We start from the raw sequence: 229,246 nt of genomic DNA, 5'->3' as shown, positions 1-229,246 counted from the left end.
CGGCATGTCGGCGGGGTTGTGCAGCTCGATCATCTCGCCGTCTTTCATGAAGACGTGATAGATCACCGACGGCGCGGTGGTGATCAGCTCGATATCATATTCGCGTTCGATCCGGTCGCGGATGACCTCAAGGTGCAAAAGGCCCAGGAAACCGCAGCGGAAGCCAAAGCCTAGTGCTGCCGAGGTTTCCATCTCAAAGCTGAACGAGGCGTCGTTCAGGGCCAGTTTCTCGATCGCGTCGCGCAGGTCTTCAAATTCGGCGCTGTCCACAGGGAACAGACCACAGAACACCACCGGCTGCGCGGGTTTGAAGCCCGGCAGGGCGTCCTCGGTCCCGTTGCGGTCATTGGTGATCGTGTCGCCGACACGGGTGTCGCGGACCTGTTTGATGGATGCAGTCAGAAAGCCGATCTCACCGGGGCCGAGGCTGTCGACCATCTCCATCTCGGGGCGGAATACGCCGACGCGGTCCACATGGTGCAGGGTACCGTTCGACATGAACTTGACCCGCATGCCCTTTTTCAGCGTGCCGTCCATGATGCGGACCAGAACGATGACGCCCAGATAGGCGTCGTACCACGAATCCACCAGCATCGCCTTGAGCGGCGCGTCCAGATTGCCCTGCGGTGCGGGCAAATGGGTGACGATAGCCTCAAGCGTCTCATGGATGCCCTGCCCCGTCTTGGCGCTGACCTGAATGGCGTCGGTGGCGTCGATGCCGATCACATCTTCGATCTGTTCGGCCACGCGGTCACAATCGGACGCGGGCAGGTCAATTTTGTTCAGCACCGGCACGATCTCATGATCGGCGTCGATGGCCTGATAGACGTTGGCCAGTGTCTGCGCCTCGACCCCTTGGGTGCTGTCCACAACCAACAAAGACCCCTCGACCGCGCGCATGGACCGGCTGACCTCATAGGCAAAGTCCACGTGGCCGGGGGTGTCGATCAGGTTCAGCACATATTGCTCACCATTGTCGGCGGTATAGTCGATACGGACCGTGTTGGCCTTGATGGTGATGCCGCGTTCACGCTCGATATCCATGCTGTCGAGCAGCTGTTCTTTCATGTCGCGATCCTTGACCGTTCCGGTCTCTTGAATGAGCCGGTCAGCAAGGGTGGATTTGCCATGGTCGATATGCGCGACGATGGAGAAATTGCGGATATGAGCGAGGTCTGTCATAGCGTCGGGATATGGTTTGAAAACGGGCGCTGGTCAAGGTGGGGCAAAGCGGTCTGCGATCCTTATTTCCTTGGCGCAAGCCGTTGGGTCACACGCAGCCGTGTTTAGCCCCATTTTAGCCATTCTTTTCGCCATAATAAAAGAAATCACATTTCTGCATCGTGAGATTGATCCCGAGTCCGGTTTGATTCATACTCACGCACAAGCCGAGAGAGGCGTCAGATCTCTCCGGTCAGGCAAAAACGAGGCTCGAGCATGAAACAGTTCATCTTGACAGCACTATGCGCCACGGCGGTTTCAATGACAGTTCCAACCGGGGCAGATGCGGCTCAGATCAAAAAGGCGTGTCTGGCATCCGATCGGGATGCCGCGACCCGCGACCGCTGTAGCTGCATTCAGCGCGTGGCAAATCAGGCCCTTACGCGCAGCGACCAGAAAACCGTCGCCAAGTGGTTCACCGACCCCCATCAAGCGCAAGAGTTGAAAATGTCTCAAACAGAGCGCGATGACGCTCTGTGGGACAGATACCGGGCATTCGGTCAAATGGCGCAGGCTATTTGCAGCTAGCACGCCTGGAATCCTTGACCTAACCCGCCCTGCGCCCCAGAAATGGCGCAGCGAAAGGTGCGTTGCATGGTTATGAAAGGGCTTACCCTGCGCGGCCTCGAAGTATTCGAGGCATTGGCGCGGACAGGGTCGGTGGCTCAGGCAGCCGAGATTACAGGGCTCAGCCAGCCATCTGTCTCGCAACAATTGCGCAATCTCGAAAATGCCTTGGGCACCGAACTGGTGGACCATGGACGCCGCCCGATGCGGCTGACGCAGGCCGGGCGCAGTTTCCTGACCCGGACCGAGGCGATTCTGGCCGAACTTCAAATGGCCCAGAGCGAACTGACGGTGATGGACCTTGGCCATCTGACCACGCTGTCCATTGGGCTGATCGACGATTTCGACAATGACCTGACGCCGCGGTTGGCCACTTTGCTGGCCGACAGCCTGACCCGGTCAAAATTCAAGCTGATTACGCTGCCCAGCCTTGACCTGTTTGCAGACCTCGAAGCCCAACGCCTGCACATGGCAGTATCCGCGCATTCCGGCGAAGTGCTTGAGGGCGTTGTCGAATACCCATTGGTTCAGGACCCATTCATTCTGGTAACGCCCAAAGGGGCCGCAAACGCGATGCAGGAGTTGCCCTTTTTGCGCTATGCGCGGGAACAGCTAATTAGCCGTCAGATCGAAGCGCACCTATCCCGACAACAGCTTGAATTTGAGGAACGATTTGAAATCGGATCCCACCTTGCACTGATGGCGATGGTCGCGCGTGGGCTGGGCTGGGCGATAACGACTCCGCTGGGGTACATGCGTGCAGCACGTTTCCACGACGGGCTCGAGGCGCACCCGGCACCGTTCGGAGATTACGCCCGCATGATCTCTCTGTTCACCCGCAACGACTGGTCCGATCAGGTTCCGCAAGAGGTCGCAGGCATGATGCGCCGTCTCATGCGCACTCAGATCGTCGATCCAACCCTAGAGCAACTGCCATGGCTCAGCGACCGGCTGAAAGTCATGGGTTAACGTCTCAGATAGTCAGTCAAGCCGTCAACCGCAGCCTCAATCAAATCCAATGCGCCATCGAAATCGCGGGTGTAGTACGGGTCGGGCACATGATCGGCCCCCAAGTGGGGTGCGAAATCGGTTAGCAGGCGCACGGGGGTTTCATTTCCCGCCGGGCGCAGGTCCTCGATATCCGAAATGTTATTCGCGTCCATACCGATAATCAGGTCGAACCTGTGGAAATCCTCGGCCGCAAACTGGCGCGCGCGCAGATCGCCTAGTGCAACCCCACGCGCATGGGCCGCCTCTTGCATCGGGCCGTAAGGTGGATTGCCCACATGCCAACCAGCCGTCCCCGCACTGTCGCTGGCATGATGTGGCGCGCGCGCCCGAAAAATGCCTTCGGCGGCAGGGGAACGGCAGATATTGCCCAGGCAGACAAACAGGATACGGTGGGTCATGAGCTAAGGTGTAGCGCGAAGGGCAAAGATGGAAAAGATCGTCATTTTGACTGGGGCCGGGATTTCTGCAGAAAGTGGGCTGGGCACGTTCCGCGACGAAGGGGGCTTGTGGTCGCAGCACCGGATCGAAGATGTGGCGACGCCCGAAGGGTTTGCCCGCGATCCCGCTCTGGTGCAGGGGTTTTACAATGCCCGACGCGTGCAGGCGGCAAAAGCGGAACCCAACCTAGCCCACCGCGCGCTTGCACGCCTGCAGCAAGACTGGCCCGGCGAGGTTGTGATCGTGACCCAGAACGTCGACGGCCTGCACGAGGCGGGTGGTGCCCAAGATGTAATCCACATGCACGGTATACTCGCAGGCGCGCTCTGTGCTGCGTGCGGCCATCGCTGGACCGCGCCGCCAGAAATGTCAGTGGGCGAACCCTGCCCCGCCTGCGCTGCCCCCGCCGCACGGCCGGACGTGGTATGGTTCGGCGAAATGCCCTACCACATGGACACGATTTACGATCACCTGGCTGGGGCTGCGATCTTTGCATCCATTGGCACATCGGGCCAGGTCTACCCCGCAGCCGCATTCGTACACGAAGCCGCCATGTCCGGCGCCCGCACCGTTGAGCTGAACCTTGAGCCCTCGACCGGCGCATCCAGCTTCGATGATGTGATCCTTGGCCCGGCATCAGAAACCGTACCGCAATGGGTGGACGAACTGCTGGGGCGGCGATAACCGGCAGACAGAAGCCCGGATTATCGTTATCATTTAAGGTGTAACCATTCTCGAAGGGGCTCTCATGACCGATCCCAATACCCAACAGGGCGAAATTCTGGACGATCAGGGACCGGATGGCCGCGACGCGCTTGGCGATCAACTGGCAGACCTGTGGTGGACCTTCCTGCTGCGCGGCATTCTGGCCGGGGTGCTGGGTATCGCGGCGCTGTTCTGGCCGACGGGCAGCATCGCCCTTTTGCTCAGGCTGGTTGGGCTATTGCTGGTCTTCGACGGCGGCCTGACCTTGCTGGGCTTCGGACGGCGCGGCCTGATCGGGGGCGTTGGAATTGGCGCCCTCCTGATCGGCCTCATTCTGCTGATCTGGCCCGAGGGTGTCGCCCGCCTGACATTCTTCCTGCTAGGCGCATGGGCGTTGATTGTCGGGGTAGGCTCGCTGATGGCCTGGCGTCAGATGCCCGACGATAACCCGGACGCAGCCACAGTGCGCAACTCGGGGATTGTGGCGTTGGTCATCGGGCTGGTGCTGCTGTTCTGGCCCGGCAGCGGGATGGTCGCGCTGGGTTGGGCAATCGCGTTTTCCGCGCTGGCCTTCTCGGTCGTTATGTTCTTTCTCGCCGCGCGCTTCAAACGGGCCCATGATCGCATCGCAATGCGGGTTGTGAACCGCTGAGGCGCAACGCAAACAGGCCGGGGTTTACCCGGCCTGACGCATGGATGACGGCCGCATCGCGGCCCGAAGACAGGCGTAACTTTAGTTGTTGTGTGACCCGTGGTCGCCTTTACGCTCTAGATCAACCGGAATGTCGACCTCGATCTCACCAGCCTTTTCAAAGATCAGCGTGACCGGCACGGTTGCGCCATGTTCGAACGGGGCGGAAATCCCCATGAACATGACGTGATCCCCGCCACGCTTCAGCATATGAGTTTCACCCGCCGGGATAACGAACCCTTCTTCGACATGGATCATCTTGGCCACACCATTGGCGTCAACCTGATGCGTGTGCAACTCTACCCGTGCCGCAACATCCGATTCAGCCGCGATCAACCGGTCGTCGGCCTCACCTGCGTTCTGAATCATCATGAAAGCGGCTCCCGCCTTTGCAGATTTCCCCGAGGAGCGCGCATAGGCGTCCTTGACGGTGATGCTATCCTGTGCCCAGGCAGCGGTTGTCAGGGTTGCAGCGGCAACGGTGGCCAGCATTTTGAAAGTGAAGGACATAAAGCTTCTCCTAATTTGAGTTCTTAATAAGTTGGAAAACCGCATCAAGACCAAAAAGGAGGCGCACGCGCTGGTTGGGACGCAACCACCGGAATGGTGAGATCGCCCAAATCACGTTTCAACGTCGGCCGGGGTTGCTTCGGCGCGTCTGGAAGTGCCGCTTCTGCCAAAGAAACAGCACCCAGCACCGTCAAAGCGTAGTCGGGACAGAAATGCGGTGCCTGCGTCGGTTGCCCCTCGGCATCGACATACACAACCACTGGGCCGTTCCCGGTGCATAGCACCATGTGCCCGACCGCAACATCCATCCCGCGAGAAGCCGCAAAACCCTGCCCCGTCAAAATAACGAGCAGCGAAAGAGCAAAGGGCAGAATTCTATTCAGAGCGGATTTCATTCTGCCCAAGGTATATGCCAGAGACAATTCCGGCTTCAAGCGCATTCAGGCGCTTGAAGCCTGGGGGTCAGAGGAAAGTGTCAGCTGTCCATTTCCGGTCGTTTGACTGAACCTTTGGTCAGACTTGTATGCAGCCGGTTCACCTGACGTTGCATCCGAAAGCATGTCCCAAAGGTCTTGCCGAAAAATGCGGCCAACACTGAGAAAGAATCGAAAGATTTGAAAGACATGAGGGCAAACTCCGCCAGAAAAATATGCCTAAACATATTCCTCTCAGAGTCCGGTGTATGTGAACAAAGTTACGCTACACGGGTCGATTGCGCCAAAACCGCGAACATCTTTAGCTCACACAAACGAAAAGACCCTGCACCACTTGGGTCCAGGGTCAAAAAATTCGCAGTCAAAAAGGATTAGGCCGAAGCTTGTGCTTTGGCGATTTCCTTTTTCACTTTCAGTGCGTTCGCGGACAGTTCTTCGTCCTTGGCTTTTGCCAGGAACGCGTCCAGACCACCGCGGTGGTCAACCGAGCGCAGAGCAGCAGCCGAAATGCGCAGCTTGACGCCACGGCCCAGAGTCTCGGACTGCAGGGTAACGTCGTTCAGGTTGGGCAGAAAACGACGACGAGTTCTGTTTTTGGCGTGGCTGACATTGTTGCCAGTCATCGGGCCTTTTCCGGTCAGTTCGCAACGGCGCGACATGGTTTCTTCCTTTGTTTCTGGAGGCCGGGCATACCGCCCTCGGCCAAATCACAAGGGGCGCAACCCGAAGTCGCGCCCGAAAACTGGTTGGATGCGTGTAGTGGGAATCGCCGGAAGGGTCAAGACGGGCCAGCAGAATTCTTTGACTTTACCTGTCACCCCTTCAAGTCAGGGTTATCAACATCTGTTCCGCCGCCGCCGCGGGGCTCATGCGGCCTTGCGAAACTTCGACGCTCAGGCGCTCCATCTCGGCGCGCGCCTGCGCAGTCGACAGCCGCGACAGAAGCGCCGAGCGCACTTCCTGCTCGAACCAATACTGCGCCTGCACCGCCCGGTTCCTCTCCCAATGACCCGAGTCGCGACGCCATTGGGTCAGAGATTGAATTTCGGACCAGGCGTCCTCTAGCCCATGCTCCTCAACCGCAGAAACCGTCATGGCCTTGGGAAACCCTTCGGGGTCCTGAGGGCGTTTGCGCATCAGGCGCAAGGCACCGGCGTAATCGGCGCAGGTGCGGGTGGCCGTGGCCTTGAGGTCGCCATCCGCCTTGTTCACCAGGATCATATCCGCCATTTCCATGATACCGCGCTTGACGCCCTGCAACTCATCCCCACCCGCAGGCGCGAGCAGCAGCAGGAACAGGTCGGACAGCTCGGACACAACGGTTTCCGATTGCCCAACGCCCACGGTTTCGATCAGCACAACGTCAAACCCGGCCGCTTCGCACAATGCGATCGCCTCACGTGTGCGACGCGCAACACCACCTAGATGAGACTGACTGGGCGAGGGGCGGATAAAGGCGGCGCGCTCGCGGCTCAGACGTTCCATTCGGGTCTTGTCGCCCAGAATTGACCCGCCCGAACGGGCCGAGCTGGGATCAACAGCCAGAACCGCCACGCGAAGCCCCTGGCTGATCAGCATCATGCCAAAGCTCTCGATAAAGGTGGATTTGCCCACCCCCGGTGTCCCTGACAGTCCGATCCGCAGCGCCTGCCGTTCTGACCCGGCCAACTGAGCCAGCAACTCTGTCGCCTGCGCCCGGTGATCGGCGCGGCCACTTTCAACCAGCGTAATGGCACGGGCCAAAGCACGCCTGTCCCCGTTCAATATCCTGTCTGCCAGGCCGACTATTTCCATTTTGACCCCGATCCTTTGCGGCAGGTCTACTTGCCGCCCCAACAGGGGGTTTGTCCAGACCGTAGAGCGTGCGAAATGCGCCCACCGCCTGCTATTCGCGCCGGGGTGTTGCCGCCGGTCCTCTGTTGGACGTCCGCAGGTGCGGCGTCCGACTTGCCGTCGCGCAACTCAGTCCAAAGGCCGACAGGGGAACTGGACGTTGCCGGACCATTCGCGGATAAAGCCACAATGACACGCCTGCCCATCGACGACGCCATTCCCGATCTTATCGAAGCCTTGAAAGCCTCGGGTCGCGCCGTGTTGCAGGCGCCACCGGGTGCGGGCAAGACGACGCGGGTGCCTTTGGCGATACTGGATGCCGGGCTATGTGACGGTCGGATTGTCATGCTCGAGCCACGCAGACTAGCCGCTCGCGCAGCGGCTGAACGCATGGCCGAAACGCTTGGCCAGCGCGCTGGCGAAACGGTCGGATACCGCGTGCGTGGCGAGACAAAAGTATCCAAGGCCACTCGGATCGAAGTTGTGACCGAAGGGATTCTGACACGCATGCTGCAATCCGAACCCGATCTTCCGGGTGTGGACGCGGTTATCTTCGATGAATTTCACGAGAGGTCCTTGAACGCGGATCTGGGACTTGCCCTATGCCTTGAAGTCACGGGGGCGCTCAGGGATGACCTGATCCTTCTGGCAATGTCCGCGACCTTGGATACCGAACCGGTTGGACGTCTGATGGACGCCCCGCTGGTTACGTCCGAAGGCCGCAGCTTTCCGGTGGAAACGCGCTGGCTTGACCAGCCGATGGGGACACTGGCACGACGGCTGGACGCCTTGGTCGATCTGGTCGTTCAGGCCGAGCGGGAAACCAAAGGGGGAATGCTGGTGTTCCTGCCCGGCGAAGGTGAAATCCGCCGTGCCGAGGCGGCGTTGACCCGGCGCCTGCCCAAGGATTGCGTGATCCGGCCGCTTTTTGGCTCAATGCCTTTCGCAGAGCAACGCAAGGCGATCGCTCCGACTGATAGCGGCCGCAAAGTGGTATTGGCCACGTCGATTGCCGAAACTTCGTTGACCATCCCCGATATTCGGGTGGTCGTGGATATGGGACAGGCGCGGCGGGCCAGATTCGATCCGGGTTCGGGCATGTCCCGCCTTGTGACAGAACGCGTCACACGTGCCGAAGCGACGCAACGCGCAGGCCGCGCCGGGCGGGTGGCCGAAGGCGTTTGCTATCGACTGTGGTCCAAGGGGGAAGAAGGCGCGCTGGCCGCCTACCCCCCTGCCGAGATCGAAGCAGCCGACCTGACCGGGCTGGCGTTGGAATTGGCCCTATGGGGCGCCGACCCCGGTGATCTGGCCTTTCTGACCCCTCCGCCAGACGGCACGATGGCCGAGGCGCGCAACTTGCTGCAAATGCTGGGTGCGCTCGACGGCAAGGGCCGGATCACCGATCACGGACGGGCATTAGCGGCGCTGCCCTTGCATCCACGCCTTGGACACATGCTGGTGCAGGCCGGACCCGATGCGGCAGTTCTGGCGGCGCTGATGGCAGAACGGGACCCGCTCAAAGGGGCTCCGGCGGATATTCTGCTGCGGCTTGAGGCGTTGCGAGACACACGGGCCTTTCAGCGCAATCGGGTCTGGCAGGTGAACACAGGCGCGGCAGACCGGATCAGGGCCGAGGCCAAGCGACTGCGCAACCGGGGCAGTCGCTCAGACCTAAGCCCGGCATCCATGGCCGCGCTTGCTTATCCCGACAGGATCGGACAGCGACGCAAGGGCGACGTGCCACGCTATGTTCTGTCCGGTGGCAAGGGCGTTGTTCTGGACAGCGAGGATACGCTGGCAGCGGCCCCCTACCTTGTGGTCACCGACACCGATGGAAACCCGCGCGAAGCACGCGTGCGCATGGCCGCCCAGATTTCCAAGCGGGAAATCCGCGACTTGTTTGCAGAGCAGATCGACTGGGTCGAAGCGTGTGAATGGTCGAAACGCGACCGACGCGTCATCGCTCGGCGGCAAGAGCGGTTTGGCGCGATCACTCTGGATGACCGGATATGGAAAGACGTCCCAAGCGATGCCGTCGCCCAAGCCATGCTGGACGGCGTGCGAGACCTCGGATTGGTCCTGAACGGGGCCGCCGCGCGTCTTGCAGCGCGTGTGGAACTGGTAAGGGCCGAAGGCGTCGACCTGCCGGACTTCTCCGCCCAGGGGCTGATGGACACGGTGGAAGACTGGCTGCTGCCCATGCTCGGGGGGGTGCGCAATGCTGAAGATTGGAAACGGTTCGACCTGCTGCCCGCGCTTCGCTCTCGTCTGGACTGGGGGCAGACGCAGGAACTGGATCGCCGCGCGCCCGGGTCTTTTGAAACACCACTCGGGCGCAAGGTTCCCATCGACTATGGCGGCGCGGTGCCCGAAATATCGGTACGCTTACAAGAACTGTTTGGCGTCACGCGTCACCCGATTGTCGGTGGTGAGGCTTTGAAGATCACCTTGCTTTCGCCAGCCCGACGACCAATCCAAATCACCCGTGACTTGCCGGGGTTCTGGGCCGGATCCTATGCCGATGTTCGCAAGGATATGCGCGCGCAATACCCTAAGCACCCCTGGCCCGAAGATCCCACCCAGGCCGATCCTACCCTACGGGCCAAACGGCGCAGCTAGGGTGCGCGTTGCGATTCTTTAACTATTACCATCGAATATCATCTTTGCCTGATGGCGGGTTGGCGCGTGGTTCCGCGCAACAAGGATAGGTGCATTGAAGATATTGCATTTCGTTGTTATGTCACACGCGTTTCCACGGTTGGCTCGTGTAAGTGACCCTGATTTGACAAAATGGCTGCGAAATATCTGGGAGGAGGTCGCCAGACCTTTGTTCCTGCGCCCCCGCCGGGTGCAGTTTGCAGCTTTGTGCGTCCGGGATGCCTATGACAGGCCAGAGGTTTTGCTGATCACCAGCCGGGATACTGGTCGTTGGGTCATCCCTAAAGGTTGGCCGATAGATGGGCTGGACGGGTCTGAAACCGCACGGCAAGAAGCCTGGGAAGAAGCCGGGGTACACCCTCAAAGGCTTGGAAAAGATCCGATAGGCCAATACACGTACGACAAAATCCTCAAAGATGGATCCGCTCAGCCGGTTTTGACCAATGTGTACCGGGTTGAGGTACGAGAGCTGGCAGACGACTTCCCCGAAGCAGGTCAGCGCCAACGGGAATGGGTTTCACCTTTGACGGCGGCCGAACGCGTCTGGGAACCCGAACTAAGCGAACTGCTGCGTCAAATGTAACAAAATCGCAGCTATTTGATGACAGACCGGTTGCTTGCAGAGGTAAAACCGTTTAGCGGCCTGCGTCGAACACAGAAACCCGATGAAACCCCATGTCAAACTCGAACACCAAAACCCGCTGGCAGGCACTGGACAGCGATCTGCACCGCATTTCACGTGTCGAAAGCGCAAATGTTCATGTTGCGCGCCCTTTGCTTGCTCCGGGTATCGCGCTGGCTTTTATTGCCTTGGCGGGCCTCTCGGCTGCAATTCTATTCGGGCGCGCTGATGGCGGTCTGATTGTTGTCGCAGCGGCGGCGTTCGGGGCGTACATGGCGATCAATATCGGCGCCAACGACGTTGCCAACAACATGGGTCCGGCCGTGGGTGCAAACGCGCTGACGATGGGCGGCGCGATCGTCATCGCGGCCATTGCCGAAAGCGCAGGCGCGTTGCTGGCAGGCGGAGATGTGGTCTCAACGATCTCCAAAGGGATCATCGACCCGGCATCGGTTGAGAACAGCAACGTGTTCATCTGGGCCATGATGGCAGCGCTGATTTCCTCTGCAATGTGGGTCAATCTGGCAACCTGGGTCGGCGCACCGGTATCCACCACCCATTCGGTCGTGGGCGGCGTGATGGGCGCTGGCATCGCAGCAGCCGGGCTGAGCGCGGTAAGTTGGGGCACGATGAGCGCCATCGCCGCAAGCTGGGTGATATCGCCGGTATTGGGCGGTGTCATTGCAGCCGGGTTTCTGGCGCTGATTAAGGCTAAAATCCAATATCAGGACGACAAGATCGCAGCCGCGCGGCGCTGGGTTCCCATTCTTGTTGCAGTGATGGCTGGCGCGTTTGCCACCTATCTGTCGGTCAAAGGGCTAAAAAGGATCGTTAAGATCGATCTGGAAATGGCCCTGCTGATTGGCTTGGCCGCCGGTCTTCTGGCGTGGTCCGTCACCGTTCCGTGGGTCCGCCGCAAATCCGAGGGGCTGGAGAACCGCACAAAATCTCTGAAAACGCTGTTCGGCCTGCCTCTTGTCATCTCTGCCACTTTCCTCAGCTTTGCCCACGGCGCGAACGACGTCGCCAATGCCGTGGGTCCGCTGGCAGCGATTGTGCACGCCGCTGAATTCGGCGATTTTGCCTCGAAGGTTGCGATCCCAACCTGGGTGATGGTGATTGGCGCATTTGGCATCTCTTTCGGCCTTTTCTTGTTCGGGCCCAAGCTGATCCGAATGGTTGGAAGCCAGATCACCAAGCTGAACCCGATGCGCGCCTTCTGCGTGGCATTGTCGGCCGCGATCACAGTGATTGTGGCAAGCTGGCTGGGCCTGCCGGTCAGCTCAACTCATATCGCGGTAGGAGCGGTCTTTGGGGTTGGGTTCTACCGCGAATGGCACTCGGACCGCCGGTGGAAAAACTCGAATCACAATCGTCCTCCCGAGCGGCGCCTGGCGCGTGAGGAACGCAAGCGGCGCAAATTGGTCCGCCGTTCGCACTTTATGACGATCGTGGCCGCCTGGGTTATCACCGTACCTGCAGCCGCGACCATGTCCGCGTTGATATTCTGGATACTGACAGCCTTTCTATAAGGCGCTAGCGTGTAATCTGTTCAGGGCGCAGCGCGTCTGACCGGCCCTGTTCGATCAGCGTGCGCACCCGTTGGCAGATCGGTGTTTGAACGCCGCTTTTTTCGCCCAGCCGGATGATCTCACCCTGCAAACTGTCAATTTCAGTTTCGCGCCCCGCCTGAACATCATAGGCCATGGACGTTCGTGCCGAAGGGTCGATCTGTATCATCCGCGCCGCGATCCTCGAAAACAGCGGTGTCGGCAAGCGCAGGATATGCGGGGTCATCCACGCGGGCAGAGGCGTGGTCGAGGCGACCGGATGTCCGGCGGCCTTCAGAACGGCCAGCGCCTCATCCATTTGATCCGCCATCAAGCGACGCCAGCTTCGGTCAAGGAGCTGCTGTTTCAATGTTAGCCCCGACAGAGCATTCAGCGCGTTATTGAGGTTGATGACCAGCTTGCCCCACTGAACGGAGTCTATGTCGTCACTCTCGACAACCGGCAGATCAGTACTGCTTAGCACGCGCCCCAGTTCGCCCGGGCCGCTTTCGATAACGATTTCGCCCGATGTCGCACGGTGGAAACGGCCGGGACCGGACGGCACGACGTTGAACGGAACCATGCCCGCACGGACATCGCGGTCTGGCAGGGCAGCGCGCAGGATGCGGACGTTCTCCAACCCATTTTGCCAAGACAGGACCGGTGCCGATTTCGGTGCAAACTGCGCAATTTGGGCCGCCATTCCCGCCGTTGCCCTGGTTTTTACCGTCACAATCACCAGCTCTGCACAGCCCATCCTGCTGGCGTCCTGGGTCAGCTCCAAATCCGCTGCTGCTATAGTGCGCTGCATGCCGGAAAAGTCGGTGACAGTAAGCCCCCCCGATCGGATCGGATCAAGAATTCGCGCACGGCCCAGCAGTGTAACGTCATGCCCGGCATAGGCCAGCAACGCCCCACAATAGCACCCAATGCTGCCAGCCCCAGCAATCACGATTTTCATGATGTCCTCCGTTGGCCGCAAGGATCGCTGGGAATTGCGACACGGGCAAGACCCCCTAACGCTTGGTCAACGCGCAAGCCGGGGGCGGGTGCGATCCAGCTCTTCAGAGATTGGAATGAACTCCTGATCGTCTCCGGGCGGCAGATGAAACGCCCCGTTTGCCCAATCTGCGGCTTTCCATTCCCGGCTGGCCGCTTCGATCTTTTCCTTGGACGACGACACGAAATTCCACCAGATGTAGCGATCCTCGTTCATCGTTGCCCCGCCCAAAAGCATTAACCGCGCCCCCAATGGCCCGGCCTTTGCCGAGAGGTGATCGCCGGGACGGAAGACCATCATGCGGCCTTCCTCGAACGTATCCCCCGCGATCTCGACAGTTCCCTGGGTGACATAGACGCCGCGATCCTCATGATCGTCGGGCAGCGGGAAAGATGCCCCCGGTTGCAACTGAACATCCAGATAGAAGGTTTCCGACATCATCGTAACAGGGCTGGTTTCCCCATAGGCCGACCCGAGGATCAACCGCGCACTGACCCCATTGTCTTCGATATGAGGCAAAGCCCCCTGTTTGTGGTGTTCAAAATCCGGTGCCATATCCTCATGCGCTTCCGGCAGGGCGATCCAGGTCTGAATACCGAACAGGCTGTGTTTCTTGCCCCGCGTTTCCTCGCTGGTCCGTTCCGAATGGGTCACACCTCGGCCCGCCACCATCCAGTTGACCTCGCCGGGGTAGATCATCTGATGCGTGCCGAGACTGTCGCGGTGCTCGAACTCTCCCTGATACAAGTAGGTTACCGTACCCAAACCGATATGCGGATGCGGACGGACATCAATACCACCATCGGTGATAAATTCGGCGGGACCCATTTGATCGAAAAAGATGAAAGGACCAACCAGTTGCCGCTTGACCGATGGCAGAGCGCGGCGCACCTCGAACCCGCCCAGATCTCGAGCGCGCGGGATTATCAATGTCTCAAGCGCTGGATTTTCGGATACACATTCGGGGCTGTGGGTGGGGTTCCAACTCATTCCTGCTTCTCCTGCGGCCAAGGGTCCATCGTTCACAAATGCAAGATATAGAACGCAATTTACCAATGTAATCCGCGCAAGTGCACATGAAACGTGCGGAACATACTGTTATGTTATTTCATAACGTCTCGCGCGGCCATAGTTGCGGGAAAAAAGCTCCGTCTATACTGTCGCCCTCGCGATAACCTGCTGCCTCGAACTGTGCGCGTTCACCCTTGGCCCAATCCCCTCGATACCGTATCACGCCGTCTGGCGCGGTCATGCGGAGAGTAAAGCGACGAACGGTTTCGGTCGGCGTGACCGAGGACAACCCGCCATGCAAAGTGCGCATATCAAAGAAGATACAGTCGCCCGGTTCCATATCCCATTGCAGCAGGTCATACGCATCTGGGTCCGCATTTACATCAGGAGGCGGGTGGTAGGTGCGACCGGCAACCTCGGTCGGCTCATAGCTTGGGTGCCCGTCGGCAAATCGGACGCGCATAAACAGCTTGTCCCACAGGTGCGAACCTTTGACGAAGGCTATTCCATTCGCCTTGTCTACCGGTTCCAGCGGCAGCCACAGCACGCACATCGTGCCTTCAAAATCGAAATAGGACAGATCTTGGTGAAACGGAGGGCGAGAGGTTGATCCCGCTTCACGCAGAAACCAATTGTCCATAACCAGATTGATCGAAGGCGCGCCTAGCAACTGCGCCGCCAGCGGAGCGCAAGGCGAGTTATGGACGAAGTCCGAGAATTGGGGAAATTTGCTCCAAGCCCAGTAGTCCTCGAAATAGGCAGGGGCGTCGGGATCTTTAGTGTGACGTGTGAAATTTCCAGTTGGATTAGCAAGGTCTGCGTCGATACCATCGCGCAAGGTATCCAGCCACCTAGTCGAAAACTTTGACCGCAACATCACTGCTCCGTCCCGCTGAAACGCGGCGATCTCATCGTCTGTTACACGATCTGTTTGGGTCATACGGCACGTCTTTCGAGCAAAGATCGGACCCTGAAAAGATTGCACCTCAAGAGGCAGGCGGTCAAAGGAATTCACATTTCCCGTCTCAGCCTCGGAATATGCGGCAATCGTGCTATTCTTCTAACCCAGACATGCCCGGCATAGCCCGGGCGGGTGACTTGTCTTTGAATACGAGGTTCGCATGACCGGTGTTTCAATTTCTCGACGTTCTCTGATTGCCGCTGGCGGAGCTGTCCTTGCGTCGGGCTTCCTCTTGCCTGCGCGGGCCAAAGGTCTTGCACCCACCCCATCAATGCGGGGAGGTGCGAACAATTATCGCCCCGGCGCGCCCATCGTAAAGCAGATCGGAGGCGGCGGCTTCTGGATGACCGGCACGGTGCGGCGCGCCGGAGACGGTGCCCCCCTGCCCGGCCAGCGCATTCAAATCTGGGCTCACACGACCGAAGGGCACGAGCGCGACCCGCAAAGTCACGGCGCGACCCTGACCGATGCGAATGGGGCATTCCGACTGGAAATGCCCCAGATTGTACCGGCTTTTGGACAACCCCACGGTCATCTGGCCTATGACAGCGGTGAATTTGAGACAGTATTTCTGCGCCCTGTCATGGCGAGCGCGAAAGACACGACCCTGACCGCTCATTTCGTGTTGCAACCCGTCTGAGACGCGTGTTTCGGACAATCGTGATCTGGGCGATCCTGATCGCCGTCCTGCTGGTACCGCTCGTGGCTGCGGGGTTTAGCCCCTATCTTGCGTGGCGCGACCCTGTCTACATCGTTGCGGGTTTTGCCGGAATACTCGGCCTGTGCCTGCTGTTGCTTCAGCCGTTGCTGGCGGGTCGCTGGCTTCCGGGCCTTTCACCATTGGACAGTCGGCGCTGGCACCGCAGAAGCGGCATAGCGTTGGTTGCGGCTGTTGCTGTGCATGTGGTGGGGCTTGGGATCACCAGTCCGCCGGACGTGGCGGACGCCTTGCTGTTTGTCTCTCCCACCCCGTTCTCGGCCTGGGGCGTTGTCGCAATGTGGGTGACACTCGCGGTCGCTCTGCTGGGCTTATTCCGACAACGCACGAAACTCCGTTTCCGCGTCTGGCGCCTCTGTCACTCGGGGCTTGCCTGCGTTGCAGTTGTCGGAAGCGTGGTGCACGCATTGCTGATCGAAGGCACCATGGAGATCATGTCAAAGACCCTGCTGTGCGTTCTAGTTGTGCTGGCAAGCGCCCGAACGCTTGCCCGCATGCGTGTATGGGACGTGCAGAGGCGCGACTAAACGCCCAGACACCAGCGCATTACCGCCTTTTGCGCGTGAAGACGGTTTTCGGCCTCGTCAAAAATCACCGAATTCGGCCCATCCATCACTTCGGATGTCGCCTCCTCCTCGCGGTGGGCAGGCAGACAATGCATGAACAGCGCGTCGGGCTTGGCATGCGACATCAGCTCCTCATTAACCTGATAAGGCCGCAGCAGATTATGACGACGTTCCTTGGCAGACTGAGAGTCGTGCATCGAGACCCAAGTATCCGCGACCACGAGGTCCGCGCCCTCGACCGCCTTGAAAGGGTCACGCTCCACCACGATCTTGGACCCTTTTTGGCGCGCAAAACCCATGAATTCTTCTTCGGGGTCGAACTGCGCGGGGCCGGTAAATGTAAGGTCGAAACCGAACTGGCCAGCCGCGTGCAGGAACGAGGCACAGACATTGTTACCATCGCCGGTCCAGACAACTTTTTTGCCAGCGATCGGGCCACGGTGTTCCTCGAACGTCAGAACGTCCGCCATGATTTGGCAGGGATGCGTCCGGTCGGTCAGGCCATTGATCACCGGCACATCTGAATATTCCGCCATCTCGGTCAGGATCGTTTCGTCAAAGGTTCGGATCATGATCATGTCGACATAGCGCGACAGAACGCGCGCGGTATCGGCGATGGTTTCACCATGCCCAAGCTGCATGTCCTTGCCGGATAAGACCATCGTTTCACCGCCCAACTGCCGGACCCCGACATCAAAGGACACGCGTGTCCGGGTCGAGGGTTTTTCAAAGATCAGCGCGACCATACGACCCGCAAGCGGTTGCTCATCATCAAGGGCAGCTTTCGGGCGGCCAAGGCGGGCCTGCTTCATCGCGCTTGCCTGATCAATCATGCCCCGCAACTCGGCAGCATCGGTCTTGTGGATATCAAGGAAGTGGTTCATCTGATTTCGCTTTTCTATTCAATTACATCTCAGGCAGAGGCCATGTCGCTTTCGATCTGGGCGGCGGCCTTTTCAAGCCTGATGACGGCCTGCGCAATGTCGTCCTCGGTCAAGGTCAGAGGGGGCAGCAGGCGGATCACGTTGTCGGCGGCGGGAACGGTGATGACTTCGTTGTCATATCCGGCATTTACCACATCCGTGTTTAGCGGCTTGCACTTGACGCCCAGCATAAGACCGGTGCCACGCACCTCTTCAAAGACCTCTGGGTGATTGGCGATCAAACCTTCCAGTTTTTGCCGCAGCATCCCGGACTTTCGATTCACGCCTTCAAGAAACGCAGGCGTCGCAACCTGATCAATTACGGCGCAACCCACAGCACATCCCAGCGGGTTGCCGCCATAGGTCGAGCCATGAGTCCCCGCTGTCATGCCACTGGCCGCATCTTCTGTCGCCAGAACAGCGCCCAAGGGGAACCCTCCGCCGATGCCTTTGGCCACCATCATGATATCGGGTGTGATCCCCGCCCATTCATGAGCAAACAGCTTACCGGTACGCCCCACCCCGCATTGCACTTCGTCCAGAATAAGCAACAGACCATTGTCGTCACAAATCTGGCGCAGGGTCTTCAGCTCGGCGTCGGGAACCGGACGGATGCCGCCTTCGCCCTGAATGGGTTCTATCAGGATGGCCGCCGTTTGATCGGTAATGGCATTGGTGACACCGTCGAGATCCCCGAACGCGACATGCACGAACCCGGGTAGCAGAGGGCCGAACCCCTTGGTCATCTTCTCTGACCCTGCAGCGGCGATACCTGCGGATGAACGACCGTGGAACGAACCGTCAAATGTAATGATCTCAACCCGTTCAGGCTGACCTTTGTCATAGAAATACTTGCGGGCCATTTTCACGGCCAGCTCGCAGGATTCCGTACCGGAATTTGTGAAGAAAACCGTATCGGCAAACGTATGCTCGACCAGCTTGTCGGCCAGCGCCTGCTGCTGCGGGATGTGATAGAGGTTCGAGACATGCCACAGCGCATGCGCCTGTTCGGTCAGCGCGTTCACCAGCGCCGGATGCGCGTGGCCCAGCGCGTTGACCGCGATACCCGCGCCGAGATCCAGAAAACGTCGGCCGTCCGCCTCGGTCAGCCATGCGCCTTCGCCCTTTACGAATGTCAGGGGCGCGCGGTTATAGGTCGGCAGAACGGACGGGATCATCGGATCATCCTTTTCGATATGTTGAGCCCCGTGAGTGATACACTAGGCCCATGTTAGTCAACTGATTTGGTGGGAAGTGCGCGCTTTCTAAGCGCACGCAGGATCAAACTGGCCGGTTACGCAGCGATGCGTCGACGTCGGAGGTGCAGGATATGTGCGCGTTTGATCATGGGCGGTCGTATAGCCGTACTCGACACATCTGAAAACCCCGATTTTTCAGGGCTGTCGTTTTTCATCCCCAGACTCTGCATTTGCCACTTGCCATTTGCCAGCCGCTGGCGCACCGGTTGCGCATGACGCCAACTCACCAAAACCCGCCGCTTGCGGCTCTGCTGATCCTCGCAGCAAGCTCTCTGCTGGCGGGGACGACGCTGTTGGCCAAGGCTTTGGGGACTGATGTGCTGGGCCCGGCATTACACCCGCTGCAGATCAGCCATGGTCGCTTTCTGTTTGCATTTCTGGTGATCGTCAGCGCGGTGGCCATTTTGCGCCCACGCCTTACCCGCCCACATTGGGGGCTTCATGTGGGTAGAACCAGTTTCGGATGGCTGGGAATCACGTTGATGTTTGCCTCGGTCGCCTTCATCCCGATTGCCGACGCAACGGCGATTTCCTTTCTGAACCCGGTCTTTGCAATGGTTCTGGCCATCCCCTTGTTGAAAGAGGGCGTCGGCCCCTGGCGGTGGCTGGCCGCAGCCGTTGCCCTGGCTGGTGCGCTGGTTTTGCTACGACCAACACCGCAGAGCTTTCAACCCGCCGCGCTGCTGGCTCTGACTGCCGCCGCCGTGATCGGGATGGAACTGATCTTCATCAAGAAACTCTCTGGTCGCGAAACTCCGATCCAGATCCTTTTGGTCAACAATGCGATGGGGCTGACCATCGCCTCGGTCGCCGTGAGCTTTGTGTATCAATGGCCAACGCCTCAGCAATGGGCGGCCTTGGCGGGCATCGGTGCACTGATGGCCTGCGCACAGGCCTGCTTTGTGAACGGGATGGCACGCGCTGATGCGTCATTTGTGGCACCTATCAGCTATGCCACGCTGGTCTTCGCTGCATTTTACGATTTCGCCGTATTCGGTGTGATCCCGGATGAAATCAGCATGATCGGCTCTGCGATTATTCTGACCGGTGGGATAATCCTGGTCTGGCGCGAAGCACGACACCGCCGCTCAGCACCTGATTCGAGAACCGCTTGTAACTCGGCACACAGTGATTAAAATAGGGACCGAGACGAATTCCCAAGGCGGCCCGAATCCGGGGCCGCTTTCCGCTTTTGAAAGGCAAATGATGTCCTGGACTGACGAGCGTGTAGAGCTGCTGAAAAAGATGTGGGGCGAGGGCCAGTCGGCCAGCCAGATCGCCAAGGAACTGGGCGGTGTGACCCGCAACGCGGTGATCGGCAAGGTCCACCGTCTGGGCCTGTCGAACCGCGCAACCGGCGCGACCCCGGCCAAGGCCGAACCCAAGGAAAAACCGGCCCCAGCACCAAAGGCCGAGGCCAAGCCCAAACCCTCGCCCAAGACCGAGCCCGCGCGCCCTGCGCCTGCTCCGGCGGCCGAGGCGAAGCCTGCCGTGCCCGCCCGCCGTCAGATCATCCCGGCGGGCCAACCGCTGCCGCCGCAACCTTCCGCAAATGAGATTAGCCCCGAGGCGCTGGCCAAGGTAAACGAGGTCGAGAAGAAGGCCAAGAAGCTGACCCTGATGGAACTGACCGAGAAAACCTGCAAATGGCCCGTCGGCGACCCCGCGACCGAGGATTTCTGGTTCTGCGGCCTGCCGGTTGAGGCAGGCAAACCCTATTGCGAGGCACATGTGGGCGTGGCGTTCCAACCCATGAGCTCGCGCCGCGACCGTCGGCGGTAACTACAATCGGATAGCACGCCAATATTCAGGCGTGCATCCTAGAGGTAGCATATTGGCTGGCCATTCGCCCTGAGGCGACTGGCCGGTTCCACTGATCAAACTGTTTGCATCACACCCGGCTAAATCGGCCGATGTGCTCCGATTTCAGGCACAATGGATGTATCTGGCGGCATGGCTCGTCCAACTGTGTTGCAATCCATGCGCCGAACTCGCCGGTCAAAGCTCTGCATGAGCTACGTGGCTTTTCCTTTTGCACAACGGTGACAAGTTACTAGTCCATGTACAAATGGTACTTTCACGGGCTGCTGATTGTAGACGCTTTGGACGGCCTGAGCATCTACAACTGGCCCTCAAGAAGACAGAAGTTTGATCCGGTCGATCACCATAGCTTGTTGATAGTACCTGCCAGCAAGGCCTGCACGCCAACATGACACTATTGCGCCGGGTGCGAGGGCAAATCAGGCATCGGCACCCAGCCCGGAAGATCGTCCGGCGATACCGAGACGTGCAGCCGTTCGGAGCGGTCGCGGCCCACTTTACGGTGTTTCCGCAGGAGGAAAATCTTGCCCCAGCCGCGCCACGTTCCGACAGATCGGGCCGATGTATCGGTCGGAAAACGCTCGCGCCAACCTTCTGGCAGCGGCAGGCCATGAAGCTCGGCCTTGTCCAACATCCAGATGAGGGAAATGTTGCTGAGCGGGCGGGCTTCTTCAAAGCCGTTCAACTGGCCTCCGACATCCCCGTGCGTGCCCCGGAACCAGACCTGTTCAACATGACCTTTAAAATCCGGGGTACATTTCCAAAGCACGGGTTCGAACACCTCGCGCGTCTCGTCCAGCGCCATGGCGTGGTAGCCGTGGCGGGTGGCGGGGCCAAGCTGGTGGTTGTGGAAGGCGTGGCGTTCCTCGGCCCAGCGCCACAGCAGTGGCAGGCGCAGGCCCAGCGCCTTCACCGTGTCCCACACGCCGACCATCTCGATCGCTACATCCTCGTGACAGAACTTTTTGCGGAACACGCCAGCCGCAGAGCCGTTCGCGTTGCACTCATAGTGGCGGTATGCCTGTTTGATATTGCGCTCGGTCGCGTGCTCGGCCTTGAGCAAACCGATCATGTCGATCACTCCGGCAAGGCTGCGGACGCCATACGCCCCGCGGGAATAGCCAATGAAATAAATGCGGTCACCGGGTTTGTATCGTGACGCAAGATAGCCATAGGCGCGCCTGATTTGGCGGTTGATCCCGCGCCCCATCATTACGTCCAGAGAGGATTTCCAGCTTTCCCACTGCACGCCGGATTCGTAGAAAACGGACACTTTGCTGCCCATCTCGCAGCAAAGCCGCAGCGTCTGGCCCGCATGGGTCTCGTACCCCGGCTCCAGCTTGGACATAGTACCGTCAAGGATGATCACATGACTGATCGGCTCGCGATGAAGCGCTTCGGCAGAGTGCTCGGACTGTAAAGGCCGTCCGAGCCATCCCAGTACCTTTCTACTCAGCCGCGACAGATCCATGTGTCAGCAATTCCCATACTCTGTTGGGTGTGAAAGGCATGTCCGCCTGCCGCACCCCATGTTCCCAGAGCGCGTCCTGCACTGCGTTTGCAACAGCAGCCAGCGCGCCCACGGTCCCGGCCTCGCCGCACCCCTTCATCCCCATCGGGTTTGAAGTTGACGGAACCGGCGCCGAGGTAAACTTAATCATGGGTATCTCGGCGGCGCGCGGCAAGGCATAGTCCATCAACGAAGCCGTGAGCAGTTGCCCCTGCGCATCATGCACGACACGCTCGGTCAGCGCCTGCCCAATTCCCTGGACGACGCCACCATGCACCTGCCCTTCGGCCAGCATCGGGTTGATAAGGTTACCAAAATCATCAACGACTGTATAGCGGTCAACCCGGGTTTCTCCGGTGAAAGAATCAATAACGATTTCGGCAACATGCGCGCCATTTGGATAGCTGCGCGCATCAAGGTTGGCGCGTGCTTCATGCCGCAACAAATCCGTGCGGCCATCGGCACGGGCCATGTCCGCAGCCTCGGTCAATGTCGGCGTCAGGTTCGACCCCGGTGCGCGGAATGTTTCGTGATCGAAGCTCACATTGTTTTCCTCCACCCCAATCTTATCCGCCAGATAGGGCGTGAATGCGGCGATCATGACGTCGATTGTGGCCAGCGTCGCCGTGCTTTGCACCGTCACGGACCGTGACCCGCCGGTGCCGCCCCCATGTGGCAGTTGATCGCTGTCACCCTGAACAACATTGATCCGGTCCACCGGCACGCCCGTCTGGTCCGATAGGAACTGGGCATAGACCGTCTCATGCCCCTGCCCGTTGGATTGGGTTCCGACATAGAGGTTCACGGTGCCATCCTCACAGAACTCCACTTTCGCGTTCTCGGAAGGATCCCCAAGGATACTTTCGATGTAGTAGCAAAGGCCCTGACCACGGATCAGGCCGCGTTCAGCATCTGCGGCTTTGCGAGTGGCGAACCCTGCGGTCTGGCTGGCGGTGCGCGACAGGATCATGTCAAAATCGCCCACATCATAGGTCTCACCGGTCGCAGTTTTGTACGGAAACGCCCCGGGGCGGATGAAGTTCTTTCGGCGCAGCTCCCACGGGTCCACGCCCAACTCGCGCGCGGCGCGATCCATGACACGCTCAAGGACATAGATCGCCTCGGGCCGTCCTGCCCCGCGATAGGCATCGACCTGCGTGGTGTTGGTGAAAAACCCCTCGACCCGCAGATAGGTTGTCTGGACGTCATAGACGCCCATCAGCACTTTGCTGAACAGGTTCGTCTGGATCGCCTGCCCGAAATGGCTGTTATAGGCGCCCAGATTGACCTTGCTGTGGACGCGATAGGCGGTAATCCGATGATCGGCGTCAAATGCCAGTTCCGCAAGCGAGGTCAGATCGCGGCCGTGGTGATCGGACAGCATTGCCTCGGACCGGTCGGACATCCAATGTACCGGTTTGCCCAACTTCATCGCGGCTACGGCGGTGCAGAAATACTCGGGGTACGGCATCACCTTCATACCGAACCCTCCGCCCACATCGGGGGTAGTGACCCGGATCGCCTCGGGTTCCAGCTGCAGCTTCTCGGCCAGTTGTGCACGCATCGCCCAAACGCCCTGCCCGCCATAGGCAAAATGCAGGCGGCCATCGACCCAGTTGGCCTGACAGCCGCGCGGCTCGATCGAGGTTATGATGACGCGGTTGTCGGCCACATTCAGCGAAACCCGATGCGCCGCTGCCTGAAATGCGGCCTCGGTCGCCGCCTCATCGCCCAACCCCCAGTCAAAGGCACGATTTTCGGGGGCTTCCTGGTGCACAACTTCTCCGCCCGCGTCTACGTCCAGCTTTGCAGGCAATTCGTCGATTTCGGCCCAGATCATCTCTGCTGCGTCGCGGGCCTGTAACGCAGTATCGGCGATGACAACCGCGAGCGGCTCGCCGACAAAGCGTACACGGTCACTGGCCAGCATGTGGCGGTCCGGCGCGGCGGCTTTCGATCCGTCCCGATTGTTTACGATTGCGGCGTTCATCACGGTGTCGATCCCTGCGGCCTTGAGGTCGCCCAGTGTCATCACCAGACGCACTCCGTCCGCAGACCGTGCATCTTCGAGATCCAGACCGGATATCACCCCATGCGCCACCTGCGAGCGCACGAAAACCGCATGCAGTGCACCCTCGGGCACCACGTCATCTATGTAGTGCCCCTGCCCGGTCAGAAAACGCTGATCCTCGGTCCTTTTGACGGGCTGACTCTTACCGAACTTTTCCATGGAACGCTCCTGCCGCTGCTCTACTGCGCGACACTAGCCTGCGGTTGGCCGATGTCCATAGGGGCGCTTGGCCCTTCCCCTTCTTGCAACCATTCGCTATTGCAGGCGCTGACCAAGGATTGATGACGCAGGACGCACCCATGGCGATGGAAAAGACATTCAACGCGGCCGAGGCCGAGGCCCGTATTTACAAAGCCTGGGAAGAGGCAGGCGCTTTCAAGGCAGGCGCGAACAAGTCGCGCGACGAGAGCTTTACCATAATGATCCCGCCGCCCAACGTAACCGGCGCGCTACACGTGGGTCATGCGTTCAACAACACGCTTCAGGACATTCTGATCCGCTGGCACAGGATGCGCGGGTTCGACACGCTGTGGCAGCCGGGCCAAGACCATGCAGGCATCGCCACACAGATGCAGGTGGAAAAGATGCTGGCCACCACCCAGCAGCCCAGCCGGACCGAACTGGGGCGCGACGCGTTCCTCGAAAAGGTGTGGGAGTGGAAAGGCGAATACGGCGGTACGATTATCGAGCAGCTAAAGCGTCTGGGTTCGTCCTGCGACTGGTCGCGCAACGCGTTTACAATGGCTGGTGCCGCTGGCGATCCGCGCACGGGGCACGAGAACTCGGCCAACTTCCATGACGCGGTGATCAAGGTCTTCGTCGATATGTACGAAAAAGGGTTGATCTACCGTGGTAAGCGGTTGGTGAACTGGGACCCGCATTTCGAGACTGCGATCTCGGACCTTGAGGTCGAGAATATCGAAGTTGCAGGCCATATGTGGCACTTCAAGTACCCGTTGGCTGGCGGTGCGACCTACACCTATGTCGAAAAGGACGAGGATGGGAACGTCATCCTCGAGGAAGAACGCGACTATATCTCGATCGCCACCACGCGCCCCGAAACCATGCTGGGCGACGGCGCGGTTGCGGTTCATCCATCGGATGAGCGTTATGCGTCAATTGTCGGCAAACTCTGCGAAATTCCGGTTGGTCCGAAAGAGCATCGCCGCCAGATCCCTATCATCACCGATGAATACCCCGATCCCGATTTCGGCTCGGGCGCGGTGAAGATCACCGGCGCACATGATTTCAACGACTATCAGGTCGCCAAGCGCGGCAGCATCCCACTGTATCGTCTGATGGACACGCGCGGCCATATGCGGGCCGATGGCGCGCCCTACGCCGAAGAAGCGAGCAAAGCTCAGGAATACGCACGCGGACGGGCGTTTACGGAAAATGAGATCGACGCGATCAATCTGGTCCCCGACCACCTGCGTGGGCTCGACCGGTTTGAGGCCCGCGCGAAGGTGGTCGAGGAAATCACCAGCGAAGGTCTGGCGGTCATGACCCGCGCGGATGATCCGCGTTTGGGCACCAAACTGAGCGAGGATGAGGATGCCTCCGCGCCGGTCCCGCTGGTCGAGAGCAAGCCGATCATGCAGCCCTTCGGCGACCGCTCGAAAGTAGTGATCGAGCCGATGTTGACCGACCAGTGGTTCGTCGACGCCGAAAAGGTCGTTGGCCCTGCGCTGGATGCGGTCAAGGACGGCACGGTCAAGATCATCCCGGAATCGGGCGAAAAGACCTATTATCACTGGTTGGAAAACATCGAGCCGTGGTGCATCTCGCGCCAGCTATGGTGGGGGCATCAGATTCCGGTTTGGTATGGGCTGGACCTGTCCGCCGAAGACTTTGTCGACGACGAGAATGACGGTCACCTCGATCTTGTCGAATTGGGTCGTCTGCTGAACGAAGGCGGCATGCTGCACCGTGGCAGCGTCATGGAATGTGCGGCCAGTTTTGAGGCCGTCACCGAAAAATTCCTTGACGACAACGCCAATATTCCCAGCCCGCTGAGCCATGCGACCGTTATCGAAGTTGCTGACAAGCAGGAAGCCATTCATCGTTTCGCGGAAAGCCTCGCTCAATATGCCGTCGAACAAGACCCGACCAAGCTGGTCTATCCTGTCTGGCGCGACCCTGATGTTCTCGACACCTGGTTCTCGTCTGGTCTCTGGCCGATCGGAACATTGGGCTGGCCCGAGCAGACCGAGGAGTTGGAACGTTATTTTCCGACGGACGTTCTGATCACTGGCTTCGACATCCTGTTCTTCTGGGTTGCCCGGATGATGATGATGCAACTGGCCGTGGTCGATCAGATCCCCTTCCACACCGTCTACCTGCACCAGCTCGTCCGCGACGAGAAGGGCAAGAAGATGTCCAAGACCACCGGCAACGTGATTGATCCGCTGGAGATCGTGGACGAATTCGGCGCCGACGCGCTGCGCTTTACCAACGCTTCAATGGCGGCGATTGGCGGAGTGTTGAAACTGTCCCGCGAACGTATCACTGGCTATCGCAACTTCGGCACTAAACTTTGGAATGCCGTCCGCTTTGCCGAGATGAACGAGGTCTTCACCGACGCCGTTCCGCAACTGGACGTGGCCGACCTGAAGCCCAAAGCCGCCGTAAACCGCTGGATCATCGGCGAAACAGCGCGCGTGCGCGAAGAAGTCGACGCTGCGCTGGAAAGCTATCGTTTCAACGATGCGGCCAACGGGCTTTACGCCTTTGTCTGGGGCAAGGTCTGCGACTGGTACGTGGAACTGTCCAAGCCCCTGTTGCAAGGCGACGACGCCGAGGCTCAGGCCGAGACTCGCGCCACAATGCGTTGGGTTCTGGATCAGTGCATGGTCCTGCTGCACCCGATCATGCCATTTGTCACCGAGGAACTTTGGAGCCTGACCGGTGATCGCGCCAAGATGATCGTTCACGCCGACTGGCCCACCTATGCGGCCAGCGACCTGATAGACGCCGATGCGGATCGTGAAATGAACTGGGTGATTTCGGTCATTGAAAACACCCGCTCGGCACGGGCGCAGATGCGCGTTCCGGCGGGACTTTATGTTCCGATGCTGGTGACAGAAATCGACCCGCACGGACAGGCCGCTTGGGACCGCAACGAGGCGCTGATCAAGCGTCTGGCCCGGATCGACAGCCTGACCCAAGCCGATACACTGCCCAAAGGCACCATTTCGATTGCCGCCCCCGGCGCGTCCTTTGGCCTGCCGCTGGCGGATATTATCGACATTGGCGCGGAAAAGGAGCGGCTGGAGAAAGCCAAGGGCAAGCTGGCCAAAGAACTGGGTGGTTTGCGAGGTCGTCTGAACAATCCGAAATTCGTGGCCGCGGCACCCGAAGAGGTTGTCGCAGAAGCCAAAGCCAATCTCGCCGCCCGCGAGGAGGAAGAAGCAAAACTGAACGAGGCGCTTGCCCGCCTGTCCGAACTTGCTTGACCGGAACCACCTTTAAACACGACAACCCCGCCATTCGGCGGGGTTTTCTTTTGAGAGCAAAGGACTTGTTCCCGGATACGATTGCTTGCTAGCAGTTGCGGTGAATAACCCTGCGAGGCTCTGATGACGCGCGCACTCCCTCCGATCCAGACGGTCTCAACAGGGCTGGTCGTGGCCGTTGTAGGCTTTTTCAGCTCGTTTCCGATTGTGCTGCAGGGGCTTTCCGCAATGGGAGCCACCCCAGACCAAGCCGCATCCGGCCTGATGATGGCCGCAATCGCAATGGGATTAACCGCCATCGGGTTGAGCCTGTGGTATCACCAGCCCATCAGCGTGGCATGGTCCACGCCCGGCGCGGCCCTTCTTGCGGTGTCTTCACTTCCCGCCGCCGGGTTTTCGGACGCCGTGGGTGCATTCCTGTGTGCCGGAGCTTTGACCGTTCTGGCAGGTCTTTGGCGTCCGCTGGGCCGGCTGGCGTCGGCGATACCGACGACTTTGGCGCAAGCGATGCTGGGCGGGGTTCTTTTACCCTTGTGCATCGTTCCCTTTCAGGCCGCCGTCGACCTACCTTGGCAAGCCCTGCCGGTGATACTGACTTGGTTCGTCGCAGGACGGATCAACCGGCTGCTTGCCGTTCCTGCCGCGGTGGTCGCGGCCGCACTGGTTGTCGTCCTGAACGCCGGAGACGCGTCAGTCGTTCCAACGCAGATTTTGGCTGCACCGGTTTGGACGATCCCGACCTTCTCGGCTTCATCTCTGATTGGCGTTGGCGTGCCCCTATTCGTTGTCACCATGGCAACGCAGAACGTGCCCGGGATCGCGGTCATGCGCAGCTTTGGCTACGCCCCTGCGTCTGGCAGATTGTTCTCGGCTGTTGGCGGGGCAAGCGTTCTTTCGGCACCGTTCGGAGCACCGGCTACCTGTCTTGCGGCGATCACGGCTGCGATGTGCTCGAACTCTGACAGTCACCCGGACCCGGCACAGCGCTATTGGTCGGCTGTCATGGCCGGAGCGTTCTATTGCCTGTTTGGGGTGTTCGCGGTCGCAATCACTGGCTTCGCGGTTCACGCCCACCCGCTGTTGATGGGAACGTTGACCGGAATAGCCCTGATCGGTGTGATGGCGAACGCTACCTCGGCGGCTTTAGAAGTGCCAGCCGAGCGCGAAGCCGCGATCCTGACCTTTGCCATCACTGCCTCTGGCGTCTCAGTCTTTGGGCTGGGTGCCGCCGTCTGGGGCTTGCTGGTCGGAGGGGCGGTATTTCTGGTGACAAACCGCACCCGCTAGCGGTTGCTTTCTGTGTAAGCTATGGTTGCGCTATGTTTGGATCGCTAGGAAGACTTATCGAGCGCCAGATCAAAAAGGCGCAGGCCGAAGGCCAGTTGCAGGGTCTTGAAGGCGAGGGTCGCCCCCTGCCCGACCGCTCGTCCGAGGCGCATGGCGATGCGGCAATGGCCGCCGGGCACCGGATCATGGCTCAGGCGGGGGTTCTGCCAGAAGAGTTCAGCATCAAAAAGGAACTGGACGAGGCCAAGGCTTATTACGCCGCCTTGACCGACCCCGAAGAACGCAAAGTCGTTATGGCCCGCATCGCCGATCTGGAAATGCGGTACAACATGGCACGCGACGCGCGACGGGCCTTTTTGCGCTAGTTATTTGAACTGAGGCTTGCGGCCCTGCATCTGGGCGGCAATCACCTCTATCTGTTCGGGCTTTCCGATCAGGTCGACCTGCTCGGACGACTCGGCCAGCAAGACTTCGGCCCGCGACTGAGTTTCCGCCACTTCGATCAACCGTTTGGCCGCGCGAATGGCAGAGGGGCTTTGACCAGCAATATTTTCGGCCAATGCAATGGCCTCAGTCAGCGGATCGTCGGACAGCTTTGTCACAAGCCCCCATTCCGCGGCCTGTGCCGCGCCGATGGGCCGTGCGGTGTAGGTCAGCAGGCGGATGACGTCCGATCGCACCAGCCCCGGCAAAAGCACCATGCCGCCCATATCGGGAATGATGCCCCACTTCATCTCCATCACAGCCAGTTTGGAATTGGGGTGCGCTATACGAATGTCCGCGCCCAGCGCGATCTGAAGACCCCCGCCATAGGCAACGCCTTGAATGGCGCAAATCACCGGCACCGGAACGCGGCGCCAGATCATTGCCAGCTCTTGCATATCATTGGCATCTTCGTGGCTGCGGCTCATCAGCCATTCGGTCGGGTCTACATGGGCCATCGTCGCAAAACTGGCCATGTCCAATCCCGCGCAGAAACTTTTGCCCTCGCCAGAAAGAACCACGGCGCGGACGTCCGAGGCGGCGACCTCCTGCCCTGCTGACAAGATGGCCTTGATCATCGAGTCATCCAACGCATTCATCTTGTCGCCCCGCGTCAGCGTGACATGGGCAATGTGGTCTTTGTATTCGATGGATACGCGTGACATGCGGACCTCCCAGTTCCGGTTTCGACAACCATGCCCGGAAGGTCAGTCAAGTTCCAGATCAACGTTGGGGCAGATCTTCGACAGCCATTCGGCCAAACCACGGCGAGTCCAGAGTCATGACGTAAAACTGGTCTCCCAAGACCTTGCCTCCTGTCGTTATCCCAAGCCGCCCTTCTGGGTCTTGAAGGGTTTTCAATATGTTCCCATCCCAATCGAACTGCACCATCATTCCACGGTGAATGGGCGCGGGTCGCACCATCGGTCCCAAGCGCCAGATCACTTTGCGCAAGAATGGATATGGCATCAGGGCTTCGGTTGGCACGCGCGGACTGGCAAATGCCATCCAATATGTGCCGTCGCCCTGCGCCTCGATATTGTCAGGATAGCCGGGCAGGTTTTCCAACAAAATTTCGCGCTCGCCCGCTTTTGGGCCTTGAAGCCACAATTTGTGCACCCGCGCGCGCCCGGTTTCAGCGATAAGCAGGAACCGCTCATCCGGTGAAAGCGCAACACCGTTGGTGTAGACGAAACCCTCGGCCACTTTCTCGGTGGTGCCGTCGGGATTGTATTTTGCGACATAGCCTGTGTCTGATTGTTCCCAGATGGTCAGCACGGACGTGGGCTTCGTTCCACCCATTGTTTCGGGGTCAAACCGATCAGATGAGTTCGAGAAATATACGGTCCCGTCCTGCGCCACATCCAACTGATTGGCGTAGATAACAGGCGAACCATCGACTTCTGAGGCCAGCAACTCTAAAGAGCCGGGTCCGGTCCAGCGCATCAGGCCGCGAAAACTGTCGGCAAGATACAGCGCCCCATCCGGCCCTGCTTTCACGCCCAATGGTCGACCGCCCAGATCGTCAACCTTCACCGGAGTGTCGCCGTCTATCCGATAGAGCGCGCCGGACATGGCGGTTGTGTAAGCCGTTCCGTCGGACATGACAGCTATGTCTTCCGGGCCTGTGTCGCCATCGGGCAGGGCGACAAGTTCAATCTGACTCAATGCGTCATTCTCTGCGAAGCCCCCTGTGAAACCAGGGGCTTCCGGCGGCTCCCAGGCTACAGGTTCAACCTCGACCGGCCAAAAAATCAGATAGGCGAGACCGATCAGGGCCAGTCCGAAAAAAATGCGCATTATCTTCCTCCCAATGCTGTTGCGCGCAGGGTGAAAGGCAATCACACGCAACACAAGGTTGCCCGACAAGTGACCTTACGTTTATCTGCCAATATGACAGACCCACGCTACACCCCGCTTGCCACATCCCTGCCCGCAACCGTTCCGTTCGTTGGCCCTGAAACCCAGGAACGAGAGCGGGGTACGCCGTTTGTCGCGCGGCTTGGCGCAAATGAAAGCGTTTTTGGACCGTCGCCGCGCGCGATTGAGGCAATGGCGAATACCGAAATCTGGATGTACGGAGACCCCGAAAACCACGATCTGCGAAACGCTCTCGCAGAACACCACAACGTACGCGCCGAAAATATTGTCGTGGGTGAAGGGATCGATGGGCAGCTTGGGTATCTGGTGCGACTGCTGGTCGGGCCGGGAGATGCCGTCGTGACCTCGGAGGGGGCTTACCCCACGTTCAACTACCACGTTGCAGGGTTCGGAGGGGTGCTGCACAAAGTCCCCTATCGCGACGACCATGAAGACCCGGCCGCGCTTTTCGCCAAAGCCGCCGAAGTGGACGCCAAGCTGGTTTATCTGGCCAACCCGGACAACCCTATGGGCAGTTGGCATTCGGGTGCGCATATTGTTGCAGCCATGAACTCCTTACCGGATGGATGTCTTCTGGTCCTGGACGAAGCCTATGTCGAATGCGCTCCTGAGGGTACTGCCGCCCCGGTCTCGGCGGATGACCCGCGCATTATTCGGATGCGAACGTTTTCAAAGGTTTACGGGATGGCAGGTGCGCGCGTTGGGTATGCAATCGGAGCGCCCGGATTGATTTCCGCGTTCAACAAGGTGCGTAACCATTTCGGAATGAACCGTGCTGCGCAGGCCGGTGCGCTGGCGGCTCTGCAAGACACAGGATGGTTGGAAAGGGTCCAGCATAAGATTGCAGAGGCCCGTATTCGGATCGAAATGATCGCACGTGAAAACGGACTGGAGCCACTACCATCGGCCACGAATTTCGTTGCCGTAGATTGTGGTCAGGATGGGGTGTTTGCCAAAGCTGTTCTGGACAGCCTGGTGGCACAGGGTGTTTTTGTACGGATGCCTTTCGCCGCCCCACAGAACAGGTGTATTCGGATAAGTTGCGGAGAGGTGGCTGATCTAGATGCCTTTGCGGCAGCTTTGCCAAAGGCACTGGCAGAGGCCGATGCCCAAACAAAGTGACGTTTTGTTTTGCGGCAAGGGAAACGGGGGCTGTCTGCCCCCATCGCGCTGACGCGCGATTCCCCCGAGGATATTTTTAGCCAGATGAAGGGCGGATCCGCGCAGGGAAAAAGGTGTCAGGTGGCCAAGGCTGCAGCGGCGGCGTCCAACGCCCCTTTGCCGCGCGGGATATCAAGCGCAGCCATAGCAGTTTCCATCCCGCCCAGCATAGCCATCACCATCTGACCGTTGATGTGCCCCATGTGGCCGAGCCGGAAACAGCTGTCCCAGTCCTCCATCCCAAGTCCGATGCCTAGCGTCAGGCCCAGTCGAGACTCGGTGTATTCACGCAGCAAGGTCCCCTGCCCGCCGGTCAGACGCAAAGCGGTGACGGCGTGGCTGCGATGATTGCGGTCTGCTACGTTAAGTTGCAGTGCGCCACCTTCGGCCCAGGTGTCGCAGGCTGCCCAGATTGCCGTTGCAAGGCGTTCGTGGCGCGCCCAGACCTGCTCGATCCCTTCGGAGTGGATCATGTCGAGTGCCGTCCCCAAACCGTACAAATGGTGAGTTGGCGCCGTTCCGTTGAAATACTGGTAGAACAGGTCAGGATTGACGCGCGGTTGCCAGTCCCAATACTGCGAAACCCGTTGCATGCTGGCGCGTTTGGCCTGCGCCTTTTCGTCGAAGAAAACAAATCCAACTCCTGCAGGGGTCATCAATCCCTTCTGGCATGCCGTGACCATCACATCGACGCCCCAAGCGTCCATTTCAAATCTGTCGCATCCCAACGAGGCAATACAATCTGCCATCAGGAGGGCCGGGTGATCCAGATCGTCCAACAGTGCGCGAAGGGCCGGGATATCGTTTCGGATCGAGCTTGAGGTATCCACATGTACGGCAAGCACCGCCTTGATTTCTCGTGCTTTATCTGCGCGCAGTGCGTCAGAGATGCGATCAAAATCCCAGGCTGAGGATGTTCCGAAATCAACCAACTGGGTTCTGGCACCGATTCCTTCGGCCATCTCTGCCCAGCCATGTGTAAAGCGGCCCGAGGCCGGGGCCAGTACCAGTTCGCCCGGTGCGATAACGTTTGAGAGTGCGGCCTCCCATGTTCCGTGGCCGTTGGCGATATAGATGGCAACGTGATGATCCGTCCGCGCCACGCGACGCAAATCACGCGTCAGGGCGGGCATCATCTCGATCAGCTCGCCATCATAGATATTGGGCGACGGACGGTGCATCGCTTGCAAAACGGCGTCAGGTATTACCGACGGGCCGGGAATAGCCAAATACTCGCGGCCCTGCGCGAGAGAATTGTGATTTGTCATGGGATCAACCTGTTAGAATTGGCCTCACCCTAACGTGTGGCCGGGCAGCGTCAATCCATCAGCTTGGACGCTTCGCGTGCAAGGGTTTCGATGCCAGCCCAATCCTGATCCAAAACCATCTGCTTTGGCGCAACCCAGCTGCCACCAGCGCAGACGACGTTGGACAATGACAGGTAATCGCGGGCGTTCGCAGGCGACACGCCTCCGGTTGGGCAGAACGTGATCTGCGATAGCGGAGCGCCGATTGCTTTGAGGGCGGGCGCACCGCCCGAAGCCTCGGCAGGAAAGAACTTGAGCATGTCATAGCCCTGTTCCAGCAAGCGCATGGCCTCGCTTGCCGTGGCCGCGCCGGGTAACAAGGGCAGATCTTCGGCTTCGCACGCTGCGATCAGAGCGTCGGTCGCACCCGGAGAGACGCCGAATTGCGCGCCGGCCTCTTTCGCAGCACGGACGTCATCGGGGGTCACCAGTGTTCCGGCCCCCACGACACCACCGGGCACCTGAGACATTGCACGGATTGCGTCCAGCGCGGCAGGCGTCCGCAGCGTGACTTCAAGCGCGGGAAGCCCACCAGCGACAAGCGCTTCGGCCAGAGGACGCGCATCTTTGGCATCGTCGATGACCAGCACCGGAACGATTGGGGCAAGCGCGCAAATCTCGTGGGTGCGTTGGGTTTTGGACATGAGTTAAACTCCGAAAATACTGGCACCGGTGTCGGCGGACCCGACATTCTGGCGGAACGCACCAAAGAGGTCGCGGCCGACGCCGTGCTGGTTTGCCGACAGGTCTGCGGTTGCCGGGGCGCGGTCGAGTACGCCCGGAGTCATGATCTCCAACTCTCCGCTGACCGCATCAACACGCAGGATGTCGCCATCCTGTAAGCAGGCGATTGGGCCGCGATCAAGCGCCTCGGGCACGACATGGATCGCAGCGGGGACTTTGCCCGAAGCCCCTGACATCCGGCCATCGGTCACCAAAGCCACCTTTTGCCCCCTGCCCTGAAGGATCGAAAGCATTGGTGTTAGTGAGTGCAGTTCAGGCATCCCGTTGGCTTTCGGTCCCTGAAAGCGGACAACAACGATGACGTCATCCGTGAACTCTCCGGCTTTGAAAGCTGCCTTGACCTCCTCCTGATCGTGGAAGACGCGTACCGGAGCTTCAACCACTTGATGCTCGGGCGCGACGGCGGACACCTTCATGACGGCGGTGCCCAGATTTCCGGTCAGGCGCGACAAGCCACCCGTGGGCTGGAACGGATCCTTGGCCGGGCGCACGATCTTTTCGTTCAGGCTGTGCCCGGTGCCGTCTTCCCAGACCAGTTCGCCCTCTTTCAGCTTGGGTTCTTTGGTATAGTTGTGCAGACCCTGACCCGCGACCGTCAGCGTATCGGGATGCAGCAGGCCGTCTTCGAGCAACGTGCCGATGCAGTAGCCAAGGCCCCCCGCTGCGTGGAAATGGTTCACATCGGCCAGACCATTTGGATAGACCCGCGCGACCAGTGGGACCACGGCGGAGATGTCTGAGAAGTCCTCCCAATCCAGCACGATACCTCCGGCACGCGCCATGGCGATCAGGTGGATCAGCAGGTTCGTGGACCCTCCGGTCGCCATCAACCCGACAATGCCGTTCACAAAGGCGCGTTCGTCCAGAATTTGGCACACAGGCGTATAGTGATTCCCCAACGCGCTGAGCGACAGGGCGCGGCGTGCTCCTTCCTCGGTCAGTGCATCGCGCAAGGGCGTGTTCGGGTTGATAAAGCTAGAGCCAGGAAGGTGCAGGCCCATGAACTCCATCAACATCTGGTTCGTATTGGCGGTGCCATAGAAGGTACAGGTGCCCGGCCCGTGATAGGCGGCCATTTCCGCCTTCATCAATTCGTCGCGGCCGACTTCTCCGGCGGCAAACTGCTGACGAACCTTGGCTTTTTCGTCGTTCGGCAGGCCACTTGTCATGGGGCCGGCAGGCAGGAAGACCGCCGGCAGATGACCAAATGCTTGCGCGCCGATGACCAGACCCGGCACGATCTTGTCGCACACCCCAAGAAACACGGCGGCGTCATAAGTGTTGTGACTCAGCGCAACACCGGTGGCCAACGCAATCACATCGCGCGAGAACAGCGACAGTTCCATCCCCGCTTCGCCCTGCGTGACGCCATCGCACATGGCGGGAACGCCGCCCGCAACCTGCGCCGTTCCGCCCGCCGCGCGGATCGCATCACGGATCAGCGCCGGGTAGCGTTCAAACGGCTGATGCGCCGAGAGCATGTCATTATAGGCGGTGACGATGCCCAGATTGCCAGCCGTTCCAGTTGCCATGGAATGCTGATCTTCACCTGCCCCGGCATAGGCATGAGCCTGACCGCTGCACGACAGGTGCCCCCGGGCTGGCCCTTTGGATTTGGCGTGTTCCATCCGCTCAAGATGCGGGCCGCGCAGATCGGCGCTGCGGTCGACGATGCGCCGGGTGACGTCGGTGATGACGGAATGTACCATGATTACCCTCCGATCTGACGCCAGCGGCGTCCATCGCGATGCATCAGCATCAATGCTTCTTCGGGCCCGGAACTGCCCTGATCATATTTGGACGGACGGTCGCCCCGATCTTCCCACCCCTGAATGATGGGATCGACCCAAGCCCATGCAGCCTCGGCCTCATCCCCGCGCATGAACAGGGTTTGATCACCCCGGATCACGTCCATCACCAGCCGCTCATACGCGTCCTGAGCACGCGCATCCGTGCCCAGCGCCTCAGCAAAGCTCATATCCAGCGACACATCTGACAGGCGGAACCCACCGGGACCGGGGTCTTTGATGGTGGTGCGCAGCGTGATGCCTTCGTCCGGCTGCAACCGGATGACCAGCACGTTGCCACGCAAGGGGCCGACATTGGGGAAAATCGTATGCGGCGGATCGCGGAAAAACACAGCGATTTCGGATTCGCGCGCACGCAGACGCTTACCGGTTCGCAGATAGAACGGCACTCCGGCCCAGCGCCAGTTGCCAAGATGCACCTTCAGCGCGATATAGCTTTCGGTCCGGCTGGCCGGGTTGCCGACGTGATCCAGGTAGCCGTCCCTCCCCTTGTCGGTGCGGTATTGGCCGCGCGCGATATCCGAGGGGTCCACGGGTTCCAACGCCTCGATAACCTTGACCTTTTCGTCTCGTACCGCATTGGGGGAAAACTTGGACGGAGGCTCCATCGCGGTCAGGCATAACAACTGAACAAGGTGGTTCTGCACCATATCGCGCATTGCGCCGGACTGATCATAGTAAGCCCCGCGCCCCTCAACGCCGACGGTCTCTGCGACCGTGATCTGCACGTGGTCAACATGGGTCGAGTTCCAGAGCGGCTCGAACAGAGAATTGGCAAAGCGCAGAGCCATGAGATTCTGGACCGTTTCCTTGCCCAGATAGTGGTCGATGCGATAAATCTGATGTTCTTCAAAACTGGCGCGCAACCCTTCGTTCAGCGCCTTGGCAGAAGCCAGATCATGTCCGAACGGTTTTTCCACCACAATTCGGCTGTCTGGTGTTGCCAGTCCGTTATCATTCAACCGCTGCGCAATGCCAGAAAACAGGCTGGGGCCCACAGACAGATAGAACGCGCGCACCACGTCAGGGCGCAATGTATCGGCAAGGTCCGCCCAACCTGAATCACCCAGCGCATCAACGGGGACATAGTCGACCCGGCTGAGGAACCGGTCCAATACGTCCGCTTTAAACTCGGGCGCATAGTTCTTCATTGACGCGCGAATCTGCTCTCGGAACGCATCACTGTCTATGTCCGACCGGGCTGTACCGATGATACGGGCGTCTTCGGGCATTTGGCCCACTTCAAACCGGTGATAGAGACCCGGCAAAATCTTACGCTGCGCCAGATCGCCCGTTGCACCGAACAACACAAGGTCGAACGGATTTACCGGAATTACGCGTGAAACCATCTGCAGGCTCCTTCAAATCTGACCCGAGCACCATAACATCGTCTACGCACAGCATGCATGATGCGGGTCATGTTATCGCTAACATTTGCGGTCTGAATAGGGAATGCAGACGCGGAAAGCAAGCCCGGATCAGACCATCACCCCTGATTTCGCAACCACTCCATGACCGATGGGCGAACGGATTGCTCTCCTCTGTGGCGTGCATCTGCAATGATCTTGCGCAACGATTGCAGATCCGCGCGCAACAGAACCGTTTTGACCGGTCCAATTGACGCCGGACGCATAGATAGCGACCTGATACCCATTGCGGCAAGGCACAGCGCTTCGACCGGGCGTCCCGCATCCTCACCGCAAAAGCTAAGTGGCGTATTGGAGATGTTGCAGCGCTCGACAATACGTTCGATGAAACTGAGAAAACTGACATTCAGAGTATCGTACCTACGGCGCACCAGTTCATTTTCTCGGTCAGCGGCAAAGAAGAACTGCTTTAAGTCGTTGCCCCCAATGGACACGAAGTCCACTTCGTCAAAGAACTTCTGCGGAGCGAAAGCCAATGACGGAGTTTCAAGCATTGCGCCCACTTCGATCTTTTCCGGCAGGACATGCCCCAGCCGCTTTTCGCGCTCGATCGTCTTGTTGACTTCCCACCGCGCTTCGCGGAACTCATCTGCCTGCGCCACAAACGGGAACATCAGCGTCAGGGGCCGGCCATTGGCCGCGCGCATCAGGGCTTGCAACTGCATCCGCATCACACCGCGCTTATCCAGTCCCACCCGAATCGCACGCCAACCCAATGCAGGATTGGGCTCTTCCACGTGCTTCATGTAGGGCAGAACCTTGTCCGAGCCGATATCCAGCGTTCGGAACACCACACGCTTTTCCCCTGCCGCGTCCAGAACGCGTTGATATTGTGTAACAAGTTCCGACCGCTTTGGCATTTGGTTTCGGATCAGGAATTGCAACTCGGTCCGGAACAGGCCCACGCCTTCGGCCCCGGAATTTCCCAGCGAAGGCAAGTCCGCCATGAGGCCGGCATTCATCACAAGATTGATGCGCTCCCCATCCCGAGTGACCGTCGGGGTATCCCGGATCGAGGCATATCGTTCCTGCGCCTTGGCCTGCATCGCGATCTTGTCACGAAACGCGCTGACGACCGTGTCTTCGGGCCGCAGATGAACGGTGCCCTGATCCCCGTCCACAAGAATATGATCGCCGTTCAGCGCCTCGGTCGTGATCCGACCGACATGCACCACCAGCGGAATCGCCAGCGCACGGGCCACGATCGTCGCGTGGCTACCGACTGATCCTTCCTCCAGCACGATCCCCTTCAGAGATCGGCCATATTCCAACAGATCGCCGGGGCCGATGTTGCGCGCAATCAGGATCGGATCGGGTGGTAGGTCCGCCCCGTTTGTACTGCCCTGCCCGGTCAGAATACGTAGCAAGCGGTTGCTGAGGTCGTCCAGATCGGCCAGCCTCTCGCGCAGGTAAGGATCGGTGACCTGCCCCATCCGTGCACGCGCCTGTGACTGTTCCTTTTCAACTGCTGCTTCGGCACTCAGGCCGCGAGCGATGTCCTCCTCCATCCGGCGCATCCAACCTTTTGAGTTGGCGAACATCCGGTAGGCTTCCAAGACCTGTAGCTGTTCGGTGTCCCCGTCCTTTGAAATCTCAAGCATCTTGTCGACGCCTACGCGCAGCTCATCCACCGCTTCGGTCAGGCGCTCGCGTTCCCGGTGGGGATCATCTGCGATCGGGTTTGTGACCACGACGCGTGGTTCATGCAGCCAGACATGCCCTTCGGCAGACCCTTCCTGCGCCGGGCCTCCCATAAGCTGCACAGACTGCTGGTGGCGCGGCGACAATGCGGCACCCTCGCCCACGAACGCACCCAGCTCGGCCATTTCAGCCAGAACCATCGCGACAACTTCAAGTGCATAGACCTCGTCAGCAGAGTATTCCCGTGCATCACGGGACTGCACGACCAGAACACCCAGTTTTTCGCCCAGACGCTGGATCGGCACACCGAGGAAGGACGAAAACCGCTCTTCGCCCGTTTCCGGCATGTACCGGAACCCCTTGGCCGAGGGCGCATCCGCTGTATTGACCACTTGGCCCGATTTGGCCACACGACCGACCAGACCTTCGCCCATACGCATCCGAGTCTTGTGAACCGCCTCGGGCGACAAGCCCTCTGTGGCGCACAGTTCGAGCGTATCCTCATCGCGGAACAGGTAGATCGAGCACACCTCGGCCTGAATGCTGTCAGCAATCAGGTGCGTTATCCGGTCAAGACGTTCCTGACCGGCGGCCTCGCTCGCCATTTCTTCGCGCAGCCGCCTCAGCAGCTTGCGGGATTCGGTTTCGGTGCCGTCCGCCATGGCCCACCCAGATTAGTGCGTCAGGCGAGACCTTGGCTGAAATGCTCAGGCCGCCTTGTCCAGTTCAAAGGCATCATGCAGTGCCTGAACCGCAAGTTCCATGTATTTCCTGTCCACAAGCACGGAAATTTTGATCTCAGAGGTTGTAATGACCTTAATGTTGATCCCCTCATCCGAGAGAATCTTGAACATTTTTGCCGCCACACCGGATTGCGACCGCATCCCGATCCCCACGACCGAGACCTTGCAGACGTCTTCATCCGCAACCAGTTCAGCGTAGTTCAGCTCACCAGCGTCCTTGATCGCCAACAAGGCCTTTTCCGCGCGCGCCACCTGATCGGTCGGGCACGAGAACGTCATGTCCGTGCGCCCTTCGTCCGAGATGTTCTGAACGATCATGTCCACATTTACGCCCTCATCGCTGAGCGCGGTAAAGATGGTCGAGGCGATACCGGGACGGTCCGCCACGGATACGACGGTCATCTTCGCTTCGTCACGGGAATAGGCAACACCGGCCACAACATTGGATTCCATGATATCCTCCTCATCGACGACCAGTGTACCGGCCTCGTCGGATTGTTCTTCAAAACTTGAGAGAACGCGCAGTTTCACCTTATAGCGCATCGCCAGCTCGACCGAGCGGGTCTGCAGCACCTTGGCCCCCAACGAGGCCAGTTCGAGCATTTCCTCGAACGAAATCCGGTCCAGCTTGCGCGCTTTTTCACAGATGCGCGGGTCGGTGGTATAGACGCCGTCCACATCGGTATAGATATCGCAGCGTTCGGCCCCAAACGCCGCGGCAAAGGCCACAGCGGTGGTGTCCGACCCACCCCGACCCAGCGTGGTGATACGCCCTTCGGGGCTGATCCCCTGGAACCCGGCGACGACGGCGACCTTCATACCCTCATCGAATTTCTGAGTCAGGTTCTCGGTCGGGATTTCCTCGATCCGGGCCTGACTGTGGGCGCTGGTTGTCATCAGCGGCACCTGCCAGCCCTGCCAGCTGCGTGCAGGGATATCCATCTCTTGCAACGTCAGCGCCATCAGACCGGCGGTCACATTCTCACCCGAAGACACGACCGCATCATATTCGCGCGCATCAAACAGCGGAGACGTCTCATTCACCCAGCCAACCAATTCGTTGGTTTTGCCCGACATGGCCGACACGATGACAATCACATCATATCCCTTGGCCACTTCAACGCCGATGCGTTTCGCCGCGCGGCGGATACGGTCAAGGTTGGCGACCGAAGTGCCGCCGAATTTCATCACGAGTACGGGCATGGGGGCTGGTGTCTCCGCGCCTTGGAATTCAGGTTCCGTGCGTCTTATGTCAGGGGGACCCCAAGGGCAAGTGTTCAAAACCGTTTAGGTCCTTGCCTTGGATTGCTTTACATCGGATCACAGGGGTGTCAGCTTGCCAGTGTCAGATTTCTCAAGAGGTTCTCCATGTCACGTTTCATCCTCGCTTTAGCTGTCCTTTCAACGCCCGCTCTGGCACAGGAAACTACGCTGGCCGGAACTGACGGCAAGAATTCCTTGGGCACCATTCCTTGCGCGACCGTTGCAGGCGACGCCCTGCGCAGCTGCAACGCCGAGCTCAGGCGGCGTGACGATGGCGGCGCAACGCTGGCCGTGGGCATGCAGAACGGTCAGGTGCGTAACATCTATTTTACGAACGGCATCCCGGATTCGACAAATTCCACCGCAAAGCTCAGCTATGAAACACGCGGCGACATCCTGGTCATCTTTGTTGAACCGGGCGAAGTCTACGAACTGCCCAAAGCTGCGTTGAGTGACTAATACGCGTGCGGCCGACCGTCATAGGTTTCAAAACACCCCGTCGTGTCCCGAGACAGGGCTGAAAAACGGTCAATCAAGCCATCTGCGGCCTCGTCCACGGAAATGGCGGCCGCCGCTCCGCCCATATCTGTCTGCACCCAGCCCGGATGGTAGATTCCCACAGCGATCCCGTCGCCACGCAGGTCTGCGGCCAGATTCCGACCCAGATTAAGCGCAGCCGCCTTCGATGCGCGATAGATATAGCTGCCCCCCGGCGCGTGCGTATGCGACGCCATTTGCGAGGAAATGATCGCAATTTTACCCTGCGACGCGCGTAGATTGGGCAACAGAGACTGAACGGTCAGGAAAACACCCGTCACATTGGCCGCAAAGGTCTGAGCCCACATCTCGGCGGGATAGCCGTCAATACCTTCCGCCTTGTCCAGATACACGCCAGCATTGCAGATCAGAAGATCAACGGGCCGATCGCCCAGTTGCGCAGACATCGCCGCGTGGTGGCCGGTGTGCGTTACATCCAGAACGACCTCGGCGCTGCCATCCCGCGCGGTTCCCGTCACGTCGTGGCCCTGCGCCCGATACCGATCTGCGAGTGTCTTTCCGATCCCTCGATTGGCTCCGGTAATCACGATATGCATGATCAGTTCGTCTTCCGGCTAGGCAGGAAAGGTAACGGAGCGACGGGCACCCCATCTTCGATCAGGGCTTTGGCCTCTTCCGGCTTTGCCTCGCCATAGATCGACCGCTCAGGCACGTCCCCCAGATGCATTTTCCGGGCTTCGCTTGCAAAGTCCTTGCCGACATAGTCCGAATTTTCTTCAACCTTGCGCCGCAGCTCGCTCAAAACCTGCTCAACATCCGGGGTTGGGCTTGCCATATTCACGGCTTCTTCGGATGGCGCTGTGGTTTCGGACCGCGCTTCAACACTGCGGGCAGAGCGAACGCGCGGGGTCATGATCGCCTTTTCAACCTGCGCATCGCCGCAAACAGCACAGGTCACCATACCAACAGCAGCCAGCTTGTCGTAAGCCGAGGCCGACTGAAACCAGCTATCAAAGGTGTGCCCCTTGCTGCATTTCAAAGCGTATTGAATCATGGTCCGTCCAGAGTTCGATTGCCAAATAGATACTGACCCGCAAACCAATAGCAAGGCCCGTTGAACCCGCGTCAGTGCGCAAAGAGCGCTACCTTGCGTAAAAACTCGGCGAGATCAAGCGAATGAACCCAAGCAGCGGCCTGTTGCTGCGAAAGCCACGCGCGCCGGCGTTCATGACATTCAGGATAGAGAAACTTCGTCGAGCGGACCGAAAGTGGAAACACGTCTGCCACATGAAGCGTTTTATTCCAAGAACTTAGGGATATTCACATGCGGGCCGCCAGCTTTCGGACCAGATCATCATGCGGAATATCGGCATCCAATGCCAAACGCCGCAAGCCAAAATGGACGCGTGCGATCTGTTGGTAATACCGGGTGTAGACAAAATTTGTCCCTCCGCCCGCAATCGCCCCCAGAACAGGGACAGACTGCGCAGCCAGTTTCTGACCCAATACAACGGATAATTTCGGCGCAACGGCAGCGATCAACCGCTGCATCGCGGGGCCAGTCAGGGTCAACCGTACCGAGAAAAATCCAAGATCCGCGCCATCATCAAAAGACAACGGACCAGCAGCGGACAATACGCGGACACAGTCGAATTTCACTCCATCCTCAGAAGGGTTGAACCCCTCTTGCGCGGCAGCCCCCTGAATGGCGCGCAACAACATGGTGGTCGTGGCTGGCAACTCCATCAAAGCGGTTGAGACGCCGCCAATTCCTCCGGCCGCACCCATCGCCGTTGTCAGCGCAGTGTTGACCCAAGGCTGCTGATCCGGCACAGCCCGGCGAGAGCTTTCTGCCGCGTGCATGGCAATCCACAGCGCCTGCTCGGTCGCCCCTGTTAAACCTTGCCTGACCGATGCCGGCAGTTGTTCCAACAGGGATTCAGCCGAGCCCCCGAGACTGTTCAGCAACTTGATACCCGGCCCTCCGGCAGACCTGTAGTAGCGGGCCAAGCGGTCAAGTTCGGCTTCGGCGTCCAGTTTTTCGACAAGAACCACGTCCTGCATCCGTTCCCTCCTGCCCTAAAAACATTGGAACTTACCTTTGCAGATTCAATAGCTCACCGCGTCCAACGTGTAACTGGACCGGTCACACCACGCCAAACACCCGGCTCCAGTTCCGCGCCCAGAACGCGGTCAGGGTTGGTAGGAGGCGGCATCTCCACCCCATTCAGACGCGAGAATCCAAAGCGCGCGTAATAGGGGGCATCTCCGACCAACATGACCCGCTGCCAGCCCATGTCGCGCCCGGCCTGCAACCCCTCGTGGATCAGGAAACCGCCAAGCCCCTCACCCTGATGGGTTGGGTGAACTGCGACCGGCCCCAACAGCAACGCGTCATCACTTCCCACATGAACGGGCCAGAACCGGATCGCCCCCGCCAGAATACCCTGCGCGTCGCGTGCCACCAAAGACAGCCCGGACACCGGCGGAACATCATCGCGCAGGCGATAAGACGACAGTGCCTCGCGGCCGGGCGCAAAACACAGGTCATAAAGCGCCTCAACCTCCCACCAATCGTCCGGCTCTTCCGGCCTGATCCCGAATTGCTGCACGCCTGCCCTCTTTTCCTTGCTGGAATTTGGCCTAACACTTCGTTACGCCTTGGGCAAATGCTTGGAGACCATATGTTCTATCGCCCCGAAGATGGCCACGGCCTGCCACACAACCCCTTCAATGCTATCATCACCCCCCGCCCCATCGGATGGATTTCTTCGCGTGATGTCGACGGGATAAACAACCTTGCGCCCTACTCGTTCTTTAATGGGGTCGCCTACACGCCCCCACAGGTCATGTTCGCAACGACAGGCACAAAGCACGATCAGGACAGCGGAAAAGATAGCGTCGCCAATATCGAGGCAACAGGGTTCTTCTGTGTCAATGTCGTTGCCCACGCGCACAAGGACGCAATGAACGCCAGTTCAGCAGGGCTCGCGAAACACGTTGACGAATTTGAGCACGCGGGTCTTGCCTCGATAGAATGCGAAACGATCCCTTGCGCCCGTGTTGCGGACGCGCCTGCAGCGCTTGAATGCAAACTGACGCAAATCGTCACCCTCCCAGGAGCGTCCAACCGCGTTGTGTTCGGAGAAGTTACCGGCGTGCATCTCAGGGACGATTGCTTGAAAGACGGTAAGTTTGACGTAACGACGTTCCAGCCGCTCGCCAGGCTTGGATATCGGGACTATTCAGTCGTAACCGAGTTGTTTTCGCTGAATCGCCCTGATGATTGATGGCGCAGGGGGCGCTGCCCCCGCCACCCTTCGGGTGACTCCCCCGGGATATTTTCAGCCAGATGAAGTACGGATCCCCAGCTTCATCTGGCCCCAAATATCCCGGAGCGCGAGGCAGAGCCTCGCAAAACTCAGTGGCCGCCGAGAACACCGGTACGCACTGAGTAGTCGACGGCAAGCTCGTAATCTGGGTCATCGTCACTGTCGATCATGAGGTGACCGGCCTTGTTGAGCAGCTTGTGGCAGTCGCGGCTGAGGTGACGCAGCATGACGCGCTTGCCTGCCGCTTCATACTTAGCCGCAATATTTTCTATCGCTTGCAGCGCTGATTGATCCACGACACGGCTTTCGGCAAAGTCTACAATTACGGTTTCCGGATCGTTCGGAACGTCAAACAATTCGACGAACCCATCCGACGATCCAAAGAACAGCGGTCCTTGGATTTCGTAGACTTTCGCACCCTTTTCTGTTGCGGATTCGCGGGTAATCGCATGGATGCGTTTGGCGTTGTTCCAAGCATAGGCCAGCGCCGAAACAATCACGCCTACGACAACAGCAACTGCCAAGTCCTCCATAACAGTTACGACTGTAACCAGGACAATGACAAAAGCGTCCATAAGGGGCACCTTGCGCATGATATTGAACGAGTTCCACGCGAAGGTTCCTATAACGACCATAAACATCACGCCGACCAGTGCCGCCAGCGGGATTTGCTCGATCAGGGGCGAGGCGAACAGGATGAACACAAGCAGGAACAGTGCGGCCGCGATACCAGCGATGCGGGTCCGGCCGCCAGACTTTACGTTGATCATAGACTGCCCGATCATGGCGCAACCACCCATACCGCCAAAGAACCCCGTGGTCACATTCGCCACGCCCTGTGCGATACATTCTTGCGATGCTCCGCCCCGTTTGCCGGTAATTTCGCCAACCAGGTTCAAGGTCAACAAAGACTCGATCAAACCAATGGCCGCCAGAATGACGGCATAGGGCAGAATGATCTCAAAAGTTGCCCAATTCAGTGGCACCATGGGGATGTGGAATGCGGGAAGGCCGCCTTCGATCGAAGCCAGATCGCCCACACGCGGTACCTCCAAGCCAAGGCCGATGACAAGCGCGGCAACGACGACGATTCCAGCCAGCGGCGCCGGGACAACGCGCGTAACGCGCGGCATGATCCAGATCACGGCCATTGTCAGCGCGACTAGCCCAAGCATCGTATATAGCTGCATTCCAGACAGCCATTCACCACCGCTCATTCCGTGGCCCGTGTTTTCCATTGTGCCGGGCACTTTGAACTGGCCCAACTGAGCCAGAAAGATCACAATAGCCAAGCCGTTCACAAAGCCCAACATCACGGGATGGGGCACCAGCCGGATGAAACGCCCCCAGTGCATAGCCCCAGCTATCACCTGAAGGATGCCCATTAGTACAACGGTTGCGAACAGGTATTCCACGCCGTGCTCTGCCACCAGCGCCACCATCACAACGGCCAGCGCGCCAGTCGCGCCCGAGATCATACCGGGCCTGCCACCAATCAGCGCTGTGATCAAACCGACCATAAATGCCGCGTACAAACCTACCAGCGGGTGAACACCTGCGACAAACGCAAAAGCGACCGCTTCGGGGACCAGCGCCAAGGCAACGGTCAAGCCCGACAGAAGCTCAATCCGCAGACGCGAGGCAGTAAGCCCTTCGTCCGGCACCCAGCGCAGGTCGGGTTTCGCAATACGTGAGGCAAAGCTGGCCAGCATAGCTCGGGGCATGAGTGGGTCCTGTAGATTGGTCTGTTCGCGCGAAAGGGGTCTTCTACCCGTGATCCGGCCCCTGAGCCACCGCAGCAGGCGGGAGGCTGCCATGCAATCTGTGCATACCTTAGACTTTTCATGCAATACCCCCAGTGTTATTTTGCGCGACAAACCGCCTTGGAGGGGACATCGCCGGGCACGCAACTTGTTGAACACCAACTTGCTGACATTGTTACTTGCCAAATCTGGCGACCGAGCGCACAAATCCTTGAACACGCACCATAATCGGAGAAATTCAGTGAACCAAACCAAGATTGCCGTCATCGGCGGATCAGGCATCTACGACATCGACGGGTTGCAGAATGCGGAATGGGTCACGGTTGAAACGCCTTGGGGTGAACCGTCGGATCAAATTCTGACAGGATCACTGAACGGCGTTGAGATGGCCTTCCTTCCGCGCCACGGCAGAGGGCATGTGCATTCCCCGACCGAGGTGCCGTATCGCGCAAATATCGATGCATTGAAACGATTGGGCGTAACCGATGCGATCTCGGTTTCGGCCTGCGGGTCGTTTCGCGAACATATGGCACCGGGCGATTTTGTGATCGTTGATCAGTTCATCGACCGGACATTCGCACGGGACAAAAGCTTTTTTGGAACCGGATGCGTCGCCCATGTCAGCGTCGCCCATCCGACCTGCCCGCGCCTGTCAGATGCCTGCGAAACTGCCGGCAAAGCCGCAGGTATCACCGTTCACCGTGGAGGCACTTACCTGGCAATGGAAGGGCCGCAGTTCTCGACCCTCGCCGAATCCAAAATGTACCGCGAACAGTGGGGCTGCGACGTGATCGGAATGACCAATATGCCAGAAGCGAAGCTCGCTCGTGAGGCCGAGATTTGCTATGCGTCCATCGCCATGGTCACTGACTATGACAGTTGGCACCCCGACCATGGAGAGGTCGATGTGACAGCCATCATAGCCACGCTGACCGGCAACGCAGAGAAAGGCCGCGCGCTGGTCAAACAGTTGCCCGCCCTGCTGGGCACGGACCGGTCCCTGTGTCCGCATGGCTGCGATCGGGCGCTTGAATACGCGATCCTTACAGCACCGGAAAAACGGGATCCGGCGCTACTTTCCAAACTGGATGCGGTTGCCGGGCGAGTTCTCTGAAACCGCTAGGATCACACCGGGATGTGGTTTGCAAAGCAAGCGGCCAGCCCGCCATATCCCGTGTCAGCTACCAAGAAGGTCTTGACCTTGCCCTGCGAGCCGGGGCTAGGTGCTGAAAACACAATGACGGATTTTTTCGATGCCCCTTGACCTTTGGCTGGCTTTCGTCGCCGCATCAACTGCATTGCTACTGATCCCTGGCCCAACCGTTCTTCTGGTTCTCAGCTATGCTTTGTCGAAAGGCCGCAGCGTCGCTGTTGCATCGGCCACAGGTGTCGCGGTCGGGGATTTGATCGCGATGACAGCTTCGCTTTTGGGCTTGGGCGCACTGGTTCTGGCATCGGCCACTTTGTTCTCGGTATTGAAATGGGTGGGGGCAGCCTATTTGATCTGGCTTGGCATCAAACTCTTGCGTAGCGCTCCGTCAGGGGGATTGAAGGCGGTTGAAACCGGGCGCGATGTCACCGCGCGCAGTGTCTTTGGCCACGCTGCTGCCGTTACAGCGCTAAACCCCAAATCCATCGCCTTTTTCATCGCGTTCGTACCGCAATTTCTGCGCCCCTCAGACCCGCTGGGGCCACAGTTCGCTATCCTGATTGCCACATTTGTTGGGTTGGCCTGGCTTAATGCACTGGCCTACGCGCTGCTTGCCGATCGGTTGCGACTGATGATCGGGCGCGCCGAGGTCATCTCGGGAATGACCCGTTTCGGAGGACTGACACTTGTCGGCATGGGTGTTGCAACAGCAGTCCTGCGGCGCCCGGCCTAACCCGTCAATCCTCTGCGTTTTCCTTCATGAAACTGCGAATGAACCGCCGTATTTCCCGCGCGGCCGAGGTGTCCAGTTCCTTGCACAATTCGACAAAAGCGTCACGCTCATCTTTGTCCAGACGCAAAACCAACTGACTGTTTTTCTTGGTAGACCCCTTACCGTCCTTCTTTCCCACGCGCCTTATCCCCGTCCAACACTTGATTCCAAAAGCGATGCATTGTATATACATAGCATAGAGGTTGTAATTAACGAGCACCTAACAATAAAAAAGGATTATGGCAATGAACCTTCATACAGCCCAGGCGTTTCTGTTGCGGGATCAGCGTAATTGGCGGAAGCCTCATCTTTCTTGGCTACCTGCTGCGCTATATCGCTATTATGGCCTGCCAAACGCCGTTTCTAAACGCCGCTAGAAAAGCTGCGGCAATCTTTCCTTGCATGACTGACCCTGATGGGCCAAACAGCCCAGCGTGTTTTCACGCCAAAGGGGTTGATCATGTCCAGAAACAAGTCGGTCAAGGACTACATCCGAACCATTGTTGATTTCCCACATGAAGGGATCATGTTCCGGGATGTCACGACCCTTTTCGCAGACCCGCGCGGCTTTCGCATGGCGATCGACCAGATGCTGCACCCTTATGCAGGCGAACGGATCGACAAGGTCGTGGGACTTGAGGCGCGCGGTTTTATTCTTGGCGGAGCAATTGCGCACCAGCTCAGCGTCGGCTTTGTTCCGATCCGTAAAAAAGGCAAGTTGCCCGGAACCACCATCAGTCAGGACTACAAGCTGGAATATGGCGAGGCGATTGTTGAAATTCACGACGATGCCATCCAGCCTGGCGAGAAAATTCTGGTCGTCGACGACCTACTGGCCACTGGCGGCACCGCAGCCGCCGGAATTAAGTTGATCGAACGGCTGGGCGGCGAGATCATTTCCTGCTCATTCATCATCGACCTGCCCGAGCTGGGAGGGCGCAAGGTGCTGGAAGACATGGACATGGATGTGCACGTCTTGTGTGAATTTGAAGGTTTGTAAAAGCCTTTCCTTCACAAAAACGTGAGTGGAAATCCCGAAACACACTGGCTTAGCGCGTTTCAAAGGCCATTCAACGCGAAAAAACTGACAATTGCGGTGATCTCTTTCAGCAGAGATGCCGTACCCCTTTTTGATGCCGATGAGGGCATTCCAACAAGGGAACTCTTGAAATGCTTCGCAAACTTGCAATTGCCGGTGTAGCCGGCGCTCTGGTCGCTTCAGCATCTTTCGCGGGCGGCAACAAGGACATCGTGGACACCGCCGTTGGCGCAGGCAGCTTTGAAACGCTCGTCGCTGCGGTTCAGGCCGCCGAATTGGTTGATACGCTAAAGGGCGAAGGCCCGTTCACCGTTTTTGCCCCAACGGATGAAGCGTTCGCAGCCTTGCCCGAGGGAACCGTTGAAACTCTGTTGAAGCCCGAAAACAAAGACCAGCTTATCGCAGTGCTGACCTACCATGTTGTGCCGGGCAAAGTGATGTCTGGTGACTTGTCAGACGATATGACAGCCGCGACAGTTCAGGGCGGAGAGGTCACAATCGATCTGGACAACGGCGTGATGGTTAATGACGCGTCTGTCGTTCAGGCGGACATTGAAACCTCGAATGGTGTGATCCACGTGATCGACAAGGTGATCCTGCCCGCTTCGTAAAATCTGATGGGCGGCCCGCGTATCCTCTCGGGCCGCTCCTAGCCTCTTAGTACAGCACCGGGGTTCATGATCCCTTTGGGGTCAAGAGCCGCCTTGATCGAGCGCATCGCGTCAAGTTTGACCGGATCGCCGTATCGCTCCAGATCCACCGCCTTTAGACGCCCGACTCCGTGCTCAGCGCTGACAGAGCCTCCGAATTCGTGCACAAGATCGTGCACGGCGCGCTTGATATCACTCCGCACCGCGTCGAACTCAGATCGGCTCCGACCGGATGGAGGGAATACGTTGTAGTGCAAGTTTCCGTCGCCCAGATGCCCAAAGCAGTTGATCCGAAACGAACCAAGTGCCTGAACAACGCGAGCCCCCTGCCGAACAAACTCTGGGATCTCGGAAATCGGGACAGAAATGTCATGGCTGGACACTGACCCAACCAACCTGTTTGCCTCGGGGATATGTTCCCGAACGGCCCATAACTCCAGACGTTGCGCCTCGTTCTGTGCGATGACAGCGTCCGCAACCAGGTTCCGTTCTTCCGCCGTCTGAAAAAGCTGTTCCAGCGCAGCCGCTGACGACTGTCCAGCCGACAAACCGACCTCAACCAACACAGACCACTCTGGTTGCTCGGAAAATGGCTGTCGGACGCTGGGCAGAACTTCCGAAAGGAATTGCAAACCCTGCCGATGGATCAGCTCAAACGCGCTTACACTATCGCCGATCTGATCCCGCGCAATCGTCAGCAGCTCGATCGCGGCTTCAGGCGAATTCACCTGCATCAAGGCGGTACCAACATCAGCCGGTTGCGCGTACAGCTTTAGCGAAGCCGCAGTAATGATCCCCAACGTCCCCTCGGACCCGATCAGCAAGTTCCGCAAGTCATAGCCCGTGTTATCTTTCCTCAACCGACTGAGACCGCGCCAGATTTCCCCGCTGGGCAATACCGCTTCCAGCCCCAGACACAGATCCCGCGCATTGCCGTAACGCAGCACATTCACGCCACCCGCATTGGTGGCAAGGTTACCGCCAATCCTGCAAGATCCCTGCGCAGCCAAGGACAAAGGGAACAAGCGGTCGACTTTATCCGCTGCCGTCTGGACGTCGGCCAACACAGCACCAGCCTCAGCGATCAGGACGTTTTCGTCGGGGTATACCGCGCGGATGGCCGACATACGCTCCAACGAAATCAGCAGAGGCGCGGGGCCGTCTGGCATCACCTGACCACCAACCAGCCCGGTCCCACCTCCATAGGGGACAACAGGCACTGACGCTTCCGAGGCCAACCGCACCAGCTTTGAAACGTCTTCGGCAGACTTGGGCAAAGCCAGCAACCCGACCTGACCGTCAAACCGCCCACGGGGTTCCTCGACATACCGCTCGGACACAGGACGCAAAATATCGCCGCCCAAAGCAGCACGAACAGATCGTTCAAAGATGTCGTCGGCCGGGTTCAGTCTCATACGCTTTCATTGCCCAAGGCATGCCCCAGCCACAAGCCCTATTCCAGATCGATCAGGTATTGCGGCTCAAGAACAACAACCGTGGGCCTGTCGGGAAGCGTTCGCAACGACACAGTGATATCCGACACCCCATCCCGCCGCACGGGGAAATCATCGCGAATATCCACTAGAAACCGATCCAGTGAGAAGCTGGAAAACCAATGCATCGGAATGATGACCGAGCTTTTCAGCCTTTTTAACACCTGGATCATCTCTGGCAGCGGCATTGTCGTGCCTCCGTCCACCGCGGCCATGACCACGTCAAGCCGCCCCAACGCGGCGAACTGTTCGTCCGAAGGGACATGGTGCAAGTGACCAAGGTGGCCGATGCACAACCCTTCCACCTCGAATACGAAAATCGAGTTGCCGCGTTCTTCTACCCCGCTATAGGCCGAGCGGATATCCGTCGAGACATTCCGCACCAGCATCTCGCCCAAGTCGAGATAATGTTCGATCCCCTGCCCGAACTCGCCCCAGCCCGGCAGAACATGCGGAATAGCCGGGTCGGGATGGGCCGTCCAATGCGTGCTATGCGCATGGTTCATGGTCACAACATCAGGAATAAGGGCGGCACCGCCAATGAAACCGGTAAAGTCCGTGACGGCATTCAGCCCACCCTTTGTCTGGATAAGAAACGAAGCATGGGCGATATAGCTGATCCGGATGGAATAGTCCGGCACGGGCTCCTGCCAGGACGCCCTGTGCAGATACGCGATGCCGGGCGCGGCATCGGCAATGGCGATGCAATGGCTCGGCCGCCGCTCCTGCGCCGCCACCCCGCCTGAAATCATCATTAATACCGCAACAATCCAGCGCATGCCCTGATAGTAGCGCAAGCACTCACCAAGTCATGCCCCTTGTTCATCTGGCTAAAAAATATCCCGGGGGAGCCGCGGCCCGCCGCGGCGGGGGCAGAGCCCCTACCCCGCCTCAGTCTTTCCCCTGCGGTCCGATCTCAGACTGGCGTACAGTACATGCGTCCGCCACCGTCCGTTGATCTGAAGGTAAGACTGCGCCACTCCCTCGTACTTGAACCCAGAGCTTTCCAACAGCCCGCGAGAGGGCTTGTTCTCGGGTAGGCACGCAGCCTCGATCCGGCTCAGGTCCAGCCGGGTGAAAGCGTGGTGCACAACGGCTCCGATCGCTTCGCGCATATAACCGTTTCGGGCAAAAGCCTCACCGGTCCAATACCCCAGCGTTCCAGCCTGCGCCGGGCCGCGTCGAACATTGTCCAGCGTGATCGCGCCGACCAGCACATCATCCGACCGGCGAAACAGAAACAACGGAATCGCGGTTCCACTGGCAACGGATCGCTGCGCCCAATAAACGCGGTTGGTAAATGACTTGCGGCTCAGGTGATCCTTGGCCCAGACCGGCTCCCACGGCGTAAGATACCCTTTGGACGCACGCCGCAGCGCGGCCCAGTCATTAAAGTCGGAATGGGTGGGCGGGCGCAGGCTCAGGCGCTCGGTCTCGAGTTTCAGCTTGCGTCGGCCCAACAGCATCACGCCGCACGCCTCTCCTGCAATTCTGCCAGCGTCGGCGCGCCTGAAACCGGGCCATACAAGGCCAGCGCCGCCGGAGCGTTAATCGCGAGGCGTTCGGCAAAGGCACGCACGTCGCCCGTGCTTACAGCGTCGATTTTGGCGATTGTTTCTTCAAGCGGGGGCACGTCGCCCCAAATTTGAACCAGCCGCGCCAATCGCTCGGCCCGGTTCGACGGGCTTTCCAGCCCCATCAACATACCGGCCTTCATTTGGGCGCGGGCTCGGGCGACTTCCCCCGGGTTCATGTCATCGGCGGCCCGCTTCATCTCATCGATTGTGATGGTCGCCAGCTCGCCAACCTGATCCGCCGACGTTCCGGCATAAATCGTCGTGGTGCCGGTATCGGCATAGGCTCCGGTCTGGGCGAAAATCGTGTAGCACAGGCCGCGTGTCTCTCGGACTTCCTGAAACAGGCGCGAGGACATGCCACCACCCAGCGCAGTCGAATAAATCTGAGCCGTATAGATCGCATCATCCCGGTAACCGGGGCTTTCAAAGGCCAGCGCGAAATGGGCTTGCTCCAGATCCCTTTGCTGCCGGGCTTCCCCACCGGTGAACCGGGCGGCCTCGGGGATCAGCCCCTTGCGCGGTTGTAGATGGCCAAACATCTCTTGAGCCATTTTCATCAGCGCGTCGTGATCCACGGCACCAGCGGCCGACAGGATCATCTGCTCGGGACCATAATGCTCGGATACGAAACCGGAAAGATCCTCACGCGAAAACGCGCTGACCCGCTCGGACGGTCCCAGAATGGTGCGGCCCAAGGGTTGGTCGTGATAGCTCTGCTCTTGCAGCCAATCAAAGATCACATCGTCGGGCGTGTCATAAGCCTGACCGATTTCCTGCAGGATCACGCCGCGCTCAACCTCGATCTCGCGTGGGTCGAAGATGGGATTCAGAACGATGTCGCCGATCACGTCCATCGCCAGCGCCACGTCATCTTTCAAAACGCGCGCGTAATAGGCCGTCACCTCACGCGAGGTATAGGCGTTGATATAGCCGCCCACATCCTCGATCGCCTCGGCGATTTGCAGCGCGGACCGGCGTTCGGTTCCTTTGAACGCCATGTGCTCAAGGAAATGCGCGATGCCGTTTTGTTCGATCCGTTCGTGCCGCCCACCGGCGGTCACCCAGATGCCGATGGCAGCAGATTGCAGCCCCGGCATATGTTCACTGACGATCCGAAATCCGTTCTTCAGCTGGTCTTGTCTGACAGTCACTCGGCGATATGCCCTTTGATATGATCCTCGAGGGCACCCAGATCATTGGCAATCCGCGTCACCCGTTCCGGACGTTCATACAGATCAGACATGCGGGATGGAAGGGGCGGATGTTCCCCGCTTGCTTTCTCGACCGCCGCCGGGAATTTCGCCGGGTGCGCGGTGGCCAGAGTGATCATTGGCACATCCGCCGCGCGATGATCCTCACCGACCTTGATCCCGATGGCCGAGTGCGGGCAGACCAGTTCGGCACTATGGGCCAGCGTGTGTTTGATCGTCGCCAGCGTTTCATCCTCGGACACGCGACCCGAGTCAAAACTCTCACGCAGCGCTTCCATCGCGCCCTGGCTTACGTTGAACCCGCCGGTTTTAAGTTCTTCCATCAACTGCGCAACCGCGCTGCCGTCTTCGCCATAAGCATAGTACAGCGCCCGCTCAAAGTTCGAGCTGACCTGAATATCCATCGACGGGCTGATTGAAGGGATGGTGTCGCCTTTGAAATACCCCTCACCCGACAGGCAGCGGTGCAGGATGTCGTTCTGGTTGGTTGCCACGACCAGACGGTCGATGGGCAGCCCCATGCGCTTGGCCAGATAGCCTGCGAAGATATCGCCAAAGTTTCCGGTCGGCACGGTAAAGCTGACCTTGCGATGCGGCGCGCCAACACTGACAGCCGCCGAGAAATAATACACGATCTGCGCCAGCACCCGCGCAAAGTTGATCGAGTTCACCCCGGCCAGCTTCACCCCGTCGCGGAAGTCGAAATCGTTGAACATATCCTTCAACGCGGCCTGACAATCGTCGAAGTCGCCATCCACTGCCAGCGCATGAACATTGCTGTCCGCAGGAGTTGTCATCTGACGGCGCTGCACCTCGGACACGCGACCATGGGGGAACAGGATGAACACATCCACTGCGTCCAGCCCCCGGAACGCCTCAATCGCGGCCGAGCCGGTATCTCCGCTGGTCGCACCCACGATGGTCACACGGTCATTGCGCCGCTTCAGAGCCACCTGGAACAGTTGGCCGATCAATTGCATGGCAAAGTCCTTGAAGGCCAGTGTCGGCCCGTGGAACAGCTCCAGCAGGAAGTGGTTTTCGTTCAACTGCTTCAACGGCGCGCGGGCGTCGTGGCCGAAACCTTCGTAGGCGCGCGCGATGATGTCCTTGAACTCATCCTCGGTGAACGAGCCGCTGACATAGGGCCACATCACGCGGAACGCGATCTCTTCATAGGGTAACCCCGCCAATGCCGCGATTTCATCATGGCTCATCACCGGGATCTCGGCTGGCAGGTACAGGCCGCCATCGCGGGCCAAACCGGTCAGCATCGCCTCTTCAAAGGTCAGTTCGGGCGCTTGGCCACGGGTCGAGATGTATTTCATTGTTCTTCACTCTCAGAAGGGGCGCGGTTGCGCCACAGGAAATAACCGGTCATCGCGGCCCAGACCAGAGCCAGACCAAACCATGTGATTGCGTATTGCAGGTGATCGTTGGGGATGCCTGCGGTATCCACCGGCAATGGCGTAATCCCTGGACCGGTTTCGGATCGCGCGATCAGCAGGATCGGCTCTGCCCCAAGAGCCGCCGCCAGATTGGGCACGTCGCGCGCGAACCAGATATTGGCATCGATGTCAGGTTCGGGCGTATAACTGTCAATCTCATCCGGCCAGTGCAGATTGCCGGTGACTGTCATAGGCCCATTCAAACGTTCAGTTTGCTTTTCGGTTGTCGGCACAAAACCACGGTCCACCAGAATGGTCCTGTCCTCGGTGCTGAAGGACTGGATAATCCGATACCCCGCTCCGACCTGCTTGACCGAGACAAGAACGTGGATCTCCCCCGGCTCCATATCGCCCGAGATCGTGACGGGCAGGTATTTGTCCAGCTCAGCAGAGACGGTCGCGGGCAGATCGACTGGATCAGCGGCAATCCGCGTGTCGATCTCGGCCAGAACATCCTTTTTCCACGCCAACCGCTGTACCTGCCAGACACCCAGCGAGATCAGTACGCCCAAACCGGCGACACCAAAAATCAGCAGGAACAAAATGCGGCGCATGGCGGGGTCGAGACTTTCTTTCAGAAACCGGCGTCTTGTTAAGGGCGGAGCGGCCAGAATTGCAACCACGCAATTGTATGGGGCGCAATCTTGCGCCCAAATAGAGAAAAAGCCGCCCCAAAGGGCGGCTTTTGCAATTGGATCACCCGACCGGCGTCACATCAGCGGGGCTTGTCCCCAGATGTAGACGGCGAAGAACAGGAACAGCCAGACAACGTCAACGAAGTGCCAGTACCAGGCGGCAGCCTCGAAGCCCACATGCTTCTCGGGGGTGAAATCTCCGCGTAGAGCACGGATCAGACAAACCGTCAGGAAGATCGTCCCGATGATCACGTGCGCGCCATGGAAACCGGTTGCCATGAAGAAGTTCGAGTAGAACTGATCACCGCCGAATTCCCAGCCTTCATGGGCCAGCAGCTCGTAGTATTCAAACGCCTGCAGGAAGGTAAACGCGATACCCAGTACGATGCCGATCGCCAGGCCGTTGATCAAAGCCTTCCGGTCATTATCATGCACCAGCGCGTGGTGCGCCCAAGTAATCGCGCAACCCGACAGCAGCAGGACCAGAGTGTTGATCAGCGGCAGGTGGAACGGGTCAACCGCGTGGATATCCGGCTGGATGTATTCGGTGCCGGCATAGTCGTACATCGGGTACATGCGATGTTTGAAGAACGACCAGAACCAGGCGAAGAAGAACATCACCTCGGACATCACGAACAGGATAAAGCCATAGCGCAGCCCGATGCGGACAACCGGCGTGTGATCCCCAGCGCGGCTTTCGGCCACAACTTCGGACCACCACGCGAACATGGTGTAAAGAACGGCCACCAGACCAGCCCAGAACAGGAACGGCGTGATGCCGTGCATCCATAGGACGGCTCCGAACAGCATCACAAAGCCACCGACCGCGCCGATCAGCGGCCAGATCGACGGAGCCAGAATGTGATAATCATGGTTTTTAGCGTGTGCCATCAGCGTCCCTCACCTAAAGGCATTAGTTCGTTGTTGTATCAGCCTGCGTCTCAAGGGCGGCGTAGCCCTCGGGCAGGTCAATTTCGTAGAATGTATACGACAGCGTGATCGTATGCACATATTTGGCTTCTAGATCCTCAACCATTTCCGGATCGACGAAGAACGTCACCGGCATCTGAACCCGCTCTCCGGGCTCAAGCACCTGTTCTTCAAAGCAGAAACAGGCGATTTTCTGGAAATACCCGCCCGCCGAGTAAGGCGCGACGTTGTAAGACGCCTGCCCTGCAATCGGACGGTCGGTCGGGTTATAAGCCTCATAAAAGGCCAGACCGGTTTCGCCGATGCGCACTTCCATCTCGCGCTCGACAGGCTTGAACTCCCACGCCATATCCTTGGCTTTGGATGCGTCAAAGCGGACAGTGACGGTGCGGTCCAGAATATCCTCGGGCGCGGTCTCGGCCACTCCGGTCGTGCCGCCAAACCCGGTGATACGGCAGAACCAGTCATAGAACGGCACCGCAGCCCATGCGAGGCTGCCCATCAGGATCACCACGCCCACGGTCTGCGCGACAGTCTTCTGAGGACCCGACAACGCCATCAGTTCTGCACCTCTTGCGTTGCCATGTTAAAATCGGTGCCCGAGACCTTGACGATGGTCAGGCCGAAAATGATCACGATGAACGCAGCCAGTGTCAGGCCAACCCCCAGATTGCGGCTGAACCGGCGTTGATGCAGTTCATGGCTTTTGCGCAGGCTCATGACCAGCCTCCCAAACCATAGGGTTTCAGCAGCGCTTCGACCAGAATCGCGCCGAAATGCAGGAAGAGATACAGCAGAGACAGCTTGAAGAAACTCCGTTCAACCTTGAAGTTGTCAGCTTCCGAGTCATCCTCGGTCCGGCGAGAGATCTGCCACGCGCCGCGCAGGAACAGAGCATTCATCACAACGGCTACAGTCAGATAGATCGGGCCACCTATGCCCGAAAACGCAGTGCCAACGGCCAGGGTCGCAAGCAGCGCGGTATAGATCAGAATATGCCAACGAGTTGCGCGGCGTCCATGAGTCACCGTCAGCATCGGTACGCCAGCATCGTCATAGTCCGAGCGCATGAACAGCGCCAAGGCCCAGAAATGCGGCGGCGTCCACATGAAGGTCAGAGCGAACATCAGCCAAGGCTCGATCGACATCGACCCCGTGGCCGCGACCCAGCCGATCACCGGCGGGAATGCCCCTGCCGCGCCACCGATCACGATGTTCTGCGGCGTCGAGCGCTTGAGCCACATCGTATACACGACGACGTAAAAGAAGATGGTAAACGCAAGGAAAGCCCCTGCAAACCAGTTGGTCGCCAGCCCCAGCATGATCACCGACAGCCCCGACAGCGCCAGCCCCAGCGACAGTGCCTCACCTTCCTGCACTTTGCCTGCGGGGATCGGACGGCCCTTGGTGCGTTTCATCACCCGGTCGATATCCGCATCCCACCACATGTTCAGAGCGCCGGAGGCACCGCCACCGATAGCGATGAACAGAATCGCGCAGAAACCAACAAACGGGTGCACCGGAACGGGTGCCGCGAGCAAACCAACCAACGCAGTAAACACGACCAGAGACATCACGCGCGGCTTCAGCAAGGCGAAATAGTCGCCAAAGCTGGCCTCATCCGCGTGCGCCGAGGCGGTCACTTGGCTGGCATTGATGCTTGCGTCGCTCATGTCTGGTCCTTTTGGGGCAAAAGCTGCGCGATCACCGCGCAGCCCGATTGTTTTAACCTAGGCCGCTTGCGGCTTAGTTCGAGGCAACCTGATACGAAGCAGGCTGGCCCGCATACTCTTCCAGAGCACCTTGCAGCCATTCCTCATAAGCTTCTTCGCTGACCACTTTGACGGTGATCGGCATATAGGCGTGGTCCTTGCCGCACAGTTCCGAGCACTGGCCGAAATAAACGCCCTCTTTGTCGGCCTGGAACCAAAGCTCGGCCAGACGACCGGGAACACCGTCCTGCTTCACGCCGAAGGACGGGATGGTCCACGAATGGATCACGTCAGACGCGGTCACCTGCATCACGACGATCTTGCCAACCGGAACAACGACGGCGGTGTCCGTGGCCAGCAGCCACTCATCTTCGCCGTAACCTGCATCAGCAAGCTTGGCGCGCATCGCGTCGTCCAGAACGAACGGCGTGACATCGGCGTCGGCCGGGCGCGCACCTTCGTCCAATGTGGCCGGGTGGCCCAGCAGATAGCTGTCAAAAGCAAAGTCGTGGTCAACGTATTCGTAGGTCCAGTACCACTGGTTGCCAACGACCTTGATGACCACGTCCCCTTCGGGAATTTCCTGCTGTTTGAACAGAACCGGCAGCGAAAAGGCACCGATGAAGACCAGAATCAGGATCGGACCCAGGGTCCATGCGATCTCGACCGGGGTGTAGTGAGAGAATCTCGCTGGCGTCGGGTTTGCGCGGCCGTTGTAGCGCACGACGCAGTAGATCAGCAGGCCGGCAACAAACAGGCAGATGGCGGTGATGATCACCAAAATCATTCCGTCCAGCCGCTGAATCCCCTCGGCCAAGCTTGTGGCTGCGGGTTGGAACCCCATACCGCCATCAACCGGCTTACCAATAATCTCAAGCTCCTGAGCCATGACGGGCAGGCTGGAGAGGGCTGTCATTAGCCCCGAAAGCATCAAAGCATTCTTCATTTTCTGTCCTGATCGTTTGATCTTTGCGTCCCTGGCGAAAAGGTGTGAATCGGTCACACCTCTCCCGTTGTCTTTGGCAGCGTTAAAAACCATATTCCGGGTGGTAGATAAAGCAAAATGCTTGCGTCAAACAGACGCTATTTTTGATCTGGATCAAACTCGAAAGGTCCCATCCATGCCGAATGACCCGTTTCGCCCCTTTGAAAGTGCTCTCCCCCAGGACGAAGCGCTTGCGGTTCTGCAATCCGCCACTGCCGGGGCCGAGGACGGAGAGTTGTTTGTCGAACGCCGAAAGTCCGAGTCCCTGGTCTTTGACGACGGACGTTTGCGCACGGCTTCTTACGATGCCTCCGAAGGGTTCGGACTGCGTGCCGTTCAGGGTGAGGTCGCGGGTTATGCCCACTCGACCGACGTTTCGATAGCCGCACTGAAGCGGGCGGCCGAAACAGCGCGGCTGGCCGTGGGCGACGGCGGAGGCATATTGGCTGAGGCACCCCGAGCCACCAACACACGCCTTTACACCGACGAGGACCCGATTGAATCGGCCACGTTCCCCGTCAAGATCGAAACCCTGCGCGAGATTGATGCCTTCGCGCGCGATCTGGACCCGCGCGTCGTACAGGTCACCGCCGCCATCGCCGCTGCCGTGCAAGAGGTTGAAATACTGCGACCTGACGGGGTGATGGTGCGAGACGTGCGCCCGATGACACGCTTGAATATATCGGTCATCGTCGAACAGAACGGCCGCCGGGAGAGCGGCTCGACCGGCGGAGGTGGGCGTGTGGGGCTGGACGGCCTGATTGACCCGGCAGACTGGCAGGACAAGGCGCGCGAGGCGTTGAGAATCGCGTTGGTCAACCTCGAAGCAATCCCTGCTCCGGCTGGTGTAATGGAGGTGGCGCTAGGACCCGGCTGGCCCGGCATCCTGCTACACGAAGCCATCGGACACGGGTTGGAGGGTGACTTTAACCGCAAGGGAAGCTCGGCCTTTGCCGGACTGATGGGACAACAAATCGCCTCAAAGGGTGTGACAGTTGTGGATGACGGCACCATACCGGACAGGCGCGGGTCAATATCCGTCGACGACGAAGGCACGCCCAGCGCGCGCACAGTGCTGATCGAGGACGGTATCCTCACCGGTTTCATGCAGGATCGTCAGAACGCACGGTTGATGGGGGTCGCTCCTACCGGCAACGGACGACGCCAAAGCTATGCCCACAAGCCCATGCCGCGAATGACCAATACCGTCATGCTAGGAGGCGACGCGGACCCTGCGTCTCTGGTGGCGGACATCAAGGACGGCATCTGGGCCGTCGGCTTCGGCGGTGGTCAGGTAGACATTACCAACGGAAAGTTCGTGTTTTCATGCACCGAGGCGTACCGGGTCGAAAACGGGAAAATCGGCGCTCCGGTCAAAGGCGCGACGCTGATTGGCGATGGACCTTCCGCGCTCAGGCGAATCCGGGGGCTTGGCAACGATATGGCCTTGGACCCGGGGATGGGAACTTGTGGTAAGGATGGACAATGGGTGCCCGTCGGGGTTGGCCAGCCAACCGTTCTGATGGACGGCCTGACCGTTGGCGGCTCGGCCACTTAAAGGGAATCAAACAGGGGTGCAGGGTTAACGCTGCGCTCCTGCCACCTTGATGCATGCGACCCAAGGAACTTGTTCCGCACATCGCGCGCAAAATTTTTACCTATATTTTTCAAAGCATTAGTTTTCCCCTGTCGCTAATCTAAGAAAATTATCCGAAAAATTTGATCGGATTCAGAAGCTGTTAACCCCTGCAGTCGTAAACCAGTTTTGCAATCAGGCGGAGCGACGGATGACCGAGGAGCAGCTTTCTTCCAATCACCCCACACTCCCACCCACCACGGAAGAGGATCGGTTTTCCTGGCTTCGTCTGTTGCGCTCGCGCAAGGTCGGCCCGGCGACGTTTCGTCGGCTGATGCGGGAACACGGCTCAGCGCAGAACGCGCTGGCCGCGCTGCCTGAAATGGCACGCGCTGCCGGTATAGAAGGGTATGAAATCTGCCCACCCGGTGTGATTGAGGCGGAACTCAAGGCAGCAAAAGCCGCCAATGCGCGGCTATTGTGCCTTGGGGCCGCCGATTTTCCGTGTGCACTGAATGATCTGAACGACGCGCCGCCGATACTTTGGGCGATGGGGGACACGTCTTTGCTGCACCGGCCTTCTATTGCGATGGTTGGGGCGCGGAATTGTTCCTCGCTTGGGGCACGGATGGCGCGCGGTTTGGCTGCTGATCTGGGCAAGCAGGGATACACCATAGTATCGGGGCTTGCGCGCGGAATTGACACCTCCGCCCATATCGCCGCGCTGGAGACTGGAACGATCGCGGTCTTGGCCGGGGGCGTTGACGTTATTTACCCGGCAGAAAACACCGATCTGGCAAAGAGTATTGAAAAGTCCGGCCTTCGCATTTCGGAACAGCCTATGGGGGTAACCCCGCAGGCCCGCCATTTTCCGCGGCGCAACAGAATCATCTCTGGGCTGGCGCAAGCCGTCGTGGTGGTTGAGGCCGCCGCCAAGTCCGGCAGCCTGATAACCGCTCGTGACGCTCTGGATCAAGGCCGCGAGGTGTTGGCAGTGCCCGGTCATCCTTTCGACGCTCGCGCTGCCGGTTGTAATCTGCTGATCCGTGACGGCGCAACTCTGGTCCGGTCTGCCGAGGACGTGATCGAGGCGCTGCCGCAGCGCCATGAAGCCACGGTACGCAACCCAGCCCCTTCAGCCGCCGCAACCGAGAAACGCGCCATTCCTGTCGACGCATTGCATCAACAAATTCTATCCCGGCTCGGACCTTCCCCGATTGCCGAAGATCAGTTGATTCGGGATATCGCGGCCACGGCAGAACAGATTGGACCGGCATTGCTGGATCTGGAACTGGACGGGCGCGTTCAACGGCAACCTGGCGGGTTGCTGTCTTTGACCGCCTGAGGTGATCTGTCCAAGAGACTACGCAGGTTTCGCGGACGCATCTCTCTGAAATCACCCGCAAATTCACATGGCAAAAGGAACGCATTGACAATTCGCTCTTGCCCCACACATTTTGCCCATCATAGAAGGCGCCAATTCCGTCGAGCGAGGTTTTCCCCTAAATGCCTGTAGTTGTTGTAGAATCCCCTGCCAAGGCCAAGACAATCAATAAATACCTTGGCCCCGACTACACGGTTCTGGCGTCATATGGCCATGTCCGCGACCTGCCGCCAAAGGATGGATCGGTCGATCCCGAGCATGAATTTTCAATGAAGTGGGAGGTCGGCAACGACAGCCGCAAGCACGTCAAGGCGATCGCGGACGCGTTGAAGGAAGACAACGCCCTGATCCTCGCCACTGACCCCGATCGCGAGGGCGAGGCGATCAGTTGGCACCTTCAGGAGGCGCTGACCAAACGGCGCTCGATCAAGAAGGATACGCCGGTCAGCCGCGTGACCTTCAACGCGATCACCAAGGATGCCGTGACCGAGGCCATGCAGAACCCGCGTCAGGTCGACATGCCTCTGGTCGAGGCATATCTGGCCCGTCGCGCTTTGGACTATCTGGTTGGGTTCAACCTGTCGCCTGTGCTTTGGCGCAAACTGCCCGGCGCGAAGTCCGCTGGTCGTGTGCAGTCGGTCTGCCTGCGCCTGATCGTCGAGCGCGAGATGGAGATCGAGGCGTTCAAACCGGTTGAATACTGGTCGGTGAAGGCATTGTTTGAAACCCCGCGTGGTCAGACCTACGAGGCGCGACTGGTCACGTTGGCCGGGAACAAGCTGGACAGGCATGATCTGAAAAACGCGACCCAAGCGGAACTGGCAGTTCAGGCGATCACCAGCCGTGCGCTGAGTGTGACCTCGGTCGAGGCAAAACCCGCCGCGCGCAATCCGTCGGCTCCGTTCATGACCTCGACCTTGCAGCAGGAAGCCAGCCGCAAGTTTGGCATGGGCGCACGTCACGCGATGCAGGTTGCGCAACGGTTGTATGAAGCCGGCTACATTACCTATATGCGGACCGACGGCATCGACATGGCGCCCGAGGCCGTGGCCGCTGCTCGTGACGCGATTGCCGACCGCTATGGCGCAGAATACGTGCCGGACAGCCCGCGCATCTATAAGAACAAGGCCAAGAACGCGCAGGAAGCGCACGAGTGTATCCGCCCCACAGATATGGCGCGCGATGCAAGCGACTTGAAAGTCACGGATGAGGACCAGCGCAAGCTCTACGATCTGATCTGGAAGCGTACCATTGCCTGTCAGATGGCGGCCGCTCGGTTAGAGCGTACCACCGTTGAGATCGGCAGCGATGACGGCCAGGTCGGTCTGCGCGCCACCGGCCAAGTGGTCATGTTCGACGGGTTCATGCGCGTCTACGAGGAAGGTCGCGACGACGTGACCGACGAGGATGAAAAACGCCTGCCGCAAATCATGCAGGGTGATCCCGCTCGTTTTGCCAAGACCTCTCTGCGTGATCAATTCACCAAAGCGACCAGCGACAATGGCGACAAGGTCGCGAAAGAGGCCGTCCTTTCGGAAAACGAGTCCGTGCTGGCGCTGCAGCACCACACGCAGCCGCCACCCCGCTATACCGAGGCGACACTGGTCAAGCGGATGGAGGAGTTGGGGATCGGACGTCCGTCCACTTATGCCTCTATCGTGACCACGATTCAGGACCGCGAATATGTGCGTAAGGACAAAAACCGCCTGATCCCCGAGGAAAAAGGCCGGATCGTCACGATCTTTTTGCTGAACTTCTTCCGACAGTATGTGGGCTACGAGTTCACCGCCAATCTGGAAGGTGAGTTGGACGATGTCAGCGCGGGCGAGCGCGACTACAAAGACCTGCTGGGCAAGTTCTGGCACGATTTCTCAGCCGCAATTGGTGAGACATCGGAACTGCGAATTTCCGAAGTGCTGGACAAGCTGGACGAGGCGCTGGCCCCACAATTGTACCCCCCGCGTGAAGACGGCTCTGACCCGCGTGTCTGCCCGAAATGTGGCGTAGGGCAGCTGCATCTGAAGACCTCGCGCACAGGTGGGTTTGTGGGCTGTGGCAATTACCCCGAATGCACCTATACCCGCCCCATCGCGGGTGAAGGGGCCGAAGGCGACGAACGTCTGCTGGGTGAGGATGCGGGCGATGAGATCTGGCTGAAGTCCGGTCGTTTCGGTCCCTATGTGCAGCGCGGCGAGCCGACGCCCGAGAATAAGAAGCCCCCGCGTGCCTCCCTGCCCCGCGGTTGGAGCAAGGATGACATGGATCTGGACAAGGCGCTGACCCTGCTGTCTCTGCCCCGTCAGATCGGAGAACACCCCGAAGGCGGCATGATCAGCTCGAACTTTGGTCGGTTCGGGCCTTACCTGATGCACCAACTGCCGGACGAAGCGAAACCGGTCTATGCCAACCTCAAGGACCCGAATGACGTGTTCGAGATCGGCATGAACCGTGCGGTCGAGATGTTGGCCGAAAAACGCGCCAACCCGGGGCGTGGACGGCGTGCGGCGGCAAAACCGCTCAAGGAACTGGGTGACCACCCCGATGGTGGCGCAATGCAGGTTTTGGACGGGCGCTATGGGCCATATGTGAAGTGGGAAAAGGTCAACGCAACCATCCCCAAGGACATCAAGCCCGAGGACGTGACGCAGGAAATGGCCATCGAACTGGTCAACGAACGCGCCGCCAAGAAAGGCACCAAAAAGAAAGCCGCGCCAAAGAAGAAGGCAGCGGCAAAAAAGACGACCAAAAAGGCGGCCACATAGGTAGAAATACCACCACCCCCTTGGATTCGTTGACTTCCCCGTGACGTGGCGGCACAACCTGCCCATCACCATGTCATTGGGGGAGTTTCTTCATGAAAAAAGTCTATGCCAATGCCTCCGAAGCGCTTGATGGCGTGTTGTCGGACGGCATGCTGATTGCAGCGGGCGGGTTTGGTCTGTGCGGCATTCCCGAGCTGCTGCTCGAAGCGATCAAGGAATCCGGCGCTCAGGACCTGACATTTGCCTCGAATAATGCAGGCGTTGATGATTTCGGCATCGGCATCTTGCTGCAAACCAAGCAGGTCAAGAAGATGATCAGCTCTTACGTCGGCGAAAACGCGGAATTCATGCGTCAGTACCTGGCCGGAGAGCTGGAACTGGAGTTCAACCCGCAAGGTACTCTGGCCGAGCGTATGCGCGCCGGTGGTGCTGGTATCCCCGGTTTCTATACCAAGACAGGTGTGGGCACCGTGATCGCCGAAGGCAAGGAACACAAAGACTTCAACGGCGAGACCTACATCATGGAGGAAGGCATCTTCGCCGATCTCGCCATCGTGAAAGCGTGGAAAGCCGACGACACCGGCAACCTGATCTTCCGCAAAACCGCGCGCAACTTTAACGTCCCCGCGGCGACTTGCGGCAAGGTCTGCGTGGCCGAAGTTGAGGAAATCGTGCCCCGTGGCTCGCTGGACCCCGACAGCATCCACCTGCCCGGCATCTATGTGCACCGTATCATTCAGGGCACCCACGAAAAGCGCATCGAACAACGCACTACGCGCAAGAAGGAGGACGCATAATGCCTTGGGACCGTAATCAGATGGCCGCCCGCGCTGCGCAAGAGCTGGAAGACGGCATGTATGTGAACCTCGGCATCGGCATTCCGACGCTGGTGGCGAACTTTGTGGGTGACAAGGACATCACGCTGCAATCCGAAAACGGAATGCTGGGCATGGGCCCCTTCCCGTTCGAGGGCGAGGAAGACCCCGACCTGATCAACGCGGGCAAACAGACGATCACCGAACTGTCCCGCACGTCTTACTTCGACAGCGCGACCTCGTTCGCCATGATCCGGGGCGGCAAGATCGCCGCCGCCGTTCTGGGCGCGATGGAGGTCGATGAAGAAGGCGATCTGGCCAACTGGATGATCCCCGGCGTGCTGGTCAAAGGCATGGGCGGTGCGATGGACCTTGTGGCTGGCGTTGGCCGCGTGATCGTGGTGATGGATCACACCAACAAACACGGCAAGTCCAAGCTGCTGAAGAAGTGCACCCTGCCGCTGACCGGCAAGAAGGTGGTGAACCGGATTATCACCAATCTGGGCGTTCTGGACGTTGCGGACGGCGGCCTGAAGATTGTCGAGATCGCTGAAGGCGTTACAGAAGACGAAATTCGGAGCGCAACCGAAGCCACCATCGTCAACTGATAAGCATCAAGGGGAAGGCCCACCAGAACGGTGGGCCTTTTTAGTTCTGCGTCTGGAACACGCACCCGTCCGAAATCAGCTGAGGCGGCGTGGAACACAAAGCCCGGGCTATTTGAAACGCGGCAAGCACCTTGGGAACGTAGTTGCGCGTCTCGGAATATGGTGGAACACCACCGTGTTTCCGCAAAGCCCCTTCGCCCGCGTTGTATCCGGCAAGAACGAGGATGGGATCATTCCCGAACTCCTCCATCAGCCAATTCAGGTATTTTACTCCGCCAGATATGTTTTGGCCCGGGTGGAAGCTGTCTTTCACGCCAAATCGCTTGGCCGTCGCAGGCATCAACTGCATCAGCCCCTGCGCCCCGGCTGAACTGACCGCGTCCGAACGGCCCGCTGATTCCACTGAAATCACAGCCAACACCAAAGCCGGCGAAACATTCGTGCCCACTGTAGAGCGCAGAATCTCAATCCCCTGTTGCTGCGCAATGTTCTGAAGTGTCTGCAATCGTGGCGAGGCAACATTGATCGCAGCCAGTGCATTTATCGCGTCATCCAGACGCCCGGCACCAGATCGGGCCAAGTCGGGCGAGATCTTCTCCCAGAACGCTTTGTAAGTGCCGGTGGGCTTTGCTGCCCCTCCCGGCAGGCTGGGGGGCGCGACGCGGGTCCGCGCGATAATCTCGGGAACCGCGATTTCTGTCCCGGTGCTTGGGGCAGAAGGAGCAGTGGCATGTTCTTCGGGCGAGATTTGAACCGTAATCTTGGGTCGCGTTCCCGGCTTTGGCGCTTTGACTCTTTTGTAAACGCCTCTTGGTTCTGCGGATTGCGCAGCAACGGGTGCAGGGCCAAAAAACAACGCAGCCACGACACCGACGCAGAGTATTGCGTCCCTAATATTCATTTTGCCCGCCTCATGCTTTTATATTTTGGTTGATTTGAACCCCAGAACCGCTCGCAAAACCAGAAAAACCACAGGAAATGGGGCATTTTCGCCTCATTTGGCGCAATTTTGCATCGGGCAAATGGGTCACCTCAACTAATCTTGCATTTTTTTTCATTTTATTTCAGGTGGTTAAAAGAAAAATTACCGAAAAGTTAATCTTCGGCGCAAAAAAATTGGTTTTGGCCCAATTCCTGCCACGCACGGCAGTCAAACATAATGCCATACCGAGACGGTCGGGAGCGGACTGAGAGACGAAGCTCTGAAATACGCCGCGGTTTAATTTACTTTTTGATCCTTTAGGAGGGACGTAACATGATCAAGTTCATCAAGAACTTCCGCAAAGACGAAGACGGCGCTGTAACGGTTGACTGGGTCGTTCTGACCGCAGCCGTAGTTGGCCTGGCAGCCGTTGCATACACTCAGGTTGGTAACGGTACCAACGAACTGGCAAACACTGTTGAGACTTCGCTGAGCAGCGTGACTGTTGCTACTCCGCAGACCGCAATTACTCCGAAGTAATTTAGCGTCTCGCAATTTTCTGAGGGGGCCGCACTCTTATGAGTTGTGGCCCTTTCTTTTTCGCAAAGTGGTGAAACGAAATGTCCAGCATGAATTGGTTTAAAAATTTCGCGGCGTGTGAGGATGGCGCGGTCACTATTGACTGGGTAATGCTCACTGCTGGTCTGGTAGGGTTCGGAACCCTAGTGTTTGTGAATTTCTCAGCCGGAATTCAACACGTGGACACCCAAACCGGAAACGCATTGTCCGAGATGGAAGTTCAGGAGATCGTGTTTGACTACGGCGGCTAGTGCTGAAGTTCGAAAAACGAGAAACAAAATACGCGGACGGGGAAAAAAATTTAAGATTGTCCCCCTTTTCGACACAATTGACTTTTAATCAGTAGCTAGGCGACGTCGTATTCCCTACGGCGATCCAATAGAAAACTTGAATGCGAGGGAACGCGCATGCGTGCAGTATTTGGACTTGTCTTAATATTTGGGTTGGCTTTGGCCGGAGGTGCCGTTTACATGGCGCGTGACTACATATCCCAATATCAGGCCCAACTCGCGGCAGAGCGTTTGGCCGCGCAGGAAGCGTTGGCAAATGTCAGCACGGTTGCGACCGTTGGCGTAATTGTTTCCAACCGTTCGCTGAAATACGGTGAACGGCTGGCGCAGGATGACGTGCGTATCGTGCAATGGCCCGAGGATGCAATTCCTGAAGGCACCTATCTGGCAATGGCGGAATTGTTTCCAGAAGACGGAAAGGGTGACCGTTTTGTCCTGAGAACCATGGAAAAAGACGAGGCGTTGATGGACGTCAAGGTCACCAAGCCCGGCGAGTCCGCCGGCCTGACGTCACGCATTGAAAAAGGAAAGCGCGCATTTGCAATCAGCGTCGACGTCGCGTCGGGTGTGTCAGGGTTCCTGCGTCCCGGTGACAATGTCGATGTTTACTGGACTGGATCGCTGAGCGGTGCGATCGCCGGAAACAGTGGTGAAATCACGCGCCTGATTCAAACAAACATCGAACTGATCGCGGTAGACCAAAAGGCAGGTTCGGACCTGACAGGCGCAACAATCGCCCGCACCGTGACCGTTGCCGCGACGCCGGAACAGATCGCGGCCCTGGCTCAGGCTCAAAACACCGGTCGCCTGTCGCTGGCCCTGGTCGGAGTTCAGGATGAAACGGTGGCAAGCGCGGTTGAAGTAGACCAGAGAAAACTGTTGGGCATCAAAGAATCGGCACCAGCTCAGGTTAAGGTGGAAGAAGAAGTTTGCACCGTGAACACACGGCGTGGAGCTGAGATCGTAAAAACCGTGATTCCCTGCACAAACTGACGTTTTATCAGAGATTTACACGCACGAGCCGCGCAGATCGCGCGGCTCGTGTCGTTTTGGATGTTGCGCATTATCCACATAAGGAAAATTCCAGAAACCATTGATTATTGCAATAAATTCTCAAGTCGCGCAGTGTTAACAGGCATAAGGCACTAGACCTACAACGAGGCGTGATCGGAGAGGCAGGTCACATGAAAATACATTCCTGGATCAGCGCGACCCTTCTCGGGTTGGCGCTAGTAATGAGTTCTGTCGGCGATGCCGCTTGGGCTCAGAATTTGCGCGTGGTTAAGAAGGGTACGGCTGAAACGCTTGATGTCCCGATGAACCGCGCGATTGTCGTAGAGAGTGAGGAACCGTTCGCCGAACTCAGCATTGCCAACGCAGGTATTGCTGATATTTCGTCGCTGTCGGACCGCACTATTTATGTTTTGGGTAAAGCTCCCGGCTTGACCACTCTTACGCTGTTTGACGCGGCTGGCAACTTGCTCGCCAACGTTCGTGTACGCGTTTCTCCGGATGTTTCGGAGTTTAAAGAGCGGTTGCGGCAGATTTTGCCAAGCGAAGCAATCGAAGTACGCACGGCGAATGACGGAATCGTGCTGTCAGGTACTGTTTCCAGCTCGGCAAAACTGGCCCGTGCTCTGGAACTGGCAGAACGTTACGCGCCTGAGCGTGTTTCAAACCTGATGTCGGTTGGCGGCGTTCAGCAAGTCATGCTGAAAGTTCGCTTTGCCGAGATGAGCCGTTCGGTCGCGAAAAGCCTGACTGCATCTCTGGGCTTCGGCGGCAGTGATGTAACGGGTGGTTTCAACACTCTGAACAACGCCGCCTCACTGGCTAACGCGTTGAACAACAACATTCCCATTCAGCAGACGAACACAGGTGCCATCCTGTTTGGCTTTGGCGCGGGTTCGACCCAAGTTCGCTTGCTGCTCGAAGCGCTTGAGGCCAAAGGGCTGGCGCGCAGTCTTGCGGAACCCAACCTGTCTGCCCTGTCCGGGCAAGAAGCTGAGTTCCTGGCTGGTGGCGAAGTTCCAATTCCGGTTCCGGCCGATGACGGTAACATCGCAATCGAGTATCGGGCATTTGGTGTTCAGGTCATCTTTACGCCGCGTGTCGTGGATGGAGATCTGATCAACCTTGAAATGGGTACATCTGTTTCGGCTATCGACGGCAACTCGGACTTTACGATTGCGGGCAACAACGTCCCTTCGTTCATCGCTCGTAGGACCAAGACAACGGTCGAACTGCGTGACGGCGAAAGCTTTGCCATCGCGGGTCTGATTCAAGACGACTTCGCAGACCTGAACAATCAGGTGCCATGGCTGGGTGACGTCCCCGTACTTGGCGCACTGTTCCGCAGTGCCGAGTATCAGCGTCAGCAGACCGAACTGGTCGTCATCGTCACAGCACATCTGGTGTCGCCGACTCGTGGCGAAGCACTTGCACTGCCAACTGATCGGGTCAAACCGCCTAGCGAATTCGACCTGTTCATCAACGGCCGGACCGCAAGAACCGAACGTGTGGGTTCCGGTGGTGCGTCTGAAGTCGCCAAGCAAGACTTCGGTAGCTCATACGGCTACGTGCTGGAATGATTAGGAGGATAGGACCAATGCAGAAGTGGATCATCACACTGGGTCTTTCGGTCGCTGTCGCCGCATGTACGCGTGAGGCCGGATATGAAGTTGACCAAGGCGCGTTCGGGAACGCGACCCTGAACAATTCGCAAGTCATGACTGGCGAATTGACATATGCCCAGATCCTGGGCCGCAGGTTCGCAGCCGAAGTGCCAACGCAGATCAACTTTGCCTTTGACAGTGCGCAGTTGGATGCAGGTGCACAGCGCGTCCTGCTGAGACAGGCCGACTGGATCAAACAGTTCCCCGAAGCGCGTTTCCGCGTTTACGGCCACACGGATGCCGTTGGATCTCAGGCTTATAACCAAAGCCTGGGCCAGCGTCGTGCGGACGCCGCGGTTGCCTTCCTGACACGTCAGGGAATCTCGCGGTCACGCCTGGAAGCTGTTGTTTCGTTTGGTAAAACTCGACCTCTGATCAACACACCTGACCGAGATCGCCGTAACCGTCGTACGGTTACAGAGGTTTCGGGCTTTGTGGATCGCGCACCTCAGCTGCTGGATGGCAAGTACGCAGAAGTCATCTATCGCGAGTATGTCGAGAGCGCGACCAACCTGAGCTACATCACCGACGTAGACGCGACAGACATCGCTGAATAATCTTTTGAATTGGGCGACATCGTCGCCCAATTCCCAACAATTGGTTCTTTTGCGCCTAATTCTTGCCTAAGTTCCAAGCCACATTTTCAACAATTGGGTGAACTGCGACCGGATAAGGTCGCAACAGGGCAACAGCAAGCCTGACCGGACCGACTCGGTTCGCAAGGTTGGCTGCCCTCTCGACGAGGATTGTGTTAATGACAAGCGCCGCAACGCAAGATGACAACACCGCCATTCTGGCCTGCACGATCAGCCGTGATGTCCAGAACTTCGATCTTTTGATCGAAGACATGGAAGCCGCTCTGGGCGAGCGTTGGGGCGATCTGGGTTTTGCCGAAGCGTTGGCGTTTTTTGGCCAACCCGAAGCTGACAATCTGGAATTCGTCGCGCTGGCCATCGATGGCGAGGACGAAGACAACCTCACTTTGATGAGCGAGATCATCACACAGGCCAAAGAAAAACTGATCAAGGTTGTTCTGATTGCCGAAGATGTCACGCCAGCCTCCTTGCATAAGCTTTTGCGGAAGGGCGCGGATGAATTTGTCCCCTACCCTCTACCCGAAGGTGAATTGCAGGAAGCGATCGCACGGATGAACAAGCCGGACCCTGTCGTTGTCGCGCAGGAAGCCGCCGTGTCGCTTGCCACCGGCGAATCGAAAGAAGGGGCATTGTTCGTGGTCCACGGCCTGGCAGGTGGCGTCGGATCAACCACGATGGCGGTTAACCTGGCATGGGAGCTGGCCACCATATCGGAAAAAGAGGCGCCCTCTGTCTGTTTGATCGACCTGGATCTGCAATATGGCACCGTTTCGACTTATCTGGACATGCCGCGCCACGAAACCGTCTTTGAAATGCTGTCAGACACAGCGTCGATGGACGACGACGTATTCTCGCAAGCCCTTCAGACGTATGAAGACAAGCTGCAGGTTCTGACGGCTCCTTCCGACATGGTCCCGCTGGACCTGATCACACCCGAAGACATTCAGCGGGTAATTGATACGGCGCGCAAACACTTCGACTATGTGGTGGTCGACATGCCGACGACCGTCGTTCAGTGGTCGGAAACCGTTTTGCAAGCGGCGCACGTGTATTTTGCGTTGATCGAATTGGACATGCGGTCGGCTCAGAACGCTCTGCGCTTGAAGCGAGCACTGCAAGCCGAGGAGTTGCCGTTCAACAAGCTGCGCTTCGCGCTGAACCGAGCGCCTAAGTTCACAGACCTAAACGGCAAAAGCCGGGTCAAGCGCATGGGTGAGAGCCTTGGAATCTCTATCGACCTGCTGTTGCCGGATGGTGGAAAACCCGTAATGCAAAGTGGCGACCACGGTCTGCCGCTGGCCAACTCTGCCGCCAAGAACCCGCTGCGTCGTGAAATTGCGAAGCTTGCGAAATCGCTACACAGCCTGGGCAGCAGCAACGCCGAGGCCGCGTAACATAGTCCCAAAAGGGGGAGCAGTCGTGTTTTCAAGATACAAAAAACAGCCCGAAGCGCAGCCGGTTCAAACAGCCGAAAAAGCGCCCGCCGCAGCACCCGCACCGGTTGCTGACACGGCATCTGCGGCCAATGCCGTCATCCGTCGGCCTTTGAAAAAGAAGGCTGCTGAGCCTGCCGCATCCGACCGGGAACGAAAACGCAAAGAGCGGCTCGGCGAAATCAAGATTGAACTGCACCGCGAGCTTCTAGAAAACCTGAACCTTGCGGCCTTGGAAAGCGCGGGCGAGGCAGAGCTACGCGCGGAAATCAGTGCGATCGCCAGCGAAGTTCTGGAAACCAAGAACATCGTTCTGAACCGCGAGGACAGATCGCAGCTTAACAAGGAACTGTACGACGAAGTCACAGGCCTCGGCCCCTTGGAGACATTGCTGCAGGACGATACGGTAAACGATATCCTGGTGAACGGACCTCAGCAGATATTCGTTGAACGCTCGGGCAAGCTGGAAATCAGCGACATCACATTCAAGGATGAAAAGCACCTGATGCGGATTATCGACAAGATCGTGTCCGCTGTGGGTCGTCGTGTTGATGAATCCAACCCGTATGTTGACGCTCGTCTGGCAGACGGTTCGCGTTTCAACGCAATGGTTCCTCCGATTGCTGTCGATGGTTCTCTGGTTTCCATTCGTAAGTTCAAAAAGGACAAGCTGGGGATTGATGATCTTGTCAATTTCGGCGCGTTCACAGAGGAAATGGCTGCCTATTTGCAGGCTGCTGTTTCAACCAGGCTGAATGTCATCGTCTCGGGCGGTACAGGTTCCGGTAAGACAACAACGCTGAACGCCCTGTCCAGCTTTATCGACGACGCCGAACGCATCCTGACCATCGAGGATACGGCGGAACTTCAGCTACAGCAGACCCATGTGGGCCGGATGGAAAGCCGCCCGCCGAACGTGGAAGGTAAAGGCGAGGTTAGCCCTCGCGATTGTCTGAAAAACGCTCTGCGTATGCGCCCCGACCGCATCATCGTGGGCGAGACACGTGGTGCCGAGGTGATCGACATGCTGCAGGCCATGAACACCGGCCACGACGGGTCGATGACCACGATCCACGCGAACTCGGCGCGGGACGGTATCTCGCGACTTGAAAACATGATCGCGATGGCCGGTATCGAAATGCCGATCAAAGCCGTTCGCAGTCAGATTTCATCCGCTGTGAACCTGATCGTGCAGGCAAGCCGTCTGCAGGACGGTTCGCGCCGGATGACCTCGATTACCGAAATAACCGGCATGGAAGGCGACGTCATCTCCATGCAGGAAATCTTTAAATTTCAACGCGTTGGGCTGACTCCAGACAACAAGATCATCGGTCACTTCACCGCGACAGGCGTCCGCAGCCACTATTCGGAACGCTTCCGTTTGTGGGGCTTTGATCTGCCCCCGTCCATCTATGAACCCACGACGATGTAAGGAGACCCTGATATGCAACTGCCTGTAGAGGCTCTTATCTATGTCGTTATCTTCGTCGCCGTACTGGCGCTGGTCGAAGGTATCTACCTTGTGGCTTTTGGCAAGTCCATCAGCCTGAACAGCCGGGTCAACCGTCGTCTCGACATGCTGGACAAAGGCGTTGGGCGGGAACAGGTTCTTGAGCAGCTGCGCAAGGAAATGCAGCAGCACATGAAAACTCAGAGCATCCCGCTCTACTCGTTGTTGGCTGACAAAGCTCAGAAAGCCGCGATTGCGTTCTCGCCTCATCAGTTGATCATGGTGATGGTGCTTGTATCTGCTTTCGCATTCGTGGGGCTAAGCATCGGCACCGCGACAGAGACGTATCTGCGTGTGGCTATCTCGATCGCCATTGGCGTCGGGGGTGTTTACGCTTGGATAAACCACAAGGCTTCCAAGCGCATGGCGCTGCTTGAAGAACAACTGCCTGATGCGGTGGAACTGATGGTGCGGTCCTTGCGCGTTGGCAACCCTTTTGTTTCGACGATCCAGATTGTCGCCAACGAAGTCCAAGATCCTCTGGCCACTGAGTTCGGCGTTATTGCTGACGAATGTGCCTACGGGCGCGACATTGGTGAGGCGCTGAAGGATCTGGCCGAGCGTCTGGATATGCAAGACTTGCGCTTCTTGTCCGTCGCCGTGGGCATCCAGCAGCAATCCGGCGGGAACCTTGCCGAGATTCTGGCAGGTCTTGCTCAGGTGATCCGCGCCCGTTTCCGACTGTTCCGTCGCGTCAAGGCAATCACCGCCGAAGCGAAATGGTCAGGCAAATTCCTTTCGGGTTTTCCCGTGTTTTGCCTGCTTTTCATCCTGGTCAAGGATCCGGGGTACTATGACGAAGTTCTGGATCATCCGTGGTTCATTCCGGGGTGCTTCTTTGTTGGCATCATGCTGACGCTGAACCTGATCGTCATGCGCATTCTCACCAACATCAAGGTCTGAGGTAAGCATCATGGAATTCCTGACCCAAATCAACGACTTGCTGAAAGACAACTTGGGTGAATTCGGCCCATTGATCGTCGTCGGCGTGCTGGGGGTCTTTATGATCCTTGTTGCGGTGCCGCTGATGATCAATCAGCCAGAGGATCCTCTAAAAAAACTGCAGCGCTCGAACGCAGCTCCGAAAAAGAGCAAGAAGGAGAAACGCGACAAGCTGCGCACCGCCAGCCGCAACGAGCAGCTTGAAAAATTTGCCACTTTCCTTGAGCCGCAAAACCAGGAGGAGCTTTCGGCCATGCAGCTCAAGCTGCGCCAGGCCGGGTATCACTCAAAAGATGCAGTGCGGTTTTTCCACTTTGCGCAATTCGCGCTGGGAATCGTCGGCATCTTGATCGGCGTCATGCTGGTCACCGTTTTCGCCGGAGATCAGGAGTTCACTTCATCGCAGATGGCGACTCGCGTCATTATTCCTGCTGCGGCGGCCTACTATCTACCGCGGTACTGGGTTACCCGGCGCGTTGCCGAACGAGAAGAAGCGATTATCGCCGGGTTCCCGGATACTCTGGACTTGATGTTGGTCTGTGTTGAGGCAGGGCAATCACTGGATCAGGCTATTGTTCGGGTCGCAGCAGAAATGAAAGCCTCGTACCCAGACATCGCGCAGGAATTCGAGGTTGTTGCGTATGAACTCAAGGCTGGTAAGGACAAGGATACGGTTCTCCGTGATTTTGGAACCCGCTGCGGTGCTCAGGATGTCAATTCGTTCGTGACCGTGATGATCCAGTCTGCAACATTCGGGACGTCCATCGCCGAAGCTCTGCGGGTTTATGCCAGCGAAATGCGAGATAAACGCGTGATGCGCGCTGAGGAAGCCGCTAACAAGTTGCCAACGAAAATGACACTTGCCACAATGATGCTGACGGTGCCGCCGTTGCTGGTCATTCTGGTCGGACCTTCGGCAAAAGGCATCGCCGATTTCGCAGGTGGCAACGCAGGGGGCGTATAACCCTATGATACCAATAAGCAGGCGTGTCCGTATCGGGATTCGCCGCGCATTTCAGGCCGCTATGGTGTTCACCATGGTGGCCTCTTGCACGGAAACCAGCCTTTCGGATCAACTGGACCCTCCGGGAATCGACCCGAACGGGCAGGTCGAAGATCCCCTGGTTGTTGGAAACCGTCTGTTGGTGGCCGGAGAATACGACTTGGCGCTGGATTCATTTGCGCGCGCCGCACTGGATCAGGGCATGACACCGGAAATAATGGCAGGCATGGGCACCGCAAACCTTGGCCTTCGACAACTAGGACCAGCCGAAACCCTGCTTCGCCGGGCCGTCGCGGACCAACCTGAATGGCCTGTGGCTTGGAACAATCTAGGCGTTATCCTTGTTGAGAAAGGCGAATACCCAGAGGCCGCGCAAGTTTTCCGACGCGCCTTCGCCTTGGACAATGGCGAAAGTGACGCAATTCGCGACAATCTTCGCTTAGCCCTCGCAAAAATGGAAAATCCCGTTAATACTACACCAGAAGAACAAGAATACACGCTGGAGCAACAAGGCGACGGGCAATTCAAGCTGCGCAAGCTCCGGTAACATAGGCAAGAGCAGTAAGGGACGCAAAATGCGCCAACAATTCTTGATTCCGGCAATGGTTGTCTGCGGGCTGACCCTGACTGCCTGCGCCAAAGAAACCGAGGAAGAAAAGGTCGAAAAGACGTTTCAAGAAGTGAACGTCATCGACGAAACAAACCTGAACGAAGTTCTGCTGACCGCGGCCGACCCGAATGAAGCCGTCACCTATTTCCAGGGCGCAGCGGCCAAGAACCCGGGCCGGATCGACCTTCAGCGGGGGCTGGCAATTTCCCTGTCTCGCGCCAAACGCACCACCGAAGCAGCCGCAGCATGGAAGAAAGTGACAACCATGAAGGGGGCTGGGAACGTCGACAAGATCGAGTATGCCGACGCCCTCGTGCGGTCCGGCGACTGGAATCAGGCAAAGGTCATACTGGACTCGATCCCTCCGACTTACGAAAGCTTCAAACGCTATCGCCTTGAGGCCGTCGTTGCCGATTCCAAAAAAGACTGGAAGCGCGCGGATCATTTTTATGAAACAGCGGTCGGCCTTACGACACGTCCCGGCGGCGTCATGAACAACTGGGGTTACTCCAAGTTGTCCCGCGGCGAATACGAAGAAGCCGAGCGCCTGTTCACCGAAGCTATCCGCCAGGATAAGTCTCTGTTCACGGCTAAGAACAATCTGGTACTAGCGCGGGCTGCTCAAGGCAACTACAGCATGCCGGTCGTGCCCTTGACGCAGGTCGAACGCGCCATGCTTTTGAATACAATGGGCATTTCTGCGGTCAAGCAAGGTGATGTGACCACGGCCAAGAACTTGTTCCGCGAAGCGATCGCCACGCATCCTCAGCATTTTGAAGAAGCCGTGCGCTCGCTGCGTGCGCTTGAGGAAGCCTGATTCATGACCATTCCCGCTTTGGCAGCGGGCTGGTTTTTGCCGTTCGTTCTGCCGATCTGCTTTTACGTTGCCTATACGGATATGCGCGACATGCTGATCAAGAACCACGCGGTCATCGCACTGGCCTTGGTTTTTGTAGTTGTGGGTCTATTCGTACTCCCGCCTTGGTCAACAGATTGGACCATGGGGCGAATTGGTCCATTCACCGTCACGTTGCCCCCCTATCTATGGCAATTGCTGCATATCGTCGTGGTGCTGGTCATAGGCATTTTGCTGAATGCCGCTGGCGTCATGGGGGCCGGAGACGCCAAATTTCTGGCCTCTGCGTCAGCTTTCGTATGGGCGGGTGATTACATGGCGATGGCGATGATCCTGATGTCCACGACGCTTGCCGCATTTGTGACCCACAGGTTGGCCAAGAACACCGCTCTAAGGGCAATCGCACCGGATTGGGAAAGCTGGAACAGGCCCAAGCAATTCCCCATGGGCTTTTCGCTCGGCGGAAGTCTGGCCATCTACCTGATACTAGGAACTGTTTACGGGTCGTAAACTATCATCAGTCCGCCTTTTCCCTGCCTTGGTGATGACACAAAGCAGGACCAGATTTTTCGCAAGCGGTCCAGCAATGGGCATGCGGCGTGAATACTGGATAAGACGGGCGACGCTCATGAATATGCAGACGACTTCGGTAATGGCCCCCCCCACCCCAAAGGGGTTGGGAGAGATGCAGCTACCCATCGTCATGATGCGGGACATTCTGCTGAAGACGATTTTTCGCAAGAACGTTGATACCGTGTCCGAGGTGGCAGAAGCCATTTGCCTGCCCGGATCGGTGACCCAGGAATTGATCGACATTGCGCGCGAACAGAAATTGCTTGAGGCTACCGGCACGCTGAACGCCAACAGCGGCAATGAAATGGGGTATCAGCTGACCGACGCGGGCAAGGCGCGTGCGCTGGACGCGCTCAGCCAGTCCGAGTATTTCGGGGCCATGCCTGTGCCGCTGGATGTCTATCGAGAGCAGGTCAAGCGCCAGTCCATCCGCAACATTCAAGTCACCCGTGACCAGCTCACCGGGGCAATGGGGCATCTGGTTTTGCCCGATAGCCTTCTTGACCATCTCGGCCCCGCCGTCAGCGCGGGTCGGTCCATCCTGATGTATGGTCCTCCGGGCAATGGTAAATCCTCGATTTCAAACGGGATTCGGGATGCGCTTGGGGACAACGTCTATGTCCCCCGCGCCATCGAATATGCCGGGCAGGTTATCACGGTTTACGACCCGATCGTTCACACCGCGATCGAGCAGGAAGCGGACGACCCCAACAGCCTGCGCCGTCGCAAACGGTTCGACACACGCTATGTCCAATGTGAACGCCCAACCGTGGTTACAGGGGGTGAGCTTTCGCTCAACATGCTGGACTTGGTCTATAACCCTACCGCGCGGACGTATCAGGCTCCGCTGCAGTTGAAATCGACCGGCGGCATCTTCATCGTGGATGACCTTGGCCGTCAGCAGGAACCGCCGCAGGCGTTGATCAACCGTTGGATTGTTCCGCTGGAGGAAAGCAAAGACATCCTCGGCCTGCAGTCCGGTGAAAAGTTCGAGGTTCCCTTTGACACGCTGGTCATCTTCTCGACCAACTTCCACCCGAACGAAATCTTTGACCAAGCGGCCCTGCGCCGGATCTTCTTCAAGATCAAGATTGACGGTCCGAACCAAGAGAACTTCCTGAAAATCTTCGCGATGGTCGCCCGCAAACGTGGCATGCCGCTGGACGAAGCAGCTCTGGTTCATTTGCTGAAGGTCAAGTACCCGACCATCAACAATATCTACGCGAACTATCAACCCATCTTCCTGATCGACCAGATGATCTCGATCTGCGAATTCGAGGGCATCCCCTACCAGATGAGCCCCGACCTGATCGATCGCGCCTGGGCCAACATGTTCGTCAAGGACGAACAGATCGTCAAATAACGCCGTGCCATTTCCGTGACGGGCCGGGTAGTCTGCGACTATGACGCAGATTCCCGCCCGGATCACCGACTGGTTTACCGCCAAAGGCTGGTCCATCCACCCACATCAGCAAGAGATGTTCGACCGCGCCCAAGACCCGGCTGCGTTGCTCATCGCGCCCACGGGTGGCGGTAAAACGATGGCCGGGTTCTTGCCCACCCTGTCCGATCTCGCCACTGGGGATCACACCGGGTTGCACACGATCTACGTCTCGCCACTCAAGGCATTGGCAGCAGACATCCGCCGCAACCTGCGCGGACCGGCTGACGAGATCGGCCTGTCGATCCGTATCGAAGATCGCACAGGCGACACATCGGCCACGCAGAAAAAGCGTCAGCGCGTCGACCCTCCGCATATTCTGCTGACCACTCCGGAAAGCCTGGCCCTGCTGACATCCTATGAAGACGCGCCAAGGATGTTCCAAGGTGTTCAAAGGGTCATCGTCGACGAAATCCACGCACTGGCCGAAAGCAAACGCGGCGATCAACTGATGTTGGCCTTGGCGCATTTGCAAAGTATCTGCCCCGATCTGCGCCGTGTGGGTCTGTCTGCAACGGTCGAAGACCCAGAGGCGATTGCGCGCTTTCTGGCCCGCCACCCGGACCCCTGCCCTGTCGTTCAGGCCGACCCCGGACCTGACCCCGATATCCGGATGCTTGAAACGCAAGAGATGCCGCCCTGGTCTGGCGGCGGCGCGGCCTATTCCATCCCGGCCGTGTTAGAGCAGATCAAACAACACAAGACGACGCTGATCTTTCACAACACGCGCGCACAGGCCGAGATTTTCTTTCACAACCTGTGGCTAGCCAACGAAGACGCCTTGCCGATTGGCATTCACCACGGCAGCCTAGATCGGCAACAGCGTGAACGGGTCGAGGCCGCCATGGTACGCGGCGATCTGCGAGCGATTGTCTGTACCGGAAGCCTGGACTTGGGGATCGACTGGGGCGATGTCGATCTGGTGATCCAGATCGGAGCCCCCAAGAACGTCAAGCGGCTGGTGCAACGGATCGGGCGCGCCAATCACCGCTACAACGCCCCCTCCAAGGCTTTGCTTGTCCCGGCGAACAGGTTTGAGGTGGTGGAATGCGTCGCCGCTCTTGAAGCTGCCAAAGCGAATGATCTGGACGGTGAACCGCGCGGAGCTGGCCCTCGGGACGTATTGTGTCAGCATATTCTGATAGCCGCAGCCTCTGGCCCGTTCGACGCCGATGCGCTGTTCACTGAATTGGCCGCCGCCGGACCATACGCGCACCTTCGCCGCGCAGAGTTCGACGCATGTCTAGAGTTCTGCGCCACGGGTGGCTACGCCTTGCGTGCCTATGACCGTTGGCAGCGGCTGCAGCAAAGACCCGACGGGCGTTGGCAGCTTCGCGACCCACGTGCAGCCCAGCGTATTCGCATGAACTTGGGCACAATTCAGGATTCCGACACGCTGAAGGTGCGCCTCAAGCGTAACAGGGGCGGCAAACCGTTGGGGGAAGTAGAGGAAGCCTTCGCCGCCTCGCTAACACCTGGCGATACCTTCCTGATCGGCGGTCAGATCGTGCGGTATGAAGGGTTGCGCGAAATGACGGTCGAGGTGAGCCGCCGCGCGGACCGAAAACCAAAGATCGCCACGTTTTCCGGAACCAAGTTTGCCACGTCCACGCAGTTGAGCGACCGCATCCTGCGCATGTTTGCCCAAGACGAATGGCCGCAGCTCCCTTCACATACGGCGGATTGGCTGGCCTTGCAGAGGCAAATCTCTCGGCTTCCACAACGCGACCGCCTGCTGATCGAGAGTTTTCCCAATGAAGGGCGTCAGCATCTTTGCGTCTATGGCTTTGCGGGTCGAAATGCGCAGCAAACGCTAGGATTGCTGCTGACAAAACGGATGGAAGAAACCGGGCTTGCCCCCTTGGGCTTTGTAGCCACTGACTACGCGACCCTGATCTGGGGGTTGGACGCCGTTACCGACCCCCGCCCCTTGTTCCAACTGGACGCGCTGCGCGAAGGGTTGGACACTTGGCTGGCTGGCAATGCTGTAATGAAACGAACCTTCCGAGCGTCGGCCACGATTGCCGGTCTGATCGAACGCAATACCGGCGGTCAGCGCAAAAGCGGACGGCAGGCGACGTTCTCGTCGGACATATTGTACGACACGCTGCTGAAATACGATCCCGACCACCTTCTGATGCAGATCACACGAGAGGAGGCCATGCGTGGGCTGGTCGATTTCGGGCGGATCGAAGCGATGATCGAACGCATTGGCGATCGTATCGACCTTATACGGCTGGAACGGGTTTCGCCGCTTGCCGCCCCACTGTTTCTTGAGGTTGGAAAAGTGCCCGTCAAAGGGGCAGCAGAGGAACGATTGCTGCAAGAAGAAAGCGACCGGCTGCTGCAGACCGCAGGCTTGGAGCCGATGTAAACCCTCTTGCGCTGCGCATCGAAAACCGCAAAGAACGTTCCATGAACGAATTGACGTTTTCCTTTGCCGGTCAAAACCTGTGCGCAATGGGATCGGGTGCGTTGTGGTGGCCAGAACAGCGCCTTCTCTGCGTTTCTGATCTGCATCTTGGTAAGTCCGAACGGATTGCGCGTCGTGGAGGCCCGCACCTGCCACCCTACGAAAGCCAGGACACCCTAGCCCGGTTGTCGGCGGATATTTCACAGACCGGCGCAGAGACCGTTGTCTGTCTGGGCGACAGTTTTGACGATTTGGATGCGCTGAGCGGTCTGGACGCGGCAGACACGATGCAAATCTCAACGCTTCAGGCCGGACGCCGGTGGATATGGATCGAAGGGAACCATGACCCCGGCCCGGTCAACCTTGGCGGAGCGCATCTGTCCGATTACGTGCTTGGCTTGGTGACTTTCCGGCACATCGCCCAACCAGACTCACAGGCCGAAATCTCGGGCCACTACCATCCCAAGGCGCGGCTTCGGGTCAAAGGGCGATCAATAACGCGCCCGGCCTTTTTGTTCGACAGCAAGCGCCTCATCCTGCCCGCCTATGGAACCTATACAGGCGGCCTTTACAGTTCCGACGTGGTTTTGGATGAATTGATGGACAACAATGCGATGGCTATTTTGACGGGCGATCACCCGCAGATGGTCCCTATGCCGCGATAGCTATCCAAGACGCCATACCAACGGTTTGGAGACCGTGCCGTCCGCACCGCGTACACCTTTCGGTATTAAACCTTTCAGTGCCCCAGACAGCGCCATCTACCACTGAAACCAGAGAGGAATACCCGATTTAGCTGGCCGCGCCTACTGCTCTATCTTTTAGACGAAGCAAACGGGCCGAAACGCATTACACGCTTCGGCCCGAAAACTCATCCAGCAACTAATAGATACGCGGCTCAGGCCGTCAAACCCTCTGGCTCTGGCAGACTGTTGGCGCGGCAGCAGGCGGTCAGCGTATTGGCCAGCAGGCACGCAATTGTCATCGGTCCAACACCACCCGGAACCGGAGTGATCGCGCCCGCGCGCTCGGCAGCGCTGGCATAGTCCACGTCACCGACCAGCTTGTTCTTGCCGTCACGCTCAATCCGGTTGATGCCCACATCGATGACGGTCGCGCCTTCCTTGATCCAGTCGCCCGGTACCATCTCGGGGCGACCAACAGCGGCGACGACGATGTCGGCGCGGCGAACGACATCAGGCAAATCTTTGGTGCGGCTATGCGCAATGGTCACGGTGCAGCTATCGCCAAGAAGCAGTTGCGCCATCGGTTTGCCCACGATGTTGGAACGGCCAATCACGACCGCATCCATGCCTGACAGCGAACCGTGATAGTCGCGCAGCATCATAAGGCAGCCCAGCGGCGTACAGGGCACCATCGACTTCTGACCTGTGCCCAGCAGACCCACGTTCGAGATATGGAACCCATCCACATCCTTGGCCGGGTCAATCGAATTGATCACAAGGTCTTCGTTCAGGTGCTTGGGCAGCGGAAGCTGGACCAGAATACCGTGGACGGCCGGATCATTGTTCAGCTTGTCAATGAGCGCCAGCAGGTCTTCTTCCGAGGTCTCAACGTCCAGCTTATGCTCATACGAGTTCATGCCGACCTCGACGGTCTGCTTGCCTTTCGAGCGGACATAAACCTGGCTGGCCGGGTCTTCGCCCACCAGAACCACCGCCAGACCGGGCGTGATGCCGTTTTCCTCTTTCAGCTTTGCGACCTGATCGGCCACCTGCGCGCGGACCTTTGCCGCGAACGCCTTACCGTCAATAACCTGAGCTACCATCCTGTCATCCCTTCCTTGAAAACGGATCGGGCGTTTGAAACGCCCGGTCAGTCAGCGCCGAGAACACGTTCCTCACGTGCAATCGACCAATCTATCAATATGCGCCACATCTGCTCGGCCAGATCCGGGTCCATGCCCAGATCATCCGAGCTTGCACGCACACGCTGAACCACGTCTTCGACACGATCCGGAATGCGAGCGGGCAGTCCTTCGGCCGGTTTCAGTTGCGCAGCGCGATCGATATACCCCGCGCGCGTCACCAACATCTCGATCAGTTGGAAGTCCAGCTTGTCGATCTGAGTCCGCAGTTCCTGCATCGAATGGCAGTCTTGCGGCGGTGTCAGAGTGGGCATGTTCGTCTCCTCATGGCCCGGGGATGTCCCCGGACCACGAGATGTCTCATTTGAGGGCTTAGAACAAGCCCTCGATCTCACCTGCGTCGTTAAGACAGATGGTTTCGGCGGCCGGTTTGCGGGGCAGACCGGGCATGGTCATGATCTCACCGCAAACAACCACGATAAAGCCGGCACCGGCGGACAGGCGGACCTCACGCACAGGGACCGAGTGGCCGTTGGGCGCGCCGCGCAGCGTCGGGTCGGTCGAGAATGAGTATTGCGTTTTCGCCATGCAGACCGGCAGGTTGCCGTAGCCTGCGTCTTCCCAATCGCGAAGCTGGTTGCGAATCTTGTTGTCGGCCAGAACCTCGTCCGCGCGGTAGATGCGCTTGGCGATGGTTTCGATCTTCTCAAACAGAGGCATCTCATCAGGGTAGATCGGCGCAAAGTTTGCGGAACCACCTTCGACGATTTCAACAACTTTTTCGGCCAGTGGCGCGGAACCTTCCGAACCAAGCTCCCAGTGACGCGACAGGATTGCCTCGACACCATGCTCGCCGCAATAGTCTTTCACGGCCTGAACCTCGGCATCCGTGTCGGTGACGAAATGGTTGATCGCGACGACGACCGGAACACCAAACGACTTAACGTTTTCGATATGACGGCCCAGGTTGGCGCACCCGGACTGAACGGCGTCAACGTTTTCGGCACCCAGATCGGCCTTGGCCACGCCGCCGTTCATCTTCATCGCGCGCACGGTGGCGACCAGCACCACCGCCGACGGCGCGATGCCCGCCTTACGGCACTTGATGTTCATGAACTTCTCGGCACCCAGGTCAGCACCAAATCCGGCTTCGGTCACGACATAGTCAGCCACTTTCAGCGCGGTTTTGGTCGCGATGACCGAGTTACAGCCGTGTGCGATGTTTGCAAACGGACCGCCGTGAACAAAGGCCGGGTTGTTTTCAAGCGTCTGCACCAGGTTCGGCTGCATCGCATCCTTCAGCAGAACGGTCATTGCGCCTTCGGCTTTGATGTCGCGGCAATAGACCGGGGTCTTGTCGCGGCGGTAGGCAACGATGATATCGCCCAGACGCTTTTCCAAGTCTTTCAGGTCGTTGGCCAGACACAGGATCGCCATAACCTCAGAGGCCACGGTGATGTCAAAACCAGCCTCACGCGGGAAACCGTTCGACACGCCGCCCAGCGAGGCGGTGATCTGACGCAGCGCGCGATCGTTCATGTCCACAACGCGACGCCATGCAACGCGACGGATGTCGATGTCGCATTCGTTACCCCAATAAATGTGGTTGTCGATCATTGCCGACAACAGCGAGTGGGCCGAGGTGATGGCGTGGAAGTCGCCGGTGAAGTGCAGGTTCATTTCCTCCATCGGAACAACCTGAGCGTAACCACCACCCGCGGCACCCCCCTTCATGCCAAAGTTCGGGCCAAGCGAGGCTTCGCGAATACAGATCATCGCGTTCTTGCCGATGCGGTTCAGACCGTCGCCCAGACCTACGGTGGTGGTGGTTTTGCCTTCACCCGCAGGGGTCGGGTTGATCGCGGTGACAAGGATCAGCTTGCCATCCTCGCGGTCCTGGACCGAGTTGATGAAGTCCTGGCTGACCTTTGCCTTGTCGTGACCATAGGGCAGCAGATCGTCACTGGAGATGCCCAGCTTGGCGCCGATTTCCTGGATCGGCTTTTTGTTCGCTTCGCGAGCGATTTCGATGTCGGATTTATAGCTCATTGGGCAAGATCCCTGATTGAATGCCGTGCAAACCAGCACAAAAAGGCCGGTGCTGCTCAATCCATACCGTTGTGTACCAAGTAAATGGATATGGATTCCGACATAATCGCGCCGCGAAACGGCGTAGCGTCAACCTTACAGCGTTCAATCGGAAACGCCCGGCGTTTATGGTGCCCATGATCGCTGATCGGGAACAAACAGCTTCAACTTGTCGCCAAGGTTCAGTTTTCCCGGCCTTTCCACCCACGCGGTGACGCCGCGACGCCCTTCTGCGGCGGGTTTGAACGCGGCTCCATGCCCCGGAAGATCAGATTCGATTTCGCGCCCCGGAATGACGCAGGGGCGATTCTCCATGTCCACAGTGATCGTTGCACCGTCTGGCCCCTGCAGGCGCGAGGATGGAGGGATATGCGTGAAGTCCGGAATACCACGCAGCAAGATGCTGACCCCAAGAAAACTGGGATCCAGATTCTTCAACCCCATCTCTGCCGCCGTTGCGTCCATTTCTTCGGCAGAAAGCACCGAAAGCTGGCGCACATTGCGGATTTCGGTCCCCTGCGGGTAAAGGTTTCTGACCCGCACACACGAGGCCCGATTGATGCCTTCGTGCCGAGCACCCGAATCGCCGGAAAAATCCAGTTGCAAAGACCCAACCGCCTGAGCGCGGATCGAGTCGCCGGCGGGGACGTGACCCAGCCAAACCACCTCTGCCGTGAAATTCGTTTCGCGCAGGACCGGCATGATCTCTCCTTCCACATCTCAGGTTTCTAAGTGGCAATAGAGTTCACACAGCGTGGTTTGAAAAGAAAAAAGACCCGGAAGAACCCGGGTCTTTTCGTTATGCTGTCGGTTCCGGTTCCATCCCGCCATCGGGCGGAGATTTCTTGACCTTCGTTTTCGGGATGGCGGTAACGCTTGGCGCGTTGCCCTCATCGGGGCTGCCGCCTTCGTCGTCACCTTCGGTCGGTGAATCACCGTTCATGACACGTTTGATTTCGTCGCCCGTCAGAGTTTCATACTCCAGCAGACCCTGCGCCAGACGCTCCCATTCCTCGTTCTGATCCGTCAGAATTTGGTGGGCGCGCTCATAACCCTGCTGGATCAGGCGCTTTACCTCTTCTTCGATCAGTTCCTTGGTGTGGGCCGAGACCGAGAAACCAGCGGTGTTGCCCTGATACCCCTCGTGCGCTTCGGCATAGTCGATATTGCCGACCTTGTCCGACATGCCCCAGCGCATCACCATGGCGCGAGCCAACTGGCTGGCCTGCATGATGTCACCGGCCGGGCCGTTCGACACGTGATCCTCACCGTATTTGATCACCTCAGCAGCTTTACCTGCCATCGTCATGGCCAGCTTCTGCTCACACTCATCACGGTGATAGTTCAGACGGTCCATTTCCGGCAGTGACACAACCATACCCAGCGCACCACCGCGCGGAATGATTGTCGCTTTGTAGACAGGATCACACAACGGAAGGGTCAGACCCACCACGGCATGACCGGCCTCGTGATAGGCGGTCTTTTCCTTCTGGTCCTGAGTCAGCACCATCGAGCGGCGCTCGGCCCCCATCATCACCTTGTCCTTGGCGTTCTCAAAGTCTTCCATGGTGACGAAACGACGACCAACACGTGCCGCCATCAGCGCGGCCTCGTTCACGAGGTTCGCCAGATCGGCACCCGAGAACCCCGGCGTCCCGCGCGCAATGATGCGCAGATCGACATCGGGGCCCAAAGGCGTCTTGCGCGCGTGCACGCCCAAGATTTTCTCGCGCCCTTTGATGTCGGGGTTACCGACAGTCACGTTACGGTCAAACCGGCCCGGACGCAGCAGAGCTGGGTCCAGAACGTCCTTACGGTTGGTGGCCGCCAGAATGATGACGCCTTCATTGGCCTCGAACCCGTCCATCTCGACCAGCAACTGGTTGAGGGTCTGTTCGCGTTCATCGTTGCCGCCGCCATACCCGGCGCCACGGTGGCGACCCACGGCGTCGATCTCGTCGATAAAGACGATACAAGGCGCATTCTTCTTGGCTTGCTCGAACATGTCGCGCACACGTGATGCACCCACACCGACGAACATCTCAACAAAGTCCGAACCCGAGATGGTAAAGAACGGCACACCCGCCTCACCCGCAATGGCACGCGCCAACAGGGTTTTACCTGTACCCGGAGGCCCAACCAGCAGCGCGCCTTTCGGAATCTTACCACCCAAGCGGCTGAATTTCTGCGGGTTGCGCAGGAATTCCACGATCTCTTCCAGTTCTTCCTTGGCCTCGTCGATGCCAGCCACATCGTCAAAGGTCACACGGCCATGCTTTTCGGTCAGCATCTTGGCCTTGGACTTGCCAAAGCCCATCGCGCCGCCTTTGCCGCCGCCTTGCATCCGGTTCATGAAATAAACCCAGACACCGATCAGCAGCAGGAAGGGAAGCAAGGTGATCAGGAACGATTGAAAACCGGACTGTTGCTGTTTTTCAGCACGCACCGGAATGTTTTCGTCGATCAACAGCTTGGTGACTTCGGCGTCACCCGGCTTGATCGTCACATAATTTGCGCCGCTTTGAGTGGTATAGCGAATCTGCTCACCATCCAGCGTCACATTCTTGACCTCGCCGCCTTCAACAGCGGTCACGAAATCGGAATAGGTTCTTTCATTGCTCTGAAGCGTTCCGCCTGGTCCGCTGAACAAATTGAACAGTGCAAGGATCAGCAGAAACAGAACGACCCAGAAGGCGATGTTACGAGCGTTGCCCAAGAAAAATCTCCCAAAAGATTTCGGCAGGTGGGGGTCTACCGAGTTGCTCTATAAAATAGAGATGATTCAAGCAGGTTCAATGCGATAAAAACGAACAGTGAAACTCGGACCTATTCTGCACCAAATTGGCCTGCCACCCATTACCAAAGCCAGCTAGGGGCGCAGACAGCAATACATCGCCATCCCACACCGCCGGAGTGGACAGCAGCGCCGCGCGTGGCTTTCCCAGCGCTCTCCATCCTTCAACGGTGTTCAGGCCGACCTCTCCGAGCGGTCCAATACGCGCGTTGGATGCCGGGGGGCCGGACAAAATCCAGCGTTTATCCCACGCCTCTCCGATCGCGCACCATTCGTCGGTCACCGCGTTTAGTTCTCTGCAAATCCACGTATTATTGCCTTTTGGGATCAGCATACAGCCACCGATGGTGCTGGGTTCGCCCTCTAAGATCGCGGCGATTGCTTGATCTGTGGCCGCACGGCGCGGTGGATATCCCGCACCGGCGATCCATGCCAGACTGCCAACCAGCAGACGGCGCTGTATTTCACCCGGAAGAAGCGAAAACTTCGCCCTGTCGATACAGACATCGCCAGAATCCGCGATGAGCACACGCCCTGCGGATTCCTGCGTATAGAGCGCCAAAGCCGCGTCCGCTTGGGCAAGATTTTCGGCGACACGGGTCAAAGATTGGGCAGAAATTCCAATACCGCTCAAAGTCTTCAACGCATCGCGGGCCTTGATCCGGTCAAATCGCCTGTCGTGATTCGAGGGGTCTTCGATCCAATCGGCGTCTATCTCCTTAAGGTACGCACGCAACTGCGCGCGCGTGACGCCCAGCATCGGCCGCAGCAAGTCTATGCCGCCCGTTTTACGCACTCTGGCCATCCCGGACAGGCCCGTCACGCCCGAAGCCCGCCCTAACCTTAAAAGCAACGTTTCGGCCTGATCGTCCGCAGTGTGACCCAGCGCAATCGAGCCAATTCCATTGCGATGCGCCCAGTCCGTCAGCAATTGATAACGGACCTGCCGCGCCTGATCCTGAAGGTTTCCGCGCCCATCCCACTGCTGCCAGATCAACGTTTCGTGCGGCACGCCCAAAGACTTCGCACGATGGGCCACCCACTCGGCCTCGTCTGCGGACTCGTCGCGCAGCCTGTGGTCTACCGTCGCTGCGAACAGCTCGATCTGTTCGGTTCTGGCGATATCGCTCAGCAGGTGCAGCAACGCGACCGAGTCACCACCGCCCGATACCGCAATGCCCAAACGGGCTGGCAAGTCCTTTCCCAGCCGCGCCCTGATCCCGGTTCGCAAGATGTCTGAAATTTCGGTCAAGAACAGCCCAGCGAAGCCATTTCCTGCGTCGCAGCCGAGGCCGCAGCCGAGCCCGGAAAGCGCACACCGACTTCGCTTAGGGTTATGCAGGCCTGATCAATTTGTTCCAGCCGCCCGAGTGCCGCCCCCAATTCAAACAGGGCTTCGGGCGCAAATGTGCCTTCGGAGTCGCCGGTAAAACTGGCCAGAAATGCGCGCGCGGCCTCGCGGGTGTCGCCCAGACCCTGCAACGCATGTCCCCGCCTCAGGTGAGCCTCTGGTGCGAGGGGGCTTCCGGGATAGGATGTGTCAAACAGCGCGAATTGTTCGGCCGCCGCCTGAAAGTTGCCGTCGGCCAGAGACTGTGCAGCGGCGTCAAAATCGGCACGCTCACCAACCGCGAGTTCGCCCTGCTCTGAGACCAGCGGAGTTTCTTGGGTCACGGACGGAGCCGCCGCCGTGATCTCTGTGTCGCCGCCCAAGGTCGTTGTTTCACCCAGCGTACTCAGATCGCCGCCTTCAAGTTCAACCAGACGGAACTCAAGATCACCGATCCGGTTGGTGCCATCGGTGACGACATTCTGAACCCGCTGATTCAACTGCTCGGTCTGGCGCGTCAGGCGCTGCAATTCAGCCTCGATCGCGTCCACACGTTCCAGAATTGAACTGCCGGACAGGTTTGGCGCTGGCGAACCTGTCGTCGAAAACTCGCGCTTGAGACGCTGAATTTCCACGTGCAGCACCGTCAGCTCCTGCCGGATATCGGCCAGAGTCTGCTGATCCTGCGCTTGTGCCACTCCAGCGGTCGCTACGACCGCGGCCAGAACCCATCCTGCAATTCTCATCGTCTTACCCCAAGGTTGAACCGGTCAGCACCGTCACCGCGCGGCGGTTCTTGGAATAGCAATCCTCGGTGCTGCAAATCTCGATCGGGCGCTCTTTGCCATAGCTCACCGTCGTCAGGCGATTACCCGCAACACCGCGAGAGATCAGATACTCGCGGGCCGCATTTGCGCGACGCGCGCCGAGGGCGAGGTTGTATTCACGCGTGCCCTGTTCGTCTGCGTGCCCCTCGATGGTCGCGGCAAAGTCGGGGTTGGCCAGAAGCCAGTCCGCCTGGCCCTGCAGGACCGTTTGCGCCTGCGGTGTCAGCGTTGACTGGTCAACAGTGAACAACACGCGATCGCCCACGGTTTGCTGGAAATATGCCGGTGACCGCGGATCGCTTGGCGAACCGGGCGCGATCGCACCATTAGCGCCGCTGCCAAATCCACCGCCCAGCGCCGACGGATCGTTGCTGGTACAGGCGGCCATCACACTCAGCGCGCCCAAAGCTAAAACTTTGCTCAATACGTTCATTTCAGGTGCCTCGTCATATTATCTGTTTATTGCCGTCTCTGTATCACAGTGCAGGTTTTTTGTGAACTTTTCCAAGCCCCTGCCCCGATCAATTCTGCAATGGACCCCATGACGGGTCACTTCCGCCATCCGGTGTCCGCACCGGGCGCAGGTTTCGTCCCGAAATATCCACCGAGTACAACGTCGCCCGACCACTTGCGCCCTGCGTTTCGCGCGTGAACATGATGACCCGACCGTTGGGCGACCATGTCGGCCCTTCGTCCAGAAAGGACGAGGTCAACAGGCGTTCTTCGCTGCCGTCCGTGCGCATCACGCCGATATGGAACCGGCCCTTATTCTGCTTGGTAAAGGCAACCAAATCCCCACGCGGCGACCAGACAGGTGTGCCATAGCGCCCCTGACCAAAGCTGATCCGCGTCGCCTCGCCCCCATTGGCGGGCATGATATAGAGCTGCGGAGTGCCCGAGCGGTCGCTTTCAAAAACGATCTGCGACCCGTCGGGGGAATAGCTGGGCGCGGTTTCGATGGCAGGCGTATTCGTCAGACGCACGCTTTGCCCTGACGCCAGGTCCATCTTCCACAGGTCCGTGTTGCCGCCCTGAATCAGCGAATACACGATCGAGCGACCATCGGGCGAGAACCGGGGTGAAAAGCTCATAGTACCGCCCGGTGTATTCAGCTCGGTCCGGCGGACGCTATCAACGTCCAGCACATAGATGCGCGGCTGGCCGGTTTCATAGCTGGTATACAGCAGCCGGTCGCCCGTGGGCGAAAACCGCGGAGCCAGAACGATGGCAGCGCTGTCGGTCAGGTACTGCACATTCGCGCCGTCATAATCCATGATCGCCAGACGTTTCAGGCGCTGGTCCTTGGGTCCGCTCTCGGACACAAAGGCGACACGGCTATCAAAATAAGCGCCTTCGCCTGTCACACGGCTGTAAACCTGATCGGCAACCTTATGCGCCATCCGCCGCCAGCCATCGGTGGTGCCCGCAAACTGTAGGCCATTGCCCAGTTCCTGACCCGAAAACACATCCCATACCCGAAAGCGCACTGTCAGCTTGTTGCCCGACACGTTCACAGCGCCGGTCACCAGCGCCTCGGCGTTGATGGCCTTCCAATCGGCAAACTGAACCGGAGCATCAAAACTGCTGACCCGGCTGATGAACGCATCCGATGAAATCTCACGAAACAGCCCGGTTCCCGTCAGATCAGCCGCAACAACCCGCGAGATGTCCTGCGCGAATTGGGCAGCAGCCGGGTTATCAGGTACGAAACTGGGCACCGCAAAGGGCAAGGGTTCGATGATCCCCTGATCCAGTTCCAGACGCAGCGGTCCGTTCTGGGCATATGCAGGGGCCGTCAGCATCGTCAGGCCCAGCAACAGGCTGGTCAGAAATCTCATCATTTGATCCGCATCCTCTCGGGATTGAATGTAATCTCAATATCCTGCCATTGCGCGTATTTGTCAGCAGGCAGGTCGTATCCTTTTGCCCCACAGCGCAAAATTGCACGTCTGGCAGCCTCATATGCCTGGCTCGCGGACCCGGCAGACCCGCCAGAACTGTCGATCATGCGCAAACTGCCGCCAACCACCTTGCCGTCCGGCGTCAGCGAAAACGCCACGACAACAACAGTCTGCAGCGCATCCGTTGACAAAGACCCAACATTCCAGCACCGCGAAACGGCCAGTCGCATCGCGTCCTTCTCGCCGCTGGTCAACGGAGGGCCAGAGGGTTCGCTGCCTTGGCCCAACGCCTCTGCCAGAGCGTCCTGAATGGCGCTTTCGTCGGCTGCCGGGGTCTCGGGTTCTGCGGTTTCAGCGACTTCGGGCTGGGCTGGCGGTGTTGGCCGGTTCGGACGGACCTGAGGGCGCGGAGACGATCGGGGGGCGTATTCCTCTGCCTCTTCAGCCTCGGTCACGATCTCGTCTGTGGCCTCTTCCGGGGCAGTCTGGTCTTGCTGCTCCTGCTGGATTTCTGCGCCTTCGTCCAGTGACACTGCCGGTGTTTCGATATCATCCGGAGCCGCCTCGGGCGGGGGCGGAGCAACAGGCTCGGGCGCGACCTTGTCCGCTGGGCGCGGCTGCGCTTCGGGGCCGGGTGGAACGGGCAATGCCGCAATTTCAGTGTCGGGCGGAGGGTCCAGTGCAGGGGGTTGTTCCACTTCGACAGGCGCGGGCGGCGGCTCGACCGCCTCTGGCTCGGGGTCCGGCTCTGGCTCAACCGCCTCCGAAACTTCCGAGGATGGCTGCCCCTCCTCAACGGGTTCAGGGGTGGCCGTGTTATCTTGCGGTTCTTCAGGCTGCTGCAAGGTCGATGGCGTCGGCACCTCGGGCGCGTCGCGCTGAGCGGTCATCGCCGCGAACTGCTCAGCCGAAATCACGGAAACATCCTGCACGGCCATAGGCAAAGGCTCGGACCGAAAGGTGCCGCCGAACAAGGCCCACCCGATCAGAGTCACATGGGCGATCGCCGAGATCTTGGTGCCGGTATCCACCGCGCGGCCTCACTCTCCACCTTCGTCCAGTGTCGGGCCGCCGGTATCCGTCACCAGCCCCACATTGGAAAAACCGCCCGCATTCAGCGCGCCCATGACCTGCATCACCTGCGCATAAGGGATCGCGCCATCTGCGCGCAGGAACACGCGATCACTGCTCCGTTCTGCCGCGATTGCGCGCAGTTTGCCAATCAACTCTTCGCGCAAAACATCCGTGGTCTGGATTTGCACCCGCCCGTCAGCAGTCAACGTCACGGTCAGCGGTTCTTCATTGTCGCCGGGCAATGCGCTGGCGGCAGTTTTGGGCAAATCAACCGGAACACCAACGGTCAGCAGAGGCGCGGCCACCATGAAGATGATCAGCAACACCAGCATGACATCGACAAAAGGCGTCACGTTGATCTCGGCCATCGGCTGGGCGCGACCCCGACGCCGTCCGCGCCGACGCCCATTCCCGCCCGAGGATTGCTGAACCGCAGCCCCCATGTCAGCTATCCAACTGGCGCGACAGGATGGTCGCGAATTCGTCGGCGAACGCCTCGTACCCGCCTACGATCCGGTCACTATCGGCGCTGAGCTTGTTATAGAAAATTACGGCCGGGATCGCGGCCAGCAGCCCCAGACCCGTGGCCAGCAACGCCTCGGCAATACCGGGGGCGACAACGGCGAGGTTGGTGTTCTGCTGCTCGGCAATCTCGATAAAGGCGTTCATGATGCCCCAGACCGTGCCGAACAAACCGATAAACGGCGCGGTCGAGCCAACCGTCGCGAGGATTGGCAACCCCTTTTGCAGCGTTTCAGCCTCTTTCGCTATCGCCACATCCATCGACCGGTCAATCCGCGCGGTTGCCCCGGCAATCAACCCTCCATCGGTGCGATGGGACCTGCGCCATTCGATCATGCCAGCCGCGAAAATCTTTTCCGAGCTTCCGTCCGGCTGCGTGCCAATCTGTTCAAACAGTTCGTCCAGCGGATTGCCTGACCAGAAGGATTCATCAAAAACCTGCGCCTCGCGCCGCGCGGCCCGATAGTTGATGAGTTTCTGGATAATGATGCCCCATGACCAAATAGATGCGCCGATTAGCATCAGCATCACCAGTTTTACGACAAAGGTCGCGCGGGCATACAGCCCCCACATGGAGAAGTCGATCTCCTGCGCCAGCGCCAGCGTTTCAGCTTCCATGAACCTGCTCTTTGTTTTTGCCTGACGGCCGTTCTTTTGGCCTTGTTTTGCCAAACGCTAACGCAGTTGGGTATGAAAAGCCAACAGAACCACCCTTGACCCGCAAATTGTTACAACAATGCGCGAATCTCTGCCGGAAGACGCACCGGCTTGCCCTGCGCATTCATGCAAACGGCGGTCACTGTCGCGCGAAAGACCTCGGTCCCGTCGCGTGTTACGACCTGATCCATGGTCAGGCGCACACCCGAAACAGAAGCGACTTCGGTTTCCACGATCAGCTCGTCTTCAAACTTGGCCGGAGCCAGATAATCCGCCTCGATCCTGCGGACGACCCAGACAATACCAGCATCGCGCATGGCGTTCTGATCGTTGCCCAGTTTACGCACATAGTCGGATCGCGCACGCTCGATGAACTTCAGGTAGTTTGCGTGATACACGACACCGCCCATGTCTGTATCTTCGTAGAAAACCTGAACGGGATACACATGTTTCATTGCGGCTGCTCCAACCTCGCAAACAATCGCAGAGCGTGCGATGGGTCCTGCGCGACGCTCGGCAGAACTGGATCGTAGGCCGCACGGATCAGTCCGGCAATGTCCGGCCTCAGTATCGTCGCGTCACCTGCAATCGCCAGCGGCGACGCGCTGCGAAAAGCAGCGTCAGACCACAGTAGGATCGTCTGCACCACCTGACTCAGCGCCAAGGTTTCAGCCGGAATTTTGGCCAGTTCCTTGTCCATCCGAAGGAACACGAACGCCGCCCGGATCGACCCGTCCTCTTCAAACCTGAAAATACGGTACTGATTGGCATCCGCCGCAACCAGTCGCTCGACCAAGGGGGCTAGATCAGGCACCAGGCGGTCCAGATCCGGAACCTCAAGCAATTCCTTCCAATCGCGGAAGAAGAAGACCATGCAGTTTGCGCCCAGTTCCGGGTCGGTCTCGGCCATTTTGTGACCGGCAAGGGTGACGACGGCTTCAAACGCGCCTTTGACGGTCGCCAGCGTTTCGTCTTCCACACCAAAAACGATGGGCACGATGGGGCGACCCCAGCGTGCAAACAGGAACTCGCCGCTTTCGCGGGTGAACAACGCTTGGATGTCTTCGGGTGTCACGCGCAATCCTCGGTGGTCACAAATGGGTTGCTCGAACCCTTAAAAGCTATGGCGACCAGCTTCAACCAAACAGATCGCTTTGTCCTATGGGCGCGGCCATTCCAAGATGAGTCCACGCCTTCTGCGCCAGCATCCGACCGCGTGGCGTGCGTTGGATCAAACCCTGTTGCAGCAAATACGGCTCGATGACTTCCTCCAGCGAGTCGCGGCTTTCCGACAGCGCCGCCGAGAGCGTCTCGATGCCAACGGGTCCACCGGCGTAATTCTCGGCAATCAGCGTCAGGTACCGCCGGTCCGCACCGTCTAGTCCAAGATTGTCGACCCCCAGCCGGGTCAACGCGCCATCGGCCAGATCGCGGGTAATGTGACCGTCGCCTTCAACAATGGCAAAGTCCACCACGCGCCGCAGCAGTCGGCCGGCAATACGCGGTGTTCCGCGTGACCTCCGGGCGATCTCACGCGCGCCATCGTCGTCAGCGGGCGCACCCAGTTTGCGGGCGTTGCGGGTGACGATCTCGTGCAGCTCATCCACGGTATAGAACTGCAACCGCGTCGGGATGCCGAATCTGTCGCGCAGCGGAGTGGTCAGCAGGCCCATCCGCGTCGTGGCCCCGACCAGAGTAAAGGGCTGCAGCTCGATCCGAACCGTGCGCGCCGCCGGGCCTTCACCGATCACCAGATCAAGCTCAAAATCTTCCATCGCGGGGTACAGAACTTCTTCAACCGCCGGGTTCAACCGGTGAATCTCGTCGATGAACAGCACGTCGCGCGATTCCAGATTGGTCAGGATGGCCGCCAGATCACCCGCCTTGGCCAACACGGGGCCAGAGGTCATGCGGAAATTCACCCCCAACTCACGCGCCATGATCTGCGCCAGCGTCGTCTTGCCCAACCCCGGAGGGCCGTGGAACAGCGTATGATCCATCGCCTCGCCCCGTTGCCGGGCCGACTGGATGAACACGCGCAGGTTCGCGCGCGCCTCGGCCTGCCCGATGAATTCATCCAGCCCCTGCGGACGCAGGGCGCGGTCATTGTCCTCGGGCAGCGGATCAGGGCGCAGGGTGGGATCAGCGTCTACCATTCACTCAGCCTTTCGGAGCCAGCAGCTTCAGCGCGGCGCGGATCAAATCGGCTTCGCCCGCTTCGGGCTGGCTGGCGGCGGCTTCGGCCACGGCGGATGCAGCATCAGACGGGCCATACCCTAGATTCGACAAGGCCGACAACGCACCAGCAGAGGCCGCAGCGTTCCCCGACGCAGGTTTGACAACGCGTTTGGGCGCAGGTTCGACCGCCTCGACAACCTCAAGATCAGGGCCGTCCATCGCCTCGGTCACCGTACCGCCCATCGCCATCACGCCCGGCGCTTTGTCCTTGAGGTCCAGAACGACGCGCTGTGCTGTCTTCGGGCCAACACCCTTGGCAGCCTTCACCGCGCCCCAATCGCCCAGCGCAATTGCTCGGCTTACGCCATCCGGTCCCAGCGCCGATAGGATAGCCAAGGATACCTTGGCCCCCACCCCCTGAACCGAGCACAGCAGCCGATGCCATTCCTTCTCGACCAGCGACAAGAAGCCGTAAAGCTGCATCAGGTCCTCGCGCACGACCATGTCAGTATAGATCGAGACCGCCTCGCCCACCCCCGGCAGAGCGGCCATTGTCCGATCCGAGCAATAGACGATATATCCCACCCCGCGCACGTCGATCAGAACGTGATCCGCCGCGCGGTAGTCCAGCCGCCCTGTCAGTTTCCCTATCATGCCCGAACCTCTTTCATTCGCGCCTGGGGCGCTGCACCGTAATATGAGTGACAGATCGCAATAGCCAGCGCATCTGCGGCATCCGCGCCTTTGGGCTGGCACCCCGGAAGCTGGAGCTTGACCATATGCAGGACTTGCTCTTTCTCGGCGTGGCCAACGCCCACCACCGTTTTCTTCACCCGGTTGGGCGCATATTCACCAATCCTCAGCCCGGCCTGCGCAAGCGTCAGCAACGCCACCCCGCGCGCCTGACCCAGCTTTAGCGTGCCCGCACCATCCTTGTTCACGAAGGTCTGTTCGATTGCCGCCTGTTCGGGCTGGTATTCCGCAATGACCTCGACAATCTGATTGTGCAAAGACAGCAGCCGCTCGCCCAAGTCATCACCATCTGACTTGCACAAACCATTGGCGACATGGCTCAGGCGGCTGCCATGCGAATCGATGACGCCCCATCCCAGGGTTCTGAGACCCGGATCTATGCCCAGAATTCGCATTTTTTGCCTCGGCCTGCTCGGGTTCTTGTGATCTTAAAACCGAATTAGCACGAAGCATGAACATTTTCCAAGTGTATTGACCCGCAGTCCAAAAACGACATCCCTGTTCCGGGTCCGACAAACTGGTCAAATTGCGACAGCGAAAAGTCTGTTTTCGACACGTTTTCTTTCGGAAAAATGGCCATAAAATTAAGGGCTTTTCACGCCATATTAGCTTTGCAGAAAACGCATAGGACACATGCAATTTCTGCGCTTGTATAGCCAGATTTAGATCACTAGATGCCGCTCAGATCGAATGATCGAGACATGAACTTTAACCAGAAGGAAACAGGATATGGCTGCACTGGATACCACCCGCGCCACCACTGGCTCGTTCGGCCTTGCTGGCCGTATCGGCGCATTTATTGCGTCGGCTGTCACCGCCGTTGTCGAATGGAACGACGCCCGCGTTACCCGAAACGTTCTGAATCGCCTGACGAACCGCGAACTCGAAGATATTGGTCTTTGCCGAGGCGACATTGATGTCGTCGCGGAAGGTCGTCGGTAGGGAATAGCACACCCCCACCACTCACTCGCCCCTTCCTCCTCCCTCGGGGGCAAAGTAGAACGCCGCGCATCTTTCAATGCGCGGCGTTTCTAGTCAGAGCGGACGAAACTCAGCGAAGGAACTTACCCAACTGAGCCGAGATATGTTCTGAGAGCGGATCAATTTGCATCACCCAGGCACCGGCCTTTTCAACCGACGTACCCTGAGCCAGACTATCGACCCGATACTGATAGGCAGACGAGCCGAGACTTGTCAGCAGAAACGTCTTGAAGGCAAACAGGCCAACGAGACACAGCAGCAGAACCTTGGCAGGCACGGCAGACTGCACACGCTGCGGCCGCATCACGACCAGACCATCCTTGCGCATCGTCGCGCGATAGCCGCGGCTTAGCTTGGCGTGCTTTTTGTTCAGACGACTAATGCGCCGATCAAATTCCAGTTGTTTTCCAGTCATGGCAGCCTCCAAAAACCGCCCCCGTTCACACGTTTAGACGGTAGATTGAGATTGCGACAAAAGCGTGGCGAGAATCCACAAAACTCCTGTAAATGGTCTAATTTCCGCCCTGTTTGCTTAAGATTAGCGTTGTCCACTCACCAATTTCGGAACGATTGGACAGATTAAATCCGTTTTGGAGATAAACGGAAATGACGTCATCCGCCTGCTCGTTGAGGATTCCCGAAAGGATTGCATAACCACCGACTCGCAGATTCGCGGCGATTTCCGGCGACAAGGCGACCAGTGGCCCCTTGAGAATATTCGCAAATATCAAATCGTATGGCGCATGGGATTTCAGATCCGGGTGATCAAAGCCTGCCGCTTCGACACACTTTACCTGTCCGGCCATACCATTGGCCTTCAGGTTGGCTTCAGCGACATCAACAGCCACCTGATCAATATCGCTTGCGATGATGTCCCCGTCCCAGACCCGCGCAGCGGCCATAGCCAATACAGCGGTCCCGCAACCGATATCGGCGACCTTTGCGGCGGCAAAGCCTTCGTCCAGCAGCAGGTCCAGCGCTTTCAGGCACCCCAATGTCGTACCGTGGTGCCCGGTCCCAAAGGCCATAGCTGCCTCAATCAGCAACGGGATGCGGCCTTCGGGCAGTTTATCCGCGTCATGACTGCCATAGACAAAGAACCGCCCGGCCTCGACCGGTGCCAGCTCGCGTCGAACATGAGCGACCCAATCGGTCTCGGGCAACTCAGAGACGACAAACGGCTTGGCCTCAAACGCGGCGGCCAGTACCGCCAAGGCGGTTTCATCCGGGGTTTCGGTGAAATACCCCCCAACTTCCCAAAGGCCCGAGCCGTCTTCGACCTCGAATACGCCAACACCTGTTGGTTCAGGCTCCAGACGCTCCATCGCCTCACCCAAGCCCTCGGCGGCCTTTTTGCCAGTCAAAGTGGTCAGCGCGGTGAAAGTGGGCATATGGGCCTCCTGTGTCATCTGCCACAGCGCCTATGGCCACTAACGGCCGAGGTCAAGCGCCGGCTTATTCCGCAGGTGCCGGAGCGTATTTCGACAGGATGGTTTCATTCCCAGGCTCAGGGTGGCGCGGGATCAGCAGAGACAGCGCCAGTGAGATTAGAGCCATTGCCGCAGCCAGCGCAAACACGGCACCGGGCGACACGACCCAAAGCAACCCCAAAAGCGCAGGCAGGAACACGGCGGCAATATGGTTGATCGTAAATGCCACCGCAGCTGTGGGCGCGATATCAGCAGGGTCCGCGATCTTCTGGAAATAGGTCTTCAAAGCCAACGCCAGTGCGAACAGGACGTGATCGATGACATAGAGGATTGCGGCCAGCACCACGCCCCAACCAAACCAATAGATCCCGCCATAGGCTGCAAACACGATAGCCAGACCTGCATATTCAAAGATCAGCGTGCGACGCTCGCCGAAGACCGACACCGCCTTGCCCAGCATCGGAGCGGCAGCAATGTTGATCATCAGGTTAATCAGGTAGAGGCCAGTCAGTTCGTGCACTTCAAACCCGAATTTTTCCACCATCATAAACCCGGCAAAGACAACGAAAATCTGCCGCCGGGCACCGGCCATGAATTGCAGCGCATAGTACAGCCAGTATCTGCGGCGCAGGATCAGTTTCTTGGTCTGCGGCGTGGGCGCGTCGAATTGCGGGTAGGCGACCAGGCAAAACAGCGCCAGCAATGCAGTAACCCCTCCGGCGGCCATGAAGACCGTATTGTAGGAAAGATCGAACCGGTCCCATGTCAGCACGATCAGCCCGTAAACCACCGCCGTTGCCGCCGAACCCATCGCCACAAGCCAGCCCAGCACCTGCGGCGCCCGGTCCTTGGGCAGCCACTGCAACTGCAACGACTGGTTCACGGTTTCGTAGTAGTGAAACCCGATCGAGCTAAAAAGGGTGACGAACAACAATCCACCAAGGCTTGGAAACCACGCAGTAACCGCCGTCGCGACGCCCAGCATGATCAGGGAAATCATGGCCAGCACCTGTTCACGAACGAACAGGATCACGGCAATTACGCCGACAGCCAGAAAACCCGGAATTTCGCGGACCGTGTGCAGCAGCCCAATATCCGCTCCGTCGAAATTCGCGACTTCAATCACGAAATTATTCAACAGCGCGCTCCACGCGTTGAACGCGATGGGCATGGTCAATGCCATCACGAACAAGAGCGTAACGGGACGACGCCAGAACGGAAGGCTCTGCGCCTCGGAAAGGGGCATTGGTTTCAGCATGGGACTCCCTCTACGCCTATTTTCGCGCTTTGGCGAGGGGGCAGCAGCCCGCGCACAGTCGATCTGCGTGGATGCAGAGATCAGTAGAAACTTTGAGGGTCAATATCCACCGTCAGGCGTATATCCCCCTTCAATCGCAAGGGGGCAATCCACCGGGCAATCGCATCCTGAATGGGCGCGCCTTTCGGAGCCTTGACCAGCAGTCGCACCCTGTGCCGCCCCCGTATCCGGGCGATCGGCGCGGGCGCAGGACCGAATATCTGCGCGCCGATGTCACGCAAAGGTGCATCGTTGCGCGCCATCGCGTTGCCTATGTCGAAAACCGGCCCAACCTCTGGCCCCGAGAGGACAATTCCAGCCATGCGCCCATAAGGAGGCACGCCCGCAGCCTGACGACCTGCTGCTTCGGCTTTCCAGAACCCTTCCTCATCCCCTGACAGAATAGCGCGGATTACGGGATGTTCAGGCTGGAAAGTCTGCAAAAGCGCCTGCCCCGGCTTGTCCGAGCGCCCTGCCCGCCCTGCAACCTGCCGCATAAGCTGAAAAGTCCGCTCGGCCGCGCGCAGGTCGGCACCGTGCAGGCTGAGGTCCGCGTCTATCACACCCACCAGCGTCAGCTTGGGGAAGTTGTGCCCCTTGGCCACTAGCTGCGTCCCGATAATGAGATCCGCGTCGCCTTCGGCAATCTCTTCAATCTTTGCCTTCAGCGCGCGGGCCGAACCGAACAAATCGGAGCTGAGCATCGCGATCTTGGCCTCGGGAAAGGTGGCCTCTGCCTCTTCCGCCAGCCGTTCGATCCCCGGCCCGACCGGGGCCAGCTTGCCCTCGACCCCGCAAGAAGGGCAGGCTTCGGGCATCGGCTTCGTCTCACCGCATTGATGGCACATCAGACGTTTGAGGAACCGGTGTTCGACCATCCGCGCGTCGCAATGGTCACAGGCGATCTGTTCGCCGCACGCCCGGCACAATGTCACCGGGGCGTAACCGCGCCGGTTGATGAACAGCAACGACTGCTCACCGCGCTCGATCCGTTGCCGCACTGCCTGCCGCAGCGAGGGGGAAATCCACGTCCCCGGCTGCATCTGCTCGGCCCGCATGTCGATGGGCTTCATCTCGGGCAAAACCGCCGCGCCAAAGCGCGACGTCAGGTCGAGCCGCTCATATTTCCCGGCCTCGGCATTGGCCCAGCTTTCCAGCGACGGAGTGGCACTGGCCAGAATCACCCGCCCTCCGCAAATTGAGGACCGCAGGACCGCCATGTCTCGCGCACTGTAATGCACGCCGTCTTCCTGTTTGTACGAGGTGTCGTGTTCTTCATCGACCACGACCAGCCCAAGATCCCTAAACGGCAGAAACAGCGCGGACCGAGCGCCCACGACCAGTTGCGCATCCCCCTGCCCAACCATCCGCCAGACGCGCCGGCGTTCGGTCATGGTTGCACCCGAATGCCACTCGGCCGGGCGCGCGCCAAACCGCGCCTCGACCCGGGTCAGGAACTCGGCGGTCAGGGCGATTTCGGGCAGCAGCACCAGCGCCTGACGTCCCATGCGCAAGGTTTCTGCCACGGCCTCCAGGTAGACCTCGGTCTTTCCCGATCCCGTGACACCTTTCAACAACGTCGTGCCGTAATCGCCCGTTCGAAGACCGGCCTGCAACCTTTCGACCGCAGCCGCTTGATCACCCGAGAGTTTCTTCCCCGGCAAATCAGGGTCCAGTCGCGGATAGGGCAGATCGCGCGGGCTGTCTTCCTCGCGCACGGCCCCCAGTTTCACCAACCCCTTGACGACCGACGATGTAACCCCCGCCTGCTCTGCCAGTTCCCTCAGGGTGAAGGCCAAACCTCCAAAATCACGGAGCACCTCAAGAACACGAGTGCGTGCATCTGTCATCCGATCCGGCTCGGCAGTCCCTAGCCGATAGACCTTCCTCATCGACGGCGGATCGCCCAGCCCCGGCGCGCGGGTTGCCAGACGCAGCATTGCGGGCATCGGCGTCAGCGTGTAGTCGGCCACCTTGCCCAGAAACAGGCGCATCTCTTCGCGCATTGGCGCGACCTCAAGCACTCGGATCACCGAGCGCGCCTTGGCCAGATCAAAGCCCCCCTGCCCCGGCCCCCAAACCACGCCCAGAACCTTGCGCGGACCCAGAGGCACCTCGACAAACGCGCCCAGAAAACACCCGCCTTCGGGCGCCTTGTAATCCAAGGTCCGGTCCAGCGGTTGCGTTGTCAGCACCGCGACCAGCTCACCTTGATTGAAATACTCCGGGCTGCTCAAAACTGGTGCATCCTCAGCAGGGGGTTTCAGCGTGGGTCTCTTTGAGGTAAAGGCATCCGCGACCAAGGCCAACCCATCAAAGGACTGCCCTCATGAAATTCTTCGTAGACACAGCCGAGATCGACGCCATCGCCGAACTGAACGATCTGGGCATGGTGGACGGCGTGACCACCAACCCCTCGCTGATCCTGAAATCGGGCCGCGACATCCTGGAAGTCACCAAAGAGATCTGTGATCTGGTCGACGGCCCGGTATCCGCCGAAGTCGTCGCGACCGAAGCCGACGACATGATCGCCGAAGGCCGCAAGCTGGCCAAGATTGCGCCCAACATTGCTGTGAAAGTTCCGCTGACCTGGGCCGGTCTGAAAACCTGCAAAACCCTCAGCGACGAAGGCCAGATGGTCAACGTGACGCTGTGTTTCTCGACCAATCAGGCGATTCTGGCGGCCAAAGCAGGCGCGACCTTCATCTCGCCCTTCATCGGTCGTCTGGACGATATCAACCTCGACGGCATGGACCTGATCGCTGACATCCGTCAGGTTTATGACAATTACGGGTTCGAGACTGAAATCCTTGCGGCTTCGATCCGCACCGTAAACCATGTGACCGACAGCGCCCGGATCGGTGCCGACGTGATCACCGCCCCACCCGCTGTCATCAAAAAGCTGGCTGATCACCCGCTAACCGACAAGGGGCTTGAAACCTTCCTTGCTGACTGGGCCAAAACCGGTCAGAAAATCCTCTGATTGTCCACACGACCGCGCGGTGCCGTCAGGCACCGCGCCCGGCCCAACTGCATGGAACCTGATCTCTGATCAGGCCCAGACAGGCGGGAGTTCCCCCAAACGCTCGAAATCCGGTCACTTTGGCATTTTTCCCAAGGCAAATTCGCCAAGCCGTGTTATAACGCGGCAAAACATAAAAAAGACCGGACGGGACATGAGCAGTAATACCAAACTCAAGGACACTCTCCGCGAGGCTATTCTGGCCGAGCCTTACGCCGTGTTGGATGACAAGGACCTGATGCAGGCCCTCGTCACTGCCAATGAGGAAGCACGCGGAGACAACATTATCGACCTGCGCGGCATAGCCATGCAAAGGCTCGAAGCGCGGCTGGACAGGCTCGAGGACACCCACAAGTCCGTCATCGCCGCAGCCTATGAGAACCTCGCAGGCACCAATCAGGTCCATCGCGCGATCCTGCGCCTGCTTGAACCCGTTGATTTCGAGGGCTTCCTAAGCACGCTTGGCTCTGACGTTGCTGATATTTTGCGCGTTGACCGCATCACTCTGGTTCTGGAAACAGCCGTCGTGCAGGAAGACCCCGCGATCGAAAAGATGGGCGGTGTGCTCGCCGTGGTGGAGCCCGGCTTTGTAGATAACTACCTGACCTTTGATCGCAGCGGCCCGGCTCGTGAGGTCGTCCTGCGCGAGATCATTCATCCCACGCATCGGATATTTGGCAAAGACGCCGATCATTTGCGGTCCGAAGCATGTCTACGCCTGGACCTGGGTGAAGGCCGATTGCCCGGCATGATCATCATGAGCGCGAAGGACCCAAATCACTTCTCGCCGCAACTGGGCACCGATCTATTGACGTTCTTCTCGGGCGTCTTCGAGCGTTCGATGCGCAACTGGCTGTCGTGAGCCTGATCTCTCCGGCCTGCCGCGATGCATTGCAGCTATGGCTGGACAGCCTGGGGGCGCTTTCTGGCAGGTCAGAGAACACGCAAACAGCCTATCGCGGGGACGTGACCGACTTCCTGTCCTTCATGACTCTGCATCATAACGAGCGTTCGGGTCTGGCGGCCCTGTCTCGGATCACCGTGTCAGACATGCGTGCGTGGATGGCGGATCAGCGCGCATCTGGCGTTGGTGCGCGATCTCTGGCCCGCAAATTATCCGCCGTCAAAAGCTTTTATCGATGGCTGGCCGAACGCGAAGGGTTTGAACCCACTGCCGTTTTGTCTACCCGCGCCCCCAAGTTTACAAAGAAACTCCCTCGCCCAATCGCCGAAGACGCGGTTCGCGCAATGATCGAAACGGTCGAATTGCAGTCCGAAAATGACTGGGTTTCAGCGCGCGATGTCGCCGTTGTCACGCTTTTATACGGGTGCGGCCTGCGAATTTCCGAGGCTCTCTCGCTGAGCGGTGCCGACGCCCCTCTTGCCAAGGCGCTACGTGTCGTCGGCAAAGGAAACAAGGAAAGAGTCGTTCCCGTTCTACCAGCCGCCCGCGCCGCGGTGGACCGGTATCTTGAACTCTGCCCCCACCCGCAATCCAAGAACGAGGCGCTGTTTCGCGGCGTGCGCGGCGGTCCGCTGAACCCCAAGGCCGTTCAAGGCGTCATGGCCCGGGCGCGGGCCCAGCTTGGCTTGCCAGCGACTGCAACACCTCACGCATTGCGGCACAGTTTCGCAACCCACCTGCTGACCGCAGGAGGCGATCTACGGGCCATTCAAGAGTTGCTCGGCCACGCCTCGTTGTCGACAACCCAAGCCTACACTGCCGTAGACACTGCACGGTTGATGGAAGTCTATAATCGCGCCCACCCCAAAGCCTGACGCATGGCAACTCGCGTCAACCGGGCTTTTGGTTTGCATCTGGGCCAAGCATCGTTCAAGAGACACGCATGACACTCAGATTCAAAGCTCTTTCCGTCCACCTCTTCACTGCGACCGGCGCCGTATTTGCAATGCTGGCAATGTTGGCCGCCGTAGAAGAGAAGTGGAGCCTCATGTACCTGTGGCTTGTGGTTTCCTTCGTTGTAGACGGTATCGACGGCCCTCTCGCCCGGCACTACCACGTCAAAAAGAACGCCCCCGAATTCGACGGAGTTCTTCTGGATCTGATCATCGACTATCTGACTTACGTGTTCATCCCGGCCTTTGCGCTGTTCAAATCCGGCCTGATGGACGGATGGACCGGCTGGTTCGCAATTATCGTGATCACCTTCGCCAGCGCCATGTACTTCGCAGACACACGCATGAAAACAAAGGATAATTCCTTTTCCGGCTTCCCCGGGTGCTGGAACATGTTCGTCATCGTGGTCTTCGCGCTCGAGCCTAATTTTTGGGTTATCCTGCTGCTTGTATCGTTGTTGTCGCTGGCGATGTTCCTGCCGCTCAAATTCGTTCACCCCGTGCGCACCGAACGCTGGCGCAGCCTGACCTTGCCGATGGCGCTTGCATGGACGTTCTTTGCAGGCTGGGCCGCATGGGTGGATTTCCACCCCGAAAGCTGGGCGCATTGGGGCCTGGTTGTTACCAGCTTGTATCTGGTTTCAGCAGGCATCGCGCAGCAGGTGATCCCGCCGCGCAGAAGCCGGGATTACAAAACTTCCTGAACCTCGAATTCAGTCCCATTATGGGTAAACACGTCACCTTGCCGAAGCCCCGTCATGGCCAGATAGATCGGGCTTTGGGTCGATATACCCATGTAGGTCTTGCCATCGACATCGAACCGAGTGGTCGAGACACAGACCACGAAACGGCGATTGTTGAACTGGACAACAGCACCGGGCTGCACCGTGTCAGTCACGCTGAAATCGGTATTTTCGATCACGTCAATCTTGGCATGATGGGCGTGAACCGGCGCGTCAAAAGCCGCGGCAAGGTCCGCATTCTCTCGTGACGCCGCGATGTCATCCTTATCGTGACCTTCGCGATCATCCAACTGCGAGTCCTTCAGAAACGCATCATAATGCGCCTGCGCAGTCGCAAGCTCCTGCGCTTCCAACGACATCAGGCGGTCGATGATTGCCTTCTTGCGGGCAGCCGAGTCTGATTGAGCAGTCATACCATTCGGTCCTTTGAATTCTCTATCTGATACAAGTTGGGCCTCAAGCACCGGGATTGCAACAGAAATCCGCGACTCAGATCAGCAAACCGGCGGCCCGTTCATGACGCAGCAAAGCGACCTTGGTCTCAACCCCGCCTTCGCCTGAGAAACCGCCCAACCCGTTCGCGGCCAACACGCGATGACAGGGGATGATCACCGGAATCGGATTCGCTCCGCAGGCTTGCCCAACCGGTTGCGGCGGTTGGCCCAACTCTTTGGCGATCTCGCCATAGGTTCTAGTCTCACCCAAGGGTATGGCAAACATCAGATCGCAGACTTGTCGCTGGAACTCGGATCCCGCAACACGATAGGGCAGATCAAACCGCTCTAACCGCCCCTGATCATAAGCCTTCAGTTGCGCCGCGGCCTCCTTCAGAACCGGCGACGCCTCACCCGCGTTTCGCCCATTCCAGATCAGACGCGTGATCGCCCCGTCCGTCTCTTCGACCCCAAGGCATCCAAATCGCGTATCAACAGCAATCATCGGCATAGCCAAATGCTGACCGCGTTTTGACAAAGGGCGCAACCCCAAACAGGTCGCGCCCCATGCTTCTTCTGTTCATAAATACTTCGGAGCGCGAGGCAGAGCCTCGCAAAATCCCGAAACTTATCCCAAAGCCTCGTTGCAGCGCCCACACACGCCGTCATGCGCATGGCGCCCCACATCCGGCAGGATTTTCCAGCAGCGTTGGCATTTTTCGCCCTCGGCTTTTTCAAACACCACCGCAACACCTTCGATCTCTGGCACACGGAACGCCTCGGCCGGGGCTGGATCACCGGTGACGGTCAAGCCCGAGGTGATGCACAGATCATCCACGTCGAAGGTCGCCAGCAGATCACGCACCTCGGTGTCTTCGACATGCACGATCGGTGCGGCCTCAAGACTTGAGCCGATGACTTTCTCCTGACGTTGAATCTCCAGTGCGGCAGTCACAGCACGGCGGACGCGGCGGATCTTGGCCATGCTGGATTCAAGGTCAGCATCGCGCCAATCAGCAGGCGTATCCGGGAAATCCACCAGATGGACCGAGCTGTCATCGCCCGGGAAACGCTCCAGCCAGACCTCTTCCATGGTGAACACCAAAACCGGTGCCAGCCACGTGGTCAGACGGTGGAACAGGATGTCCAGAACCGTGCGCGCAGCGCGGCGGCGCAGGTTGTCACCATCGCAATACAGCGCATCCTTGCGCACATCGAAATAGAACGAGGACAGATCGACCGTAGCAAAAGTAAACACGGCGCTGAACACGCCCTGGAAATCGAACGCGGCATAGCCCTTGCGCACCTGTTCATCCAGCTCGGCCAGACGGCTCAGCACCCAACGTTCCAGACGCGGCATATCTTCGGGCGCGACCCGGTCGGCTTCGGTGAAATCTGCCAGCGAGCCCAGCATGAACCGCATGGTATTGCGCAGGCGGCGATAGCTGTCGGCGGTGCCTTTCAGAATCTCCGGCCCGATCCGCTGGTCGGCGGTATAATCGGTCTGAGCCACCCACAGGCGCAGGATATCGGCGCCGTATTGCTTCACGACCTCCTCCGGCACGATGGTATTGCCCAGTGATTTGGACATCTTGTTGCCCTTGGCATCCAGCGTGAACCCGTGTGTCACCACGTTGCGATAAGGTGCGCGGCCCTTGGTGCCGCAAGCCTGCAGCATCGACGAATGGAACCAGCCGCGGTGCTGGTCTGTGCCTTCCATATAGACGTCGGCGATGCCGTCCTCGGTGCCATCCTCACGGTCACGCAGAACGAAGGCGTGGGTCGAGCCTGAGTCGAACCACACATCCAGGACGTCGAACACCTGATCATAGTCTTCGGGGTTGGCGATGCCGTCCAGCATCTGTTCCTTGAACCCTTCGGTGTACCAGATATCCGCGCCATCCTTCTCGAATGCCGCCTTGATGCGAGCGTTCAGATCGGCGTTGCGCAGCAGGTAATCCGCGTCGGTGGGCAGAGCGCCTTTCTTAGTAAAGCAGGTCAGCGGCACGCCCCAGGCGCGCTGACGCGACAGAACCCAATCCGGGCGGGCCTCGATCATGGAATACAGACGATTGCGACCGGTCTGCGGAGTCCATTTGACCAGCTCGTCGATGGACCGCAACGCACGTTCACGGATGGTATCGCCCATCTCGCCCATGCCATCGTCCAGCTTGCGGTCTACGGATGCAAACCACTGCGGCGTGTTGCGATAGATGATCGGAGCCTTTGAGCGCCACGAATGCGGATAGCTGTGCTTGATCTTGCCACGCGCCAGCAACCCGCCGACCTCGACCAGCTTGTCGATGACGGCTTTGTTCGCGTCACCCTCACCACCCTTGCGGGACAGGATGTATTTGCCGCCAAAGAACGGCAGATCGGCGCGGAAGCTGCCATCGTCCATCACGTTATAGGTGATGACCTGTTCCAGCATCCCCAAGTCGCGGTACAGCTCGAATTCCTCCATCCCGTGCGAGGGCGCACAGTGGACGAAACCGGTCCCTTCGGTATCGGTCACAAACTCAGCGGCGCGGAAGTCGCGGATGTCGTCCCATTCGCCATTGCCGCCCTCGGCCCCGGCTAGCGGGTGGGTCAGTTGGACGCCCTCCAGCTCATCGGTGGTCACGTCACGCACGCGGGTCCACTGGTCGTCGTTCAGGCGCGCACGACCCAGAACGTCGGCGGCCAGATTATCGGCCAGCAGGAACTTGTCACCCACATTGGCCCAGCATTCGTCGGGCGCGCCTGTGACTTCGTAAAGGCCATACGAGATGTCCTTGCCGTAGACCACGGCCTTGTTTGACGGGATCGTCCACGGGGTCGTCGTCCAGATCACGACAAACGCATCATCCAGATCGCCCGCATTCACGACCTTGAACTTCACCCAGATGGTGAAGCTTTCCTTGTCGTGATACTCGACCTCGGCCTCGGCCAAGGCGGTTTTTTCGATGGGCGACCACATCACAGGCTTTGACCCCTGATAGAGCGTGCCGTTCATCAGGAACTTCATGAACTCGTCGGCGATCACAGCCTCGGCGTGATAGTCCATTGTGATGTAGGGATCGGCCCAGTTGCCGGTGATACCCAGACGTTTGAACTCTTCCCGCTGGATGTCGATCCAGCCCTCGGCGAACTTGCGGCATTCCTGACGGAAATCGACGACGTTCACTTCGTCTTTGTTCTTACCCTTCTTGCGGTACTGTTCCTCGATCTTCCATTCGATGGGCAGGCCGTGGCAGTCCCAGCCGGGCACGTAACGCGCGTCGTGGCCCATCATCTGATGGCTCCGCACGATCATGTCCTTGATGGTCTTGTTCAGCGCGTGGCCGATATGCAGGTGACCGTTCGCGTAAGGAGGGCCATCGTGCAGCGTAAAGGGCGTGCGGCCTTTTTTCTCGCGCAGACGGTCATAGACGCCGATCTTCTCCCAACGCTCCAGCCATGCGGGTTCGCGTTTGGGCAGGCCAGCGCGCATGGGGAAATCGGTTTTGGGCAGGTTCAGCGTATCTTTGTAATCAGGTGTTTCGGCGCACATTGGGGGCGTCCTTTGGATGATCTGGTCGTCGTGTGGATCGAAGCGGTCGGTGCGAAGTCTCAAACACCTTTGCCCGGCGTCTCAGGATATCAGAGCGCCGGGGATATAATTCGGATAATGATGGCCATCCGGTCATACATGGCGGCGCTTATAGGACGCCCGCATCGGATGGTCCAGAGGTTCCGCCCCCTGCGGCGAATGGCGCGGGTTGCCTTGCCTGTCGATACACCAGCCCCTTATGGGTGGAACAACGACCCCACAAGATATGCGATCAACGCGGCCGCACCGCCAATCAGCAGCGTTTCGATCCCTGACCGCCACCAAGGGGCCAGCGACCAACGGCTTTTCAACGCGCCGATCGCAAAGAACACACCCATCGTCATCCAGACAGACACCGTGAAAGCGTTCTCGACGGACAGCAAAAACGGCAAAAGCGGAATCATCCCTGCAACTAGAAAAGCCATGAATGTCGCCATCGCAGCTTTGAAAGGGTTCGGATCAACGGTTCCGAGGCCATATTCGCCCTCGATCATAAGATTTATCCAGTTCTCATGGTTGGCCGTGATCGCATCGGTCGCTTCGTCAAGCACGCGCCCCGAAAGTCCCTTTTGCGCCAGAATTTCACGGACTTCTTGACGCTCACCGTCAGGGTAAAGGCTGATATGGCGTTCCTCGATCACACGGATGCGGCGGATGTTGTCCAACTCGGCCTTGGTGCCCGAATAATTTCCCGCAGCCATTGAGAAACCGTCTGCCAATACGTTGGCCAAGCCCAGCGCGACAATGACAAACGGAGATAAACCCGCTCCGGCCACGCCAGCTACGATTGCAAATGTAGTCACGGACCCATCAATGCCGCCGTAGACCACATCACGCAGTACCCCCCGACCCGGAGGAGCATTGATCCGTTCCGCTATTTCCTGATGGCTGTGTCCGTGCTCGGTCATGGCTGGCTCCGGCGCTGTTATGCAGGCCAGCAGACAGGAATACCTTGCGCTAGGTCAAGTCTTGGAAAACAACCCCGTCAAAGCCCGTTGAACCATCGCTCGGGTCGATGGCTTGTGCTGATCCGAGAATGGCAAAGGCCGACAGACTTCCATCGCTGCAACGCCGACGCGGGCACTTAGTGCGCCGTTTACCAACCCCTCGCCAAAACGACGGGACAGTTTACTGAGGACCGAGCCACCCAGAACCGGCTCTAGCAGATCGTCGCCGACTGCCACCGCGCCAGTGGCCACCAGATGCACGAACACAGCGCGCGTTAGCCGCCATCCCCCCAGAAAACCTGCCCGACCCCCGTAGATTTCAGCAATTCTGCGGATCATCCGAAGCGACGCGGCCAAAGCCGTTACAACATCCGCCAAAGCCAGCGGAACCAGAGCCGTCACGGTCGCAACCTGACGCGCTGCGGCCTCGACCTCGCGGCTGGCGGCAGCATCCAGCGGGGCCAGCAGTTCGTCCTCGGCCAGTGTCAAAAGGCCCGACGCGTCGAATTGTTCGCCCATACGCTCGTTCAACCGGTCACGGCCCCATTTCGTTTCGTCACGGCCCTTGTAGAAATTGATCAGTTTTTCTGTAACGTCGCGGGACTTTTTCAAATCTTCGTCGGCCAGCGCTTCGTCAGCAGCCCGGCGCAGGCCATCAATGCGAGACAACCGGCCAATCGCGGCCAGCTCGCGAACGGCGATAAGCAGCGCGACGAAAACCAGCGCGCCGAACAGCCCCGTTACGACCCAACCCAGAACAGGTGAGCGCAGCAAAAGTGACGTGGCAAAATCCCAGGCGGCGATGGAAACGACAGCACCCACCGCTGCAACGGCCAAACCCCAAAACCACCGAGACAAGACCGAAGGCTTTTTGGCCGCCAATCTGACCGCCGTTTGCATGGCCTGCCCCTGCACTGGCGCGACATCCGGTACCGGCGGCGCAGTAGACACGTCAACCGAAGGCTCTTCGGCGTCGAGATCAAAAACAACCGGACCTTTAGCCATCGACAGCCTCGCTTCTTTTCCAGACGTATTTGATGTCCGGCAGGTTTTCGTCGTTATCCGCCCCGTCGCTTCGGGCGACTTCGGCAAACCCGTTACGTTCGTAAAACCGACACGCCCGCAGGTTTAGCTGAAACGCAAACAGGGACAGTTCGGCCCGCTTGGACTTGGCGTCGTCCAACAGACGTTGTCCGATCCCACGCCCACGAGCCTTGGGTGCCAGATACAGGGAATGAACTTCGCATTGGTTCAACGCCAGAAAACCTACGATGCCCTCATCGGTTTCCGCAACGGTTACCCAGTCCTGATCAATCATCCGACCGCAAAAGGCTATGGTCTCGGCGCGCGAATGCAATTCCGGCATCCACTCATGCTCGAGCGCGAAACCATGCAGGATTTCACCGGTCGCACCGGCGTCCGTGCTGCGGGCTGGACGCAGGATCACGGTCATAGGCGGTCTCCTATGAGGAACTGCGCGGCCCTATCCAAACGGATATGGGGCGGACCATCCCCCGGTCGCAATGACAGTTGGGCTGGCTCAAATGCCATGAAGCCATAATCGGCGTCCAACCACGCACCTGCGCCGTCACGGGCCGGCCCCAACAGGCGGGCGGGGTCTTCGGGCAACTCACCGGGATAGAAGGCCGCGTGTTTTCCATCGGGCAACGTACCGCGCACACATGGAAGGTCTGCCCCCTGATGGGACCGGATTTCTTCGGTCGTCGCGCGTAGCGCAGCCAGTGACAAAGCCGCCGTTTGCGCACCGGCAAAATTCGCACGATCGCGGGCGTCGCGCGTTAAAGCCTCCATGATATTGGTCAGGCGGGGGTGCTGCAGATGATGCAGGTGATCGGCTTTGGTCGCGGCAAAAAGGACACGCTCGACCCGTTTCCCCAGAAGAAGCTGGCTCAGCCACGCGTTGCGACCCGGTCGGAAGGCCGACAGGATATCCGCCATCGCGCGCCGCATGTCTTCAACTGCCTGCGGACCCTTGTGGATTGCGCCCAGCGCGTCCACCAAAACGACCTGACGATCAATTCGTGAGAAATGATCGCGAAAAAACGGCTTTACGACCTGAGATTTATAGGCCGCGTACCGGCGTGCCATCTCGTGGTGAAGGCTGCGCCGCTGGGCTTTGCCTTCAACGGGCAACGGCGCAAAGGTCAGAACCGGAGACCCCGACAAATCGCCGGGCAACAGGAACCGCCCGGGCGTGCAGTCATAGTATCCTGCGTCCCGCGCCGCGTTCAGGTAATCCGAAAAGGCCTTGGCCAACGACAGCGCATTGGGTTCGTCATGCTCGGCCTCAGGCTCTGCGGCCTTGGCCAGCGTCAGAAACGCGTCGGCCTCGGCGCGACCCGCGATGCGGTTCAGCGTCTCGGTCGACCACTCCTCATAAGACTTGTCCAATAGCGCCAGGTCCAAAAGCCACTCGCCCGGATAATCCACAATATCCAGATGAACCGTCCGCGGCCCTTGTAGCCCAGACAGCAGACCGGCGGGGCGCACCTTGAACGACAGGCGCAGCTCCGACACCGCACGGGTGCTGTCCGGCCAATGTGGTTGCGGGCCGGTCAGGGCCGCCAGATGGGTTTCATAGTCGAACCGAGGCACTGTGTCGTCAGGTTGCGGCTGAAGATAGGCGGCGTTGATCCGACCCTCGCGCTGGGCCACCAGACCGGTCATGCGGCCACGGTCCTGCAAATTGGCAACCAGCGAGGTGATGAACACCGTTTTGCCCGACCGCGCCAATCCGGTGACGCCCAGACGGATAACCGGCTCGAACAGGGCTTCGGACACGCTGTCGCCGACACTCTCAAGGCCGCGCACCAGACTGTCTGACAGGGAAGAGATGACCAAATTGTCGCCCCGCTTTTTTCGTTTCTCTCAAAATAGGTAGCACGGACCTGACATACCAGCGCTTTCCCGCTCTTGCCCGTTGCGGTGCGGCGCGTTACCAGCAGCCCATGCCAAGATACGCACTGAAAGTCGAATACCAAGGGGAGCCGTTCGCCGGATGGCAGCGGCAAAAAGAGCTGCCCTCCGTTCAGGGGGCAATCGAACAGGCGTTGTCGCGTATCCAGCCCGGTGCCCATACGATTGCCGCCGCCGGTCGAACGGATGCCGGGGTGCACGCGCTGGGACAGGTTGCCCATTGCGATCTGACCAAAGAGTGGGACCCGTTCCGCCTGTCAGAAGCGTTGAACTATCACCTGAAGCCGCAGCCCGTAGCGATCGTGAAAGCCGCACGGGTCGAGGATGACTGGCACGCCCGATTTTCCGCTGTGGAACGTCAGTACCTATTTCGCATCCTGATGCGCCGCGCGCCCGCGACCCATGACGCCGGACAGGTCTGGCAGATCAACCACAGGCTGGATGTGGACGCCATGCAAGCAGGTGCAGATACACTGATCGGCCGGCATGACTTTACGACATTCCGATCCTCGATCTGTCAGGCCGCCAGCCCGGTCAAGACTTTGGACGAATTGAGGGTTGAACAGGTTCAGGGCTTTTCCGGCCCCGAAATTCACTTTCACGTCCGCGCCCGCTCTTTCCTGCACAATCAAGTGCGCAGCTTTGTCGGCACGCTGGAACGTGTTGGCGCGGGGGCATGGACACCCGAGGATGTGCGTGTCGCCCTGCAAGCAACAGATCGCGCGGCTTGTGGTCCGGTATGCCCTCCGCAAGGGCTCTATCTGGCGCGGGTCGGTTACCCTCAGCCGGTTTTTGACGAGCTCACATAGCGCGCAGCAACAGTCCGCTGGCAATAACGGCAATCATCAGCCCCGCAACCAGTTCGATGGTCGGGGCCAGCACTTGCGCGAACCGCGTGGCCGAGGCCGAGGCAAGCAATCCACCGCGCAGCCCCAGAGATGTCCAGCCGACCAGAGTCGTGACCATCGCCGTTCCCAGTGCCATTGCAAACGCCCCGGCGATCCCGACCATCGCGATACCCATCTGCCACGTCAGGATCAGCACAAACAGCGCGCCAGTGCAGGGCCGTGCCGCGATACCGGCGATCAGGATCAGCGCCTCGCGCAGGCTTCCGACATTGGCAACCTCCTCGGCGGTGGGGCCGTGGCGGTGGCCGCAATCCGAACAGACTTCGCCGTTATGGTGATGATGGTCGTGATGGTGGTCGCCGTGGTCGTGATGATGGTGATCGTGGTGGGATGTTTGAGATTTGTGTCGCCTTGCAAAGCTCCGCAAGGCTCGGAAAACCAGCCACAACCCGATTGCAACGATGGCGCCATAGCTTATGGGCGCCATAACCTGTTCGGTCGTTCCCACGAGGCTTTCCCGTGACATCTGGAACACCAGAACACCCGCATAGACAAGCACGATCGCGGTCACGGCCTGCCCAAGACTCGACAACACACTGATCGCCGACAAGCGCCAGAATGCGACGCGGCGACCCAAACCGTACCCTCCGATCAACACCTTGCCGTGCCCCGGACCGATGGCATGGAAAAACCCATAGGCGAAACAAACGGTCAGCAAGGTCGCGACAGCCTCGGGCTGTTCGGCACGGGCGGCCCTCAAAGAGCGGGCGATCTGGTTCTGGAAAGCGCGCTGCTCACCAGCCGCCCAAGCAGCAAGCTGGTCGAAGCCCCCGCTGCCCCAGAACCAAAGCAACAAACCAATGGCCAGAGCGACCGGTACAATCAGGTATTTGGACATGAAATACGAATCTCGGTCGCAAAATTTTCGCCGACGAGCGGGATATCATTTTCTTCAAGGTCGTAGTCGGCGTCCAACGTGCGCAGGAACGCCTGCATCTGGGCCAACTGCCCATCAATATCCGGTTCGATCCGGTCAATCTGACACGACTGCGACCCGGACACAGTAACGGGACGCGTCACTTCGTAGGCGGTGTAATAGGTTTCATCAAAGGCTTTGGCCGTCAGGTTTGCCGCCGATGTCGCTGCGCCCTCAACCGCCCTGAGATGGGTCGTGACGATACGGCCATCCTCGGTCGTGGCTGACGCCTCGGACGGGCCGGACAAGGCAACTTGTGTGCCATCTGCCCACACGATGAGATCGCCGTTATACCCCTCGACCCACTGCGCATCGAAACCCGCAAGAAAACTTTCCTCGGCAGGGGTCAGCACGCCGTCCGCGTCCTGATCCAGCTTCATATCCTCAAGAACCAAAAGAGAATAAAACTCATCATAGGCCCAAGTGACGCGCACATGTGTCAGGTTGCCGGTGTCATCCACGATGAACTCCAGCCCCGTGTCGATAAAGACGTGAGGGTGGGTCAATGCCGGGATCGGCACCATACAAGCCAAAAGGGTTACAAACCAACGCATGAGCAGAAGATAGGATGCCCGCCCGCGTCGGGCAATGCGTTTTGCATCAAGCATGCGGATTCCGACCATCAATCAGGTGGGCGGAAACAGGATCAGCGTTTGCAGCGCCGCGCCAATCGGACCTTCCGTGTCATACAGCACCGCCTGAGACATTCCGATTCCTGAAGGCTGCCAGTGGCAGACGGAATCAGAAGCAAGCCAATCCGACACAGGTTCACGATGAATCTGCACGGTCAAATCCGTATTCATGAACCCCATCTCAGTCGTCGGCGCGTTCCAAGAAATCCCGTTGGCGCAGTCGGCCAAGGGGCAAAGCGCCTGAATCGGGGACTGAGCTTCCCCCGGCAGCAACGGCGGGGTGCGCATCCAGATCGCCTTTGGACCCGGCCCCGGGGTGCTGTTTTTCGGATAGAGAACTTCGGAATAGTGGGCGAAACCGGTCAGCTTGTGGCGCGTCTCGCCAATCGGGAAGAGGCCGGACACCGCCCCCTCCAGTTCAGGTGGGTCGATAGACACATTCGGAACCGCGCCCAAGTCCCGGCGAACCAGATGCATAGTTGTCGCCTTGGCACACAAGGTGTCGTCCAGATCATGCACCGTGACCCGTGTCGTTGCCATGGTCTTCGTGTGGCGCTCGGTCTCTGCTGCCACGCGCAGCCCGGACAGCGGCATCGGGCGCAACATGTCAATCGTCAGCCGGGTCAGCATCTTGTCTGGCCCGACCTCAGTTTCTGCGGCGCGTGCGACAAGGCCGGTGACCGGTCCGGCGTGACAATGGTCAGCGGACCAGGGACCGCGGGCCGCTTCGTTGCCGACAAATACTCCGTCCGAGCGAAGTTGAAAAAATGCCTCTTGGCTCAGGTCGCGATCGCCGTACATTCCTGTCTTCACACCTTTTCCTGAGTGTATTTTTTCAACTCGGTACGTGCGACCTGACGGCGGTGCACCGCGTCCGGCCCGTCCGCCAAACGCAGCGTCCGCACATGTGTCCAGGCCGAGGCAAGCGGAGTGTCCTGACTGACGCCCTGCCCGCCGAACATCTGCACGGCCTCGTCGATCACCTTCAACGCGACCCGAGGCGCCACGACCTTGATCTGGCTGATCCAGGGCGCTGCTGCGCGCGCGTCACCCTGATCCATGTACCATGCGGCCTTCAGGCACAGAAGGCGCGCCATCTCAATTTCCATCCGACATTCCGCGATGATGTCGAAATTTGCACCCAACTGCGCCAGCTTCTTGCCGAATGCCTCGCGCTGCAGCGCCCGCTTGCACATTTTCTCCAACGCGATTTCGGCTTGCCCGACTGCCCGCATACAGTGGTGTATACGACCTGGCCCGAGACGGCCCTGCGCGATCTCAAACCCGCGCCCTTCGCCCAGCAAGATATTCTCTGCCGGAACCCGTACGTTGGTAAACCGGATATGCATGTGCCCGTGTGGGGCGTCGTCGTGACCGTAAACCTCCATCGGGCGCAGGATTTCGATTCCAGGCGTGTTGGCGGGAACAACAATCATGGACTGACGCTGGTGAACCGGCAGTTCATCTCCGCCGGTTTTCACCATCACAATATAGACCTTGCAACGCGGATCCCCTGCACCTGACGACCACCATTTCTCGCCATTCAGAACATAGCTGTCGCCATCCAACTTGCAGGACATGGCGATATTCGTCGCGTCCGAAGACGCCACCTCGGGTTCAGTCATCAGGTAGGCAGACCGGATTTCGCCTTCCAACAACGGCTTGAGCCATTCCTGTTTCATCGCGTCCGATCCGTAACGCTCGAACACTTCCATGTTGCCAGTGTCGGGGGCCGAGCAGTTGAACACCTCTGCGCCCAAAGGCGTCTTTCCCATTTCCTCGGCGAAATAAGCATATTCAACAGTGGACAGACCAAATCCCTTGTCGCTGTCTGTCAGCCAAAAATTCCACAGACCGGCGGCCTTGGCCTTTGCTTTCAAGCCTTCAAGGATTTCAGCCTGCCGCTCTGTGTACTGCCAACGGTCCCCCTTACCGATTTCCGCGTGATACTCCTCCTCCAGCGGCATGATCTCATCGCGGATCATGTCTTTGACACGCTGCAACAGCTTGTTGTTCTCATCCCGCAGACCGAATGACATATTCATGGGTTTTCTTCCTCCGACCCGGTGTCCGGGCTTTACCTTTGAACCGAGAATGACTTAGCTGCCGTCACGATGTCCAGTTGGGTGACGATACGTCACTTGAAACAAATAGCTACAAATGGAGGGCCAAATGGGGTTGTTGATCGAAACAGGGCTGTCCGACTGGATAAGCGACAGCGACATTGCCCGCGAAATCCGGCAATTACACCCCGGTATGGACGTGAGGACCCGGGATACAATCGGTGACGCCAGCGACATCACGATGATCGCCGTCGTCGGATTAAAAGATGATCAGCATCAACAGCTTCCGAATCTGAAACTTGTTCAAAAACTGGGTGCCGGGGTGGAGACAATTGTTGGCCATCCGAACCTGCCCGACCACATTCGCGTCGCACGCCTTAAACCGGATGCCCCAGCGCAGGGCATTGCCGAGTGGTTTGTGACCTATATCCTGCACCAACAGCGACACGTCTCATTTCACGAGGCGTCCCAGCGCAACGCTGAATGGCTGCCCAAGGCACCGGTTTATACACCCGAGAAAACCGTCGGGGTTCTGGGCTTGGGACATATCGGTGCGCGCAGCGCTCTGATGCTGCGTGCGATCGGGTTTAACGTCATGGGCTGGAGCCGCTCACCCAAACAACTTGACGGCGTGACGTGCCTGCATGGGGACGCGGCCTTGCCTGAATTGTTGGGCCAATGCGACCATATCTGCGCGATCTTGCCGTCGACCGCACAGACCATCGGATTGTTCGATGCGGAAATGTTGGCGACCATGAAGCCGGGCAGCCATCTGCTGAACGCTGGGCGGGGTGATCTGATTGACGAAACGGCGCTGATCTCGGCTTTGGACAAGGGCACGCCGGGACACGCGGTTCTCGACGTTACATGCACGGAACCATTGCCAGCGGACAGCCCGTTATGGGCCCACCCGAACGTATTGATCACCCCGCATGTGTCGGGGTGGCATTTAGGTGAAGCACTAGGCGATGTGGCCGAGAACTTTCAGCGTCTGACGACCGGTAAACCCCTGCTGCATGAAGTGGACCGCGTGCGCGGGTATTGATCTTTTATCAGGGCGTCAGAATCCAGGCACCGCTTGCGTCCTGACACCTGCGGGTTCTGACCTCTCGGGTCTGGTCCGTACCTTCGGGTTGGATGAAGTGTTGGAAGTGCACGCAATTGTCGCGCACGTCGCGGACACGGATGGTTCCCTTTGACCCCGAATCCTGATTGGACCAATTGCGTTCTGTGCCCACCGAAGGCGCACCATTTGCTAGCATCGAATCCGCTGTCGCATTCACCACATTGAAGTCTGCCGGGCTCAGCCCCATTTCCGCGATGATTCTGGACAATGGTTTCGCGTGAACGGCAGTTCCCGCACATACAATCGTTGCAAAGACCAATGCTGTGAACGCATGAGGTTTCATAAACACCTCGCCTTTCTGAAATGACTTCGCCAATCAGACTATACCGCCTGCAATGGGCGGCCAAGTCCCCTTGCGACCTTCAAATAATCCCGAACAAACCTATTGCGACTCTGCCGCTAGAGGCGAAAGTGCAATCCCAGCATAGTGCCCGAAACACGAGTGAGAGGCACGAAATGGCACAGCCAACATATTATGCGCCAACCGGCGGTCATCCTGGTCAGGATCAGCTTTTGACCGACCGCGCCATGTTCACCGACGCATATGCCGTGATCCCGAAGGGCACGATGAGGGACATCGTAACCAGCTATTTGCCGTTCTGGGAAAACACCCGCCTTTGGGTTCTGTCCCGCCCCCTCAGCGGTTTTGCCGAGACGTTCTCTCAGTACATCATGGAGGTGCAGCCCGGCGGCGGCAGCGACCGGCCCGAAACAGACTCAAACGCACAGGGTGTTCTGTTCGTGGTCGAAGGGGCCGTGACATTGACCTTGGACGGGGCTGTCCACGTCCTTGAAACCGGGGGATACGCCTATATTCCGGCCGGATCAGACTGGACCCTGCACAATCGCGCCGATGAAACCGCGCGATTCCATTGGGTTCGCAAGGCCTACGAAGCTGTCCCCGGCCTGCCAGCCCCCGATCCGATCATCACGAATGAGCGCGACGTTGCGCCGATCCCAATGCCCGGAACCGAAGGGCGCTGGGCGACAACCCGGTTCGCGGACCCTCAGGACCTGCGCCATGACATGCACGTCAATATCGTGACGTTTGAGCCCGGCGGCGTCATCCCGTTTGCTGAAACACATGTCATGGAACATGGCTTGTATGTACTAGAGGGCAAAGCCGTCTACCGGTTGAATCAGGACTGGGTCGAGGTCGAAGCAGGCGATTACATGTGGCTGCGCGCCTTCTGCCCTCAGGCCTGTTACGCCGGTGGGCCGGGCAGATTCCGCTATCTGCTATACAAGGACGTGAACCGGCACATGCCGCTGTCTTTAACCAAACGTTGACGGCAAATCGGCTTTTTCCCGCGCAGGGCTTCACAGAAGCGCTTGAATCTGGTGAAATAACACCTGTTTTTAGCACTGGAGATTGTTCAATGGTACTGCGCGGATCAATGCTGGCACTGGCGGCAACAGTTGGCCTGACTGCTTTTCAGGCAACCCCTGTTGTCGCCAAGGAAGAAACCAAACAGGTTTTCGTCATGAGCCGCACCTGGGCGGTGACGCAGATATCGGATGCGCCGGTCGTGTATCGCGCGACGCGGGACAACAACAATCTGAACCCCTTTGGCCCGCCACCGCGCCTGCGTACGCTTCAGGCCGCTGCCGCGATTCAGCAGGCCACGGGATGCAGACCGATTATCGGCAGCATGTATCAGAACATCTCGGGGCAGTTCTTCTCGCAAGTCAGCTGCAACTGACCCCGGGATCAAACGGGCATTGAGGTCGGCGCAACGCGCTGCCATAGCTTGCGCATGAAACTCGCGATTAACGGATTCGGTCGGATCGGCCGCACGATCCTGCGGCAGCTTCTGGCACAGCCGCAGGACAACGACGTTGAGCTGGTGCTGATCAACGATATCGCACCGCTTGAGACCTGCGCCTACCTGTTCAAATACGACAGCACGTTTGGCCCCTACCCCGGCACAGTCACGCAAGGTGATGCAGAACTGGTGGTAGACGGGCGCACGATCCCGGTCACGCACAGTTCGGACTTGTCGCAGGTGGACCTGTCCGGCGTTGATGTCCTTATGGACTGTACCGGAGTTGCCAGAACCTCGGACGTGGCCAGTCAGGGTCTAACTGCAGGGGCAAGCAAGGTGCTGATTTCTGGCCCTTCCCCCGCAACTGAGGTCACGATTGTTCTGGGCGCGAACGAAGATCAACTGGGCACGGCTCGGATTGTATCGAACGCATCCTGCACGACCAACGGTCTCGCGCCCTTGGTCAAGGTTCTGGATCAGATCGGGGGCGTGGCCTCGGCGCATATGACCACGATCCACTGCTATACCAACAGCCAGCCGATGGTTGACGCGCCGCGCGGCGATCTGGCCCGGTCTCGCGCGGGGGCATTGTCGATGGTGCCGACCACCACAAGCGCCACGCATCTGATTGACGAGGTATTGCCCCACCTTGCAGGTCGCATTTCCGGTGCTGCGGTTCGGGTTCCGACGGCCAGTGTTTCGGCGGTTGATCTGGTTGTGACTCTGGCACGGGGCATGACGCCCAAGTCGTTCGATGCAGAATTGCGCGCGGCGGTGTCATCCTCGCCAGTCTTAGGCTGGACGGATGAGCCGCTGGTCTCGTCCGACCTGCGCACACGCCCCGAGTCTCTGGTCATCGCTGGCCCCGAAACACGTCAGATCGGCGAAAACCAAGTCCGTGTTTTCGGGTGGTATGACAACGAATGGGGCTTTTCAGCCCGGATGCTGGACGTGGCGCACTTAATGGCCCGAGGATGAGCGGACCGCAGAACGCTGCGATCCGCTATCTTTTGACTATTCGCCCGGCAAGCTGCCCGACCCATGCCCGGACATCCCGCCCGAGACTTCTTCGGTCGCCTCATCCGCCAGTTCGTGCGGCAGGATCAGGTTCAGGACGATAGCGATCAGCGCCGCCGGCAGCAGGCCGCTTTTCATCAGGATGCCCAGCGTATCAGGCAGGTGCTGAACCGCGTTGGGCTCAAGCTGCAAGCCAAATCCGATCGACAGCGAGATCGCAAAGATCACCATGTTGCGCCGGTTCCAGTCCACGTCAGACAGCATCGAAACACCGGCAGCGACGACCATCCCGAACATGACAATCACGCCACCGCCCAGCACTTCGATGGGGACGGTACGAATGATCGCCCCGACCTTGGGCACAAGACCGCACAGGATCAGGAAAAGCGCGCCAATCGTGACGACGTTGCGGCTCATGACACCGGTCATGGCGATCAGCCCGACATTCTGGCTGAAGGAGGTATTCGGCAGGCCGCCAAACACGCCAGCCAAGGCTGATCCGAAACCGTCCGCATAGGTGGCCCCGGCGATTTCCTTGTCTGTGGCTTCGCGCCCTGCCCCACCCTTGGTGACACCAGACACATCGCCCACCGTTTCAATCGCCGACACAAAGGCCATCAGGCAGAAACCGATGATCGCCGCGAACGAGAACTCGAACCCATATTTGAAGGGCACCGGCAACGCGAAGGAGGCCGCGCGATCCCAACTTGTGCCGATCGCCTCGAACGTGACCATCCCGACCATCAGGGCATATGCGTAGCCAGCAACGAGGCCAATCAGGACGGCCGAGACAGACAGCATCCCACGCGTGAAGAACTTCAGCGCCAGCGTCACGATGATCACGACCAGAGCCGCCGACCAGTTCAGGGCCGACCCATATTCTGGTGTCCCAATGGCCGGAACACCTCCGGCTGCGTATTGGATACCGACTTTGACCAGCGCCAGACCGATCATGGTAACCACCAGCCCGGTGACCAAAGGCGGCAGCGCAAAGCGGATTTTGCCAATCACAGTGCCCAGCAAAGCGTGGAACAAACCGCCCACGATCACCCCGCCAAACAATGCCGCCAGACCATCGACACCTTTACCCGCGACCAGCGGGATCATGATGGGAAGAAAGGCAAAACTGGTGCCCTGCACGATCGGCAACGCGGCACCGACCGGCCCCAGAGTGACTGTCTGCAACAGCGTCGCGACACCGGCAAACAGCATCGACATCTGGATCAGATACAGCAATTCAGGAAAGTCCGGCGAGTTGGATCCAAATCCGAACCCAGCCGCGCCTGCCACGATGATCGCGGGGGTGACGTTGGATACGAACATCGCCAAGACGTGCTGGATGCCCAGCGGAACCGCCTTGTGCAAAGCCGGAGTATAGTTCGGGTCTCGAAGCTGTTCGGGGGTCCCTATTGAAGTGTCAGCCATGAGTTACTGTCCTCTCTGTCAGGTTCACGGGGGTCCTGCCGCTTATCCTGCGGCTTCAACGGTCACGACACGACTTCGTAGGGCGTGTCGAACCAAAATTCCTCAAGGTTGGCGCCTGTGCCGATCCGATCGACCACCGCGAACAGGCCGGGACCGTGCAGTGGCGTCAGAACGCCATGCCACGTGCCCTTGCGATAGTTCACGGCCTGCCCCGGAGAGGTAATGAACGCCACCGGTTCGCCCGGTTTGCCGTTCTCGTCCGGGGCAACGATGACCAGAAAAGGCTGATGGGTCATGGGGATAAAGGCCTGACTGCCATCTGGGTGACGCTCTACCATATCCAACTGATATGGCAGGGCGCGCGGGTTGGCGTTGAACAGGCTGATCCCAGCACGGCCGTCCGAAAAATCCATCGCGGCGCGATCATGGAACCGGCCACACTGACCCTGATTGATGATCTTGTCCGGGTCGCCTGCGACCTCGATCACATCCCCAAAAGGCGCGAATGCCGCAGGTGTCAGAAGGGTTGCCGTAATCCGCGTCATGAAGGCAGAACGTCCTGCAACCGGAACTCGGCGATACGTTCGACCTGACGACAGGCTTCGGCGAATTCCGTGTCTCGATCCTGTTCGATCCGGCGCTGGAACGCATCCAGAATCGAAGCCTTGTTGTGGTCGCGCACCGCAATGATGAAGGGGAATCCGAATTTCTGCGTATAGCGCGTGTTCAGATCCGTGAATGCGTCGCGTTCGGCATCCGTCAGCGCGTCCAATCCGGCCGATGCCTGCTCGGACGTACTTTCCTGCGTCAACCGCTTGGCCTGTGCCAGTTTGCCCGCAAGGTCCGGGTGCGCCGTCAGGACGCCCAACCGCTCTGATTCCGAGGCGGATCGGAACATGCGAGCCAGCGCATTGTGCAAGCCACCCGCCGTATCGTGGGCCGGACCCAGTTCCAACTCGTAGGCGCGTTCAGCGATCCAGGCGGAGTGTTCGAAAATCCCGCCATAGGCTGCAACAAAGGCGTCTCGGTCCATCCCAGACGGTTTGGGCCACGAAACAGGAGGATGCTGTTCCGCCCAATGCGCGGCAATTTGCTGGCGGGTCGCGAACCAGACATCCGAAAACCCCTGCGCATAATCCAAGAACCGCTTCAGGGCCATGACCCGCCCCGGACGACCGATCAAACGGCAATGCAGCCCGATCGACAGCATCTTAGGGGCACCCGCCTCGCCTTCGGCATAAAGCGCATCGAAACTGTCCTTGAGATACGCATAGAATTGATCGCCCGAGTTAAACCCCTGCGGCGTGGCAAAACGCATGTCATTGCAATCCAGCGTGTAGGGGACGATCAATTGGTCCCGCCCACCTGTATTCATCCAGTACGGCAGATCGTCAGCGTAGGTGTCGGCCACGTAGGAAAAGCCGCCTTCTTCGGCGGCCAGCCGCACGGTGTTTTCGGAACAGCGGCCCGTGTACCACCCCACCGGGCGTTCACCGACGACCTCGGTGTGCAGACGGATCGCCTCGGCAATCTGAGCGCGCTCTTCGTCCTCGGGCATGTCCTTATGTTCAACCCATTTGAGGCCGTGGCTTGCGATCTCCCAGCCTGCGGATTTCATCGCGGCCACCTGATCCGGGGAACGGGCCAAGGCCGTTGCGACACCGTAAACGGTGATCGGCAAATCCTTCATCAGCCGGTGCAAGCGCCAGAACCCGGCACGCGATCCGTATTCATAGATCGACTCCATGTTCCAATGGCGCTGTCCCGGCCACTGGGCGGCTCCGACGATCTCGGACAGGAACGCCTCGGACGCGGCGTCTCCGTGCAACACGCAGTTCTCGCCGCCTTCTTCGTAGTTCAGCACGATCTGGACCGCCAGTTTCGCCCCACCCGGCCATTTAGCGTCTGGTGGGTTGGCTCCGTGTCCGATCATGTCGCGGGGATAACGAGGGGGCTGCATGATGTCTTCCGTCTTGTCTTTGTCACATTACCTACGCTTTACCGCAGAAAGGTGGAGATGATTATCAAATCAATCCGAACGCTGTTTCCATTTCTTTCGGCATTCCCAAAGTTTCGGAATTCAAACCAGACTGTGTCAAACAAAACATGTGCGCTATGTGTGATAAGCAACAGCAAACCAATGAGACGATTAGAAATTAGGAGATTCCCGTGGCAGGTTATCTGACGACCCATGTTCTGGACACCGCGCGCGGCTGCCCGGCAGAAGGGCTGAAAATTGCGCTGTACGAAATCACGGGAGGGAACCGAAGCAAACTGACCGAGACCGAAACCAACGAGGACGGGCGCACAAACAGCCCGATCCTGCCGAAAGAAGACTTCAAGGCCGGCACATATGAACTGGTTTTCTTCGCCGGTGACTATCTACGTGCAACCGGCCAGTCCGCAGAAGAACCGCTGTTTCTGGACGAAGTTCCCATTCGGTTCGGTATGTCCGACGCCGAAGCGCACTACCACGTGCCGCTGTTGCTTTCGCCCTACGGGTATTCAACCTATCGCGGCAGTTGAGGGATCAAACCTCTGAATTGCGGACAACGTCCCCGATCCGGGCAATCATGAAGTCCATGAACAACCGCGCCTTTGGGTCCTGATGCCTGCGGTGCGTATAAAGACACGCCATCTGGACCGAAACCGGCGGCGTGCCTGTGGCAACGGGGACAAGACGCCCGGCCTTCAGGTGATCCGCGACCTCAAAGACGGGTTTCATTGCAATACCCTGCCCTGACAAGGCCCAATCCGTCAGAACGTCCCCGTCGTCACATTCAAACCGACCTGTTACAGCAAAGCGCTTTGGGCCTTCGGGCGTGTCCAGAAGCCATTGAAATTCTGTGGCTCCCGGAAACCGTAGTTTCAGACATTCGTGCTTTTCCGAGATCAGATCGGCTCCGGCTTTTGGCATACCGCGGCTTTTTACATAGTCCGGGGCCGCGCAGAGTACCCTCTGACAATCCGCGATCTTTCGGATGCGGAGGGTGCTGTCTTCCGGCTGACCTATGAAAAACGCAAGGTCCAGCCCTTCGGTCGTCAGGTCAACGGATCGGTCTGTCAGGCGCAACCGAACGTCGATCTCGGGGTATTCCTCAAGGAAGTCAGGCACGTGCGGCGCAAGCAGCCTGCGCCCGACACCCAGCGGCGCCGCGACGAACAGCGATCCGCGCGGCGCTTCGGTCAGGTGAACCACCTGCGCCTCGGCCTCGTCAACCGCATCCAGAACCGCCACCGCGCCGGGATAAAACGCCCGCCCCTGCTCGGTCGGGCTGAGGTTACGCGTCGTGCGCTGAAACAGCCGGACACCCAGATGATCCTCAAGCTGGGAAATCCGCGCCGACGTCACCGCAGGCGAAATGCGCAGGTCCCGACCAGCGGCAGACATGCTGCCCAGATCATAGACCCTGACGAAGGTTCGGATATTGTCGAGATAGGACATCTTTTCGTTTTTTTTGATACAGTTTGACAATATACGGGAATACCGAAGAAAAGCCTGTTTGCCTAGTGTGGCGGCAATCAATCGGAGAGACCTTTCATGTACGACTTCGCCGTGTTCTGGGATTGGATGGCATTTGCCGTGCGATGGCTGCACGTTATCACCGCAATCGCCTGGATCGGATCATCCTTTTATTTCATTGCGTTGGACCTTGGTCTGAACCGCAACATCCCCGGACCGGCGGATGGTGAGGAATGGCAGGTCCACGGCGGCGGCTTCTACCACATCCAGAAATATCTGGTCGCGCCCGAGCGGATGCCCGATCACCTGACCTGGTTCAAATGGGAAAGCTACGCGACCTGGCTCAGCGGTGCGGCCCTTTTGATGATCGTCTATTGGGTCGGCGGAGAGCTTTATCTGGTGGACGCGGAAAAGGCTGATCTTGCCTTGTGGCAGGGCATTTTGATCTCGGCCGCGTCGCTGACTGTCGGCTGGCTGATCTACGATTTTCTCTGCAAGTCGGGGCTGGGTGAACGGCCAACCCTGCTGATGGTTCTGCTTTTCGTTCTGCTGGTGGCCATGGGCTGGGGCTACAACCAGATTTTCACAGGTCGGGCGATGATGCTGCACCTGGGCGCATTCACGGCGACGATCATGACCGCGAACGTGTTCTTCATCATCATGCCGAACCAGCGCATCGTTGTGGACGACCTGAAAAACGGTCGCACTCCGGACCCGAAATACGGCAAAATCGCCAAGCTGCGTTCGACTCACAACAACTATCTGACGCTGCCGGTCGTGTTCCTGATGCTGTCGAACCACTACCCGCTGGCCTTTGCGACGGAATACAATTGGATCATCGCTGCTCTGGTCTTTCTGATGGGCGTCACGATCCGCCACTACTTCAACACGCGCCATGCCCGCGCTGGTGATCCCACGTGGACCTGGCTGGTCACTGCCTTGCTGTTCATCGCGATTATGTGGCTGTCCACCGCACCGATGTACAAACCGCTGGAAGAGGCCGAGGCACAACCTCTTACATCGTATGAGCAGAAGTTCGCAGCTGCTGACGGATTTGAAGAAGCTCATGACATCGTTTTGGGTCGATGCTCGATGTGTCATGCCCGCGAACCGGTGTGGGAAGGCATCCTTTGGGCACCCAAAGGCGTTTTGCTGGAAACCGAAGGTGACATCGCCCGCAACGCAAAGCAAATTTACCTGCAATCGGGCGTCAGCCACGCCATGCCACCTGCAAATGTCACGTATATGGAGCCAGAGGACCGCGAAGCTATCATCCGGTGGTTCCGTAACGTGGAATCCTAAAGCCGGGACTGGTCGAACACACAAACCGCTAATTCTACGGCTTTTCCAAATAAATTTCTTCCCTGCGCGAATTTTGATGCTCTAACGTAGAGTTAACGGGCCGTCGCTTTGCACAAGACGGCGACATTGATTTCGACTTGAGGCAGTTGGAGCCATCAGATGCAGGGAACCGGGCGGCGCACCGTTGTGAGGAATTGCCTTGTTGGTATGCTCGCCACCTTGCTGCCAACCTCTCTTGCCGCGCTTGAAACAACTTTGACCGCACCCGGCGCGCCTGCTGAGCTGGTTGAACGGATCGAACAAACGTCTTCCGTTGCAACAGCAGAGTCTCGGGGGCTGGACACTCCGCTGGAAATCCTGTCGGCAGCCTTGTCGGATTACCGCACGATTGTTCAGATACTTTACGACGAAGGGTATTTCAGCCCGGTCGTCAGCATAAAACTTGACGGTGAGGAAGCAGCCGAGATCAGCTCGCTCAGCGTTCCGGCTCAGATCAATCGAGCGGTCATTACGGTCAACACTGGCCCCAGCTTTAAGTTTGGCGAGGCGGTCGTTGATCCGCTGGCCCCTGAAACCGAGCTGCCCGAGGATTTTGCAACGGGTCAGTTGGCAACAACCGGCGCCATCCAGCGCGCCGCGTCTGCTGGTGTGCAGGGTTGGCGCGACGCGGGCCACGCCAAGGCCGGGGTTGAGGATCAGCAAGTCATTGCGCGACACGCGCAGGCCAGGCTGGATGCGCGCGTCGATCTGGCACCGGGGCCGCTCCTGACCTTCGGTAAAATGTTCATCAAGGGCGACTCGGACGTGCGCCATGAATCCATCGAGAAAATTGCCGGCTTCCCCTCGGGCGAGGTTTACTCACCCGAACAGGTTCAAAAGGTCGGAACCCGCTTGCGCAGGACCGGCACATTCAATGTGGTTTCCATCGAAGAACGGGAAGCCCCAAACCCGGACGGAACGCTGGACTTTGACGCCCATTTTGAAGACCTGCCCAAACGCCGCCTGACTTTCGGGTTCGAGGTCGCCTCGCGCGATGGGATCGACGTGACCGCGACATGGACGCACCGCAACGTGTTCCGACGTGCGGAAAGACTGCGCTTTGAAGCCGCGCTGCGCAATATTGGCGGGGCCGAGGATTTGGACGGGCGCATCGGTCTTCGTCTGGATCAACCCGACAGGCTGGGTCCAGACGACAACACATTCTGGAGCGCTCTGATCGAGCGTCGAAACACCGAAAACTACAACGTGACGGTCACGTCTCTGGCCTATGGTGCGCGTCGCACCTTCTCTGACCGCCTCTATGCCGAGGCCTCGGCCGGGTTCTTGTGGTCCAACGCCGATGACGCCTTTGGAGACGGTCGCAAGTTCCAGTATTTCATCGTCCCCGCACGGTCAGAGTGGGACCAGCGCGACAGCAAGGTCAGCGCCACACGCGGGTTTTATTTGGACTCCAACGTCATGCCCTTCGTCGGGCTATCGGGAACAGAAACCGGTATTCGGTTTTTCTTTGACGGACGCAGCTATACCAGCCTCAACACCGAAGGCCGCATCGTTCTGGCAGGCCGGGTCCAGATCGGATCGGTTATCGGCCCTCCGCTGGACGGTGTAACTCCGAGTTTTCTGTTCTTCTCGGGCGGCGCAGGTACCGTGCGCGGGCAACCATATGAAAGCCTTGGCGTCCCAGTCGGCAATGAGGTCGCCGGGGGCAAGTCATTCCTTGGTTTGTCCGGCGAGATACGCGGAAAGGTGACCGAAGCAATATCGCTGGTAGGGTTTTATGACTATGGTGTCGTGGACTCCTCGTCTTTCGTCACCAGCGCCGCGGCGTCTCATTCCGGTGCGGGGCTGGGTGTCAGGTATGACCTTGGTGGATTTGGCCCGCTGCGCCTTGATCTCGCCGTCCCTGTACAGGGCGATACGGGGGATGGCCTGCAGTTTTATATCGGGATCGGACAGGCATTTTGATACGGCGATACTCATATCCTGTTCTGACGGCGACGCTTATCCTGACCGCGCCGCCCGTGGGCGCGCAGGAAGATGGCGGCGGCAGCATGCTGGAGAACTTCCTCCAGGACACCCTGTCGGGCGAAAATCAGAATGTGACCGTGACCGGCCTTCAGGGTGCACTTAGCGCGCGCGCGACGATCGAGGAAATTACCATAGCGGACAACGAAGGCGTCTGGCTGACCATCAAGGACGCGCAGCTTGACTGGAACCGTCTGGCGCTGATCCGAGGTCGGTTTTCGGTTAATTCACTAACGGCGCAGGAAATCGACATCACCCGCGCGCCCGGTGCGACGACGACAGAGGAACCGGCAGCTTCGGTCGAAACGCAGCCCTTCCAACTGCCGGAGCTGCCCGTCGCGATTGAAATCGGAGAAATCAGGATTGACGAGCTGTCTCTGGGCGAACCTCTGATCGGGGTCGCTGCGGACCTCTCGGTCAATGGCAACCTGTCTCTGGCGGACGGAACGCTAGACACCTTGCTGGACATAACCCGGCTGGACCGCGCAGGGGATGAGGTCAAGCTGACGGCAGGATTTGAAAACGCCACAAGCGAGATCAATCTGGACCTGCAAGTGACGGAGGCCGCAGGCGGGCTGATTTCAACCGCCTTGAAAATCCCGGACAACCCCCCGATTGGCCTGACGGCCAAGGGATCGGGACCGGTTACCGATTTCACAGCCGATATCGGGTTGAGCAGTGATAGCCAACAACGCGTGACGGGCCAAGTACGCTTACGCGCAACCGATGATGGCGCGCAGCAAGGGATTGCCTTTACGACCGATCTGAGCGGTGACCTGACGCCGTTTCTGACCCCCGAGATTGACCCATTCTTTGGAACAGACACGCGCTTGTTCGTGGACGGACAAACCAAACCCGAAGGCGCGCTTGAGGTGTCGGATCTTGAACTGACCACACAGGCGCTGAACCTAAAGGGTGAGTTGCAACTGGCCGAAGGCGGCTCGCTCCAATTGGCTGCCCTTCAGGGCCGTATCACCCCGCCCGACGGTGAAGCCGTGGTGTTGCCGGTCGCTGGCGGTGAGACATCCATTGAAGCGGCGCAGATTTCAGCACTGTATGATCAGGAGAACGGAAACCTCTGGGATCTGAGCCTGACGGCAAATGCATTCAAGTCGCCGCAGGCCAATCTGCAAAATGCACGGATCAGTGCGCAGGGTGTGCTGGGCCAAGGCGAGGCTCTGGCCGTCAGCGGGGATGTTCAGGCCAGTGTCACTGGTATCGACTTGACCGACCCGGCCCTGAACACAGCTGTCGGCCAGCGCGTCACGCTGGACGGGCAATTCGACTATGGCAGCGATCAGTCCCTGAACCTGTCAGGGTTTGAACTGATCGGCTCTGACTATGCGCTGGCGCTGGATGCGCTGATTGACGGTTTGACAAGCGGACTGACCGTGGATGGAACAGCGACGCTTGAGGCAACCGATCTGGCACGGTTTTCGGAGATCGCCAATCTTGACCTCAAAGGGCAGATGTCAGCACGGGTCGAAGGGAAAGGATCGCCGCTAGAGGGCAGTTTCGACGGGACGCTATTCGTAGACGGCAGCGATCTGGCCACCGGGCGCGACGATATTGATCCGGTAATCACCGGGGAAACCACGATCTCTCTGGACGGCAAACGCGGGTCTGACGGCATTACGATCCGGTCCTTTGAACTGAACAGCGCAGCGGCACAGGCGCAGGCAAACGGGGTGGTCACGACGCCAAACGGGAACCTGACCATCGACGGACAAGCGCAAGTCAACGCGCCGGATTTGTCTGTTTTCTCGGGTCTGGCGCAGCGCGATCTTGGTGGCTCAGTACGGGCCGAGGTTGACGGCACTGGCACCGTGCAAACGCTGGAGTTTGACGGCACCGCAAGTGTGGTCGGCAGGAACCTTCGGACAGGCATAGCTGACATCGATCCGCTTTTGGCAGGGCAAACCACGATTCAATGGGACGGCGCACGCTCGGCCAATCAGATCGAGATTCGCAACGCGACGGTGAATGGCAAAGCCCTGAGCGCGCAGGTACAGGCCACCGTGACCGACCCGACCGGAGAGCCATCCGGCGAAGGCGAGGCGCGCATTGATGTGCCAGACTTATCCCTATTCTCGGGGCTGGCTGGCCAAGACCTAACCGGTTCCGTGACCGCCAATTTTCAAGGCAGCGGAGACCTGGCGTCCCGCGCCTTTGATATTCAGGGTAATCTGGACGCCGATGACATTCAGGTCGGCATGGACTTTGTCGACAAGCTTGTGAAAGGCCGCACGACACTGACCGTGGACGCCCAAAATGGGGAACAGGGTCTGGAGGTCCGAAATTTCCGCCTGCAAGGTCCGGCTATTTCTGCCAATGCGTCTGGAAAGATCGCGCGAGAGGCGGGCGGGCTGGACTACTTCGTTCAACTGGACGATGTCGCGCGGATCACACAGACTCTGTCCGGCCCCCTGACACTGGAGGGGAATGTTGCGCCCACCACGTCCGGCCTGGAGGGGACGGCAAACCTGCGCGGACCGGACAGTTCCTACGCGTCACTGGAAGGGTCTGTGGATTCAGACGGAACGGCTGATCTGGACTTTGACGCCAAGCTCAACCGGATTGAGCGGTTCGCCCCAGACTTCCCCGGTACGATCGCCGCCACCGGCACAGCGAAACGCGACAACGGCGTCTGGACAATCGACACGACCGCCGAAGGTCCGGCAGAGATTAACAGTCAGGTGTCCGGTACGTTTGACGAGACATCAGGCGAAGCCGACCTGAAAGCCGTGGGTGGGGTCAACATCGGCATTGCCAATCTGTTCATCTCGCCCAACAAGATTGAAGGCACGGCCCGATTTGATCTGGCCGTGAAAGGAAAACCGGCACTTGAAGCCGTCAGTGGATCAATCACCACGTCTGGCACGTCACTAGCTATTCCCAGTGCCGGGCAAACGATTACGGGAATAAGCGGCTCTGTTGAGTTGGCCCAAAGCCGCGCCACGATTTCACTGAGCGGCGGCCCAAGGGCTGGCGGCAATTTCACGGTTGCAGGACCGGTGGACCTTACCCCGCCTTTCAACGCGAATATTACAACGACGCTCAACAGCCTCGTGTTGACCGACCAACTATTGTACGACACCACCCTCAATGGCCAAATCGCAATGTCGGGCGCATTGGCTGGCAACAGCTCGATCGCCGGACAAATCACCTTCGACGAGACAAACATCAATCTAGCCGCAGCATCCGGGGCCGTTGGTGCGGCTCCGATCCCGGACATCCAACACATAGACGAAAGCACGGCCAGCTTCGTGACCCGAGAACATGCAGGACTGGTCGCCAAGGAAAAGACAACTCAGAACGATTCCCGCATTGCGCTTGATATTTCGCTTATTGCGCCCAAGGCGGTGTTTGTGCGCGGACGAGGGGTGAACGCCGAGCTTGGCGGACGGCTGTTCATTGGCGGCACCACGTCCTCGGTCGTTCCATCCGGGCAGATAGAACTGATCCGGGGCCATTTTGACATTCTCGGGCGCAGGCTGGCGCTGACCAAAGGCATCGTGACCCTGCAAGGCGATCTGACGCCTTATATCGAGTTTGAATCCTCGGCCAGCACCTCGGACGGAACGGCGACCATCGAAATTGCCGGTCCACTGGATGCGCCAGAAGTAGATGTCTTTTCTGACCCCGAACGCCCGGCCGAAGAAGCGCTGGCTATGCTCTTGTTCGGCAACCGCTTTTCCGAATTGTCGCCGTTTGTCATTGCACAAATGGCCGCGTCTTTGGCGCAGCTCAGTGGCGCGGGCGGAGATGCAACAAAGGGTGTACGGGATTCAACCGGAGTTGACACAATCGACATCGGCGCGACCGAAGGTGGCGCGGGTCGATTGGGTGCGGGGGCTTATCTGAGTGACAATCTCTACACCGATTTCACCGTAAACACCGAAGGCGATACCGAGGTGAACCTGAACCTCGACGTGACCGACAATTTCACCGTTCGCGGAACGGTAGACGGGCGCGGAGAAACAGGCGTCGGGGTGTTTTTTGAACGCGACTACTAAGCGCGCCGTATCCCTATCGCTTGCCCGACCTGTGGTGCTGCGTCCAACCCCGCGTGATCCCGCACCATTCTGGCAAGCCGTTCTGCCGCCCAGTCCGGGTAGGCGACCGATCGCCCGGTCTGATGACTGACATTCATGAACAACGCCTCTTGGGTGGCGCAAACTTCGCCGTCGTTTTCTGACAGCATCTGCGCAAAGTAATGGCCCCGCTTGTGGTCCGCATCCAGTAAGCGGATCCGAAAAAAGAAGGGTTCGTTTTCCTGCACTTCGCGTAGGAAAGTCATATGAGATTGCAGGACGTATGGTCCCTGCCCCAAAGCCGCCACTTGCACTTCGCCAAGGCCCAGATGCTCGACCATCAGTTTTTCCAGTGCCAGATCAAAGGCCACACCGTAGTAACCCACATTCATGTGGCCGTTATAATCGATCCATTCCGGCAGCACCCTGAAACCCCGAATTTCAACCGGCGCGTCATAGGGGCCGTCATGCCCGCTTAGGGGGTCAGTCATCTGGGTCCTCCTCAAAGATCGCAACGGCCCGAACAAATCCTGCCGACGCGCCCTTGATCTTGAAAGGAAAGCACGAGATTTCAAACCCCGTCGGCGGTAGGTTTTCCAGATTGGTCAGCTTTTCCATGTGGCAATAGCCGATCTCCATCGAAGCGCGATGCCCCTCCCAAATGATCGAGGCATCCTGCGTCTCGGCGTATTCCTGCGCTGTCAGGGCAAAGGGCGCGTCCCAGCTCCAGGCGTCAGTGCCGGTCACGCGCACACCGCGTTCCGTCAGATACAGCGTTGCCTCACGGCCCATACCGCAGCCTTTCATCAGATAGTCCGGCCGACCATAGTGCGTTCCTGCTGACGTGTTGACGATCACAATGTCCAGTGGTTGCAGATCATGGCCTATGCGCTTCAGCTCTGCCTCGACATCGGCGGCTGTCGCAACATAACCGTCATCGAAATGCCGGAAATCCAGCTTCACACCCGGATTCATGCACCATTCCAGTGGCACCTCGTCGATGGTTATCGCGCGCTCGCCATTATTCATTGTCGAGTGGTGATGATACGGCGCATCCAGATGGGTGCCGTTATGGGTCGCGATCTGAAGGCGCTCGATGGCCCAGCCTTCACCCCCCGGCAGATCATCCTGACGCAGGCCGGGAAAGAAAGACATGACCTGTTCTGCGGTCTGTTCGTGGGTCAGGTATTCGATCTCTGGCAGCATGATCGGCGGGTCGGATACGATCCCGGTTTCCAGCGGAACGGACAAATCGACAAAACGGCGCGGCATTTGAACCTCTATCACCCAAAGCGGTGACAGGTTTGGCCGCATCTAACCCGCTGTCAAGGAAAGAAAAAGGCGGTCACTGTGACCGCCTTTTCCGATTACTCCGCCGCGATCGCGTCTTCGATCTTTTCGACGCGAATGGCCGAGAACTTGAACTCGGGGATTTTGCCATAAGGGTCGATGGCCGAGTTGGTCAGGATGTTCGCCGCCGCCTCGACATAGGCGAACGGGATGAACACCATATCTTCGGCAATCGCGCGGTCTGCCCGAACCATGATGTCGATAGACCCGCGACGAGTGGTCAGGCGGATCGTCTCGCCCGGTTCGATCCCCATCAGTTTCAGCGTCCGGGGATTCATCGAGCAGTTCGCCTCGGGCTCAACCGCGTCCAGCACGTTGGACCGGCGGGTCATCGACCCGGTGTGCCAATGTTCAAGCTGACGGCCTGTGGTGGCGATCATCGGGTATTCGTCATCCGGGGCTTCGTCCGGCGGAATGACACTGGCCGGAGTGAACTTGGCCCTACCGTCTGCACGCGGGAAACCATCGCCAAATACGATAGGCTGCCCTGGGTCTGTTTCGCTGAGCGATGGGTAGGTGATCGTCTCGGTCTCGAGCCGTTCCCACGTGATGTTGTCCAGCGACTCCATCGTCAGTTTCATCTCGGCAAAGACCTGCGACACATCTGTGTAATCCCAATTCAGCCCGATGCGCTGCGCCAGTTCGACCGTAATCTTCCAATCCTCACGCGCCTCACCCGGAGGGGTCACGGCAGGACGCACACGCTGCACCTGACGGTTGGTGTTCGACACGGTGCCGTTCTTTTCATACAACGCCGAAGCAGGCAGGATGATGTCAGCATAGTTCGCCGTCTCGGTCAGGAAGATGTCCTGCACGATCATCAGGTCCAGCTTGGCCAGCGCGTCGCGCGCGTGGTTCACATCCGGGTCGGACATGGCCGGGTTTTCACCCATGATATACATGCCCTTGATGTTGCCTGCGTAAGCCTGATCAATGATCTCGGTGACCGTCAAACCTTTCTCGTTCGAGAAGTCGTCCGAGTTCCAGACGTCGTTGAACTTGGCGCGAATGCCATCGTCGGTCACGGTCTGGTAGTCCGGCAGGAACATCGGGATCAGACCCGCATCAGACGCACCCTGCACGTTGTTCTGGCCGCGCAGCGGATGCAGACCCGCGCCGGGTTTTCCAACGTTGCCGGTCATCAGAGCAAGGCTGATCAGGCAGCGCGAGTTATCAGTGCCGTGGATGTGCTGGCTGACGCCCATCCCCCAGAATATCAGACCGGCCTTGGCCTGCGCAAAGGTCCGCGCAACGCGGCGGAGTTGATCCGGTTCGATGCCGCAGATTGGTGACATCGCCTCGGGCGTGAACTGGCGCAGATGCTCTTTCTCGGCCTCCCAGTTCTCGGTCCAGCGGTGGATGTATTGGCTGTCATACAGCTCCTCCTCGACGATCACGTTCATGATCGCGTTCAGCATCGAGACATCCGCACCCGGACGGAATTGCAGCATCTCATCCGAAAACTTGCGCATCCCAACGCCGCGCGGGTCCATCACGATCAACTTGCCACCACGCTTGGCGAACTGCTTGAAATAGGTCGCGGCAACCGGGTGGTTCTCGATCGGGTTCGACCCGATGATGATCGCCACATCCGCGTTTTCGATCTCGTTGAAGGTCGCGGTCACAGCGCCGGAACCCACGTTCTCGATCAGAGCGGCAACGGACGACGCGTGGCACAGACGGGTGCAGTGATCGACGTTGTTGTGCTTGAACCCCTGACGGATGAACTTTTGGAACAGGTAGGCTTCTTCGTTGGTGCACTTGGCCGAACCAAAGCCTGCAACGCTGCGTGGATCTTCATCGCGCAAGCCCTTCAGCTTGGCGGCGGCCAAATCCATCGCCTCGTCCCAGGTCGCCTCGCGGAAGTGGGTCGACAGGTCAGACGGATCGACATTCAGACCCTTGGCGGGCGCATCCTCGCGCCGGATCAGCGGCTTGGTCAGGCGGTGCGGGTGGTGGATATAGTCGAACCCGAACCGACCTTTGACGCACAGGCGGCCTTCGTTGGCTGGGCCGTTGATACCCTCGACATACTTGACCTTACCGTCCTTGACCTTCAGCGAGACCTTACAGCCCACGCCACAGAACGGGCAGACGCTTTCGGTCTCAGAATCGTAATCCTTGCTATCGCCCTTCTGCTGGTCGTCCAGCACGGTGGCAGGCATCAGCGCACCGGTCGGGCACGCCTGAACACACTCACCACAGGCCACACAGGTCGAATCGCCCATCGGGTCGTTCTGGTCAAACACCACTTGGGCCGTATGGCCACGACCGGCCATGCCGATCACGTCATTGACCTGCACTTCGCGGCAGGCACGAACGCAGAGGTTGCAGTTGATGCAGGCGTCCAGATTGACGCGCATCGCGACGTGGCTATCATCCAGCAGCGGGATTTTCTCGGCCTCTTTCGCCGGGAAACGGCTGTCCGAGACATCGTTCAGCTTGGCCATGTCCCAGAAATGGCTGGAGGTGTCGTGGGCTTCCTCGGGTTGGTCAGCCACCAGCAGCTCCATGACCATGGCGCGCGATTTCTCGGCTCGGTCGCTGTCGGTTTTCACCACCATCCCGTCTGCGGCGGGACGGATGCACGAGGCGACCAGAGTGCGCTCGCCTTCCACCTCAACCATACAGGCGCGGCAGTTCCCGTCGGGACGATAGCCCGGCTGCGGTTTGTGGCACAGGTGCGGAATTGTGAACCCCTGCCCCTTGGCGGCTTCCCAGATGGTCCAGCCCTCGGGCACGGTGACGTCTTCGCCGTTCAGGTTGAAGGTGACGGTCTTGTTTGGGCTTGCGTCAAGCATGGCTCTGTCTCCCTTCAGATTTCGTCAGCGAAATGTTTGATGACAAGGCGGATCGGGTTCGGAGCCGCCTGCCCCAGACCGCAGATCGACGCATCGCCCATGACCTGACACAGATCCTCCAGCAGATCGGTGTCCCATGTGTCGGCTTGCATCAACTTGACCGCCTTTTCGCAACCGGCACGGCAGGGCGTACACTGGCCGCAGCTTTCATCCTCGAAGAACCGCAGCATGTTCAGCGCCGCATCGCGCGCGGTGTCCTGATCGGACAGAACCACCACCGCCGCAGAGCCAATGAACGTGCCATGCGGTTGCAGCGTGTCAAAATCCAGCGGAATGTCATCCATCGACGCAGGCAGCAGACCCGAGGACGGACCACCCGGCTGGTACGCCTTAAAGGTCTGACCCTCGGCCATGCCGCCAGCGGCCTCAATCACATCCAAAATGGTCGATCCTGCGGGCAGCAGATACACGCCCGGCTGCGCCACGCGACCCGAGACCGAATAGCTGCGCAGCCCCTTACGGCCGTTCTTTTCGGTGCTGTTGAGGCATTCCGGCCCCTCGCGGCAGACTTTCGCAACCCAATACAGCGTCTCGACATTGTGCACCAAGGTCGGGCGGTTAAACACGCCAACTTGCGCCACGAACGGAGGGCGATGACGCGGCAGGCCCTTTTTACCTTCGATCGATTCAATCATCGCGGATTCTTCACCGCAGATATACGCGCCAGCACCCCGGCGAAGGTCGATATAACCGGGCGCGACAATACCGGCGGCTTCCAGCGCGGCGATCTCGCGGCGCAGAATCTCCAGCACCGCCGGATATTCGTCGCGCATGTAGATAAAGCAGGTCTCGGCCTCGACTGCCCAAGCAGCGATCAGCATACCCTCAAGGAAGACATGCGGCGTGCGCTCAAGATAGTACCGATCCTTGAACGTGCCCGGTTCACCCTCGTCCCCGTTCACGGCCAGATAGCGCGGCCCTTTGTTCATACGAACAAAGCCCCATTTCTTGCCCGACGGGAAGCCAGCCCCACCTAGACCGCGCAGGCCCGAGGACAGGATGTCATCCTGTACCTGTTCCCAATCGTCACGATCGCGCAGCTCTTTCAGCTTGGCGTAACCGCCATCGGCTTCATAAGCCGCGAATGCTTCGTAGTCGGGCAGATGGGCGTGCGTATCATCGGCAGCAATCGCCGCCTGCACCTTTTCGGGGGTCGCGTGGTCGATATGGTTGTGGCCAATCTCAAGAACCGGAGCGGTATCACAACGGCCCATGCAGGGCGCGCGGACGACGCGGACCTCGGCAGGGTCCAGACCGTCCTCAAGCGCCTTCTGCAACTGCTGGGCACCAGCCATTTCGCAAGACAGGGAATCACAGACACGGATCGTCAGTGCGGGCGGCGGCACCTCATCTACTTTCACCACATCGAAATGGGCGTAGAAGGTGGCGGTTTCATAGATTTCGGCCTGACCGATGCGCATTTCGACCGCCAATGCAGCGATGTGGTCGGCGCTGATATGGCCGTGCGCGTCCTGAATCAAATGCAGGAATTCGATCAACAGATCACGACGGCGTGGGCGATCCCCCAACAGGCGATGAATCTCAGCCTGCGCCTCATCCGTGAACTGACGGCCTTTGGGCGTGTGCCGCCCTTTGCCTTTACCTGACTTCCAAACGCCCTTGGGTGCGCCTGATGGCTTGATGTCTAATGGTGCCATGATGCCCTCCGATTGAGGCCCCGTGTCTCATCAGATCAGCATATCGTCAAATCGCATAATCCAATGGCACGATAACGACACCTTATCATCGCAATGAGGCCACCACCGCGCGCAGCGCCTCGACCGTCGGTAATTCCGGCTCGCGGGTCAGAGTCGCCAGACAGATCGGTTTGCTGACAACGGGATCAACCAAGGGCAATACTTTGGTCCCTTTCAGATCGCCCAGCGCCCGCACCAGTACGCGCAGCACGACCGTGGCTGCCAAACCCTCGCGCGCCATGACCATCGAGGCGGTGAAACCGCTGGTTTCGGCCACCACATGCGGGTGCAAACCCTGTTCGGCGAAAATGCGGTCCAGAATGCGCCGGTTCTGCATCTGCGGCTCTAGCAGACTGATCGGAAACTCAGCCACCTGCGCCCAGGGAATTGACCCGGTTTCCTCGGTCATATGGGACGGCACCAGTAGAACATAGGTTTCCTCGTACAAAGGCTGGACCTGCCGCAAATCGGTTCCGATGCTGTCGCCATAGGTGATGCCCGCGTCCAGACTGCCCTCATCCAGCCGATGTTGAATCGCTGTTGCGGACATGGTTTCAATGCGGGTGACAATACGCGGATGCGCCTGTTGCAAGCGTTTGACCAGCCGACCCGTGAAGGCAATCGCCGTAGGAATGACGCCTAAAATCAAAGTGCCTGTGATCTCGCCGCGCGCGGCCAGAACTTGCTGTTCCAGAGCTTTGGTATCGTCCAGAATGCGCCGCGCCCGACGGACCATCATCTCACCTTCTTCGGTCAGACCTTGAAACCTGTTGGCGCGGCGAACGATCGAAACCCCCAACCGATCCTCCAGATTCCGTATCCGCATCGAGAACGCAGGCTGCGAAATCCCGCATTCCTCGGCTGCCTTTGCAAAGTGCTGATGCCGCGCAAGGGCGAGAAGGAGTTGGAGGTCGCGGATTTCGATCATTCGGGGTTTTCTCGGGTCTCTGGTCGGCCTGATATTACAGAACGATTTGCAGGAATAAGTGCAAGCTTTCAACTTCTGACTACTGAATTGACAGGCCAACGGACACGCGGAGACTAAACTTCAAACGCTGACGTCTGTGATCGAGGGCTGCCCTGTATTTAACTGTTCAGATTGCCTGCCAACTGCTGCCTAAGTGACCGTTCGTCCTGCAGCCCCCAGAATTCAGAAAGTTTTTCGTCCTTGATTTTATAGATGCTGATAATCTTGAACTCGACCTCGCGCCCGGTCGCTGGAACACCCAACCATTCGTCGGAATGTGTTCCCCTCAGCGTCTTGTAGGCAACAACCTTGTCGCCCTCAGCGATCAGCGCTTCGACGGTTGCATGCAAATCAGGAAAAGCCCTGAGGAAACTTGCATACCCTTGCTTCAAGCCCTCGATGCCACCCACAAAGGCTCCGCCACCACTCGCCGTGTGGTCAACGAAATCCTCGGCGAAAACATCGGAAATGGCATCAAGCGAATGGCCGTTCTGTATGTCGTCTATGTATCTTTGGACAACGGCTTTATTGGCTTCGACTCTCTCGTTATCCATCCGAATACAACCAAGTTTGGAAAACTCGGTTTCAGATAGCACATTTATCGAAGTGATTGCACTGCGTTACGTATTGAACAAAAAGTGCATCACATCGCCATCCTTGACGATATAGCCCTTGCCCTCAGCCCGCATCTTGCCTGCCTCTTTCGCGCCCTGCTCGCCGTTGGCGGCGATGTAGTCGTCATAGGCGATGGTCTCGGCGCGGATGAAGCCTTTTTCAAAATCACCGTGGATCACACCAGCGGCCTGCGGCGCGGCGGTGCCGGTGCGGATGGTCCAGGCGCGGGCCTCTTTCGGGCCGACGGTGAAATAGGTTTCCAGGTGCAGCAGGTCATAACCGGCGCGGATCAAACGGTCGAGGCCGGGTTCTTCCAGACCCATTTCCTCAAGGAACATCTGCGCTTCGTCATCTTCAAGCAGGCTGATCTCTTCTTCGATCTTGGCACTGATAATGACGTGAGAATTGCCCTGCGCCGCTGCCATTTCAGCAACCTTGGCAGAATATTCATTGCCCTCGGCGGCTTCTTCCTCGGACACGTTGCAAACGTACAGCACCGGCTTGGTGGTCAACAGTTGCAGCATCTTCCACGCCTTGGCGTCCTCGTCCGAAACCTCGACCAGACGCGCGGGTTTGCCGTTCTCCAGCATCTCTTGCGCCTCGGCCAGCAGACGGTCCTGCTGCGCGGCTTCTTTGTCGTTGCCCTTCAGCTTGCGCACCAAATTGGCGCGGCGCTTTTCGATGCTTTCCAGATCGGCCAGCATAAGCTCGGTCTCGATCGTGTCGGCATCGGCCACAGGATCGACACGACCGTCCACATGGGTCACGTCGCCATCCTCGAAACAGCGCAGCACATGCGCGATTGCGTCAGTCTCGCGGATGTTGGCCAGAAACTGGTTCCCCAGCCCTTCACCCTTCGAGGCGCCTTTGACCAGACCGGCAATGTCCACGAAAGTCATGCGCGTCGGGATGATCTGCTTCGAGGACGCAATAGCCGCCAGTTTGTCCAGCCGGTCATCAGGAACGGCCACATCGCCCACATTGGGTTCGATGGTACAGAACGGGAAATTCGCCGCCTGCGCAGCAGCCGTCTTGGTCAGCGCGTTGAACAAGGTCGACTTACCGACATTCGGCAGACCCACGATTCCCATTTTAAAGCCCATGTCGGCCTCCTGAAGCGATACGACGGCGTCTTCTATTCAGGTAAGCTCGAATGCGCAACCCAAGGCCCGACATGATCCGAGTCTGAATTGCAACATCGCAGATCCGTTAGACCTTTTGTTCAGGGGCTACTTGATTTTGTTTACCACAGGTAACCATTCTGGACCCTATCGCGAACAGATTGATGAAGATTCCCTATGAAATCCCTTTTTGCTACTACCGCCTTATTGCTTGCGACAACTTCAGTTCATGCGCAGTCAATTGTATTCGGTGCCGGGTACGCAGATTACTCTGGCTACAGCTCCAACAACAATGCCGTATTTTCCCTGGAATATCAGCACCCTGCCTTCCACCAAGCAACGCGCTTTGGTGCCACTTGGGGCGCTGCCCTGACCGTAGACACAGATGGCGACACTCACCTGGGCGTAGGTCTGATCGGCGTCTATTCAATCTCGGACCGTTGGTTCGGGGAACTTAGCGTAATGCCCGGATACTATAATGCCTCAAACAGCGACAACGATCTGGGAGGAGATTTTCAGATCCGCAGTCTGCTAGGAGTTGGCTACTCATTGGACGGTGGCAACAAAATCTCACTTGCGCTGACGCATATTTCCAACGCGAGCACAAACAGCTTCAATCCAGGCGTAAACTCTCTGTTCCTTCGATATCACCACGGGTTCTGACTCAAACTGACCCGTCGGGATTGATTTCCGGGCAAAGTTTCTGCACATCAGGTTCAAACCTGTTTGCAAGGACTGCTGATGACCCGTATCGACGCCAAGTTTGCCGCCCTGAAGGCTGAGAACAAGAAAGCCTTTGTCGCCTATATCATGGCCGGAGACCCAGATTTCGACACCTCGCTTGAGATCGTGAAAGGGCTACCGAGTGCTGGTGTCGATGTGATTGAACTTGGCTTACCATTCACTGACCCCATGGCAGACGGCCCCACCATTCAGGCCGCCGGGCAGCGCGCGCTGGACGGAGGCATGACCCTGCAACGGACTCTGGATCTGGCAGCCGCGTTCCGCGAAACCGACGACACAACACCGATTGTCCTTATGGGCTATTACAATCCAATCTACAGCCGCGGGGTCGACACGTTTCTTGCCGACGCCAAGGCCGCCGGTATTGACGGGTTGATCGTAGTTGACCTGCCCCCCGAAGAAGACGAGGAACTGTGCTTGCCCGCGCAGGCGGCAGGTCTGAATTTTATCCGCCTTGCCACTCCGACAACCGACGACAAGCGACTGCCCCGTGTTCTGCAAAACACGTCGGGCTTTGTGTATTACGTCTCGATCACCGGCATCACTGGTTCCGCCGAAGCACAGGCGACCAATGTCGGCCCCGAGGTTGCCCGGATCAAGGCAGCGACCGACTTGCCTGTCATTGTCGGTTTCGGAATCAACACGCCTGAAAAGTCACGCGGCATAGCCTCGGTTGCGGATGGTGCCGTTGTCGGCTCTGCGATCGTTAGCCAAATCGCCAGCGGAAAACCTCTGTCTGAGATTCTGGATTTCGTGGCAGGGTTGGCTGAGGGCGCACATTCCGCCTGATCGATTTCCGGTTTTAGCAATTAAATGACCGCGGCCGAACTGGATCAGCCGCGGTTTTTTACGTTTTGGCGACGCGTCAACGGACCGCATATTCTTTACGTTGCGGCACTTTGGAAAAATTGGTAAACAAAAAGAACCAATTTCAAAGGCCACAGCTCAATGCCAGTCATCACCAACATAGAAGACCTTAAACGGATCTACGAAAGACGCGTTCCGCGCATGTTCTTCGACTATGCCGAAAGCGGAAGCTGGACAGAACAGACATTCCGCGACAACAGCTCGGATTTCGAGGATATTCGCCTCCGTCAGAGAGTTGCCGTAGATATGGCCGGGCGGTCGACCGCCTCGCAAATGATCGGACAGGACGTGGCAATGCCGGTCGCGCTAGCACCCGTCGGCCTGACAGGTATGCAGCACGCCGACGGTGAGATGAAAGCAGCCAAAGCCGCCGAGGATTTCGGTGTGCCTTTCACACTGTCAACCATGTCCATAAATTCTATCGAGGATGTGGCCGAGCACACAAGCAAACCGTTCTGGTTCCAGCTATACACCATGAAGGATCAGGACTACGTCGGACGGTTGATTCAGCGCGCGAAAGACGCGAATTGCTCGGCTCTGGTCATCACGCTGGACCTGCAGATCCTCGGCCAGAGGCACAAAGACTTGAAAAACGGTCTGTCCGCCCCGCCGAAACTTACCGCGAAAACCATCGCCAACTTGATGACGAAATGGGCATGGGGAATCGAGATGCTGCGCGCCAAGCGCCGCGAATTCGGAAACATCGTCGGTCATGCAGAAGGCGTGTCTGACGCCTCGTCGCTTGGGTCATGGACGGCCGAGCAGTTCGATCCAAGCCTTGATTGGAAAAAAGTCGAGAAGCTTATGGAACAGTGGGGCGGCAAGGTCATCCTCAAGGGAATTCTGGATGCAGAAGACGCGAAAATGGCGGCCAAACTAGGTGCGGACGCGATTGTTGTCTCCAATCATGGCGGCCGCCAACTGGATGGAGCCCTCAGTTCGATCCGCGTACTACCTAAGATCATGGAAGCCGTCGGCAATGATGTCGAAGTTCATTTGGACAGCGGTATTCGCTCGGGCCAAGATGTCCTGAAAGCGTTGGCGATGGGGGCAAAGGGAACCTATATCGGCCGCGCGTTTGTCTACGGGCTGGGCGCCATGGGGCAAAGTGGCGTGACAACAGCACTAGAGGTCATCCACAAGGAATTGGACACCACGATGGCCCTGTGCGGAGAACGAAACGTCAGTGACCTCGGTCGCCACAATCTGCTAGTACCCGAAGATTTCGGAGGACGGTGGCAGGACTGAAGCCCTATGCCCCGGGGGCTCTGCCCCCGCCACCCTGCGGGTGACTCCCCCGGGATATTTTCAGCCAGATGAAGTACGGATCCCCTGCTTCATCTGGCCCCAAATATCCCGGAGCGCGAGGCAGAGCCTCGCAAAAAGCCTGTCGCCGCAAAAAGCCCTTTCCAATTCCATTGAATCAAGCTAAGGACGCGGCTTCACGCGGGCATACAGCCTTGGAGGATGCCTGCCCTAACATTGGAGAATATATCATGGCTGGTGAGATTCCTGATCTCGTAGCTCTGGAACGGACGGGGACAGGCAAGGGCGCCGCTCGTCAAGCACGTCGCGATGGCATGGTTCCGGGCATTGTATTTGGTGGTGACAAAGAGCCGCTGCCGATCCAGATTCCGTTCAACGAGCTGTTCAAGCGTCTGAAAGCGGGCCGGTTCAAGTCGACTCTGTGGAACCTGAAGGTTGATGGCCACGAAGACGTCCGCGTCATTTGCCGCGACGTTCAGCGTGACGTCGTCAAAGACCTGCCGACCCATCTGGACCTGATGCGCCTGCGTCGGACCACCAAGATCGCGCTGTTCATCCCCGTTGAGTTTGTCAACGAAGAAGCAGCGCCCGGCATCAAGAAGGGCGGCGTTCTGACTGTTGTCCGTCCTGAGGTCGAACTGATGTGCACCGCCGGAGAAATCCCTGAAAAGATCACCGTTGATCTGACCGGGCTGAACATCAACGACGTTGTGACTATCTCGTCGGTGGATCTGCCCAGCGGCACCAAGCCGACCATCGATCGTGACTTCGTGATCGCTAATATTTCCGCACCGACCGGCCTGTCGTCCAGCGACGATGAAGACGGTGAAGAGGGCGAAGTTGCAGCGGACGAAGTTGAAGTCGTCGGCAAGGAAGAAGCTGAAGAATAAGTCCCGGCGCAAGCTTTGGGATCATGAGACGGGGCCTTCTGGGTCCCGTTTTTCTTTTGAATGGACCGGGCTGGAAAACTGCCCCTATTCCGTGCCATCAACCGACGGTAGGCCAGCGCGCTAGGTAAGGACGAAAATATGAAGCTGTTTGTCGGCTTAGGGAATCCAGGATCGAAATATGCCCGAAACCGGCACAATATCGGCTTCATGGCCGTCGACAGGATCGCTGATGATCACGGATTCGGGCCGTGGAAATCCAAGTTCCAGGCCGATATTGCCGAAGGACGGCTGGGCGGTGAAAAAATCCTGCTGATCAAACCTCAGACCTTCATGAACCGGTCCGGCCAGTCGGTTGGCGAGGCGATGCGGTTCTACAAGCTCGACTCGACCGACGTGACCGTATTTCACGACGAATTGGACCTTGCACCGGGTAAAGTGCGGGTCAAGGCGGGTGGCGGGCATGCTGGCCATAACGGGCTGCGCTCGATCCATGAACATATCAGCCCAGCCTATGACCGGGTGCGGTTGGGGATCGGCCATCCGGGGCGCAAGGAAATGGTCTCACCCTACGTTTTGGGTGATTTTGCCAAGGCCGACGGCGATTGGCTGGACGACGTCCTTCGCGGGGTGTCCGACGGTGCCGGACATCTGGCAGACGGTGAGGGCGGCAAGTTCATGAACGCCGTCGCCCTCAGAACAGCTCCTCCGCGATCATCCAAAACTCCGCAGGTGCCTCGGAAACCTGCTGCCGAAGCCCCCCCCTTGCCGGAAACGGACGATCGCTCGGCCATGCAAAAGCTGCTGGACAAGTTCAAATAGAACCGCCCGCGTTGCCGCAACGTATCAATTGCAGATCGGTTGCAACCGCGCTCCAATACCTAGCGACTACGGGAGGAAACGGATGAGAACTTTTTTGAAGTGGGCGCTGCGCATCGTGCTGATGCTGGTGCTAGCCGGGGTTGTTGTAGGCTTTTGGAAGCGCGAAGAAATTCAGCGGCTATTGGCCGTAAACTCCTTGTTTGCCGAGGACAAGATTGTTCACAACTTCTCGCATATGGAAGACGCCTTTCTGACGGTGAACCTGCCGCGCGGCGACGCGCCCACATGGGAACTGCCCTACGGGGCCGGTTTTGATCTGCCCGAGGGGACTGATCTTTGGCTTGAAGAACGCGCCGTGACCTCCTTGCTTGTGATGCAGGACGGTCAGATCAGGTTCGAGGAATACTACCTGGACACCACACCGGAAGATCGACGTATCTCGTGGTCAGTTGCCAAGAGCTACCTGTCTTCGCTTTTTGGCATTCTCTTGAACGAAGGCGCCATAGCGTCTCTGGACGAACCGGTCGTCAAATATGCGCCCGAACTTGAGGGGTCGGCTTATGACGGCGCTACGATCCGTAATGTCCTGAATATGGCCAGCGGCGTGACGTTCGACGAAGATTATCTTGACTACAATTCGGACATCAATCGTATGGGCCGGGTTGTCGCGCTGGGTGGTGAACTGGACGATTTCGCGGCCTCGCTACAGGACAGCTTCGCCGCTCCTGGGGAGACATGGCAATACGTTTCGATTGATACGCATGTCATCGGCATGGTGATCCGCGGCGCAACCGGCCGCAGCGTGGCCGAATTGCTGACGGAACGGATCGTGCACCCGCTGGGGTTGGAGCAGAACGGCTACTATGTGACTGACGGGGCCGGAGTTGCTTTTGTACTGGGCGGTCTGAACTTCACCACCCGCGATTTTGCCCGATTTGGACAAGTGATCCTGCAAAATGGAGAGCATCAAGGAGAGCAATTGATCCCGGCCGAGTGGATTGCAGAATCCGTCCTCCCCACCGCGCCGACAGCGGCTGGGGAAACTGGATATGGCTATCAGTGGTGGATACCGGTTGGCGCGCACGAAGGTGAGTTTCTGGCGCGGGGTGTCTATGGCCAGTATATTTACTTTGACCAGCCGCGCGGTGTTCTGATTGTGTCTACCGGGGCGGATCGCAAGTTCCGCGATCCGGGCGTGAATGAGCAGAATATCGAAATGTTCCGCAAAATCGCCCAAAGCCTGTAAGATGGCGTCATGCAGAAGCAGGACAGCATAAATGTGTTGGGGGGTGTTCTGGCCCCCTGCTCTCGCGATCCGCTGACGGGTTTTTTCAGAGACGGGGCATGCAACACTTGCCCCGAAGATCAGGGCAGCCACACCGTTTGTGCGGTCATGACAGCCGAGTTCATGGCGTATTCTAAATATGTAGGAAATGACCTCAGCACGCCGCGCCCCGAATTCAATTTCGCCGGCCTAAAGCCGGGAGACAGCTGGTGCCTGTGCGCCGGACGGTTTCTTCAGGCGCATGACGAAGGCTGCGCGCCGTTGGTGCATCTTGAAGCAACGCATCAACGGGCCTTGGACGTGGTGCCACTGCGCGTCTTACAGGAACACGCGGCGCCGGAATAAGGGGTAAGCCCCTGATCTGTCTGACCATTTTCACGAATTCCAGACGCAAAAAAACGGCGCTGCCAGATGGCGCGCCGTTCTTCATCTAAGTCCGAACAAAAGGTCAGTCGGCGCTGCGCCCTTCGGTATCAGACATGTCGAAGTTCAGATATTTCGCCACGGTCTGCACGTCCTTGTCGCCACGTCCGCACATGTTCATGCAGATCAGGTGATCTTTGGGCAGTTCCGGCGCGATCTTCATCACATGGGCCAGCGCATGGCTGGGTTCGAGCGCCGGGATGATGCCTTCGGTCGCGCAGCACAGTTGGAATGCGTCCAACGCCTCTTTATCGGTGATCGAGACATAATTGGCGCGACCGATGTCGTGCAGCCACGAATGTTCGGGGCCGATGCCGGGATAGTCCAGACCGGCCGAGATCGAATAACCTTCCAAAATCTGCCCGTCATCATCCTGCAGCAGATAGGTGCGGTTGCCATGCAGCACGCCAGGGCGACCGCCGGTCAGCGACGCGCAATGCTCCATCTTTTCATTCACGCCTTTGCCGCCGGCCTCAACACCAATGATGTTGACGGATTTGTCGTCGAGGAATGGGTAGAACAAACCCATCGCGTTCGAGCCGCCGCCGATAGCCGCGATGATCGTGTCGGGCAGACGGCCTTCGGCCTTCAGCATCTGCTCTTTCGCTTCCTTGCCGATGATCGACTGGAAATCACGCACCATCGCCGGATAGGGGTGCGGGCCGGCCACGGTGCCGATGCAGTAGAACGTGTCGCGCACATTGGTCACCCAGTCGCGCAGCGCGTCGTTCATCGCGTCTTTCAGGGTGCCGCGGCCCGAGGTTACAGGAATCACCTCGGCCCCGAGCAGGCGCATACGGAACACGTTCGGGGCCTGACGCTGCACGTCGTGGGCACCCATATAAACCACGCATTTCAGTCCGAACTTGGCGCAGACAGTGGCGGTGGCCACACCGTGCTGCCCTGCCCCGGTCTCAGCGATGATCCGGGTCTTGCCCATGCGACGCGCCAGAATGATCTGGCCCAGCACGTTGTTGATCTTGTGTGCGCCAGTGTGGTTCAGCTCATCACGTTTCAGATAGATTTTCGCACCACCCAGATGCTCGGTCAGACGCTCTGCATAATACAGCGGCGAAGGGCGGCCCACATAGTTTTCCCACAGATCGTCCATCTCGGCCCAGAAGGTCGGATCGTCCTTGGCCTTTTCATACTCCTCCTCCAGAGACAGGATCAGAGGCATCAAGGTTTCGCTGACAAACCGTCCACCGAAGATGCCGAAACGACCCTGTTCATCGGGTCCGGACATGAAGGAATTGAAAAGATCGTTGGCCATGGGGGTCTCCATCGTCGTACCCGTTGTTCATAGGAGAGAGCGGCGGGATTTGCCATGCCAAAACGTACCGAGCGGCGCGCAGAGTGGTGCTATTGAGCGGCCTTGATGAACGCACTGATCAAAGCAGGGTCCTTGACGCCGGGTGCGCTTTCCACGCCAGAGGCCACATCGACCTGACGCGCACCCGTCATGCGGATCGCTTCGGCCACGTTGTTCGGGTTCAGGCCACCTGCCAACATCCACGGTTTGCGCCAATACTTGCGCCCAGCCAACAGTCGCCAGTCAAAGGCCAGCCCATTCCCGCCGGGCAAGACCGCATTCTTGGGCGGTTTGGCGTCGATCAAAAGCTGATCGGCAACCTCACTAAATTCGTCGATTGCGGTCAAATCTTCGGCGTCCGCCACCCCGATCACCTTGATCACAGGTAGACCATAACGCGCTTTGATTTCACGCACACGATCAACGCTTTCGGACCCGTGCAACTGCAACATATCGAATGGGGCAGCCTCGGTGATACTGTCTAGTTCCTCATCCGACGCGTTCACCACCAAGGCAACCTTAGCCACGCCAACAGGCACAAGCGCGGTCAATTCTGCCGCCTGTTTCGGAGAGACATATCGCGGAGATTTCGGAAAAAAATTGAACCCAAGATACCGCGCCCCAGCGTCCGCAGCGGCACGCACGTGATCAGGAGCTGTCAGGCCGCAGATTTTAACCGAAACGTCGGGCATCGCGCCTTAGCTGGCCTCATCCAGCAAAGCCAGAACTTCGTCTTTACCTTCGTTCTGCTTTTTCTTGAGTTTCTTTACTTCGCGCTCAAGCTTGCGAACTTCGCTTGTCTTGACGGTCGCGTCACGGCGGTGCTTGTGCTCGCGCAGCCACTCCCAAAGAAAACCAATCACCAAACCGGCAACCACACCGCCCAACACCACAATAAACAACGGCAGAGCAATGCTGAAGTTAAAGCCAACCAGATCGGCGAATGCCTGCGGCATAAGCGTCAATTCCACGGCTTCGCGATTGGCAAGAGAAACCGAAACCAAAACGATCCCGAGGATCGCAAGAAAAGCATATCGAAGGTAGCGCATCATGGCTTAGGCTTTACCGTTCAAACGATCCCTAAGCAACTTACCTGTCTTGAAAAATGGAACACATTTTTCCTCGACCTGCACGGTCTCGCCGGTTCTGGGGTTACGGCCCACTCGGGCATCACGCTGTTTTACCGAGAACGCGCCAAAACCGCGCAGCTCGACACGGTCGCCTCGTGCCATTGCATCCGTAACTTCTTCAAACACGGTATTCACGATACGCTCAACATCACGCTGATAAAGGTGCGGGTTCTCGTCGGCGATTTTCTGAATAAGTTCTGAACGGATCATGTGCGTTACCCTCCCAGGCGACCTGATAAACATGTCTATTATTCTGAACAGTATAGAAAAAAACTCAGTTCGGGGGAACGTTGACTCTGTACGCAAAGCCAGCATTTTACCTCAAACACACGCGATTTTTCACCTGTTCGCCGTAAATGCCCTACAAAGAATGAACAGCGGGTGAATAAGACCTACGATTCAGAACACATTGATTCGCAACAAAAACGGCCCCGCGCGTTCGCACGGGGCCGTAAATTCGTACTGCAGTGAGGTCAGGGATTAGTCGCCCGACTTCAGCGCTGCACCAAGGATATCGCCCAGCGATGCGCCCGAGTCGGATGAACCGTACTGTTCCACGGCCTCTTTCTCTTCGGCGATCTCGCGTGCCTTGATCGACAGGCCCAGACGACGGGTCTTGCTGTCGACATTGGTGACGCGGACGTCGACCTTGTCGCCGGTGTTGAAGCGCTCAGGACGCTGCTCGGCGCGGTCACGCGACAGGTCCGAACGGCGGATGAAGGATTTCATGCCTTCGTATTCCACCTCGATACCGCCATCTTCGATCGCGGTGACCTCGACAGTGATGACCGAACCACGCTTCACGCCGCCCACGGCTTCGGCGAACTTGTCACCGCCCAGGGCTTTGATCGACAGCGAGATACGCTCTTTCTCGACGTCCACTTCCGAGACAACGGCCGAAACCATGTCGCCTTTGCGGTAGTTCTGGATCGCATCCTCGCCACGCTCGTCCCAGGACAGGTCCGACAGGTGGACCATGCCGTCGATGTCGCCTTCGAGACCAATGAACAGACCGAATTCGGTGATGTTCTTGACTTCGCCTTCGACCTCGGTGCCCTCGGGGTGTGTTTCTGCAAACACTTCCCACGGGTTGCGCTGAGTCTGCTTCAGGCCCAGAGACACGCGACGCTTGGCGCCGTCGATTTCCAGAACCATGACGTCGACTTCCTGGCTGGTCGAAACGATCTTGCCGGGGTGGACGTTTTTCTTGGTCCAGGACATCTCGGAGACGTGCACCAGACCTTCGACACCGGCTTCCAGCTCGACGAACGCGCCGTAGTCGGTGATGTTGGTGACGCGACCCTGATGTACCGAGCCCAGCGGGTACTTGGCAGCAACCAGATCCCACGGATCTTCCTGCAGCTGCTTCATGCCCAGGCTGATGCGGTGAGTTTCTTTGTTGATCTTGATGACCTGAACCTTGATGGTTTCGCCGATCGTCAGGATCTCGGACGGGTGGTTCACACGACGCCATGCCATGTCGGTGACGTGCAGCAGGCCGTCAACGCCGCCCAGGTCAACGAATGCACCGTATTCGGTGATGTTCTTGACGACACCCTCGACGGTCTGACCTTCGGACAGGTTGCCGATGACTTCGGCACGCTGTTCGGCACGCGATTCTTCCAGGATGGCGCGACGCGACACAACGATGTTGCCACGACGACGGTCCATTTTCAGAATCTGGAACGGCTGCTTCAGACCCATCAGCGGGCCAGCGTCGCGCACGGGGCGAACGTCAACCTGCGAACCGGGCAGGAACGCAACTGCGCCACCCAGATCAACGGTGAAGCCACCTTTGACGCGACCAAAGATTGCACCTTCGACGCGCTGGTCGTCGGCATATGCTTTTTCCAGACGGTCCCATGCCTCTTCGCGGCGGGCCATCTCGCGCGAGATGACGGCTTCGCCACGGGCGTTTTCTGCGGCGCGCAGGTAGACTTCGACCTCGTCGCCAACAGCGATTTCAGGGGCTTCGCCGGGATTTGCGAATTCTTTCAGATCAACGCGGCCTTCCATTTTGTAGCCTACGTCGATGATGGCTTGGCCGGCTTCGATTGCCAGAACCTTGCCTTTGACAACAGAACCCTCTTCGGGTGTGTCCATTTCGAAGCTTTCGTTCAGGAGGGCTTCGAATTCCTCCATGGATGCGTTAGCCATGTGGCGTTGTTTTCCTTTACATAACGTTTTTGCTGGCCGAGCGGTTGTCTCCGCCGGTCTTGTTTCATGGTGCCTTCAGGCGTGATCCGGGGCGCATCTGACTACACAAACACAAAGGGCCGAGGTAACCCGGCCCTGCTCAGATACGTCATCCGGACGTTGACCGCCCTTGTTCAGACAGCGCGCGTATAGGCTGATTTCCAACAATGTGCAAGCACAAAGCCTGACAATAAAGGCGTATTACCGCTTCATTGGGTCCGACTTGCTTACCAGCGCCGCCAAACTGTTTACCTACTCCACTGGCCTGCATAGAAATGCTTGCCGCGCCGAACGCGGCAAATTTCTAGAATAGCTGCAGATCCTTGGAGCCACTCTGGATTTCCGCAAAGTTTGGCATGTTCTGAATAGCCGCGGGTGCAGGTGCCGCTCCGGGCAGCGGCACAGTGGGTTTGGCCGCCGCCTTTCCAAAGGCCGGCTTCTCCAGCTCTCCACGTATGTCGCGCAGGAGCGTTTTGTGATCCGGCATTGATTTGAGTATCTGGGCAAGGTCCACTTTCGCGCCCTTCCACCACTGGAACCAAATCGGCTTTTTCAAAGGCCGCACCCGATCACGAATTCCAGTGCCATAGCCTGTATCGTAAACCTGTTTACCCAACAGAACCGTCTGATAAACGCGGTGATCAAAGAGCGTGGCAAACTCGACATCATGCTGCATGGGCAGACGATGCTGCCACAACTCTAGGTTCTCGGCCAGCCGATCCGGAATCTTCATCTCAGTCCGCGCGTCGATCCAATACTGGTCATCTGTGCGGTTACCCAATCGATAATGCAGACAGATGAAATCCAGAACCTCGCTGTATAGCTTATCCATCTGCCGATTGTATCTGGCTCGCAGCGCGGGCTCGACGTCGCGGGTGGGCAAATGCTCGGCAAACCAGCGCACAGCGTGGTCTATCATGTGAATCGCTGTACTCTCCAAGGGTTCGATAAACCCGCCCGACAGACCGATCGCGACGCAGTTCTTGACCCAAGCGTTACGAACACGCCCGACGCGCATCGGGATAACGCGCGGCGTCAAACCTTTGCCGCTATCACCCAGCCATTCCAGGTATTCGTCCGCCGCCTGATCATCCGTCCGATGCGCCGAGGAATAGACATAACCAGTGCCCACACGGTTGAAAAGCGGCACCCGCCATGTCCAACCCGCGCCCAGAGCGGTGGACCGTGTCAGGCTTTCGATCTTTTCCGGGTTCGGATGCTCGACCTGCAGCGCCATGGCGCGGTCGTTGGGCAGGTAGTCCGAATAATCCATGAACGGCTCACCTAGAGCCTGATTGATGATCAACCCACGGAATCCGGTGCAGTCCACGACCATCTCAATGTCATGACGGCCTTTACGCTCGAGCATCAGATGGCTGACGTTGCCCTGCTCATCCAGCTCGACCGACTGAACTTCATCCTGAATATGCTCTACACCGCGCTTTGTGCAGACCTTGGTCAGCATCCCGGCAAATTTCACCGCGTCCAGATGATACGCATAGCCGAACCGCTGTTCAAACTCCGGAGCCCCCAACGGCCGCGCGCCTTTACACAGGCGGCCCAGATCGTCATGCGGCGAAATCGATTGCGTGAAATCCCGGTCCCCGTTGCCAAAACGCAGAAAATACTCGGCGGCCTCCAACCCTTCGAGCATCTGGCCGTGCGCAAAGGGGTTCACATAGTCAATGCGTTTGCCCTTGGCATCCTTGTTCCAGTTGCAGAATTTCACACCAAGCTTGAAAGACGCGTTGGTTTCACGGAAAAAATCCCGCTCGGAAATGCCTGCTTGACGAAGTGTAACCGGCATACGCGGCACGGTCGCCTCTCCGACACCCACCGTCGAGATATTCGGGCTTTCGATCAGGCAGATATGCGGCCGATCCTTTGGCGCAGAAGTGCGCGAAAACACCATCTCAAGGATCAGCGCGGTCATCCAACCAGCGGTACCGCCGCCCACGATAGTGATTTTTCGCAAACGATTGTTCATGAAGCTCTCCCCCTCAATATTGCAGGGGACTATACCAGCATTGCGACACCTAGCTAGACCCTATGCCCTGGTGGTTTTCAGACCAACCGGACCATGAGCCGAAGTGCAACACACTCCACAACCCATGCGCGAAATCGCAGGGGGATTGCGGATTTATCGGGCCTAAGGCAGCTTCTTTTGGATGTGTTCAACCGCCTGAGCCAGAGCGTCTTCGATACTTAGATCCGAGGTATCCAGCAACACTGCGTCGTCTGCTGGTTTCATGGGCGCGGTGCTGCGTTCGGCATCCCGCGCATCCCGTTCGCGGACATCGGCCAGTACCTGCTCAGGCGAGACATCCGAGCCTTTGTCGCGTAGCTCCAGAAAGCGGCGCTCGGCCCGAACTTCGGGGCTGGCGGTTACAAACAACTTCACATCGGCATCAGGGCAAATGACCGTCCCAATGTCGCGCCCGTCCAAAACCGCTCCGCCAGTACGCCGCGCAAAGTTGCGCTGAAAGTCCACAAGGGCGGCACGCACCTCGGGAATAACTGCAACCTTGGAGGCGGCGTGGGCGATCTCAGCCGTGCGTAAATCACCCTGCTGCAGTTCTTCGGGCGTCAAAGCCAATGCAGCGGCCACCGGCTCTGCCCCTTCCAAAGTCCGACGACCGACGGCTCGGTACAAAAGCCCTGTATCCAGATGCGCGAAACCGAAATGGGCAGAGACCCCTTTCGAGATCGTACCCTTTCCCGCAGCAGCAGGGCCGTCGATCGCGACTATGAACCTCATGTACGTGCGACCTTGGCGCCCAACGCAGCCATCAATGGCTCAAAAATTGGGAAGGAGGTTGCGATCGGGCTACCGTCGTCGACAGATACCGGAGTTTTCGCGCCCATTCCCATCACCATGAAAGACATTGCAATCCGGTGATCCAAAAAGCTCTCGCAGGTGCCACCGCCGGGGACGTTGCCGATGCCCAGCCCGTCGACCGACCACCAATCCTCGCCCTCGTCCACCGTCACGCCGTTTGCGCGCAGACCACGGGCCATTGCATCAATCCGGTCGCTTTCCTTAACGCGCAGCTCTTTCACGCCGCCCATCATCGTGGTGCCGGCGGCGTTGGCTGCGACCACGGACAGCACCGGATATTCGTCGATCATCGAGGCCGCCCGTTCTGGCGGCACGTTGATGCCCTTCATGTCGGGCGAGTATTTCGCGCGCAGGTCAGCAACCGGCTCGCCGCCCTCTTTGCGTTCGTTTTCATATGTCAGGTCCGCGCCCATCTCGCGCAGCGTAGTAAACAGCCCCGCGCGGGTCGGGTTCAGGCCGATGCCGGGCACCAGCACATCCGATCCCGGCGTGATCAGGGCCGCGCAGACCGGAAAGGCCGCGCTAGACGGGTCGCGCGGCACAGCAATCACCTGCGGTTTCAGCTCGGGCCGACCGGTCAGAGTGATCACCCGCCCCTCATCCGTATCCTCAACGGCGATCTCAGCCCCGAACCCGGCCAGCATCCGTTCAGAATGGTCGCGCGTGGCTTCTTTCTCGATCACAACAGTTTTGCCGGGTGCATTCAGACCGGCCAACAGAACGGCGGATTTCACCTGCGCAGACGGAACGGGCACCTCATACCGCACGGGCACGGGTTCAGCCGCACCTACAATCGTCATCGGCAGACGACCACCAGACCGACCAACCGCTTGCGCGCCAAACAGCGCCAGCGGGTCCGTCACTCGTGCCATTGGTCGTTTGTTCAGGCTTGCGTCGCCGGTAAATGTCGCCGAGATCGGGCAGGTTGCCATCGCGCCCATGATCAGACGCACCCCGGTGCCCGAGTTACCGCAATCAATAACCTGATCGGGTTCGGCAAAGCCACCGACGCCTACGCCATGTACAGTCCATTCGCCGTTGCCGTGATCCGTAACCTCAGCACCAAAAGCGCGCATGGCCTTGGCGGTGTCCAAAACGTCCTCGCCTTCCAGAAGGCCCGAAATCTTCGTCTCTCCCACGGCCATAGCGCCAAGGATCAGCGACCGGTGCGAGATCGACTTGTCGCCGGGCACCTCTGCCGTGCCGGTCAGCGGACCGCAGGGATGCGAGGTCATCGGGATGGGCGTGCCGTGTCCGGACATGGGGGCTCCTGTTTTCGCTATCAGTGCCCAAGCCGATTAGCGAATTGGGGCCAGTTGGTCCAGCCGCAATCAGTCTTTGCGTCGGAAGGTCAGATAGTGTGGCGTCCGGCCTTCACGCAATGCTTTCTGTTCATAGCGTGTCGAGATCCAGTCACCCCAAGGTTCGCGCCAATCTGTTGGACGCTCTGCCAGCCACTCAAACCCCGCGCGCGGAACCTCTTCGAGCGTTTGACGAACATAGTCAGGAATATCCGTTGCCACACGGAAGATTGAACCCGGCTTCAGCACACGCGCCAACGGTTCAAGGTGTTCCTGAGTCACAAAGCGACGACGGTGGTGCCGTGTTTTAGGCCACGGGTCGGGGTACAGCAGGAACGCGCGCGAGATACTGGCCTCGGGCAGCACATCGAACAGATCACGGGCATCGCCTGGATGAACGGCAAGGTTTTCCACGCCAGCCTTGCGAATCTTGCCCAACAGCATCGCAACGCCGTTTATGTAAGGTTCTGCCCCGATAATCCCGATATCCGGGTTGTTCGCGGCCTGATGCACCAGATGTTCGCCCCCGCCAAATCCAACTTCAAGCCAGACATCCCGCCCGCCAAACAGCGCCTGCAGGTCCAACGGGTGGCGTTCGGGGTTGCTTTCCCAATCGACCGCACCGGGGGACAACGCATCGAGGTCTTCACTCAGATACGTCTTTTGACTGGGCTTCAGGGTCTTGCCCTTGAAACGGCCATAAAAGTTCCTGCGGGGGCGTTGGGGTGTCTCGGTGCTCATGGGCGGAGCCCATACTGCGCGAAGCATGGTGTTGCAAGAGGCAGGAGTGGGGGCCAGCCCCCACACCCCCGAAGTATTTTCAAACAGAAGAAGAGCGCGCCCGTCAGGGCGCACCTTTGGATTATGGTCACACAGCCGACTTCAGGGCGTCCGCCAGATCGGTGCGTTCCCAGCTGAAACCGCCATCGGCATCGGGCTCGCGGCCAAAGTGTCCGTAAGCCGCCGTGCGCTGGTAGATCGGCTTGTTCAACTGCAGATGCTGGCGAATGCCGCGCGGGGTGAGGTCCATGACCTGCCCGACGGCCTTCTCGATCTCGGCATCCGCGATCTGGCCGGTGCCGTGGGTATCGGCGTAGATCGACAGAGGCTTGGAGACACCAATCGCATAGCTCAACTGGATGGTGCAGCGGTCCGCCATGCCAACGGCCACCACGTTCTTGGCCAGATACCGCGCGGCGTAGGCGGCTGAGCGGTCGACTTTGGTTGGGTCTTTGCCCGAAAACGCACCGCCACCATGGGGCGCGGCACCGCCGTAGGTATCCACGATAATCTTACGGCCCGTCAAACCCGCGTCACCGTCAGGCCCGCCGATCACGAACTTGCCGGTTGGGTTTACGTGCCATTCTGTCTCGGCCGACAGCCAGCCTTCGGGCAGGGTTTCGGTAATGTAGGGCTCAACAATCGCGCGGATATCGTCCGAGCTCAGGGACTCATCCAGATGTTGCGTGGACAAGACGATCGAGCTTACGCCCACAGGCTTGCCATCGCGGTACACCACGGACAGTTGCGATTTCGCGTCCGGGCCCAGCGCGGGTTCCGAGCCGTTCTTACGCACCTCGGCCAGACGGCGCAGGATCGCGTGGGAATACTGGATCGGGGCGGGCATCAACGCGGGCGTCTCAGTCGTGGCGTAGCCGAACATGATACCCTGATCACCGGCACCTTCGTCCTTGTTGTCCGAGGCGTCAACGCCCTGCGCGATATGGGCGGATTGTTCGTGCAGCAGGTTCGTCACTTCGACGGTATCGTGGTGGAACTTGTCCTGCTCGTACCCGATATCCTTGATGCAGGCGCGCGCAATCTCGTCGATGCGGCCCATATAGTCATGCAGCTTGTCCTGATCAGACAGACCTACTTCGCCACCGATGACGACGCGGTCGGTCGTGGCAAACGTCTCGCACGCGACGCGCGCTTCGGGTTCTTCGTTCAGAAAGGCGTCTAGGACGGCATCCGAAATCCGGTCGCAGACCTTATCCGGGTGCCCTTCGGATACGGATTCCGAAGTGAAAGTGTAGTTCTGTCGGGACATGAATGTGCTCCATTAAGATTTCCCCATCACGCCAGGAAGCCGTTGTGACGGGCACCCAAGGGGATACGCCCGCAAAAAGACAGGGTCAATCGGTATTTAAACGTTGCGATAGCGGGCGTTGCGCCAAAGCAGCGCGAAAGAAACAACCAGTAGCAAGAATACCGGAACGTCACCCATCCTTGAATAAACGGTGGGTGCCTGAGGGCTGGGCAGCTTCGCATCAATGAACCCCGCCTCTCCCAGCGGAATCGATTTGGTGACACGTCCCAAAGGGTCAATCATCGCCGACACACCTGTATTTGCCGACCGCATCATGGGCAGACCCTGCTCAACGGCGCGCATCTGCGCTTGCGCGAGGTGTTGATAGGGACCGGACCGCGTTCCAAACCAGGCATCGTTGGTTATCTGTAGCAGAAAATCAGCCCTACCCGGAGCGGACAGCACATCCTGTGTGAAGACAGCTTCGTAGCAGATCAAGGGCAAGGCTTTGCCCAGTGCTCCTGCATCCATAAGCGCAGCCCCCGGCCCGGCGCTGAACCCGTTTCCAGTGGTCGCCGCCATTCCATAAATGCCGAACCGCGCCATGAGATTACCAAGGGGCACGTATTCTCCGAACGGGGCCAGATGATGCTTGTCGTACAGCCCTTGCTGCTGGCCATCCTCATTCAGGTAAATCATCGAGTTGTAGATACGCGGACCATCGCCCCGCTGAATTCCCAGAAACACCGGAGTTCCCTGTGCCGCATCCGCGACAATATCCAGATAGGGCTGCGCACTGCCCAACCATGCAGGCACTGAGGTCTCGGGCCAGACAATCAGGTCTGGTCTCGGCTGCGCGGCCGTGAATTCGATCTGACGCGCGAAAAACAGAGGCGCGTAGTCCGGGTCCCATTTCTGGTGCTGCGGCGCATTCGGCTGCACAAGGCGCACAACGTGATCCATTTCGATGACTTCTGGCCGAAGCGCAGCGTAGCCGAGGGCGAGGCCGACCGATCCTGCGGTTAGGCACACAGGCACCGCAAATGACCCCCGTTGCGCCAACGCAGCCCCCATAGGAAGTGACGCCAACAGCGTCAGCACCCCCAGCCCGTAAGGTCCGACAAGTGACAATACCTGGGCAAACGGCGTATCGACCCAAACCTGTGCCAACCCAGCCCAGGGAAATCCCGTCAGAACATAGCCACGGGCGAATTCCGCAAGAGATATCGCAATGGCCAAAAAGATGGTCTGACCAATTGCGCCCTGCCTCGGGCGGCGCGTCAGCCAAAAGGCCAGCGCCCAAAACAGCGCTAGCCCTCCCGCCATGAATACAAGCGCAAACGGGGCCATCCAGCCGTGTCGTTCGGCGTCTACGAAGAATGGCTCAGTGATCCAGCTTAGGGCATGGGCGAAGTATCCGGTCGCAAAAGCCCAACCCAGCCAAGCCGCCCGCGCCCGTGTTTCCGTTGCCAAAAACAGTGGGCCCAGAGCAAGCAACGCAGCGATGGGCGCGATCCAAACCCCGTAAGGAGCAAGCCCAAACGTCGCGATCGCGCCCAACACAGCCGCTGATGACAATCTCAACAAATTGGGCAAACCCTTTGCAGGGTTCATGCAACGAGGTCCGGCAACATAACACGCAGGCGTTTGATCCTACGCGGATCGGCATCAATAACCTCGAACTCGGGTCCTTCGGGGTGCAAGACGACTTCTCCACGCGCGGGAACACGGCCGGACAGCATAAAGACCAGCCCGCCCAACGTGTCGATATCTTCTTCGTCCACATCCTCGTGACTGGTCAGCGAGCGCCCGATCTCGGCTTCAAATTCTTCAAGCGGGACGCGGGCCTGAACCACATAACAACCGGGCTTTTCCTGAACCCAAAGCTGGCTTTCGTCGGCGTCATGCTCATCAGCGATCTCACCGACCACCTGTTCGATCAGGTCCTCGATCGTCAGCAATCCGTCAACGCCGCCATATTCGTCGATCACCAGCGCCATGTGACGCCGTTCTGTCTGCATCTTGGTTAGCAAAACGCCAATGGGCATAGACGGGGGCACGAACAACAAGGTTCGTAGCATCGACACCAGATCAAAGTCAGAGGACGTTCCGTTGAACCCGTGTGTCAACGCAAAATCCTTGAGGTGCACGAACCCAAGCGGGGTATCCAGCGTGCCCTCATAAACCGGAATGCGCGACAGCCCGCTTTCGCGAAAAACCTGCGCCAGTTCGTCTTTGGTTATGGTCGAGGATACCGAAATGATCTCGGCGGTAGGGATGGCCACGTCTTCGACGCGCATGCGCCGCAGGTTGATCATGCCACGCGGTTGGCTCTTGTCGGTTTCGTGCCCATTGGCCGCAGCAGCCTCTTCGACGTTCTGTGTCGAGAACGCATCCACTATTCGAGAAAAGAAACCCGTTTTCTCTCTTATGTCATTATCGCCGTCCTTTGGTTGCGCGCCCTGCGCCGCCATAGAACTGCCGTCTGTATCGCCCATTTTCCCATTCCAAATGATCGGCCCAAATTGGCCCGTATTAATCTATATATGGGTTATCAATACCCAGTTTGCCAAGTATCTCGACCTCGACACCCTCCATCAAAGTGGCGTCGGGGTCACGAATGTGATCGTATCCCAGCAAATGCAATGTTCCGTGAACCAGCAAATGTGTCACGTGATCGTCCATATTTTTACCCGCTTCGGCAGCTTCACGTGCGCAGGTATCATAGGATATCGCGATGTCCCCCAGCGCTATTTCGCCAGTGAAATCCGGGCTTGGCAAAGCCGGTTCCTGCCCGGCGATCTCAGCGGCCAGATCATCGGCTGGCCAGCTTAGAACATTGGTCGGCGTCGGTTTTTCGCGAAATTCAGCGTTCAACTCAGCGATGCGGGCGTCGCCACAGGCCAGCACACTGACCTCGCACAGCTCAGCATCCAGCTTGAAATGGTCCAGCACCGCCTTGATTACGCGCATGGCCAAGGGTTCCAGCCCCTGCCATCGGGCATCTTCAACCGATAGTTCAAGATTCATTCTGTCACTTCCAAAGTCCCCGAGGCCGGGCCTCAGAAACTATCCGGTTTCACGGCCCGAGTCCGCCTCATACGCTTCGATGATCGCAGCGACAAGCGGGTGCCGCACAACGTCCTTCGAGGTGAAATAGTTGAAGCTGATGTTAGGGATCGTCTTCAGCAAACGCTCGGCATCGGCCAGACCAGACTGGACCCCGCGCGGCAAATCGACCTGCGAGCGGTCCCCCGTGATCACCATCCGGCTGCCTTCACCCAGTCGGGTCAGGAACATTTTCATCTGCATGGTCGTGGCATTCTGCGCCTCGTCCAGAACAACAAAAGCATTCGCCAGCGTTCGGCCGCGCATAAAGGCAAGAGGCGCAATTTCGATTCGCTTTTCTTCGATCAACTTGGCCAGTTGCTTGCCGGGAAGAAAGTCGTTCAGCGCATCGTAAAGCGGCTGCATGTAGGGATCGACCTTGTCTTTCATGTCGCCGGGCAGGTAGCCCAGTTTCTCACCCGCCTCGACCGCAGGTCGGCTGAGTATGATGCGATCAACGTGGCCGCCAATGAACATCGACACGCCGACGGCGACGGCCAAATAGGTTTTACCTGTCCCTGCCGGGCCGATTCCAAAGGCCAGCTCGTTGTTGAACAAGGATTGCACATAAGCTTTTTGCGCATCGGTACGCGGTTCAACCAGCTTTTTGCGCGTCTTGATCTCAACCGTGCCACCTTTGAACATTTCAAGCTGGTCACCATCGCGACTACCGGTGCCCTTTTCAGAACCACCCATGCGGAGTTCACGGTCAACGTCGGCCGCTTCGACCTCACGACCACCCTCCAGACGGGTGTAGAGGGCTTGAAGAACCTCAATCGCCTGTTTCTGGGCGTCTTCCTCACCCATCACGACCAACTGGTTTCCGCGGCGCACGATCTGAACCGATAATTTATGCTCAATATCGGTCAGGTTGCGGTCATATTCGCCGCATAAATCAATCAGCAACCGGTTGTCTGGAAATTCAACAAACGCCTCACGCTGGGGCATTTCATTTTGCGGTGGGGTAAGGGCACCGATGGCCAATCCGTTCTCCTGTCTTGGCGTTTCATCCTGAGCGTAGACAACATTTCTTGGTGGGTGCAAGCCACAGTTTCAAATTTTCCTCAACTGTTGGCAAAACCGCCGATCGACCGCTGAACCAGATCGGATTTCAAACTTGGCAAAACAGGCTGTGAAGCGACCTTAGAAACGGTAATTCAATCCGAATCTCAATCCGCGATACCGCGGCGTGGACCGCGTCGAAAACCCGTTTTCAAAAACGACATCCTTTGCATCAAACTGAACATACTCATACTCTCCGGTAATCGACCAGTTTTCGTTCAGATTGTGTTCGGCACCGATGCTTGCCGAAAAGCCATTACGCGAGTCGTTGCTCTCAAAGAATTGGGGAGTTGTGCCCACGGACAAGCTGTTGGTGGTTTTGACGTCGCCGTTCACATACCCGACCGACAGGAAATACAGCACCGTGCCACTTTTATTCGTCAGGCCATTGCGAAACCGAATCGAAAACGCATCCGAAATCTCTGACCCTCCGGTGACAGTGACGCCGCTTACCTGTGTGGCGACATCGTCCCCCAAAGAACCAAGGTCAAACCCAAGCTCAAAACCGTAGACATAATCCCGACCCTGCTTGGCAGGCAGAACGCCCCGCCAACCGGCCCGAATGCCGCCATACGAACCGCTCAGGTCCAGCTCACCAATGGCAAAAGTATCGGACGGAGTAGTAAGTCCGAACCTGTCGGTTCCGCCGGTCGCAAATCCGCCAGTTACCCCCAGATAAAACGCGCTGACATCGCTGCCAAATCGCTTGGGGCTGACGATGGCAGGATCCGAAACCCCCGCGTCCAGATTGCCTGCGACCGTGGCGCTGGAAAATGCGAACATGGAACCCATGAAGACAAGAACCAGCTTTATGTTCGACTTGAATACTTGCGTCAGGACTTTCACTCGCACACTCCATAGCCCCACGCCCGATCTGTGGGGCGATACAAAAAAAGTATTTGGGGCCGCCAGAGCCGTAGCCCCCTAATAAGTATGACTTTTCTCGGAACATAGTTCCAAGTGATAAATCAAGGGTAAATTTAGGAGCGCGATTCAACTATGACGCAACGGCGTTTGTGAAACCCGATCAAAGCAACTCGCCCGCAAGCGAGTTGGAACCGGAATCGGTGATACGCACGTCCCGCAACTCTCCGACCTCAACATCGGCATCCGAGACGTGAACCGAATGAAGATACTCGGATTTCCCGACCATCTGGCCTGGTAGTCGACCCGCCTTTTCAAACAAAACGCTGACTTTACGACCCACCATCGAATCCTGAATTTCGCGCTGGTGCCGCGTGATCATGGCCTGAAGGCGCTGTAGGCGGTCATCCGCCACCTCAGGATCAACCTGAGACCGCTCGGCCGCAGGCGTTCCGGGGCGCGTGGAATACTTGAACGAATACGCATAGCCGTATTTGACCTGCTCAACCAAATCCAGCGTGGCCTGAAAATCCTCGTCCGTCTCCTCTGGGAAGCCGACGATGAAGTCGCCGGACATCATGATATCGGGCCGGGCTTCGCGGATACGCTCGATCAGGCGCAGGTAACTTTCTGCCGTATGGCTGCGGTTCATCCGTTTGAGGATACGGTCCGAACCTGACTGAACCGGAAGGTGCAAATACGGCATCAGCTTGTCACAGGTTCCATGTGCCTCAATCAGATCATCGGCCATGTCGTTTGGATGCGACGTGGTGAAGCGGATGCGCTCCAGCCCGTCGACTTTGTTCAGTTCCCAGATCAAACCCGCCAGCGTCATATCGCCATTCGGTCCGGCCCCGTGATAGGCGTTCACGTTCTGGCCCAGCAGCGTTATCTCGCGCACGCCGCGCTCTACCAGATCCTGTGCCTCGCGAATGATGCGATCGGCAGGGCGACTGACCTCGGCCCCACGAGTGTAAGGCACCACGCAGAACGCGCAGAACTTGTCGCAGCCCTCCTGAACGGTCAGAAACGCCGTGGGGCCGCGCTTGGCCTTGGGGCGGTTCTTGAGTTTCTCGAACTTGTCTTCCTCGGGGAAATCGGTGTCCAGCGCTTTGACGCCTTCGCGGGTCTTGGCCTCCATCTCGGGCAGGCGGTGATAGCTTTGCGGACCGACAACCAGATCGACCAAAGGCTGACGGCGGATAATCTCCTCACCCTCGGCCTGCGCCACACAGCCAGCCACACCGATCTTGAGGTCCGGCTTTTCGGCCTTCAAACCCTTGAACCGCCCCAGTTCTGAATAGACCTTTTCCGCAGCTTTTTCCCGGATGTGGCAGGTATTCAGCAGAATCATATCCGCGTCTTCAGGTGTCTTTGTTTCGACATAGCCCTGACCGCCCATCGTCTCGGCCATACGCTCGCTGTCGTAGACGTTCATCTGACAACCATAGGTCTTGATGTACAGCTTTTTAGGTTCCGACATGGGCCTGGCCTTTGCGTTCGCGGGATCGGCGTCATCTATACCCAACGAACGCCGCTTGCAATGCCCGCGCGATTACCCGATTTTGGCCGGAAATTCCAGCAATGCGAAACCAGGCAGGCAATGCAGTACGACACTCTCTCCTCTTTCCTGCGAACCGGTACGGCAGCCTTGGCAAAGGGACCCGTCGCGCTGATTTTCGCCGAAGACACCGCCGAGATTGACGGCACCATCCGCCACCACCTGAATTTGGGCTTCAAATCCTTGATCGCCTTCATGCCGCAGGAATTCAAAGTGGACCCGGACCTTGTGGACCGCATCCACCGCGTCACCCTGACCTGTGCGCCGCGCGCCGCAGTATTTGAAACAATTAACAGGATAATCGAGGCAGCCCCCGGCGTCTGGATGTATTACTGCTACAACGCCGAGTACCTGTTTTTTCCGTTCTGTGAAACGCGGACGATCGGCGAATTGCTGGCCTTTCACTCGGAGGAACGCAGGAGCTCCATGCTGAGCCATGTTGTCGACCTGTATGCGGAAGACCTGACAGCCTCTCCTCAAGGCATTTGCCCAGAACGCGCGTTGCTGGACAGCACCGGATACTATGCTCACACCCGCCACGATGCCGAGGGCCAGCCACTGGAGCGTCAGCTTGATATGTCTGGCGGTCTGCGTTGGAGGTTTGAAGATCACATCCCTTACGAACGGCGCCGTATCGACCGGATCGCACTGTTCCGCGCGCAAAAGGGGCTTGAACTTCGGCCTGACCACACGTTCAACGAACCGGAATACAATACCTACTCGTGCCCTTGGCACCACAACCTGACTGCGGCTGTTTGTTCGTTTCGCGCGGCCAAGGCGCTAAAGAAAAACTCTGGCTCCACCTTTGATATTCGCTGTTTTCGCTGGCAGAACTCTGTCCCGTTCCAGTGGTCGTCCCGCCAACTTCTGGACTTGGGGCTGATGGAGACTGGACAGTGGTTCTGATCAACCCTGAACCGGCCGCTCAAGCAGCATGGGGAACCAGTCTTCTCTCAGCCGCTGACCTTCCGTCATGTCATGCCCCGGAAACGGAGGCGAGGTTCGACCGGGACGTTCGACATACCGTGCGTCATCGCCAACCAGACGCAGCGAGAAGGCACGGCGGCGGCTGTCCGACTGATTTCCGCGCGCACCATGCAGCGTGCGAAAATTGAAAGCCACCGCGTCCCCGGGCTGCATCTCATATTCTACGACGTTCATACCTTCGGCATCCGGGTCCGGGACCGGGATGTATTGACCTTCATCCGGGAAAAACCCTTCCTCAGACACCCAGCGGGTCGGCAAAACCTCTTTCTTCCACCGATGCGACCCTGCCACGCATCGCAGCGTCGCCCGAGACACCGGGTCCAGCGGAGACCAGAAGCTGATCGTTTGCTGCCCATCGACAAAGTAATACGGCCCGTCCTGATGCCACGGTGTTGCCATCGACGTACCGGGCTCTTTGACCAGAACGTGATCGTGGAACATTTGCACGGATTGCGATTGCATCAAGTCAGCCGCGACCTCGGCCGCTGGTGAGTTTTGGACCACGTCCTGAAACTGTTCGATCCGGGACCAGTTGCAATAGTCGTCAAAGAAAAGGCCGGTTTCCCCCATCTTTTTGTTGTTAGACGCATATGGGCCGGGATCGGCCATATTCGCTTCGACGCCTTGGCGTAGGGTATCAACAAAATCTGCAAACAGCCCTTTGATCAGAACAACGCCGTCCTGCTGATAGGTGTCGATCATTTCCTGCGTAACCAAAGGGTGTGACATAGCGGTCTCCGTGAGGGTGATGCGCTGATCTGCACATGGCTCGCCCCTCTGTTCAAATCATATCTTTCAAAGATAGACTTAACTTCATGTTATATATTTCCCTACGCCAATACGAATATGTCTGCGCCATCGGCAGACACGGTAGCCTGTCGGCAGCCGCCCAACACTTGAACGTTTCGCAACCGGCCTTGTCGAACGCATTGACTCGGGTCGAGGAACAGTTGGGGTACCCGCTATTCAGCCGCAAACGAGGTGCAGCTATGGCCCTGACCCCTCAGGGGCGCAGCTTTATTGAAGATGCCGAAGCACTGTTGGCCGGGGCCGCTCGACTTGAGAACGCACGTGGCACTGATTCTGCAAAAGGACGGCTTTGCTTGGGTTGCTTCGGTGATCTTGCCCCGTTTTTGCTGGCAAAGGCTCTGCGCCACCTGCGGAACGGCCTGCCAGAAATTTCCGTAAGTTATCTGGTGGATGATTTTGAGGGGCTGATTTCAGGACTCGTCAGCGGACAGATCGATCTGGCGCTGACCTACGGGCTGACGCTGGACGCCTCTTTTACTGCGACGACCTTGTTCACACGCACCCCAAACGCTGTGATGTCACCGGTTCACCCCTTGTCGGGGCGCACGAAAGTGTCACTGCAAGATGTGGCGGCCTTCCCCCTGATCCTATCGGACGAGGGGCTTTCGGCGCAGCATTTCTTAGGCCTGCTTCAGAGGATCGGCCAACGGCCAACAATCGCGCACCGAGCAGCCTCGCTTGAAATCCAACGCAGCTTCGCGGCCAACAACGAAGGGATAGCCCTCAGCTACGCAAACATTCCCGCCCTGACCAGTTATGACGGCATGCCGCTGGTCAGCCTGCCCGTATCCGATCAGATCGCGGCGGAACCCGTCGCACTGGCAAGACATGGCACTGGGCCGATGGACCCTCACACGGAAAAGGCCGAGCGTTTGCTGACTGAACTAATAACGTAAGGTTATTTCTTCCGAAGGCGGATCACCACGTCAACGGACGCGATTTCAACCCCTTCGGGTGCCTCGGGCAGGCGATGAATCACCAATTCTTCTGATGGCGCATCGCTCAGCCGACCTTCATCCTCCCAGAAAAAGTGAGGATGGTCATGCGTATTGGTATCGAAATAGCTTTTCGACCCGTCCACCGTGATTTCCTGCAGAACCCCTGCATCGCAGAACGCGCGCAGTGTGTTGTAAACCGTCGCCAAGGAAACGGCGTCACCGTTCTTTTTGGCCGATTCAAAAAGGCTTTCCGCCGTCACATGCCGATGACGGCCATCCCCCACCAGCAATTCGGCCAAAGCCACCCGCTGACGCGTCGGGCGCAATCCGGCGTGAACCAACCAATTCGTAGCGATGCTTTGGCTTTCAGGTGTCATGAATCCGATACCATTTCGTTGCTGAGGTATATATAAGTGCGCAGGTCAGGTAATTTCAAATGAAATTCATTCGCAAAGAATAGTCTGAACACAACATGATATGGGCCACCGCTCTTGCAGGACCTTGCGTGCGGGTGCTAGACGAGGCCAGATTAAACGAACAGACCCCTGGCAGGAGAGGCGGCAGAATGGCCCAATTCCCGAGCAGCTTTGATAAGGACGATCTGCTGAAATGCGCCCGTGGCGAACTATTTGGCCCCGGTAACGCGCAGTTGCCTGCACCACCGATGCTGATGATGGATCGGATCACCGACATCTCGGCCGATGGCGGCGCGCATGGCAAGGGCCACGTTCTGGCCGAATTCGATATCACTCCGGATTTGTGGTTCTTTGACTGCCACTTCCCCGGAAACCCGATCATGCCCGGATGTCTGGGCCTAGACGGTCTGTGGCAGCTGACCGGCTTCAACCTCGGTTGGCGCGGCTGGCAGGGGCGCGGCATGGCCGTGGGCGTGGGCGAGGTCAAACTGACCGGCATGGTGCGCCCGGACCGCAAGATGCTGACCTATAAAATTGACTTCAAGAAAGCGATCCAGACTCGTCGCCTGACAATGGGCGTGGCGGATGGAATCGTCGAAGCGGACGGTGAAATGATCTACGACGTCAAAGATATGAAAGTCGTATTGTCTGAAGCCTAAGCCTGACCGGGCCGAAATAAGGAGCACGCACATGCGTCGAGTAGTTGTCACCGGTTTGGGGGTCGTGTCCTCCATCGGGAACAATGCCCAAGAGGTTCTGGCCTCTCTCAAAGCTGGCAAGTCCGGCATCGAGGCCAATGACCAGATGGTTGAACACGGCTTTCGCAGCCAGATCGCCGGGTCACTCAAAATCGACGTGTCCGAGCACGTCGACAAGCGCACGCTGCGCTTCATGGGCCCAGGTGCGGCCTATGCCCATATCGCCATGAATCAGGCGATCGCCGATTCCGGTCTGACCGAAGAACAGGTCGTTAACCCGCGTACAGGTCTTGTCGCAGGCTCAGGCGGGCCATCGACCAGCGCAATGCTGACAGCGCATCAGACAGTGCTGAAAAACGGCGCGACCAAGCGGATCGGGCCGTTCGCCGTACCCAAATGCATGTGCTCGACCATTTCAGCCAACCTTGCGACGGCGTTCAAGATCAAGGGAATCAACTACTCGATCACGTCGGCCTGTTCGACCTCTTTGCATTGCATCGGGAACGCGGCAGAACAGATCATGCTGGGCAAGCAGGACGTCATGTTCGCAGGCGGCGGCGAAGAGCTGGACTGGACCCTTTCCTGCCTGTTCGACGCGATGGGCGCGATGTCGTCGAAATACAACGACACGCCCGAGAAAGCCTCGCGCGCGTTCGATCAGAATCGCGATGGTTTCGTGATCTCGGGCGGCGGCGGTATCGTCGTGCTGGAAGATCTGGATCACGCTCTGGCCCGTGGCGCAAAGATTTATGCCGAGGTCACAGGCTATGCTGCAACGTCTGACGGTCACGATATGGTTGCCCCGTCCGGCGAAGGCGGTGAACGCGCCATGCGTCTGGCCTTGGGCACCCTGCCCGAGGGTCGGAAGGTCGGCTATATCAACGCCCACGGAACATCGACCCCGGTCGGAGACGTAGGCGAGGTCGAAGCCGTGCGGCGAATCTTTGGTGAAGGCAACGTGCCTCCGATTTCCTCGACCAAGTCGATGACGGGCCACGCGCAGGGGGCGGCAGGCGCGCTCGAGGCTATTTTCTGCCTGCTGATGTTGCACCACGACTTCATTACACCGTCGATCAATGTCGACACTCTTGCCGAAGGCATCCTGCCCGGTGAAATTGCAACTCAAGTTGTTGAAAATGCAGGTTTGGACAGTGTCATGACCAACAGCTTCGGCTTTGGCGGCACGAACGGGTCCATGGTTCTGTCCAAGTATAATGGGTGAAAGTGATGTCGGATCTTCTTAAGGGCAAACGCGGCCTAGTTATGGGCGTGGCGAATGACCGCTCGATTGCGTGGGGGATTGCCAAAGCCATGCATGAGGCCGGCGCAGAGCTTGCCTTTACCTATCAGGGCGAAGCATTCGGCAAGCGGCTAGAGCCGCTGGCCCAAAGCCTCGGCAGCGATTTCATGGTCGATGCGGATGTCACCGATGACGCCTCGCTGGACCGAGCGTTTGCGGAATTGGGCGAACGCTGGCCGACGATTGATTTCGTGGTTCACGCCATTGCCTATTCGGACAAGTCCGAACTGACGGGCCGGTTTCTGAACACCACACGGGCGAATTTCAAACACTCGATGGATGTGTCGGCCTATTCGTTCATCGAGGTTGCGCGCCGCGCCTATCCGTTGATGAAAGACAATGGCGGCACGTTGCTGACGCTGACGTATCAAGGCTCGAACCGTGTGGTTCCGAACTACAACGTTATGGGTGTGGCCAAAGCCGCGCTGGAATCTGCGACGCGCTATCTGGCGAATGATCTTGGCCCCGAGGGTATCCGTGTCAACGCTATCTCGCCCGGCCCGATGAAAACACTGGCTGGTGCTGCCATTGGCGGTGCGCGCAAGACCTACAAGTTCTGCGACCAAAACGCGCCGATGCGCTCGAACGCGACACTGGAAGCTGTGGGCGGCACTGCTGTCTATCTGGCGTCAGATGCGGGCGCATGTACGTCGGGCGAAATCGTTCGGGTCGACGGAGGCTTCCACGTTCTGGGAATGCCGCAGCCTGACTTCATGTGACCTGATCTTTCCCTGTCGGTGCCAAGATTTGACCATCTTTCACCGGCAGTGATAGCGGCATGAGCAAAGCCGAACACATAGTTACAAGCAGCCCACGCGTCTCTCGCTCCCGCCGAAAGCCGGGTTTTTTGGGGCTTCGTGGTCGCGTTACGTTGCTGACCCTAACAACGCTGTTGATGCTGTTTGTATTCTACACGCAACCGCATGTTCGCGCCGCTTTTGTGTCCTGGACCAGCCTGCTGACAGGCTGATCCCCGTTGTCACCTGAGACGGATTCAGTTGATGGCGACGACCTCAATATCAAAAATCAGATCCTGACCCGCCAGCGGGTGATTTGCGTCCAGCGTGACCGTCGCTTCGTCCGCCTCGACCACGGTCACCGGCAAAACCTGCCCGTCAGGAGCCTGCATCTGCAGTTGCGAACCCGGTTCCAGCGGAATGTCGTCCGGGATGCCTTCGCGCGGAATGCTCTGGCGCATCGCGGGATTGATCGGGCCATAGGCATCCGCACAAGCGATCTCGACCCGCTTTTTCTCGCCCACTGACAAACCCGGCATAGCGCTATCCAGGCCGGGAATAATCTGACCCGAGCCGACGACGAATTCCAACGGGTCACGCCCATCCGAGCTGTCAAAGACTTTGCCGTCCAACAACGTCCCGGTGTAGTGAATGCGAACCGTGTCGCCTTGCTTGATTGCGGTCATATTGGCCTCCGGCCTGAAAAAGGAATGAGCGGCCAACCCTAGGGTGTGACACGGCATTGTAAACCCTTCGCTCATTTGCCAACCTGCGCCGGACGAATGGAGGGGATCACATGCCGATCAAAACCTGCGTTTTCGACGCGTATGGAACGTTGTTCGACGTCGCGGCGGCCGCACGTCAGGCTGCTGCCGAACCCGGCTTTGAAGCGTTGCAGCAGAAATGGCCGGAATTGGCCAATTATTGGCGATTGAAACAGTTGCAATACACGTGGTTGCGCGCCGTAGCGGATGCCCACGCAGATTTCTGGGATGTTACGCAAGACGGGTTGGATTGGGCGCTTGAGGCAACCGGCCTGAACGGAGACAGCACGCTGCGACAGCGGCTCTTGGACTTGTATTGGCAGTTGCAGGCATACCCCGAAGTCCCCGAAATGCTGCGCGCGCTGAAAGCCGGAGGGTTGCAAACCGCCATCCTGTCCAACGGCTCCCCGCCAATGCTTGACGGCGCAGTAAAGTCCGCAGGTATCGGGGACGTGCTGGACGATGTTCTGTCGGTCGAAAGCGTCGGCGTCTTCAAACCCCACGCAAGCGTTTATGATCTTGTGCAGGGCAGGTTCGGCGGCGAACGGAACGACGTCCTGTTCGTCAGCTCCAACGGGTGGGACGCAGCCGGGGCATCCGGTTATGGCTTTACCACCGCATGGGTTAACCGAGCGGGCGAGCCGATGGACCGCTTGCCATGGAAGCCCGCACATGTTCTGACCGACCTGACGACGATCCCCCAACTGGCTGGACTTGAATGACTTTTTTCACCACGACGGACGGCAGAAGCATCTATTTTGACGACAAGGGCGCGGGCCAGCCGGTGCTTTGTCTGGCGGGCCTGACCCGCTGTAGCCGGGACTTTTCGTTCTTGGCACCGCATCTGACGGGTATGCGGATGATCACCATGGACTACCGCGGTCGCGGCAACTCGGATCGCGACCCGGACTATATGAATTACAATATCTTTCGCGAATCCCATGACGCGATCGAATTGCTGGATCACCTCGGCCTCGACAAGGTGTCGGTGATCGGTACATCCCTGGGCGGTTTGATCGCAATGGCGCTAGCCGCCAGCCACCCCGAGCGTCTGTCGGCCGTGGTTCTTAACGATGTCGGCCCGGTTCTGGAACTGTCAGGCATCGCCAAGATCATGGATTACGTTGGCAAACAGCCCGTGTCCAAAACCTATGACGAGGCAGCAAAGGTCCTGCAGAAGTTTATGGAGCCTACATTCCCCGGCGTCCCTTTGCAGCGTTGGCGACAACAGGCCGAAATCCAGTACGAACAGACGGGCGACGGGCTTGCGATGCGGTATGACCCTGCGCGGCGCACCGCATTGCTGGAACAGGCCGCGACGGGGGCTGTCCCGGATATGTGGATGTTTTTCGAGGCGCTTGGTGACACGCCAACCGGCGTGATACGGGGCGAGAATTCGGATATACTTGGCAAGGATACGCTGACGGAAATGCACAAGCGTCACCCCGGTCTTATCTCGGCAGAGATACCGGATCGCGGGCACGCCCCGTTTCTGGACGAACCGCAGTCGCTTAACCTCATTCACAAGGTACTGAACGCTGTATGATCTCGCTTGACCTGATCGAAGCCGCGGCCGAGCGGTTAAAAGGCCACGTTCGGGAAACTCCGATCCTGACCTCTCCGTTTCTGGATGAGATCGCGGGACGTCGTGTTCTGGTGAAACCGGAATGTCTGCAACACACTGGCAGCTTCAAGTTTCGCGGGGCGTGGTCGGCGATTTCGGCCCTCAGCGAAGCGGATCGCAGGCGCGGTGTGATTGCCTATTCCTCGGGGAACCATGCGCAGGGTGTTGCCCATGCCGCTGCTTTGCACGGTACGTCGTCGGTCATTGTCATGCCGTCGGATGCGCCGCAGTTGAAGATCAACAATACCCGCGCGTTGGGCGGTGAGGTGGTCCTTTACGATCGCGCGAATGAAAGCCGGGAGGATATCGGCGAAGCGCTCGCATCCGAACGTGGCCTGACCCTGATCCGCCCCTATGATGAGCCGCAGGTGATCGCAGGACAAGGCACAACCGGCCTTGAAATCGCACGGCAAGCCGCGTCCTTGGGCGTTGAACAAGCCGATGTTCTGGTGTGCTGTGGCGGCGGTGGGCTGACATCTGGTATCGCGCTGGCGCTTGAAGGGCATGCCCCGGGTCTGCGCGCCCGACCGTGCGAGCCCGAGGGGTTCGACGATGTGAAACGCTCTCTGGCGACCGGGCACATACAGAACAACGCCGCGTCTTCGGGAAATATCTGCGATGCGATCCTGACACCGCAACCGGGCCAAATCACCTTTCCGATCTTGAAACGGCTGTGCGGACCGGGGTTTTCCGTCACCGAAGAAGAAGCGATGCGGGCCATGGCGCTTGCCTTTCTGCGCCTCAAGATTGTGTTGGAACCGGGCGGTGCGGTATCATTGGCCGCAGCCCTTTTCCGCAGCGATGAAATCAAGGGCGACGCGGTGATAGTTGTTGCATCGGGGGGCAATACGGACCCCGAAGTCTTTGGGAAAGCACTGGAATTCCTGACCTGACAGCGGATGCAGGATAAGTCAGGTTGTGAATTCCACGTGTGACGAATGGGGATTAAGTCATGCAAATAGCAACGCTTGGGGACGTCAATATTCACTACCGTGTTGACGGTGACCCGAACGGCGCACCTGTGGTTTTCGCCAATTCTCTGGGTACCGACCTGCGCCTGTGGGATTCCATGCTGCCACATTTGCCGCCGGGTCTTCGGATCATCCGGTATGACAAACGCGGGCATGGCCTGTCGTCCTGCCCGCCCGCGCCTTATTCGATGGGGGCACTGATCCGCGACGCCGAAGCCCTGCTGGGCCTTCTTGAGGTTCGGGATTGTGTTTTCGTCGGCCTGTCCATCGGCGGTTTGATCGCGCAGGGGCTTGCCGTGAAGCGCATGGATCAGGTTCGCGCCTTGGTCCTGTCGAACACGGCTGCAAAGATCGGCACGCCCTCAATCTGGCAAGACAGGATGAACGCGGTGCGTGAGGGCGGGATCGAAGCGCTGGCTGATGCCACGATGGAGCGGTGGTTTTCAAAGCCGTTTCAAGCGTCCCCGGACCACTTGCTTTGGCGAAACATGATGGTGCGCCAGCCTGCGGACGGCTATCTGGGCTGCTGTGCCGCCATCTCGGGAACTGATTTCTACACGCCAACAAGCGGCCTGAGATTGCCAACGCTTGGCATTGCGGGCAGCGAAGACGGCTCGACCCCGCCCGATCTGGTACGCGAAACCATCGACCTGATCCCCGGCTCGCGATTCGAGCTGATGCGCAGGGCTGGCCATCTTCCTTGTGTCGAACAACCTGTCGAATACGCGGCCCTGCTTCAGAGGTTCATGGCCGACATAGGACATATTTAGAAGTATTTTGAAGGAGCAGTATTTTGGCGGATTTCCTGTTGGTCCATGGCTCGTGCCATGGTGCGTGGTGCTGGCGCGACGTGATCCCGGCGCTGCAAACCCTGGGCCACTCGGCGCGCGCGATCGACTTGCCCAGCCACGGCTCGGACCCGACCCCGATCTCAGAGGTGACGCTGGAAAGTTGCCGCGACGCCGTTCTGTCCGCCAGTTCACCACAGACGATTGTCGTCGGGCATTCCTGGGGCGGCTATCCGATCAGTGCAGCAGCCGAGGCTGACCCGAATGGCATGAAGGCGCTGGTTTACCTGTGCGCCTATGTGCCCCAAGATGGCATGTCGATGATCGAGATGCGCCGGAACTCGCCAAGGCAGACGATCAGCGACGCGGTCGAGAAATCCGCAGATGGTTTGTCCTATTCCGTCAAGCCGGATCGCGTTCAGGCGCTGTTTTATCACGACTGCCCTGCTTCCACCGTGCCGTACGCGTTGGCGCGCCTGTGTCCGCAGGCCATCGCACCGCAAGATACGCCCTTGCCTCTGGGCGACGGCTACGCCCGCGTACCCAAGGCGTATATCTGCGCGTCGGATGATCGAACAATTCCAGCCGAGTATCAGGAAGAAATGAGCCGCGCCGTGCCTGCCAATATGCGGCACACAATCGCAAGCTCGCACTCTCCGTTCTTTTCGCACCCGCGCAATCTGTCCGAAATCCTGCACCAGATCGTCGACACTTTGCCAGACACCCCGTGACATCGTTCTTATCGGGTGTTTTCTAAATCACCCGACTATGGTTAGGGTGCCGGCATAGTGTCATATATCCGGTTTCCATGCGCCTGCCCTTTTTCTTTGTCCTGATGACAGTCATGATCGACGCAATGGGCATCGGTCTGGTTCTTCCAATCATGCCCGAACTGATCGTCGAGGTTCAGGGCGGAACGCTGGCAAGTGCAGCAATCTGGGGTGGAATCCTGAGCACGGCTTTTGCAGCAATGCAATTCGTGTTTGGGCCCGTTCTCGGGAATCTCTCGGATGCTTACGGTCGGCGAATTGTTCTGCTGGTATCCCTGTTTGTCATGTCCCTTGACTATGTCGTTATGGCGCTTGCGGGCAGTATCTGGCTATTGCTGGCAGGGCGTATCGTTGGAGGCGTCACTGCCGCAACACACGCCACGGCAGCAGCATTTATGGCTGACGTGTCCAAACCCCATGAAAAGGCCGCGAATTTTGGCCTTCTCGGAGCAGCATTTGGTGTAGGTTTCGTTCTGGGTCCCGTGGTCGGAGGGTTGCTGAGCGAATATGGCACCCGCGCGCCCTTCTGGGCCGCTGCGCTCCTCTCAGCGCTGACATTTGCAATCGGCCTGTTTGTCATGCCGGAAACTGTGACGGACAAAACCCGACGTTCCTTTAGCTTGCGCAGGGCCAACCCGGTCAACTCGCTTCGCGCCATTGCTGCGCTGCCGGGCATACGCCCAATGCTGTGGGTCTATTTCCTGTATTCCGTTTCGATCTATGTTTACCCGGCAATCTGGGCTTATTTCACCACCGAGCGGTTCGGCTGGTCACCGCAAATGATCGGACTGTCGCTGGGCGTCTATGGGATTGGGATGGCGGCCGTTCAAGGCGGGTTGATCCGCCCGGCGACCCGGTATCTGGGCGAACGCGTTACGATCATCTACGGCATGGTATTTGAGATCGGCAGTTTTGTCGTTCTGGCGTTCCTCACGAACGGTTTTGTCGCACTGATGCTGATCCCCGTCACGGCTTTGGGTGCCGTCGTAACCCCAGCGTTGCAAGCCTTGACCTCTCGCGCCACACCGGATTCGCAGCAAGGAGAACTACAGGGCGTTCTAACGTCGTTACATGCCTTGTCGATGGTCATATCACCTCTGCTGATGACCAGCGTCTTTGCGCATTTTGCCCGACCTGAAACCGCGTTTTACCTGCCGGGCGCACCTTTTCTGCTGGCGATGGTGCTGATGATCATTGGGTTTGCACTGTTTTTGAGGTCGCGACCCGTTACCCCATGAAAAACTTTCCAAATTTCTTGGGGAGAGTGCACGCCGCGATTTGACCTGTTTGGACAATCTGTCGGCTTCACTCCATACCGGATGAATGAACGGGCACGTCCGCAGACATACAAATGAATAGTTAATATAGGATTTTGTTTGTATGAGCGAAATCCACCTTCCGACTATGCTGTTTGAAAGCTCCAACGAGCTTGATCATCCAGCGGCTGGGCGGTCCTCCAGGCAAACGCCTGCGACGATCACAACGGGCGCTTGATGAGGTAGCGGCAGCACGAGGGGAGGTGCGTTTGTCGAACTAGGTGCAGAAAAGATCCCAACACAAGCGGCATGATCTATCGCTTGGGACGAGAATGGTCGGCACGGTTTTTCTGGCAGCCGGAGACTGCTTTAACAACCGTTCCGAACTAGCCTCAAGCTTTGTTTGTCGCCGCAAGCTGTTGAGCGGACAACGCCATTTCCAGGAGTTCACAAGGCTCGTCGAAATCGGCCGAAAAACCGCAGACATGTTAGGCAACGGAGGAGAAAGATGCTTACACGAAAACTATTGGCTGCAGCGGCGTGCTCGGTCACCGCGACTTGGGCGGTGGCGGGCGAAATAGAATTGCCCACCCAAATCACCTGGACGGCTTACGGCACTGGGTCCGCGGGCTACAACCAATCCGTCGCCATCGGCGCTGCGATGCAAGAAGCACTGGGCGTCAACCTTCGGGTTTTGCCGGGCAAAAACGACATCGCGCGGACCGAACCTCTGCGGCAGGGCAAAGTACAGTTTTCTGCCAACGGCGTTGGTGGCTCTTTCATGGCGCAGGAAGGTGTGTTCCAGTTCGGTGCAGAAAACTGGGGACCGCAGCCGGTTCGTATTTTGGCGGCCAACAATGGCGGAACATTTGGCCTGACCCTCGCGGTCGCGGCTGAGGCCTGTGAAAAGGCAGGCAAGCCCGGATGCGAAGGCTTTGAATACTCGGACCTCAAAGGGATGCGCGTGGCCTGGATCAAAGGTGCCCCTGCATTGAACGTCAACAACGAAGCATATCTGGCGTATGGCGGTCTCACCTGGGACGATGTCGAGATTGTTGAATTCGGCGGATACGGTGACTCTTGGGTTGGCATGATCGACGGAACAGTCGATGCAGCCTTTGCGACCACGACCTCGGGCCGGGTTTACGAAGCAGTTTCGTCGCCGCGCGGTGTGTACTGGCCTCCGATTGACCCGAACAATTCCGAAGGATTGGATCGGATGCTGGCCATTGCGCCGTTCTTCTCGCCAATCACGGCCACGGCCGGGGGCAACATTGATGACTCCGACGGGGTCCAAACCGCAGGATACGCCTATCCGGTTCTCATGACATATGTCGATCAGGACGAAGCTCTGACATACAACATGACCAAGGCGCTTCACGAACTGTACGACAAATACACCGGCAACGCGCCCAGCGTCGACGGATGGGCGATCGACAAGCAAAACTTCACATGGGTCGCTCCCTACCACGAAGGCGCAATCCGCTATTATCAGGAACTGGGCCTTTGGACCGACGAAGCGCAGGCCCACAATGACAAGCTGATTGAACGCCAGTCGTTGCTGCAAAAAGCCTGGGAAGAGCTGAAAGCCGAAGGGCCGGACAACTGGCAAGAAGCCTGGGAGCAAAAGCGCCGCGACGCCCTGGAAGCTGGTGGCTTTGAGGTGGTTTTCTAAGGGTCGCGAACCCGAAAACACTTGATTGTGCGGGCTCCTCAGCCCGCACATTCCAATACCGATACCAACACAATACTTGCGAGAGCCAATGACGCAGCAACCTGAAAGCACGCGCGGCAGCGCCGCAATCGAAGCCGAACTTGCCGAGGAACGTCGGACATTTTCAGGGCTGGCGCGCTGGCTCATCATCCTTTTCACGCTCACTGCAATCGGGCTTGCAGTAAACAAGCTGTTCAATCTGAGGCTTGGCGGTACATCGCTTTTGGAGGGGACATACCTCTATGCATTGGCCGGGCTGTTTCTCAGCCTCTCATTCATCATCTTCCGAGCGGGCAACACCCTGTCGGCACGCGTTCCGTGGTACGATTGGATACTTGCCGCCCTTGCATTTTGTATTTCCGGATTTTTTGCTGTGACAGCAGGAACCAGCCTGGATTCAGGCTGGGAATACGCCGCGCCGGACAAGGCGGTCTGGGCCTCGATTCTATTATACTTGCTGATCCTCGAAGCAACCCGGCGGGCCGGTGGGTTCGTGATCTTTATCATCGTGCTGTTCTTTTCGCTGTATCCGACCTTTGCGGATCAGATACCCGATCCGCTTAACGGCTTTGCCCAGCCGTTCCGAGACGTGGTTCCTTATTTCATGATTTCGTCCGAGGCGTCGTTCGGTATTCCGATGCGAGCCTTCGGCAATCTGGTCATCGGATTCATCCTGTTTGGCGCCGTATTGCAGTTCACCGGCGGCGGTAAATTCTTCAACAACCTCGCTCTCGCTTTGGTCGGCGGCTTCCGCGGTGGTGCCGCCAAGGTCTCAATCTTTGCATCCGGCTTCATGGGATCGATGTCCGGTTCGGTTATCTCGAACGTCCTGACCACGGGTGCCGTATCCATTCCAGCAATGAAGAAAACCGGGTTTGCACCGCGATTTGCGGCCGCGACCGAGGCGTGCACTTCGACCGGCGGAGTTGTCATGCCGCCGATCATGGGGGCGACGGCCTTTGTGATCGCCTCGTGGCTGGGCATGCCCTATGTCGAGATCATGCTGGCGGCTGCGATCCCGTCGCTGTTGTATTTCTTCGGCCTGTTCGTCCAGATCGACGCTTATTCTGCAAGGCACGGCCTCAAAGGCATGAGCCAGAGCGAACGTCCTCGCGTTGGTCAGACCCTGCGCGAAGGCTGGTTGTACATCTCAGTTTTTGCGCTGCTGATTTTCCTGATGGTTGCCTTTCGCTGGGAAACCACGGCCCCCTTCTTCGCGGTCGTCCTTTTGCTTGTGGTCAACCAGTTCAAGAAAAACGACCGCGTTTCGCTAGAAGGCTTTCTCAACATTATTGTCTCGGTTGGACGCACCCTTTCTGAACTGGTGGCCGTTTTGCTGGGCATTGGCATGATCGTCGGCGCGTTTCAGGCTACCGGGCTGACCGGCCCGTTGGCCAATGAACTTGTGCATATGGCGGGCAGTTCGGTCACCATGCTGCTGATCATGGGTGCCCTGACCAGCTTTGTCTTTGGCATGGGTATGACCGTCACGGCCTGCTACATTTTTCTGGCCGTCGTCCTGGCCCCTGCTCTGGTTCAGGCGGGACTTAACGAACTCTCGGTGCATCTGTTCATTCTGTATTGGGGCATGGTGAGCTACATAACCCCGCCGGTAGCATTGGGTGCATTCGCGGCTGCGTCGATGGCGGGTGCCAATGCTTTCCGCACAGGGATCGAGGCGATGAAACTGGGCGGTGTAATCTACTTTGTGCCCTTCTTCTTTGTTTTGAACCCCGCGCTGATCGGGCAGGGCTCGGCGGTCGAAGTGGCGGTGGTTTTGATCTGCGCCCTGATAGGAATCTGGTTTATTTCCGCTGCATTGCAGGGGTATTTAGCCTTTGCAGGCTCTCTCGGAACCGGGCCTTTCAGTCTGGTGTCCCGGGTCGTTTTGTTCGTGTCAGGGTTCCTGATTGCCTCCCCGGCTGGCGGGTTGGCGGGCCTTAGCCACATGGCCCTGACCCTAGCAGGGGTAGGTCTGGCCGTTATTCCCGTAACCTTCGTCTAGATGTCGCGCACGCGCGTCCAACCTTGATGGCGTATAGAAGCGGCAAAAGTTGACGGCAAAGCACATGTAAATGACGATTTCCGTCTTGCAGAGCGCACCCGACCACGCCACCGTGATCCAAACGGAGCGAGGGAAATCATGCAGACCATCAAAGCCGCCGTATGCCGGGCGTTCAATGAACCTCTGGTAATCGAAGACGTTCAACTCGCGCCACCAGGGACAGGCGAGGTCGAAGTGACCCTGGATGCGGTGGCGATCTGTCATTCAGATATCTCCTACGCAAGCGGAGCTTGGGGCGGCTTCCTCCCTGCCGTTTACGGGCACGAGGCCGCCGGGGTCATCTCTGCGGTGGGCGACGCGACCGAAGGGTTTGAAGTAGGGGACGCCGTGGTCGTCACGCTGATCCGGGCGTGCGGGTCCTGCCCGTCCTGCGCCGGAGGCCAGCCGACAATTTGCGAAACGCCATACGACACGGTCAAGGGGCCGTTGCGCGCAGCAGATGGCGGCCCGTTGGAGCAAGCAATGGCCTGCGGAGCCTTTGCCGAGAAGGTGGTGGTCAGTCACCGGCAGATTGTCAAAATCCCGGAAAACATGCCCAAAGACGTGGCCAGCCTGTTGTCCTGCGGGGTGATTACCGGGGTCGGTGCAGCAGTGAATGCCGCCGGTCTACGCGCCGGTCAGGACGTTGTAGTCATCGGCGCGGGTGGGGTCGGTCTGAACGCCATTCAGGGTGCCCGCATCGCCGGTGCTCGTCGAATTGTCGCCGTCGACATGACCGAGGAAAAACTTGCAATCGCGAAAGAGTTCGGCGCAACCCACGGCGTTTTGGCGACATCCAAGGCTCCGTGGAAAGACGCATACGAGGCGCTGGGCGGGCGTGGTGCGGACGCCGTTCTGATCACAGTTGGCGCGATCCCGGCATATGATCAGGCCGTGCGGTATCTGGGGCGCGGAGGCAAGGCTATCATGATCGGCATGCCTCATTCCGGGGATACAGCCAGCTATGAACCCGTCATTCTGGCCGCTTTGGGTCAGGGATTGATCGGGTCCAAGATGGGCGACGTGGTCATTCAGCGTGATATACCGTGGATGATCGACCTGTATGAACAGGGCCGGTTGAAACTGGACGAACTGATCTCGGGTCGCTGGTCTCTGGAGCAGATCAACGAAGCGATCGCAGACACCAAAACCGGATCGGCCAAACGTAATGTCATTGTGTTCGATAGGGTCTGACACAACGCGGGGAGAACCGGGATGAAGCTGCAGGACCTCGATATCATCGTCACCGCACCGCCTGCTCCGGGCTGGGGCGGGCGGTACTGGATTCTGGTGAAGGTCACGACCGATACCGGGATCACCGGTTGGGGGGAATGCTATGCCTCATCGGTCGGCCCCGAAGCGATGCGCCACGTCATCCGCGACGTGTTTGAACGGCACATGATGGGCGAAAATCCTGAAAATATCGAACTGATGTTCCGCCGCGCCTATTCCAGTGGGTTTACCCAGCGCCCGGACCTGACCGTGATGGGCGCGTTTTCGGGCCTTGAAATCGCGTGTTGGGATATCCTCGGCAAAGACCGGGATCGCCCTGTCTACGCCTTGCTGGGTGGGCTGATGAACCCTCGCATCCGGGCCTACACGTATCTTTACCCCCTGCCCCAGCATAACCTGACCGATTTCTGGACTGCACCGGATCAGGCCGCAGAATGCGCCGTCGAAATGGTCCGGCGCGGATTCACGGCCGTGAAATTTGACCCTGCCGGCCCTTACACTATTCGCGGCGGCCACATGCCTGCGATGACCGACATTTCGATGTCCGTCGCATTTTGCAAAGCGATCCGCGAAGCTGTGGGAGATAGGGCAGACCTGCTATTTGGCACTCATGGCCAATTCAATACGGCAGGCGCGATCCGCTTGGGTCAGGCTTTGGAACCCTATTCCCCGCTTTGGTTCGAGGAACCGACCCCGCCGGACATGATCGAGGACATGGCCCGCGTTGCCCGCAACGTCCGCATCCCCGTCGCGACCGGAGAGCGTATGACGACAAAGGCCGAATTCGGCGCAGTTTTGCGGGCGGGTGCGGCTGAGATTTTGCAACCTGCGCTCGGTCGCGCAGGAGGCATTTGGGAGATGAAGAAGGTCGCGGCCATTGCCGAAATCTTCAATGCGCAGATGGCCCCGCACTTATATGCTGGACCGATTGAATGGGCCGCCAACATCCAACTGGCGGCGTCAATCCCGAACCTGTTGCTGTTGGAAACCATCGAAACGCCATTTCACGATAGCCTGATCAAAGGCGCGCTTCGCGTCGAGGACGGGTTCGTATCAGCCCCAACCGCGCCCGGTCTGGGGATTGAAGTGGACGAAGACTTGGCTCGCGCGCACCCTTTCACGGGCGATGGGCTGCACCTGCAAATGCAGGAAGAACCCTGCGACTATGTCAACGGAAACGCGTTTCAGGGCGGTGCGCCAGCCTCCGAGGGGTGACAATCGCCTACGATCTGGGCCATATTGGACCAACCCCCAGTTGCGAACAGGCTGCGCGTGACAGTAACGGAAAAAGAAATTCAGGACACAGACGAAGCGCTGTCGGACATGAAAGACAGTGCGGCACGAGCAGCGGCTTTCCTCAAGGCGCTGGCGCATGAAGGCCGCCTGATGATCCTCTGCCATCTGGGTGAGGGCGAAAAGTCCGTGAGCGAACTTGAAAGGCTGCTGGATACACGGCAGGCGGCGGTCAGCCAGATGCTTGCGCGCTTGCGCAGTGAGGGTCTGGTATCGACCCGCCGGGAAGGGAAAACGATTTACTATTCCCTTCAGGACGGCAACACAGCCCAAATGATCGGGTTGCTTTACGACCTGTTCTGCAAACCCGAAAGCTGATCTGGCTAGTTCGATACGTATCCCGCGATGACCTGCAACAGCTTGAACGCTGTCGCCGCGTCGTTTTCGACAACGGCCAGAAATTCTTCTTCACCGATCCGCAGGCAGGACAGCTCCGTTTCCGCGATCATGCTTAGGGCGCGGGGTTCTTTTCGGATCAGCCCCAATTCACCGACCAAAGCGCCAGCGCCAACGGTCGCAATCAGTTGATCCGGCCCGCCCGCCTGAGGCAGATACAGCCCGGCCTCTCCTTCAAGCACAACATATGCACCATCTGTCGGCTGATCGTCTTTCAAGAATACAACTTCACCCGGTTTGGCATCGAACCAGCGCGCACCAAATGCCAAGAGCCGCAACTGACGCCGATCCAGACCGGAAAACAACGGCGTCTGTTCTAGCGCGCGCAACTTGCGCGCAAGGTCTGCCGAGGCTGCACTGTCTTCCTCCACGTCCGCGGGTCCTTCATCCGAAACAACCCGACCTTGCCTGATTTCGACATACATGTCGAATACGTCAGGATTGTCGAACTGGTCGTTCAGATAAACAACCGTAGTATCAGGAAGCAACGAACGCAGATTCTTATAGACCGCGACCTGCGTTGCCATGTCATAGCTTGCCAGCGCGTTTTCCAGAATAAGAATGTCCGGCTTCTTGATCGTCGCACGCGTAAAGGCCAACGGCTCAGCAAACACTGCGGGCAAGTTCTGGCCGCCCAAGGCAACCGGGACGTCGTAGATCAGCTCGACCACCAACGGACGCGCACCGTTTTGGTCCAGCACATCGACGATCAGCTTGCGCACCTCATCCGACCGCGCCCCACCGATCTGACTGACCTTGCCGAACAGAGCATTCTCCATCACCGTAAGGCCCGGCGCGAACGCCTCGGCATCCAGAGGGGCAAACACGTCATGGAGCGTTTCCAGAAGTTTGTGGGAGTGACTGTGCCGCAACTCGAGGATGCGGTTCTTCAGCTCATCCGTGAACGCGGGTCCGATCTGCTCGGCGGATATGACAACCGGAACAGCCAGCAGGTTGGCAAGCTGCTCGTCGTCCAGCCCGGATACACCTTCGTCGCGGGTTCGCTCCAGCAATTCCACCGCGTTTTCGTAGGTCTGAACCTCAAGACCCAGCTTGCGGAACAAGGGATGGTCGGTCCCGTCCAGACCAAAGATCTGGCGCAGCATATCGACCACGTCGCGGGTCAGGTTGACCAGCGTTTCATCCAGCCCCAACTCGCGCAGTTGGCCCAAAAAGACGGGCTGGCGTGCCAACAGTTCTTGCGTAACGGGCACACGCGGCGTGGCGAACAGAAGGTTTTCGGCAACTGGCAAAGCGGCATTATAGGCGTCGCGGTCAAAAACTAGCGCCTGCTGCTCAAGACCAGCATCACGCACGGCCTGTTGGACGATCGGGCGCAGCTCGACCAGTTTTTGGGCCAGTTCGCGATGTTCATCAACGTCAAATGCCTGCTCTGCCCCGCGTTGGAACAGGGCCGCGCCGGACCCCATGCCGTCAATCAGTTTCAGCCACCAATCACGCAACGTATCAGCATTCTCAAACCCGGCCAGCGATGGGTCCAGCCATTCGGCCTGGAACGGGTCACGACTGTTGCCAGCCCTTTGCGTTTCGGCAAATCCGGGATCATCCGTTTGGTCCGACAGCGGCTTGAAACGCATGGGCATCATGACGTTGTCGCCCAGCGTTCCCTGAAACATGACCGGCCGAGACGAGGCGTAACCGATCCGGGTTGCCACGACGCTTTGATGCAGGCCAGACAGGTTGTGCCCCCCGATACCGACGCGACCTGCACTGGGAAGGATTTCACGCGTCAGCAGCTCTGCTATCGCACGGCGGTCTTCTTCACTCGGGGCGGCGATGCCAATGGTTTTGCCCGCCGGGAAGGTCAGATTCAGATCGTCCAGAACCTGATTGCCATCCATGTCCCGCACCGAAACATGGTCCAGAACAACATCGGCGTTCAAATGCGGGCGTTCTTTTGGGTCGTCCTCGAACAGCTTTTCGTCCAGCATGCCGGGCGGGGCGAAACGATCTATCACGACGTCCCAGCGCAGCGACATATCCTGTGTCTGGTTGTAGTAGGTCAGCAACTCTTTCCAGGGTGAGCTGAGATCCTTGTACGCCGCAAGTGCCGCAACCAGGGCACCCAGTGAAACCGACCCTTGCAGCACCAGCAAGCCACCGACCAGATAGAACATGAACGGCGTCAGTTGAGAGATGAAGTTGTTTATGAACTTCATAAAGAACTTCTTCTGGTAAATCTCGAACCGGATACCGAACAAACGGCCCAGTTGATCCGAGATCATGGCGCGGCGATACCGCCAGCCGCCATTGGCCCGCAGCGTCGACGCCCCCGCCGCGTTTTCACCGATCTGGGCTGCAAGAACGCGCACTTCCTGAATGCGGCGTTTGTTGAGCAGGTTGATCTGGCGCTGAAGTTTGGGGATCAGCCATGCTTGAACCGGAATCAAGGCAACGGCAGCCAGCCCGAACCAGACGCTTTGCAGGAACAGGAAGGACAGAATTGTGATCATCTGCCCCGCTTGCAGCACAGGCTGGCTGATCGCATCACCCATCAAGCCGCCCATCGGCTCGCTTTCGGCGGTGATCATCGACACCATCTCGCCCTGGCTGACCCGCTCGAAATAGGGCTGCGGGAAACGAAGCGCGCGGCTGATCAACTGATACCGGAACCGCCGCAGCATACGTTCGCTGAGCACCCCTTTCATGGTGTTGATGCGCATCTTCATCAAGCCATGCGCAAGCACCGCCGCCAGAAACGCGAAACACAGGATGATCAGAAAGTTCGTCTGCGGCAAACTAAAGCCAAAAACATCAACAACCGGACTGGATGCACCAATAGCATCGTTGATGATACGCTTCGGCAATTCCAGCGTCAGGTAGAGCAGCGGAAACAGCGTCGAGGTCACGGCCAGCAGAACAAGCTGGTCGCGTTTTGAATACTTCCAAATGAACCGGAAAATCGTACGTTCTATAGAACCTGCCCCTGTTGCGGATCATTGATCCGATCCTGACGAATGCGTCGCAAATCCAACGCCTGAATTTTACCGCAATCGCGACTGATTACGCAAATAGTTTCCAATTTGATCAGATAATCGCCGAGTGTGAACAAGTTCATTTGCGCAACAACACTTTACCACATACTGTTGGTAACAGGACGATATCGGGAGGTTTAAGTTGCCTGCCAATTTAGGCGCTGTGTTTTTGATGCTCTGCTTGTTGCAGATCAAACACATGTTTGCGGACTACTATCTCCAGACGCCCAAGATGCTGGCGGGGCGTGGCGAGTACTTTCATATGGGACGCGCCCAGCATGCCGCAGTGCATGTTGTGGGGTCTGTTTTGGTGTTTATGATCTTCGGTGCGCCGTGGTCCTTCATCCTGATAATCGCTGCGTTGGAATGGGTCGTTCATTTCAATATCGACTTTGCGAAGGCCAGTTACTCGGACAAGAAACAACTCATGCCGACCCAGGCCGCGTTCTGGCGCGCTGCCGGGTTGGATCAGTGCCTGCATAACCTGACTTACGTGGCGATGGTTTGGGCTTGGGTGAAATTCGCGGCATAGAAAGCTGGTTCTGACACAGGATTGGCCGCCAACTTTGCCTAAGTTGACGACCCCCTACTCTGCTCACTCGCTCCAGCTCAACCGCGCTAGCCCAGAACCGAAAAACTGCTTTCTTCGTTGATCGGTCGCTTGCGCGAGTAAAACCCAACATCAATCGAGCGTTTGATATACGGCAGCTCAAACTGCAACGGCTGGGCATCATGATCCGCGCCTCCCTCGCAATAGTCGATCAGGGCTGCCATCATCTTACCTGCAATCGGCGCGTTCTTGTATTGGTTCCCGCTAGTACCGCAGGCCATGTAAAACCCCGGCAGGCTAGACTTGTCATAGATCGGAATCCAGTCGGTGGACGCATCATACAGGTCCACGACACCACGCGTTTTCGACGGAATTCCAAGGCTGGGCACGCGCTGCGCGTAACGCATGGCCTGTGTCGTCCATTGATCCGTAAAGTCGTGGTTATAGTGGACGTCGTCCTCGCACCACTGATGCGGATCGCATTCGGGGTCTTCCGAGCCGATCAGGATATGATTGCCATGCTCGGGCCGACAATACAGGGCGATATCGCTGTCAGAGACGATTGTACCGTCATGTTCAAAATCGAACCCTTCGGGGGACGGAACATGCACGACCTCCTGCCGCAAGGGGCGGGTTTCAATCGTCATGTCGTCCAGCACACCCGCCATCTTGTTCACGATCGCCGAACCTGGCCCGGCGACATTTACAACAACCTTGGCGCGGATTTCCTCGCCCGAGGCCAGTTTGACGCCCGCAACACGTCCGTCTTCGACCAGTATCTCGACAACCTCGGCCCCTGTGCGCACCTCGGCCCCGTGTTGCTTTGCCGCGTCCATCAGGTTCTGTGCCGACAGCGCCGGATCGGTCACATACCCTGCCTGAGGCCAGAACACCCCGCCCCGCATCTTTCGCCCGTTCGGTTGCCCGAATTCAGGGTCATCCATTCGGCGCGCGGGTGCGTAGCTTTCCAGCGAATACACCGGCAGGCGTTCGGTGATCTTGTCAGGCGACCACTCCTCGAAAGGACAGTCTAGATCGGCGCTGTTGGCCATGTGTTTTTCCAACATCCCGTTGGCGTCGGTTTTCATCACAAGACACCCGGTCTCGCGGAATTGCGCGAGGTTTGCGTCCTCGGGCAACCCAAGATACGCGGCCCAATCGCGCCAATAGTGATACCCCTCCCACGCAAAGGCCGTTCCGTCGAAGGTTGAATAGTGCATCCGAATGATCGCACAGGATCCCGCGGTCGAGCCGTGGCCAACTTGACTGTTTCGATCCAGAGACAGGGTTTTCCAGCCCGCCTTTGCCATCTCGAAAGCAATGGCGGCACCGATCACTCCGGTTCCGATGATGATTGCGTCTGGTTGGCTCATGCTGGGTCTCCTTTCCAGTAGCGCATGGAATAGGCGCTGAATTCTTCGATTTCTTCGGGTCGCGGTTCGACCCCGGTAAAGACGTACAGGTAATGCGGCACCATCGATATCCGCACAGACATGGGTTCGTTCAGTTGCGCCAGATCGTAGCCGATCTGCATATAGTACAGCACGCGAGCGCGGGTTTCGGCCTCGACCTCGGAATAGCCATAGCGTGCGAACATTGCGTGCAGCGCCTTCAGTCGCCGGGCGTCAGACTGATCCAGCGCGCGGCGCACCTTGCCCGACTTGCGCGCCCAATCGCGCACCGCGAAGTCCAGCGCCGTATCGAACAGGTCCGTATTCACCACGCAGCGATGCACATTGCACACCGCACCGGTGATGGTGTCCGCCGGTGCCTCGGCCTGTCGGATCAACCCGGCGGTGTTGGTCGCCTGCCACCGTTCGAGCAATGCATCCATCAACTCCTGCCGCGACTTGAAATACCAATAGAAGGACGAGCGGGACACGGCCATCCGTTCGGCCAGATTCAGGACCTTTATCTGATCCACACCATCGGAAATCAGAACGTCCATTGCCACGTTCAGCCAGTCATCGCGCGTGACCTTGATATTGCCGACCAGCGGTTCGGCTTTGGGGTCATCACGGTGGAGGATTGGTTTACTGCTCATTCAACTCTCGGGCGGCGCGCCGCCCTCCTCTGTGCGTCGGGCGATAAACTCGTGCAGATCACCCAGCCGGTCCGTGTTCTGGACGGGGGATTGGAAATTGGCAAGGATGTCCTTCCAGACCCCGGTGGCGCGATGGTTGGCATCGACCGACCCACGCTCGGTCCACGTCCCGAAATTGGCATAGTCGTGCAGGTGGGGTTGGTAGAATTCGGTGTTGTAACGCGCCATCGTCTGACTGGTCGCAAAGAAGTGACCGCTTGGCTCGACCTCGCGCAGCGCAGTGTCGAACCCGATCTCAGCCGGCCCCGCCTGCGCCCCTGCGCACAGTTCGGCCACCATATTCAGAACCTCGGCGTCACAGACCAGCTTTTCAAACGAAACGGTCAAGCCGCCTTCCAGCCACCCGGCTGAATGGATGATTACGGTCGCGCCCGCCATCAGGCAGCCCCAAAGACCAAACTGGTTTTCATTGGCCGCCTGCACGTCATTGCTGTTCGAGGCCGACCCCGCCGCAGACCGCCAAGGCAGACCGAGATGTCGCGCCAACTGACCAGCCGCCAGAGACGCCTGAAAATGCGAGGGCGTCCCGAACGCAGGCGCGCCGGATTTCATATCCACATTGCTGGTGAACGTTCCATAGCAGACGGGCGCACCGGGGTTCACCAATTGGGTCAGCGCAATGGCTGACAATGCTTCGGCGTGGGACAAGGTAATTGCCCCCGCCACGGTAATCGGTGCCATTGCCCCCATCAGCGTAAAGGGCGTGACAATCGACATCTGTCCGTGGCGGGCAAAATCAATCAGCCCCTGCGCCATTGGAATGTCCAACGTCCGAGGGCTGTTGGTGTTGATGATCGTATAGCAATGCGGATTCGCGCGGAATGCCTCATCCGACAATCCGCGGGCGGTCGAGAGCATTTCAAAGCAATCCATCACCTGCGGCGTCCCGCGCGAGAAAAAGAACGGAAACTTGTCCGTCAACTCCATCTGCGCCTGCGTGGTGAAATAGTGCCGCAAATGGGTTGGCACGTCCTGTGGTTCTACCTGGGGTGAGATCATCTGGAACACATCGAAATGATGGGTGAGCTTCAGAAACTCCAGATAATCCTGCCCGGTTGCCGGACGGCGTCCGCGCTCAAGATCGGTCGCATTGGGGGCGCCTGCTCCGGGTTGAAAGACCAGACTGCCCAGTTCCAAGGCAAAATCCCGGCGGCGTGCTCCTGCGCGACAGGCAATGGATTTGGGTGCCGAAGCGACTGCGGCCTCGACAATGTCGCGCCCGATGAAGACCATCTCGGTCTGCTCATCGACTCTGGCACCCGCCGTTGCGAAAACCCTTCTCGCCTCGGGCAACAAAACCTTGATGCCCAACTCCTGCAGCATGCGCAGGGCAGTTTCATGCATGTCGGCGATTTGCTCTGGCGGAAAGACCTCCATCTGCGGGAAAGGATTCCTGAGCTGACGGTAGTTCACGTCACGCTTTGCTGCGGGTGGGGCTTCTGCGCCCCGCCCCCTCCGTCGCCTGCCGCGTTCCGAGGTTTGTGAGATCATCGTCAGCCTCGCATCGCCTTGCCTTGCGGATCATAGGGCGACGCGGCGATCACCCGCGCGGGGCGCTCGACACCGACCACATGAACCGACAGGTCAGTCCTCGGATTAGCTTTGTCACGATTAACCAATCCCATCGCCAGAGACTTGCCGGTGTAGTGGCCATATCCACCCGACGTCACGAACCCGACCCGTTCACCATTTGCCCAGATGGGTTCATAGCCGCTGGCGTCCGCATCCAGCGCATCAACCTCCAGCGTGACTTGAACCTGCGCAGGGCCGTTGCCGTCGCGCTCGGCCAGTGCTGCCTGCTTGCCGACAAATTCCTTGTCCCAGTCGATCCAGCGGTCCATGCCCGTCATGCCCGGCGTGTATAGCTGCGTGAACTCTGCCGACCAGATGCCAAAGCTCTTTTCAAGGCGGGTCGACAGCATCGCGTTGAAGCCACATTCGCGAATGCCTTCGTCTGCCCCGGCTTCAAGCAGCATCCGGCGCAGCTTGATGTGATCACCGTAGCGGCAGTTGATCTCATAGCCCTTTTCACCGGTGACCGACATGCGAGCGACGCGGGCGCGCACCAGACCGATATCGAAATCCCCGCAGCCCATGAATTTCAGGCCCGAGATGTCCTGTTCAGCCAGTTTCTCGACCACGGCCTGCGATTTCGGACCGACTACGGCGAACCCGCAATATTCCTCGCCCAGATCGCGAACGGTAACACCGTCGATCATGTGGTCATCAAACCACCGCATATGCCAGGCCCGCAGATAATAGCTGCCCATGATCCACCACGTGCCATCGCCCCAGTTCAGCACGGTCAGATCACCTTTGAGCCGACCATTTTCGCCCAGCATCGGGGCCAGCTTTGCCCGTCCGGGCGCTGGCAGCTTCGAGGCCATCACCTTATCCAGCCAGACCTGCGCGTTAGGGCCGCTGACCTCAAACCGCGAAAAGCCGGAGATATCCAGCAGACCCGCGCCCTCACGGATCACCTTGCATTCCTCGGCAACGATGTCATGCGCGTTCGAGCGTTTCAGGGTCGGCGTTTCCTCGAACCCTTTCGGCGCGAAATAGAGCGGCACTTCCAAGTCCCAACTGACGCCCCACTTGCACCCTGCCTCGGTCATCGCGTCATGGGCAGGGGCCATTTTCAGCGGACGGCCTGCGGGCAGTTGCTCGTTCGGATAGGTCATCACGAAGCGGCGGGAATAGAACTGGCCTGTCGTCTCGCGGATATACCGCTTGTTCTGGGCAAAGTCGCCAAAGCGGGCCACGTCCATCGGCCACGCATCGGCCTCTGGCTCCCCGTGGATCATCCATTCGGCCAGCGTCTTGCCGACACCACCGCCCTGCAGGAACCCGGCCATCACCGCACAGGCAGACCAATACCCACGCTTGCCCGGCACCGGCCCGACCAGAGGGTTGCCGTCCGGCGCAAAGGTAAACGCGCCGTTGACCCATGTCTTGATGCCGACATTTTGGATCGACGGATAGCGTTCAAAGCCCAGCGTCAGCTCATTCTCGATCCGGTCAAGCTGTTCCTGAAACAGCTCCTCGCCGTAGTTCCATGGCGCGCCGTCCATGGCCCAATGTTCGTGTTCCACCTCGTAGATACCAACCAACACGCCCTTCTGGTCCTGCCGCATATAGGTGAACCCTTCGAGGTCCACCGTCATCGGCATCTCAAAATCGGCCTGTGCGACTTCGGGCACGGTGTCGGTGATCAGGTAGTGGTGCTTCAGCGGCGAGACCGGCAGTTCGACCCCCGCCATGCGACCCACTTGTTTGGCCCAAAGACCCGCCGCGTTGACCACGTGTTCACAGGTGATCGTGCCTTTGTCAGTGACGACCTGCCAGCCGTCCGCCGTCTGCGTCAGGCTTTCGACCTTGGTTTCTTCGTAATACTCCGCACCGCGTTTTTTGGCTGCCGTTGCATAAGCCTGCACGGTTCCGGTGGTGTCGATATAGCCCTCACGATCCGCCCACATCGCCCCCAGCACGCCGTCGGTGGACATGATCGGGCAGCGCTTCTGCGCCTCCTCCGGGGACAGCAACTCGCAATCATCAATCCCAATGGACTGGAAGATGCGGTAGTTCGCTTGTAGCCACTCCCACCGTTCGGGCGTGCCCGCCAAAGTCAGACCTCCGGTCATGTGCAGACCAATATTTTGGCCGGATTCCTTTTCGATCTCACTTAGCAGGTCGATCGTATAGGCCTGCAACGCTGCCATGTTCGGATCGGCGTTCAGCGCGTGAATTCCCCCCGCCGCGTGCCACGAAGACCCCGAAGCCAGACGACGACGCTCCAGCATCACTACGTCCGACCAGCCAAACTTGGCCAGATGATACAGAACCGAGGCGCCCACGACGCCGCCCCCGATGACCACAACACGATACTGAGATTTCATCCTGCACTCCCCTGCATGACTCGCAAGGGACGCTAGACGCACTGTTCACTTCTGTCTAGACATTTCTGTACAGTCCTGATCGTCAAAACCCGCCAAGCCAGATCGGTCCTTTAAAGCCGGGCGCTGGGACGCGCCGCTATCTTGTCAAACCAGGCCAGAGTTGCGGTGTTTTCCTCAGGAATTTTCATTTTGATCACGCGCGCGAAATCGACGAACACGAAGGTTGAGATATCCGCCAACGTAAACACGTCACCCGCAACAAAAGCACTTTGGGCAAACCGATCTTCCAGAATATCGAAAAACCGCGCGACCCGCGCTGTGCCGCGCTGTGCCAACTCGGGGATCTGTGCGTGGCTCACCGGTCCGGGTATGGCCCGGCCTTCAAACGCCGGATGGGTATTGCGCAGCGCCTCGGCAATCGGCGCGCCGCCCTGTTGCTCGACAATACTGTTCCACATCAGAACCAAGCCTTTTTCGTCCGGCGTCCGCCCCATCAAGGGCGGTTCGGGAAAGCGCGCCTCAAGATAGGCCGCGATACCGAGATTCTCGGTCAGCGCGGTCCCTTCGTCGGTTACAAGAACTGGGATTGTGGCGTTTGGATTGACGGCTCGAAATTCCTCGCTCAGTTGCTCGCCCTTGGCGATAGAGATGTCGCGGGTCTCAATCTCAAGCCCTTTTTCGGCGATGAACATCCGGGCGCGGCGCGGGTTCGGCGCGGTAGAGCAATCATAAAACAGCATCAGAATATCCTTGTAGGCCAGTTAGCGGCGATAGATGAAACAGCGGCCTTCGACCGCTCCTGCCGGTAACGGCACTTCAGTCAGGGTTTCAAAATACATTCGGTCGCTCGACACCATCAGCCCCCCTTCGGCCAAAAGCGGTTCGATCAGTGGGGACACAAGGCGCGCAAACGCATCATTCTTTTCCCGGTTGTGCCCGCCAAGGTCCGCATGGATCAGGCTGGCCGTCGCGCCAAAGCGATCCAGCGCAGCAGGGAGCGTTTCCCGCACATCCCCTAAAATCACCAGATCTTCTGGCGGGGTTGAATCTGGATGCGAGGCAACGGCGCGTTCAAAAACATAGACCGGCCGAGCCTCAATGTACTGGACCATATGGTGATAGGTGCGCCCATTGCCCAACCCCAGTTCAAACACCGGTCCCGGCATGCCTTTTGTCTGCGCGATGGCGTGATCCAGACATGCTCGTTGCGAGACCATACGGTCGATGAACAAATCCAGGCGGCTTTGGGTATCGGGCACGGGAAAATCTCTCCTTGGTAACTATCGGCGTAAAAGCTGGGGCCGACATCGCATTTGATGACAAATCCTCAAGGCTTTGTGTAGGCAAATTGGCCTCAGATTCACATTTCCGCGACATTTCGGCATAAGAACGGGTTTGACTAGTTGGGTCCAACCGCGCGAAACTGCGACAAAAAAAACGGGGAGTTGATTAAGCCGATGCCGACTCACGGCCTAACGGGTGGAATATCCGCATGACTGCGTTGTTGTCTGTCCGAGACCTAAGCATCGGTTTCGGTGCGGGCGACTCTGTTGTCAAAGACGTCAACTTCGATGTGGAAGCAGGGCAGACACTTGCGTTGGTCGGGGAATCAGGATCGGGCAAAACGATCTCTTGCAGGGCCGCATTGCGTATCTTGCCCCGCACTGCCCAGATTCGCAGCGGCACAATTACCCTGAATGATTCCAAAGGCGTAGAAGAACTGACACAGATCAGTGAACGCCAGATGAGGGATATCCGCGGCAACCGCATTTCGATGATCTTTCAAGAGCCGATGCGCTCGCTGTCGCCTCTGCACAAAATCGGCAATCAGGTCAGCGAAGTCCTTTGGCTGCATCGCGGCGCGTCCGAGGCCCAGGCGCGCAAAGAAGTTCTGACGCAATTTGAACGGGTCGGGTTCCCCGATCCCCAGCGCGCCTATGATTCTTATCCCTTCGAGCTATCCGGAGGCATGCGGCAGCGCGCAATGATCGCAATGGCAATGGTTTCCAAACCAGAACTGCTGATTGCCGACGAACCCACGACTGCTTTGGACGTGACAACTCAGGCGCAGGTTCTGGGGCTGATCAAAGAGCTTCAGCGCGAAACCGGAATGGCGCTGATCCTTGTAACGCACGATCTGGGCGTGGTTGCGAATATGGCTGAACAGGTCGTTGTCATGCACAAAGGCCGCGTTATGGAATCCGGGGCTGCCGCGCCGATCCTGACCTCTCCGGCACATCCTTACACACAGCAGTTGTTCAACGCCGCGCCGGAAATACCGGACAAGGACGCAGTTGGCATCCCAATGCCTGAAGAAGACCTGATCCTGCAACTGAAGGGCGTGTCCAAGACCTATACGATGCGATCCAGCAAAGGGTGGCAGGGCGAACGGCTGATACATGCCTGTCGCGGCGTGGACCTGAACCTCGCGCGTGGGAAGACTCTGGCTATCGTCGGTGAAAGCGGCTCTGGCAAAACCACTGCGGCCCGCATCGCCCTTGGCGCAGAGCCACCTGACCCGGGCGGCGAGGTTCTTTTCCGCACCTCCCCGAACGAAGACCCGATAACCGTTCACCAGATGTCTCGCGCCCAGCGCACCGCTTTTCAACGCAAGGCGCAGATGGTGTTTCAGGATCCCTACAGCTCGCTCAGTCCGCGGATGCGTATTCAGGACGCCATGACTGAACCGCTTGAGATACACAAAATCGGCTCACCTGCCGAGCAGCGAGACAAGGCCGCCGAGATGTTGCAGCGCGTCGGCCTGAACGCCGACATGCTGAAACGTTACCCTCACGCGTTTTCCGGCGGCCAGCGTCAGCGCCTGTCCATTGCGCGTGCGATGATGCTGGACCCGCAACTGATTGTCTGCGACGAGCCGACCTCGGCTCTGGACGTGTCCGTGCAGGAACAAATCCTGACATTGCTTGAAAATCTGCAAGACAGTCTGAACCTGTCGTATTTCTTCATCTCTCACGATCTTGCGGTCGTGGCGCGTATCGCTGACGAAGTTGCGGTGATGCGCCGGGGTCTGGTGGTTGAACAAGCCCCGCCCGAGACCCTGTTCTACAATCCCCGCCACCCTTACACCAAGGCGCTGATTGCCGCTCAGCCGGAACCCGACATCAACCGGCCCATCGACCTGAATTTGGTTGCTTTGGGCGCTGGTTCACCAGACAGTTGGGATGACGCCTTCCGATTTACCGACTCCGTGATACCCTCGCTGGTAGAGATGGAGCCCGGCCATAAGGTACGATGCCATGTTTAAGACCACTCGCCCCCTGCTAATGGCAGCCGCATTGTCGGCTTTTTGGACCCTGCCCGGAATGGCCGGAACTCCGACACCCGTTGAAGGCGTATTTTGGAAAACCGAGGTCGATGCCGGCAATCTGCCTCCGATCGAAGAACGGCTTCCGTCTGAACCCCTGGTCGTCGATCTTGCTGCCAAAGGGCGTAATTTCGGCACACCCGGAGGCACGCTGCGCACGATGGTCACGCGATCCAAGGACATCCGCCAGATGGTCGTTTACGGCTATGCCCGGCTGGTTGGCTTTGATGAGAATTATGAGATTGTGCCGGACCTGCTCGAGTCATTTGAAAACGAGGGCAATCGAAAGTTCACGCTGCATCTGCGCGAAGGGCACAAGTGGTCGGATGGTTCACCCTTTACCTCCGAAGACTTTCGGTACTGGTGGGAGGACGTTGCAAACAATGAGCTTCTCAGCCCGTCCGGTCCGCCTGATTTCCTGATTGTCGAGGGTAACACGCCGAAGGTCTCTTTCCCTGACGAAACCACTGTTGTGTTTGAATGGGACGACCCAAACCCCAACTTCCTGCAGTCGCTGGCACAGGCGCGGCCGCCGTTTATCTACCGGCCGTCGGAATTCCTGAAGCAATACCATGAAAAGTTTGCAGATGCGGATGAGCTGGCATTCCAGGTCGAGGATGCCCGTGTCAAAAGCTGGGCCGCGCTGCACAACAAGCTGGACAACCTTTATAAGTTCGACAATCACAAATTGCCCACGTTGCAGCCGTGGCTGAATGCCAGCTCTGGTAAAAAGATCCGGCACAATTTCGTGCGCAACCCCTACTATCACCGTATCGACAGCAAGGGCGTGCAACTGCCCTATATCGACGTCGTCGAGATGGAGATCGTCGCCCCCGGTCTGGTTGCTGCCAAGACAAACGCGGGGGAAACGGATTTGCAAGGGCGTGGTCTGGCCTTCCGGGACGCCTCAATCCTGAAAAAGGGTGAAAAGGGTGGCGACTACAAAACCCTGCTTTGGAAAACAGGAGTCGCATCACAGATCGCAATCTATCCCAACCTGAATTTTGCCGATGATGCGTGGCGTGAGGTTCTGCGCGACGTGCGGGTGCGTCGCGCCCTGTCATTGGCCATCGACCGAAAGACGATCAATCAGGCGCTCTATTTCAAACTGGCGCAGCCCGGTGCTATGTCTGTACTGCCTGCGTCGCCGTTTTATGACGAAGAGAACGCAAAGGCTTGGGCGCAGTTTGATGTCGAACTCGCCAATGCCCTGCTGGATGAGGCTGGCCTGACCGAGCGTGACAAGAACGGAATCCGCCTGTTGCCCGATGGACGCCCGATGGAGCTGATCATCGAAACGGCAGGCGAACGGCAAGAGGTTGAGAACGCGCTGCAAATCGTCACTGACACATGGCGCGAGATCGGCGTCGCACTGGTAATGCGCCCCTTGGACAGGGACATCCTGCGCAACCGGGTGTTTGCAGGCAACACGATGGCATCGGTCTGGTTTGGTTGGGATGACGGCATTCCGCAAAACCACACCTCTCCTGCATATCTGGCCCCGACCGATCAGGTGTTTCTGGCGTGGCCAAAATGGGGACAGCACTATCAGACCGGAGGCGAAGCCGGTGAGCCACCAGACATGCCCGAAGCGCAGCGCCTGATGGAGCTTGCTCATGACTGGGAGGTCGCCACGACCGACGAACAGCGGCAAACCGCGTGGAGCGAAATGTTGAAGATTCACGCAGATCAGTTGTACGCGATCGGTATTCTGAATGGTGCGCCCCAGCCCATTGTCGTTTCAAACCGACTGCGCAATGTGCCGGAACAGGCAATGTGGGCATGGGAACCCGGCGCGCATTTTGGTATTCATCGTCCCGACGAGTTTTTCTTCGCCGACTGACAGGAGCAGCTAAATGGTAATGCTGCGCTATGCGGTGTATCGCTTTTTCACGATGCTGCTGACGCTTTTGGTGGTGTCGGTGCTGGTCTTCGTGATCATCAACCTGCCGCCCGGCGACTATCTCAGCAACCAGATCGCAGAGCTTCAGGCATCGGGTCAATCTGCCGGAGTCGCCAAGGCCGAGTTCCTGCGCACAGAATACGCGCTGGACCGCCCCATGTGGGAACAGTACCTGATCTGGATAGGCTTCTGGCCCGGCCCTCATGGGTTTGAAGGGCTGTTGCAGGGCAATTACGGCTGGTCCTTCGAGTTTGACCGCCCCGTGGCGGAAATCGTAGGCGACACCTTGTGGCTGACCGTGGTGGTCAACCTTGCCGCCATTCTGTTCGTCTACGCGGTCGCCTTGCCGCTTGGCGTCATTGCCGCTGCGCGGTCCCGGACGTGGATCGACTATACCTCGGCCTTTGTTGGTTATCTTGGACTGGCAACGCCTAACTTCCTGTTGGCTCTGATCCTGTTCTATTACGGCCACCGCTACTTCAACTTGCCAATCGGCGGCCTGATGGATCCCTCGTTCGAGGGACAACCGATGAGCTGGGACAAGATGAAGTCCATCCTGGTTCACCTGATTGTCCCGACGTTCGTGATCGGCACATCCGGCGCGTCCGCCATGATGCAACGCCTGCGCGCCAATATGCTGGATGAATTGGGCAAGCCTTACGTGGAAACGGCCATCGCCAAGGGGATGTCTCCGTCGCGGATGCTGACGAAATACCCGCTGCGCGTGGCCTTCAACCCGTTCGTGGCGGATATCGGTAACCTGCTGCCGTCAATGGTGTCCGGCTCGGTTCTGGTGTCGGTCGTTCTGGGTTTGCAAACCATCGGCCCCACCCTTCTGACCGCGCTGAAAACACAGGACCAGTTCTTGTCTGCCTTTATCCTGATGTTCGTGGCTCTGCTGACCCTGATCGGAACCATGATCTCTGATATCCTGCTGGTCATGCTGGACCCGCGCATTCGCTATGAGGGGCGCGAGGCATGACCAAACGATCTGACGGACGCTATGTCGACGACGCTCCATTCGATCCGGATGCCGCCCTGCAACAGCTTGAGCGCGCGGATCTGGACGCCCCCAACTGGGTTCTGGTCTGGCGCAAGTTCAGAACGCACAAGCTGGGTCTGATCTCGGGCATCTTCCTGTTGCTGTGCTACCTGATGTTGCCGTTTGCGGGGTTTATCGCCCCCTATGGTCCGAATGAGCGTAACGACGAACACCTTTACGCCCCACCACAAAGCATCAACTGGTTCCACGACGGAAAATTCATCGGTCCTCATGTCTATCCAATCGTCGCCGAGGCGGACCTTGAGACATTCCAGTGGAAGTTCATTCCCGATACGGAAGACCCGCGGCCGATCCGGTTCTTTTGCGAAGCGAGTGAATACAAGCTGGCAGGGCTGATCCGAACGGATACGCACCTGTTCTGCCCGCCCGAGGGCGCAACCCTGTTCCTGTGGGGCTCTGATCGTCTGGGTCGCGACGTGTTCAGCCGAATTCTATACGGCGCGCAACTCTCGCTTACAGTTGGCCTGATCGGTATCTCTGTCTCCTTCTTCCTTGGTATCCTGTTCGGGTCCATGGCCGGGTACTTTGGCGGCAAGATCGACTGGGTTATCAACCGTGTGATTGAAATTCTGCGCTCTCTCCCGGAACTTCCGCTTTGGCTGGCGCTGTCGGCGGCGGTGCCGTCGAATTGGAGCCCGGTTGCGGTGTTCTTCATCATCTCGATCATTCTCGGGATACTCGACTGGCCCGGTCTTGCGCGATCCGTGCGCGCCAAGTTCCTGTCCCTGCGGGAAGAGGAATATGTCCGCGCCGCCGAGATGATGGGCGCAAGCTCGGGCCGGGTGATCCGCAAACACCTGCTGCCGAATTTCATGTCCCACCTGATCGCCTCGGCCACCTTGTCCATCCCGGCCATGATCCTTGGGGAAACGGCGCTCAGCTTCCTTGGCCTTGGGCTTAGGGCTCCTGCTGTCAGTTGGGGCGTGATGCTGAACGATGCGCAGAACCTGGCCTCAATCGAGATATATCCGTGGACGGCTATTCCGATGCTGCCGATCATTGTTGTGGTTCTGGCCTTCAACTTCCTGGGCGACGGGCTGCGGGACAGTCTGGACCCCTATCAGCAATGACCCTGCTCTCTGCCCTACCCGCATCAGGTGGCTATCTGACAACGGGATCAGGTGCGCGGCCCAGTGTCTATGCGGTGTCAGAGCTGGCAACCGCCAGTTTCGCCGCTGTGGGTCAGGAACTGGCCCGCTTGATCGCAGCACTGAACCTTGCCCCCAGCGCGCCAGAGGTTTCGGTCGATCACAGGCTGGCCTCTCTCTGGTACGGGTTTTCCTTCAAGCCGGACGGTTGGGAAATGCCAAGCCTCTGGGACACCATTGCCGGAGATTATCAGGCCGCAGATGGGTGGATCAGGCTGCATACCAACCTGCCCCGTCACCGGGCGGCGGCCTTGAAAGTTCTAGGCGCCAAACCAGAGCGCGAGGTCGTATCGCAGGCCGTGAAAACCTGGGCGATTTCCGATCTCGAAACTGCGATCGTCGCAGAGGGCGGCGTGGCCGCCGCCATGCGCGGCCGCTCGGACTGGTTGGATCATCCGCAGGGGCGCGCCGTCTCGCGTGATCCCCTGATCGGGTGGACCAACCCCCGCCCGATTACCATGCGCGACAGGCCACAGGCGACGGCAGAGCGCCCGCTGACGGGCCTCCGCGTCCTTGATCTGACTCGCGTGCTGGCCGGGCCAGTATCCACGCGCACCTTGGCAGGGTTCGGGGCCGAGGTATTGCGCGTCGACCCACCGGGTTGGGACGAGCCCGGCGTGATTCCCGATATCTCTTTGGGCAAACGCTGTGCCTATCTGGATCTGAAAACCCCCAATGGCATCGAGAAGTTGCAGTCTCTGCTGTCGCAGGCCGATGTGTTTGTTCACGGATACCGGCCCGGCGCTTTGGACGCGCTTGGCCTGACACAGGCAAGGCGGGATGAACTGGCCCCGAACCGCGTCGAGGTCACCCTGAACGCCTATGGCTGGCAGGGACCGTGGGCCAACCGGCGTGGCTTTGACAGCCTTGTGCAGATGAGCAGCGGCATCGCCGATGCAGGGCGTGTTTGGGCCAAAGCCGACAAGCCGACTCCGCTGCCTGTTCAGGCGCTGGATCACGCAACAGGCTACCTGATGGCCGCAGCCGTTCTGTCTGCGCTGGCCGAGGCCGCATCAGGCGGTTCTGTCATGCAAGCCCGGATGTCACTGGCCCGCACAGCCGAGTTGCTGGCAAGCCTCGCCAAATCCGAAACCACAGAAGAAATCGCACAGGCCCAGCCTGCCGACTTTTCTGACAGGTCCGAGGACTCGGGCTGGGGCAAAGGCTATCGCCTGAAGCCCGCCCTCCGCGTGGGCAAGGCGAACATGTATTGGCCCTTGCCTGCGTCCAAGCTGGGCTCGTCCCAACCCAACTGGTCAACGTCTAAGTCATAACGCACCCGCCGCGCGGCACGCGCGGCCCGGCCCAACGCTTTGGGCGGCGTCTCGTCAGAGACGCAACTCAAAGGGGCGGGAGCCGCCCCTAGCGATCATCACCACCCGGACCGATATCGTCGAGGTAATCCTCGTCAATTGCGGCCTGCACCGCGCCGGTAACGGCCTCGCGCTGTTTTGGCGTCAGGTCCTCTGCTGCCTTTTCATCGGCCAGACGAACTGTAACCTCACGGTGAGCAAAGCGAATGCCTTCGCGGGCGAACAGCTCTCGGATTTCCTGATAGACCTTCTTGCGCACAAGCCACTGGTCACCCGGCTTGGTCATGAACTTGACCCGGATAATCATCGCGGAATCCTGCATTTCGATCACACCCTGAGATTTCAGCGGCTGGATGAAATTGTCACCAATCACCGGGTCACTCAGCAATTCCTGACCCAGTTTCTTGATCAGCTTGCGCACCTTTTCGACATCGGTGTCATACGTCACCCGCAGCGGCAGCTTCATGATCACCCAATCGCGGGAGTAGTTTGTCAGAACCTTGATCTCACCAAAGGGAATCGTGTTCAGCGCACCCAAGTGGTGGCGCAGTTGGAAGGACCGAACCGAAATCTTCTCGACCGTCCCCTTCACATCGCCAATGTCGATATATTCGCCCTTGCGAAACGCATCATCCATCAGGAAGAACGCTCCCGAGAAGATATCCCGCACCAGCGTTTGCGAACCAAAGCCCACCGCCAGACCAACGACACCCGCACCCGCAAACAGCGGACTGACATTGATCCCCAGCTCCATCAGCACAATCAGCACGATTGTGACGACAACCACGGCAAGGATCGCGCCGCGGAACAGTGGCAGCAGAGTGGCCAGACGGCTTTGCCCAGCTTCGCCGCCTTCGTCACCCAGCTCGGCTTCGCCGCCGCCCTCGTCAATCTCCTCGGCAATCTTGCTGTCGATCCAGACACGGAAGAAGTGGAACAGGATATATCCGATGAACAGAATGACCATCACGTCGAGGGCACGTTCGATGGGCAGGTCTTCGCTCCAGCTTGCATCCGGGTTCCAGATCACCACCAGTGCGTACAGACCAACGACAAAGGCCAGAATACCTGCAACGCGCCGGGCCAGATCCTCATACGTTACGATCGAATGCTTGCGCTGCTCTGCAAGCGGCGTGTCTACGGTCGCGATGTCGTGATCTTCCTCTGCTTCGGCATTGATTTCTTCCATCTGGCGGTTGCGGTCGAAATACCGCTCCAGCAGATAGTTCATCGCGCCATAGGCAATGACAACCGACATGAAGATCGCGTAGCTGCTTGCAACAATGGGGATCGAGTTTTCGTTTTCGAGCACCAGATCGACTGCCAGCTTGAACCAGCTGAACACCATGTAGACGATCAGAACCGGTGCCCACGCAAATGAAATGAACCGCAGAATCCAGGACACCTGATCAGGCGAACGTCCCCCGCGAATGGCGTTGGAAATTGCCCGCGCGTTGAACAGGATCATCAGAATATTGCCCAGCGCCCCGACCATTGTCAGACTACCGTAGACCATCGCATAGACGTTGTAGTTCAGTCCGAAATCCGCGACCCAAGTCGAGAACAAGACCACGGTGATGTCATAAGTCGCCAACGCCGAGGCCCAGACATACAAACGTTTGGCGTCGCGGTCCGAAAACGGTGGCAGGCGGTACTGACTCAGATACGGCGACAGCACCATGCGCCACAGGTCCGACACCGTTCGAGACAGGAAGAATGCCGTGAAGATCGCCGTGACCGTAAACTGGATCGAGATATCTTCGGCCTCGCCAAAGAACAGATACCCAACGATCAGCGCCATCAGCATCGCAAAAACCGTGGCCCCGATCCCCATCAGGAAGCGGAACACCAGAAACGGCATCTTTTCACGATACCCCTGCGGGTTTTCTTTGGATCGCGCGACAACGATCCCTTTAGCGATGCGCTTGCCGTAAATCTCTATGGACAACCATCGACCCAGCAAAAGGAACAGGATGTTCCAGAACAGAACCTCGACATAGGTTTGAATCCGACCATCGGGGCTGGTTTGCCGAAGGATGTACTGAACTTCAAATATTGAGTAGGGCAGCGCCTCAAGCCGCGACGCCATCGACTCGCGGAACTTGGAAAACCGCTCTTGCGCTTTCATAAGCTGCGACCCTTCGGACATCGGGTCGTGCGGCGCGGCGCCATCTACAGCGCCCTGTGTCCCCCCTGACGAGACAATCTGACCAGCGCTATCGATCACGATTACGCTTGCTCCGGCCTCGGTCGCCGAACGAATGGCTGCGGCCAGATCGCTTTCGTCGCTCGCATCAGCGCCGGTGTCCGAGCCAGAACTGTACCCAGGAATAAGAGAGGTCTGCGCCAGCGCCTCGGTGGGAAAAGCCAGCGATATCACCCAGATCATCAGGGCGGCAACTGCGAAAAGTCTAATTTTCATCGAGTGTTCTATCCCGTTCGACGTTTGCAGGGCAGATTATAGAAGCGCGTAGCTGTGTTCAAATCATCAAACATTCGCTTCCCAATATCGTGTCCTCCCGTGTTCCCTGCGCAATGAGTATCATTGAAGTGTTTTCAACCGGGAAAAAACTGAATATGAGCAATCGAGCAAGGTGCGCAAAGGGTGCGGATTTTGCGTTTGATTTAGAACAGGGAACCTTTGGAAAAACTGTTGTAACATGTAGCCAAATCGCAATGGTTTTCGGTTTTGGCTCGTCACGACCGAGTTTTTGCAAGCGGGCGTAAAACATATACGATACAGGTGCTAGCGCGCGGAGTTGCACCGAGACACAAATACAGGCGAAAGCATGAGCCTAGGAAGACAAAACGATACAATCGGCCGTGCGCCCCGCATCCTGTTCTACAGCCACGATACGTTCGGACTGGGCCATTTGCGCAGGTCTCGCGCCTTGGCCTCGGCGATCACGCAGGCCGATCCTAGCGCCTCGGCACTGATCCTGACGGGATCGCCTGTTGCGGGGCGATTTACATTTCCACGCCGCGTGGACCATGTCCGCCTGCCGGGGGTAACGAAACGAGCCGACGGGTCTTATGCCTCACAGACGATGGGCATGGGCATTGAAGAGGTGACTGAACTGCGGGCCGGATTGATTCAGACTGCGGTCCAGCAGTTTGAACCCGATGTTCTGATTGTCGACAAAGAGCCCACCGGGTTTCGCGGTGAACTGCTGCCAACGCTTGAAACGCTGTACCAGACCAAAGACACGCGTTTGGTATTGGGGCTGCGCGACGTTCTGGATGAACCCGAAGTTCTCGCTGCCGAGTGGGACCGGAAAGAAGCCGTTACAGCGACCGAAAAGTACTATGACGAAATCTGGGTTTACGGCTTGCGGTCGATCTATGACCCCACCAGCGGCTTGCCGCTTAGCCCGGCCGCGCAATCTCGTATCCATTGGACGGGCTATCTGCGTCGCGATCTGGGGCCCGTGGGCGAACCGCCCGAACAGCCCTATATCCTGATTACGCCGGGCGGCGGTGGAGACGGCAAGGCGATGGTTAACCTTGTTCTGTCCGCCTACGAACAGGACCCAGACCTTTCGCCGCGGGCCGTGCTGGTCTATGGCCCTTTCCTGTCCGGCGAACTGCGCGAAGACTTTGAAACCCGCGTCGCCGCCCTGAATGGCCGCGTGACAGCCGTGGGCTTTGAATCCCAGATCGAAACGCTGTTTGCGGGCGCTGCCGGCGTGGTCTGCATGGGTGGCTACAACACCTTCTGCGAGGTCCTGTCTTTCGACAAACGCGCGGTCATTGTTCCGCGCACGACACCAAGGCTGGAACAGTGGATTCGCGCCTCACGTGCCGAGGGTCTGGGGCTGGTTCGCATGCTGGACGAAAGCCGGGACGGGCTGACAACGGACGCGATGGTTCAGGCGATCCGCGCCCTGCCTCATCAGCCGCTGCCCTCTCAGGCAATTCAGGACGGGCTGCTGGATGGGCTGGATTATGTCACCAGCCGGATTGACGCCCTGCTGGGTGGTGAGCGGGAACGGGCCACCGGATGACGTCCAAGCCTCCGAAACTGGCGGTGCTGGTCAAAGGGTGGCCGCGCCTGTCCGAGACGTTCATCGCGCAAGAACTGGTTGCCCTGCAGGATGCGGGTCATCGCTTTGACATCTGGTCCCTAAGGCATCCAACAGATGTGAAACGCCACCCGCTGCATGATCGGTTCAAGGGTAAGGTGCATTACTTGCCCGAATACCTTTACCAAGAGCCGGATCGCGTCTGGGCCGCCCGGCGCGTGGCCCAAGGCTTGCCCGGCTACGCCGAAGCCTATCGGGTCTGGCGTGCTGATCTGCGCCGCGACCCGACGCAAAACCGCATTCGACGCTTTGGGCAGGCATGCGTTCTGGCCGCCGAACTGCAGCAGGCGACGCGGGTTATGTATGCCCATTTCATGCATACGCCGTCATCCGTCGCCCGCTATGCAGCCATCATGCGTGGCCTGCCCTGGAGCTTTTCTGCGCACGCCAAGGACATTTGGACATCCCCCGATTGGGAAAAGTCCGAAAAGCTGCAGGCCAGCACGCACGGTGCCGCATTTGGCGCGACCTGTACCGCAGTCGGCGCGGAACACCTGCGCAGTCTGGCCGACGATCCAAGGCGTGTCGATCTGATCTATCACGGGTTGGACCTGACACGCTTCCCGCCCCCGCCAGATCGCGCGCCCCGCGCCTCGGGTGATCCGTTTCATATGCTGTCCGTTGGTCGGTTGGTTGAAAAGAAAGGGTTCGACCGCCTGATCGACGCGTTTGCCATGCTGCCTGACGAACTGAACTGGCGCTGGACGCATATCGGCGGCGGGACTTTGGGAAAAGTTCTGCAGGAACGCGCCCGGGCCGCCGGGGTCGCGCATCGGATCGTGTGGAAAGGTGCCTGCGACCAACCAGAAGTCATCGCCGCGATGCGCGAGGCCGACTTGTTTGTGCTGCCCAGCCGCGTCGCGTCGGACGGCGACCGGGACGGCTTGCCCAACGTACTGATGGAGGCCGCGTCCCAGCGCCTGCCGATCCTGTCCACACCCGTCTCAGCGATCCCGGAATTCATCGAAACAGGTCGGCACGGCGTCTTGTCCGACGATGATCCTGCCGCCCTTGCCGCAGCCATGATCCGAATGGCCGACAATCCCAACGGAACCGCAGCGATGGCAAACGCCGCCTATGATCGGCTTATTGCCGAGTTTCGGATGGATCCGGGCATCGCGCGTCTTTCCGAACGGCTCAGCGCCCTGGGCGCAGGCCCGGACTGATGGCGCGCGTCGCCTTTTACACTCCGATGAAATCACCGGACAGCCCGGTGCCGTCTGGTGATCGTGAAATGGCACGCAACCTGATGCAGGCAATTGGCGCGCAAGGTGACACGGTTGATCTGGTGTCGCGCCTGCGCATCTACGACAAGACCGGCGACGCCAAAGTCCAAGAGGAATTGCGCGCTCAAGCCGAGACAGAGGCGCAAAGGTTGATTGCAGAATTGCCTGCGGATACAGCGCTTTGGGTGACCTATCACAATTATTACAAGGCACCGGACCTGCTGGGTCCCCGCGTGTGCAAAGCCCGCAACATCCCCTATGTGCAATTGGAAAGCACCCGCGCCACAAGCCGGTTGAAAGGCCCGTGGGCCGGGTTCGCGCAAGCTGCGCACGATGCATGCGACGCCGCGCAGATGATCTATTACCACACCGCCAATGACCTCATTACGCTGGAACGGGAAAAGTTTGGAGCGCAACGCCTGGTGGAACTGCCTCCGTTCCTGCCACTTTCAGAGCTACCGACCCCATCGACCTGCTCAGGACCGATGCTGACGGTTGGAATGATGCGGAACGGCGACAAGCTGGCCTCATATGAGATTTTGGCTCAATCATTGGGTCATTTGCAGGGCGATTGGTCTCTCAAAATCGCTGGCGACGGCCCGGCCCGCGCAGAGGTCAAGGCGTTGATGGCCCCCTTCGGATCGAAGGTACACTTTCTGGGCCAGCTGGATCGGAACGCGCTGCAGGCGCATTACCAAACCGCGTCCCTGCTGGTTTGGCCCGGCGTGAATGAGGCGTATGGAATGATCTATCTGGAAGCACAGGCCAATGGGGTGCCGGTGGTGGCGCAGGACCGGCCGGGCGTTAGTGATGTTTTGGCTCCGGGTGATTATCCGTCGCCGGACGCAGGCCCATCTGCGCTGGCTGCGCGTATTCAAAACGTGCTGAATGACAAGCCGCTGCGCCTTTCGATCGGACGTATATCGCGTGAACGAATAGCCGAGCGACACCTTATGCCCGCGGCCACGGACAGGTTCTGGAAGGCCGCGCGCCCATTGATCGAGGGACGCCAATGACCCGCCTTGCACTGCTGCGCCATGGACATACGGAATGGAACCGCGCCGGTCGCATACAGGGGCGCAGCGACATCCAACTCGACGAAGATGCGCGTCAGGAGTTGTCGGCATACAGCCTGCCGCAGCCGTGGGACACGGCAGCCATTTGGTCCAGCCCACTTGCGCGGGCCCGAGAAACGGCCCAACTGGTATCGGGGCAGGACCCAGTGATGTCCGCTGCGCTGACCGAGATGAACTGGGGTGACTGGGAAGGCCTGCGCGGTGTCGACCTGATCGCAGATACAGGCAGCGGCTACCGCCACATCGAGGATTGGGGATGGGATTTTCGACCTCCGAACGGGGAAAGCCCTGCGGAAGTAAGGTTGCGTTTGCGCCCGTGGCTGGACTCACTGCGCGGTGATACCGTTGCGGTCTGCCATATCGGTATTATGCGGGTCATTCTGGCGATGGCCTGGGGGTGGGATTTTAGCGGCGTCCCCCCCTTCAAAATCAAGCGCAACCGCCTGTATATCGTTGATATGGATACTATGCGCCCCGACCCCGAGCCTGTCCGCCTGATCCGGGCAGAGGTTCCCGAATGAAAGTGATGATCGTCGTCACCCATCTGCTGGGGACAGGGCACCTGAGCCGCGCGCTCACGCTGGGGCGGGCCTTTGTGCAAGGTGGTCATCAGGTTCTTCTGGTGTCCGGCGGAATGCCCGCACCGCAACTGGATAGCGCCGGGATAACGCTGCTTGGGTTGCCCCCTTTGCGGTCAGACGGCACGGATTTCACGCGGCTGCTGACGCAAACAGGCGACGTTGCGGATGATGCCTATATGCAGGCGCGCAAACGGGCTCTGGTAGAAGCAGTGCGATCCTTCGCCCCGGATATTCTGATCACCGAGCTTTACCCCTTTGGACGCAGGTCCTTGGTGGATGAGTTCACCGCAGCGCTTGACGCGACGCAGGAACTGCCCGTCAAACCCGTTATTTTGGGGTCTGTCCGGGATATACTCGCCCCGCCATCCAAGCCCTCAAAGGCCGAACGCACCGAGCAGATCGTGCTGGACAGCTATGACGGTATTTTGGTTCATTCCGACCGGAAGGTCGTCCCGTTGGACCTAAGCTGGCCGGTCTCGGAACAGCTTGAGAGACGGCTGTTTTACACGGGCTTTGTTGCGCCCAAAGCCCGTGGTCCGCACCCCGACGCGTTAGGTCAGGGCGAAGTGCTTGTCAGCGCCGGAGGGGGATCGGTGGGGCAACCGATCTTTCGTGCGGCTATTGAAGCCGCCCGAAAGATGTCCAACAGGCGCTGGCGCCTGCTGGTCGGTGGACAGGACGCAAGCGCACGCATTGATCACCTGTCCCAATACGTTGGCGATGCACCTGTAACCCTCGAAAAGGTGCGGCCCGATTTCCGCCAGATGCTGCCCCACGCGGCCGCATCGGTCAGCATGTGCGGATATAACACCGCGCTCGACATCCTTCAGGCGGGGACACCCGCGGTATTCGTGCCATTCGATGATGGCAAAGAGGTTGAGCAGACGCTGCGCGGAGAAAGCCTGTCTAACTTACCCGCGATCGACGTTCTACCAAGTCAGGACCTAAACGGCGACACGTTGGCGATGGCAGTGGGCCGCGTTATTGATGCCCCCATCAGGCCAACCACAGATTTTGGATTTGAAGGGGCCGCAAAGTCCGTGGACATCGCCAAGACCCTCTTGGAGCAGCGCAAATGACCGTCGATTGGCGTCCATTGATGGTCGAGCTTGAGGTTTGGCAGAGCACGGGCCTGTCGCTGCCTCTATGGTGGCGTGACGACGACGCGGTTACCGTCACTCCGCAGCTTGATCGTCTGACCGCCCTGTCAGATAGGCTTGGTTTGCCAGTGCATCTGGCGGTGATCCCGCAAGACGCTGACGACGCGCTGACGGGGCATGTCTCGGACAATCCCTGTCTGATTCCGGTTGTTCATGGATGGGCACATCAAAACCACGCGCCGAAGGGCGAGAAAAAGTCGGAATTCCGGCTGCACCGACCCGTGTCAGAGATACTGGAGGACGCGCAAGCCGGGCTGGACCGACTGAATGCTGCGTTCGGCGAGCGCTTGTGCCCGATGTTCGTTCCGCCCTGGAACCGAATTGCCCCGGACGTCGTAAAAGGACTGCCTGATTTGGGCTACCGGTTTCTGTCGACTGCCACGCCGCGAAAGACCGCTTACCCGGTGTCAGGACTGCTACAGGTCAATACGCATCTGGATCCGATTGACTGGCGTGGGACACGGGGATTGGTCGCTTCGGATACCTTGATCCAACAAGCCGTGGACCTGCTGCGGGATCGCCGCGAAGGGCGTACCGACAATAATGAACCCTTTGGCGTTCTGACTCATCACCTTGTTCACGACGAAGACGTCTGGACATTCACACAAGACCTGCTGCACCGGCTATTGGATGGGCCTGCCGTCATCTGGACCGCGCAGCAAAACGACACGAGACGGAGACCTGAATGAGCCGACTGGATTCCATGCTGCGCCGCCTGACGGCCCAACGCGATGGGCTGAACTGGGCCGCCGAACAGATATCCGACATGACCGGAGACGTTCTGGACATGGGTCTGGGAAACGGTCGAACTTATGATCACCTCAGGGAAATCCTGCCGGATCGCCGCATCTGGGTGATGGACCGGGTTCTGCAATGCCACCCGTCCAGCACTCCGCCAGCAGAGGACTTTCTGCAGGGCGAAGCGGAACCCATGCTCAACAAGCTGGCCGCAGGTGGACAAAAAATCGCTATGGCACACTACGATTTCGGGCGCGGCATCAAGGACGAGGACGTTGCCGAAGCCGCTCGTCTAAGTCCCCTCATAGCGCGGGTGATGCGACCGGGCGGGCTATTGATCTCGGGTCAGCCCTTGGTGGGGTTTGACCAGATCAGCGGCCCGGACACCATCGCCCCGGACCGGTATCTGTTCTATAAGGCCTGATCAGGCCACACGACGCCCTCGCGACCAGACACCGTTGAGTGCAGGTGCGCCCTCGCGCAGTCGGAACCGAATGACGTCCGCGCGTGCCCCGGCGCGCAATTCGCCGCGATCATCCAGTCCTACGACTTGCGCGGGTGTCTGTGTCACGGTCCGTAATCCACGTGCCATATCACCCCACATCTCGCCCAATCGCGCTGCCGACAGCAAAAGGGCAGCGGGCACATAGTCTGACGACAAAATGTCCAGATGTCCGAGTTCGGCAAGCTCATGCGCCGCGACATTGCCAGAATGTGACCCGCCCCGGATCACATTCGGAGCACCCATCATCACCTTGATTCCGTGGTCGTGGCAGGCTCGGGCAGCCTCAACGGTCGTGGGGAATTCGGCCAGCGTAATCCCATGCCCTGCGGAAATGCGCACTTGGGCGTCCGTGGTATCGTCGTGGCTGGCCAACATCGCGCCAAAGCGCCGGGCGGCCTTGACCGTCTCGACTTCGTGCCTGTCGCCAAAGCGTTCGCGCAGCGACTTGAGTTGGGCGACATGCTGAAGAAAGTCGTCATCATTCATGCCGTGCTTGCCCTTCATATACGCCTCAAGCTGGGCCATGTCCCGGAACTGTCGTTGGCCGGGCGTGTGATCCATCAGCGACACAAGGCCCACACGGTCGTCCGCGTCAAACTCGTCAAGCTCCTCGACCAATGTCTCGGAACAGACCTCTGCCCGAAGATGAAGGAAGTGACTGATCTTTAGCGCGTCCTGCTCGCGCAAATTCCACAGCTCGCGGGACAGGTCACGCGCATATTTCTTGTAGCGCTGACCACTGGGGATCGAGCCGATGCGCATGGCGTCAAACACAGTGGTGATCCCTGTGCTGGCCAGTTCAGCATCATGCGCGAGGATGGCCGCGGCGTGGGGCCAGTCGACCCTTGGGCGCGGCTGAATGTGACGTTCCAGATTGTCGGTGTGCAATTCGACCAGTCCGGGGCAGACAAAATCCCCCTCGCAGTCAATCGCACCTGCAGGAATCGCGGCACCGGACGCGACCTCAATAATTGTCTCACCCGCAATCCGAACGCTGCCTGTTAGCGTCTCGTTGGGAAGAACGAGTGTGGCATTGGCAAGGATCATTTCTTCTGTCATCTGAACTTCACACGGTTTGAGCTATTGGGAAGGCCACGCATAGGAGGCCAATGTGACATTCACGCGATACGCGATCTATTTTGCGCCCCCGGCTGAGGCCGGTTGGACAAGATTTGCGACCCAATGGCTGGGTTGGGACATGGAAACCGGACAGCCTGTTGCACATCCGGACATCGCTGGCGTTGACGTTTCCTCGGTGACAGAGGTTCCACGTAAATACGGGCTGCATGCGACGATGAAGCCTCCGTTTCGTCTGGCGCAGGGGCAGTCGTTCGACGGGCTGCACGCGGCTTGCGCCGAATTTGCTGCCACACGCGCGCCGGTGGTGCTGGACGGGCTTGAAATCGCGCGGCTGGGGCGATTTCTGGCCCTTCGCCCGGTCGGAGACACCGCCGACTTGAACGCTTTGGCCGCAGGCTGCGTGCGGGAACTGGACGCGTTTCGCGCGCCTGCGCCCCAATCTGAACTCGATCGTCGGCGCGGCGCCGGTCTGAGGCCAGAACAAGAGGCCAACCTCGTGCAATGGGGCTATCCCTACGTGATGGAGGCGTTCCGCTTTCACATCACACTCAGCGGGCGTCTGGACAAACCTACGCTGACCATGGTGCAGAATACACTTGAAGACCGGCTTGCGCCCCTGTTGCCAAACCCGTTTCAGATCAATGATCTGGCCCTTGTGGGCGAGGCTGAGGATGGGCGTTTTCACATGATCCATCGTTACGCCCTTTCCGGTTGAAGCCGGGTCAGAATGGCATCAATCGTCTGATCCAATGGGCCGGAATTGTCGATCTCAACGACCTGCGCAAGGCCCGAGGGCAAACTGGTTTCGGCGCGTGCCAGACGCCGTTCTTGTTCGGCTGCACTCTCTCGCCCCCGCGTTGCAAGTCGCTGGGCAAGAACCGCGGGATCGGCGGTTAGTGAGATTACGACCAAATCGCCGAACACCTCTTGCGCCCGAAGCAGGACCGAGCGGGACAGGTTCACAAGCACCGCATCCGAGGTCTGCCTGAAGGTCTCGATCGAACGGGGCACGCCATATTTTAACCCATGCGCCGACCAGTGCAGAATAAACGCATCTTCGGCCACCATGCGCTGAAAAGCATCGTTTGTGACCCTGTCAAAATCCTCACCTTCTTCGCCCTTGGGTCGGGTAATCACACGACGCACTCTTAAAATTCCCGGCGCGCGCGCAACCAGCGCCTCCATCACGCTGTCTTTGCCCACCCCGGACGGGCCAACAACCGCTATGACAGGGGCACGGGTCATGCTGCCTTGCCCGGCGTGAAACCTGACACGTCGATTTCCCGATCACACACGCGGTTGCGTGCTTCGACATCGTGAAAGATACCAACGATGGCTGCGCCGCGCGCCTTGGCTTCCTCGATCAGCGACAGCACTGTCTCGCGATTTTGGGCGTCCAGCGAGGCGGTCGGCTCGTCCAGCAGCATCGCGGGATATGTGTGCGCAAAGCCGCGTGCAATGTTCACGCGCTGCTGTTCGCCGCCTGAAAACGTCGTTGGGCTAAGCTGCCAGAGCCGTTCGGGAATGTTCAACCGGGCCAGCAATGCGGCCGCCCGATCCAGCGCCGCCTGCTTTTCGGTTCCAATTGTAAGCAACGGTTCCGCCACCACCTCGAGCGTTGGGACGCGTGGAACAACCCGTAAAAACTGGCTGACATATCCCAGTGTATCGCGCCGAAGCGCCAAGATCTGGCGCGGCTCGGCCTGTGCCACATCCAAGCCACCCACCAGAACCTTCCCGGACGCGGCCAAATAGTTGCCGTAGATCACCCGCATCAAGGTCGACTTGCCCGCCCCGGACGCCCCTGTCAGCGCGACGCATTCTCCGGGCGAGACTCTGAGCGTTGCGCCCTCCATCACTGGAATGACCGCGCCGCCCTGATTGTGCAGGGTAAAGCTTTTGCTCACATCAATCAGTTCAATCATTGCCCTATCCCTTCAAACCTGCAGCACGCTTGAAACAAGCAACTGGGTGTAGGCGTGTTGCGGGTCGTCCAGAACCTGATCGGTCAAACCCGCCTCGACCACGTGGCCGTCCTTCATCACCATCAGCCGGTCCGCCAGCAACCGCACCACGGCCAGATCATGGGTGACAATGATAGCGCTCAGACCCATCTCGCGGACCAGACCGCGCAACAGGTCCAGCAGCCGAGCCTGAACGGACACGTCCAGCCCGCCCGTCGGTTCGTCCATGAAAACCAGCCGCGGGCCAGTCACCAGATTACGCGCGATTTGCAACCGTTGCTGCATCCCGCCCGAAAACGCGGTTGGGCGGTCGTCCACACGGCTGCCGTCAATCTCGACGCGACCCAGCCAATCAATCGCCCGGTCGCGGATTTGACCGTAGTGGCGGTCGCCGACGGCCATCAGGCGCTCGCCAATGTTACCGCCTGCACTGACGGACATACGCAGCCCGTCGCGGGCGTGCTGATGGACAAAGGCCCAATCGGTCCGGCCCAGCATCCGCCGCTCGGGTTCCGACATGGTCACCGTATCCACAGGCCCGTCCGCGCGCGTATCGAAAATCACCTGCCCCGCGTCGGGCTCCAGATGACCAGCCAGACAATTCAGCAAAGTCGACTTGCCCGAACCGCTTTCACCTACGATTCCCATGACTTCGCCCGGGTAAAGATCGAAACTGACGCCCGAGCATCCGATCCGGGTTCCGTATCGTTTCTCGATGTCTTTGACTTGTAGCAGAGGGGTCATGCTGCAACCTCCTTGGTCATGCGACCAGTGTGGCCCGCCTCACGTCGGGACCGGCAGTAATCGGTGTCAGAGCAGACAAACATCCGGCCGCCAGCGTCATCGGTGATAACCTCGTCCAGATAGCTGTCCTCGGCCCCGCACAGATCACAGGGGTGATCTGCTTTTGTCGCTTCGAAAGGGTAATCCTCGAAATCCAGAGACACGACCTTGGTGTGCGGCGGTACGGCATAGATACGCTGTTCACGCCCTGCCCCGAACAATTGGATCGCGTCCATCTCAAGCTTGGGGTTGTCGAATTTCGGGATCGGAGACGGATCCATCACATAACGCCCCGACACCTTCACCGGATAGGCGTATGACGTGGAAATCGCCCCATGTTGGCTGATGTCCTCGTACAGCTTCACATGCATCAGCCCATATTCTTCAAGGCTGTGCATCTTGCGCGTCTCGGTCTCGCGCGGCTCCAGAAAACGCAGGGGTTCCGGGATCGGCACCTGATAAACGAGGATCTGATCCTCACGCAGCTTGGCCTCGGGGATGCGGTGGCGGGTCTGGATGACACTCGCCTTTTCAGTTTCCTCGGTGGTTTCGACGCCTGCTGTGTTCTCAAAGAACTTGCGGATCGACACTGCGTTCGTAGTGTCATCCGCGCCTTGGTCGATCACTTTGAACGTATCATCCGGGGTCAGCGTCGCGGCCGAAACCTGCACCCCGCCCGTGCCCCAGCCATAGGGCATCGGCATTTCACGGCTAGCGAAAGGCACCTGATAACCGGGCACCGCCAAACCTTTGAGGATGGCACGGCGGATCATGCGCTTGGTCTGTTCGTCCAGATAGGCAAAGTTGTATTCACTCATTCCGCTGCCTCCTTCGGCGTGATGCGCTGTTCGGCTTCGCGACGCAATTTTCGGACCAGCTCCAACTCGGACTGGAAATCCACGTAGTGCGGCAGCTTGATATGTTCGAGGAAGCCGGTGGCCTGAATGTTGTCGGCATGGCTCAGGACAAATTCCTCATCCTGCGCGGGGGCGCCCAGGTTGTCTTCGCCCAGTTCCTCCCACCTGAGGGCGCGGTCGACCAAAGCCATCGCAATGGATTTGCGCTCGGACTGACCAAAGACCAGCCCATAGCCTCGAGTGAACTGGGGCGGTTCGGTCTTAGAGCCTTTGAATTGGTTGACCGTTTCACATTCGGTCAGTTCAACCTCGCCAATATCGATGGCGAAACCCAGTTCCGGGATGTCCATCTCAACCGCGACTTTGCCGATGCGCAATTCCCCGACAAACGCGTGGTTGCGGGCGTATCCGCGCTGGGTCGAATACGCCATGCCCAGCACAAACCCTTCATCGCCGCGCGTCAGGGATTGAAGCCGTAACGGGCGATTGGACGGAAATTCTATCGGTTGCCGGGTCAAGTCGTCAGGGGTTTCATCGCTTTCGGGCTCATCCTGAATAATCCCCTCGCCCTGCAGAAACTCCGTGATATGCGGCGTCGGCTCATCACGAGGTTCGCCTTGCGGCGCGTCGGGAACGTCCCCCTCAGCGGCAAGTTTGAAATCCAGCAAACGGTGCGTGTAGTCGAAGGTCGGCCCCAGAACCTGTCCACCCGGCGCATCCTTGAAGGTGGCAGAGATTCGTCTGTCGCACGCCATCTCACCCGTCGCGACTGGGTTTGAATACCCGAACCGCGGCAGGGTTGTACGGTATGCACGGATCAGAAATATCGCCTCGATCAGATCGCCCCGCGCCTGCTTGATCGCCAAAGCTGCCAGATCGGGATCGAACAGAGACCCCTCGGCCATGACCCGGTTCACGGCCAAGGAAAGCTGTTCGCGGATTTGCGCGATGCTCAACTCGGCCACATCCGTTGACCCCCGGCGTTCCTCGGCCAGCCAGGAATGCGCATTTTCGATGGCCTTTTCACCACCTTTGACTGCAACATACATCGCTTACCCCTCCGACCGGATTGTCGTGCTGCGCGGCAGGGCGGCAACGTGGCTGCCGCAGGTGAAAAAGAAATCACACCCCAGCGGAAACAACGACGAATTGGCCTGCAAAGCCGGGATATCTGGCAGAGACAAACGCGCCTTATCCCTGATCCCCGGACCACTGAGCGTTGCGCCGGCGTTGGTCAGTTCAGCGCATTCAACGATCAGGGTTGCGGACCGGTCCGGGTATTCGGACGTTCCAATCCGATAGGCCGTCAGCGGCCCAAGATCCTGCCACGTTCCCACGGCAAAATCCGCCTCGTCAGCGTCCGTGACTGGTGCGCCCGTATGAAACGTCAGCCACTGGCGCACGGCGGGTGTATCGGCCGCTCCGGCCAGATGAACCTTGGTCTCAGGATCGCAAAGCGTCAGCAATAGCGTACCTGCGGCGACAGACAGCGGCTTGGGCGGCAGTGCGCCGGCCAATGATCGAATGTCGCCCGGTCGGGCCATCGCTATCATGGCCGCCCGAAACGCATGCGCGGCCTGAATGGGCGCATCGCTGAAACCACCTGTGAACTGGGGTTGCGTGGTCATCAATCCTCTCCCCGAACCAGAGTAAAGAACTCTACCTTTGTGGCGGCTGCCTTTGCCGCGCGGCTAGTTTTTGCGACTCGCATTATTTCGGTCAGAGGATCGATCACCTGTGACCGGACCTTTCCTGAGGCGTCGGTTTGCATCAACGCGTCAATCAGCGCCGCGACTTCCGCCTTCGATTTCGAGCGGCCCTGCACATACCCATGCCCGACCGTCCCGTCATCCAGCGCCAGCGAACAGCGCGTGACCGTCATTTCCCCAAGGTTGAAGGCCGCGCCCGTTCCGCCCGCGCGCCCCCGAACCATGACCCCGCCCACTTCGGGTCGGCGAAGCCACTCAAAGCCGGGGCGCAGGTCGAACTCGGCCCATTTCGCCATCAGCGCCTCGGACGGCACACGGGCCAGAATACCCATCCATTCCTTGCGCGCGATATCTTCTGTTTTCATCTGATCCGCCATCAAACCCTCTTGGCTGGGTTGTCTATATCTACTATACAACTAGACAAATATTACACCCGACCGGGGCGACTCGCAATCCGGGATACTGTGAAGATTTGGTGACATGAGCAAAACTCCGGTCTGGAAAAGCATCGCGTTAAGCCTGACGTCGGACATCGCCGAGGGGCGATACAAAACCGGCGATCAACTTCCGACCGAGGCGCAACTGGCCTCGCAGCATGGCGTCAACAGGCATACCGTTCGGCGCGCATTGTCGGACCTGGCCGAACAGGGGTTGGTGCATTCAAGGCGCGGCGCGGGTGTATTCGTGACCGCGCGTCCGACGGACTACCCGATCGGAAAGCGCGTCAGGTATCACAAGAGCATTTCGGCCAGCGGCAAAATCCCGGGAAAGAGGATCCTGACACTCACCACCCGAACAGCAGACGACGCCGAAGCCGAGGCGCTACAGCTTGAGCAGGGCGCAACTGTTCATGTCTACGATGGCTTATCATTGGCTGACGGCCAGCCGATTGGCCTGTTTCAAAGCGTTTTTCCAGCGGACCGCCTGCCCAATATCCTTGTGGCCCTGTCCGAGACGCAATCGGTGACAAAAGCCCTGCAAGTGTGCGGTGTGCAGGACTACACTCGCGTCTCAACCCGTCTGACGGCGCGGGCTGCGACAGCCACGCAAGCGCTACACCTTCGCCTGACCGAAGGGGCGCCGGTTCTGTTTTCTACAGGAATTAACGCTGACACAAACGGCGTGCCCGTGGAATTTGGCCGGACGGTGTTCGCGGGTGAACGCGTGACGCTCACACTGAACGAGGACTGACAGGAAATCAGTACTGTTTAACCGCAGCAACCAAGGTCAGCAGCATCAGCAGGCGGGAACTTCCCAAAACGCCTCGGCCCCCAGCGCGCGCAAATCCGGCAGCGCTGCGCGAAAACATGCGATCCTCTGATCCTTCTGCCTGCGCCAACTCAGCTAGCTCTGACAGGCTTCGCCTTCTTACGTCTGGGCGCAGTTTCCCCTTGGATCAGACGCCTGCGCAACCAGTCCGAGAACCAATCCATCAGCATGACCATCAGGATGATCAGGACGATGTAATAGGCGACCTCCTCCCAGTCCTTTTGCGTGATGATCGCTTGCGTCAACAGCAACCCGATCCCGCCGCCCGTGATAGCTCCGATCACGGTCGCGCTGCGGGTGTTGGATTCAAGGAAATACAGCAACTGGCTGAGCAGCACGGGCGTCACCTGCGGGATCACGCCAAAGCGATACCGTTGCGGCGCGTTGGCCCCTGTGGACTGGACGCCTTCAATTTGCTTCTGATCGACGTTCTCCAACGCCTCCGAGAAGATTTTGCCGAAGGTTCCGGTATCTGTCACCAGAATGGCCAGCGCGCCCGTCAGCGGACCGGGGCCAAACGCGCGTGCCAGCACGACGGTCCAGATCAAGGCATCCACCCCGCGAACAAAGTCGAACACGCGGCGGGTCAGAAACCGAACAGACCTCAGCGGGTTAAAGTTGCGCGTTGCAAGAAAGGCAAGCGGCAGCGCCACCATGCCTGCACCCAGCGTACCGAGGAAGGCCATCAGGATCGTCTCGAAGATCGCCCAGGCCACGTCCTGATGCCGCCACATCTTGTTGGTCCAGAAATCATTCAGGATCGCCCCGACCTCACCATTTGCGGCCAGCCCTACCAGTTGCGGGAAAGACTTGCCGTAGTAGGGGCTGTCGAGGGTGAAGAAGAACAGCTCCCACCCGGTGAAATACCGAAACACTTCCGAGCGGTTCCGCGTCACGGTCAATCGACCGGCATCCGTCGTGATCGCCATCCGGTTTTTCGAGACATTGATCCATTCCGGCACGTCACCCGCTGGCAGTTCGGCCTGTACGCCTGCTGCGCGAGTCGGCGTTGCGCGCACGCTGCCGTAGCCGGGGATGTCGTATTCGACTGTCTCGGGACCGAACCGCACAACGTGGCCATCTTCCAGATCAATCACTGTGGTTTCGCCCAGCGTGACCCAATCCGGAGCCTCGCCCTCGGGGTAGGCACCCTTGCGCTCGCCTTCGATAGAGGCCGAGACTTCGCCGGTGCGATTGTCACGCGCGATATGTGTCTTGTAGCTATAGCTGTCGGCCACCAGAGTCTTGCCGTTTTCCCAGTTCGCACGCTGGGCCAGGCCGGGCATGTCGAAGGCAAAGAAAACGTAGATCAGATAAGCCAGAACCAGTGACGGCAGGCCGAAATTCACAAGACGTTTGCGGCGGAACAGATGGTCAGTTTCGGCTTTCAGCGCGTCGATGGTCAGGTTTGTGGCGAAGGTGCTCATGCCCGCGCTCCCTTCTCGGATCCGTGGGTCAGGCGATCACGCAGATGGCCCGAGATTTGGTCAACGACAACGATGGTGACAAACAGCAGCAGAAAGATCGCGGCGGCCTCGTCATAGCGCCCCTGCCCCCACGACATCGAGTTGCGCAGCTCATACCCCAGACCGCCCGCGCCGACGAAGCCCAGAATGGCCGAGGCGCGGATGTTGATCTCGAACCGCAGCAAGGCATAGCTGACATAGTTCGGCCCGACCTGAGGGATCACACCCAGATACATGCGCTGCGACCAGTTGGCACCAACCGAGTGCAGCCCGTCGACCGGCTTCAGCGAGGCGTTCTCGTTCACCTCGGAAAACAGTTTACCCAATGCACCGGCTGTGTGGATGGCGATGGCGATCATCGCGGGCACCGGCCCGCCGCCCAGAATGAAGATCAGAACCAGAGCGATCACGATCTCGGGGATTGCCCGGCAGATATCGGCGATACGCCGGAACAGCGGGATCAGTGCAGGCCAAAGCGCCATTCCACGTGTAGACATCAGTGCCAGAAAAGTCCCCGCGATGGTGCCGATCAACGTGGACGCGGCAGCAATGTTGATCGTCTCGACCAGTGCCGGGAAGAACTTGATCAGGTTGGCAGGCAGCGCGTCGATCTTATCCCAAGCCTCAGACAGAACTTCGGCAGGGTAGTCAAAGACTCGTTGCCAGCCGTCCGCAAAGCTGCCTGCGTTGCGGTCATCGGCGGTGCGAAACCCTGCGGCCATCAACGCCACGAATACGATCAGAAGAATCCCACCATAGACCCGCTTGCGTCGTGTCATCTCGGTATAGTCGGCCCGGATCTGGTCGATGGCCGTGGACCCTGCGGTCAGGTCAGTCATGGAATGCTCCTGAGTGGAAAAACGGGGCCCGGCTAGGATAACCGGACCCCGGTCTTTGGGGGGGCGCAGGCTTAGTTGGACTTCAGCTTGCGCGCTTCGATGATGATCTCATAGGCGTCGTGGGTGATCGGCTCGAACGCCTTTGCTTCACCCGCGGCAACGCCGTAGAAACACTCGCGATCCTTCTCGGCCAGACCTGCCATCAGAGCGGTCATCTGCTCTTTGACATCCGCAGGCAAAGCGGTGCGCAGAACGACCGGACCTTCGGGGATCGGCTTGGACTGCCAGATCAGGACCATGTCGTTCATGTCGACCAGACCCGCGTCAACCGCACGACGCAGAGCGCCCGAGTTGAAGCCGTCTTCCCAGTCGCCCAGACCGTCAGCCCAGGTCACGCCGCCATCCACGTCGCCGTTATTCACGGCAACGATGGTCTGCTCGTGACCGCCGGTGAATTTCACTTCACTGAAGTAGTCGCCCGATTCCATGGTCGCACCAGTCGCGGCAGGAATTTCGATCGACGGGATCAGGTAGCCCGAGGTCGAGTTCGGATCGCCAAAGCCGAAGGTCTTGCCCTTCATGTCGTCCAGCGAGGTGATGCCGCTGTCTTTGCGGGCAAATCCGATCGAGTAATAGCCATAGCCGCCGTCGGTGTTGACCTTGACCAGAACCGGCTCAACCGCTTCGGGGTCGGACAGGTAGGTTTTCGCATAGCCCGAGGCACCCAGCCACGCCATGTCGATGGTGCCCCCCAGCAGACCCTGGATCACGCCGTCATAGTCCGCAGGCGCAAACAGCTTGGTTTCAACACCCAGCGCTTCTTCTGTGTATTCGCGCAGACATTCGTTGTTGTTCAAACGGTCCTGAGCGTTCTCGCCGCCCAGAATGCCGATGCGGAATTCGTTGATGTCCGCAGCCATCGCTGGGGCGGCGAACGCGGTCGTCGCAACAAGGGCAGCAATCAGTTTTTTCATCTGTCTCTCTCCGGTTTAATATGCCGGCCTTTCATCGGCCGGTCGATGAAAGGGGGGGATCGGCTTAGATGGTCGCTTCAGCTTCCATCAGCGCCTTTTGGGTGGAGTCGAGCGTCTCGATCTCGGTCGAGGTCGCCTCTTCCGAGAAGCTGGCATCGGCACCGTAAATCTCACGCGCGACGCCGGTGCTCAGTTGTTCGGGCAGGCCGTCGAAAACGATACGTCCGTCGCGCATTCCGACGACGCGGTCGCAATAGCGGCGCGCGGTGTCCAGCGTGTGCAGGTTGGCGATCACCGTCCGGCCGTCCTCTTCGTGGATGCGGCGCAGCGCCTGCATCACAACCTGCGCGTTCATCGGGTCCAACGAGGCGATGGGTTCATCCGCCAGAATGATGCTAGGGTCTTGCATCAAGGCGCGCGCAATGGCGACACGTTGCTGCTGACCGCCCGACAGCGCCTCGGCCCGTTTGGGCGCGTGTTCGGCGATACCCAGACGGTCCAGAATGTCGATCGCGCGGTGGATATCCTCCATCGGAAACAGGTTGAACATGGTCGCCAGCGTCGAATGACGATTCAGCGTGCCGTGCAGCACGTTCGACACCACGTCCATACGCGGCACCAGATTGAACTGCTGAAAAATCATCGCGCAATCAGCCTGCCATGCACGCTTTTCGCGACCCCTCAGCTTGGTAACGTCGCGACCTTCAAAAATGATCTTGCCGTCGCTGACGTCTGTCAGGCGGTTGACCATGCGCAAGAGGGTCGATTTACCGGCGCCCGAGCGTCCAATGATGCCGATCATGCATGGTTTATCGACGTCCAGCGAGGCCGCATCCACAGCCGTGTTCTCGCCAAATCGTTTCGTCAGTTTTTCAATTCGCAGCACGAGCCACCCCCAAATGTGTTGGCGGCTAGCTAAAGGCGGTGTTCAACGGCTGTGTGTCGGTTGGGTGAAAGTTTTGTAACGCAGCGCTCGCTGCCGTAAGCTCTACCCTTCTCTGGCTATCGCAGGTATACGCGAGCCGACTCTATTTCCTGACACGAGGCCAAACATGTCCTTTGACCGCAGCATCAAAATCGCTCCGTCGATCCTGTCCGCCGACTTTGCCAACTTCGGCGCCGAGATTCAGGCGATCGAAGCGCAGGGCGCCGACTGGGTCCATGTTGACGTGATGGATGGCCATTTCGTGCCAAACCTGACCTTTGGCCCGCCCGCCGTCAAAGCGTTTCGTCCGCACGTAAAAACAGTGATGGACGTGCACCTGATGATCACGCCCGTCGATCCGTATATCCAAGCCTATGCCGATGCCGGCGCGGACATCCTGACCGCCCATGTCGAAGCTGGCCCGCATACGCACCGCACGTTGCAGGCCATTCGCGCCGCTGGAATGAAGGCTGGTGTCGCCCTCAACCCCGGCACCCCGGCCGAGGCGGTCGAGCATCTGCTGGACCTGACCGATCTGGTTTGCGTGATGACCGTAAACCCCGGTTTTGGCGGACAGAAATTTATCGACATGACCCAAAAGGTCCATCGCCTGCGCCAGATGATCGGAGATCGCCCCGTCCACATCGAAATCGACGGCGGAGTGGACTCGAAAACCGCCCCTCTGGTCGCGGCTGCGGGCGCAGACGTGCTGGTTGCGGGGTCTGCTGTCTTCAAGGGCGGTTCGGTGTCTCAACCGGACGTATATGGCGAAAATATCCGTGCTGTTCGCGCAGCGGCAGAGGCTGCACTCTAATCAACATAAGATGGCCCGGCTGAAACGCTGGGCCATTGCACCAGACGCACAGCGGATATGACTGGGCGGGACTAGCTGCCAACAGCAAGGGTGCGTAAATTGCATTGGTTCAATCAAAATGCAACGAAACGCTCCCATGCCCAAATCCACTGTTTACCGCCCGCTAGTTCTTAGCCCTGCCACATTGTGGCAACAGCTGAACCGCCGCGTCCGTTCCAACCTGCGCAGTCTGTCTGAAACCCGATCGGCAATCCGCAGAATCCGCGCCTATTGGCTGATGAGTGATGCCGAGCTGAGCGCTCGTAGCCTGAAACGCGAAGATATCGTTCGGTTGGTTTTGGCTGGCGTCATCTAAGCCGCTCAGAGGCTTTACTGCCCGCAAAGGCAAGGTTACGCGCCTTTTAAACAATCCAATCCAAGTAAAAAGGCCGCCCCGTGAGGAGCGGCCTTCCTTAGTTTAACCGATGTGCCGGGCTGAAGCCCGGCCTACCGATTATTCAATGATCTTCGACACAACGCCGGCGCCGACGGTGCGGCCGCCTT

218 protein-coding genes and 1 riboswitch (1 of these 219 cut by a window edge) are annotated in these 229,246 nt (G+C 58.7%); of the genes, 96 read left to right on the top strand and 122 right to left on the bottom strand.

The window, feature by feature from the left end; all coding sequences use genetic code 11:
- Positions 1–1,182, bottom strand: partial view of a translation elongation factor 4 gene (gene lepA, locus ACR0KS_RS06100; RefSeq protein ID WP_170557284.1) — the 5' portion only. 618 nt of this gene lie to the left of the window's left edge; only the first 1,182 of its 1,800 coding nucleotides appear in the window; its start codon is at positions 1,180–1,182; the stop codon falls past the left edge of the window.
- Between the two features lie 255 nt (positions 1,183–1,437).
- Here lepA and ACR0KS_RS06095 point away from each other — a divergent pair, with 255 nt between their 5' ends.
- Both ACR0KS_RS06095 and ACR0KS_RS06090 read left to right on the top strand, forming a co-directional pair.
- Entirely contained in the window at positions 1,438–1,749 is a 312-nt protein-coding gene (locus ACR0KS_RS06095; protein WP_170565473.1) for a hypothetical protein, read from the top strand.
- Positions 1,750–1,815: 66 nt separating this feature from the next.
- A complete protein-coding gene (locus tag ACR0KS_RS06090) occupies positions 1,816–2,757 on the top strand; it encodes a LysR family transcriptional regulator (RefSeq protein WP_170565475.1) in 942 nt (313 codons plus the stop codon).
- Here ACR0KS_RS06090 and ACR0KS_RS06085 read toward each other — a convergent pair.
- Entirely contained in the window at positions 2,754–3,197 is a 444-nt protein-coding gene (locus ACR0KS_RS06085; protein WP_170565477.1) for a low molecular weight protein-tyrosine-phosphatase, read from the bottom strand. The two genes, ACR0KS_RS06090 and ACR0KS_RS06085, sit on opposite strands and share 4 nt — an antisense overlap.
- Before the next feature lie 28 nt (positions 3,198–3,225).
- On the opposite strand from ACR0KS_RS06085, the gene ACR0KS_RS06080 reads away from it, so the two are divergent.
- Together ACR0KS_RS06080 and ACR0KS_RS06075 are read left to right on the top strand one after the other, a co-directional pair.
- Entirely contained in the window at positions 3,226–3,921 is a 696-nt protein-coding gene (locus ACR0KS_RS06080; protein WP_170565480.1) for an NAD-dependent deacylase, read from the top strand.
- Positions 3,922–3,985: 64 nt separating this feature from the next.
- Positions 3,986–4,594 carry a DUF308 domain-containing protein gene (locus tag ACR0KS_RS06075; protein WP_170565483.1) on the top strand — a complete coding sequence of 203 codons (609 nt, stop codon included), beginning with the start codon at positions 3,986–3,988 and terminating at the stop codon, positions 4,592–4,594.
- A gap of 81 nt (positions 4,595–4,675) precedes the next feature.
- Here the strand turns inward: ACR0KS_RS06075 and ACR0KS_RS06070 are convergent, their stop codons facing one another.
- From ACR0KS_RS06070 to meaB, 4 genes are all read right to left on the bottom strand, one after another.
- Positions 4,676–5,143, bottom strand: a complete 468-nt coding sequence (locus tag ACR0KS_RS06070) for a copper chaperone PCu(A)C (protein WP_170565486.1) — start codon at positions 5,141–5,143, stop codon at positions 4,676–4,678.
- A gap of 44 nt (positions 5,144–5,187) precedes the next feature.
- The gene (locus tag ACR0KS_RS06065; RefSeq protein ID WP_480693150.1) at positions 5,188–5,583 is read right to left on the bottom strand and encodes a hypothetical protein; all 396 of its coding nucleotides are present in this window, start codon (positions 5,581–5,583) and stop codon (positions 5,188–5,190) included.
- A gap of 365 nt (positions 5,584–5,948) precedes the next feature.
- Positions 5,949–6,236, bottom strand: a complete 288-nt coding sequence (gene rpmB, locus ACR0KS_RS06060) for a 50S ribosomal protein L28 (RefSeq protein WP_039532366.1) — start codon at positions 6,234–6,236, stop codon at positions 5,949–5,951.
- A 163-nt stretch (positions 6,237–6,399) separates the two neighbouring features.
- Positions 6,400–7,371 (bottom strand): methylmalonyl Co-A mutase-associated GTPase MeaB, encoded by a 972-nt coding sequence (gene meaB / locus ACR0KS_RS06055; protein ID WP_170565492.1) that lies wholly within the window; start codon positions 7,369–7,371, stop codon positions 6,400–6,402.
- A gap of 228 nt (positions 7,372–7,599) precedes the next feature.
- Here meaB and hrpB point away from each other — a divergent pair, with 228 nt between their 5' ends.
- The 3 genes from hrpB to ACR0KS_RS06040 all read left to right on the top strand — a co-directional run bounded on the left by hrpB (position 7,600) and on the right by ACR0KS_RS06040 (position 12,225).
- Positions 7,600–10,032, top strand: a complete 2,433-nt coding sequence (hrpB, locus tag ACR0KS_RS06050; protein ID WP_170565494.1) for an ATP-dependent helicase HrpB — start codon at positions 7,600–7,602, stop codon at positions 10,030–10,032.
- A 163-nt stretch (positions 10,033–10,195) separates the two neighbouring features.
- Positions 10,196–10,654, top strand: coding sequence for an NUDIX hydrolase (locus ACR0KS_RS06045; protein ID WP_170565497.1), 459 nt, complete (start codon positions 10,196–10,198; stop codon positions 10,652–10,654).
- A 92-nt stretch (positions 10,655–10,746) separates the two neighbouring features.
- Positions 10,747–12,225 (top strand): inorganic phosphate transporter, encoded by a 1,479-nt coding sequence (locus tag ACR0KS_RS06040; protein WP_170414433.1) that lies wholly within the window; start codon positions 10,747–10,749, stop codon positions 12,223–12,225.
- Between the two features lie 4 nt (positions 12,226–12,229).
- On the opposite strand, the gene ACR0KS_RS06035 is transcribed toward ACR0KS_RS06040, so the two are convergent.
- The 3 genes from ACR0KS_RS06035 to ACR0KS_RS06025 all read right to left on the bottom strand — a co-directional run bounded on the left by ACR0KS_RS06035 (position 12,230) and on the right by ACR0KS_RS06025 (position 15,194).
- Positions 12,230–13,204: a 2-dehydropantoate 2-reductase gene (locus tag ACR0KS_RS06035; protein ID WP_170565499.1), complete on the bottom strand. Its 975-nt coding sequence runs from the start codon at positions 13,202–13,204 to the stop codon at positions 12,230–12,232.
- A 66-nt stretch (positions 13,205–13,270) separates the two neighbouring features.
- Positions 13,271–14,233, bottom strand: coding sequence for a pirin family protein (locus tag ACR0KS_RS06030; protein WP_170565502.1), 963 nt, complete (start codon positions 14,231–14,233; stop codon positions 13,271–13,273).
- A 118-nt stretch (positions 14,234–14,351) separates the two neighbouring features.
- A complete protein-coding gene (locus ACR0KS_RS06025) occupies positions 14,352–15,194 on the bottom strand; it encodes a phytanoyl-CoA dioxygenase family protein (RefSeq protein ID WP_170565505.1) in 843 nt (280 codons plus the stop codon).
- A 181-nt stretch (positions 15,195–15,375) separates the two neighbouring features.
- Here ACR0KS_RS06025 and ACR0KS_RS06020 point away from each other — a divergent pair, with 181 nt between their 5' ends.
- Positions 15,376–15,855, top strand: a complete 480-nt coding sequence (locus ACR0KS_RS06020; RefSeq protein WP_170565508.1) for a peptidase associated/transthyretin-like domain-containing protein — start codon at positions 15,376–15,378, stop codon at positions 15,853–15,855.
- A 5-nt stretch (positions 15,856–15,860) separates the two neighbouring features.
- Positions 15,861–16,460 carry a ferric reductase-like transmembrane domain-containing protein gene (locus tag ACR0KS_RS06015; RefSeq protein WP_480693149.1) on the top strand — a complete coding sequence of 200 codons (600 nt, stop codon included), beginning with the start codon at positions 15,861–15,863 and terminating at the stop codon, positions 16,458–16,460.
- Here ACR0KS_RS06015 and argF read toward each other — a convergent pair.
- On the bottom strand, positions 16,457–17,383 hold the full coding sequence (gene argF, locus ACR0KS_RS06010) for an ornithine carbamoyltransferase (protein ID WP_170565511.1): 927 nt from the start codon (positions 17,381–17,383) through the stop codon (positions 16,457–16,459). The genes ACR0KS_RS06015 and argF overlap by 4 nt on opposite strands.
- A 29-nt stretch (positions 17,384–17,412) precedes the next feature.
- Positions 17,413–18,600, bottom strand: a complete 1,188-nt coding sequence (locus ACR0KS_RS06005; RefSeq protein ID WP_170565513.1) for an aspartate aminotransferase family protein — start codon at positions 18,598–18,600, stop codon at positions 17,413–17,415.
- A 293-nt stretch (positions 18,601–18,893) separates the two neighbouring features.
- Here ACR0KS_RS06005 and ACR0KS_RS06000 point away from each other — a divergent pair, with 293 nt between their 5' ends.
- The gene (locus tag ACR0KS_RS06000) at positions 18,894–19,817 is read left to right on the top strand and encodes a DMT family transporter (RefSeq protein WP_170565516.1); all 924 of its coding nucleotides are present in this window, start codon (positions 18,894–18,896) and stop codon (positions 19,815–19,817) included.
- A gap of 70 nt (positions 19,818–19,887) precedes the next feature.
- Positions 19,888–20,463, top strand: a complete 576-nt coding sequence (locus tag ACR0KS_RS05995; RefSeq protein ID WP_170386449.1) for a GcrA family cell cycle regulator — start codon at positions 19,888–19,890, stop codon at positions 20,461–20,463.
- 433 nt (positions 20,464–20,896) lie between these two features.
- Here the strand turns inward: ACR0KS_RS05995 and ACR0KS_RS05990 are convergent, their stop codons facing one another.
- Positions 20,897–21,973: a T6SS phospholipase effector Tle1-like catalytic domain-containing protein gene (locus ACR0KS_RS05990; protein ID WP_170552874.1), complete on the bottom strand. Its 1,077-nt coding sequence runs from the start codon at positions 21,971–21,973 to the stop codon at positions 20,897–20,899.
- On the bottom strand, positions 21,951–24,242 hold the full coding sequence (locus ACR0KS_RS05985) for a xanthine dehydrogenase family protein molybdopterin-binding subunit (RefSeq protein ID WP_170565519.1): 2,292 nt from the start codon (positions 24,240–24,242) through the stop codon (positions 21,951–21,953). Before ACR0KS_RS05985 ends, ACR0KS_RS05990 begins: the two co-directional genes overlap by 23 nt.
- 140 nt (positions 24,243–24,382) lie before the next feature.
- Between ACR0KS_RS05985 and ACR0KS_RS05980 the strand changes: the two genes are divergently transcribed.
- From ACR0KS_RS05980 to ACR0KS_RS05970, 3 genes are all read left to right on the top strand, one after another.
- Complete coding sequence (locus ACR0KS_RS05980; RefSeq protein WP_170565994.1) at positions 24,383–27,538, top strand: valine--tRNA ligase; 3,156 nt, start codon at positions 24,383–24,385, stop codon at positions 27,536–27,538.
- A 123-nt stretch (positions 27,539–27,661) separates the two neighbouring features.
- Positions 27,662–28,825 (top strand): benzoate/H(+) symporter BenE family transporter, encoded by a 1,164-nt coding sequence (locus ACR0KS_RS05975; protein WP_170565522.1) that lies wholly within the window; start codon positions 27,662–27,664, stop codon positions 28,823–28,825.
- 32 nt (positions 28,826–28,857) lie between these two features.
- On the top strand, positions 28,858–29,190 hold the full coding sequence (locus ACR0KS_RS05970; RefSeq protein ID WP_170565525.1) for a DnaJ family domain-containing protein: 333 nt from the start codon (positions 28,858–28,860) through the stop codon (positions 29,188–29,190).
- Here the strand turns inward: ACR0KS_RS05970 and ACR0KS_RS05965 are convergent, their stop codons facing one another.
- Positions 29,191–29,973, bottom strand: a complete 783-nt coding sequence (locus tag ACR0KS_RS05965) for a crotonase/enoyl-CoA hydratase family protein (RefSeq protein ID WP_170565528.1) — start codon at positions 29,971–29,973, stop codon at positions 29,191–29,193. It lies immediately after the preceding gene.
- Positions 29,974–30,031: 58 nt separating this feature from the next.
- Positions 30,032–31,108 (bottom strand): SMP-30/gluconolactonase/LRE family protein, encoded by a 1,077-nt coding sequence (locus ACR0KS_RS05960; protein WP_170565530.1) that lies wholly within the window; start codon positions 31,106–31,108, stop codon positions 30,032–30,034.
- Positions 31,109–31,201: 93 nt separating this feature from the next.
- Here ACR0KS_RS05960 and ACR0KS_RS05955 point away from each other — a divergent pair, with 93 nt between their 5' ends.
- Complete coding sequence (locus ACR0KS_RS05955) at positions 31,202–32,311, top strand: pyridoxal phosphate-dependent aminotransferase (RefSeq protein ID WP_170565997.1); 1,110 nt, start codon at positions 31,202–31,204, stop codon at positions 32,309–32,311.
- A gap of 116 nt (positions 32,312–32,427) precedes the next feature.
- Here ACR0KS_RS05955 and ACR0KS_RS05950 read toward each other — a convergent pair whose 3' ends face one another.
- From ACR0KS_RS05950 to ACR0KS_RS05925, 6 genes are all read right to left on the bottom strand, one after another.
- Positions 32,428–33,618 (bottom strand): aminotransferase class V-fold PLP-dependent enzyme, encoded by a 1,191-nt coding sequence (locus ACR0KS_RS05950; RefSeq protein WP_170565533.1) that lies wholly within the window; start codon positions 33,616–33,618, stop codon positions 32,428–32,430.
- Between the two features lie 50 nt (positions 33,619–33,668).
- Entirely contained in the window at positions 33,669–34,301 is a 633-nt protein-coding gene (locus ACR0KS_RS05945; protein WP_170565536.1) for a bifunctional 4-hydroxy-2-oxoglutarate aldolase/2-dehydro-3-deoxy-phosphogluconate aldolase, read from the bottom strand.
- Positions 34,302–34,304: 3 nt separating this feature from the next.
- A complete protein-coding gene (gene edd / locus ACR0KS_RS05940; RefSeq protein WP_480693148.1) occupies positions 34,305–36,110 on the bottom strand; it encodes a phosphogluconate dehydratase in 1,806 nt (601 codons plus the stop codon).
- 2 nt (positions 36,111–36,112) lie between these two features.
- Positions 36,113–37,558, bottom strand: coding sequence for a glucose-6-phosphate dehydrogenase (gene zwf / locus ACR0KS_RS05935; RefSeq protein ID WP_170565539.1), 1,446 nt, complete (start codon positions 37,556–37,558; stop codon positions 36,113–36,115).
- Positions 37,559–37,695: 137 nt separating this feature from the next.
- Entirely contained in the window at positions 37,696–39,939 is a 2,244-nt protein-coding gene (gene ptsP / locus ACR0KS_RS05930; protein WP_170414379.1) for a phosphoenolpyruvate--protein phosphotransferase, read from the bottom strand.
- A gap of 45 nt (positions 39,940–39,984) precedes the next feature.
- Positions 39,985–41,223 carry an aspartate kinase gene (locus tag ACR0KS_RS05925; RefSeq protein WP_170386410.1) on the bottom strand — a complete coding sequence of 413 codons (1,239 nt, stop codon included), beginning with the start codon at positions 41,221–41,223 and terminating at the stop codon, positions 39,985–39,987.
- A gap of 165 nt (positions 41,224–41,388) precedes the next feature.
- Here ACR0KS_RS05925 and ACR0KS_RS05920 point away from each other — a divergent pair, with 165 nt between their 5' ends.
- Entirely contained in the window at positions 41,389–41,742 is a 354-nt protein-coding gene (locus tag ACR0KS_RS05920; protein ID WP_170414376.1) for a hypothetical protein, read from the top strand.
- Here the strand turns inward: ACR0KS_RS05920 and ACR0KS_RS05915 are convergent.
- The 4 genes from ACR0KS_RS05915 to ACR0KS_RS05900 all read right to left on the bottom strand — a co-directional run bounded on the left by ACR0KS_RS05915 (position 41,739) and on the right by ACR0KS_RS05900 (position 44,393).
- Complete coding sequence (locus ACR0KS_RS05915; RefSeq protein WP_170565542.1) at positions 41,739–42,377, bottom strand: SDR family NAD(P)-dependent oxidoreductase; 639 nt, start codon at positions 42,375–42,377, stop codon at positions 41,739–41,741. The two genes, ACR0KS_RS05920 and ACR0KS_RS05915, sit on opposite strands and share 4 nt — an antisense overlap.
- Positions 42,378–42,379: 2 nt before the next feature.
- Positions 42,380–42,835, bottom strand: a complete 456-nt coding sequence (locus ACR0KS_RS05910) for a DUF1178 family protein (RefSeq protein ID WP_170565545.1) — start codon at positions 42,833–42,835, stop codon at positions 42,380–42,382.
- A gap of 266 nt (positions 42,836–43,101) precedes the next feature.
- Entirely contained in the window at positions 43,102–43,845 is a 744-nt protein-coding gene (locus ACR0KS_RS05905; protein WP_170565548.1) for an EcsC family protein, read from the bottom strand.
- A gap of 53 nt (positions 43,846–43,898) precedes the next feature.
- Positions 43,899–44,393, bottom strand: coding sequence for a GNAT family N-acetyltransferase (locus ACR0KS_RS05900; protein WP_170565552.1), 495 nt, complete (start codon positions 44,391–44,393; stop codon positions 43,899–43,901).
- 72 nt (positions 44,394–44,465) lie between these two features.
- Between ACR0KS_RS05900 and ACR0KS_RS05895 the strand changes: the two genes are divergently transcribed.
- On the top strand, positions 44,466–45,071 hold the full coding sequence (locus tag ACR0KS_RS05895; RefSeq protein WP_170565554.1) for a flavin reductase family protein: 606 nt from the start codon (positions 44,466–44,468) through the stop codon (positions 45,069–45,071).
- A 131-nt stretch (positions 45,072–45,202) separates the two neighbouring features.
- Here the strand turns inward: ACR0KS_RS05895 and ACR0KS_RS05890 are convergent, their stop codons facing one another.
- Positions 45,203–46,837 (bottom strand): SulP family inorganic anion transporter, encoded by a 1,635-nt coding sequence (locus ACR0KS_RS05890; RefSeq protein ID WP_170414362.1) that lies wholly within the window; start codon positions 46,835–46,837, stop codon positions 45,203–45,205.
- Between the two features lie 280 nt (positions 46,838–47,117).
- On the opposite strand from ACR0KS_RS05890, the gene ACR0KS_RS05885 reads away from it, so the two are divergent.
- The gene (locus tag ACR0KS_RS05885) at positions 47,118–47,990 is read left to right on the top strand and encodes an S-methyl-5'-thioadenosine phosphorylase (RefSeq protein ID WP_170565557.1); all 873 of its coding nucleotides are present in this window, start codon (positions 47,118–47,120) and stop codon (positions 47,988–47,990) included.
- 139 nt (positions 47,991–48,129) lie between these two features.
- Complete coding sequence (locus tag ACR0KS_RS05880; protein WP_170557316.1) at positions 48,130–48,759, top strand: LysE family translocator; 630 nt, start codon at positions 48,130–48,132, stop codon at positions 48,757–48,759.
- 4 nt (positions 48,760–48,763) lie between these two features.
- Here the strand turns inward: ACR0KS_RS05880 and ACR0KS_RS05875 are convergent, their stop codons facing one another.
- Complete coding sequence (locus ACR0KS_RS05875) at positions 48,764–48,937, bottom strand: hypothetical protein (RefSeq protein ID WP_170386384.1); 174 nt, start codon at positions 48,935–48,937, stop codon at positions 48,764–48,766.
- 321 nt (positions 48,938–49,258) lie between these two features.
- On the opposite strand from ACR0KS_RS05875, the gene ACR0KS_RS05870 reads away from it, so the two are divergent.
- Positions 49,259–49,798, top strand: a complete 540-nt coding sequence (locus ACR0KS_RS05870; RefSeq protein WP_170386381.1) for an adenine phosphoribosyltransferase — start codon at positions 49,259–49,261, stop codon at positions 49,796–49,798.
- A gap of 170 nt (positions 49,799–49,968) precedes the next feature.
- Complete coding sequence (locus ACR0KS_RS05865) at positions 49,969–50,448, top strand: fasciclin domain-containing protein (protein WP_170386378.1); 480 nt, start codon at positions 49,969–49,971, stop codon at positions 50,446–50,448.
- A 38-nt stretch (positions 50,449–50,486) separates the two neighbouring features.
- Here the strand turns inward: ACR0KS_RS05865 and ACR0KS_RS05860 are convergent, their stop codons facing one another.
- The 11 genes from ACR0KS_RS05860 to coxB form a co-directional block, all read right to left on the bottom strand.
- A complete protein-coding gene (locus tag ACR0KS_RS05860) occupies positions 50,487–51,902 on the bottom strand; it encodes an FAD-binding oxidoreductase (RefSeq protein WP_170565560.1) in 1,416 nt (471 codons plus the stop codon).
- A gap of 38 nt (positions 51,903–51,940) precedes the next feature.
- Positions 51,941–52,732 (bottom strand): MBL fold metallo-hydrolase, encoded by a 792-nt coding sequence (locus tag ACR0KS_RS05855; protein ID WP_480693175.1) that lies wholly within the window; start codon positions 52,730–52,732, stop codon positions 51,941–51,943.
- 129 nt (positions 52,733–52,861) lie between these two features.
- A complete protein-coding gene (locus tag ACR0KS_RS05850) occupies positions 52,862–53,446 on the bottom strand; it encodes a GNAT family N-acetyltransferase (RefSeq protein WP_170484573.1) in 585 nt (194 codons plus the stop codon).
- The gene (locus ACR0KS_RS05845) at positions 53,446–54,708 is read right to left on the bottom strand and encodes a M16 family metallopeptidase (protein WP_170565563.1); all 1,263 of its coding nucleotides are present in this window, start codon (positions 54,706–54,708) and stop codon (positions 53,446–53,448) included. The genes ACR0KS_RS05850 and ACR0KS_RS05845 overlap by 1 nt, the downstream gene beginning before the upstream one ends.
- A complete protein-coding gene (thrC, locus tag ACR0KS_RS05840; RefSeq protein ID WP_170565566.1) occupies positions 54,705–56,093 on the bottom strand; it encodes a threonine synthase in 1,389 nt (462 codons plus the stop codon). Before thrC ends, ACR0KS_RS05845 begins: the two co-directional genes overlap by 4 nt.
- Positions 56,090–56,767: an SURF1 family protein gene (locus tag ACR0KS_RS05835; protein WP_170565569.1), complete on the bottom strand. Its 678-nt coding sequence runs from the start codon at positions 56,765–56,767 to the stop codon at positions 56,090–56,092. The genes thrC and ACR0KS_RS05835 overlap by 4 nt, the downstream gene beginning before the upstream one ends.
- Positions 56,768–56,923: 156 nt before the next feature.
- On the bottom strand, positions 56,924–57,739 hold the full coding sequence (locus ACR0KS_RS05830; protein ID WP_170386359.1) for a cytochrome c oxidase subunit 3: 816 nt from the start codon (positions 57,737–57,739) through the stop codon (positions 56,924–56,926).
- A gap of 22 nt (positions 57,740–57,761) precedes the next feature.
- Positions 57,762–58,337: a cytochrome c oxidase assembly protein gene (locus ACR0KS_RS05825; protein WP_480693147.1), complete on the bottom strand. Its 576-nt coding sequence runs from the start codon at positions 58,335–58,337 to the stop codon at positions 57,762–57,764.
- Positions 58,337–58,498 (bottom strand): hypothetical protein, encoded by a 162-nt coding sequence (locus tag ACR0KS_RS05820; RefSeq protein WP_162896804.1) that lies wholly within the window; start codon positions 58,496–58,498, stop codon positions 58,337–58,339. Before ACR0KS_RS05820 ends, ACR0KS_RS05825 begins: the two co-directional genes overlap by 1 nt.
- Positions 58,495–59,451, bottom strand: coding sequence for a heme o synthase (cyoE, locus tag ACR0KS_RS05815; RefSeq protein WP_170565571.1), 957 nt, complete (start codon positions 59,449–59,451; stop codon positions 58,495–58,497). Before cyoE ends, ACR0KS_RS05820 begins: the two co-directional genes overlap by 4 nt.
- A gap of 73 nt (positions 59,452–59,524) precedes the next feature.
- Positions 59,525–60,436 (bottom strand): cytochrome c oxidase subunit II, encoded by a 912-nt coding sequence (coxB, locus tag ACR0KS_RS05810; protein WP_170565574.1) that lies wholly within the window; start codon positions 60,434–60,436, stop codon positions 59,525–59,527.
- A 175-nt stretch (positions 60,437–60,611) separates the two neighbouring features.
- Between coxB and tldD the strand changes: the two genes are divergently transcribed.
- The 5 genes from tldD to ACR0KS_RS05785 all read left to right on the top strand — a co-directional run bounded on the left by tldD (position 60,612) and on the right by ACR0KS_RS05785 (position 67,620).
- Entirely contained in the window at positions 60,612–62,033 is a 1,422-nt protein-coding gene (tldD, locus tag ACR0KS_RS05805; RefSeq protein ID WP_170565577.1) for a metalloprotease TldD, read from the top strand.
- 229 nt (positions 62,034–62,262) lie between these two features.
- Positions 62,263–63,396 (top strand): DNA-processing protein DprA, encoded by a 1,134-nt coding sequence (gene dprA / locus ACR0KS_RS05800; RefSeq protein WP_170565580.1) that lies wholly within the window; start codon positions 62,263–62,265, stop codon positions 63,394–63,396.
- Positions 63,397–63,557: 161 nt separating this feature from the next.
- The gene (gene topA / locus ACR0KS_RS05795; protein ID WP_170565583.1) at positions 63,558–66,197 is read left to right on the top strand and encodes a type I DNA topoisomerase; all 2,640 of its coding nucleotides are present in this window, start codon (positions 63,558–63,560) and stop codon (positions 66,195–66,197) included.
- A 92-nt stretch (positions 66,198–66,289) separates the two neighbouring features.
- Entirely contained in the window at positions 66,290–66,994 is a 705-nt protein-coding gene (locus ACR0KS_RS05790; protein ID WP_170565586.1) for a CoA transferase subunit A, read from the top strand.
- On the top strand, positions 66,994–67,620 hold the full coding sequence (locus tag ACR0KS_RS05785) for a CoA transferase subunit B (protein ID WP_170565589.1): 627 nt from the start codon (positions 66,994–66,996) through the stop codon (positions 67,618–67,620). The genes ACR0KS_RS05790 and ACR0KS_RS05785 overlap by 1 nt, the downstream gene beginning before the upstream one ends.
- A 40-nt stretch (positions 67,621–67,660) precedes the next feature.
- On the opposite strand, the gene ACR0KS_RS05780 is transcribed toward ACR0KS_RS05785, so the two are convergent.
- Complete coding sequence (locus ACR0KS_RS05780) at positions 67,661–68,521, bottom strand: lytic transglycosylase domain-containing protein (protein ID WP_170565592.1); 861 nt, start codon at positions 68,519–68,521, stop codon at positions 67,661–67,663.
- A gap of 354 nt (positions 68,522–68,875) precedes the next feature.
- Between ACR0KS_RS05780 and ACR0KS_RS05775 the strand changes: the two genes are divergently transcribed.
- From ACR0KS_RS05775 to pdeM, 15 genes are all read left to right on the top strand, one after another.
- Entirely contained in the window at positions 68,876–69,082 is a 207-nt protein-coding gene (locus tag ACR0KS_RS05775; protein ID WP_170484554.1) for a hypothetical protein, read from the top strand.
- An 89-nt stretch (positions 69,083–69,171) separates the two neighbouring features.
- Positions 69,172–69,372, top strand: a complete 201-nt coding sequence (locus ACR0KS_RS05770) for a hypothetical protein (RefSeq protein WP_170565595.1) — start codon at positions 69,172–69,174, stop codon at positions 69,370–69,372.
- Positions 69,373–69,528: 156 nt separating this feature from the next.
- Positions 69,529–70,404, top strand: a complete 876-nt coding sequence (gene cpaB / locus ACR0KS_RS05765; RefSeq protein ID WP_170484550.1) for a Flp pilus assembly protein CpaB — start codon at positions 69,529–69,531, stop codon at positions 70,402–70,404.
- 191 nt (positions 70,405–70,595) lie between these two features.
- Positions 70,596–72,002, top strand: coding sequence for a type II and III secretion system protein family protein (locus ACR0KS_RS05760; RefSeq protein ID WP_170565598.1), 1,407 nt, complete (start codon positions 70,596–70,598; stop codon positions 72,000–72,002).
- Positions 72,003–72,019: 17 nt separating this feature from the next.
- The gene (locus ACR0KS_RS05755; protein WP_170484546.1) at positions 72,020–72,643 is read left to right on the top strand and encodes an OmpA family protein; all 624 of its coding nucleotides are present in this window, start codon (positions 72,020–72,022) and stop codon (positions 72,641–72,643) included.
- A 197-nt stretch (positions 72,644–72,840) separates the two neighbouring features.
- Complete coding sequence (locus ACR0KS_RS05750) at positions 72,841–74,076, top strand: AAA family ATPase (RefSeq protein WP_170565601.1); 1,236 nt, start codon at positions 72,841–72,843, stop codon at positions 74,074–74,076.
- Between the two features lie 25 nt (positions 74,077–74,101).
- Positions 74,102–75,547 (top strand): TadA family conjugal transfer-associated ATPase, encoded by a 1,446-nt coding sequence (locus ACR0KS_RS05745; RefSeq protein WP_170484542.1) that lies wholly within the window; start codon positions 74,102–74,104, stop codon positions 75,545–75,547.
- A 12-nt stretch (positions 75,548–75,559) separates the two neighbouring features.
- Positions 75,560–76,528 carry a type II secretion system F family protein gene (locus tag ACR0KS_RS05740; protein WP_170565604.1) on the top strand — a complete coding sequence of 323 codons (969 nt, stop codon included), beginning with the start codon at positions 75,560–75,562 and terminating at the stop codon, positions 76,526–76,528.
- 10 nt (positions 76,529–76,538) lie between these two features.
- On the top strand, positions 76,539–77,531 hold the full coding sequence (locus ACR0KS_RS05735) for a type II secretion system F family protein (protein WP_170484538.1): 993 nt from the start codon (positions 76,539–76,541) through the stop codon (positions 77,529–77,531).
- Positions 77,532–77,535: 4 nt separating this feature from the next.
- Positions 77,536–78,117: a tetratricopeptide repeat protein gene (locus ACR0KS_RS05730; protein WP_480680932.1), complete on the top strand. Its 582-nt coding sequence runs from the start codon at positions 77,536–77,538 to the stop codon at positions 78,115–78,117.
- Positions 78,118–78,145: 28 nt separating this feature from the next.
- Positions 78,146–78,997: a tetratricopeptide repeat protein gene (locus ACR0KS_RS05725; RefSeq protein ID WP_170565607.1), complete on the top strand. Its 852-nt coding sequence runs from the start codon at positions 78,146–78,148 to the stop codon at positions 78,995–78,997.
- Positions 78,998–79,000: 3 nt separating this feature from the next.
- Complete coding sequence (locus ACR0KS_RS05720) at positions 79,001–79,546, top strand: prepilin peptidase (RefSeq protein WP_170565610.1); 546 nt, start codon at positions 79,001–79,003, stop codon at positions 79,544–79,546.
- Positions 79,547–79,664: 118 nt separating this feature from the next.
- Entirely contained in the window at positions 79,665–80,972 is a 1,308-nt protein-coding gene (locus tag ACR0KS_RS05715; protein ID WP_170484532.1) for an ATPase, read from the top strand.
- A 40-nt stretch (positions 80,973–81,012) separates the two neighbouring features.
- A complete protein-coding gene (locus ACR0KS_RS05710; protein WP_170565612.1) occupies positions 81,013–83,424 on the top strand; it encodes a ligase-associated DNA damage response DEXH box helicase in 2,412 nt (803 codons plus the stop codon).
- 41 nt (positions 83,425–83,465) lie between these two features.
- Positions 83,466–84,128: a ligase-associated DNA damage response endonuclease PdeM gene (gene pdeM, locus ACR0KS_RS05705; protein WP_170565615.1), complete on the top strand. Its 663-nt coding sequence runs from the start codon at positions 83,466–83,468 to the stop codon at positions 84,126–84,128.
- A 233-nt stretch (positions 84,129–84,361) separates the two neighbouring features.
- Here the strand turns inward: pdeM and folD are convergent, their stop codons facing one another.
- The 17 genes from folD to ruvC form a co-directional block, all read right to left on the bottom strand.
- Positions 84,362–85,252, bottom strand: a complete 891-nt coding sequence (gene folD / locus ACR0KS_RS05700; protein ID WP_170386284.1) for a bifunctional methylenetetrahydrofolate dehydrogenase/methenyltetrahydrofolate cyclohydrolase FolD — start codon at positions 85,250–85,252, stop codon at positions 84,362–84,364.
- 47 nt (positions 85,253–85,299) lie between these two features.
- The gene (locus tag ACR0KS_RS05695; protein ID WP_170386281.1) at positions 85,300–85,605 is read right to left on the bottom strand and encodes a chorismate mutase; all 306 of its coding nucleotides are present in this window, start codon (positions 85,603–85,605) and stop codon (positions 85,300–85,302) included.
- Between the two features lie 58 nt (positions 85,606–85,663).
- Positions 85,664–87,340 carry a formate--tetrahydrofolate ligase gene (locus ACR0KS_RS05690; protein ID WP_170565618.1) on the bottom strand — a complete coding sequence of 559 codons (1,677 nt, stop codon included), beginning with the start codon at positions 87,338–87,340 and terminating at the stop codon, positions 85,664–85,666.
- Between the two features lie 165 nt (positions 87,341–87,505).
- Entirely contained in the window at positions 87,506–88,081 is a 576-nt protein-coding gene (locus ACR0KS_RS05685) for an MOSC domain-containing protein (RefSeq protein WP_170565621.1), read from the bottom strand.
- 97 nt (positions 88,082–88,178) lie between these two features.
- On the bottom strand, positions 88,179–90,095 hold the full coding sequence (ftsH, locus tag ACR0KS_RS05680; RefSeq protein WP_170484523.1) for an ATP-dependent zinc metalloprotease FtsH: 1,917 nt from the start codon (positions 90,093–90,095) through the stop codon (positions 88,179–88,181).
- Positions 90,096–90,171: 76 nt separating this feature from the next.
- Positions 90,172–91,425 (bottom strand): tRNA lysidine(34) synthetase TilS, encoded by a 1,254-nt coding sequence (tilS, locus tag ACR0KS_RS05675; protein ID WP_170565625.1) that lies wholly within the window; start codon positions 91,423–91,425, stop codon positions 90,172–90,174.
- Positions 91,422–92,249, bottom strand: coding sequence for a tol-pal system protein YbgF (gene ybgF, locus ACR0KS_RS05670; protein ID WP_170484518.1), 828 nt, complete (start codon positions 92,247–92,249; stop codon positions 91,422–91,424). Before ybgF ends, tilS begins: the two co-directional genes overlap by 4 nt.
- Positions 92,250–92,253: 4 nt before the next feature.
- A complete protein-coding gene (gene pal, locus ACR0KS_RS05665; RefSeq protein ID WP_170386262.1) occupies positions 92,254–92,763 on the bottom strand; it encodes a peptidoglycan-associated lipoprotein Pal in 510 nt (169 codons plus the stop codon).
- Positions 92,764–92,851: 88 nt separating this feature from the next.
- Positions 92,852–94,171 (bottom strand): Tol-Pal system beta propeller repeat protein TolB, encoded by a 1,320-nt coding sequence (gene tolB / locus ACR0KS_RS05660; protein ID WP_170565628.1) that lies wholly within the window; start codon positions 94,169–94,171, stop codon positions 92,852–92,854.
- A complete protein-coding gene (locus ACR0KS_RS05655; RefSeq protein WP_170565631.1) occupies positions 94,168–95,262 on the bottom strand; it encodes an energy transducer TonB in 1,095 nt (364 codons plus the stop codon). Before ACR0KS_RS05655 ends, tolB begins: the two co-directional genes overlap by 4 nt.
- A 9-nt stretch (positions 95,263–95,271) precedes the next feature.
- Positions 95,272–95,748 carry a protein TolR gene (gene tolR, locus ACR0KS_RS05650; RefSeq protein ID WP_152457226.1) on the bottom strand — a complete coding sequence of 159 codons (477 nt, stop codon included), beginning with the start codon at positions 95,746–95,748 and terminating at the stop codon, positions 95,272–95,274.
- Position 95,749: 1 nt separating this feature from the next.
- Positions 95,750–96,445, bottom strand: coding sequence for a protein TolQ (gene tolQ / locus ACR0KS_RS05645; protein ID WP_170484512.1), 696 nt, complete (start codon positions 96,443–96,445; stop codon positions 95,750–95,752).
- A gap of 110 nt (positions 96,446–96,555) precedes the next feature.
- Positions 96,556–96,939 (bottom strand): tol-pal system-associated acyl-CoA thioesterase, encoded by a 384-nt coding sequence (gene ybgC, locus ACR0KS_RS05640; RefSeq protein WP_170386250.1) that lies wholly within the window; start codon positions 96,937–96,939, stop codon positions 96,556–96,558.
- Positions 96,936–97,559: a hypothetical protein gene (locus ACR0KS_RS05635; protein ID WP_170565636.1), complete on the bottom strand. Its 624-nt coding sequence runs from the start codon at positions 97,557–97,559 to the stop codon at positions 96,936–96,938. The genes ybgC and ACR0KS_RS05635 overlap by 4 nt, the downstream gene beginning before the upstream one ends.
- 61 nt (positions 97,560–97,620) lie before the next feature.
- On the bottom strand, positions 97,621–98,640 hold the full coding sequence (ruvB, locus tag ACR0KS_RS05630; protein WP_170565639.1) for a Holliday junction branch migration DNA helicase RuvB: 1,020 nt from the start codon (positions 98,638–98,640) through the stop codon (positions 97,621–97,623).
- Positions 98,641–98,644: 4 nt separating this feature from the next.
- Positions 98,645–99,316, bottom strand: coding sequence for a Holliday junction branch migration protein RuvA (gene ruvA, locus ACR0KS_RS05625; RefSeq protein ID WP_170565642.1), 672 nt, complete (start codon positions 99,314–99,316; stop codon positions 98,645–98,647).
- Complete coding sequence (gene ruvC / locus ACR0KS_RS05620) at positions 99,313–99,810, bottom strand: crossover junction endodeoxyribonuclease RuvC (RefSeq protein ID WP_170386237.1); 498 nt, start codon at positions 99,808–99,810, stop codon at positions 99,313–99,315. Before ruvC ends, ruvA begins: the two co-directional genes overlap by 4 nt.
- A 334-nt stretch (positions 99,811–100,144) precedes the next feature.
- Here ruvC and ACR0KS_RS05615 point away from each other — a divergent pair, with 334 nt between their 5' ends.
- A complete protein-coding gene (locus ACR0KS_RS05615; RefSeq protein ID WP_170386233.1) occupies positions 100,145–100,357 on the top strand; it encodes a DUF1127 domain-containing protein in 213 nt (70 codons plus the stop codon).
- Between the two features lie 109 nt (positions 100,358–100,466).
- Here the strand turns inward: ACR0KS_RS05615 and ACR0KS_RS05610 are convergent, their stop codons facing one another.
- The 4 genes from ACR0KS_RS05610 to ACR0KS_RS05595 form a co-directional block, all read right to left on the bottom strand.
- On the bottom strand, positions 100,467–100,811 hold the full coding sequence (locus ACR0KS_RS05610) for a hypothetical protein (RefSeq protein ID WP_170484504.1): 345 nt from the start codon (positions 100,809–100,811) through the stop codon (positions 100,467–100,469).
- A 97-nt stretch (positions 100,812–100,908) separates the two neighbouring features.
- On the bottom strand, positions 100,909–101,787 hold the full coding sequence (locus tag ACR0KS_RS05605; protein WP_170565645.1) for a 50S ribosomal protein L11 methyltransferase: 879 nt from the start codon (positions 101,785–101,787) through the stop codon (positions 100,909–100,911).
- A 64-nt stretch (positions 101,788–101,851) separates the two neighbouring features.
- Positions 101,852–103,084 (bottom strand): MFS transporter, encoded by a 1,233-nt coding sequence (locus tag ACR0KS_RS05600; protein WP_170386223.1) that lies wholly within the window; start codon positions 103,082–103,084, stop codon positions 101,852–101,854.
- An 80-nt stretch (positions 103,085–103,164) separates the two neighbouring features.
- The gene (locus tag ACR0KS_RS05595) at positions 103,165–105,360 is read right to left on the bottom strand and encodes a primosomal protein N' (protein WP_170565648.1); all 2,196 of its coding nucleotides are present in this window, start codon (positions 105,358–105,360) and stop codon (positions 103,165–103,167) included.
- 92 nt (positions 105,361–105,452) lie between these two features.
- Here ACR0KS_RS05595 and fsa point away from each other — a divergent pair, with 92 nt between their 5' ends.
- From fsa to ACR0KS_RS05575, 4 genes are all read left to right on the top strand, one after another.
- Entirely contained in the window at positions 105,453–106,106 is a 654-nt protein-coding gene (fsa, locus tag ACR0KS_RS05590; RefSeq protein WP_152457215.1) for a fructose-6-phosphate aldolase, read from the top strand.
- Between the two features lie 193 nt (positions 106,107–106,299).
- The gene (locus ACR0KS_RS05585; RefSeq protein ID WP_170386213.1) at positions 106,300–107,007 is read left to right on the top strand and encodes a DUF484 family protein; all 708 of its coding nucleotides are present in this window, start codon (positions 106,300–106,302) and stop codon (positions 107,005–107,007) included.
- A complete protein-coding gene (locus ACR0KS_RS05580) occupies positions 107,004–107,924 on the top strand; it encodes a tyrosine recombinase XerC (RefSeq protein ID WP_170565651.1) in 921 nt (306 codons plus the stop codon). Before ACR0KS_RS05585 ends, ACR0KS_RS05580 begins: the two co-directional genes overlap by 4 nt.
- A 68-nt stretch (positions 107,925–107,992) precedes the next feature.
- Positions 107,993–108,706, top strand: a complete 714-nt coding sequence (locus tag ACR0KS_RS05575) for a CDP-alcohol phosphatidyltransferase family protein (RefSeq protein WP_170565654.1) — start codon at positions 107,993–107,995, stop codon at positions 108,704–108,706.
- Here the strand turns inward: ACR0KS_RS05575 and ACR0KS_RS05570 are convergent.
- From ACR0KS_RS05570 to ACR0KS_RS05540, 7 genes are all read right to left on the bottom strand, one after another.
- Positions 108,691–109,158, bottom strand: coding sequence for a hypothetical protein (locus tag ACR0KS_RS05570; RefSeq protein ID WP_170565657.1), 468 nt, complete (start codon positions 109,156–109,158; stop codon positions 108,691–108,693). The genes ACR0KS_RS05575 and ACR0KS_RS05570 overlap by 16 nt on opposite strands.
- Positions 109,159–109,234: 76 nt before the next feature.
- The gene (locus ACR0KS_RS05565; protein WP_170565660.1) at positions 109,235–109,690 is read right to left on the bottom strand and encodes a methylated-DNA--[protein]-cysteine S-methyltransferase; all 456 of its coding nucleotides are present in this window, start codon (positions 109,688–109,690) and stop codon (positions 109,235–109,237) included.
- A gap of 117 nt (positions 109,691–109,807) precedes the next feature.
- Positions 109,808–112,711, bottom strand: coding sequence for an isoleucine--tRNA ligase (ileS, locus tag ACR0KS_RS05560; RefSeq protein WP_170565663.1), 2,904 nt, complete (start codon positions 112,709–112,711; stop codon positions 109,808–109,810).
- Between the two features lie 236 nt (positions 112,712–112,947).
- Positions 112,948–113,658: a VIT1/CCC1 transporter family protein gene (locus tag ACR0KS_RS05555; protein WP_170565666.1), complete on the bottom strand. Its 711-nt coding sequence runs from the start codon at positions 113,656–113,658 to the stop codon at positions 112,948–112,950.
- A gap of 54 nt (positions 113,659–113,712) precedes the next feature.
- Positions 113,713–114,702, bottom strand: coding sequence for a YcjF family protein (locus tag ACR0KS_RS05550; protein WP_170565670.1), 990 nt, complete (start codon positions 114,700–114,702; stop codon positions 113,713–113,715).
- Positions 114,695–115,150, bottom strand: a complete 456-nt coding sequence (locus ACR0KS_RS05545) for a GNAT family N-acetyltransferase (protein WP_170565673.1) — start codon at positions 115,148–115,150, stop codon at positions 114,695–114,697. Before ACR0KS_RS05545 ends, ACR0KS_RS05550 begins: the two co-directional genes overlap by 8 nt.
- The gene (locus ACR0KS_RS05540) at positions 115,147–116,559 is read right to left on the bottom strand and encodes a YcjX family GTP-binding protein (protein WP_170565677.1); all 1,413 of its coding nucleotides are present in this window, start codon (positions 116,557–116,559) and stop codon (positions 115,147–115,149) included. The genes ACR0KS_RS05545 and ACR0KS_RS05540 overlap by 4 nt, the downstream gene beginning before the upstream one ends.
- Before the next feature lie 107 nt (positions 116,560–116,666).
- Here ACR0KS_RS05540 and truA point away from each other — a divergent pair, with 107 nt between their 5' ends.
- Positions 116,667–117,443 carry a tRNA pseudouridine(38-40) synthase TruA gene (gene truA, locus ACR0KS_RS05535; RefSeq protein ID WP_170565680.1) on the top strand — a complete coding sequence of 259 codons (777 nt, stop codon included), beginning with the start codon at positions 116,667–116,669 and terminating at the stop codon, positions 117,441–117,443.
- Here the strand turns inward: truA and ACR0KS_RS05530 are convergent.
- Genes ACR0KS_RS05530 through ACR0KS_RS05515 form a run of 4 tightly spaced genes read right to left on the bottom strand, consistent with a single transcriptional unit; the run spans position 117,436 to position 121,135 of the window.
- Positions 117,436–118,380, bottom strand: a complete 945-nt coding sequence (locus ACR0KS_RS05530; RefSeq protein ID WP_170565683.1) for a HoxN/HupN/NixA family nickel/cobalt transporter — start codon at positions 118,378–118,380, stop codon at positions 117,436–117,438. The two genes, truA and ACR0KS_RS05530, sit on opposite strands and share 8 nt — an antisense overlap.
- Positions 118,365–119,066, bottom strand: a complete 702-nt coding sequence (locus ACR0KS_RS05525) for a DUF1007 family protein (protein WP_480693146.1) — start codon at positions 119,064–119,066, stop codon at positions 118,365–118,367. The genes ACR0KS_RS05530 and ACR0KS_RS05525 overlap by 16 nt, the downstream gene beginning before the upstream one ends.
- A gap of 18 nt (positions 119,067–119,084) precedes the next feature.
- The gene (locus ACR0KS_RS05520; protein WP_480693145.1) at positions 119,085–119,903 is read right to left on the bottom strand and encodes a thioesterase family protein; all 819 of its coding nucleotides are present in this window, start codon (positions 119,901–119,903) and stop codon (positions 119,085–119,087) included.
- Positions 119,900–121,135: an acyl-CoA dehydrogenase family protein gene (locus ACR0KS_RS05515; protein ID WP_170565686.1), complete on the bottom strand. Its 1,236-nt coding sequence runs from the start codon at positions 121,133–121,135 to the stop codon at positions 119,900–119,902. The genes ACR0KS_RS05520 and ACR0KS_RS05515 overlap by 4 nt, the downstream gene beginning before the upstream one ends.
- A 127-nt stretch (positions 121,136–121,262) precedes the next feature.
- On the opposite strand from ACR0KS_RS05515, the gene ACR0KS_RS05510 reads away from it, so the two are divergent.
- A complete protein-coding gene (locus ACR0KS_RS05510; protein WP_170565690.1) occupies positions 121,263–122,198 on the top strand; it encodes a 2-hydroxyacid dehydrogenase in 936 nt (311 codons plus the stop codon).
- Between the two features lie 7 nt (positions 122,199–122,205).
- On the opposite strand, the gene ACR0KS_RS05505 is transcribed toward ACR0KS_RS05510, so the two are convergent.
- Positions 122,206–122,562 (bottom strand): hypothetical protein, encoded by a 357-nt coding sequence (locus tag ACR0KS_RS05505; RefSeq protein WP_170484474.1) that lies wholly within the window; start codon positions 122,560–122,562, stop codon positions 122,206–122,208.
- Between the two features lie 173 nt (positions 122,563–122,735).
- Here ACR0KS_RS05505 and ACR0KS_RS05500 point away from each other — a divergent pair, with 173 nt between their 5' ends.
- From ACR0KS_RS05500 to ACR0KS_RS05490, 3 genes are all read left to right on the top strand, one after another.
- Complete coding sequence (locus tag ACR0KS_RS05500; protein WP_170565693.1) at positions 122,736–123,569, top strand: bifunctional allantoicase/(S)-ureidoglycine aminohydrolase; 834 nt, start codon at positions 122,736–122,738, stop codon at positions 123,567–123,569.
- Between the two features lie 89 nt (positions 123,570–123,658).
- Entirely contained in the window at positions 123,659–123,982 is a 324-nt protein-coding gene (locus tag ACR0KS_RS05495) for a hypothetical protein (protein WP_170414229.1), read from the top strand.
- Between the two features lie 54 nt (positions 123,983–124,036).
- Positions 124,037–125,023: a glyceraldehyde 3-phosphate dehydrogenase NAD-binding domain-containing protein gene (locus ACR0KS_RS05490; protein ID WP_170565696.1), complete on the top strand. Its 987-nt coding sequence runs from the start codon at positions 124,037–124,039 to the stop codon at positions 125,021–125,023.
- Between the two features lie 36 nt (positions 125,024–125,059).
- Here the strand turns inward: ACR0KS_RS05490 and ACR0KS_RS05485 are convergent, their stop codons facing one another.
- The 3 genes from ACR0KS_RS05485 to puuE all read right to left on the bottom strand — a co-directional run bounded on the left by ACR0KS_RS05485 (position 125,060) and on the right by puuE (position 128,447).
- Positions 125,060–126,487, bottom strand: coding sequence for a nucleobase:cation symporter-2 family protein (locus ACR0KS_RS05485; RefSeq protein WP_170386162.1), 1,428 nt, complete (start codon positions 126,485–126,487; stop codon positions 125,060–125,062).
- A 62-nt stretch (positions 126,488–126,549) separates the two neighbouring features.
- On the bottom strand, positions 126,550–127,032 hold the full coding sequence (locus tag ACR0KS_RS05480) for an ureidoglycolate lyase (protein WP_170565700.1): 483 nt from the start codon (positions 127,030–127,032) through the stop codon (positions 126,550–126,552).
- A complete protein-coding gene (gene puuE, locus ACR0KS_RS05475) occupies positions 127,029–128,447 on the bottom strand; it encodes an allantoinase PuuE (RefSeq protein ID WP_170565704.1) in 1,419 nt (472 codons plus the stop codon). Before puuE ends, ACR0KS_RS05480 begins: the two co-directional genes overlap by 4 nt.
- A 209-nt stretch (positions 128,448–128,656) precedes the next feature.
- On the opposite strand from puuE, the gene uraH reads away from it, so the two are divergent.
- Positions 128,657–129,013: a hydroxyisourate hydrolase gene (uraH, locus tag ACR0KS_RS05470; RefSeq protein ID WP_170565708.1), complete on the top strand. Its 357-nt coding sequence runs from the start codon at positions 128,657–128,659 to the stop codon at positions 129,011–129,013.
- Positions 129,014–129,017: 4 nt separating this feature from the next.
- Here uraH and ACR0KS_RS05465 read toward each other — a convergent pair whose 3' ends face one another.
- Entirely contained in the window at positions 129,018–129,932 is a 915-nt protein-coding gene (locus ACR0KS_RS05465; protein ID WP_170565711.1) for a LysR family transcriptional regulator, read from the bottom strand.
- A 96-nt stretch (positions 129,933–130,028) separates the two neighbouring features.
- Between ACR0KS_RS05465 and ACR0KS_RS05460 the strand changes: the two genes are divergently transcribed.
- From ACR0KS_RS05460 to ACR0KS_RS05450, 3 genes are all read left to right on the top strand, one after another.
- Positions 130,029–131,252 carry a urate hydroxylase PuuD gene (locus ACR0KS_RS05460; protein ID WP_170565714.1) on the top strand — a complete coding sequence of 408 codons (1,224 nt, stop codon included), beginning with the start codon at positions 130,029–130,031 and terminating at the stop codon, positions 131,250–131,252.
- A 159-nt stretch (positions 131,253–131,411) separates the two neighbouring features.
- On the top strand, positions 131,412–133,217 hold the full coding sequence (locus ACR0KS_RS05455) for a BamA/TamA family outer membrane protein (RefSeq protein ID WP_170565717.1): 1,806 nt from the start codon (positions 131,412–131,414) through the stop codon (positions 133,215–133,217).
- Positions 133,214–137,293: a translocation/assembly module TamB domain-containing protein gene (locus tag ACR0KS_RS05450; protein WP_480693144.1), complete on the top strand. Its 4,080-nt coding sequence runs from the start codon at positions 133,214–133,216 to the stop codon at positions 137,291–137,293. Before ACR0KS_RS05455 ends, ACR0KS_RS05450 begins: the two co-directional genes overlap by 4 nt.
- Here ACR0KS_RS05450 and ACR0KS_RS05445 read toward each other — a convergent pair.
- From ACR0KS_RS05445 to ychF, 7 genes are all read right to left on the bottom strand, one after another.
- The gene (locus tag ACR0KS_RS05445) at positions 137,290–137,802 is read right to left on the bottom strand and encodes a thioesterase family protein (protein WP_170565720.1); all 513 of its coding nucleotides are present in this window, start codon (positions 137,800–137,802) and stop codon (positions 137,290–137,292) included. The genes ACR0KS_RS05450 and ACR0KS_RS05445 overlap by 4 nt on opposite strands.
- Complete coding sequence (locus tag ACR0KS_RS05440) at positions 137,795–138,583, bottom strand: cyclase family protein (protein WP_170565723.1); 789 nt, start codon at positions 138,581–138,583, stop codon at positions 137,795–137,797. Before ACR0KS_RS05440 ends, ACR0KS_RS05445 begins: the two co-directional genes overlap by 8 nt.
- A gap of 95 nt (positions 138,584–138,678) precedes the next feature.
- Positions 138,679–141,462, bottom strand: coding sequence for a formate dehydrogenase subunit alpha (gene fdhF, locus ACR0KS_RS05435; RefSeq protein ID WP_170565726.1), 2,784 nt, complete (start codon positions 141,460–141,462; stop codon positions 138,679–138,681).
- A gap of 14 nt (positions 141,463–141,476) precedes the next feature.
- Positions 141,477–143,180, bottom strand: coding sequence for an NAD(P)H-dependent oxidoreductase subunit E (locus ACR0KS_RS05430; protein WP_170565729.1), 1,704 nt, complete (start codon positions 143,178–143,180; stop codon positions 141,477–141,479).
- Positions 143,181–143,265: 85 nt separating this feature from the next.
- Entirely contained in the window at positions 143,266–144,147 is an 882-nt protein-coding gene (locus ACR0KS_RS05425; protein ID WP_480693143.1) for a LysR family transcriptional regulator, read from the bottom strand.
- Between the two features lie 158 nt (positions 144,148–144,305).
- Positions 144,306–144,740: an ester cyclase gene (locus ACR0KS_RS05420; protein WP_170484443.1), complete on the bottom strand. Its 435-nt coding sequence runs from the start codon at positions 144,738–144,740 to the stop codon at positions 144,306–144,308.
- A 66-nt stretch (positions 144,741–144,806) separates the two neighbouring features.
- The gene (ychF, locus tag ACR0KS_RS05415) at positions 144,807–145,904 is read right to left on the bottom strand and encodes a redox-regulated ATPase YchF (RefSeq protein WP_170565732.1); all 1,098 of its coding nucleotides are present in this window, start codon (positions 145,902–145,904) and stop codon (positions 144,807–144,809) included.
- Positions 145,905–146,099: 195 nt separating this feature from the next.
- Here ychF and ACR0KS_RS05410 point away from each other — a divergent pair, with 195 nt between their 5' ends.
- From ACR0KS_RS05410 to ACR0KS_RS05380, 7 genes are all read left to right on the top strand, one after another.
- Positions 146,100–146,585, top strand: a complete 486-nt coding sequence (locus ACR0KS_RS05410; RefSeq protein WP_170565735.1) for an acyloxyacyl hydrolase — start codon at positions 146,100–146,102, stop codon at positions 146,583–146,585.
- Between the two features lie 78 nt (positions 146,586–146,663).
- A complete protein-coding gene (trpA, locus tag ACR0KS_RS05405; protein ID WP_170565738.1) occupies positions 146,664–147,455 on the top strand; it encodes a tryptophan synthase subunit alpha in 792 nt (263 codons plus the stop codon).
- Positions 147,456–147,614: 159 nt separating this feature from the next.
- The gene (locus ACR0KS_RS05400) at positions 147,615–148,781 is read left to right on the top strand and encodes an alpha-hydroxy acid oxidase (RefSeq protein ID WP_170565741.1); all 1,167 of its coding nucleotides are present in this window, start codon (positions 147,615–147,617) and stop codon (positions 148,779–148,781) included.
- Between the two features lie 248 nt (positions 148,782–149,029).
- Positions 149,030–149,689 carry a 50S ribosomal protein L25/general stress protein Ctc gene (locus tag ACR0KS_RS05395; protein ID WP_170414175.1) on the top strand — a complete coding sequence of 220 codons (660 nt, stop codon included), beginning with the start codon at positions 149,030–149,032 and terminating at the stop codon, positions 149,687–149,689.
- Positions 149,690–149,827: 138 nt separating this feature from the next.
- Positions 149,828–150,508: an aminoacyl-tRNA hydrolase gene (gene pth / locus ACR0KS_RS05390; RefSeq protein WP_170565744.1), complete on the top strand. Its 681-nt coding sequence runs from the start codon at positions 149,828–149,830 to the stop codon at positions 150,506–150,508.
- Positions 150,509–150,590: 82 nt separating this feature from the next.
- The gene (locus tag ACR0KS_RS05385; RefSeq protein ID WP_170565747.1) at positions 150,591–151,754 is read left to right on the top strand and encodes a serine hydrolase domain-containing protein; all 1,164 of its coding nucleotides are present in this window, start codon (positions 150,591–150,593) and stop codon (positions 151,752–151,754) included.
- A 9-nt stretch (positions 151,755–151,763) separates the two neighbouring features.
- Positions 151,764–152,138, top strand: a complete 375-nt coding sequence (locus ACR0KS_RS05380) for a DUF2237 domain-containing protein (RefSeq protein WP_170565750.1) — start codon at positions 151,764–151,766, stop codon at positions 152,136–152,138.
- Positions 152,139–152,241: 103 nt separating this feature from the next.
- Here the strand turns inward: ACR0KS_RS05380 and trpB are convergent, their stop codons facing one another.
- The 16 genes from trpB to miaB form a co-directional block, all read right to left on the bottom strand.
- Positions 152,242–153,489 carry a tryptophan synthase subunit beta gene (gene trpB / locus ACR0KS_RS05375; protein ID WP_170565753.1) on the bottom strand — a complete coding sequence of 416 codons (1,248 nt, stop codon included), beginning with the start codon at positions 153,487–153,489 and terminating at the stop codon, positions 152,242–152,244.
- A gap of 89 nt (positions 153,490–153,578) precedes the next feature.
- Positions 153,579–154,220 (bottom strand): phosphoribosylanthranilate isomerase, encoded by a 642-nt coding sequence (locus ACR0KS_RS05370; protein WP_170565756.1) that lies wholly within the window; start codon positions 154,218–154,220, stop codon positions 153,579–153,581.
- A 6-nt stretch (positions 154,221–154,226) separates the two neighbouring features.
- Positions 154,227–154,577 (bottom strand): LapA family protein, encoded by a 351-nt coding sequence (locus ACR0KS_RS05365; RefSeq protein WP_170414577.1) that lies wholly within the window; start codon positions 154,575–154,577, stop codon positions 154,227–154,229.
- A 6-nt stretch (positions 154,578–154,583) separates the two neighbouring features.
- A complete protein-coding gene (ihfB, locus tag ACR0KS_RS05360; RefSeq protein ID WP_037310872.1) occupies positions 154,584–154,868 on the bottom strand; it encodes an integration host factor subunit beta in 285 nt (94 codons plus the stop codon).
- Positions 154,869–155,138: 270 nt separating this feature from the next.
- Positions 155,139–156,815, bottom strand: coding sequence for a 30S ribosomal protein S1 (rpsA, locus tag ACR0KS_RS05355; RefSeq protein WP_170377709.1), 1,677 nt, complete (start codon positions 156,813–156,815; stop codon positions 155,139–155,141).
- Between the two features lie 343 nt (positions 156,816–157,158).
- Entirely contained in the window at positions 157,159–158,841 is a 1,683-nt protein-coding gene (locus ACR0KS_RS05350; protein WP_170565759.1) for a tryptophan halogenase family protein, read from the bottom strand.
- Between the two features lie 162 nt (positions 158,842–159,003).
- The gene (cmk, locus tag ACR0KS_RS05345) at positions 159,004–159,612 is read right to left on the bottom strand and encodes a (d)CMP kinase (protein WP_170484421.1); all 609 of its coding nucleotides are present in this window, start codon (positions 159,610–159,612) and stop codon (positions 159,004–159,006) included.
- On the bottom strand, positions 159,609–160,955 hold the full coding sequence (gene aroA / locus ACR0KS_RS05340; RefSeq protein ID WP_170565761.1) for a 3-phosphoshikimate 1-carboxyvinyltransferase: 1,347 nt from the start codon (positions 160,953–160,955) through the stop codon (positions 159,609–159,611). The genes cmk and aroA overlap by 4 nt, the downstream gene beginning before the upstream one ends.
- Positions 160,956–161,024: 69 nt before the next feature.
- The gene (trmB, locus tag ACR0KS_RS05335; RefSeq protein WP_170553102.1) at positions 161,025–161,735 is read right to left on the bottom strand and encodes a tRNA (guanine(46)-N(7))-methyltransferase TrmB; all 711 of its coding nucleotides are present in this window, start codon (positions 161,733–161,735) and stop codon (positions 161,025–161,027) included.
- 127 nt (positions 161,736–161,862) lie between these two features.
- Positions 161,863–163,044 (bottom strand): methionine adenosyltransferase, encoded by a 1,182-nt coding sequence (metK, locus tag ACR0KS_RS05330; RefSeq protein WP_170565764.1) that lies wholly within the window; start codon positions 163,042–163,044, stop codon positions 161,863–161,865.
- A 5-nt stretch (positions 163,045–163,049) separates the two neighbouring features.
- Positions 163,050–163,098, bottom strand: a riboswitch (SAM-SAH riboswitch).
- A 42-nt stretch (positions 163,099–163,140) separates the two neighbouring features.
- On the bottom strand, positions 163,141–164,637 hold the full coding sequence (gene lnt, locus ACR0KS_RS05325; protein WP_170565767.1) for an apolipoprotein N-acyltransferase: 1,497 nt from the start codon (positions 164,635–164,637) through the stop codon (positions 163,141–163,143).
- Positions 164,634–165,521: a hemolysin family protein gene (locus ACR0KS_RS05320; protein ID WP_170565770.1), complete on the bottom strand. Its 888-nt coding sequence runs from the start codon at positions 165,519–165,521 to the stop codon at positions 164,634–164,636. The genes lnt and ACR0KS_RS05320 overlap by 4 nt, the downstream gene beginning before the upstream one ends.
- A gap of 37 nt (positions 165,522–165,558) precedes the next feature.
- On the bottom strand, positions 165,559–166,053 hold the full coding sequence (ybeY, locus tag ACR0KS_RS05315) for an rRNA maturation RNase YbeY (protein WP_170565791.1): 495 nt from the start codon (positions 166,051–166,053) through the stop codon (positions 165,559–165,561).
- 39 nt (positions 166,054–166,092) lie between these two features.
- On the bottom strand, positions 166,093–167,115 hold the full coding sequence (locus tag ACR0KS_RS05310; RefSeq protein WP_170484409.1) for a PhoH family protein: 1,023 nt from the start codon (positions 167,113–167,115) through the stop codon (positions 166,093–166,095).
- Positions 167,116–167,274: 159 nt separating this feature from the next.
- The gene (locus ACR0KS_RS05305; protein WP_480693142.1) at positions 167,275–168,039 is read right to left on the bottom strand and encodes an outer membrane protein; all 765 of its coding nucleotides are present in this window, start codon (positions 168,037–168,039) and stop codon (positions 167,275–167,277) included.
- 181 nt (positions 168,040–168,220) lie between these two features.
- The gene (gene miaB, locus ACR0KS_RS05300; protein ID WP_170484407.1) at positions 168,221–169,540 is read right to left on the bottom strand and encodes a tRNA (N6-isopentenyl adenosine(37)-C2)-methylthiotransferase MiaB; all 1,320 of its coding nucleotides are present in this window, start codon (positions 169,538–169,540) and stop codon (positions 168,221–168,223) included.
- Positions 169,541–169,660: 120 nt separating this feature from the next.
- On the opposite strand from miaB, the gene ACR0KS_RS05295 reads away from it, so the two are divergent.
- The gene (locus ACR0KS_RS05295; RefSeq protein WP_170565794.1) at positions 169,661–170,524 is read left to right on the top strand and encodes a hypothetical protein; all 864 of its coding nucleotides are present in this window, start codon (positions 169,661–169,663) and stop codon (positions 170,522–170,524) included.
- On the opposite strand, the gene ACR0KS_RS05290 is transcribed toward ACR0KS_RS05295, so the two are convergent.
- Positions 170,525–171,334, bottom strand: coding sequence for a phytanoyl-CoA dioxygenase family protein (locus ACR0KS_RS05290; RefSeq protein ID WP_170565797.1), 810 nt, complete (start codon positions 171,332–171,334; stop codon positions 170,525–170,527).
- A gap of 86 nt (positions 171,335–171,420) precedes the next feature.
- Between ACR0KS_RS05290 and ACR0KS_RS05285 the strand changes: the two genes are divergently transcribed.
- Positions 171,421–172,311, top strand: a complete 891-nt coding sequence (locus ACR0KS_RS05285; protein ID WP_170565800.1) for a LysR family transcriptional regulator — start codon at positions 171,421–171,423, stop codon at positions 172,309–172,311.
- A 2-nt stretch (positions 172,312–172,313) separates the two neighbouring features.
- Here the strand turns inward: ACR0KS_RS05285 and irrA are convergent, their stop codons facing one another.
- Positions 172,314–172,730 (bottom strand): iron response transcriptional regulator IrrA, encoded by a 417-nt coding sequence (irrA, locus tag ACR0KS_RS05280; protein ID WP_170414104.1) that lies wholly within the window; start codon positions 172,728–172,730, stop codon positions 172,314–172,316.
- A gap of 188 nt (positions 172,731–172,918) precedes the next feature.
- Between irrA and fabA the strand changes: the two genes are divergently transcribed.
- Genes fabA through ACR0KS_RS05260 form a run of 4 tightly spaced genes read left to right on the top strand, consistent with a single transcriptional unit; the run spans position 172,919 to position 175,737 of the window.
- Positions 172,919–173,428: a bifunctional 3-hydroxydecanoyl-ACP dehydratase/trans-2-decenoyl-ACP isomerase gene (gene fabA / locus ACR0KS_RS05275; protein WP_170326986.1), complete on the top strand. Its 510-nt coding sequence runs from the start codon at positions 172,919–172,921 to the stop codon at positions 173,426–173,428.
- A gap of 31 nt (positions 173,429–173,459) precedes the next feature.
- Entirely contained in the window at positions 173,460–174,689 is a 1,230-nt protein-coding gene (gene fabB, locus ACR0KS_RS05270) for a beta-ketoacyl-ACP synthase I (RefSeq protein ID WP_170484398.1), read from the top strand.
- Between the two features lie 5 nt (positions 174,690–174,694).
- The gene (locus tag ACR0KS_RS05265; protein ID WP_170484396.1) at positions 174,695–175,486 is read left to right on the top strand and encodes an enoyl-ACP reductase FabI; all 792 of its coding nucleotides are present in this window, start codon (positions 174,695–174,697) and stop codon (positions 175,484–175,486) included.
- Positions 175,487–175,545: 59 nt separating this feature from the next.
- Positions 175,546–175,737: a hypothetical protein gene (locus tag ACR0KS_RS05260; RefSeq protein WP_170565803.1), complete on the top strand. Its 192-nt coding sequence runs from the start codon at positions 175,546–175,548 to the stop codon at positions 175,735–175,737.
- 24 nt (positions 175,738–175,761) lie between these two features.
- On the opposite strand, the gene ACR0KS_RS05255 is transcribed toward ACR0KS_RS05260, so the two are convergent.
- The gene (locus ACR0KS_RS05255) at positions 175,762–176,190 is read right to left on the bottom strand and encodes an FKBP-type peptidyl-prolyl cis-trans isomerase (RefSeq protein ID WP_170389544.1); all 429 of its coding nucleotides are present in this window, start codon (positions 176,188–176,190) and stop codon (positions 175,762–175,764) included.
- 110 nt (positions 176,191–176,300) lie between these two features.
- Here ACR0KS_RS05255 and ACR0KS_RS05250 point away from each other — a divergent pair, with 110 nt between their 5' ends.
- From ACR0KS_RS05250 to ACR0KS_RS05200, 11 genes are all read left to right on the top strand, one after another.
- Positions 176,301–176,990: a haloacid dehalogenase type II gene (locus tag ACR0KS_RS05250; RefSeq protein ID WP_170565806.1), complete on the top strand. Its 690-nt coding sequence runs from the start codon at positions 176,301–176,303 to the stop codon at positions 176,988–176,990.
- Entirely contained in the window at positions 176,987–177,814 is an 828-nt protein-coding gene (locus ACR0KS_RS05245) for an alpha/beta fold hydrolase (RefSeq protein WP_170565809.1), read from the top strand. Before ACR0KS_RS05250 ends, ACR0KS_RS05245 begins: the two co-directional genes overlap by 4 nt.
- Positions 177,811–178,785: a threonine/serine dehydratase family protein gene (locus ACR0KS_RS05240; RefSeq protein ID WP_170565812.1), complete on the top strand. Its 975-nt coding sequence runs from the start codon at positions 177,811–177,813 to the stop codon at positions 178,783–178,785. Before ACR0KS_RS05245 ends, ACR0KS_RS05240 begins: the two co-directional genes overlap by 4 nt.
- A 59-nt stretch (positions 178,786–178,844) precedes the next feature.
- On the top strand, positions 178,845–179,633 hold the full coding sequence (gene pcaD / locus ACR0KS_RS05235) for a 3-oxoadipate enol-lactonase (RefSeq protein WP_170565815.1): 789 nt from the start codon (positions 178,845–178,847) through the stop codon (positions 179,631–179,633).
- A 23-nt stretch (positions 179,634–179,656) separates the two neighbouring features.
- Positions 179,657–180,382 carry an alpha/beta fold hydrolase gene (locus ACR0KS_RS05230; RefSeq protein WP_170565818.1) on the top strand — a complete coding sequence of 242 codons (726 nt, stop codon included), beginning with the start codon at positions 179,657–179,659 and terminating at the stop codon, positions 180,380–180,382.
- A 77-nt stretch (positions 180,383–180,459) separates the two neighbouring features.
- Positions 180,460–181,659 (top strand): TCR/Tet family MFS transporter, encoded by a 1,200-nt coding sequence (locus ACR0KS_RS05225; RefSeq protein ID WP_170565822.1) that lies wholly within the window; start codon positions 180,460–180,462, stop codon positions 181,657–181,659.
- A 526-nt stretch (positions 181,660–182,185) separates the two neighbouring features.
- Positions 182,186–183,352, top strand: coding sequence for a TAXI family TRAP transporter solute-binding subunit (locus ACR0KS_RS05220; RefSeq protein WP_170565825.1), 1,167 nt, complete (start codon positions 182,186–182,188; stop codon positions 183,350–183,352).
- A gap of 88 nt (positions 183,353–183,440) precedes the next feature.
- Complete coding sequence (locus ACR0KS_RS05215) at positions 183,441–185,396, top strand: TRAP transporter fused permease subunit (RefSeq protein WP_170565828.1); 1,956 nt, start codon at positions 183,441–183,443, stop codon at positions 185,394–185,396.
- A gap of 138 nt (positions 185,397–185,534) precedes the next feature.
- A complete protein-coding gene (locus tag ACR0KS_RS05210; RefSeq protein ID WP_170565831.1) occupies positions 185,535–186,629 on the top strand; it encodes a Zn-dependent alcohol dehydrogenase in 1,095 nt (364 codons plus the stop codon).
- 21 nt (positions 186,630–186,650) lie between these two features.
- Positions 186,651–187,883 (top strand): mandelate racemase/muconate lactonizing enzyme family protein, encoded by a 1,233-nt coding sequence (locus tag ACR0KS_RS05205; protein ID WP_170565834.1) that lies wholly within the window; start codon positions 186,651–186,653, stop codon positions 187,881–187,883.
- 108 nt (positions 187,884–187,991) lie between these two features.
- Complete coding sequence (locus ACR0KS_RS05200; RefSeq protein WP_170484842.1) at positions 187,992–188,279, top strand: metalloregulator ArsR/SmtB family transcription factor; 288 nt, start codon at positions 187,992–187,994, stop codon at positions 188,277–188,279.
- A 5-nt stretch (positions 188,280–188,284) separates the two neighbouring features.
- Here the strand turns inward: ACR0KS_RS05200 and ACR0KS_RS05195 are convergent, their stop codons facing one another.
- A complete protein-coding gene (locus ACR0KS_RS05195; RefSeq protein ID WP_170566018.1) occupies positions 188,285–191,281 on the bottom strand; it encodes an ABC transporter transmembrane domain-containing protein in 2,997 nt (998 codons plus the stop codon).
- A gap of 244 nt (positions 191,282–191,525) precedes the next feature.
- On the opposite strand from ACR0KS_RS05195, the gene ACR0KS_RS05190 reads away from it, so the two are divergent.
- Positions 191,526–191,885 (top strand): DUF3307 domain-containing protein, encoded by a 360-nt coding sequence (locus tag ACR0KS_RS05190; protein ID WP_170389627.1) that lies wholly within the window; start codon positions 191,526–191,528, stop codon positions 191,883–191,885.
- A gap of 86 nt (positions 191,886–191,971) precedes the next feature.
- Here the strand turns inward: ACR0KS_RS05190 and ACR0KS_RS05185 are convergent, their stop codons facing one another.
- From ACR0KS_RS05185 to ACR0KS_RS05160, 6 genes are all read right to left on the bottom strand, one after another.
- The gene (locus ACR0KS_RS05185) at positions 191,972–193,276 is read right to left on the bottom strand and encodes an FAD-dependent oxidoreductase (protein ID WP_170565837.1); all 1,305 of its coding nucleotides are present in this window, start codon (positions 193,274–193,276) and stop codon (positions 191,972–191,974) included.
- Positions 193,273–193,947, bottom strand: a complete 675-nt coding sequence (locus ACR0KS_RS05180; RefSeq protein ID WP_170565840.1) for a TetR/AcrR family transcriptional regulator — start codon at positions 193,945–193,947, stop codon at positions 193,273–193,275. Before ACR0KS_RS05180 ends, ACR0KS_RS05185 begins: the two co-directional genes overlap by 4 nt.
- Positions 193,948–195,498 carry a trimethylamine methyltransferase family protein gene (locus tag ACR0KS_RS05175; RefSeq protein ID WP_170565843.1) on the bottom strand — a complete coding sequence of 517 codons (1,551 nt, stop codon included), beginning with the start codon at positions 195,496–195,498 and terminating at the stop codon, positions 193,948–193,950.
- A gap of 2 nt (positions 195,499–195,500) precedes the next feature.
- Entirely contained in the window at positions 195,501–197,903 is a 2,403-nt protein-coding gene (locus ACR0KS_RS05170; RefSeq protein ID WP_170565846.1) for a GcvT family protein, read from the bottom strand.
- Between the two features lie 110 nt (positions 197,904–198,013).
- Positions 198,014–198,643: a glutathione S-transferase gene (locus ACR0KS_RS05165; RefSeq protein ID WP_170565850.1), complete on the bottom strand. Its 630-nt coding sequence runs from the start codon at positions 198,641–198,643 to the stop codon at positions 198,014–198,016.
- A 21-nt stretch (positions 198,644–198,664) separates the two neighbouring features.
- Positions 198,665–199,162 carry a class I SAM-dependent methyltransferase gene (locus ACR0KS_RS05160; RefSeq protein WP_170389497.1) on the bottom strand — a complete coding sequence of 166 codons (498 nt, stop codon included), beginning with the start codon at positions 199,160–199,162 and terminating at the stop codon, positions 198,665–198,667.
- Positions 199,163–199,395: 233 nt separating this feature from the next.
- Between ACR0KS_RS05160 and ACR0KS_RS05155 the strand changes: the two genes are divergently transcribed.
- From ACR0KS_RS05155 to ACR0KS_RS05135, 5 genes are read left to right on the top strand one after another with little or no spacing between them, the layout of a single operon-like run.
- The gene (locus tag ACR0KS_RS05155; RefSeq protein ID WP_170565853.1) at positions 199,396–201,168 is read left to right on the top strand and encodes an ABC transporter ATP-binding protein; all 1,773 of its coding nucleotides are present in this window, start codon (positions 199,396–199,398) and stop codon (positions 201,166–201,168) included.
- Positions 201,161–203,071 (top strand): ABC transporter substrate-binding protein, encoded by a 1,911-nt coding sequence (locus ACR0KS_RS05150; protein ID WP_170565857.1) that lies wholly within the window; start codon positions 201,161–201,163, stop codon positions 203,069–203,071. Before ACR0KS_RS05155 ends, ACR0KS_RS05150 begins: the two co-directional genes overlap by 8 nt.
- 13 nt (positions 203,072–203,084) lie before the next feature.
- On the top strand, positions 203,085–204,113 hold the full coding sequence (locus ACR0KS_RS05145; RefSeq protein WP_170414048.1) for an ABC transporter permease: 1,029 nt from the start codon (positions 203,085–203,087) through the stop codon (positions 204,111–204,113).
- The gene (locus ACR0KS_RS05140) at positions 204,110–205,264 is read left to right on the top strand and encodes an ABC transporter permease (protein WP_170389488.1); all 1,155 of its coding nucleotides are present in this window, start codon (positions 204,110–204,112) and stop codon (positions 205,262–205,264) included. The genes ACR0KS_RS05145 and ACR0KS_RS05140 overlap by 4 nt, the downstream gene beginning before the upstream one ends.
- Positions 205,261–206,616 carry a CoA transferase gene (locus tag ACR0KS_RS05135; RefSeq protein ID WP_170565862.1) on the top strand — a complete coding sequence of 452 codons (1,356 nt, stop codon included), beginning with the start codon at positions 205,261–205,263 and terminating at the stop codon, positions 206,614–206,616. The genes ACR0KS_RS05140 and ACR0KS_RS05135 overlap by 4 nt, the downstream gene beginning before the upstream one ends.
- Positions 206,617–206,704: 88 nt before the next feature.
- On the opposite strand, the gene ACR0KS_RS05130 is transcribed toward ACR0KS_RS05135, so the two are convergent.
- Complete coding sequence (locus ACR0KS_RS05130; protein ID WP_480693174.1) at positions 206,705–209,044, bottom strand: mechanosensitive ion channel domain-containing protein; 2,340 nt, start codon at positions 209,042–209,044, stop codon at positions 206,705–206,707.
- Between the two features lie 400 nt (positions 209,045–209,444).
- Here ACR0KS_RS05130 and ACR0KS_RS05125 point away from each other — a divergent pair, with 400 nt between their 5' ends.
- The 7 genes from ACR0KS_RS05125 to ACR0KS_RS05095 are packed head-to-tail and all read left to right on the top strand — an operon-like array spanning position 209,445 to position 215,942.
- Positions 209,445–210,659: a hypothetical protein gene (locus ACR0KS_RS05125; protein WP_170484350.1), complete on the top strand. Its 1,215-nt coding sequence runs from the start codon at positions 209,445–209,447 to the stop codon at positions 210,657–210,659.
- Positions 210,656–211,903: a glycosyltransferase family 4 protein gene (locus tag ACR0KS_RS05120; RefSeq protein WP_170565868.1), complete on the top strand. Its 1,248-nt coding sequence runs from the start codon at positions 210,656–210,658 to the stop codon at positions 211,901–211,903. Before ACR0KS_RS05125 ends, ACR0KS_RS05120 begins: the two co-directional genes overlap by 4 nt.
- Positions 211,903–212,979, top strand: a complete 1,077-nt coding sequence (locus ACR0KS_RS05115; RefSeq protein ID WP_170565871.1) for a glycosyltransferase family 4 protein — start codon at positions 211,903–211,905, stop codon at positions 212,977–212,979. The genes ACR0KS_RS05120 and ACR0KS_RS05115 overlap by 1 nt, the downstream gene beginning before the upstream one ends.
- Positions 212,976–213,560 carry a histidine phosphatase family protein gene (locus ACR0KS_RS05110; protein WP_170565873.1) on the top strand — a complete coding sequence of 195 codons (585 nt, stop codon included), beginning with the start codon at positions 212,976–212,978 and terminating at the stop codon, positions 213,558–213,560. Before ACR0KS_RS05115 ends, ACR0KS_RS05110 begins: the two co-directional genes overlap by 4 nt.
- Positions 213,557–214,699, top strand: a complete 1,143-nt coding sequence (locus tag ACR0KS_RS05105; RefSeq protein WP_170565877.1) for a glycosyltransferase — start codon at positions 213,557–213,559, stop codon at positions 214,697–214,699. The genes ACR0KS_RS05110 and ACR0KS_RS05105 overlap by 4 nt, the downstream gene beginning before the upstream one ends.
- The gene (locus tag ACR0KS_RS05100; protein WP_170565882.1) at positions 214,696–215,469 is read left to right on the top strand and encodes a polysaccharide deacetylase family protein; all 774 of its coding nucleotides are present in this window, start codon (positions 214,696–214,698) and stop codon (positions 215,467–215,469) included. Before ACR0KS_RS05105 ends, ACR0KS_RS05100 begins: the two co-directional genes overlap by 4 nt.
- Positions 215,466–215,942, top strand: a complete 477-nt coding sequence (locus ACR0KS_RS05095; RefSeq protein ID WP_170565885.1) for a class I SAM-dependent methyltransferase — start codon at positions 215,466–215,468, stop codon at positions 215,940–215,942. The genes ACR0KS_RS05100 and ACR0KS_RS05095 overlap by 4 nt, the downstream gene beginning before the upstream one ends.
- On the opposite strand, the gene ACR0KS_RS05090 is transcribed toward ACR0KS_RS05095, so the two are convergent.
- Positions 215,943–217,082, bottom strand: coding sequence for an alpha-D-ribose 1-methylphosphonate 5-triphosphate diphosphatase (locus ACR0KS_RS05090; RefSeq protein ID WP_170565888.1), 1,140 nt, complete (start codon positions 217,080–217,082; stop codon positions 215,943–215,945).
- Between the two features lie 52 nt (positions 217,083–217,134).
- On the opposite strand from ACR0KS_RS05090, the gene ACR0KS_RS05085 reads away from it, so the two are divergent.
- Entirely contained in the window at positions 217,135–217,818 is a 684-nt protein-coding gene (locus ACR0KS_RS05085; protein ID WP_170565891.1) for a DUF1045 domain-containing protein, read from the top strand.
- Here ACR0KS_RS05085 and phnN read toward each other — a convergent pair.
- From phnN to phnG, 7 genes are read right to left on the bottom strand one after another with little or no spacing between them, the layout of a single operon-like run.
- Positions 217,800–218,348: a phosphonate metabolism protein/1,5-bisphosphokinase (PRPP-forming) PhnN gene (gene phnN, locus ACR0KS_RS05080; RefSeq protein ID WP_170565894.1), complete on the bottom strand. Its 549-nt coding sequence runs from the start codon at positions 218,346–218,348 to the stop codon at positions 217,800–217,802. The two genes, ACR0KS_RS05085 and phnN, sit on opposite strands and share 19 nt — an antisense overlap.
- Complete coding sequence (gene phnL / locus ACR0KS_RS05075) at positions 218,345–219,028, bottom strand: phosphonate C-P lyase system protein PhnL (protein WP_170565897.1); 684 nt, start codon at positions 219,026–219,028, stop codon at positions 218,345–218,347. The genes phnN and phnL overlap by 4 nt, the downstream gene beginning before the upstream one ends.
- Before the next feature lie 12 nt (positions 219,029–219,040).
- On the bottom strand, positions 219,041–219,811 hold the full coding sequence (gene phnK, locus ACR0KS_RS05070) for a phosphonate C-P lyase system protein PhnK (RefSeq protein ID WP_170565902.1): 771 nt from the start codon (positions 219,809–219,811) through the stop codon (positions 219,041–219,043).
- Complete coding sequence (locus ACR0KS_RS05065; protein WP_170484334.1) at positions 219,808–220,668, bottom strand: alpha-D-ribose 1-methylphosphonate 5-phosphate C-P-lyase PhnJ; 861 nt, start codon at positions 220,666–220,668, stop codon at positions 219,808–219,810. The genes phnK and ACR0KS_RS05065 overlap by 4 nt, the downstream gene beginning before the upstream one ends.
- Complete coding sequence (locus ACR0KS_RS05060) at positions 220,665–221,756, bottom strand: carbon-phosphorus lyase complex subunit PhnI (protein WP_170565905.1); 1,092 nt, start codon at positions 221,754–221,756, stop codon at positions 220,665–220,667. The genes ACR0KS_RS05065 and ACR0KS_RS05060 overlap by 4 nt, the downstream gene beginning before the upstream one ends.
- A 3-nt stretch (positions 221,757–221,759) precedes the next feature.
- On the bottom strand, positions 221,760–222,335 hold the full coding sequence (gene phnH / locus ACR0KS_RS05055) for a phosphonate C-P lyase system protein PhnH (RefSeq protein WP_170565907.1): 576 nt from the start codon (positions 222,333–222,335) through the stop codon (positions 221,760–221,762).
- The gene (gene phnG / locus ACR0KS_RS05050; RefSeq protein WP_480693141.1) at positions 222,335–222,793 is read right to left on the bottom strand and encodes a phosphonate C-P lyase system protein PhnG; all 459 of its coding nucleotides are present in this window, start codon (positions 222,791–222,793) and stop codon (positions 222,335–222,337) included. The genes phnH and phnG overlap by 1 nt, the downstream gene beginning before the upstream one ends.
- A 103-nt stretch (positions 222,794–222,896) precedes the next feature.
- On the opposite strand from phnG, the gene phnF reads away from it, so the two are divergent.
- Positions 222,897–223,607 carry a phosphonate metabolism transcriptional regulator PhnF gene (gene phnF / locus ACR0KS_RS05045; RefSeq protein ID WP_170565910.1) on the top strand — a complete coding sequence of 237 codons (711 nt, stop codon included), beginning with the start codon at positions 222,897–222,899 and terminating at the stop codon, positions 223,605–223,607.
- A gap of 149 nt (positions 223,608–223,756) precedes the next feature.
- Here the strand turns inward: phnF and phnE (ACR0KS_RS05040) are convergent, their stop codons facing one another.
- The 4 genes from phnE (ACR0KS_RS05040) to phnC form a co-directional block, all read right to left on the bottom strand.
- Positions 223,757–225,112 (bottom strand): phosphonate ABC transporter, permease protein PhnE, encoded by a 1,356-nt coding sequence (gene phnE / locus ACR0KS_RS05040; RefSeq protein ID WP_170565913.1) that lies wholly within the window; start codon positions 225,110–225,112, stop codon positions 223,757–223,759.
- Positions 225,109–225,990 (bottom strand): phosphonate ABC transporter, permease protein PhnE, encoded by an 882-nt coding sequence (gene phnE, locus ACR0KS_RS05035; protein WP_170565917.1) that lies wholly within the window; start codon positions 225,988–225,990, stop codon positions 225,109–225,111. Before phnE (ACR0KS_RS05035) ends, phnE (ACR0KS_RS05040) begins: the two co-directional genes overlap by 4 nt.
- Positions 225,991–226,061: 71 nt before the next feature.
- Positions 226,062–226,964 (bottom strand): phosphonate ABC transporter substrate-binding protein, encoded by a 903-nt coding sequence (phnD, locus tag ACR0KS_RS05030; RefSeq protein ID WP_170565920.1) that lies wholly within the window; start codon positions 226,962–226,964, stop codon positions 226,062–226,064.
- A gap of 64 nt (positions 226,965–227,028) precedes the next feature.
- Positions 227,029–227,850, bottom strand: a complete 822-nt coding sequence (phnC, locus tag ACR0KS_RS05025; protein WP_170565924.1) for a phosphonate ABC transporter ATP-binding protein — start codon at positions 227,848–227,850, stop codon at positions 227,029–227,031.
- A 166-nt stretch (positions 227,851–228,016) separates the two neighbouring features.
- Here phnC and rpe point away from each other — a divergent pair, with 166 nt between their 5' ends.
- On the top strand, positions 228,017–228,703 hold the full coding sequence (gene rpe / locus ACR0KS_RS05020; protein ID WP_170565927.1) for a ribulose-phosphate 3-epimerase: 687 nt from the start codon (positions 228,017–228,019) through the stop codon (positions 228,701–228,703).
- 136 nt (positions 228,704–228,839) lie between these two features.
- Positions 228,840–229,058, top strand: coding sequence for a hypothetical protein (locus ACR0KS_RS05015; RefSeq protein WP_170565930.1), 219 nt, complete (start codon positions 228,840–228,842; stop codon positions 229,056–229,058).
- Positions 229,059–229,246: the final 188 nt, after the last annotated feature.

This window comes from Ruegeria sp. BC7, assembly GCF_056539165.1.
This window is presented reverse-complemented; position numbering and strand designations above follow the sequence as displayed.

Bases quoted from the DNA above. Each gene is read 5' to 3' on its own strand.
- ACR0KS_RS06095 (WP_170565473.1), top strand. From the start codon at position 1,438: ATGAAACAGTTCATCTTGACAGCACTATGCGCCACGGCGGTTTCAATG.
- ACR0KS_RS06090 (WP_170565475.1), top strand. From the start codon at position 1,816: ATGGTTATGAAAGGGCTTACCCTGCGCGGCCTCGAAGTATTCGAGGCA.
- ACR0KS_RS06085 (WP_170565477.1), bottom strand. From the start codon at position 3,197: ATGACCCACCGTATCCTGTTTGTCTGCCTGGGCAATATCTGCCGTTCC.
- ACR0KS_RS06080 (WP_170565480.1), top strand. From the start codon at position 3,226: ATGGAAAAGATCGTCATTTTGACTGGGGCCGGGATTTCTGCAGAAAGT.
- ACR0KS_RS06075 (WP_170565483.1), top strand. From the start codon at position 3,986: ATGACCGATCCCAATACCCAACAGGGCGAAATTCTGGACGATCAGGGA.
- ACR0KS_RS06070 (WP_170565486.1), bottom strand. From the start codon at position 5,143: ATGTCCTTCACTTTCAAAATGCTGGCCACCGTTGCCGCTGCAACCCTG.
- ACR0KS_RS06065 (WP_480693150.1), bottom strand. From the start codon at position 5,583: ATGCGCTTGAAGCCGGAATTGTCTCTGGCATATACCTTGGGCAGAATG.
- rpmB (WP_039532366.1), bottom strand. From the start codon at position 6,236: ATGTCGCGCCGTTGCGAACTGACCGGAAAAGGCCCGATGACTGGCAAC.
- meaB (WP_170565492.1), bottom strand. From the start codon at position 7,371: ATGGAAATAGTCGGCCTGGCAGACAGGATATTGAACGGGGACAGGCGT.
- hrpB (WP_170565494.1), top strand. From the start codon at position 7,600: ATGACACGCCTGCCCATCGACGACGCCATTCCCGATCTTATCGAAGCC.
- ACR0KS_RS06040 (WP_170414433.1), top strand. From the start codon at position 10,747: ATGTCAAACTCGAACACCAAAACCCGCTGGCAGGCACTGGACAGCGAT.
- ACR0KS_RS06035 (WP_170565499.1), bottom strand. From the start codon at position 13,204: ATGAAAATCGTGATTGCTGGGGCTGGCAGCATTGGGTGCTATTGTGGG.
- ACR0KS_RS06030 (WP_170565502.1), bottom strand. From the start codon at position 14,233: ATGAGTTGGAACCCCACCCACAGCCCCGAATGTGTATCCGAAAATCCA.
- ACR0KS_RS06025 (WP_170565505.1), bottom strand. From the start codon at position 15,194: ATGACCCAAACAGATCGTGTAACAGACGATGAGATCGCCGCGTTTCAG.
- ACR0KS_RS06020 (WP_170565508.1), top strand. From the start codon at position 15,376: ATGACCGGTGTTTCAATTTCTCGACGTTCTCTGATTGCCGCTGGCGGA.
- argF (WP_170565511.1), bottom strand. From the start codon at position 17,383: ATGAACCACTTCCTTGATATCCACAAGACCGATGCTGCCGAGTTGCGG.
- ACR0KS_RS06005 (WP_170565513.1), bottom strand. From the start codon at position 18,600: ATGATCCCGTCCGTTCTGCCGACCTATAACCGCGCGCCCCTGACATTC.
- ACR0KS_RS06000 (WP_170565516.1), top strand. From the start codon at position 18,894: ATGACGCCAACTCACCAAAACCCGCCGCTTGCGGCTCTGCTGATCCTC.
- ACR0KS_RS05995 (WP_170386449.1), top strand. From the start codon at position 19,888: ATGTCCTGGACTGACGAGCGTGTAGAGCTGCTGAAAAAGATGTGGGGC.
- ACR0KS_RS05990 (WP_170552874.1), bottom strand. From the start codon at position 21,973: ATGGATCTGTCGCGGCTGAGTAGAAAGGTACTGGGATGGCTCGGACGG.
- ACR0KS_RS05985 (WP_170565519.1), bottom strand. From the start codon at position 24,242: ATGGAAAAGTTCGGTAAGAGTCAGCCCGTCAAAAGGACCGAGGATCAG.
- ACR0KS_RS05980 (WP_170565994.1), top strand. From the start codon at position 24,383: ATGGCGATGGAAAAGACATTCAACGCGGCCGAGGCCGAGGCCCGTATT.
- ACR0KS_RS05975 (WP_170565522.1), top strand. From the start codon at position 27,662: ATGACGCGCGCACTCCCTCCGATCCAGACGGTCTCAACAGGGCTGGTC.
- ACR0KS_RS05970 (WP_170565525.1), top strand. From the start codon at position 28,858: ATGTTTGGATCGCTAGGAAGACTTATCGAGCGCCAGATCAAAAAGGCG.
- ACR0KS_RS05965 (WP_170565528.1), bottom strand. From the start codon at position 29,973: ATGTCACGCGTATCCATCGAATACAAAGACCACATTGCCCATGTCACG.
- ACR0KS_RS05960 (WP_170565530.1), bottom strand. From the start codon at position 31,108: ATGCGCATTTTTTTCGGACTGGCCCTGATCGGTCTCGCCTATCTGATT.
- ACR0KS_RS05955 (WP_170565997.1), top strand. From the start codon at position 31,202: ATGACAGACCCACGCTACACCCCGCTTGCCACATCCCTGCCCGCAACC.
- ACR0KS_RS05950 (WP_170565533.1), bottom strand. From the start codon at position 33,618: ATGACAAATCACAATTCTCTCGCGCAGGGCCGCGAGTATTTGGCTATT.
- ACR0KS_RS05945 (WP_170565536.1), bottom strand. From the start codon at position 34,301: ATGTCCAAAACCCAACGCACCCACGAGATTTGCGCGCTTGCCCCAATC.
- edd (WP_480693148.1), bottom strand. From the start codon at position 36,110: ATGGTACATTCCGTCATCACCGACGTCACCCGGCGCATCGTCGACCGC.
- zwf (WP_170565539.1), bottom strand. From the start codon at position 37,558: ATGGTTTCACGCGTAATTCCGGTAAATCCGTTCGACCTTGTGTTGTTC.
- ptsP (WP_170414379.1), bottom strand. From the start codon at position 39,939: ATGGCGGACGGCACCGAAACCGAATCCCGCAAGCTGCTGAGGCGGCTG.
- ACR0KS_RS05925 (WP_170386410.1), bottom strand. From the start codon at position 41,223: ATGCCCGTACTCGTGATGAAATTCGGCGGCACTTCGGTCGCCAACCTT.
- ACR0KS_RS05920 (WP_170414376.1), top strand. From the start codon at position 41,389: ATGTCACGTTTCATCCTCGCTTTAGCTGTCCTTTCAACGCCCGCTCTG.
- ACR0KS_RS05915 (WP_170565542.1), bottom strand. From the start codon at position 42,377: ATGCATATCGTGATTACCGGAGCCAATCGAGGGATCGGAAAGACACTC.
- ACR0KS_RS05910 (WP_170565545.1), bottom strand. From the start codon at position 42,835: ATGATTCAATACGCTTTGAAATGCAGCAAGGGGCACACCTTTGATAGC.
- ACR0KS_RS05905 (WP_170565548.1), bottom strand. From the start codon at position 43,845: ATGCAGGACGTGGTTCTTGTCGAAAAACTGGACGCCGAAGCCGAACTT.
- ACR0KS_RS05895 (WP_170565554.1), top strand. From the start codon at position 44,466: ATGTTCTATCGCCCCGAAGATGGCCACGGCCTGCCACACAACCCCTTC.
- ACR0KS_RS05890 (WP_170414362.1), bottom strand. From the start codon at position 46,837: ATGCCCCGAGCTATGCTGGCCAGCTTTGCCTCACGTATTGCGAAACCC.
- ACR0KS_RS05880 (WP_170557316.1), top strand. From the start codon at position 48,130: ATGCCCCTTGACCTTTGGCTGGCTTTCGTCGCCGCATCAACTGCATTG.
- ACR0KS_RS05870 (WP_170386381.1), top strand. From the start codon at position 49,259: ATGTCCAGAAACAAGTCGGTCAAGGACTACATCCGAACCATTGTTGAT.
- ACR0KS_RS05865 (WP_170386378.1), top strand. From the start codon at position 49,969: ATGCTTCGCAAACTTGCAATTGCCGGTGTAGCCGGCGCTCTGGTCGCT.
- ACR0KS_RS05860 (WP_170565560.1), bottom strand. From the start codon at position 51,902: ATGAGACTGAACCCGGCCGACGACATCTTTGAACGATCTGTTCGTGCT.
- ACR0KS_RS05855 (WP_480693175.1), bottom strand. From the start codon at position 52,732: ATGATTTCAGGCGGGGTGGCGGCGCAGGAGCGGCGGCCGAGCCATTGC.
- ACR0KS_RS05850 (WP_170484573.1), bottom strand. From the start codon at position 53,446: ATGCTGTTGGGCCGACGCAAGCTGAAACTCGAGACCGAGCGCCTGAGC.
- thrC (WP_170565566.1), bottom strand. From the start codon at position 56,093: ATGAAATACATCTCGACCCGTGGCCAAGCGCCCGAACTGACCTTTGAA.
- ACR0KS_RS05835 (WP_170565569.1), bottom strand. From the start codon at position 56,767: ATGCGCCGCATTTTGTTCCTGCTGATTTTTGGTGTCGCCGGTTTGGGC.
- ACR0KS_RS05830 (WP_170386359.1), bottom strand. From the start codon at position 57,739: ATGGCACACGCTAAAAACCATGATTATCACATTCTGGCTCCGTCGATC.
- ACR0KS_RS05825 (WP_480693147.1), bottom strand. From the start codon at position 58,337: ATGGCGTTGTCGGGTCCTCAGAAGACTGTCGCGCAGACCGTGGGCGTG.
- ACR0KS_RS05820 (WP_162896804.1), bottom strand. From the start codon at position 58,498: ATGAGCCTGCGCAAAAGCCATGAACTGCATCAACGCCGGTTCAGCCGC.
- cyoE (WP_170565571.1), bottom strand. From the start codon at position 59,451: ATGAGCGACGCAAGCATCAATGCCAGCCAAGTGACCGCCTCGGCGCAC.
- coxB (WP_170565574.1), bottom strand. From the start codon at position 60,436: ATGAAGAATGCTTTGATGCTTTCGGGGCTAATGACAGCCCTCTCCAGC.
- tldD (WP_170565577.1), top strand. From the start codon at position 60,612: ATGCCGAATGACCCGTTTCGCCCCTTTGAAAGTGCTCTCCCCCAGGAC.
- dprA (WP_170565580.1), top strand. From the start codon at position 62,263: ATGACCGAGGAGCAGCTTTCTTCCAATCACCCCACACTCCCACCCACC.
- topA (WP_170565583.1), top strand. From the start codon at position 63,558: ATGCCTGTAGTTGTTGTAGAATCCCCTGCCAAGGCCAAGACAATCAAT.
- ACR0KS_RS05790 (WP_170565586.1), top strand. From the start codon at position 66,290: ATGAAAAAAGTCTATGCCAATGCCTCCGAAGCGCTTGATGGCGTGTTG.
- ACR0KS_RS05785 (WP_170565589.1), top strand. From the start codon at position 66,994: ATGCCTTGGGACCGTAATCAGATGGCCGCCCGCGCTGCGCAAGAGCTG.
- ACR0KS_RS05780 (WP_170565592.1), bottom strand. From the start codon at position 68,521: ATGAATATTAGGGACGCAATACTCTGCGTCGGTGTCGTGGCTGCGTTG.
- ACR0KS_RS05775 (WP_170484554.1), top strand. From the start codon at position 68,876: ATGATCAAGTTCATCAAGAACTTCCGCAAAGACGAAGACGGCGCTGTA.
- ACR0KS_RS05770 (WP_170565595.1), top strand. From the start codon at position 69,172: ATGAATTGGTTTAAAAATTTCGCGGCGTGTGAGGATGGCGCGGTCACT.
- cpaB (WP_170484550.1), top strand. From the start codon at position 69,529: ATGCGTGCAGTATTTGGACTTGTCTTAATATTTGGGTTGGCTTTGGCC.
- ACR0KS_RS05760 (WP_170565598.1), top strand. From the start codon at position 70,596: ATGAAAATACATTCCTGGATCAGCGCGACCCTTCTCGGGTTGGCGCTA.
- ACR0KS_RS05755 (WP_170484546.1), top strand. From the start codon at position 72,020: ATGCAGAAGTGGATCATCACACTGGGTCTTTCGGTCGCTGTCGCCGCA.
- ACR0KS_RS05750 (WP_170565601.1), top strand. From the start codon at position 72,841: ATGACAAGCGCCGCAACGCAAGATGACAACACCGCCATTCTGGCCTGC.
- ACR0KS_RS05740 (WP_170565604.1), top strand. From the start codon at position 75,560: ATGCAACTGCCTGTAGAGGCTCTTATCTATGTCGTTATCTTCGTCGCC.
- ACR0KS_RS05735 (WP_170484538.1), top strand. From the start codon at position 76,539: ATGGAATTCCTGACCCAAATCAACGACTTGCTGAAAGACAACTTGGGT.
- ACR0KS_RS05730 (WP_480680932.1), top strand. From the start codon at position 77,536: ATGATACCAATAAGCAGGCGTGTCCGTATCGGGATTCGCCGCGCATTT.
- ACR0KS_RS05725 (WP_170565607.1), top strand. From the start codon at position 78,146: ATGCGCCAACAATTCTTGATTCCGGCAATGGTTGTCTGCGGGCTGACC.
- ACR0KS_RS05720 (WP_170565610.1), top strand. From the start codon at position 79,001: ATGACCATTCCCGCTTTGGCAGCGGGCTGGTTTTTGCCGTTCGTTCTG.
- ACR0KS_RS05715 (WP_170484532.1), top strand. From the start codon at position 79,665: ATGAATATGCAGACGACTTCGGTAATGGCCCCCCCCACCCCAAAGGGG.
- ACR0KS_RS05710 (WP_170565612.1), top strand. From the start codon at position 81,013: ATGACGCAGATTCCCGCCCGGATCACCGACTGGTTTACCGCCAAAGGC.
- pdeM (WP_170565615.1), top strand. From the start codon at position 83,466: ATGAACGAATTGACGTTTTCCTTTGCCGGTCAAAACCTGTGCGCAATG.
- folD (WP_170386284.1), bottom strand. From the start codon at position 85,252: ATGGTAGCTCAGGTTATTGACGGTAAGGCGTTCGCGGCAAAGGTCCGC.
- ACR0KS_RS05695 (WP_170386281.1), bottom strand. From the start codon at position 85,605: ATGCCCACTCTGACACCGCCGCAAGACTGCCATTCGATGCAGGAACTG.
- ACR0KS_RS05690 (WP_170565618.1), bottom strand. From the start codon at position 87,340: ATGAGCTATAAATCCGACATCGAAATCGCTCGCGAAGCGAACAAAAAG.
- ACR0KS_RS05685 (WP_170565621.1), bottom strand. From the start codon at position 88,081: ATGCCGGTCCTGCGCGAAACGAATTTCACGGCAGAGGTGGTTTGGCTG.
- ybgF (WP_170484518.1), bottom strand. From the start codon at position 92,249: ATGAGAATTGCAGGATGGGTTCTGGCCGCGGTCGTAGCGACCGCTGGA.
- pal (WP_170386262.1), bottom strand. From the start codon at position 92,763: ATGAACGTATTGAGCAAAGTTTTAGCTTTGGGCGCGCTGAGTGTGATG.
- tolB (WP_170565628.1), bottom strand. From the start codon at position 94,171: ATGATGAGATTTCTGACCAGCCTGTTGCTGGGCCTGACGATGCTGACG.
- tolR (WP_152457226.1), bottom strand. From the start codon at position 95,748: ATGGGGGCTGCGGTTCAGCAATCCTCGGGCGGGAATGGGCGTCGGCGC.
- tolQ (WP_170484512.1), bottom strand. From the start codon at position 96,445: ATGGAAGCTGAAACGCTGGCGCTGGCGCAGGAGATCGACTTCTCCATG.
- ybgC (WP_170386250.1), bottom strand. From the start codon at position 96,939: ATGAAACATGTGTATCCCGTTCAGGTTTTCTACGAAGATACAGACATG.
- ruvB (WP_170565639.1), bottom strand. From the start codon at position 98,640: ATGGTAGACGCTGATCCCACCCTGCGCCCTGATCCGCTGCCCGAGGAC.
- ruvA (WP_170565642.1), bottom strand. From the start codon at position 99,316: ATGATAGGGAAACTGACAGGGCGGCTGGACTACCGCGCGGCGGATCAC.
- ruvC (WP_170386237.1), bottom strand. From the start codon at position 99,810: ATGCGAATTCTGGGCATAGATCCGGGTCTCAGAACCCTGGGATGGGGC.
- ACR0KS_RS05615 (WP_170386233.1), top strand. From the start codon at position 100,145: ATGGCTGCACTGGATACCACCCGCGCCACCACTGGCTCGTTCGGCCTT.
- ACR0KS_RS05610 (WP_170484504.1), bottom strand. From the start codon at position 100,811: ATGACTGGAAAACAACTGGAATTTGATCGGCGCATTAGTCGTCTGAAC.
- ACR0KS_RS05605 (WP_170565645.1), bottom strand. From the start codon at position 101,787: ATGCCCACTTTCACCGCGCTGACCACTTTGACTGGCAAAAAGGCCGCC.
- ACR0KS_RS05600 (WP_170386223.1), bottom strand. From the start codon at position 103,084: ATGCTGAAACCAATGCCCCTTTCCGAGGCGCAGAGCCTTCCGTTCTGG.
- fsa (WP_152457215.1), top strand. From the start codon at position 105,453: ATGAAATTCTTCGTAGACACAGCCGAGATCGACGCCATCGCCGAACTG.
- ACR0KS_RS05585 (WP_170386213.1), top strand. From the start codon at position 106,300: ATGAGCAGTAATACCAAACTCAAGGACACTCTCCGCGAGGCTATTCTG.
- ACR0KS_RS05575 (WP_170565654.1), top strand. From the start codon at position 107,993: ATGACACTCAGATTCAAAGCTCTTTCCGTCCACCTCTTCACTGCGACC.
- ACR0KS_RS05570 (WP_170565657.1), bottom strand. From the start codon at position 109,158: ATGACTGCTCAATCAGACTCGGCTGCCCGCAAGAAGGCAATCATCGAC.
- ACR0KS_RS05565 (WP_170565660.1), bottom strand. From the start codon at position 109,690: ATGCCGATGATTGCTGTTGATACGCGATTTGGATGCCTTGGGGTCGAA.
- ileS (WP_170565663.1), bottom strand. From the start codon at position 112,711: ATGTGCGCCGAAACACCTGATTACAAAGATACGCTGAACCTGCCCAAA.
- ACR0KS_RS05555 (WP_170565666.1), bottom strand. From the start codon at position 113,658: ATGACCGAGCACGGACACAGCCATCAGGAAATAGCGGAACGGATCAAT.
- ACR0KS_RS05550 (WP_170565670.1), bottom strand. From the start codon at position 114,702: ATGGCTAAAGGTCCGGTTGTTTTTGATCTCGACGCCGAAGAGCCTTCG.
- ACR0KS_RS05545 (WP_170565673.1), bottom strand. From the start codon at position 115,150: ATGACCGTGATCCTGCGTCCAGCCCGCAGCACGGACGCCGGTGCGACC.
- truA (WP_170565680.1), top strand. From the start codon at position 116,667: ATGCCAAGATACGCACTGAAAGTCGAATACCAAGGGGAGCCGTTCGCC.
- ACR0KS_RS05530 (WP_170565683.1), bottom strand. From the start codon at position 118,380: ATGTCCAAATACCTGATTGTACCGGTCGCTCTGGCCATTGGTTTGTTG.
- ACR0KS_RS05525 (WP_480693146.1), bottom strand. From the start codon at position 119,066: ATGCTTGATGCAAAACGCATTGCCCGACGCGGGCGGGCATCCTATCTT.
- ACR0KS_RS05515 (WP_170565686.1), bottom strand. From the start codon at position 121,135: ATGAATATGTCATTCGGTCTGCGGGATGAGAACAACAAGCTGTTGCAG.
- ACR0KS_RS05510 (WP_170565690.1), top strand. From the start codon at position 121,263: ATGGGGTTGTTGATCGAAACAGGGCTGTCCGACTGGATAAGCGACAGC.
- ACR0KS_RS05505 (WP_170484474.1), bottom strand. From the start codon at position 122,562: ATGAAACCTCATGCGTTCACAGCATTGGTCTTTGCAACGATTGTATGT.
- ACR0KS_RS05500 (WP_170565693.1), top strand. From the start codon at position 122,736: ATGGCACAGCCAACATATTATGCGCCAACCGGCGGTCATCCTGGTCAG.
- ACR0KS_RS05495 (WP_170414229.1), top strand. From the start codon at position 123,659: ATGGTACTGCGCGGATCAATGCTGGCACTGGCGGCAACAGTTGGCCTG.
- ACR0KS_RS05490 (WP_170565696.1), top strand. From the start codon at position 124,037: ATGAAACTCGCGATTAACGGATTCGGTCGGATCGGCCGCACGATCCTG.
- ACR0KS_RS05485 (WP_170386162.1), bottom strand. From the start codon at position 126,487: ATGGCTGACACTTCAATAGGGACCCCCGAACAGCTTCGAGACCCGAAC.
- ACR0KS_RS05480 (WP_170565700.1), bottom strand. From the start codon at position 127,032: ATGACGCGGATTACGGCAACCCTTCTGACACCTGCGGCATTCGCGCCT.
- puuE (WP_170565704.1), bottom strand. From the start codon at position 128,447: ATGCAGCCCCCTCGTTATCCCCGCGACATGATCGGACACGGAGCCAAC.
- ACR0KS_RS05465 (WP_170565711.1), bottom strand. From the start codon at position 129,932: ATGTCCTATCTCGACAATATCCGAACCTTCGTCAGGGTCTATGATCTG.
- ACR0KS_RS05460 (WP_170565714.1), top strand. From the start codon at position 130,029: ATGTACGACTTCGCCGTGTTCTGGGATTGGATGGCATTTGCCGTGCGA.
- ACR0KS_RS05455 (WP_170565717.1), top strand. From the start codon at position 131,412: ATGCAGGGAACCGGGCGGCGCACCGTTGTGAGGAATTGCCTTGTTGGT.
- ACR0KS_RS05445 (WP_170565720.1), bottom strand. From the start codon at position 137,802: ATGACTGACCCCCTAAGCGGGCATGACGGCCCCTATGACGCGCCGGTT.
- ACR0KS_RS05440 (WP_170565723.1), bottom strand. From the start codon at position 138,583: ATGCCGCGCCGTTTTGTCGATTTGTCCGTTCCGCTGGAAACCGGGATC.
- fdhF (WP_170565726.1), bottom strand. From the start codon at position 141,462: ATGCTTGACGCAAGCCCAAACAAGACCGTCACCTTCAACCTGAACGGC.
- ACR0KS_RS05430 (WP_170565729.1), bottom strand. From the start codon at position 143,180: ATGGCACCATTAGACATCAAGCCATCAGGCGCACCCAAGGGCGTTTGG.
- ACR0KS_RS05425 (WP_480693143.1), bottom strand. From the start codon at position 144,147: ATGATCGAAATCCGCGACCTCCAACTCCTTCTCGCCCTTGCGCGGCAT.
- ACR0KS_RS05420 (WP_170484443.1), bottom strand. From the start codon at position 144,740: ATGGATAACGAGAGAGTCGAAGCCAATAAAGCCGTTGTCCAAAGATAC.
- ychF (WP_170565732.1), bottom strand. From the start codon at position 145,904: ATGGGCTTTAAAATGGGAATCGTGGGTCTGCCGAATGTCGGTAAGTCG.
- ACR0KS_RS05410 (WP_170565735.1), top strand. From the start codon at position 146,100: ATGAAATCCCTTTTTGCTACTACCGCCTTATTGCTTGCGACAACTTCA.
- trpA (WP_170565738.1), top strand. From the start codon at position 146,664: ATGACCCGTATCGACGCCAAGTTTGCCGCCCTGAAGGCTGAGAACAAG.
- ACR0KS_RS05400 (WP_170565741.1), top strand. From the start codon at position 147,615: ATGCCAGTCATCACCAACATAGAAGACCTTAAACGGATCTACGAAAGA.
- ACR0KS_RS05395 (WP_170414175.1), top strand. From the start codon at position 149,030: ATGGCTGGTGAGATTCCTGATCTCGTAGCTCTGGAACGGACGGGGACA.
- pth (WP_170565744.1), top strand. From the start codon at position 149,828: ATGAAGCTGTTTGTCGGCTTAGGGAATCCAGGATCGAAATATGCCCGA.
- ACR0KS_RS05385 (WP_170565747.1), top strand. From the start codon at position 150,591: ATGAGAACTTTTTTGAAGTGGGCGCTGCGCATCGTGCTGATGCTGGTG.
- ACR0KS_RS05380 (WP_170565750.1), top strand. From the start codon at position 151,764: ATGCAGAAGCAGGACAGCATAAATGTGTTGGGGGGTGTTCTGGCCCCC.
- trpB (WP_170565753.1), bottom strand. From the start codon at position 153,489: ATGGCCAACGATCTTTTCAATTCCTTCATGTCCGGACCCGATGAACAG.
- ACR0KS_RS05370 (WP_170565756.1), bottom strand. From the start codon at position 154,220: ATGCCCGACGTTTCGGTTAAAATCTGCGGCCTGACAGCTCCTGATCAC.
- ACR0KS_RS05365 (WP_170414577.1), bottom strand. From the start codon at position 154,577: ATGCGCTACCTTCGATATGCTTTTCTTGCGATCCTCGGGATCGTTTTG.
- ihfB (WP_037310872.1), bottom strand. From the start codon at position 154,868: ATGATCCGTTCAGAACTTATTCAGAAAATCGCCGACGAGAACCCGCAC.
- rpsA (WP_170377709.1), bottom strand. From the start codon at position 156,815: ATGGCTAACGCATCCATGGAGGAATTCGAAGCCCTCCTGAACGAAAGC.
- ACR0KS_RS05350 (WP_170565759.1), bottom strand. From the start codon at position 158,841: ATGAACAATCGTTTGCGAAAAATCACTATCGTGGGCGGCGGTACCGCT.
- cmk (WP_170484421.1), bottom strand. From the start codon at position 159,612: ATGAGGTTCATAGTCGCGATCGACGGCCCTGCTGCTGCGGGAAAGGGT.
- aroA (WP_170565761.1), bottom strand. From the start codon at position 160,955: ATGTCCGGACACGGCACGCCCATCCCGATGACCTCGCATCCCTGCGGT.
- trmB (WP_170553102.1), bottom strand. From the start codon at position 161,735: ATGAGCACCGAGACACCCCAACGCCCCCGCAGGAACTTTTATGGCCGT.
- metK (WP_170565764.1), bottom strand. From the start codon at position 163,044: ATGTCCCGACAGAACTACACTTTCACTTCGGAATCCGTATCCGAAGGG.
- lnt (WP_170565767.1), bottom strand. From the start codon at position 164,637: ATGAACCCTGCAAAGGGTTTGCCCAATTTGTTGAGATTGTCATCAGCG.
- ACR0KS_RS05320 (WP_170565770.1), bottom strand. From the start codon at position 165,521: ATGGGCGATACAGACGGCAGTTCTATGGCGGCGCAGGGCGCGCAACCA.
- ybeY (WP_170565791.1), bottom strand. From the start codon at position 166,053: ATGAATCTTGAACTATCGGTTGAAGATGCCCGATGGCAGGGGCTGGAA.
- miaB (WP_170484407.1), bottom strand. From the start codon at position 169,540: ATGTCGGAACCTAAAAAGCTGTACATCAAGACCTATGGTTGTCAGATG.
- ACR0KS_RS05295 (WP_170565794.1), top strand. From the start codon at position 169,661: ATGCAGTACGACACTCTCTCCTCTTTCCTGCGAACCGGTACGGCAGCC.
- ACR0KS_RS05290 (WP_170565797.1), bottom strand. From the start codon at position 171,334: ATGTCACACCCTTTGGTTACGCAGGAAATGATCGACACCTATCAGCAG.
- ACR0KS_RS05285 (WP_170565800.1), top strand. From the start codon at position 171,421: ATGTTATATATTTCCCTACGCCAATACGAATATGTCTGCGCCATCGGC.
- irrA (WP_170414104.1), bottom strand. From the start codon at position 172,730: ATGACACCTGAAAGCCAAAGCATCGCTACGAATTGGTTGGTTCACGCC.
- fabA (WP_170326986.1), top strand. From the start codon at position 172,919: ATGGCCCAATTCCCGAGCAGCTTTGATAAGGACGATCTGCTGAAATGC.
- fabB (WP_170484398.1), top strand. From the start codon at position 173,460: ATGCGTCGAGTAGTTGTCACCGGTTTGGGGGTCGTGTCCTCCATCGGG.
- ACR0KS_RS05265 (WP_170484396.1), top strand. From the start codon at position 174,695: ATGTCGGATCTTCTTAAGGGCAAACGCGGCCTAGTTATGGGCGTGGCG.
- ACR0KS_RS05260 (WP_170565803.1), top strand. From the start codon at position 175,546: ATGAGCAAAGCCGAACACATAGTTACAAGCAGCCCACGCGTCTCTCGC.
- ACR0KS_RS05255 (WP_170389544.1), bottom strand. From the start codon at position 176,190: ATGACCGCAATCAAGCAAGGCGACACGGTTCGCATTCACTACACCGGG.
- ACR0KS_RS05250 (WP_170565806.1), top strand. From the start codon at position 176,301: ATGCCGATCAAAACCTGCGTTTTCGACGCGTATGGAACGTTGTTCGAC.
- ACR0KS_RS05245 (WP_170565809.1), top strand. From the start codon at position 176,987: ATGACTTTTTTCACCACGACGGACGGCAGAAGCATCTATTTTGACGAC.
- ACR0KS_RS05240 (WP_170565812.1), top strand. From the start codon at position 177,811: ATGATCTCGCTTGACCTGATCGAAGCCGCGGCCGAGCGGTTAAAAGGC.
- pcaD (WP_170565815.1), top strand. From the start codon at position 178,845: ATGCAAATAGCAACGCTTGGGGACGTCAATATTCACTACCGTGTTGAC.
- ACR0KS_RS05225 (WP_170565822.1), top strand. From the start codon at position 180,460: ATGCGCCTGCCCTTTTTCTTTGTCCTGATGACAGTCATGATCGACGCA.
- ACR0KS_RS05220 (WP_170565825.1), top strand. From the start codon at position 182,186: ATGCTTACACGAAAACTATTGGCTGCAGCGGCGTGCTCGGTCACCGCG.
- ACR0KS_RS05215 (WP_170565828.1), top strand. From the start codon at position 183,441: ATGACGCAGCAACCTGAAAGCACGCGCGGCAGCGCCGCAATCGAAGCC.
- ACR0KS_RS05210 (WP_170565831.1), top strand. From the start codon at position 185,535: ATGCAGACCATCAAAGCCGCCGTATGCCGGGCGTTCAATGAACCTCTG.
- ACR0KS_RS05205 (WP_170565834.1), top strand. From the start codon at position 186,651: ATGAAGCTGCAGGACCTCGATATCATCGTCACCGCACCGCCTGCTCCG.
- ACR0KS_RS05200 (WP_170484842.1), top strand. From the start codon at position 187,992: ATGAAAGACAGTGCGGCACGAGCAGCGGCTTTCCTCAAGGCGCTGGCG.
- ACR0KS_RS05190 (WP_170389627.1), top strand. From the start codon at position 191,526: ATGCTCTGCTTGTTGCAGATCAAACACATGTTTGCGGACTACTATCTC.
- ACR0KS_RS05185 (WP_170565837.1), bottom strand. From the start codon at position 193,276: ATGAGCCAACCAGACGCAATCATCATCGGAACCGGAGTGATCGGTGCC.
- ACR0KS_RS05180 (WP_170565840.1), bottom strand. From the start codon at position 193,947: ATGAGCAGTAAACCAATCCTCCACCGTGATGACCCCAAAGCCGAACCG.
- ACR0KS_RS05175 (WP_170565843.1), bottom strand. From the start codon at position 195,498: ATGATCTCACAAACCTCGGAACGCGGCAGGCGACGGAGGGGGCGGGGC.
- ACR0KS_RS05170 (WP_170565846.1), bottom strand. From the start codon at position 197,903: ATGAAATCTCAGTATCGTGTTGTGGTCATCGGGGGCGGCGTCGTGGGC.
- ACR0KS_RS05165 (WP_170565850.1), bottom strand. From the start codon at position 198,643: ATGCTGTTTTATGATTGCTCTACCGCGCCGAACCCGCGCCGCGCCCGG.
- ACR0KS_RS05155 (WP_170565853.1), top strand. From the start codon at position 199,396: ATGACTGCGTTGTTGTCTGTCCGAGACCTAAGCATCGGTTTCGGTGCG.
- ACR0KS_RS05150 (WP_170565857.1), top strand. From the start codon at position 201,161: ATGTTTAAGACCACTCGCCCCCTGCTAATGGCAGCCGCATTGTCGGCT.
- ACR0KS_RS05145 (WP_170414048.1), top strand. From the start codon at position 203,085: ATGGTAATGCTGCGCTATGCGGTGTATCGCTTTTTCACGATGCTGCTG.
- ACR0KS_RS05140 (WP_170389488.1), top strand. From the start codon at position 204,110: ATGACCAAACGATCTGACGGACGCTATGTCGACGACGCTCCATTCGAT.
- ACR0KS_RS05135 (WP_170565862.1), top strand. From the start codon at position 205,261: ATGACCCTGCTCTCTGCCCTACCCGCATCAGGTGGCTATCTGACAACG.
- ACR0KS_RS05130 (WP_480693174.1), bottom strand. From the start codon at position 209,044: ATGATCTGGGTGATATCGCTGGCTTTTCCCACCGAGGCGCTGGCGCAG.
- ACR0KS_RS05125 (WP_170484350.1), top strand. From the start codon at position 209,445: ATGAGCCTAGGAAGACAAAACGATACAATCGGCCGTGCGCCCCGCATC.
- ACR0KS_RS05120 (WP_170565868.1), top strand. From the start codon at position 210,656: ATGACGTCCAAGCCTCCGAAACTGGCGGTGCTGGTCAAAGGGTGGCCG.
- ACR0KS_RS05115 (WP_170565871.1), top strand. From the start codon at position 211,903: ATGGCGCGCGTCGCCTTTTACACTCCGATGAAATCACCGGACAGCCCG.
- ACR0KS_RS05110 (WP_170565873.1), top strand. From the start codon at position 212,976: ATGACCCGCCTTGCACTGCTGCGCCATGGACATACGGAATGGAACCGC.
- ACR0KS_RS05105 (WP_170565877.1), top strand. From the start codon at position 213,557: ATGAAAGTGATGATCGTCGTCACCCATCTGCTGGGGACAGGGCACCTG.
- ACR0KS_RS05100 (WP_170565882.1), top strand. From the start codon at position 214,696: ATGACCGTCGATTGGCGTCCATTGATGGTCGAGCTTGAGGTTTGGCAG.
- ACR0KS_RS05095 (WP_170565885.1), top strand. From the start codon at position 215,466: ATGAGCCGACTGGATTCCATGCTGCGCCGCCTGACGGCCCAACGCGAT.
- ACR0KS_RS05090 (WP_170565888.1), bottom strand. From the start codon at position 217,082: ATGACAGAAGAAATGATCCTTGCCAATGCCACACTCGTTCTTCCCAAC.
- phnN (WP_170565894.1), bottom strand. From the start codon at position 218,348: ATGACCCGTGCCCCTGTCATAGCGGTTGTTGGCCCGTCCGGGGTGGGC.
- phnL (WP_170565897.1), bottom strand. From the start codon at position 219,028: ATGATTGAACTGATTGATGTGAGCAAAAGCTTTACCCTGCACAATCAG.
- phnK (WP_170565902.1), bottom strand. From the start codon at position 219,811: ATGACCCCTCTGCTACAAGTCAAAGACATCGAGAAACGATACGGAACC.
- ACR0KS_RS05065 (WP_170484334.1), bottom strand. From the start codon at position 220,668: ATGAGTGAATACAACTTTGCCTATCTGGACGAACAGACCAAGCGCATG.
- ACR0KS_RS05060 (WP_170565905.1), bottom strand. From the start codon at position 221,756: ATGTATGTTGCAGTCAAAGGTGGTGAAAAGGCCATCGAAAATGCGCAT.
- phnH (WP_170565907.1), bottom strand. From the start codon at position 222,335: ATGACCACGCAACCCCAGTTCACAGGTGGTTTCAGCGATGCGCCCATT.
- phnG (WP_480693141.1), bottom strand. From the start codon at position 222,793: ATGGCGGATCAGATGAAAACAGAAGATATCGCGCGCAAGGAATGGATG.
- phnF (WP_170565910.1), top strand. From the start codon at position 222,897: ATGAGCAAAACTCCGGTCTGGAAAAGCATCGCGTTAAGCCTGACGTCG.
- phnE (WP_170565913.1), bottom strand. From the start codon at position 225,112: ATGAGCACCTTCGCCACAAACCTGACCATCGACGCGCTGAAAGCCGAA.
- phnE (WP_170565917.1), bottom strand. From the start codon at position 225,990: ATGACTGACCTGACCGCAGGGTCCACGGCCATCGACCAGATCCGGGCC.
- phnD (WP_170565920.1), bottom strand. From the start codon at position 226,964: ATGAAAAAACTGATTGCTGCCCTTGTTGCGACGACCGCGTTCGCCGCC.
- rpe (WP_170565927.1), top strand. From the start codon at position 228,017: ATGTCCTTTGACCGCAGCATCAAAATCGCTCCGTCGATCCTGTCCGCC.
- ACR0KS_RS05015 (WP_170565930.1), top strand. From the start codon at position 228,840: ATGCCCAAATCCACTGTTTACCGCCCGCTAGTTCTTAGCCCTGCCACA.